Raw genomic sequence first — 223,741 nt, 5'->3', positions numbered from 1 at the left:
CTTCGTCGCGACGACCAGGCGGTCGCGCAGACCGCGCGCCGCGATCAGGTCGCCGAGCATCGTCTCGCTCGCACCGCCCGCGTAGACGTCGGCCGTATCGAGGAAGTTGCCGCCCGCTTCGACGTAACGGTCGAAGATGGCCGCCGAGACCGTCGCGTCGCTGCCCCAGCGGGCGGCGCCGAAGGTCATGGTCCCGAGCGCAAGGGGGCTCACGGCCAGACCCGAGCGTCCCAGGGTTCGATAGTGCCTCAGATCCATCGCCGCACCTCACTGTTGAGGGCTTGGTCGTAGTCCGGCGTCGGGATCGGGATTAGCCGTGGTATTCCGCATGCACCTGTGAGCACAGTTCAGGAATGCGGCGCGGCACCCTCGAAGATCTGGCGGCTTTCGCGGCGGTGGCGCGCCATCGCAGCTTCACGCGGGCGGCCGCGGAGATGGGGCTGTCGCCCTCCGCGCTCAGCCACACGATGCGGGCTCTGGAGGCGCGTCACGGCGTGCGCCTGCTGGCCCGCACCACCCGCAGCGTCGCGCTCACTCCGGCCGGCGAGCGGCTGCTGCGGTCGGTCGGCCCCGCGCTCGAGGACGTCGCGCGCGGGCTCGACGCGCTGGCCGAGTGGCGCGGCGCGCCGTCGGGGCGGCTGCGGCTGACGACCTTCGCGTACGCCGCGCGGGCGATCCTCGAACCCAGACTGCCCAACTTCCTGATCGACCACCCGGCCGTCTCGGTGGAGGTGATCGTGGACGACCCCCTGACCGACATCGTCGCCGCCGGCTTCGACGCCGGGATCCGCTTCGGCGAGACGGTCGAGCGCGACATGGTGGCGGTCCGGGTCGGACCCGACCTGCGCACGGTGGTCGTCGCGACCCCGGACTACTTCGCCCGTCACCCGCGCCCGGAGAGCCCGGCTGACCTGGAAGCGCATTGCTGCGTGAACTACCGGCTCGTCGGCGGCGGTGGGTTGCTGCCCTGGGAGTTCGCCCGCGACGGCCGCGAGATCCGGGTGCGCGCGGCCGGCCAGCTCGTCGTGAACGATGGCCGGCTCGCGGCCGCCGCGATCCGGGCCGGTGCCGGGCTCGGCTACATGCTGGAAGACGAGGCGGCCGACGACCTAGCCGCGGGACATCTCGTCCAGGCGCTGGAGGCGTGGTGTCCGTCGTTTCCCGGCTGCCACCTCTACTACCCCGACCGGCAGGTCACGCCCGCCCTGCGCAGCCTGATCGACGCGCTGCGGTGGCGGGAGGCGCCGTCGCCTCCCTGCCCGTGAGACCGTGCCCGCGTGACAATGCCTGCGAGACCGTACCCGCGGGGCCTCCCCGCTCAGGCGCCCCGCCAGTCGCGGGCGACCTCGCCCGCGAAGTCGCGGTAGCTGCGCGGCCTGCGGCCGAGGAGCCTCGCGAAGTCCGCAACCTCGGCCTCGGTCGCGACGGCGCCATCCTCCTGGTAGCGGCGCATCATCACCCGCAGGTCATAGGCGAGCCAGGCGGGGGCGAAGCTCCGGAGCCGCTGCTCCAGCGCGTCGAGATCGTCGCCTCCGTAGCGGACCGCGCGCCCGAGGGCCTCGGACCAGATCTCCGCCAGGGCGTCGCCCGTCAGGGCGTCCGGCCCGACGACGTCGTAGGTCTCGGCCGGAAGACGGTCGGCCGCGCGCTCGCGGCGCAGCAGCGCGTTGGCCGCCGCCTCGGCGATATCGCGCACGTCGACCATCGAGACGCCGGCCTGCCCGAGGGGCACGGCATACAGGCCGGCCCCGAGAAGCGGCTCCTTCTGGGCGAGGTCGTTCTGCATGAAGTAGGAGGGCCGCAGCACCGTGGCGGGCAGGTCGAGGGCCGCGATCATCCGCTCGACGGCGTGCTTGCCGGTGAAGTGCGGGGCATCGACGAAGGCCTCGCTCTTGAAGACCGAGAGATAGACGATGCCGCGCACGCCCGCGTCGCGGGCGAGGCTGAGCGTCGTGATCGCCTGGGTCAGCTCGTCCGGCGCGTTGGCGACGAGCAGGAACAGGGTGTCGACCCCGACCAGCGCCGCGCGCATCGCGTCGATGTCGGCGGGATCGCCGCGGGCGGCCTCGACGCCGGAGGGGAATCGCGCCTTCTCGGGCGAGCGGGTCAGAGCGCGCACGGCGGCCCCCGCGGCGACGAGATGATCGATGACGGCGGAGCCGATGCGGCCCGTGGAACCGGTGACGAGGATGGTCATGGCGGATCTCCTGGATGCGGGGCGGCCCCGAGCGGGCCGCCGATGATCCGAAGATGCGCCGTTCCTTTTCTGAGCCATAGTCGGCAAGATCGGGACTGGGTGTCCCGGATCTGGAACAGCACATGGACCTCGCGGCGCTCGCCGACTTCAATCTCGTCGCCGGCCACGGCGGCTTCGGCCGCGCCGCCCGGGCGAGCGGGCGGCCGAAGGCGACGCTGTCGCGGCGCGTCGCCGAGCTCGAGGCGAGCCTCGGGACGCGGCTGATCGAGCGGGGCGAGCGCAGCCTGCGCCTGACAGAGGCGGGGGCGCTCCTCCACGCCCGGACGGGGCCGCTGCTCAGCGAGATCGCGGAGGCCGGCGCCGTCGTCGGTGGCGGCCTCGACCGACCCCGTGGGCGGCTCCGGGTGAGTGCGCCGCTGCTCCTGTCCGACACGCAGCTCGGCCGCGTCGCCGCGGACTTCGCCCGCGCCTATCCCGAGGTCGAGCTGGAGATCTCCGCCGAGGACCGGTTCGTCGACCCGATCGAGGAGGGTTTCGACGTGATCATCCGGGTCAATCCGAAGCCGGACGAGCGCCTCGTCGGGCGCTGTGTCCTGCGGGACGAGCTCTGGCTGGTGGCGCCGCCCGAGGTCCCGCGTCCCGAACAGTCGGCCGGGACCGACGCGGCGACCGTGCCGGCGGCGGTGCGCTGGACGCCGCGTCAGGACGAGACGTGGCAGGTCCATGACGGCCGGACGCGCCGGACCTACGCGCCCGTGCCGGTCCTGCGCCTGTCCTCGCTGCCGATGCTGCGCGACGCCGTGGTGGCGGGCGCCGGCGCGGCGCTGCTCCCGCGCTCGCTTGTCGGGGGCGACGTGGCGGCCGGACGCCTCGCCTGCTGGGGCTGGCTGGAGGGGCCGCCGACGGAGCTGTGGGCGCTCCACACGTCCCGGCGCTTGGTCAGTCCCAAGGTGAACGCCTTCGTCGCCCATCTGGCAGCCGCGCTGTCGACGGATCGACCCGCCCGGCGGTAGATCGAGCGTTCGAACCGAGGGGCGCCGAGCGCGGCGCGCGCGCGGGACGGTGCCCTATCCGCATTCTGCCGCACCGCCCCGACGCGGCGCCTCGGGCGAGCCCGGCGGACCCGCCATCGTCCGGCCGAGCCAGTCCACGAAGGCCGCCGCCGGCCCTGCGGGTGGCAGGGCACGCACGAGAACGAAGTACCGGAGCCCGTTCATGAGGGCCGCGTCGCAGGCGGGCACGAGGCGCCCGTCGGCGCGATAGGGCGCGACGATCAGCGATCGCCCCAGGGCGATGCCCGAGCCGCCGAGCGAGGCGCGCAGCGCCAGTTGCGCGAGGTTGAAGTAGAGATTCTGGACGCGGCCGCCCCAGGGCGCCCCATGGACGCCTATCCAGCGATCCCACTCCTCCGAGACGCTCGCGGCCGCCTCCCACGGCGTCGCGTCGTGGAGCAGCACGACGGCCCCGCCGGGATCCGCCGCATCCCGGTAGGCCGGGGCGCAGACCGGGTAGACCGGCTCGGGATGGTCGAAGACGACCGTCGCACTGGGAGGCGGCGCCGGGCCGTAGCGGATCGCGACGTCGATACCGGACTGCGCCATGCGTCCCGGATCCAGGTCGTGGGTCTCCCCGAAGACGGCGACGTCGATGTCGGGATGCGTGTCGCTGAAGGCTTTCAGCCTTGGCGCGAGCCATTCCGAGGCCAGGGAGGGGACGCAACTGATCCGCAGCGTCGCCCGGCCCTCGCGCCGTTCCCCCCGGAGCAGGGCCTCGCCCATCCCGTCGAAGCCGCTCCGCGCCGCGGCGAACAGGTGGTGACCCGCGGCAGTCAGCCGGATCTCGCGGGTGCCCCGCTCGAGCAGCGGGTAACCGAGGCGCCGCTCCAGCCGCTGGATCCGCTGCGTGACCGCGCTCTGCGTGACGGCGAGGCGGTCGCCCGCACGGGCGAAGCCGCCCGCCTCGACCAGGACGCGGAAGAAGAACAGGTCGCCGGCCAGGCGCGCGTCGAGCCTGACGGGCATGCCCGATCATAAGCGGGCCTAATAGACCGCACCAGAGAATATAATTGGCCGCATGAGCGCCGCTCGCGCAGGGTCGGCGCGGACAAACCGGGCAGGATCGGGAGCGCCATGGCAGCCGTCGACGGGATGCAGACTCAACCGCCGTGCGACCGGATCCCGGAGGCGGTCAGGCGCGCCAGCCCCACGGTCTGGATGAACCCGGCGCTGGACGCCACCGCGTCCGTCCTGCCCGGACTCGCGACCGGCCGTGCCGACGTGGACGCGGCCGTGGCGCGCTGGCAGCGGTTCGCGCCGCTCTTGGCGCGCCTCTTCCCCGAAGAGGGCGCCGGCCGGATCGACTCGCCGCTCGTCCCGCTGGAAGAGCGCCTGTCCCGTGACGTCCTGGACGGCGCCGACGGGCGCGTGCTGGTGAAGGCCGACCACGCGCTGCCGGTGACCGGCTGCATCAAGGCGCGCGGCGGCGTCTACGAGGTCCTGGCCTATGCCGAGGACCTGGCCGCGCGGGCCGGGCTGCTCACCGAGGGGCGATCCTACGCGGCCTTCGCCGACCCGGAATTCCGCGCCCTGTTCGCCCGCCACGTGATCGCGGTCGGCAGCACCGGCAATCTCGGCTTCAGCGTCGGCCTGATGGGGCGCTCGCTCGGCTTCGCGGTCGAGGTCCACATGTCCCACGACGCCAAGGCGTGGAAGAAGCAGCGCCTGCGCGAACTCGGCGCCCGCGTCGTCGAGCATCGCGGCGATTACGGGGCGGCGGTCGCGGCGGCCCGCGGCGCGTTCGCCGGCCGCGCGGACGCCCATTTCGTCGACGACGAGGATTCCGTCGACCTGTTTCTCGGCTACGCGGCCGCGGCCCTCGACCTTCAGCGCCAGCTCGCGGAGTCCGGGATCGCGGTGGGCCCGGCGCAACCCCTGTTCGTCTATCTGCCCTGCGGCGTGGGCGGCGCGCCGGGCGGCGTCGCCTTCGGCCTGAAGCTCTTGTTCGGTGACGCCGTGCACCCGGTCTTCGTCGAGCCGGTCGCGTCCCCGTGCATGCTGGTCCAGCTCGCGGCCGGTCTCGAGCGCACGGTCAGCGTCTACGATGTCGGCCTCGACAACCGCACCGCGGCGGACGGGTTGGCCTGCGCCTCCGCGTCGATGCTGGTGGCCCGGACGCTCGAGAAGCTGGTGGCCGCCGTGGTCACGGTGCCCGACGACGCGCTGTACCGCTGGCTCAGGGTGATGTGGACCGAGGCGGGCCTGCGCCTGGAGCCCTCGGCGGCGGCGGGCTTCGCGGCGGCCGGGCGCTTCGCCGCCACGCTGCCCGCGGCGGTCGGCGCCGCGGCCACCCACGTGATCTGGACGACCGGCGGCGCGCACCTCCCGGCCGAGGAATTCGAGGCGGCCCTCGCCCGCGGTTGAGGCGCGCTGGACGTCGGATCAAAAACCGAGACCGCGCGGCCGCGGCTCCTGGATCGTGCCCGATCGCCAGGCGATCCGCGGCCGATTCAAAGTGAGGGCCAGACCCGGCCGTCGCTCACTCCATCAGGTCGGTCAGGGCCCCGATCTCGTCGGCGTTCTTCCAGACCGTCTCGCAGCCGATCACCGTGTCGGTGGCGTCGATCGTAAGCGTGAACGCGGGGGGCACCCGCTCGGTCCCGACGAGCCGGAGGCGAACACCCCACCGCGACATGTCGTGCACCACGCAGGGGATGGCGGGATGGCCGGCCACCGAGATGCATCCGCTCAGGTTGACGGAGACGCGTCGGGCGTTGCGCTGGTTGTCCATAAGTACTCCGCGCTAGAGCGCCGGAGGATAAGCGGCGACCGATCAAGGGCCGGTTTACGAACTGAACTCAATTGCGCCTAAAATTCGCGTCGAGGTGGCTAATACCGAAGTCTCGACCTACCGATTGGGAAGCCACCGGGAGACGAAGGTCAGCGGACGCGACGTGCCGGCCCGGCCGTCGGCATCCGCACGCGCGTCCTCGTCCGGCAGCAGCGACCCGATCAGGCGGAGCAGCTTCTCCCGCTCCTCCCCGGTGAACAGCACGAGGAAGGAACCGAGATCCAGTTGGACCTCCGGCGCGTCATCGCCCGGGGAGTGAGAGACGTAGGGCTGTCCGGTCTGGAGGTCGCGCATCAGGGCCCAGCGGTCGCCGCCGACGCCGACATGGAATTCGCGCGCTATCCGTGGGCCCTGTTCAATCATTGCTCATCCCGCACGCCGTCAACGTGCAATTTTCAACGGGATAGAGCGCGCAAACGCCTTGCGATATAACCTGGCTCAAGAATTCACAGGTATCGTCGACTGCAGCCCCACCGGCGCGAGCCGCCGGTGACGGGATGTCGGCGCGGTCTCGGGCTGGAGGTTGGTGCACTTGCGGCGCAGGATCGCGGACGATCCGACGCCGGACTGACATGCCCCATCTCCGCGCGGCAAAGGGCGCGTTTTCGGACCGAGAAGGGCGAGCGCTCCGCTCTCGCCCGGTCGGCGCCGGCCCTAGCGATACGCGTGGGGGCGTGAGCGCTCGAAGGCGGCCGCGCAGGCCGTGTCGAAGAGCTTGCAGGGCGGCGGGGCGTCGCCCGGTTCGACGAGCATCGGCTGTCCGCGGATGTCTCCGGTGGCGTGAGCCTGCGAGTACCGTGACCGCGGGTCGAAGTAAGGATCCGAAGTGTAACTGCTCATGAAGGCGCCTCCTGCCGGCATCTCGCTCTCGGACAGCGCCACGCCGGTCTGCAGCGACAGTGAGAGCACCGAGACCAAGATCAGCAGACATCGTCTGGTCATAGGCCTGCTCCTCCTTGAGCGCACGAGATCGGCAGCGCGGAAGCCGCGCTCCGGATGTCCTGGATGTGTCCGACGAGACCGCCGCGGGCGTCAGCGGCCGGTCTCTGCGAGCAGGCCCGCCACAACGCGTGCGCGCTTCGGAACAGCCGCCCGACGGGATCACAGCGTGGCCGCGACGCACTGCCTTCAGCGACGTTGGCGGGTCAGCCCATCTCGACATTCGGAAGATGGCGCAAGCCGAGCACGCACTGCAATAAAATAGGCTTTTCAGCAGTGAAAACGAAATTGATTTGAGAAATTTTCTTTAAAATTCGATGCGCGCCCGTCCGGCCGCGGCCTGGGTCGGAGACAGTTCAAGCATCGGTTTCGCGACGCACTTTAGAGATCCGCTGCCGCTTTAAGTTTCTTAAACGCGCTTTATTTTGTCGTGCCGAATTCATTCGAAGAGTGTCTTTGCCAGGACTATAACTTCGGCGTGCCGGGCATTCGCCCTGCCTTCTCTTCGCACACGAGGCTTGATCGGCTCCCAGTTCACGCGGGCATCCCGCGGGAATGGGAGCCGGGTCACGGCGGGACACCCGACTGATCACATGGAACTCGTCCGGTTCGCTCTGAAGTTTCGCAAGAGCTTCTATGTTCTTGCCGTCCTCATGTTCCTCGCGGGGCTCGGCTCGATCACCGTCGCGCCGAAGGACGTGCTGCCCGCCGTCGATATCCCGGTGGTGGTGGTGGTGTGGACCTATAACGGTCTCGACGCGACCGACATGGTCCAGCGCATCACGAACTACAGCGAGTTCTCGCTGTCGAGCAACGTGAACAACATCCGCCGAATCGAGTCGACGTCGATCCAGGGCACGGTGACCGAGCGGATCTACTTCGATTCCGCGGTCAGCATCGATCTGGCGATGACCCAGGTCGACTCGGCGATGAACGCGATCCGCTCGCGCATGCCGCCGGGCGTGCAGCCTCCCGTCATCATGCGCTTCTCCGCCTCGTCGGTGCCCGTCATTCAGATGGCGCTGTCGTCCTCGAAGCTGCCGCTCACCAAGGTCTTCGACTACGCGCAGTACCGGACCCGTCGCCGGCTCGCCGAGGTGCCGGGCTCGACCCTGCCCTCGCCCTACGGCGGCGCGCCGCGTCAGGTCATGGTCGATCTCGACCCCGGCAAGCTGCGCGCGATCGGCATGACGCCGCTCGATGTCCTGAACGCGGTCCTCAAGCAGAACCTCGTCGTGCCCTCGGGCCTCGCGAAGATCGGGACGCAGCAATACACGGTGCGGCTGAACTCGAGCCCGCAGCTGGTCGATCAGCTCAACCGCATTCCGATCAAGGTCGAGAACAACCAGCCGGTCCTGCTGCGCGACGTCGCCCATGTCCGGGACGGCTCGCCCCCGCAGATCAACATCGTCCGCGCCGACGGCCACCACTCCGTCCTGTTGCAGGTCCTCAAGAACGGCGCGGCCTCGACCCTGGACGTCGTGAACGCCGTCAAGGCCGCCCTGCCGGACATCCACGCGGCCGCGCCGAAGGGCATGACCATCACGCCGCTGTTCGATCAGTCAGTCTTCGTCTCGGACGCCATCTCCGACGTGGTGCGCGAGGCGGTGATCGCTGCGGGGCTCACCGGTCTCGCCATCCTGCTGTTCCTCGGCTCCTGGCGCTCGACCATCGTGGTGCTGGTCTCCATCCCGCTCTGCATCCTGACCTCCCTGTCGATCCTGGTTGCTCTGGGCCAGACCGTCAACGTGATGACCCTGGGCGGCCTCGCCTTGGCCGTCGGCATCCTCGTGGACGACGCGACGGTCGCGATCGAGAACACCTACCGGATGTTCGAGGAAGGCTTCTCCTTCCGGCGCTCGGTGGTCGAGGGCGTGGCCGGCATCGCCAAGCCGGCCCTGATCTCCACGCTGGCGATCTGCTCGGCCTTCTCGGCGGTCTTCTTCCTCACGGACGCGCCCCGCTACCTCTTCGTCCCGCAGGCCGAGGCGGTGGTCTTCGCGATGCTGACCTCCTACCTCCTGTCGCGGACGCTGGTGGCGATCCTCATCGACGTCCTGGTCGCCCCGGAATACGCCCGGCATCACGGCCCGGCCGCCGAGGTCGATGGGGCGTCACCACCCCGCCGCCGCTCCGTCCTCAGCCGGATTCTCCGTGCGCCGACACGGCCCCTCGCTTGGCTGCTTCAATATCCGCTGCGCGGCGCCCTCGCCTTCCGCAACGCGTTCGAGCGCGGGTTCGCGCGCTTCCACGCGGGCTATGTCGGCCTCCTGTCCGCGGTGCTCGGGCACCCGGCCCGCGCGCTGTCCGGCGCGCTCGCCGTCGTCGCGGTGACAGCCGCGATCTTCCCCTTCGTCGGTCAGGACTACTTCCCGCAGATCGAATCCAGCCAGATGACCCTGCATATCCGCACCCGGCCGGGCGAGCGGATCGAGCAGGCGGAGAAGACCTTCGCGCAGGTCGAGGACGTCGTCCGGCAGGTTGTCCCGAAGGACGAGCTCGGGCTCATCCTGGACAATATCGGCCTCCCCGCCTCGAACTACAACTTCGCCTTCATGGATGCGTCGTTCGTCGCCTACAATGACGGGCAGATGCTCATCAACCTGAAGGGTGAGCATAAGCCGATCTCCTTCTACGAGAAGCGGCTGCGCCAGGTCCTGCACCAGGCCTTCCCCGACGACACCTTCTACTTCCAGCCGTCCGACATCATCACGCAGATCCTGAATTTCGGGACCGTCGCGCAGATCGACGTGCAGGTCTCCGGGCGGCACGATGCCGAGGACCTCGCCGTGGCGCAGGACCTCGTCCGCCGCATCGCGGCGGTCCGCGGCGCCGTCGACGTCCACCTGCACCAGATCGTCGACGCCCCGCAGATGTACGTGAACGTCGACCGCAGGCTGGCCTCCGAGATGGGCGTCAGCGAGCAGTCCATCGCGCAGAACCTGAACGTCTCGCTCTCCGGCTCCTTCCAGGTCAGCCCGAACTTCTGGGCCGATCCCAAGTCCGGCATGCCGTATCAGCTCTGGGTCCAGACGCCGGAGTGGCGCAACGCCGACATCACGCAGCTGATGAACACGCCGGTCTCGGTGCACACGGACGCGGGTGACAGGCCCGGCATCCCGATCCTGCTGTCGAACATCGCCACGATGCAGCGGCAGCCTGAGCAGACCGTGATCAACCACGTCAACCAGCAGCCGACCTTCGACATCCTCGCCAACGTCCAGAACGCGGATCTCGGCAGTGTCCGAAACGCCGTGGACCGGATCGTCGCCGAGGAGCAGGTCAAGCTCCCGGCCCCGGACAAGATCCTCGTCCGCGGCCAGATCGAGAGCATGGAGAGCGCCTTCTCGCGCATCGAGCTCGGGCTCGGGATCGCGCTGGTGGCGGTCTACCTGCTGCTCGTCCTGAACTACCAGACGTGGGTCGACCCCTTCGTGGTCATCGCCGCCCTGCCGCTGGCCTTCTGCGGCATCGTGATGAGCCTGTTCATCACCAGCACGGCGTTCTCGATCCCCGCCCTGTTCGGCGCGATCATGTCGGTCGGCGTGGCGAGCGCGAACTCGATCCTGCTCGTCACATTCGCCAAAGAGCATCGCGAGGCCACCGGCTGCTCTGCCCGCGAGGCCGCCCTGATGGCCGGCCATACCCGCCTCCGGCCGGTGCTCATGACCGCCTCCGCGATGTTCCTGGGCCTGATCCCGATGGCGATCGGGTCCGGCGAAGGCGCCGAGCAGAACGCCGCCCTTGCCCGCGCGGTGATGGGCGGGATCGGGATGGGCACCGTCTCGACCCTGCTCTTCGTCCCCCTTCTCTACACCCTGCTCCGCCGCAACCCGATCAAGCCCCTCGAGGATTATTGATGACCCGTTTCAACGACGCCCCCGGGAGCGGCGCCGAGGCTGCCGCGCGGGCGCACCAGCACGCGGTCGAGATCGACCCGCTGCGGCAGGACGGGGCCGGCGAGGCCCTCGTCCACGCGGTGCCGCCGCCGCCGCGCAAGCGCCCGTTCCTCGTGGCGTTCCTCGCGCTCGGCAGCGCCCTCGGGCTCGGCGCCTGGCACCATTGGGAAACCTACCAGGCCTCCCTGGAGACCCAGGCCGAGGCCGTGAACTTCGTTCCGACGGTCCGCACCGGGCCGGCGCAGGTGGATGACGGGCCCATGACGCTGACCCTGCCGGGCCAGACCGAGGCCTTCGACCATGCCGACATCTTCGCCCGCGCCACCGGCTACATCGCCGAGCGCCGGGTCGACATCGGGTCGCGGGTCAAGAAGGGCGACCTGCTGGTCCGGATCGCCGCGCCCGACCTCGACCAGCAGGCCCGGCAGGCCGAGGCCCAACTCGGCCAGTTCAAGGCGCAGCTCGCCGTCGCGCAGGCGGATGTGGAGCAGGCCAAGGCCAGCGTGACGCTCGCGAACGTGACCGACGCCCGCACCGCGACCCTGGCCGGACAAGGCTGGGCCTCGAAGCAGAACGCCGACCAGACCCGCGCGGGGATGCTGACCGCCACCGCGACCCTCGCCGCCGCGCAGGCGAAGGTGAAGGTCGCGGAAGCCAACATCACCGCCCAGCAGGCGACCGTCGACCGGCTCCGCACGCTGACCACCTTCGAGAACGTCGTCGCGCCGTTCGACGGCATCGTGACCGCCCGCAAGGTCGATGTCGGCGACCTCGTCCACGGCGATGCCGGCTCCGGGACGCCGCTCTTCACGGTCGACAGCACCGATGTCCTGCGCGTCGCGGTGCAGGTGCCGCAATCGGCCGCCGTGGGCATCCGCGACGGGGTGAAGGCGCGCGTCCAGGTCGCGCAGATCCCGGACCGGACCTTCGACGGCACGGTCTCGCGCAGCTCGGTGGCTCTCCAATCCTCGGTGCGGACGCTGGACACGGAGGTCGACGTCGCCAATCCCGACGGAATCCTGCGGCCGGGCCTCTACGTCGCCGTCACTTTCGCGGTGCCGCGCACGCATCCGCGGGTGATCGTGCCGTCCGAGGCGCTCATCTTCGACGCGGAGGGGACGCGCGTGGCCGTGGTCGGGGCGGACGACACCGTCCGGCTCCGGCCGATCACGATCGCGCGCGATCTCGGCACGCGCCTCGAGCTGCGCAGCGGCCTCGACAGCGGCGAGACCGTCGTCCTCAACCCGCCCGCCGGCCTTCAGGACGGCAGCCGCGTCGTCCCCCGCGGCTCCGTCGCCTCTCAGGTCCCGACAGCCAAGCTCTCCGAGCAGGCGAGCGCGGAGTGAGGCGCATGGTCCAGATCCCTCGCTCCCTTGTAAGCTTCGCCGGCGGGATGACGCAGGTCGGCCGCCGCGACCGAACCGCATTTGACTCCGGCTCCGAAGAGGATAATTCCACCTCTCCCTCCGAGCCGCAGGAGACCAGACAGGGCCGGCGAATACAAAATAAGAAGGAAAAACGAATGGCCAGCGTATTGGTAGTCGAGGACGACCGGCGGGTCGCCGCGGAGATCGGTTCGGCCCTCGCGGAATACGGATTTCAGGTCGACGAAGCCCCCAGTGGCAGCATCGGACTACGCAAGGCCCTGGACGGTAACTTTGACGTGATCGTGCTCGACCGGATGCTCCCGGAGATCGACGGCCTGTCGCTGCTGACCGAGCTGCGCGCCGCGAAGGTCTCGACGCCAGTCCTGATCCTCAGCGCCCTGTCGGCCGTCAACGAGCGTGTCGACGGGCTGCGCGCCGGCGGAGACGACTACTTGGCCAAGCCATTCGAGTTCATCGAGCTGACCGCCCGCGTCGACGCGCTGGCGCGGCGCAAGATGGCCGCGGAGGCGGTGAACGAACTCGTCGTCGGCGACCTGCGCCTCGACCTGATCGAGCGCGTCCTCCACTGCGGGAACCGGGAAATTGAGCTCCTGCCCAAGGAATTCGCGATCATCGAGTTCCTGATGCAGAACGCCGGCACGCTGGTGAGCCGGAAGATGATCTTCGAATCCGTCTGGGGCTACAGCTTCAATCACCAGTCCAGCGTCATTGACGTCCACATCGGCAAGATCCGCAAGAAGCTCGATCCCGACGGGCTGAACCCGCGGATCCACACGGTGCGCAACACGGGCTTCATCCTCCGTGCGCCTTCTTGAGGTCCGGCGCACCAGCGGATTCCGCGTCGCGTGCCTGTTCTTCGCGACCTTCGGGACCGCCTCGCTGGCGCTCTCGGGCTTCCTCTACGTCGACACGCGCAGCTACGGCCGCAAGGCCGCGTTCGAGTGGGTCGAGTGGGAATCGAAGCACCTCCTGAACCTGTCGCCGCGCGCGCTGCGCGAGCGGATCGACGCGTCCGAGGATTTCGCCGAGGGCGGCCGCCCGCTCGTCCTGTTCGGGCCCGACCACGTTCGCCGGGCCGGCGCGCCGATCGCCTTCCCCGACAGGGCGCCGATCGGGAAGCCGTTCATCCTGGCGCAGCCGCTGGATCACCGCAGCCGCACGCTCTTCAGCCAGCTCACCGAGCTTCCGAGCGGCGAGTACGTGCTGGTCAGCCGCTCGGCCCAGGATCTCCAGTCCCTCGAGAAGGCGCTGGTCGAGACCTTTGTCTGGGGCATGGCCGCCACCATCGTGATCGGCCTGATCGGTGCCGTCGTGTTCGGCGCCGGCTCGCTGCGGCAGAACGATGCGATCACCAAGGCGGTCGAGCGCATCATGCGCGGCGACCTGAGCGAGCGCCTGCCGACGCGCGGCGTCTCGGCCGACCTCGCTCACCTCACGCGCGTCGTGAACGACATGCTCGACCAGCTCGAGCGGCTGATGCTGGAGATCAAGGGCGTCAACGAGAACATCGCCCACGACCTGCGCACCCCGCTGACCCGGGTGGTCGGCACGCTGGAGCGGTCGCTGCGCAAGGCCGACAGCGTCGCGGCCTTCCGCGCCTTCAACGAGGACGTCCTGGCCGAGGTCAAGAGCATCGTCGTCCGGTTCTCGGCCCTGCTGCGCATCTCCGAGATGGAGGACCGCCTGCGCCGATCTGGCTTCACCCAGGTCGATCTCGGCCGGCTGCTCGAGGATGCGGTGGAGTACTACGAGCCCCTGGCGATCGAGCGCGACATCCGACTTCTCTGGGACCGGCCGGACGGCCCGTGCGCGATCGAGGGCGACCGCAGCCTGATCTTCGAGGCGGTGAGCAACCTGATCGACAACGCCCTGAAGTTCACGCCGGCCGGCGGGCAGGTGACGGTCGCGCTGCTCCGGAATCCGACGGGGATCCAGGTCACCGATACGGGCTGCGGCATCCCCGCGGAGGAGCTGAGCGCCGTGCGCGCCCGGTACCGCCGCGGCGCGCTGAAGACCGACAAGAGCGGGTTCGGGATCGGCCTGAGCCTGGTCGATTCCATCGCGCGGCTGCACAGCGCCACCTTCGACATCGCCTCCGACGGGAGCGGCTGCCGCGTGACCCTCAGCTGGACCCACAGCGTCGCGGGGCACCCGTCGATCGACCTCCTGCCGGCCGCATCCCTCTGACGCCGTCGTCACGCCGTCGCGCCCGGCCGGTCCCGCATCGCGGGGCGTGCCGGGCGCGGGGCCGAACCGGGTGGGCGCTCAGTAGGCGGGCTGGCCGCGGCGGCGCTCGCGGCTGTTGAGATGGCTCCACTGGCGATTGGCCGGGACGGTCTCGACCGCGCTGGGCCGCTGGATCGCGGCGCTGTAGCCGGTCGCTCCCTCCCACATGCCGCCCGCCTTGTCGTTGCCCTCGGAGGCGGACCACGCGTCGAGGCCGCTGCCGTTGGTCCGGACGATGAGGCTGGGATCGATGGTCGCGCCACCGTCCTGAGCGAGAGCAGGTCCCGCGATCAGCATCGCGCCCATCGAGCAGGCGAGGACGATGTTCTTCATGATGATCTCCCGTTACACAAACTGTCGCTCACCGGCGACGTGGTAGTAAGATGCTGCAATACCCATTTAAACTCTATATTTTATTGCGGAATAATTCTTTCGCTCTTTGGACGGGCTTCAATCTTGAAACGATTTTTGAATTTCTCGTGGAGGATGGCCTCAGGTCGGCCACATCCCGGTCACCGGGATCGGGGCTTGTGTCGCCCAGGCCTGACGGACAATCCTGCCCGGCTTGCGCCGGCAGCGAGCACGAAAAAGCCGACCGGTTGCCCGGTCGGCGAAGTCGTATGGGTCTGAAGCTCTGGGTCAGACCGGCCCTGCCCTGGTACCCGGGCCAGCCGCTCTGAAACCATAGCATCCGCTCGGTCGGCGGCGAAGCAAGCCGCTGAAGAGCTGACTCTCTTGTAGATGATTTTGCGACGATCGCAAGCAAAAGATCTTTTATTTGTTGAATATGGCCCAATTTACGAGATAACTTACTTGGCGTTCCAAATAGAGAAGCCCGGCCTTGCGGCCGGGCTCGAGACTGGACGTTGCGCCCGCGAAGGCGCGTCGGATCGGTTCAGAAATCCCGCTGCACGCGGAACCGGAATTGGGCCGCATCCTGCGAATTGACGTAGCGCAGCGCGTTCTTCGAGATGTCCGGCGTGACGCCGCTGTTGAGCGCCGTGCGGATGTACTCGCCCTCGACGCCGATATCGAGATCCTTCACGGGGGTCCAGATCAGGCTGGCGCCGGTGATCATCTGGTTGTTGCCCCGCAGGATGGGACTCGTGGCGAAGGCCAGGGCATTCGACGCACTGGCGCCGGCCGGGGCGAAGCCGAAGCCGAGGAGGCCCAGCGCGTTGCGCCCCTTGGAGCTGTAGTCGATCTGCGCGTAGCTGCCGAAGAAGGCCGAGCGCCAGGCGGGCGACCAGTAATGGAGCAGGGAGGCGACAGCGGAGAACGAGGTCGACAGTTCGAGGCGGCCGGTCGCGGGGTTGAGCACCGCGTCCGCGTAGTATTGCGCGAACGAGCCGCCGCCGACCGGCGCCGCGCCGAGGGCGTCGTACGGCGCCGTGTAGTTGGAGATGCCCGTATAGGCGATGGCACCCTGCCCGTAGGCGCCCTGGAGGTAGAGCGTGTCGCCCGTCGCGATGAACGGCAGGTTGACCTTCAGGCCGCCCTGGACCGCCCAGCCGTAGGCGTTCGAGGCGCGTCCCGTCGGCGAAATGCCCAGGCCGGTCGTGGCGGTGGTGATGCCCGCGACCGTGCTGCCGGCGTCGCCGGCATTGATCTCGTGGACGGCGGCCGAGAGCTGCGCCGAGCCCCAGGCCTGGTCGATGCGGGCCGCGCCGACGAAGTCCGGCATGCGGCTCTTCTGGGTGACGTCGACGAAGGCGACATTGCCGGGACCGACGACGATCGGCGCCAGCCAGGTCGAGGGGGTGAACGGGTTGAAGGCGTTGCTGTAGCCCGCGAAGCCGCCACCGGCCGTGAAGGCCCCGACGGCCGAGCCTGTGCCGAAGATCGGGAAGCGCCGGTAGGTCGGATCTTCCATCGAGGCGGTCAGCGTGATGCCGTTCCCGAGGATCGCCGAATAGGCGAGCAGGTTCGTGCTGAACGTATCGGAGCCGGCCGTGCCGCCGATCAGCTCGAAGTCGTGCGCGTAGAAGTCGAAGAAGGAGGACGCGCGGCCCGCGGTGAGCCCGGCGAACTGAATGAAGGCCTTATCGGCGTTGACGTAGGTCTGCGTGCGCCCGAAGGCGTCGGCGCCGAGGCCCGCGATGGCCAAGCTCTCGCGCTGCCGGGATCCCGAGGTCAGGAACGGGCCGCTGCGGTTGGCGACATCGATGCGCAGGAAGGCGCGCAGGGTTCCGTAATCGGTCTGGGTCCGCGAATCGAGGTTCAGACGCATCAGGCCGAGATAGCCGGTGAGGTCGCCGCCGCCGCCCGTGCGAACCTTGCTGGTCTGATACAGAAAGTCATACCGCGCCCGTCCGGACAGACGAATGCAGGTATCGGTCCCGGGGATGTAGAAGAAGCCGGCGCCGTAGGCGTTGCAAACGCGTACGAACTCGACCGGCGCAGCCTTAAACGTCGGGAGATCGGCAGCGTACGCACCGCCGATCGGGATCATCAGGGCCGAGGAGCCCAGTAACAGCGCCTTGATTCTGGTCATCATATCCCCGCATCCGACGCCGTGGTCGTGCCACTGCCAGCGTCAACCCAATGATCCGCGTTCACGCACGTGTACGGGTCCCGACACGGTGCGACGTCGCAGTATTTTTTGAGAATTGGCCGCTCTATCGCTCGGCAGCTTGACCGTATCTGTCAAGATTTGATTTTACAAATAAATTGCGATTGCGTTTTTCAACCGAAATTGACTTCCTGAAATTTGTTTTTGTATCTGAATTGATCACGGAAATGGGAGCGCGCGGGTGAGGCGAGCTGCGGATCGCGGCCGCGTCGGCTCAGCGAGGCTGGTTGATGGCGCGGTCCATCGCGTGGACTCCGCCGACCGAGACCTTGAGTTCTGCGCCGTGGATGTCGCTAGCAGCGATGAAGAGGCATCTGCCGCCCTATCAGGCCTGCTCCCTGAGATCCGGCGACAGATCCCGTGCCGGCGCTAGGAGACCCTGTCTTCGAGCATTCTTGACTGAGCGCTCTGTCATGACAGGTGGCTGAGGTGCCGCTCTGAGGCCGTACCCTGTCGGCCGCGTCCGCCTCTCGTCGACGCGCGACCCGAAACAGTTTGCGCCGCGGCGGGGCGGAGCCGCCTTCCCGGCTGACCGACCGAGCCGAGACCGCCGTTAAGCATATCGATCAAGAGTTATAGATTGCAAAGCTCGGCTATATCCCGCGGCCGGCATCATGATTTACAAAGTTCTAACGTAGCGCGTCCAATTTGCGGCGACGGTGCGGAGGATCGAATGTCGGAACCGCTGACCCTCGCGCCGCATCCGCCCGGCGGAGCCGAGACCGCCCCCGGGTGGCGTAGTACAGCCGCCGCGCAGGTCGACCGGCATCCCCGTTCCGATGTCGGGACCATCGTGATTCACTGGGTGGTCGCCATCGCTATGGTGGCGAGCCTGCTCACGGGCCTGCGCATCTCGGCCGACGCGCCCGTGGCGCGGACCGCCAAGTTCCTGGCGCCCCTGCTTCCGCAAGGTGAAGTCTGGACCGTCCACTTCGTGGCCGGCCTGACCCTGTTCTTCGGAGTCACCGCCTATCTGGTCTACCTCGTGCGCGGGCGTCTCACGGATCGCAACGGCCTGTCGCGGCTCCGCGCCCTCCGTGTCAGCGGGCGAAGCAAGGCCGCCCGGAAGGCACGGTGGGGCGGCATCAACGTCGCGCTGCACTGGCTGATCTACGCCGTCACGCTCGTCCTGACAGGCACCGGGGTCGCGCTCTACCTCGGCTATGGCGGCTGGGTGGTCTGGCTGCACGCCACCTGCGCGCTGGTCGCCCTGGCCTACATCGCGGTCCATACCCTCGCGCACTTCATGTACGGCGGCCTGTGGCAGCTCCTTCGGTTGTTCCGTCCGGCGGCCCTGGCGGACGATGCGGCGCGGCGGCGGCGACCGCTCCTGGCCGCCGCCATCATCGGCCTCCCCGTCGTCGGCGGCCTCGCCTTCGCGGACGTGAAGGGCCGCTCCACGCTGGTGATCGACAAGGTGTCGGCCGGGCCCGACCTGTCGAAGCTCCTCGAAGACCCGGTCTGGCGCACCGCGCGCCCGGTCTCGGTCCGGACGATGCAGGGGGCCAATTTCGGCGGGACCGGTGAGACCACCGTCGAGATCCGCGCCGTGCGCGACGCGACGAACGTGTATTTCGCCTTCCGCTGGTGGGACCCGTCGCGCTCGCTCAAGCGCGTCCCGATGATCAAGAAGGCGGACGGCTGGCACCTCCTCGACGCGGACGCGGCGCGCGCGGACGTGACCGCCTACTACGAGGACAAGCTGGCGGTGATCTTCTCGCGATCCGACGCGTTCGGCAGCGGCGGGTCGACCCATCTCGGCGCCCGGCCGCTGCCCGACGCCCCCGCCCCGCTCAATGGCCGCGGCTACCACTACACCACCGACGGCAGCTACATCGACATGTGGCAGTGGAAGGCGGCCCGCGGCGGCATGCTCGGCGTCGTCGAGGACATGCATATCGGTCCGCCCACCGACCCCACCGCCGCCGAGCGGGCCGTGAAGGGCCGCTACCAAGCCGGCTACTGGGGCGATCCCGGCACCAGCGCGTACCGCTACAACTTCAAGTTCGAGGGTCCGGGCGGCTACGCGGGGGCGGTCGAGCCGCTGCGGCTTCCCAAGGACTGGCAGGCGACGGTGGCCAGGCTCGGCACCGTGGATCTGGACTTCGATGCCAGCACGTCGCCGGGCTCGGCGTGGTGGATGGTCGAGAAGACCGAGACGGTGCCGTACTCGGCGGCCGCCGACGCGGAGATCCCGGTCGGCACCGTGATGCCGGGCGTGCTCATGACCGACGGCTATACAGGGGACCGCGCCGGGATCTCGGCGGCCGCCGACTGGGCCGACGACCACTGGACCCTCGTCGCCGCGCGCAAGATCGCGACCGGCAGCAAGTACGACGTCGATTTCCTGCCGGGAAACACCTTCTACCTGTATGTCTCGGCCTTCGATCACACGCAGACGCGGCACACGCGGCACATGCGGCCGGTCGAAGTCTTTCTGCGCTGAGCCGGGAGCGCGCCGTGGCCGAACGCGTCACCCTCGTCATCAACGGAAGGCGGGTCAGCGCCAGCGCCGGCCAGACCCTGCTCGACGCGGGTCTGGCGGCCGGCCAGGCGATCCCGCACGACTGCGCCACCGGGCAGTGCGACACCTGCCGCGTCCGGATCCATGCGGGCGCGGTCGACGATGCGGGGACGCGCATCGGCGAGACCGTGCAGGCCTGCCGGGCTCGCCTGACCACCGACGCGGTCATCGAATTCGACGAGGTTCCGGAAGCCGTCCGGCGGGCCGGCACCGTGGACCGCGTCGTCGATCTCACCGCCGAGATCGTCGAGGTGACGGTCGCGCTGCGCAAGCGGCTGACCTACCTGCCCGGCCAGTATGTCCGGGTCTCCTTCGCCGGGCTGCCCGCGCGGGACTACAGCCCGACCCTGCGCGCGGACGGCTCGGGCGAACTGAACGAATTGATCTTCCAGATCCGCCGCCAGCCCGACGGCGCGGTCTCGCCGCTGCTCGGCGGCAGGATCGGACCGGGAACCGCGGTGAAGGTCGAGGGCCCGTTCGGGACCGCCTTCCACCGGCTCGGGCGCGGCCGTCTCGTGATCGTCTCATCGGGCGTCGGCTGGGCGCCCGCCTGGGCGGTCGCCCGCGCGAGCCGGATGCGTGAGCCGGAGCGCGACCTGCTCGTCGTGGCCGGCGCGCGGCACCCGCAGAATCTCTACATGCGCCCGGCGCTCGACTGGCTGCGCGCGCGGGGGGCGACGACGGTCCTGACCTGCAGTGGCGGCAACCCGCCTCCGGATGCCCGGCCCGGGCGGCCCACGCTCCACATGCCGATGCTCACGCGCGACGACACCGTCCTCGCGGCGGGCGCCCCCGAGATGGTCGCGGCTGTCCAGTTCCTCGCCGCGGCGACCGGGGCGACCTGCTACGCCGATCCCTTCTACGCGGCCGCGCGCGGCGCCGACGGGAGGCCGCCATCCGACACGAACTTCCTGCAGCGCTTCCTCCAGCGCGTCGCGGGTCATCGGACCGCTAAAACGGAGCCTGTCGCCTAGCAGATCGTCAACCACACCTTCGGTGTACGGTATCCGGTGACCTCGGGTTAAACACTCGAGGCGCATTCTCGGGTTATGGCACTGTTATTCACGTCTCTTCGGCGCATCATCGCGGGCGGAATCATCCTCCTGGCCCTGCCGGCCGCCGCGCGCGCGGACGACCTCGCGGTCGTCGGCACGGGCGACGGGATCGAGATGCTCCAGGCCGTGGCGGCCGCCTACAATGCCGAGAGCGGCGACGCGCGCGTGTCGGTGCCGCCGAGCATCGGTTCCGGCGGCGCCGTCGCGGCCGTAGGCGGCGAGCGCCAGAGGCTCGGGCGGGTCGCGCGCCCGCTGACCGAGGCCGAGAAGGCCCAGGGACTCGTGGAGGTGCCGCTCGCCCGCATCCCCTCGGCGATCTTCGTCCATCAGGGCGTCGGCGTCACCAACCTGACCAGCGCGCAGACCGCCGCGATCTTCGCCGGCACGGTCGACAATTGGAGCGCCCTCGGCGGTCCCGATCTGAAGATCCGCGTCGTCCGGCGCGAGGACACGGACAGCACGCTCACGGTCCTGCGGGCCACCATGCCGGGCTGGCGCGACCTCGTCCTGACCAGCCGCTCGAAGACCGCGACCACGACCCAGGACGCGATCGCCACGGTGCGGGAGACGCCCGGCGCGATCGGCTTCGGACCGTACTCGCCGGCGCTCGCGGGCGATCTCGCGGTCCTGACGATCGACGGCCGGGCCCCGCGCGATCCGACCTATCCGAGCGCCGTGACCCTCGCGCTGATCTACAAGGCCGCCACGCGCGACGCCGCGGCGTCGGCGTTCCTCGCCTTCGCGACCTCCGACCGCGCGGGACAGGTCATGGCGGAGCGGGGCGGCGCCCCGCTCAGGCCGTGACGGGCACCGTCTTCTCGCGTTCCCTGCGCGCGCGCCTCGTCGGCGCCACGCTCTCGACGGCCGCGATCGCGCTGGCGGCGTTGGTTTTCCTCGTGGTTCTGCGCTCCGGCCAGACGCTCCGCGAGCAGGCGCAGGAGGTCTCGACCTGGTCCGAGGCCCAGCTCTCCGACCGCCTGCTCAGCGACGCCAAGCTCGCCGCGGCGCGGCTGCAGATGCAGCGCGAGGACGTCGAGCGGCGCTTCGCCACCATGTCCAAGCGCTGGGACGTCGCGAAGGCGGTCTTCTCCGGCAACACGGTGGCGGCCTCGGAGCTTCTGCGGCCGGCTCTCGCCCTCGCCGATCTCGACGGCGCCATCGCCTTCGACCTCAATCTCCGCGCCCTGACCGCCGACCGCGTCGAGGCGGACCTCCTCGCCGCCAACGCGGCGTTCCGGACGTCGCCCGTCGCGGCGTCCCTGCGGGCCGTGCTCGCCCGCAACGATCGGGAGCACGCGGACGGGTTCGTGCTGTCGCTGCGCTGGGACGACGCGCTCGCGCGGGCGCTCGCCGCCACCGAGAGCGGCACGGTCGCCGACATCTTCGGCGAGCCGCTGTTCGACGATTTCGGCGAGGTGATCGGCGGCCTCGTCGGGTACCGGGTCCTGCGCGCGCACGAGCCGACCCTGACGGCGTTCGCGTCCCTCAGCAACCGCGACGTCCTGATCCTCGCCGACCAGAACCTCCTCTCCTCGGCGGGCTCGGAGGTCTCCAACGCCCAGCTCGGACCCGCGTCGGGCGCTGAGCTGCACGCCGTGCTCGGCGCCGAGAAGGTCGCGCGCTGCATCCCGCAGCCGCCCGACATACGCCTCTGCGTCGCGGCGCCGCTGCGGGAGCTGCAGCAACTCACCGGCAAGGTCGTGGGCATCGGCGAGGAGAGCTCGCGCGCGCTGCTGCGGACGCTCAGCGTCGTCGCCGGTCTCACGCTGTGCCTCGTCGCCGTCGTCATGCTCTTCCTGTCGAGCCGGATCACCCGTCCCCTGGTGCGCATCACCCAGACCGTCTCCGAGGTCGCGCGCGGCAACTGGCACGTCAGCGTGCCCGATATCGACCGTGCCGACGAGGTCGGCGATATCGCGCGGGCCGTCGTCGTGCTCGAGCATTCCCTCTCGGAGCGCGATCAGCTGCGCGACGACGTGTTCCGGCAGAACACGGTCCTGACGGAGCGCGAGCGGCAGCTGCAGGAGCAGAACGAGCGCTTCGACGCCGCCCTGAACAACATGTCCCAGGGCCTGTGCATGTTCGGCGTCCACGGCCGGCTCAAGGTCTACAATTCCCAGTTCTGCCGGATCTACGGGATCGCTCCGGGCGTGCTGGATCTCGACCCGACACAGGATGAGGTTCACCGGCTCGCTGGTCTCACGGACTGGTCGGCCGCGGAGAGCGGGCCGATCCGCCGGACCCTCACCCGGACGCTGGCCGACGGCCGCTGCATCGAGATCACGGTCGAGCCGATGGCCGATGGCGGCTGGGTGGAGACCCACGAGGACGTCACCGCGAGCGTCACCGCGCAGGCGCGGATCGCGCATCTCGCGACCCACGACGCGCTGACCGGCCTCTCGAATCGAGCGCTCCTGGCCGACCGTCTGGCCGCCGCCTTCGCGGACCATGCGGTCGGCGGCCGGGCGGTGACCGTCATCTGTCTCGACCTCGACGACTTCAAGGGCATCAACGACACCCTCGGACATCCGGCCGGCGACGAGCTCCTCCGACAGGTCGGCCGCCGCCTCACCGGACTGTGCCCGTCCGGCGGCACGGTGGCGCGCCTCGGCGGCGACGAGTTCGCGATGGTCCTCTTCGAGGCAGACCTGCCGGACGGCGTCCTCGCCCTGGCGGAGCAGATCCTGATCCAGCTCAGGCGGCCATTCTTCCTCGCCGGCCAGTTCGTGTCCGTCGACGGGAGTCTCGGTATCGCCGTCTCCGGCACGGAGGATGCCGACGGCGACGATCTCCTGCGCCGCGCCGACGTCGCCCTCTACGCCGCGAAGGCCGACGGCGGTCGGCGCGTCCGCGTCTTCGAGCAGGAGATGGAGGAGCGTCAGAACCAGCGGCGCTGGCTGGAACGCGAGCTGCGGCTGGCGATCGGCACCGCGCAGATCGAGCTGCACTATCAGCCGCTGTTCGACCTGGCGACGAACGCGGTGACGAGCTTCGAGGCCCTCGCGCGGTGGCACCACCCGGAACGCGGGATGATCTCGCCCGGCGAGTTCATCCCGGTCGCCGAGGCGACGGGGCTGATCGACGCCCTCGGCGCCTACGTGCTCGAACGGGCCTGCGCCGATGCCATGACGTGGCCCGGCTCCCTGCGGGTCGCCGTCAACATCTCGCCGATCCAGTTCCGCGAAGGCAATCTCGACCGTTTCGTCGAGGAGGTCCTGCTGAAGACCGAGCTGCCGAGCCACCGTCTCGAGCTGGAGATCACCGAGTCGGTGATCCTGAGCCAGGATCAGGCGAGCTTCGAGATGCTGAGCCGCCTGCGCTCCTTAGGCGTGCGGTTCTCGATGGACGATTTCGGGACCGGTTACTCGTCTCTCTCCTCCCTGAACACCTTCCGATTCGACAAGATCAAGCTGGACCAGTCCTTCGTCCGGAACCTCCTGGAGAAGGACGAGGCGGCAGCGATCGTCCACGTCGTCGCTGAACTCGGCCGCAGCCTGAAGATCACGACGACGGCCGAGGGCGTCGAGACCCCGGAGCAGCTGGCCCGGCTGCGGGCGAGCGGGTTCTCGGAGGTCCAGGGCTACCTGCTGAGCAGGCCGATCCCGGCCGCTGGCGTAGCGGCCTTCATCAACGCGCAGGAGCATATCCACGTCGCGGCCTGACCGAGCCCCGCAAAGGCCCGTTGGGCGGCTCGGTGGCTCGCGCTCAATCGGCGACGCGCTCTACGCGGGACAGGAGGCACCCGGGCCGCGCCGTGTGGATGTTGACGAAGCGGGTGCGCGGATCGTCGAGGGCGCGGCGGAGCGGAACCTCGGCCTCGCTCCCGGGACAGACCTGCCCGAGATCGTAGAGGCAGAGATGGTCCGCGTCGTAGGCACGGACCGAGACCAGCGTGTTCGCGCGGACGATCGGCGCGAGGCCGTCGGCCGCCTCGGCGCGCTTACACTCGTCCGCATGCAGGAAGATCGGACTGGGTGTCCAGTAGATCCCGCGCGGCTCGGGCAGATCGTAGGATCCGAGCAGCATGGTCTCGCCGGGCCGGCCGAGCTGCAGGCAGTGTCGGCAGGGAAAGCCGCCATCCGCCGTCGCGACGACCCGACGAACCGGGTTGTCCCGGTCGTCAAGGCCGGTGGTACGGAAGCGATCGGCGGTCTCCGTCGGGATCGGAACGCAGCGATAACGGGTCATGGTGCACCTCCGGGACGGGGCCCTAAGCTCCGTCCCGGCGCGCCGCATCCCGCTTCTTGCTGCGCAATCCGGAACGCTCCGCGGCCGCCGCGGGCGTCTCAGGCCGGGGTCGCGTCGCCGGCCGCGAGGGCGTGGCAGTACACGTCGACCGCGCCCTTGCCCTTCAGCGTCACCGGGCCGATCGGCCGGACGTCGCGCGGGTCCGGCAGGCGCGCGAAGGCCTCGCGCGACAGGTGCAGCGCGCACCCGTCGCCGAGGCCCGCGAGCCGGGCGGCGACGTTCACGGTGTCGCCCCACAGGTCGAAGGTGAACTTCGTCCGGCCGACGATGCCGCCGACGACCGGCCCGATATGGATGCCGCCGCGGATCCGCCAGCCCGGCTCGCCCTCGGCCGCGATCGCCACCATGTCGGCGGCGCAGCGGATGGCGGCGGAGACCGGGTCGTCGTGCGGCCGCAGCAGGTTGGCCGTGGCCATGAAGGCGTCGCCGATCGTCTTGATGTTCTCCAGGCCGCGCGCCTGCGCGACCACCTCGAAGGCCTCCGCGAGTCGCTGGATCTCCGCGACGACGACGTCCGGGCTCTGATCGTGGCACCACGTGGTGAAGCCGACGAGGTCGATGAACAGGACGCCGACGTCGCCGAACAGCCGCGGCTTGACCTGCCCGGTCTCCATCAGCTCCGCCACGGCCGAGACCGGCAGGATGGCGTGCAGGAGCTCGTCGGCGCGCTTGCGCTCGCGCTCGATGGTCCGCAGATGCGCGACCTCGCGGTCGTGCGCCCGCTTCCGCTCCAGGCAGGACCGGATGCGCGCCTCCAGGATCACGGGCTCGAAGGGCTTCGGCAGGTAGTCGAAGGCGCCGAGCTCGATGCACCGGACGATGCTGCCGATCTCCATGAGGGCGGAGATCATCACGACGGGCGTGTGGCGCCACGCCTCGTGGGCCTTCATCCGCTCGAGCACGGCGTAGCCGTCCAGGGCCGGCATCATCACGTCGAGGAGCACGAGGTCGAACGGCTCCTCGCTCAGCCGATCGAGGGCCGCCCGCCCGTTCGCCGCCCGCACGCTGGCGTGGCCGAGGAGCTCCAGCTCCTGCTCCAGCAGGTCGAGGTTGAAGGGCTCATCGTCGACGATCAGGATGCGGGCTGGCTCCACGGGTCCTCCCTTCCTGGCGTGAGACGGCCGCGCTCAGCCGAGCCAGTGCTGCAGCTTCGCGAAGAGCAGGTCCTCGTCGACGGGCTTGGTCATGAAGTCGTCGCAGCCGGCGGCCCGCGCGCGGTCCTCGTCGCCGGTCATCGCGTTGGCGGTGATCGCCATCACGGGGATGGCGGCGGTCGTCGCGTCGGCCTTGATGCGGCGCGTCGCCTCCCAGCCGTCGACGAGCGGCAGCGACAGGTCCATGAGGATGAGATCCGGCCGGTGCGCGATCGCCATGTCCACGCCGGCGGCCCCGTCGACGGCGATCAGGATCTCGTACTCGTCCTCGAGCAACTGGGTCAGCAGATCGCGGTTGAGCGCGACGTCCTCGACGATGAGAATCCGCTTCATGGGCCGGTCCCGGGCGTCGCGGGCCGCCAGGAACGGGTCGTGTCCGACCTCATCGGTCACCGTCGGCGGTCTCGGTCTCCAGGACCGGCAGCACGCGGCGGACCTCCCGGACCAGGGCGGCGCGATCGAGTCCGCCCTTGTCGATCAGTCCGAGCACGCGCTCGCGGAGCATGCCGCGCTCGGCGGAGTCGAGGGACGCGGCGGTCAGGACCACGACGGGGATCGACCGGGCGGAGGGATCCGCCTGCAGGGCATCCAGGAAGGCGAGGCCGTCCATCCGCGGCATGAGCAGGTCGAGGAGGATGACGCTCGGGCGGGCCTGCGCGATGCGCTCCAGTCCGGCCGCCCCGTCGGCCACCCAGTCGACGGTGCAGTGCTCCGAGTCGAGGAGCTGGCGCACGAGGTCGGGCACGTTGGGATCGTCGTCGATCACGAGGACTCGCTCGTTGTCGGGGGCGATCCGAGCAAGGGCGCCGATCAGGGCCTCCCGCTCGAACGGCTTCACGATGTAGTCGGTCGCGCCGAGCCGGAAGCCGAGCTCCTTCTGGTCGACGATGGAGATCAAGACGACCGGGATGTCCCGGGTCAGCGGATCGGTCTTCAGCGCGTGGAGGACCTGCCAGCCGTCGGTGCCGGGCATCATGATGTCGAGGGTGATGGCCCGCGGCTGCAGCTCCCGGGCCTTGACCAGCCCTTCCTGGCCGCTCGCCGCCCCGACGACCGTGTAGCCGGCATCGGCGAGGTTCTCCTTCAGCAGGTAGACGACGTTGGGATCGTCGTCGATCGCCAGCACGACCTTGGCGCCCGAGCGCGGCGCGGTGACGGCGGCGGGTGCCGGCTTCGGGGGCGGCGGCACCTCGGCGCCGCCGGCGATCCGCGGCGGGATGGTGAGCGTGAAGGTCGAGCCCTCGCCCTCGCGGCTCTCGACGCCGATCCGGCCGCCGAGCAGGCGCGCGAGCCGGTGGCTGATCGCGAGCCCGAGCCCGGTGCCGCTGTGGGACCGGGTCGCGCTGTTGTCGACCTGATGGAACTCCTCGAAGATCGCGCTCAGGGCGCCCGCCGGGATGCCGATGCCGGTATCCATCACGGCGAACTCGATGCCCTCATCGACCGAGCGGACGCGGAGCGTGACCGATCCGGCCTCGGTAAACTTGATGGCGTTGCTGAGCAGGTTGATCAGGATCTGACGTAGCTTCTCCTCGTCCGTGCGCAGCATCGGGGGCGGGTCCCGGACGTCCCGGACGAGGCGCACGCCCTCGTTCTTGACGAGGGGCTCGACGGTGCGGAGGCACAGGTCGAGGACCGGCTCCAGGGCGAAGTCCGAGGGTTTCACCTCCATGCGCCCCGCCTCGACCTTGGCGAGGTCGAGGATGCTGTTGATCAGCGAGAGCAGGTGCTCGGAACTCGCCAGGATCTTCTCGAGATTCTCGAACTGCTTGACCGGCAGGACATCCTTCGCCCGCCGCATCACCAGCCGGGTGAAGCCGATGATCGCGTTGAGCGGGGTCCGCAATTCGTGGCTCATGTTGGCGAGGAAGCTGCTCTTGGCGCGGCTCGCCTCCTCGGCCGCCTCCTTCGCCTGACGCAGGCTCTCCTCGGCCTGCTTGCGCTCGATCACGCGGCCGAGCTGCGCGCCGATATTGCTCATGACCCGGAGCAACGAGGCGTCCGGCGGGGACGCGTCACGGGCGAAGAACTCCAGTACCGCGACGACGTCGCGCCCGACCGTCACCGGAAAGGCGAACCCCGCCCGGATGCCGTGCTCGACCGCCGCCGGCGCGCGCGGGTCCGCGGCCATCGACGGGTCCCCGACGCTCCATTCCGGCGCGCCCGAGACCAGAACGCGGCCGGCCAGGCCCGATCCGGCGGCCAGCGACGTGGCGGCCGTGGCAGCCTGGAATCGCGCGACATCCGCGCCAGGGTCGCAGTGCCAGATGCCGGTCGGGAGCAGCGTCCGCGTCCCGTCCCGGGCCAGGATATGGGCGTGACCGACGGGCCAGCCGGCGTGCTGCGCGACGCGCTCGAGGCAGAAGCGCAGGGCGTCCTCGACCGTCGGGGCCTCGTTGGCGGCCGCGGCGGCGGCCTGGAGCAGCTCGACGAAGGCGGTCTGCTTCTGCAGCGCCAGCTCGGCCTCCTTGCGCTCGGTGATGTCGCTCCAGGACTCGACCACCTCGACGGGCTGGCCCGTCGCGTCCCGCAGGAGGCGCTGCTCGTCCCGGACCCAGCGATAGGTGCCGTTCGCGTGCCGGAACCGGTACTCGATGACGTTGTGCCCGTCCGCGAGCAGATTCGGGAACTCGGCGAGAACGCGGTCGCGGTCGTCGGGATGGAGCCGCTCCAGCCAGAATTCCGGCCCCGACAGGTAGTCGCCCGGCTCGTAGCCGAGGAGATCGCGCACGTTCTCGCTGATGAAGGTCGGCGCGTTGCGGCCCCCCACCTCGAAGCTGCAGATCATCGACGGGGACGCGGTGAGCAGGTAGGTCAGCCGCCCCTGCGTCGCCTGGAGCACCTGCTCGGCGCGCTTGATCTCGGTCACGTCGGTGTATACCGCGACGACGCCGCCGTCGTTGGTCTTGCGCTCGTTGACTTGGACCCAGCGGCCGTCGACGCGCTGCTGCAGAAGCGGACCGCGCGGCGCGCGGTAATGGGCGATGCGCTCGGCGACCCAGGCCTCGACGCTCATCCCGTCCGGCCGTACAACGCAGGACTCCGCGACGGCGTTGGCGATGGCTTCGAAGGTCACGCCGGGCACGATGATGGCCGACAGGCCGGGATGGAAATCCTGGAAGTGCCCGTTGCACAGGACGAGGCGATCGTCCGGGTCGAACAGCGCGAAGCCCTCCGAGCTGCTCTCGATCGCCTCGACGAGCTTCTGCTTGGCGACCCCGGCCTCATCGAGAGGCCCGGCGCTCCGGCTAGGGCCGGCGTCGGCGGCCCGACCTGTCTCGCTGGGTGATCCGGCCGGCGCGTGGGACATACCTCGAACCACTCCGACACCGACGCGCCAGTGGTGACGCCTTGCCCTGCCAAGCCTGATCTGCGCGATGCCCGCGGGCGCGCAATTCATTATTCGGCACCGTCGCATGGTCTATTTTGCGGATCAAGCTGTACGGGAATCGCTGTCCCGCCCCAGTCACGGGCTCGCCGTTCGTCGCCCGGTTCGTCGCCCGTCTGCCGGCTTCTCGCTTCCAATCCCGTCCGGAACGCATCGGTGCCATGTCTCGGCGCGGCGTGGCGGCACGCCGAGAAGGTGTATCTTCCGTGAAAACGGAGGAAACGATGGCTTACAAGATCACTTTTCGCCGCGGAAAACGCGAGAGCTTCACCAAGCTGTGGCCGTGCGACCTCGAGGCGGCGACGGCCTACGCGCTCGCGCAGCTCCCCCTGCAGCAGCGCGAGAACGGGGCGACCTCTGTCACCGTGGTCTGCGAGCGGACCGGCGAGGTCGTGTTCAACTCGACCGAGCAGCCCGAGGCCGCGACGGTCTAGGGCGTCGCCCGGCCGCGGACCGGACGCTCCCGGAGGGGCTGCGTCGTGCAACCAGATCCCCTCCGTGCGCCCGAGCCCGTCCCCGCATCGCCGGGTCGGGCCGACCCGGGATCCGGCGCCCACGTCTCACCGCCCCGCGTCCTGCACGCGCTCGATCCGCGCTTTCTCGGGCTGACGGGCGCGCTGGCCCCCCATCCTGATGACATCCCTATGCCGGACGCCCCGCGCGCGTCTTGGTCCCTCACGGCCGATGCCGACGTGGTCGCGCCATCGGGCATCAGCCCGGATGGAGCCTCCGCATGCCGATCGTCCGTTACATCCTCGCCGAGTGCAGGGCCGACCGCGTCTTCGCGCTGATGGTCGTCGCGCTCGGCGGGTGGTCCGCCGTGTCCCTCGCGCTGCTCGCGCTGAACGTCTTCGAACCCCTGCGAGTCCAGTGAGCGCCGGAGCCGCGTCGCCGTCCGGCACGGCACCCCCGGGGTTATCCATCCAGCCGCTTGCGGGCCGCTGCCGCGTCTGCGGCCTCGCCTACGGCGGCATCCTCGGCCGCGAGGCGGGGGTGATCCGGCTCGATCGCGCCCGGTGGCGCCGTCTCTGCCCGGGCGCGGCGTGGCTGACCGTGCCGGCCGCCTGCGCGGGTCTTCGGGCCAGCTTCGGCGCGGACGCCGGATCCTAACGCGGCCCTTATAAACTCCCGCCCGGTCCCCGCTCGAACCCTAACGCGGTTCCCGGCGACACTGCCGGTCGGCCAAGGCCGGTTGCGGAGCCTCCGCGGCCGGTCCGCCGAACCGGACCCGACCACCATGCTCGACATCGTCTTCCTCGCAGCGGGCCTCGCCTTCTTCGCCGCGGCGGCCGGCTACGCGGCCGCCTGCGACCGGCTCTGAGAGAGGCCGCCATGACCCTCGATCTCGCCCTCGGCGCCTGCGTGACCGCCGGCCTCCTCGTCTACCTCACCTACGCCCTCGTCCGCCCCGAGCGGTTCTGAGCGGCCCTGACGGATTCTCCCCATGACCCTCAACGGCTGGATCCAGATCGCGCTGTACGGCGCGATCGTTCTGGCGCTCGTGAAGCCCCTTGGGTCGTACATGACCCGCGTCTTCACCGGAGAGCGCACCCTCCTCTCGCCCGTTCTCGGACCGATCGAGCGCGGGCTCTACCGCGTGTCCGGCATCGATGACCGCCAGGAGCAGCACTGGCTGGCCTATACGGGCGCGGTCATCCTGTTCCACGTGCTGGGCTTCGCGGTGCTCTACGCGATCCTGCGCCTGCAGGCGGTACTGCCGCTGAACCCGGCCGATCAGAGCGCGGTGGCGCCGGATCTCGCGTTCAACACGTCGACCAGCTTCATCACCAACACCAACTGGCAGTCCTACGGCGGCGAGACCACGCTGTCGTACCTGTCCCAGATGCTGGGCCTGACGCACCAGAACTTCCTGTCGGCGGCGACCGGCATCGCGGTCGCGGTGGCGCTGATCCGCGGGTTCGCCCGCGCCTCCAGCGGCACGATCGGCTCGTTCTGGGTCGATGTGACCCGCGCGACCCTCTACGTGCTGCTGCCGATCTGCATCCCCTACACGCTGTTCCTGGTCTGGCAGGGCATGCCGCAGACGCTCAGCGCCTACGCGGACGCCACGACGCTGGAGGGCGCCAAGCAGACCATCGCGCTGGGCCCGGTCGCGAGCCAAGTGGCGATCAAGATGCTCGGCACCAACGGCGGCGGCTTCTTCAACGCCAACGCCGCGCACCCCTTCGAGAACCCCACCGCCCTGTCGAACTTCGTCCAGATGGTCTCGATCTTCGCGATCGGCGCCGCGCTGACCAACGTCTTCGGCCGCATGGTCGGTGACGAGCGTCAGGGTTGGGCGATCCTCGGCGCCATGGGAATCCTGTTCCTGGCCGGCGTCGCCGTCACCTACTGGGCCGAGGCCAACGGCAGCTCGGTGCTCAGCAGCTTCGGGCTCACCGGCGGCAACATGGAGGGCAAGGAGGTCCGCTTCGGGATCAGCGCCTCGGCGCTGTTCGCGGTGATCACCACCGCGGCCTCCTGCGGCGCGGTGAACGCGATGCACGACTCGTTCACGGCGCTCGGCGGCCTGATCCCGCTGCTCAACATGCAGCTCGGCGAGGTCATCATCGGCGGCGTCGGCGCCGGCCTCTACGGCATGCTGATCTTCGTCATCGTGGCGATCTTCGTGGCGGGCCTGATGGTCGGCCGCACCCCCGAATACCTCGGCAAGAAGATCGAGGCGAAGGAGGTGAAGATGGCCATGCTCGGCATCCTCTGCCTGCCGCTGATGATGCTGGGCTTCACCGCCCTGGCGACAGTGGTGCCGGCGGGCCTCGCCGGCCCGGCCAATGCCGGCCCGCACGGCTTCTCGGAGATCCTCTACGCCTACACGTCGGCGGCGGCCAACAACGGCTCGGCCTTCGGCGGGCTGACGGCCAACACGCTGTTCTACAACAGCACGCTCGCTGTCGGCATGCTGGTCGGCCGGTTCTTCGTGAAGATCCCGGTGCTCGCCATCGCGGGCTCGCTGGCGGCCAAGAAGACGGTCCCGGCCTCCGCGGGCACGTTCCCGACCCACGGCGGCCTGTTCGTCGGGCTGCTGGTCGGCGTCGTGCTCATCATGGGCGGCCTGACCTTCTTCCCGTCGCTCGCGCTCGGCCCGATCGTGGAGCACTTCGCGGGCGCGGCCGGCCAGACCTTCGCGACAGGGGGCTGAGATGCCGCGCGCTTTCCCCGCCCGGCGCGTCCCGCGCCACCACCTCGCGCTGCACCGCTCTCCACTGCGGCACGACCGCGGCGGCGCTCAGCCCCTGCGGACCTCCGACCTCATCCTGGCGCTCCTCGGCGTCGTGATGCTCGGCGGCTTCGCCCTGCTGGCCGCCTACGCGCTCACCCTCGGCGCCGTGGGCTGAGCCTCCGCAACCGTGATCGCGCGCGCAGCGAAGCGCGGCCCTGGGCTGCTTCGCTGCGCTCGCAAGGACGGCAGCCTCACTTCAATCTCCCTTCCGGACATCTCCCATGTCGCGTCAGACGTCATCCCTGTTCAGCGCCGCCCTGATCGGGCCGGCCCTCCTCGGCTCGCTACGAAAACTCGATCCGCGGGCCATGATCCGAAACCCGGTCATGTTCGTGGTCGAGGTCGTGGCGCTCCTCACCACCGTGCTGTTCGTCCGCGACCTCGTCACCGGCGGCAGCGACCTGCTCTTCTCGGGCCAGATCATCCTCTGGCTGTGGTTCACCCTGATCTTCGCCAACTTCGCCGAGGCGCTCGCTGAGGGCCGCGGCAAGGCCCAGGCCGACAGCCTGCGGCGCACCCGCACCGAGATGACCGCCAAGCGCCTGACCGGCCAGGGCCGGGCCTTCGAGACGGTGCCGGGCACCACGCTCAGGGTCGGCGACGTCGTCCTGGTCGAGGCCGGCGACCTGATCCCCTCCGACGGCGAGGTGATCGAGGGGGTCGCCTCCGTGAACGAGGCGGCCATCACGGGCGAATCCGCCCCGGTGATCCGCGAATCCGGCGGCGACCGCTCGGCGGTAACCGGCGGCACGCAGGTCCTCTCGGACGAGATCAAGGTCCGCATCACCGCCGCGGCCGGCTCGACCTTCGTCGACCGGATGATCGCCCTCGTGGAGGGCGCCTCGCGGCAGAAGACGCCGAACGAGATCGCCCTGAACATCCTGCTCGCCGGCCTCACCATCGTGTTCGTCTTCGCGGTGGCCTCGATCCCGAGCTTCGCGAGCTACGCGGGCGGGTCCATCCCCGTGATCGTGCTGGTCGCCCTCTTCGTCACGCTGATCCCGACGACGATCGGCGCGCTGCTCTCGGCGATCGGCATCGCCGGCATGGACCGGCTGGTCCGCTTCAACGTGCTCGCCATGTCGGGCCGCGCCGTGGAGGCGGCGGGCGACGTCGACACGCTGCTCCTCGACAAGACCGGCACGATCACCCTCGGCAACCGTCAGGCGACCGAGTTCCGCCCCGTCCGCGGCGTCAGCGCGCAGGATCTCGCCGACGCGGCGCAGCTCGCCTCGCTCGCCGACGAGACGCCGGAGGGCCGCTCCATCGTGGTGCTGGCCAAGGAGAAATACGGCATCCGCGCCCGCGACATGGCGAGCCTGAACGCCACCTTCGTGCCGTTCACCGCGCAGTCGCGGATGTCGGGGGTGGATCTGCAGGGCACGTCGATCCGCAAGGGCGCCGTCGATGCCGTCATCGCCTCGGTCTCGGGCCAGCCCATCGCCTCGCGCGACTCCAACGTCGCCCTGGCCGTCCGCCCCGAGGCCGAGACCGGCGTCGTGACCGAGATCCGCGCCATCGCGGAGGAGATCGCCAAGGCCGGCGGTACGCCGCTCGCCGTCGCCAGGGACGGCCGCCTGCTGGGCGTGGTCTACCTCAAGGACATCGTGAAGGGCGGCATCCGCGAGCGCTTCGCCGAGCTGCGCCAGATGGGCATCCGCACGGTGATGATCACCGGCGACAACCCGATGACCGCGGCGGCGATCGCCGCCGAGGCCGGCGTCGACGACTTCCTCGCCCAGGCCACCCCGGAGGACAAGCTCGCGCTGATCCGCAAGGAGCAGGCGGACGGCAAGCTCGTCGCCATGTGCGGTGACGGCACCAACGACGCCCCGGCGCTGGCCCAGGCCGATGTCGGCGTCGCCATGAATACCGGCACCGTCGCGGCCCGCGAGGCCGGCAACATGGTCGACCTCGACAGCGACCCGACCAAGCTCATCGAGATCGTCGGCATCGGCAAGCAGCTGCTGATGACCCGCGGCGCGCTGACGACCTTCTCGATCGCCAACGACGTGGCCAAGTACTTCGCCATCATCCCGGCGATGTTCCTCACGCTCTACCCGCAGCTCCAGGCGCTGAACGTCATGGGCCTGGCCTCGCCGCAGAGCGCGATCCTGTCGGCGATCATCTTCAACGCCCTGATCATCGTGGCGCTGATTCCGCTGGCCCTGCGCGGCGTCACCTACCGGGCCGTCGGCGCGGCCGCGCTGCTGCGCCGCAACCTCCTGATCTACGGCCTCGGCGGCGTCCTGGTGCCCTTCGTCGGCATCAAGGCCATCGACCTCGCCGTCAGCGCCCTCCACCTCGCCTGAACCGGTCCCCGGAGACCTGCCATGCTCAACCAGCTTCGCCCCGCCCTGGTCCTGCTCACCGCCCTGACGGCGATCACGGGCCTCGCCTACCCCCTCGCGATGACGGGCCTCGCCAGCGCCATCTTCCCCGCGAAGGCCGCCGGCAGCCTGATCGCGCGCGACGGCACGGTCGTCGGCTCCAGCCTGATCGGCCAGAACTTCACGGGAGCCGGCTACTTCCACGGCCGGCCCTCGGCGACGACGGCGCCGGACCCGTCCGACGCCTCGAAGACGGTGCCGGCGCCCTACAACGCGGCGAACTCGTCGGGCTCGAATCTCGGGCCGACCAGCGCCGCCCTCGCCGAGCGGGTGAAGGGCGATCTCGACGTGGTCAGGGCCGAGAACCCGGATGCGCCCGTCCCGGTCGACCTCGTCACGACCAGCGGCTCGGGCCTCGACCCGGACATCTCGCCCGAGGCCGCCTACTTCCAGGTTCCCCGCGTCGCCAGGGCCCGCAACATCCCGGCGGACAAGCTGCGCGCGCTGGTGTCGTCCCGCATCGAGGCGCGCACCCTCGGCATCCTGGGTGAGCCGCGCGTCAACGTGCTGGCGCTGAACCTCGCGGTCGACGATCTCGCCCGTCGCTGAGGCGCGCCCGACAGCGGCTCTGGATGACATCCCGTCAGGCCGGATCGATGTCGATCGGCCTGACGGACATGACACGTGTGGTTCGACAGCGTGGGCGCACCTCGATGCGGCACGCTGCGGATTCCGCATCGTCATTGCGAGCGGAGCGAAGCAATCCAGCCGCGCCACGCTCACCGGCATCCCGCTGCCCTGGGTTGCTTCGCTCCGCTCGCAATGACGCGACGATCCCGCGTTGTCCGCGGCGTTTTGCTAAGATGGCGATCATGCCCGAGACCGGCCGCGACCCGACCCGCCCCTCCCCCGACGCCCTGCTCGAAGCGGCGCGCCGCGGGGAACGGACGCGCGGCCGACTGAAGGTGTTCCTCGGCGCCGCCCCCGGTGTCGGCAAGACCTACGAGATGCTGACCGTCGGGCGGGCGCGGCTGAAGGCAGGCCTCGACGTCGTGGTCGGCGTCGTCGAGACGCACGGCCGCGCCGAGACCGAGGCCCTGCTCAACGGGTTCGAGACGATCCCCCGCCGTTCCGTTCCGTATCACGGCACCGTCCTGCAGGAGATGGACCTCGACGCCCTGCTGGCGCGCCGGCCAGCCCTCGCCTTGGTCGACGAGCTCGCCCACACCAACGCCCCGGGCTCGCGCCACCCGAAGCGCTACCAAGATGTCGAGGAGCTGCTCGATGCCGGCATCGACGTCCTGACGACGCTCAACATCCAGCACGTCGAGAGCCTCAACGACGTGGTCGCGTCGATCACCCGCATCCGGGTGCGCGAGACGGTGCCGGACGGCGTCCTCGACCGGGCGGACGACATCGAGGTGGTGGACCTCAACCCCGACGACCTGATCCAGCGCCTGAAGGACGGCAAGGTCTACGTCCCGACGCACGCCGAGCGCGCGCTCAAGCACTACTTCTCGCGCGGCAACCTCACGGCGCTCCGCGAGCTGGCGCTCCGGCGCACCGCCGACCGGGTCGACGACGAGCTGCTCGGCCACATGCGGGCCAACGCGATCGCCGGTCCCTGGGCGGCGGGCGAGCGCGTGCTGGTCTGCGTGAACGAGGATCCCCGCTCCGCCGGCCTCGTGCGCCACGCCAAGCGCCTGGCCGACCGCCTGCACGCCCCCTGGACGGCGCTCTCCATCGAGGGCGCGCGGGCGGCAGCCCTGAGCGAGGCCGAGCGCGACCGCATCGCCGAGGCCCTGCGGCTCGCCGACCGCCTCGGCGGCGACGCCGTCACCCTGCCGGGCGGGCGCCGGATCGCCGACGACGTGCTCGACTACGCGCGCTCGGCCAACGTGAACCACATCGTCGTCGGCAAGGCGAACCGCTCGTGGCTCTTCGAGCTGGTCAACGGATCGGTGGTGTACGACCTCGTGCGGCACAGCGGCGCCATCAGCGTGCACGTCGTCCCCGGCGAGGCCGTCCCCGACGAGAAGCCGGCGCGCCGCGCCGTGGCGGTGACCGCGCCGCGTCCGGGGCGCGACGCGCGGCCCTACGCGATCGCGCTGGCGGCGATCGCCGCGGGCCTCGGCGCGGCCATCGTCGCGGAACCCTACGCGGGCGTCGAGAACGCCGACCTGTTCCTGCTGACCGCGGTCGTGGCGGTGGCGGTGCGCTGGGGCCTCGGGCCGTCCCTCGTCTCGGTGGTGGCGGCCTCGCTCGCCTACAACTTCTTCTTCCTGCCGCCGGTCTACACGCTCACCATCGCCGATCCGACCAACGTCGCGGCGTTCCTGCTCTTCACCCTGGTGGCCGTCCTGGTCTCGAACCTCGCCTCCCGCGCGCGTCGCGTCGCGGTGGTCAGCCAGGGCCGGGCGCGGGCCACGGAACGGCTCTTCGGCTTCTCGCGGAAGCTCGCCGCCTGCGGCACCCTCGACGACGTGCTCTGGGCCACCTGCGCCCAGGTCGCCGCGATGCTGAAGGTGCGCGTCGTCCTCCTGCTGCCGGACGGCCAGGCCGTCACGGTGCGGGCGGGCTACCCGCCCGAGGACATGCTGGACGAGGCCGATCTCGCGGCCGCGCAGTGGGCCTTCGACAACGACCAGCCCGCGGGCCGGGGCGCCGACACGCTGCCGGGCGCCAAGCGCCTGTTCCTGCCGATGCGGACCGGGCGCGGGACGATCGGGGTGATCGGCCTCGATTCCGACGGCACCGGGCCGATCCTGTCGCCTGAGGGCCGCCGCCTCCTCGACGCCCTGGCCGACATGGGCGCCCTCGCCATCGAGCGGGTCCGGCTCGTGGAGGATCTCGACCGGGCCGAGCGCGCGGCCGAGACCGACCGCCTGCGCCAGGCGCTGCTCACCTCGATCAGCCACGACCTGCGCACGCCGCTCGCCTCGGTCCTGGGCGCGGCCAGCACGCTGCGCGACCTCGAGGCGGCGCTGCCCGCGGACGCCAAGGCGGAGTTGCTGGCGACGATCATCGAGGAATCGGAGCGGCTCAACCGCTTCATCGCCAACCTCCTCGACATGACCCGGCTGGAGGCCGGCGCGGTGGCGCCGAACCTCTCCGCGCAGGACGTGGCCGAGACCGTCGACACCGCCCTGCGCCGCACCCAGAAGATCCTCGCCGACCACCGCGTCGCCGTGGAGGTCGAGGCCGACCTGCCGCCGCTGGCGCTCGACCCGGTCCTGTTCGAGCAGGTCCTGGTCAACCTCCTCGACAACGCCGCCAAGTACGCGCCCGAGGGCTCGACCGTGACGGTCCGGGCGCGCCGCGCGGACGACCGGGTCCGGATCGCCGTGCTGGACGAGGGCGACGGCCTGCCCGAGGCGGATATGGAGCGGGTCTTCGACAAGTTCTACCGCGTCCGGAAGGGCGACCGTGTCCGGGCCGGCACGGGGCTGGGCCTCGCCATCTCCCGGGGCTTCGTCGAGGCGATGGGCGGCACCGTCACGGCCGAGAACCGCCCCGACCGCGGCGGCGCCTGCTTCACCGTCAGCCTGCCGGTTCCGGCCCGGAGCGCGCCCAGGGACATCGCCGCATGAGCCCCACGATCCTGGTCGTCGACGACGAGCCGCCGATCCGCAAGCTCCTGCGCATGGGCTTGGCCACGCAGGGCTACGCAATCCTGAAGGCGCCCGATGCCCGGACCGCCCTGGCGCTGCTCGGCCGGGAGGGCGTCGATCTCGTGATCCTCGATCTCGGCCTGCCCGACATGCGCGGCCACGACCTGCTGCGGTCGGTTCGATCGAGCCATCCCGACCTCCCGGTCGTCGTGCTTTCGAGCCGCGACGACGAGAGCGGCAAGGTCGAGGCGCTCGATCTCGGCGCCAACGACTACGTGACCAAGCCGTTCGGCATGGCGGAGCTGCTGGCGCGCCTGCGGGCCGCCATGCGCCACCAGCTCGCCGCGCGGGGCGAGCGGCCGATCTTCCGCGTCGACACCCTGTCAGTCGATCTGGTCCGCCGGATCGTGAAGGTCGACGAGGCCGAGGTGAAGCTGACGCCGCGCGAGTACGATTTCCTGCGCGTCCTGGTCCTGCATGCCGGCAAGGTGCTCACCCACGCGCAGCTGATGCGCTCCGTGCCGTCCTCGTCCGATCCGCAATACCTGCGCGTCTACGTGCGCCAGCTCCGCCAGAAGCTGGAGGCGGATCCCGAGCGCCCGCGGATCTTGCTGACCGAGACCGGTGTCGGCTACCGCCTGCGCGCGCCCGACGACGAGCCGGCCCCGCCGCACCGCGGCGCCGGCGGCGCGACCGCCCACTGATCCCGAGGACGACCCGATGTGTCCCAGCGCCCGCGATCCCGCGCGATGAGTGTGGACCGGATCCTCGCGCCCTCCGACGCGCTCGTCGGCCTGCGCGCCGCCGGCAAGGGGGCGCTGCTCGAGGAGCTGGCGCGCCGCGCCGCCGGCGTCCTCGGCCTCGCCGCGGAGACGATCCTCCCCGCGCTGATCCGGCGCGAATCCCTGGGTTCGACCGGGGTCGGCGACGGCATCGCCCTGCCGCACGCGCGGCTCGAGGGCATCGCGCGCCCCTACGGGATCCTGGCCCGGCTCCGCGACCCGATCGATTTCGACGCGGTCGACGATCGGCCGGTGGACCTCGTCGTCCTGCTGCTGCTCCCGGCCGTCGCCGAGGGCGAGACGCTGAACGCGCTGGCCTGCGTGGCGCGGCGCCTGCGCGACCCCGGGGCCGCCGCGGCGATGCGCGCCGCGCGGGACGCGGCGGCGCTCTACGCGGCCGCGACGGGCCGGTAAGGGCGCCGCGCGGCCGTCAGTGCGCGCCGCCGGTCTCGACGAACTTGAACAGGAAGACCGCCGCGATCACCCAGACGATCGGCTTCACCTCCCGGGCGCGGCCCGCCAGCAGCTTCAGCGCCGCGTAGGTGATGAACCCGCAGGAGACGCCGGTGGCGATCGAGTAGGTGAACGGCATCAGCAGGGCCGTGACGCAGGCCGGCACGACCTCGGTGATATCGTCCCAGTCGAGCTCGACCAGCTCGCGCAGCATCAGGCAGGCGACGTAGAACAGCGCCGGCGCCGTGGCGTAGGCGGGCACCGCGCCCGCGAGCGGCGCGAAGAAGAGGCAGGCGAGGAACAGCACCGCCACGGTGGCTGCCGTGAGCCCGGTGCGGCCGCCCTCCTCGACGCCGGAAGCGCTCTCCAGGTACGCCGTCGTGCTCGACGTGCCGAGGAGCGAGCCCGCGAAGACTGAGACGGAATCGGCCATCAGCGCCCGGTCGAGGCGGCGCATCTTCCCGTCGGTCAGGAGTCCGGCCCGGCTCGCCACGCCCATCAGCGTGCCCGTGGCGTCGAACAGCTCCACCAGGAACAGGACCAGGATGACGTGGAGCAGGCCCGCCGAGAGGGCACCCGGGATGTCGAGGGCGAACAGGGTCGGGGCGATCGACGGCGGCAGGGAGACGATTCCCTGGAAGGTGTTGCCCGCGAAGACGAAGCTCAGCGCCGTGACGGTGAGGATGCTCGACAGCAGCGCCGCCCGCACCTTCCGGGCGGAGAGGACGGCCACCATCAGGAAGCCCAGCACCGCCAGGATCGCTTCGGGCTTGTGCAGGTCGCCGAGGGTGACGAAGGTCGCCGGGCTCGCCGCGACGAGGCCGGCGTTCTTGAGCGCGATGATCGCCAGGAACAGGCCGATCCCGACCGTGATGGCGATCCGCATGGAGCGCGGGATCCCCTCGACGATCAGCGCGCGCAGGCCTGTCAGCGTGACGATCAGGAAGCACACGCCCGAGATGAACACCGCGCCGAGGGCGGCCTGCCAGCTGAAGCCGAGCTGCTGGACCACCACGTAGGTGAAGTAGGCGTTGAGCCCCATGCCGGGCGCGAGGGCGATCGGGTAATTGGCCCAGAGCGCCATGATCATCGAGCCGAGCGCCGCCACGAGGCAGGTCGCCACGAAAACCGCGCCCCGGGGCATGCCGGCATCCCCGAGGATGCTCGGGTTGATGAAGACGATGTAGGCCATCGTCAGGAAGGTGGTCAGCCCCGCTAGCACCTCCGTGCGTACGCTGGTGCCGTGCTCGGCGAGGCGGAAGGTGCGTTCCAGGAGGCCGGGCCTCGCCGCCGGCACCGCGTCCCGCGCGCGATCCATCACGCGAGCCCCGCCCGGCCGGCCGCCACGGCCCGGTAGATCCTGTCCGGCGCGAAGGGGGTCGCGGTCAGGCGAGCCCCGGTCGCGTCCCGGATGGCGTTGCCGAGCGCCGCCGCCACCGGGTTGAACGGCGACTCGCTCATCGACTTGGCGCCGAGGGGGCCGACGCTGTCGTGGGTATCTGCGAAAAGGACCTCGGTGTCGGGCACGTCGGCGCAGGCGGGGATGTGGTAGTCGCGGAACGTCTGGGTAACGAGGCTTCCGTCCGCGGCGACTTGGACGTCCTCGTAGAGCGCCGCGCCGAGCGCCTGCGCGATGCCGCCCTCGACCTGACCGCGGCACTGCATCGGGTTGATCACCCGCCCGGCATCGGCTGCGTGGACGCTCCTGAGGATCCGCACCGCGCCGCTCACCGGGTCGACCGCCACCCGGAAGGCGTGGACGTTGAACGCCACCGAGCGCGGGCTGCCGTCGGCCCGGCCGGTCGCGTCCAGGGGACCGACCGCCGCCAGCGTGACCGGTCCGGCCGGCGTCTCGACCCGCTCCCCGTCGAAGCGGCAGGATTCCGGGGTCGCGCCCGCGATCTCGGCGGCCCGCGCGCGGATCCGGAGCGCGAGCGCCTCGGCGGCGCGCAGCGTCGCCAGGCCCGCCACCACCGTGCCGGTGCTCCCGTAGGCGCCGGTGTCGTGCCCGACGATATCCGTGTCCGCGCCCGCGACGCGGACACGCTCCGGCGCGGCGCCGAGCGCCGAGGCCGCGATCTGCCGATGCACCGTGCTGGTGCCGTTGCCGAACTCGGCCGTCCCGACGCGCACGGTGAAGTGCCCGTCGGCGTCCAGGCTGACCCGCGCGTCGGCGTGGTGGCCGCGCGGCGGGATCGTGTCGATCATCGCCATCGCGATGCCGGTCCCGGCGCGCCAGCCGGGTTCCGGCTCGGGCCCCGGATCGGACCGCAGCGCCTCCTCGACCAGGGTGAGGCACTGGTCGAGCCCGTAGCTGCCGAAGATCACGTCGTGCGGTTCCAGGCTGTTCGACACCATGGCGTCGCCCGGCTTGACGGCGTTGCGCCGCCGCAGGGCGAACGGGTCCAGGCCGAGTTCGCGGGCGACCTCGTCCAGCGCGGATTCCAGCGCGAAGATCGTCTGGCTCAACCCGTAGCCGCGGAAGGCGCCCGCCGGCACCGTGTGCGTGTAGACGGCGCGGCCGCTCACCTGCTTGTTCGGGCAGACATAGGCGGCCAGCACCTCGTGGCAGGCGTGGTGGATCACGCCGCCCGCGTGGTTCCCGTAGGCGCCGGTGTCGGACAGGACGTCGAGGCTCAGCGCCGTGAGGGTGCCGTCGCGGCGGGCGCCGACTTTCACGTCCATCCGCATCGGGTGGCGCGTCGTCGTCCCGACGAACTGCTCCCGGCGGGTCAGCTCCCAGCGCACCGGCCGGCCGGTGTGCAGGACCGCCAGGGCGACGAGATCCTCGGTCAGCATCTCCTGCTTTCCGCCGAAGCCGCCCCCGACCCGCGCGCAGACGACGCGCACCGCGTCCTTCTCGAGCCCGAACAGGTCCGCCAGCGCGTCCCGGGTCAGGAACGGCACCTGGGTGCTGGTGCGCAGCGTCAGGCGGCCGTCCTCGGCGTGCCAGCCGATGCAGCCGTGGGTCTCCATGGCGGCGTGCTGGACGCGCTGCGACCGGAACGTCCCGGCGTAGACGAAATCGGCCCCGGCGAGGCCCGCCGCCACGTCGCCGACCGCGCCGTGCACCTCGCCGGCGAGATTGGGATGGCTCTCCAGGGGCGGTGCGTCCTCGCCTGGGCAATCACGGGGATCGTGGACGCGGGCTGCGTCGGGATCGAGGGCGCGCTCCGGATCGAGGAGCGCCGGGCGCACCTCGTAGGTCACCTGCAGGGCGCGGCAGCCGGCCTCGGCGGCGGCTTCCGTCTCCGCCACCACGGCGGCGACGCGCTGCCCGACGAATCGCAGGATCGGGTCGAGGACCCGCGTGTCGGAGGCGTCGTCGCGCGGATCCTCGTGGCGGGCGGTCGAGAAGCGGCGCGTCGGCGCGTCGGCGTGGGTCAGCACGGCCACGACGCCCGGGACGGCGCGGGCGGCCGTCGCGTCGATCGCGACGATCCGGGCATGGGCGTGGGGCGAGCGCAGCACCTTGAGGTGGAGCGTGTCGCCGAGCGGCGCGTCCATCGTGAAGCGGGCGCGTCCGGACACGACCAACGGCGCGGCCGGTGCCGCGAGGTTGCGGCCCACAGGATCGCCGCAGCCGCCGCTCTCGACCGAGCGCGCGCTGCCGGCGATGGCCTCGCGCACGGCGCGGTAGCCGGTGCAGCGGCAGAGATTGCCCTTGAGGGCGGTGCCGAGATCCTGCTTCTGACCCTGGTCGAGGCTCGCCGCGGTCATGATCATGCCGGGCGTGCAGAAGCCGCACTGGAAGCCCTGGGCCGCCAGGAAGGCTTCCTGCATCGGGTGGAACGCCGCCGGCTCGGCCGCGTCGGCGCGGCAGGGACCGGCCAGCCCCTCGATCGTGGTCACGCTCCGTCCCTCGGCGCGGAAGGCCGGTACCAGGCAGCTGTGCACGGGCTCGCCGTCGAGATGGACCGTGCAGGCGCCGCAATCGCCGGCGTCGCAGCCCTTCTTCACGCCGAACCAGCCGGCCTCGCGGAGATAGGTCCGGAGGCACTGCCCGGCTCTCGGCGCGCCCTCGTGCGCGGCACCGTTGATCGTGAGCTTCATGACGCGGCTCCCGGCGACGGCGCCGCGTCGAGCGACCCGCGGATCTCCTCGGCGAAGTGCCGGGTCATGTGGCGGCGCCAGTCAGGCCGCCCGTGGACATCGTCGTGGTAGAGCGCGTCCGGGATCGCCTCGTCCAGCGCCCGCATCAGCGCGGCCGGATCCGGCAGACCGTCGAAGGCGAGGCGGAGCGGGCGTTTGACGGAGGCCGTGACCGTGAGCGCGAAGGCGCCGTCCGCGCCGCGCGTCCCGATCAGCAGCGCGCCGGAGCGCCCGTTCGGGCTGAGGCTGATGCGGCGGAAGGCCGTGCGACGCGCGAGCGCCGCGGCCGGCATCGACAGGCTCCGCAGGATCTCGCCCGGTGCCAGGGCGTTCCGCTGCGGCGCGAGGACGAAATCGAGGATCGGGAGCTCCCGCTCGGCCCCGTCGGCGGACCAGATCGTGCAGGTCGCGTCGAGGGCCGTCGCGAGGGCGATCATCGGCCCGGCCGGGAGTGCGAGGCAGACGTTGCCGCCGACCGTGGCCACGTTCCAGATCTTGAAGGAGCCGAGCAGCGCGCGGCAGCACTGGCCCACCAGCGGCGCCGCGTTCCAGCCCGGCGGCAGTTCCAGCCGGTCGAGCTGGGCGATGGTGCAGGTCGCCGCGAGGGTCAGGCCCTCCGCGTCGACCGCGTGCGGTGGCCAACCGAGCGCCGCGAGGTCGACGAGGCGCCGCATCCCGACCTGCGGCTCGGAGAACAGCCACGTCCCGCCTCCCAGGCAGGCATCGCCGTCCGCCCAGTCGGGAAGCTCGGTCCGACTCCGTGGCCGGACGACGGTCTCGATCGTGTTGAGGTCCATGCCCGCTCGCCGGTCCGAGGCCGGTTCGGCCCGGCCCAACACTATGCCGGTTCTAATCGGGCCCCGGTCAAGCCGCGCCGGCAACTTCGAACCTTGGCGCCCCCACGCACGTCGGCCTAGGATGAATCAGATTTGCGTGAGATGGCCGGCGGCGGTCCGGATCGGAGATCCCCATGGCCCTGACGGCATCGCGGTACGGCAAGGAACGGGTTCGCGTGCTGCGCCTCGCCCGCGACGGCGACCACCACACGCCGCGCGAGCTGACGCTGTCGGTCATGTTGACCGGGCGCTTCGAGGCGGCCTGGACAGAGGGTGACAACCGCGCCTCCATCGCCACCGACAGCATCCGGAACATGGTCAACGTGACGGCGGCGCGGCATCTCGGGCTCGACGCCGAGGGGTTCGTCGCCGCGGTCGCGCGGGTGCTGCTCGAGACCTACCCGCAGGTCGAGACCGTCACGATCGAAGCGGAGGAAGTTCGCTGGCTCCGCCACGCGATCGCCGACGCGCCGCACGGCCACACCTTCACGCGCGACGGGAACGGCGCCGGCTACGTGGGGCTCACCGCCGACCGGACTGGGTCGACCCTGCGCTCCGGATTGCGCGGCTACACCTTCATGAAGACCACGCAATCGGGCTGGACGGGGTTCGTGGCGGACCAGTACCGGACCCTGCCCGACACGACCGACCGCATCGCCGCGACCAGCATGGACGCGACCTGGACCTGGGCCTCGGCGCCGCACGATTACGCCGGAACCAACGCTCGCATTCTCGCGACGCTGTTGACCGTCTTCGGCACCACCTACAGCCGCGGGATCCAGGACAGCATGTACCGGATGGGCGAGGCCGCCCTGGCCGCCGTCCCGGAACTGGCCGAGATCGGCTTCGTCATGCCCAACAAGCACTACCTGCCGATCGACCTGACACCGTTCGGCCTCGACAACCCGGGCGTTGTCTTCCTGCCGACCGACGAGCCCTTCGGCCGGATCGAGGCGACCATCGGCCGGACAAGTTGATCAGTCCGCGCCGCGACGCCCTTCCCAGATTCCCCACGCATCATCGCGCGCCGCGTCGATCGGTGGGCTGTGGATCAGCGGTGCAATCCTACAACCGCAGGCTGGCAAGCGGCGGGCGAACGCGGGCGACGCACAACGCAAGATAGTCTCGCCCTTGATCTATGCTATCCCATGGCTTTTCATTAAGTGGGACTGTGCATTTAGCGGCTCACCGCGAATTTCTTGAGCAAAGCGAACCATTTTAACCGCCGCGCAACGGCATCCCGTTATCGAAGCCCGCGCTAGAGCCGGGCATCGACAGGTTTATGGTGTCGCCCGGCGCAATAAAAATTTATCTCGATTAAGAAATTCTTGATCCGACCGGCTCGGTGCGCGCTTCGGCCGCACCCTCATCTCAGGATGCGGAGACATCGATGTTCGAGGGTGTTCTGGCTGGTAGGGATCACGCGGCCAAACTCGCGGCGTTGAGCCGGTCCCTCGCCACCATCGAGTTCGCGCTGGACGGCACGATCCTCGACGCCAATCCGAACTTCCTGGAAGCCATGGGCTACGCGCTCGAGGAGATCCGCGGCCGGCATCACAGCCTGTTCGTCCCGCCGGCCGAGCGGGAGAGCGAGGCATATCGGGAATTCTGGGACAAGCTGCGGCGCGGCACCTTCGCCAGCGCCGAGTACAAACGGCTCGCCAAAGGCGGGCGGGAGGTCTGGATCCAGGCCTCCTACAACCCGGTGCTCGACGCGCGCGGCGGACCGGTCAAGATCGTCAAGTTCGCCACCGACATCACCGCCCCGAAGCTCCGCGCCCTCGATCTGGAAGGGCAGATCAGCGCGCTGCACCGCTCGCAGGCGGTGATCGCCTTCGCGCTCGACGGCACGATTCTCACCGCCAATGCGAACTTCCTCGACGCGGTGGGCTATCGGCTCGACGAGATCGTGGGGCGGCATCACAGCCTGTTCGTCGGCGAGGCGGAGCGCGCCAGCGAGGCTTACCGGCTGTTCTGGGCCGCCCTGGCACGCGGGGAGTATCAGTCCGGCGTGTTCAGCCGCACCGGCAAGGGCGGGCGGGAAGTCTGGATCCAGGCGACCTACAATCCGATCACGGACGCGGATGGACGGCCCGTCCGGGTCGTCAAGTTCGCCACCGACATCACCGCCCAGGTCCACGAGCGGCAGCAGCGCGCCGCCGCGCAGAGCGCCATCGGCGCCGAGCTGGACGCCATCGGCGACGCTGTGGCGGATGTGACGCGCCAGGCCGACGCGGCGGTCACGCGGGTGGACCGCGTGTCCGGCGACATCCGCTCGGTGGCCACCGGCGCGGAGCAGCTGTCGGCTTCGGTGGATGAGATCAGCCAGCAGGTGAGCCACGCCGCCGAGATGGCCGGGCAGGCCGTGGAGCAGGCACAGCGCACCGGCCGGATCGTGACCGGCCTCAGCGACCAGGCCGCGCAGATCGGCGCGGTGCTGAGCCTCATCGCCGGCATCGCCGCGCAGACCAACCTGCTCGCGCTCAACGCCACCATCGAGGCGGCCCGTGCCGGCGAGGCCGGTCGCGGCTTCGCGGTGGTGGCGTCGGAGGTGAAGACCCTGGCCGCGCAGACGGGGCGCGCGACGGAACAGATCCGCCAGCAGATCGCCTCGACGCAGGCGGCGACCCGGGAGGCCGTCGACGCCATCGACACGATCCAAAGCACGATCCGGGCCCTGGACGCGGCCTCGTCGACCATCGCGGCGGCCGTGGAGGAGCAATCCGCGGTGATGCGCGAGATGTCGGGCACCATGCAGACCGCCGCACAGGACGTCTCCGCGATCTCCGGCGGGATGACCACGATCGCGCGGGCGAGCGGCCGTGCCGACCGCGCGACGCGGCAGGTCCGGGAGACCGCGCGGACTTTCGGCTGAGGCGATCCGGGCGGTCGCCGCCGGGTCAGCCCGGATCGCCGCCTTCGTCCGCGCGCTCGTCCTCGACCAAGCGCCCGATCCGGGGAATCAGCGGGCAGGTGACCGTGCAGCGCAGGCCGTCGGGCTCGAAGGCGAGCGCGACGGTTGCCCGCAGCTCGTAGCTCAGCATCTCGGTGAGCACCTGCATGCCGAAGCCGCGCCGGCTCGGCTGCGCGACGCCCGCACCCCCCGATTCTTTCCAGACGAGCGTCAGGTCGCCCGGCGGGCTCGCCCCGGCGCCGGCGACGACCCAGGTGACGTCAACGCCGCCCTTCGAGAGACCGAAGGCGCCGTGCTCGATCGCGTTGCTGCAGAGTTCGTGGACCGCGAGGGCCATCAGCTGCGCGGCCTTCGGCCGGAGGCGCACGGTCGGCCCCGCCAGCGTCGCCTGTTCGCCTTCGCGGATCAGGTGGATCATCAGCTCGTCGGAGATGAGCGTGTGCAGGCTCACCTCGCCGAACGTGTCGGCCGCGACCCGCACGCGCGCGATGGCGTCCAGCCGACCTTCGAGATGCGTCGCGTAGCCGTCGACGGTCTCGGCGGTCTCGGCCGAGAGACGCAGGACCGCCCGCAGCATCGCCAACGTGTCGCGCAAGCCGTGACGCAGACCATCCGGTGTCCCGGACTCGTCCAGGAGGCGGCGAAGACGGGCGTTGTCCGCTTCGAGGTGCGCGACGCGCGCGGCCATTGCTTGGGGCTCTGCCATGTTCGCTCTCTCAGCGCCGAAAGCCGGGAGGTTCCGTTCAGCTCACATAACGTATCGCGGACCTGCGCCAGCATCACAGACCGGAGATTTTCGCTGAACCGGGCGGGAAGTGCCGGCTCGTGCCCGTCTGACCTGAACACGCCCCGCCGCGGAGCGATCATCGAGCTCCGAGATGCTGTCAGCCAATACCGGCGATCATTCGTCCAGGTTTCAGGCTGCGTTCTGACCAGAGGCCGATCTTCGACGAAGCACCTCCGAGCCGCACGCGAAGCTTCGGCCTTGATCACCCCGAGCGACAATCCGGCCGCGTCGACGTTCGCGATCATCCCGAGCCGGCCGAATGCCGGATGGCGGTTTCGGCAGGATCCGAGCGTCGTCGGGCCCGGTTCGACCTGCACCATCCGCCGGCGATCCGGAAAACGCCAGCGGTAGGGCGGCGGACGCGCCCGCCCAGGGGGCCTCGCATACGCCCCACGCCGGGCCGGAGTCCGACCCTTGTTTCGGTTCGGCTAACCGTCCCTGCCCCGGTCGCCTACCCGTGGCCGCACTTCGTTGTGTGGGAGACGGATGCGTGGCGGGACAAAGCTTGCGGAAGGCAGGACGGCTGAAGCGGCTCTGGCCCGGGCGCGCGGCTGCCCTTCCGCCGGCACCGCGTTCGCCGGGACTGGCCGACCTGCCTGAACCGCCGCCGCCGCGCGGTCTCACGGCCTCCGAGCTGATCGCCATGGCGCGCCAAGCCCGGGCCATGTCCGATCAGAGGGATCCGGCAAAAACCACGAGCGTTTCCTGAGGTCCGCCGCACGCTGTCGGGAGGTCGTCATGGGGCTGGTCGCCTTCATCGTCTTCGTCTGTCCCTGGATGGGCATCGCCGGCCTGCTGTGGATGCGGGCACAGCAGGCCAAGCCGCTCTGATCGAGCCTCCGTCGCCGCGTCGCCCGGCGATCGTCTCGGCTGCGATATGCCCTCCGAGCAGCCCGCCCGGAGGCACGCCATGGCCCGCGCGTCGGCCTGTATCGAGCCGGTCCTGAAGCTCACTGACGAGCGCGGCCGCGAGACTCTCCGGCAGCGACAGAATCGGACGCCTAGCAGCTTCCCCTACAATAATGCATCGCCCTCTCGCTCGCCATTCCGATATTTGTCTTATATAGTTTGATTGTGTAAATTATAAGTCTGCCGATATAAGCCTATGATCCAGCTTAACCGAGGGTCGAAGCGAAATTTCAAAAATTTTGACGCATTTGTTGGCCCACTGAAGGCAATTGATTTTTCCCGGTAGGTAAAATAGATGCACCATGGTGATCCTTCCTAGGGTCAGGATTGTGGTGCCATTCATTATTCGAACAACCCATCGCTGCACCCTGCGTTTCAGAACGATCCTGATCGTCTTCGCAGGATCGATGACCTCGCTCACATTTGTAATTGTCTACGTCCTGCTATTGCAGGTCGGAGCGATCGACGCTGCCAGCCGCACTCTGGCTCAGGAGATCGGGGCTGCCCGGGCTCTCGGCACCATGAAGCAGCGGACACAGGAGCTCGGTGCGTCGGAACGTCTCGCGCGCGCCGTATCGACCGAGGCCGACCCTCGAGAGGACATCGACCGGACAATTGAGCCGCACGAGGCATTCCTGAAGGCCTGGACCGCCTATGTGTCGACGATCAGGACGGCGGACGAGCGGGAGCGCGCTCGAGGTCTGTGGGACGCGTGGCAGCATTTCCTCGCCGTGGAGGCGGAAGCGGCCGCCCTCGACAGGGCTGGGGAACGTGATCTCGCCGACAGGGTGCGGGCGACGGCGCTTCAGGCCGACGCGGCAGCCGTCGCACGGGATGTCGACGCGCTGCTGACCGACCGCGACGCCGCGGTCGCCGAGCAACTCGGAGCTGTCGACGCCGCCGGCTCGACCTTGCGCCCGAGCCTCGTGGCCGGCTTGTCCGCCGCTGCGCTGGCTGCCCTGGTCCTGGTGCAGGCCATCCTGCGCGGCGTCGCGCAGCCGATGACAGCGCTCGCCTGCGCCATGCAGCGACTGGCCGACCACGATCTCACCGTCGCGGTCCCGGCGGCAGCGGTCTGCACCGAACTCGGCGTCATGGCGGCCGCGACGAGAGCTGTTCAGGAAACGCTGCGGCAGGCCGTGTTGCGGGACGCGGAGGCCGATCGGTCGCGCGCTCAGAGCGAGCAGCGCCGCGCCGTGATCGAGTACGCGACCGAGCGGGTCGAGACCATGATCGGCGGCATGGTCGAGGCAGTGTCTTCGACCGCCGCGGCACTGCGCGTCACCGCCGACGACGTGGGCCAAGCGATCCGCGATGGGGCGGTTCGAACGACCACGTTAGGCGCCGCGCTCGCGCAGACGCGATCGAAGGTCCGGCAGATCACCGTCTCTGCCGACACGTTCGGCGCGGCGGTCGAAGAGGTTGGGGCGCAGGCCGAGGCCACCGCGGCCCTGGCCGGAAGCGCCGCGGCGGACGCGGCCCGGACGACCACCCGCGTTCAGGCGCTGAGCAGCGCCGTCGACCGGATCGGCGACGCGGTCCGCCTCATCGCCAAGATCGCCGCACAGACGAACCTGCTGGCCCTCAACGCCACGATCGAGGCCGCCCGGGCCGGCGACGCGGGCCGCGGCTTCGCGGTGGTCGCCTCCGAAGTGAAGGCCCTGGCCGCGCAGACCAGGGAGGCCACCGAGATCATCGGCCAGCACGTCTCCGAGATCCGAGGCTCGACCGACGCGGCGGTGTCGGCGATCGCGGGCATCACGGCGCGGGTCGAGGACATGAGCCGCGCGGCGAACGTTATCGTCGAGTCCGTGGAGCGGCCGGGTGCGACCGCGCGGGAGATCGTGACGGCCATCGCGGAGGCGACCGACGGCACCGAGGAGTTCGACGCGGAGGGCGCGGGCGTCACCGAGATCCCCGAGGCGGCCGAGCCGACGACGGCCGTGTTGACCGCGGCCGACGGCCTGACCCAGGACGCCGCCCGTCTCGGCGAGGCGCTCGCTGGCCTCCTGGAGAGCCTCCGTGCGGCGTGAGGCGGGCCCGCTGAGAGCGGGACGGAACTGGCCGCATGAACTGGATTGAGTGGGCACGCGGCCGCTCGATCGGCGGGTCGCTCCGGAGGGGATCCCTCGTCCTCGCTCTCGCGGCTTGGGCGCTGCCGGCCTCGGCCACCACCATCGCGTTCCTGACACCGGTAGGCGTCGCCCGGCGCCTGCACGACGGCCTCGACGAGCAGGCACGCGCGCGGGGCGTCGCGACTCGCTTCGCCTACGCGCCCGACGGTGCGGGCGACGAGCAGATCGCGCAGGCGCGGCGGCTGATCGCCGAGAGAGCCGACGCTCTCGTGGTCGTGCCGGTCGACTCCGCGGCGCGCGAGTAGATCACCCGGCTGGCCCTGGAAGCCGACGTACCACTCGTCCTCATCGGCCACGGCGCACGGACCGACTGGTTCGCCGGACGCGTCACCCAGGTCATGCCGAGCGATCTCGTTGCCGGGCGGCTGCAGATGCGCAAGCTCGCCCAGATGTCGGGTGGGGCCGGACGCGTCGCGATCCTCGCGGGCAGCGCCACCGATCCCGTCTCGGCGCTCCGCAGCAGGGGTGCCAGGGAGGTGCTGGCGGAGAGCCCGCGCCTCCGCCTCGTCGCGGAGGCCGCGACGGATGCGAGTCGCGCGACGGCGCGGGCCACCGTCGCCGGGTGGCTCGCCCGAGGCATCGGCATCGACGCGATCGCCGCGACCAGCGACGAGATGGCGCTCGGCGCCGCCGAGGCGGTCGAGGCTGCCAGGATTCCGGCGGGCCGGATCCGCATCGGCGGGTTGGATGCCACCGCCGAGGGCATGCAGGCGATGCAGGACCTGCGCCTCGCCGTGACGATCTTCCAGGACGCGGGCGTCCAGGGCCGGCGCGCGGTCGACGACGCCCTGGCGCTGATCCGACGCGAGCTGGTTCCGCCCAGCGACTGGGTCCCGTCCGAGCTGATCACGGACCGCATGTCGACCACGCACTTCTCGCGCTAGACCGCGCCGGCGGGCAAACGCCAGTCGTCCCGGCGCCGGTTCGGCCCGTCAGTGCGCCATGAGGCAGCAGAGGGTGCTCGCCTGCAGGATGTCGCGGGTGGCGCGGGCGAGGGCCTTGATCCAGCGCAATCGCGCCGACGCCCTCAGATTCACGGCACCGGCCTTGAGCTGAATCAACGCGTCGCGATCCGTGCCACGGCAGAGCTGCCGCGTTCGTCCCCTGGAGACCGCGATGTCCGCCCTCGAACTGCCGAGTGCAGTCAATCTCGCGCGAGCCCAATTCGCGCTCACCGTCGTCTGGCACTTCCTGTTCCCGGCCTTCACCATCGGGCTCGCGAGCTACCTCGCCGTGCTCGAAGGCTTCTGGCTGCGCACCGGGAAGGCCGTCTATCTGGACACCTACCGCTACTGGCTCCGCATCTTCGCGGTTGCCTTCGCGATGGGCGTCGTGTCCGGCCTGGTCATGAGCTACCAGTTCGGCACGAACTGGTCGGTCTTCGCCGACCGGACGGCGCCGGTGCTCGGGCCGCTTCTCGGCTACGAGGTGCTCACGGCCTTCTTCCTGGAGGCGGGCTTCCTCGGCGTCATGCTGTTCGGCCTGGAGCGGGTCGGCAAGGGGCTCCACTTCCTGGCGACCTGCCTCGTCGCCGTCGGCACCCTGACCTCCGCGTTCTGGATCCTCTCGGCCAATTCCTGGATGCAGACACCCACCGGCCACGTCGTCGCGCCGGACGGCCGCTTCAACCCGGCCGACTGGTGGGCGATCGTCTTCAACCCGTCCTTCCCCTACCGCTTCGCCCACACGGTCACCGGCGCCTACCTCACCACCGCGATGATCGTCGGCGCCGTGGGCGCGTGGCACCTGCTGCGGGACCGGGCCAATCCCCGGGCCCGGCTGATGTTCTCGATGGCCATGTGGATGGCCGCCGCTGTGGCTCCGGCCCAGCTGGTGATCGGCGACCTGCACGGCGGCAATTCCTACGCGCACCAGCCCGCCAAGGTCGCCGCCATGGAGGGTCATTTCCAGACGGAGCGCCGGGCCCCCGCGATCCTGTTCGGGTGGCCGGACGCGGAGGCGGGCGCGGTGCGGGGCCGGATCGAGATTCCCGGCCTCGCCAGCCTCTACCTGACCCACGATCTCGACGGTGAGGTCCGCGGGCTCAACGACATGCCGCGCGACCTCTGGCCGACCAACCTCCCCCTGGTGTTCTGGTCGTTCCGGATCATGGTCGGCCTCGGCCTGCTGATGATCGCCCTCGGTCTCGCCGCGCTCTGGCTGCGCCACCGCGGGCGGCTCTACGACACGCCCTGGCTGCACCGCTTCGCGGTCGGCATGGGGCCGTCCGGCCTGATCGCGGTCACGGCCGGCTGGACGGTGACCGAGGCGGGGCGTCAGCCCTTCACCGTCTACGGCGCGCTGCGCACCGTCGACAGCGTGTCACCGGTGGCGGCCCCGGCCGTCGCCGCCTCGCTGGCGGCCTTCGCGGCGGTCTACCTCGCGGTGTTCGGCGCGGGCATCTGGTACCTCCTGCACCTGTTCAATCAGGCGCCGCACGCCCACGAGCCCGGCCCGCCGCCCGGACAGCCGATCCGCACCGCCGGCATCACGCCCGCCCCCGCCCTCGTCGCCGGCGCTCCGACTGCCGGCCGCCCCCTCGCGCAGCCCGCGGAGTAGCCCGATGCCCCTCGATCTCACGCTCATCTGGGCGCTTCTCATCGCCACGGCGGTCTTCCTCTACGTGGTGATGGACGGCTTCGACCTCGGGGTCGGCATCCTGTTCCCGGCGGTGCGCGGCAAGGCGGACCGGGACGTCATGGTCAACACCGTGGCGCCGGTCTGGGACGGGAACGAGACCTGGCTCATCCTCGGCGGCGGCGGGCTGTTCGCGGTGTTCCCGCTGGCCTACGCCACGATCCTGCCGGCGCTCTACATGCCGCTGATCCTGATGCTCCTCGCGCTGGTCTTCCGCGGCGTCGCCTTCGAGATGCGGTTCCGCGCGGCCTCGCCCGCGAGCCAGCGGACCTGGGACCGGTCCTTCTCGTGGGGCAGCTACGTGGCGACTTTCTGCCAGGGCATCTGCCTCGGGGCCCTGGTCCAGGGCATCCGGGTCGAGGGTCGCGCCTACACGGGCGGCTGGTGGGACTGGCTGACGCCGTTCTCGGTGCTGACCGGGGCCGCCCTGGTCGCCGGCTACGGTCTGCTCGGCGCCTGCTGGCTGATCTGGAAGACGGAGGGCGAGCTCCAGCTCCGGGCCTACCGGCTCGCGCGCCGGCTCGGCCTCGTCACGCTGGCGGCCATCGTGGTCGTCTCGGCGGCGATGCCGATCCTCAGCGACGCGTTCCGCGCGCGGTGGTTGTCCTGGCCGAATCTCGCCCTGGCCGCGCCGGTGCCGGCGCTCGTCGCGCTGCTGGCGTGGCGCTTCTTCGTCGCGCTCGATCGGCGGGCCGAAGTGAAGCCGTTCCTCTGCGCCCTGGGCCTGTTCCTCATGTCGTATGTCGGGCTCGGCATCAGCCTGTGGCCGATGATCGTCCCGCCGGTGGTCACGATCTGGGACGCGGCGACCCACCCGAGCAGCCAGGCGTTCCTTCTGGCCGGCGCGGTGATCCTGGTCCCGATGATCCTGGCCTACACCGGCTACGTCTACTGGCTGTTCCGCGGCAAGGTCGCGGCGGGCGCGCCGGGCTATCACTGAGACCCGCGGCCCGTCGAATGGGGACGCAGGGATCGGCGCGCCGCGCCGGTCCCTGCCCTCGCGCGCTCGGCCTCACGGGCCGGCACGGGCGCCCTTAACGAAACGCGCGACGTCGTCCGCGACCGAGTACCGGAGACTGAACGGGAAGCTCATCGCGTGGACGATCTGCCCGTGCCCGAGACCCGGGTAGATCTTAATCGTCTCCCTGCCGTCGAAGCCGCGCAGCGCCCGGTCGAGCGACAGGGTTCCGGCGGGGTTGACGTCGAGATCCGCCGCGCCGGTGGCCAGCAGCATCGCCGGATGGGGATCGGCGGCGTGGTTGATCGGCTGCAGGGCCGGATCGCTGCCCGCGAACACCTGGCGATCCAGCGGATCGGTCAGCGCCGAAGTCGCGTAGGGTCCGGCCAGCCCGACGATCCCGGCGAGCTTGGCGGGACTGGAGCCGGCCCGCTGGAGCCAAGTCGCGTCGAGGCCCAGCATCGCGGCGGCCCAGGCCCCCGAGGAATGCCCCACGACGGTGACGCGGGCGGGATCGCCGCCGTACTCGGCCGCGTGCGCGAGGGTCCAGGCGACGGCGGCGGCGTTGTCCGCGAGGATGTCCTGGAGGCTCGCCGCCGGCACGTGGCGGTACTCGGGGATGACCGCGACGACGCCCCGCCGCGCGAAGGCCGCGCCCACGTAGGCAACCTCGTCCTTCGATCCGGTCCGCCACCCGCCGCCGTACAGGAACACGGCGACCGGACGCGGCTTCCCGGCGGCTGGCCGGTAGATGTCGGCGCGGTGCGCGCTCCCGTCGGCATAGGGGACGCCCTTGTCCACGTGGACTTCGAGCGGCGCCAGCGCGTTCAGGACCGCGAGGGTCAGGCCGACGATCGTGTCACCCAGGTAGCTCAGCATGGATCAGGCCTCCGCGAGAATCGGAGATCGGGCGCGTCACGGAACGACTCCGTCGGCGGCGACCCTAGGTGAGCTCGACGACGCCGAGGCGGTCCGTGACCGGGACCGGCACCCGCCTGTCCGCGGGAAGCTCCACCACGCTCACGGCGCCGTCGTCGTCGAAGCGATGGAGGCGCACCCGCCGGGGCTGCCGTGACAGCCGGAGCTCGGCGGTCTGCGCCGGCAAGTCCGGCCGGGGTGCCCGGCTACGCCGGTCCCAGCCGTCGAGGCCGAGCCAGATCGGGACGAGCGTCGCCCCGTCCCGCCGCGCGAACCGTGCGGTGATGAGATCGGGAACGGGGCTGCCGAGCGTGACGTCGCGATCGGCCGGAACGGCGGCGATCTCCCCGGCGGGGGCGCCGAACAGCCGGACGAGGTTGCGCACCGCCGCGAAGGCGGGTGTGGGGCGACCGTCGTGGGCGAGAAGGCCGAAGCGGCTCTCGGGATCGGCGTCGCCGCGGTCGAAGCTGGAGATCAGCTCGTACAGGTAGGTCCGCCGCACGCTCTGGAGGTAGCTCCAGAGCAGCATCCGCGGGAGGTAGCGGGCGCGCAGTCCCGGCGAGATCGGCAGGTGGGCGCTGCCGGTGGCGAGCGCCGTGTGGTAGCCGTTCTCGGTCGCGATCACGGGCGCGTCGCCGAAGACCGGGCGCGCGGCCGCGACGAAGCGCGCGAGGCTGCCGCCGCCGTCGGTTTCCGGGTGCTCGGCCCCGGGATAGGCGTGGATGTTGGCGAGGTCGACGACCGCCGCGAGGTTCTGCGCCGCCGCGACGTTACCCTGGATGTAGCTCGGTCCGGCCACACGCACGGCCTCGGCCCGCGTGTCCGCCCGCACCGCGCGGAACAGGGCCGCCTGATGATCGGCCGAGAGCCGCGCGAGGCCCGGCCGCGCCGCGACCGGCGGCTCGTTGCCGCCCTCCGCCACGATGAGCCCGTCGCCGGCCCAGCCGGCGATCTCGGCGAAGCGCTCCGGCGGCACCCGCGGCCCCGGCGTGAGCCCGTCGTAGAAGATCAGGCTGAAACGGTAGCCCCGGTCGGCCAGATCGGCGATGCGCTCGAACTGCCCGGCCGGCTCGTCGCCGACGAGCACGATGTCGTCGCGCAGGTGCCGGATCCCGAGTTCGTCGAGCGCCTGGGCGCAGGCGGCGAAGCGGTCGACGTAGGGGGTGCCGCGATGGCCGAGATGCACGTTGACGCCGATCGAGTCGATCAGCGCCTCGCAGCGGTGCAGCGGCTCGGCCGCGGCGGCCCGCCCGGCCGCGAAGACGCCCGCCGCCAGGGCGAGGGCCGACCGGCGCGTGAGACGGGTCACGTCCGGCCCGCCAGGGTGAGACCGCTTCCCGGCGCGGCGGCCTTCGCCGCGACGGTGCGCGTCGCGTGGGCGCGGCGGACGGCGCGCAGGAGGTCCTGCAGCGCCTCCGCGACCCGGGCCTGGGCCTGGCGGGAACCGAAATTGTGGTCCACGCCCGGTACCACCGTCACGGGCGCTCCGACACGGCGGTCGGCCGGTCCGGGCGAGCGTCCCAGATGGCGGCGGACGGCCGCGAGGCCCGGATCGCCCGCGCTGAAGAGCAGGCGGATCTCCGCGCCCCGCCGACGGAGGGCCGCGACCCGCCGGGCGGGCGAGCCCCCGAGCGGACCGGGGCGGAGAGCCCGGCGCAGGCGGCGGATCCCGGCCTCGATGCCGCGCCGGGCGAGGACCGAGGCGATGGCGGCGATCCGGATCTCGCCGCGGATCAGCCGGCGCCAGGTCGCGCCCCGCTTGAGCAGGGCCGCGTAGGTGGACGCGCTTCCGAAGGTCTGCCGGATGACCTGTTCGAGGTCCTGATCCGGGTCCCAGTCGAAGCAGTAGAGGTTGAGCAGGAGCGCGCCGTCGATCCGGCGGTCCCGGCAGAGCGCGTGGAAGGCCGCGTAGGCGCCGCTGCACCCGCCCACCAGCAGGATCGGGCCGCCCGCGCCGGCGATCAGGTCGACCGCCGCCGCGACGTCGGCGAAGCCGTCCCCGGCGAAGAGGGGCTTGCGGCCGTCCGGCCGCTCGTCGCTGTCGCCGATGCCGCGCAGGTCGAACCGGACCGACGCGATCCCCTCCGCGGCGAGGCGCCGGGCGAGATCCGTGGTCTGGCGCCCCCATCCGGAATGCACGCTCATGCCCGTCGAGACGAACAGGATCGTCGGCGCCGCGCTTTCCGCCCGGTCGGGCCGGCAGCGGATGCCGATCAGGCCGCGCCCGAAGCGGACCGGCGCCTCCGCCCAGCCCGGTCCGGTCAGCCCGTTCCGGCGCCCGTCGATGGCGATGCCGCCGGGTCGCGGCCCGGCGGCCGCCATCCCGTCGGTCGCGAAGCCGATGACGCGGGCGAAATCCGCGGTCGGGACATCCGAGAAGATCGGATCGGCGACGAGCGCCGCGAGACCCGGGAACGCTCCCGTCGCCACGTCGCAGCCGAGAGCGCCGAGGTTCGCGGCCAGCGCCTTGGTCTCGGGTGCGAGGAGCAACGCGTGGCGGGCCGGCGCCCGCGCGAGCCGCGCGAGGTTCAGGTCGGCGAGATCGGTGAGGAACGCCGCCTCCATCCGGAAGCCGCCCACGGTGAGGCTGTCCGGCTCCTGCGCCGGGGCGGACCCGTCCGGCAGGCGGCCGATCGTCTGCGCCCGCAGCCGCATCTCGCGCAGATACGCGCGCCCGGTCGTGACCGGCGCCAGCAGGACGAGGCGGTCGACGGCCTCCGCCTCGCCGGCCAGAGCCGCGAAGGTCGCGCCGAGCCGCAGGCCGACGACGACGATCTCCGCGACGCCGGTCGTCGCGCGCAGGTACGCGATGGCCCCACGCACCGCAGCGACGCAGCCAGCGACCCGCGCCTCGTCCAGATCGGCCGAGTCGCCCTCGCCCGGATAGTCGAAGCGCAGCGTCGGGCAGCCCGCCGCGGCGAGGCCCTCGGCCAGGGAGCGCCAGGGCCGATGCGCGGCCATCTGCTCGAAGCCGTAGGCCCCACAGAGGACGACGCCCCGCGTCCCGGCCGCCGGATGAAGCCACCCGAACAGCCCGTCGAAGGTCACCGGCACCGACACCGCGGCCTCGGACCCGACTTCACCCGTCATGACCGAATTCCACGATCTCGTCGCTGTTGATGGCCCGCACGCGCCCGCGCGGGAGCCGGGCGGCCTCCGCGAAGGAGATGATCCGGCTCGACCTCGGGGCGAGGTGGAAGCCGCTGTCGGCCGGCCGTGCCCCCGGGGCCAGCACCTGGACGCCGCGGGCGAAGCGCTCGGTGCTGATCCGCAGACCCGGCCCCGCCTCGGTCGCGACAGCTTCGGCCCGGAGGCCGACGGTCGACCGGTCGAGCGGCCCCGCGCTCAGGACGTGGAAGCTGTCGGCGATCACGCGCCCGTCGGCGTCGGTCAGCCGCGCGTGCGCGAGATCGTGGATCCGGGGCCCGAAGCGGTAGCTGTCGGTGGCGTCGAAGAAGCGCCCGAGAAGGGTCGCGGAGGTGAACGTGAGCGCCGCCCGCGGGCCAACCACGAGATCGCGCTCGGCGCGCGCCGCGACGCGGCCCGCCACATCGCAGAAGATCAGGGACAGCGTCAGCGCCCGGGCCGTCGCCGTCTCGTTGAGGACGTGGACATGGAGGCCGTCGAGGCCCTCATCGGTCAGGAGGACTTGGACCGGGCGGAAGGCGCGCCTCAGCGCGTACCAGGCCGATTTCGGGCGCTGCGTCCAGTCGATCACGCCCCAGCCGGCTCCGGGCGCGAGGTCGCGCATCATCAGGACGAGGCCGCCGGCCGTCGGCGAGCGCGGCCGGCGCCACTCGGAGAAAGTCGCCTCCATGACCTCGGCCACCGCGGCGCGGCCGAGCTCGAGGTAGCGGTCCGGGTCCTCGGCGCGCAGGGACGCCGGATCGACGCCGTAGAGCGCGCCGACGTAGTGGTCGCGCACCGTCTCGAAGTCCCAATCGGTGCCGCGGTCCTGCGGGATGCCGGCCTGCCAGAGCGGGTCGGCCGGTCCGGTCGGGCCCAGCGTGCCGGGTTCGGGCGGGTTGGCGAAGGCGAGGCACTCGCTGGCGAACCCGACCTCGGCCCGGCGGGCATCTTCCAGGGGCCGTCGATAGGCGCCGACGCCGAAATAGTGCGTGCAACCCCCGCGCGGCGAGAACGGCAGGTCGCCGCCGGAGGGCGAGTTCGGCACGACGACGAGATCGGGCCGCCGCGCTGCCACCCGCTCCGCCAGCGTCTCCGCGCAGTAGGCGTCGGCCCAGACGGCGCGCGGCGCCCCGAGCATCGCCGCCTGCTGCCAGACCTCGCTGCCGCCGCAGACCACGCAGAGCGACGGCGCGGTCTGCGTGCGGTCGAGGAATCCGGTCAACTCGCGGTCGAGCGCGGCCGCGAAGGCCGGTTCGACGTGCGGGTAGTCGAAGTTGGCGAGCATCAGGTCCTGCCAGACCAGGATGCCGAGCTCGTCGCAGAGATCGTAGAAGTCCGGGGCCGGATAGAGCGTCGTCCCGGGCACGCGCAGCATGTTCATGCCGGCCTCGCGCGCCAGCTCGAGCGAGGCGCGGGTGCCGTCCGAGCCCAGCCCGACGAGGTCCGGCGGCGTCCAGACGGCGCCTCGGCAGAAGAGCGGCACGCCGTTCACGGCCAGCGCGAGCCCCTCCGCGAACGGTCGCGTGAGCGACAGGGTCCGGAAGCCGACGCGGCCCAGGTCGATTTGCGCCCCGTCGACGCGGACTTCGACCGGGTGGAGGTTCGGTGCGCCGTGGGTATGCGGCCACCAGGGCGCGATGCCGGGCAGCGCCAGCGCGCCCGCGAACAGGCCCGGCTCGACCTCCGCGAGCGGGGCTTCGCCGCCGCCGCATCGGAGGAGGACGATGCCGACCGGACCGTCGACCCGCAGGCGCACGGCCACCCGGCCGACGTCGCCGTCGAGGGTCGTACGCACATCCGCGGCGCTCGCGCGGGGGCGGACCGGCTCGACGGTTATCGGGCGGTAGGGCCCGACGAGGTCGATCTCGGGACACCAGCCCGGCATGAAGCCGAGGACGCTGGTGCGCACATGGCGCAGCGACCCGGGCGTGATCATCCGCGGCCGCCAGCGCCCGCGCTTGGCCGGGCGGTCGAGTTCCGCGCGGAGCGCGCGGAAGCACAGCGCGAGGTCGGAGGCGCCGCCGAGGTCCACGTCGACGACGTGCTCCTCGAACATTGCGCGGGCGCACAGGACTGGGACACCGTCGAGCCAGACCTCGGCGAGGGTGGCGAGGCCCCTGAAACGCAGCCGGGCCGGGCCAGAACCGGAGATGCGTGTCCGATACCAGACGTCGCGGTCGTGGATCGGCTCCGGCGCCGCCTCGCTCCAGCGTCCGGCGGCTCGAAGGGCGTCGGCGGCGGTGCCCGGAACCTCGGCAGCGATCCAGCCGGTGACCTCATCAAGATTGCCGGGACCCGCGCAGGCGCCCGCCGGCGTCGCGGCGAGTCGCCAGGGTCCGAACCGGACCTCCGGCGCGCGGTCGTCGACGCTGCGGATGCGGGCCACGACGCCTCTCAGCGGTCCAGCGCGCGGTCGAGATCCGCGAAGACGCGGTCGTAGGTCGCCGCGAGGCGGTCGAGGCGCGGCGCCAGGCCCTCGGCCGAGCGGCGATGGAACGCGCGGGCGAGCTGGAACTGGAAGGCCTTGGCCTCGCGGCTCAGGTCCGCGGCGGCCGCGGCGGCTGGCCCGAATCCGTCGGCCTCCCGGTCCTCGAGCCACGTGAGATGGCTGGCGAGCATCTCGAAGTTGCCGCCAAGCTGGCGCGTCGTGTTGAAGGCATAGGCGTGGAACACGCTGAGCGGCCGGACGACCAGCTCCGCGGCCGTCGCCGCGAGGGTGTCGCGGAACGCCAGGACGGGGTTGCGCCGGGGCGCCCGGGCGCGATGCCGGACGAGCAGTTCGCGCGCGACCGCCGGCAGATCCGCCGCGCCGAGCGACGGTGCGACGGTCTTCACGAACTCGGCGTAGGGCGGCAGCGTCGCCGGCCCGAAGATCCCGGCGTAATCCTTCCCGGCGAGGCGGAAGCGACCCGCATTGTGCAGGTAATCGAGCTCCTGCGCGGCCGGATCGAGGGCCAAGATCCCGATCGTGGTCTTGCCGTGCTCGCGTCCGTAGGTGGTCCCCTGGGTGTCCGGCAGGTAGATCGCGTCGACCTCGACCAGCACCGGCCGGCCGGCCGCGGCCTGGATCACGGCGTGGTTCTCGAGGCCGCCGTAGACCGCGAGTTCCAGCACCTCCAGACCGTAGAGGCGCTCGATATCACCGGTCGGCGGTTTGAAGAAGGTGAACTGGTCGCCCTCGAAATCCTGCCGCAGGGTGAAGCCCAGCATCGCCTCCGGCACGAGGCCGCGTCCGTGCAGGAGCTCGATCCAGAGGTCGACGTAGCAGTTCGTCTCCGGCCAGTCGCGGCCGGAATCGTGGAGCGGGTGCGGGACGTAGGGTCCCGCGGCTCTGAGACCCTCCGGCAGGCGCAGCGCGGCGGTCACCGCCTCAGCCCCACAGCTCGGCGCGCACGGCGGCCGGCCACGCGGCGAGATCGAGCCCGTGGTGGCGCAGGAGCGCCAGCGTGATCCGCTCCAGGCCGAAACCGACGCAGGCCGTGTGGGCGACCTCGCCGTCGGCCTGGCGCAGCTCCCAGGTGCTGCCGAAATGGTCCTGGTGATAGTTGAAGCTGAGGCAGGCCGTCGGCTTGTCGACGCTGTTGACCGGGACGTTCAGCTCGAACTTCAGTCCCTGCGCCCGCTGGTTGTTGGCGAGCATCCGGCCGGCGCGGCCGAAGAACGGGTCGTTGGCCGCGTCGATCGCGAGCGGGAGACCGAGGGCGCGGATCATGGCCGTGCCGCGCTCGAGCCAGGCTTCGCGGAAGGCCAGGACCTGCTCGGGGCTGCCCATGCGCACGTATTCGCGCATCCGGAACAGCTGCATCCGGGTCGGCTCGAGCGAGGGCTCGCGCCGGAAGCAGTAGGATTGCAGGTCGAACAGGCGGCCTTCGGCCGGCAGCGCGCCCCGCGCGGCGGCGACCGGGTAGACCGGGTAGCAGGCCGCGGGCGTCAGCACGATGTCGGTGGCCTCCTGCTGCCCGGTCCAGTCGGTCCCGGCTTCGAGGCAGGCGAGGATCTCGGCGTGGCCGCGCGCGTCGCCGCAGAAGCTGTGTACGGTGCCGGCGAGGTTCGGGAAGCCCTTCAGGTAGCCGCTGCGCTCGAAGGCCGGGCGGCTCATGGCCGGCGGGAAGCGCAGCACTTCGGCCTCCTCGGCGGCTCCGAGTCGCGTGATCATCCGGTCGAGGGCGTCGACGACGCTCTCGAATCCGCCGCTGCGGCCGTAGAGGCCGTCGACGCCGGTTCGGACGAGCAGGCCGTGGTCGAACAGGCGGTCGAGGAAGGTGGGACCGCCGGCCGGCTCGTCCTCGAGCACGACGTCGCCGGGGGGAGAGGAGATCGATTCCATCACGCGCTCATGAGCTGGCCGCTGCCCTTCTGCACGAGCAGGAGCTTGGCGGTGTTGGCGAGGATGCGGTCATTGCCGATCATCAGCGGCGCGGAGAGGACGTCGCGCAGCGGCCGGCCCAGGCTGAAGGGCGTGTCGTTGCGGTAGCCGGCGAGGCCGACGATCGCGAGCGCCCGCCGGACGATGTCGACCGCCATGTCGGAGACGGTGATCTTCAGGTTGTTGAGCATCACGCAGAAGCCGACGGAGCCGATCGTGTCGGCGTCGCCGTGCGCGTCCTCGAAGCGGCGCAGGGCCGACACGATGGTGCCGCGCATGGCCTGATGCGCGCTGGAGACCTCACCGAGGCGCGTCGCGGTCGGCGGCACCTGCCCGGGCCGGCGCCGCGCCTCGGCCTGCACGAAGGCGCGGGCGCGGTCGACCGCGTAGGTCGCGATCCCGTACCAGACGCTGCTCCACAGGAGGTGCGATGAGGCCAGCATCGACTGGGCGGCGATCTCCGCGAACGGCTTCGGGAGGATCTGCTCGACCGGGACATTCCGCGCCTCCAGGCGGAAGCCGTCGCTGCAGGTCCCGCGCATCCCGAGCGTGTCCCAGTCGCCCGTTCGCGCGAGGGAGATCTGGTCGGCCATCAGCGCGACGAGGACCTGATCGGACGTCGCGGCGTCCGGATGGCGCCGGGCTGTGGCGAGAATCAGGTCGGCGTGGGCGCCGTAGGAGATCACCGACGCGTCCTTGCCGAGGGCGAAGACCTCGCCGGTCGTCTCCACGGCGCAGAGGCTGTTGCGCAGGTCCCCGCCGATGCCCGCCTCCGTGGTCGAGGAGGCGACCAGCAGCTGCTCGCGCGCGATGCGCTCCATCAGGCGCCCGTGCCACGGGCTGTCGATGCCGTGGGTCACGAGGCTGGAGACCTTGATGTGGTGCATCGCGAAGACCATCGCGGCCGCGCTGCAGGCCTGCCCGAGCGTGCTGCACAGCTCGGCGATCTGCGTCAGCCCCGCCCCCTCCCCGCCGAACTGGCCCGGGATCTGGAGGCCGAGTAGCCGCTCGGACCTCATCGCGGCCACGGCCTCCTCGGGAAAGCGGCCTTCGCGGTCGACGGCGTCGGCGTGGTGCGCCGCCACCGCCGCGGCCCGCTCGGCGCGCGCGGCGAGCGTGCTCATGCGGCTTCCTGCTGGATGAGGGTGGAGACGGCCTCGCGGATCGCGCGGATCGACGAGAACGACTTGCGGTTCAGGAGCTCGTCGGGGAACTCGATGCTGAAGCGCTCCTCGAGGCCCAGCATCAGCTGGACGGAACCGAACGAGTCCAGCCCGAGATCGAACAGGCTGTCATCCTCGGAGAGCTGGTCGGCCTTCCCGGCGAAGGCTTCGTTCGCCCCGAGAATCTCACGGATGTCTTGAGCGATGTTCAAGGCGGAACTCCTTATTCCAGTTATCACGACGCTATTGAACGGATCGGCTCGGCGTCAAATTATCTATTGATTAATAGTAAATAGCGGTCCGTAGAGGGCGACACAGGGTTGCGCGCCGTGCAAACAGGAACCGGATGTGGCCGGCGGCTTACATTCGGCGGCGCGACCTTTACGATCACTTTCCAGCTCTTGCTTTCGTGATCGTCCGTCCAGAGATTTCGCGGATTTAGCAACTCATGCGTGTAAATGCCCCGCCTGATCTTAAATTCGAGACCCGGGCCATTTAGGACGTTTCCGGACTCGTCGTGACGCGGCGGGGCCATCTCGGCCATAAGGGCGCGACGTCGCCCTTCCCGGGCGGGCCCAGCGATCAGCCGGCGCGCGATGATCTACAACCTCCAAATCCTGCGCGCCGTCGCCTCGTACCTCGTCTTCCTCACGCATTTCGGCCTCTACATCGGCCCCGTGCTGCCGAGACCGGATCTGCTCGCCTTCGGCGCGAGCGGGGTCGACGTGTTCTTCGTGCTCTCCGGGTTCATCATGTTCGTGAGCACGAGCGGGCGCCGCGAGAGCCCGGGCGAGTTCCTGCTCCGCCGCGCGTCGCGCGTTGTCCCGGTCTACTGGCTCGTCACGCTCGCCCTGGCGCTCATCGCGCTGACGGGCCTGAAGCCCATCGGGATCGTGGAGATCCGGCCAGATTACGTCGTCCAGTCCCTGCTGTTCCTGCCGTTCTCCCGCGGCGGCTTCGTCGAGCCGCTCAACTCCGTGGGCTGGACACTCAATTACGAGATGTTCTTCTACGTGGTCTTCGCGGCGCTGCTCATGGTGCCGAGACCCGCCTTCCGGGCGTTCGGTGCGGCCGCGATCTTCCTGGCGCTGATCCTGCTCGGATTGCTGCCCGCGTCGAATCTCTACTGGGCGTACTACACGAAGCCGATCCTGATCGAGTTCGCCGCCGGCATCGGGCTGGGATACGCCTACCTGCGGCTCCGGGCGCCGGCCGCGGGCTTCCCGGTCCGGCGCGTGGCGTGCGCGGCCGTCGCGGCCGCTCTTGTGCTCATCCTCGGCGGCCAGATCGTGGCCGACGCGCTCGGCGTCAGCCCCGAGCTGTCCGGCTTCGCGCGCCCGCTGATCTGGGGGTCAGCGGCCGTCCTGATCGTCGGTGCGATGCTGCTGCTGGAGCGGGGCGGCATCGCCCTGAAGTCGCGCTGGCTGCTGTCGCAGGGCAATGCCAGCTATTCCTTCTACCTGGTCCACAACCTGCTGCTGCACAGCGCCGCCAAGATCGCGGCGCTCGTCGTCGCGCCCGGCTTCGCGCGCGCCGCCCTGATCTTCGCGATCGCGTTCCCGGCGGCGGTCGCCGCCGGCGAGTTGCTGTTCCGGTATGTCGAGACGCCGGTGATCGCGGCCCTGCGGCGCCGGCTCGACCGGCGGCCCTCGCCCGATCCCCTGCCCGTTCCGGCCGCTTCGTAGGCCGCGCAGCCGGGCCCCCGCCGCCGGTGTGCCGACCCGGCGCAGCGGGCACCCACGGGGAGTCATGCCGAAGATTGCAGGTCTGAGAACACCCTTCGCTTAACGTTAATTATTGGCAAAAATTAAGTTTACACGCCGCGTCTCTCGTCTAAACAGGCGCTATTTTCGACTGTTGCTGCGGCGGTGACCCCTTTTTTACAGATCACGCTGCTATTACCCTCTCGTGTGTGCCTTGGCCCGCTGTCACCGGCGGGACCGGCAGGACGTAATGCATGGTCCAGCGTCCGGCGCACCGACGAGGAAGCTGTGATGCGTGTCGCGATCGTTCACGACTGGTTGTACATCGTCGGTGGCGCCGAGCGTGTCCTCGAGCAGCTGCTGCGGATCTATCCGGACGCGGATGTCTTCGCGCTCTTCGACTTCCTGCCTGAAGCAGACCGGGCGCGGCTGGGCTACACCCAGGCGCATACGAGCTTCATCCAGCGCATGCCCTTCGCGCGGACGCGGCACCGCAACTACCTGCCGCTGATGCCGCTCGCGATCGAGCAGTTCGACCTGTCGGCCTACGATCTCGTCATCTCGAGCAGCTACGCGGTGGCGAAGGGCGTCCTCACCGGGCCCGACCAGCTCCACGTCTCCTACATCCACTCGCCCATGCGCTACGCCTGGGACATGCAGCACACCTACCTGCGGGAGAGCGGCTGCGACGCGGGCATGAAGAGCGTGCTCGCCCGGCTGATCCTGCACCGGATGCGCGTCTGGGATTTTCGCACGGCGGCCGGTCCCAACGCGATCGTGGCCAACTCCGCTTTCGTCGCCCGCCGCATCCACAAGGTCTACGGCCGCACCGCCGAGGTCATCCACCCGCCGATCACGCTGCCGATCCAGCAGTATGACGGGCCGCGCGGCAACCACTTCCTCGTGGCCAGCCGGCTCGTGCCGTACAAGAACGTCGAGGCGGTGATCCGCGCGTTCGCGCTGCTCCCCGACCTCGAACTCGTGGTGGCGGGCACCGGGCCCGATGCCGCGCGGCTGCGCGAGATCGCGGGGCCGAACGTGTCGTTCTCCGGCTTCGTGCCCGACGCGGAGCTGCGCCACCTCATGGCCACGGCCCGCGCCTTCATCTTCGCGGCCGAGGAGGATTTCGGGATCATCGTGGTCGAGGCCACGTCGGAGGGCACGCCGGTCCTCGCGTTGGGCCGCGGGGGCGCCCGCGAGACGGTCCAGACCCGCGGCCCGCAGCGCACCGGGATGTTCTTCGACACGCCCGAGCCCGTGGCGATCGCCGAGTGCGTCCAGCGCTTCCTGCTGCAGGAGAGCCACTTCACCCGCGAGGCCTGCTGGGCGCAGGCCGAGCTGTTCTCGGCCGAGCTGTTCCGCAGCCGGTTCTCGACCTTCGTCGACGACCAGATGGCGATGCACCGGGCCGCCTGCGAGACGCGCCCGCGGATCCTGCCGCGCCTCGAAGCCGTCGGCTGAGGACGCGCCGCATGTCCTTCCTGACTGTCGATCTGGCCGACCGGACGCCGGTTCGCGCCCTCGCCCAGGAGCCGGCGCGCGGCGGTCCGCTGGCCGCGGCCCTCGCCCGGATCTGGCATCGCCGCTACCTGTTCGCGGCGGTGTTCGCCACCGTCCTCGGCCTCGCCGTGACCGCCCTGCTGATGATCCAGCGGCAATACGTGGCGAGCGGCTCGGTCATCGTGGCCGAGGCGGAACCGGGCGCCAATAACGCCTCGATGGCCTGGATCCAGAAGATCGGCGACCCGGCCGACATCGAGAGCCAGATCCTGGTGATCCGCTCGCCGCGGCTCCTGCGCCTCGCGATCGACGACAACCTGGTCGCCGCGGTGCTGGCCGAGTGCCGCTACGCGGCCACAGGGGGGCATCCCGACCGGATCAGCGAGAAGAAGGACGCCGCCTGCACGAAGCTCACGACCGACCGCAACGCGCTCGTCGACTACCTGCAGAAGCGCTACACGGTCCTGAGCTCCGGTCGCTCGCGCATCATCACCATCGGCTACAAGTCGCCGCTGCCCGAGACGGCGCAGACGATGGCCAACGGCCTGATCAACGCCTTCTTGGATGACCAGCGCGAGGCGCAGGCCTCGAGCCGCAAGGCGGCGGCCGACTGGCTGCACACCGAGATCAGCCAGCTGGACGCCTCGATCCGGGCCGACGAGACCCGCATCCAGACCTTCCGGCGCCGCAAGGGCCTGCTGAAGGGCTCGCTCGCCCCGATCAGCGCGGAGCGGCTCACCAGCATCAGCCAGCAGCTCGCCGCGGCCGAGACCGCCAAGGCGGACGCGGCCGCGCGGCTCTCCGAGATCGAGGCCAAGGGTGCCCGCGGCGCCGACAGCGCCCCGGCCGTCCTGGCAAGCCCGACCATCGTCTCGCTGAAGCAGCAGCTCAGCGGCGTCAGCGCGCAGCTCGCCAACCAGAGCACCCTGCTGGGCGCGAACCACCCGGTGATCCGGGCGCTCGAGACCGAGCAGGCGAGCCTGCGCGCTCGGATCGAGCAGGAGATCGGCAACGTCGCCAAGGGCCTGCGCAAGTCCTACGAGGCTTCGAACGCCCTGGCCAAGTCGCTGCGCGCCCAGCTCGAGACGGCGAAGACCGACGCCGCCGCCGCCATGGACGACGAGGCGTCGATCGAGGGCATGGTGCGCAACGCCGAGATCAAGCGCACCCGCTACGCCGATCTGGTCAAGCGGGCGGGCGAGCTGGAGACCGAGCGGCGCATACTCACCGGCAGCACGCGGCTCGTCAGCCTCGCCGAGCTGCCGCAGGAGCCGTTCTCGCCCAAGGCCGTGCCGTTCCTGGCGGGCGGCATCGTGCTGGCGGGCGTGCTCGCGGCCGCCGCCGCGCTGCTGCGCGACTACACCGACCGGCGCGTGCGCACCTCGGCGCAGCTCATGGCCGGCACCGGCGCCCCGGTCTTCGCGCAGCTGCCGAGCCTGGAGCCCGCCGGCCTCGTCGGCCGCTTCTCCGAGCGGCAGCGCGAGCTCGACCTCGCGGAGGCCCTGGCGCGGGCGCGGGTCGACCCGGTGATGCAGAACGTCCTGCGCAACCTGCACGCCCATCTCGTGCTGGCGGGCGCCTGCAAGTCCCGCGTCATCCTGGTGACTTCGGCGAAGCCGCGGGAGGGCAAGTCGTTCACGGCCTTCGCGCTGGCCGGCATCGGCGCCGCGAGCGGCCGCCGGGTGCTGGTGGTCGAGTGCGACCTGCGGCGGCCGAACTTCGAGGCCTCCCTAGGACTCGGCCGCGGCCCCGGCCTCGGCGGCGTGCTCCGCGGCGAGATCGACCCGGCCGACGTGGTGGTCCAGGCCGGACGCTTCGACGTCATCCCCGCGGGAACGCCGACGGCCGACTCGACCGAGCTCCTGATGGGCGACCGGATGGCCGACTTCCTCAAGTGGAGCCGCCGCTACGACCTCGTCCTCTTGGACACCCCGCCGACCAGCCTCCTGATGGATGCGGCGATGCTGGCCCGCCACGTCGACGGCGTGCTCTGCTGCGCCCGCTACGGGCGCTCGCAGCTCTCCGATACGGTCGAGACCGTGGCGAACCTGCGCCGCGCCGGCGGACACGTCCTCGGGATCGCCATGACGATGGTCCGCCCGGGCATCCAGTCGACCTACGACGTGATGCCGCTGCCCGATCCCCGCACGGCCGCGAGCGCGCGATGACCGAAGTGCTCCCCGCCGACGCGCTCGCGAAGCGCGGCCTCCTGGACCGGGCGCAGGCCGCGCGGTCCGTCGTCGCCGCGCGGCCGCGGGTCCTGTTCGTGAGCCATACCGGAACGATGTCCGGTGCCGAGCTGGTGCTCCGCGACGCAGTCCGGCCTTGGGCGGGCTCCAGCGCCTTCCTGTTCGAGGACGGCGCGCTGACCGCGGCCCTCCGCGACGCGGGTCTGGAGATCCGTCTCGCGCGTCGCCAGTCCGCCCTGGCGGGCCTCCGGCGGGACGTGTCACCGCTGAGCGCGCTCCCGGTCCTGGGCCAGCTCGGCGCCCTGGCGCTGGAGATCGCCCGATCGGCCCGGTCCTGCGACGTGGTCTACGCCAACTCGCAGAAGGCCTTCCTGCTCTCGTCTCTGGCCGCGCGCGCCGCCGGGCGCCCCCTGATCTGGCACCTCCACGACATCCTCGACGGGGCGCATTTCGGCCGGGCGCAGCGCATCCTGCAGATCCGGCTCGCCAATCTCTGCGCCGCCCGGGTGATCGTTCCCTCCGAGGCCGCCGCGCGGGCCTTCGTCCAGGCCGGCGGGCGCCGGTCGCTGATCCGCGTCGTGCCGAACGGCCTCGACGTCGATCCGGCACCCTGCTCCGCCGCCGTTCTGCGCGCGGAACTCGGCCTGCCGGACGGCCCCCTCGTCGGCGTCTTCAGCCGCCTCGCGCCCTGGAAGGGGCAGGACGTTCTGATCGAGGCGCTGGCGACCCTGTCCGGCCTCCGCTGCGTCGTGGTCGGGGCGCCGCTATTCGGCGAGGATGCCTACGCGGCGCACCTGCGCGACCTCGCGGCGCGGCGCGGCCTCTCGGACCGGGTGCTGTTCCTCGGACAGCGCGACGACGTCCCCCGGCTGATGCAGGCGGTCGACGCGGTCGTGCACCCCTCGGTCGATCCCGAACCGTTCGGCCGCACCCTGGTCGAGGCGATGCTGGTCGGCGTGCCGGTGATCGCCACCGACGCCGGCGCGTCCACTGAGATCCTCGACGGCGGCGCGGCCGGGACGCTGGTGCCGCCGCGTCGGTCGGATCGCCTCGCGGCGGCCCTGTCGGCGCTGTTCGCCGATCCCGACGCCTTCAGGGCGCGCGCCGCGCTCGCGCGCGAGCGGGCGCTGTCCCGCTACGGCGCGGAGAGCATGCAGCGCGATCTCGCCGACATCATCCTCCAGGTCGCCGGCCGGGCCTGACGGGCCGGCGATCCCCCTTCCCGTTCGGAGCCGCCAGACCCGCCATGCCGCGCGTCCTCGTCAACATGCCGAGCCAGCATGCCGGTCGGCCGTCGGGCGTCGCGCTCGTCGCCTTCCGGGTGATCGCCGGCCTGGTCGCGCGCGGCACCTTCGCGGTGGTGCTCCGCTCCCCGTGGCGCCGCGACCAGCTGCCGGCGTCGATCCGCGACCGCGTCGAGGTCGTGACGGTGCCGCGGCCGCGGATCATGCTGCTCGACGTCCTGCGCCAGTGCCTCGCCGTCCCGCGGCTGTGCCGCGCCCGCGCCATCGACGTCGTGCTGAACATCGACCCGTACGGGGCGGCCTTCGGCGGCCGCGTCCGCGTCAGCGTGGTGCACGACCTGTATTTCCGCACGCTGCCCGAGCGCGTCCGCTCCCGCGAGGCCCTGACCACCGACCCGATCTTCCGCCTGGTCCTCGGCAACAGCGCCCGGGTAATCGCCGTCTCGGACGCGACACGGCGCGATCTGGAGTACCATTACCCGCGGCTCCGCGGCCGGACGCGCACCGTGCCGTCCGCGGCCATGCTGGACCCATCAGTGGCTTGTTCCGTCGCCGAAGTCCCGGCGGGGCCGTACGTGCTGGCCGTCGGCAACGCCCTCTACAACAAGAACTTCGCGACCCTTGCGCGCGCCGTGGTCGCGCTCGGGAGGCCGGGGATCGGGATCGTCCACGTCGGCGAGGATTCCGACGAGGCCGTCGCCGCCGCAATCGGCGACGCGCCGATCCCCCTGACCCGCCTGTCGGGCATCGGCGACGACAGGCTGGCGGCCCTCTATCGCGGCGCGCTGTGCCTGTGCGTCCCGTCCTTCGCCGAGGGATTCTGCCTGCCCGTTCTGGAGGCGCAGGCCCTTGACTGTCCCGTGATCTGCTCGGACCGCTCCGCGACGCCCGAGATCGCGGGAGCCGGCGCCCTCACCTTCGATCCCGCCGACGCGGCGGCGCTGACCGAGTGCCTGCGCCGCCTGCTGGACGAGCCCAATCTCAGGGACACGCTGATCGCCCGCGGCCGCGACAATGTCCGGCGCTACGACTGGGCCGAGACCGCCCGCCGCTACGAGACACTGCTGCTCGACGCGCTTCAAGACGGCGCGGCGGCGCGTTCCGCCCGGGAGGTGCCGCATGCGCATCCTGCACCTTAGCTCCCTCTACGCACCCGAGCAGGTCGGCGGCGCCGAACTGATGGTCGAGACGCTCGCCCGGACCCAGGCGGATCTCGGCCACAGCGTCGCCGTTGCCTGCGCGGCGCGGACCGAGGGCGGACCGGTCCTGCAGGACGGCGTCACGGTTTACCGGATCGGCTACGGGACGCCGTTCCACATCCTCGATTGGCCGCAGCGCGGGCGGGTCGAGCGCCTCCGCTACAAGGTCGCGGCGCAGTGGAACCGCCACGCCGTCGACCGGATGGAGCGGGCGGTCCGGGACTACGCCCCCGACCTCGTGAACACGCATTCCATCTCCGAGCTACCGCCGGCGCTCTGGCCGATGCTCCGGCGGCTCCGGGTGCCGGTCGTGCACACGCTGCACGACTTCACCAGCCTCTGCACCAACGGCGCGATGGTGCGCCACGGGCGTCCCTGCGCCCGGCAGCATCTCAAGTGCCGCCTCTACGCCGCGCCGCACCGGCGCTGCCAGCGCGCCGTGACGGCAGTCGCCGCCGTGGGCTCGGACATCCTCGACCGCCACCTCGCCGCCGGCCTCTTCGCTCATGTGCCGCCGTCGCTGCGCCGGGTGATCTGGAACCCCATCCCGCCCGGCTCGCCGGTGACGCGGGCGAAGCGGGCGCCCGGCGCGCCGGTCCGGTTCGGCTATCTGGGCCGGATCGAGGGCGCAAAGGGCCTCGACGTCCTCCTCGAGGCCTGCCGGCGCCTGCCGGAAACCGGCTGGCACCTCGCCGTCGCGGGCCGTGCCGTGGACGGGCTGGACCGCTACCGTGCCCTGGCCGAGGGCCTGCCCGTCACCTTCCCGGGCTACGCGGAGCGCGACGCCTTCCTCGACGATCTCGACTGCCTCGTGGTCCCGCCGATCTGGCCCGAGCCCTTCGGCCGGACGGTGGCAGAGGCCTACGGGCGCGGCGTCCCGGTGATCGGCACCGCGACCGGCGGCATCGGCGAGCAGGTCGGGTCCGGCCCCTGGCTGGTCCCGCCCGGCGACGCGCCGGCGCTCGCCGCCGCGATGGCCCGGATCATCGCGGAGCCGGCCCGTCTCGCCGAGGGGCTCGCCCGCGCCGCACGCATCCGCGCCGGCACCGATCCGGTCGCTGTGGCGACCGCCTATCTCGATCTCTACGCCGCGACCCGCGACGCGGCCTCCATCGAACCGCTTCCCGAGCCTTCCGCCCGCGCGGAGCGCCCGCACCTCAGCGAGTGCCGTTCATGATGACCCCCACCCTGTCGTCGAGCTACGCCCGGGTCCTCTCGGAGGAACCCCGCGCCCAGGACCGGGACCGCCCGAGGGATCAGGCGGCCGCGCGCGCGGTGACCGGCCCCCTGCGGATCCTGCATCTCAGCGCCCTCTACCCGCCCTACATCGTGGGCGGCGCCGAGCGCTCGGTGGAGCACCTCGCCGAGGAACTCGTCGCGGCCGGCCACACGGTGGCGGCGGCCTGCATCGCCCGGGAGCCCGAGCCCAAGAGCGTGCGGGGCGGCGTCACCGTCTACCGCATGGCCCACCACAACGATTTCTGGCTCGAGGACTGGCCCCAGGCGAGCCGCTTCGGCCGCGCCTGGGCGAAGCTCAAGCAGCAGTGGAATTTCGCCGTCGCGGCCGAGTTCGGCCGCGTCCTCGACGATTTCCGGCCCGACATCGTGAACACGCACTCGCTGCTCGACGTCTCGACTCTCGTCTGGCGCGAGGCGGCCAAGCGCGGGATCCCGATCGTCCACACGGTCTGCGAGTACGACCTGATCTGCGGCAACGCCGCGATGTTCAGGGACGGCAAGCCGTGCGACCGCTGGCACCTGGGCTGCAAGGTGGTCAACGCCGCCAAGCAGATCACGAACCGGTCGGTGGACGCGGTCGTCAGCGTCGGGACCGAGATCCTCAAGACCCATGTCGGCCACGGGTTGTTCGCGCATCTCGCGCCCGAGCGGCGCCGGGTGATCTTCTATTCCTGCACCGTCCCAGAGGGCGACCCGGAGGCCAGGCGCCGGATCGACCGGACCGGCCAGCCGATGACCTTCGGCTATCTCGGCCGGATCAACAACGAGAAGGGGGTCGGCACGATGATCGACGCCTTCCGGCGGATCGGTCCCGGCGATTGGCGCTGCCTCGTCGCCGGCCACGCGATGGACGACTCGATCGAGCGGTTCAAGGCGCAGGCCGAGGGCCTGCCCATCGACTTCGTCGGCTGGGCGAAACCCGCCGAGTTCCTCAGCGCGATCGACGTGCTCATCGTCCCGTCGTTCTGGGCCGAGCCGTCGCCGCGGACGATCTACGAGGCCTACACGATGGGCGTTCCGGTGATCGGGGCGGGCTCGGGCGGCATCCCCGAGCTGATCGGCGAGGACAATGCCGACTGGCTGTTCACGCCGGGCGACGACGCCGACCTCGCCGCACGGCTGCGGACCGTGATCGCCCGCGGCCGCGGTGACCTGCCGGACGAGCGCGCCTTCCAGCACGTCATCCGCGAATCGACCTCGGAGCGCGTCGCCGAGAAGTACCTCGATCTCTACGCCGAACTCGTTGCCGAGCGTCGGGCGAGCCGCCCGTGAGCGCCGCCGCGCCGGTCCTGTCGGAGGCGGCCGCCGCCGAGGAGGAGCCGGGGCTCGCCTCCGGCGCCGCGGTGACGCGGCGCTCGTTCGACGCCGCGCGCTGGGTGGCGGTGGCCTCGGTCGGCAACGTGGTCCTCAGCTTCGGGGTGTTCCTCGTGCTCGCCCGCCTCATCGGGCCCGCCGAGTTCGGGATGGTGGCGATCGCCGCGGTCTTCATCGACATCCTGCAGATCGTCGCGCGCTGCGGCCTGCCCGACGCGGTGGTCCAGCGCGCCGACCTCGACGAGGACTTCGCCGCCACCGCCTTCTGGGTGATGCTCGCCACGGGTGTCCTGTGCGCCGTGGGCCTCGTGGCCCTGGCCGGCCCGATCGCCTGGATCTTCGACCTGCCAGCGCTGCGGCCGGTCCTGTGCGCGCTCTCCGCCTGTTTCGTCATCACCGCAGCGGGTGCGATCCACGAAGCGCGGCTCCAGCGGAGCTTCGGGTTCCGCAAGCTCGCCCTGCGGGCGCTCGGCGCCAACGTGCTCGGCGGCGCCGCGGCCCTCGTGCTGGCCCTCGACGGCTACGGCGTCTGGAGCCTGGTGGTGCAGCGGCTCGTCGCCGCGACCGCGACCACGCTCCTGACCTGGGCGGCGGCCCGCTGGATTCCGCCGCTGCGGCTGCATCTCGCCTCCGTGCGCGAGCAGATCGCGTTCGGCTCGCGGCTGTTCTGCACCTATCTGCTGCTCGTCGCCTCGATCCGGAGCCAGGAAGTCATCGCGGCCTACTTCCTGTCCGCCACCGATGTCGGCTACCTGCGCCTCGCGTGGCGCTGCATCGACCTCGTGAGCCAGGTCGCGGTCATCCCGCTGACCACGGTCGGGCTGACCACCTACGCGCGCCTCCAGGACCGTCCGGGCGAGCTGGCCGCGGCCTTCCACGGATTCACCGAGGCCTCGGCCTTCCTGGCCGTGCCCGCCTTCTTCGGCATGGCGGCCGTCGCCCCGACCCTCATCCCGTTCCTGTTCGGCGACCAGTGGCACGACGCGGCGCCGGTGCTGCGGACGCTCGCGCTCCTCGCCCCGGAATTCGTCGCCACCTCGATGCTGTGGATGATCTTCACGGCCCTGGGCCGCAACGGCACGGCCCTGCGGCTCGCCGGCGCGCAGTTCGGCCTCGGCGCCGCGGCGGCCCTCGTCACCGCGCCCTTCGGCCTCGCCGCACTGGTCGCCGGGCACGTGGTGCGGGCCTACCTGTTCACGCCCGCGATCGTCGCCAGCGTCGGGCGCGTCGTCCCGGTCACGAACGGGCGGCTCGTGCGGCTCCTCGCGCCGATCACGCTCTGCGCCGGCGCGATGGCCGGGCTGGTGCTGCTCGTCCAGGGGCCGATCCACGCCGCCCTCGGGGACCGGGTCGGCCTGTTCGCGGCGGTCGGAATCGGGATCGCGGCCTATCTGGGCCTCGCCTGGATCTTCATGCGCGGCACGCTCCGCACGGCCGTCGGCCTGGTCCTGAGACGCCCCGCCTGATCTGCACCCTCCGCCAACCTTTGTGGGCGACACTGCCCGCTAGAGGCCGCGGCCGGCGGAGCGTTCATCGGCGGCCGATGCGCGGGGACGGTGCAGGGTGATGGCGGGACAGGCGTTGCCGATCGAGACGCGTGCGCCGGCCGCGTCCCTCCTCGCGGACCGCGTCGCCGTGTTCCTGCTCGGCGCCGCCCTGAACTTCAACGTCCTGACCTCGACCTTCGGGCTGCCGTTCCAGCGCCTGTCCGACCTGCTGCCGTTCCTGCTCATCCCCTGGCTCGGGTTGCGCCGCGCCGTCGTCGCGGAGGCACTGCGGCAGGCCGCGCCCCTCGCCGGCATCCTGGCGCTGATCGCGGCCTCGTTGGTGCTGAAGGCCCACAAGCAGGCGGGCGACGTCTACCTGACCCTCGTCCTGCTGCTCTACGTGGTCCAGGCGTTCATCCTGCTGGTGATGTTCCGCGACCGGCGCGTCGAGGACGCATTCTGCGTCGGCCTGCTCGCCGGAATGCTCGCCTCCCTCGCGGTCCTGCTGCTCGCCGCCTCCGGCATGCCGCTCGACCGGTTCGGACTCGCCGTTCCCACGGACGGGCTCGACGAGGAGCTGAAGCTGTTCGTGCAGGACAAGCAGGGCGGCCTCTGGGCCTCCGGCAACGAGACCGGCCACGTCTTCGCCCTGGCCGGGGCCGCGGCCCTGCTGCTCAGCCTGCGCTATCGCCTGAAGATCGTCTATCTCGCCTACTTCGCGGCCCTCCTGGCGAGCTTCCCGTTCACCAACAACCGCGCCGGCCTGTTCATGCCGATCCTGTTCCTCGGCCTGCTGATGCGGCGGAACCTCAAGGCGCCCGCGGTGCTGGCCGCGCTCGGCGTCCTGGGCGTCCTGCTCGTGGCCTGGGCGGTGACGGGGGAGATCCCGCTGCCGGGGACGCTGTCCCAGGCGATCGAGCGGCGCTTCGCCGAGGACCACAACGTCACGGGCAATTTCGACGAGCGGTTCCTGTCCGGCGTGACCGCGCTCCAGCTGGTCCTCGAGTACCCGTTCGGCGTCGGCGAGGTCGCCCGCCGGGAGGAGCTGCAGGCCCTGACCGGGCTCGTGACACCACACAACGGCTTCGTGTCGCTGGCACTCCAGAGCGGCATCGCCGCGGCGCTGCTGCTCGTCGCCGGCCTCGGGCGGATCCTGCTGGCGCCCGCCGCCTTCGGGCCGTTCCTGACCTACAGCGCGGTGTTCCTGATCCCGTCGCTCATGTTCGAGGAACTGTCGGTCAACCAGTACTTCCTCTTCTTCATGGGCTTCGTCCTGGCATCCCTCGCGCTGCCACCGGACCGCGCCCAATCGACCCCGGATTAGGGACCGCGCCGCCACGGATCGCGGCGCGGCCCGCGGGCTCAGCGCATGACGAAGGGGTTCTCCGGGGCGTCGCGGCTCGTGGAGATCCAGACGCTCTTGGTCTCCAGGTACTCGCGGATCGACTCGATGCCGCTCTCGCGGCCGATGCCCGAGCGCTTCATGCCGCCGAACGGCATCATGTAGCTCACCGCCCGGTAAGTGTTCACCCAGACGGTGCCGGCCCGCAGACCCTTCGACATGCGCATCGCGCGGCCGATATCCTGGGTCCAGACACCCGCCGCGAGCCCGTAGATCACGTCGTTGCCGACCCTCAGCGCCTCGGCCTCGTCCTCGAAGCCGATGATCGACAGCACCGGGCCGAACACCTCCTCCTGGGCGATGCGCATGTCGTTGGTGACGCCCGTGAAGATCGTCGGCTCGACGAACTGGCCGCCGAGCACGCCGGGTCCGGAGGCGGGGTTGCCGCCGAAGACGCAGCGCGCGCCCTCGCTCTTGGCGAGCGCGATGTAGTCGAGCACCTTCGTGTACTGGGGCGGCGTGGTGATCGGCCCGATATTGGTGTCGGCCTGCATCGGGTCGCCGAGCTTGGCGGTGCGGGCCAGCTCGATCAGGCGCTCGGTGAATTCCTGGCGGATGCTGTTCTGCACCAGCAGGCGCGAGCCGGCGATGCAGGTCTGCCCGGTGGCCGCGAAGATGCCCGAGATCGCCCCCGCGGCGGCGGCCTTCAGGTCGGCATCGGCGAAGACGATGTTGGGCGATTTCCCGCCTAGCTCCAGGGAGACGCGCTTGATCTGCCGGGCGGCGGCCTCGTAGACTTTCGCGCCGGTGACGTCCGAGCCCGTGAAGGTGATCTTGGCGACGTCGGGATGCTCGACGATGGCGGTGCCGGCCTCGCCGCCGTAGCCGGTGACGACGTTGAACATGCCGTCGGGCAGCCCGGCCTCCTTGGTCAGGCGGGCGAATTCCAGCGTGCTCGCGGAGGCGAACTCGGACGGCTTCACCACGACCGCGCAGCCCGCCGCGAGCGCGGGCGCGCATTTCCAGGCGACGAACAGGAGCGGCGAGTTCCACGCCGTCAGCGCCCCGACCACGCCTACGGGCTCGTGCCGGGTGAACGCGAAGGTCTCGGGCTTGTCGATCGGCACCTGCGCGCCCTCGACCTTGTCGGCGAGCCCCGCGTAGTACCACCACCATTCCGGCTGGTAGCGGGTCTGGCCGTACATCTCGGCGAAGAGCTTGCCGTTGTCGCGGACCTCGATCTCGGCCAGCGCCTTGGCCTCGCGCTCGACGAGATCGCCGATCCGGCGCAGGACCTTGCCGCGGGCCGAGGCCGTCATGATCGCCCAGGGTCCGTCCCACATGGCGCGCTTGGCCGCGGCTACCGCCCGGTCGACGTCGGCGCGCCCAGCGCGCGGGATCCGCGCCCAGGGCTCGCCGCGATAGGGGTCGATGGACTCGAACCACGAGCCCTCGACCGGATCGACGGACTGGCCGTCGATGTAGAGCTGGTAGGTCTTCACGGCGCGCCTCTCCGTCCGGGGATGCGCGCCATATGGATCCGGAGCCCGCTCGCGGCGAGCCCGACGGCTCAGGCGTTGGCGCTGAGGCGCTTGATGTCGGCGTCGACCATCTCGGTGATCAGCGCCTCGAGGCTGGTCTCGGCCTCCCAGCCGAACGTCGCCTTGGCCTTGGCGGGGTTGCCCAGCAGCACCTCGACCTCCGCCGGCCGGAACAGCGCCGGGTCGACGATCAGGTGGTCGTCCACCTTCAGGCCGACATGCTTGAACGCGATCTCGCACATGTCCCGCACGGTCGTGGTCCGGCCGGTGGCGATCACGTAATCGTCCGGGCGGTCCTGCTGCAGCATCAGCCACATCGCCTGCACGTAGTCCCGGGCGTGGCCCCAGTCGCGCTTGGCGTCGATGTTGCCCAACCGCAGCTCCTTCTGCTTCCCGAGCTTGATCCGCGCCACCGCGTCGGTGACCTTGCGGGTGACGAACTCGACGCCGCGCAGCGGGCTCTCGTGGTTGAACAGGATGCCGTTCGACGCGTGCAGCCCGAAGCTCTCGCGGTAGTTGATGGTCATCCAGTGCGCGTACAGCTTGGCCACGCCGTAGGGCGAACGCGGGTAGAACGGCGTCGACTCGCTCTGCTTGGCCTCCTGGATCAGGCCGAACATCTCCGAGGTCGAGGCCTGGTAGTAGCGCGCCTGGGGCGCCGCCGAGCGCAGGCATTCCAGCATGTGCACCGCGCCGAGGCCGGTCACCTGCCCGGTGAGCAGCGGCTGCTGCCAGGACGAGGTCACGAACGACTGGGCGGCGAGGTTGTAGATCTCGTCGGGCTTCGTGGCCTGGACGATGCGCAGCAGGGCGGACTGGTCGAGCAGGTTGCCGTCGACCAGCTCGACGTCGTCGGTGATGCCGAGCCACTTCAACCGGTGGTCGAAGACTCCGGCGTGGCTGGAGCGCCGCACGATGCCGGTGACGGCGTAGCCCTTCTGCAGGAGCAGCTGCGCCAGATACGCGCCGTCCTGGCCCGTCACACCCGTGATCAGCGCTCGCTTGGCCGTCATGAACCCGTCCCGTCCCGAAGATGCCCGGCTGCTACGACCGCAACGGGCCGCGCGTCAAGGCGATGTGTCGACATCAGTATTGCGCCAAGCAAGCGGAGCCGGAGCGGCACATCGCCAGACTAGCGTCGCAACTCGACAGCCATCTGCAATGGTCATGCGACCCCAGTGCGGCACGGCTAAGGTCGCGCGAGCCAGTCCGCCACGCCGTCGAGCGAGCGGAATTCCTCGACGGCGTGGACGCGCGCCGCCGGGAGGGCGGCCCGGGCCATGGTGGCGAGGGCGTGGCCCGGCCCGAGCTCGAGGACGCGGTCCGCGCCGTACTCGCGGCACGCCTCCAGGCAGGCGGCCCAGTCGATCGTGCGCGAGATCTGGAGGGCCAGCTTCCCGCGACCCTCGGCATCCCGAAACACCGTGCTCCCGTCCAGCCCGCTGAGCAGCCGGGGCGCTCCGGGCGGCGGGCGGCGCGGCGGCACCGCGGCGAGCGCGTCCCGGAATGCGACCGTCGCGGCGTCGAGCAGGGGCGTGTGCGACGGCGTGTGAACGGGCAGGACCACGGCGCGCTGCGCGCCCGCGCCGGTCGCCTCCCGGCACAGCACCTCCAGCGCCGCGCGCGGACCGCCGACGACGCCGCTGTCGGCCGCGTTGCGGATGGCGAGGTGACAGCCGTGGCGCGCCGCGAGATCCGCGAGCCTGTCGAGGCTCAGGCCGCGGACGCCCGCCAGCCCGAACCCCGCGCCGGAGGCGGCATCCATGGCCTCCGCGCGCCGCGCGGCCAGGGCGAGGACGTCCGCAGGATCGAGGCGTCCGGCCACGCCCCAGGCGGCGAGATCGCCGATGCTGTACCCGGCCACGATCGACCGGTCCGGCATCGCCCCGACCAGGGCCCGCCACGCCGCCAGGGCGGCGACGCAGCACAGGATCTGGCCGGTCCGATTGGCGGTCAGGGTGTCGCCGCCGGCGCGCGCCAGGTCGCGCGGGTCGGCGCCGTCGAGGAGCGGTCTGGCGGCCGCGAACACGTCCTGGGCGGCTGGATGATCGGCCGTCAGGTCGAACATCGCCGGGTGCTGGCCGCCCTGGCCGGAGAGGAGGATCGCGAGGGTCATGCCGGGGGCGCGCCCCTCAGGCCCGCGACCGGCCGCAGGACCAGCCGGTCCAGGCTCTTGGCGAGCACCGAGCCGTCCTCCGGCGCGTCGCGCAGCTCGCGCCAGTGCAGGTCGGCGCCGTCCGGCAACTGGATCTCGCCGTCGATGCCCATCGGCGCCGTCTCCGCCGCGGCGGCGATGCCGTCGAGAAGGTTGACCGGCACCGGTGGTGGGCACGGCCAGAGCAGGTCGAGATCGGAGCTGGCGCTCAGGTAGGTTAGGCCGGTGACCGCCTGCCAGAGCAGGCTGCCGAAGGGGCGCGGCACGAGGCCGTGCCGCCGGCCGAGCGCCGTCAGGGCGTCGAGGCTCGGGCCCCAGGCCGCCGGCGCGCGAGTGGCGGCCTGGGCGAGGGTCACCACCGGTGCGGGCGCCAGCGCCGATGCCGGCAGCGCTAGCCCGATCCGCCGCTTGCCGTCCGCGGGCGGCAGCGGCAGGCCGAGCGGCACCGCGTCGCCGGTCTCTCCGGGGACGCGGCGGCGGACGATCAGCGGCCGGCCCGCAGCGGCCCAGCCGTCGAGATGGGGGACGGCGCCGAGGTCGGGCCGGTCCGCGCGCCACGCCGCCCAGGCCGCCGGATCGACCCGGACGAGGTCGTGGCGTCGGAACGGCTCAGCCAAGACGGGCTTGGTCGGCCACGGCCGCCGCGACGGTGCGGGCGACCGGGCGACCGCCTCGCTCGGCGCCCAGCCGGTCGCGGATATCCTCCGCCGGCAGGGTATCGATCACCGCGCGGATCTGGCCCTCCAGGGACAGGTCCGGGTTTAGAACCACGTGGACGGCGCCGGTCGCCACCATGTTGTCGAGGCCGGGCGCGAAGACGGGCGTCGACTTCGCCATGTCCTTCAGCGTGTCGAGCGGCAGCTTGGTCACCCGGGCGACGGACGGCAGGTCCATCACGCTCGGGTTCGCCCCGGGCAGGGCCGCGAGGACCCGCGTCGCGAGGGCCGTGGCGATGAAGGCGCCGGCGGCCGAGTGGCCATAGATCAACCCGATCGTCGGATGGCCCGCCCGGTCCGCGAGGAGCAGCGCCTTGGCGAGATGCGCGAGGCACTCGTTGAGACCCAGCAACTCGTCGCGGCGGCTCATGCGCTGGCTGTCGGAATCCACCGCCACGAGGATCGGCGCGCGGTCGCCAACCCGGACGGCGTCGAGCACGGCGCGCGACAGGACCAGCGCCCCGTCGACGCCCAGGGGCGTGTCGCCGTCGACGCCGACCACGTGCATCCGGCCGTCCGCGAAGGGGCCGGTCCCGGTCACGAGGCCGTCGCGCACCGCCACCGCGTGTCCTCGCGGGAACAGGGAGGCGAGGATCTCAGCGAGCGTCATGGTCGGCCTCCGGGCTCCGGGCCACGGTCTCGTCGAAGGCGGGCGTGTCCATCGCCGGCACCGCGTCGGGATCGTTCACGCCGAGGCGCGCCCAGACCTCGGTGGCGTCGCGGCAATCGCCGAATCGCTCGATCCGGGCCTTCAGGCGCGCCTGCTCGGCGTCCAGGGTCGCCAGATCGAAGGCCGGCGCTCGGCCGACGAGGTCGCGGGCGGCCGCGCGGAAGGCCGCGACCGTGTCGGCGCAGAAGGCGTCGGCGCCCCCGATCAGACGACGGTGCTTGCCACCCATGGTCCGCCAGACCAGAGCGCGGTCGCGGGAATCGAACTCCTCGGCGCCCTTGTTGGTCTCGATCACCTCGGGGCCGGAGACCGAGATGCGCCCGCTCTCCGACACGGCGAGCCGCGAGCAGGTGCCGGCGATGAGGCCGCCGCCGCCGTAGCAGCCGGCCCGCCCGCCGATCAGCCCGACGACCGGGATGCCGGCCGCGCGGACGTCGACGATGGCCCGCATGGTCTCGGCGATGGCCGTCTCGCCGGCATTGGCCTCCTGAAGGCGGACGCCGCCGGTGTCGAACAAGATAAGGACCGCCTTCGGCTTCAGCTCCAGGGCCGCGCGGAGCAGGCCGACCAGCTTGCCGCCGTGCACCTCGCCGAAGGCGCCGCCCATGAAGCGGCCCTCCTGGGCGGCGACCAGGACCGGGTCGCCGTCGAGGCGCGCGCTCCCGACCACGATACCGTCGTCGAAGGCGCGGGGCAGGTCGAAGAGCGGCAGGTGCGGGCTCATCCGCCGCTCGGTTGGCGGCAGGAACTCGCGGAAGCTTCCCGGATCGGTGAGCGCCAGCACGCGCTGGCGGGCGGTGGCCTCGTACCAGCTCAGGGCGTCCGGATCGAAGCGCGCGGCGCGGTCGGCAGCCATGGTCAGGCCTCCATCAGCCGCGCGCCCTGGAGCAGGCGCAGCGACACGGTGTCGGGGCGAGCGCCGCCGTCGTTGATGCTGATGCGGAGGCCGCCCGGCTGCGCCCGGGCAACGAAATCGGCCACCACCGCCTCCCAGACGTCGCCGTAGCCGGCGATCGGGGTCTCGATGGCCACCTCGCAGGCATCCGGCGGCAGCACCCGCTCCAGCAGGATCTCCAGGTTGCCGGAGGCGACGACGCCGGTGATCGCACTCGGCGCCGAGCCGGCCAGCGGCTTCTTGGTGGTGTGGCGGAAGGTCAGGGATTCCATCGCCGGCTCCTCGGGTGCGGATACGTCATCGCGCGACGCTACCAGTTCCGGAAGCGGGCGGGCGGCTCGTAGAGCCCGCCGGACCAGTGCACGAGATCCTTGATCGACTTCGCGGCGAGCAGTGCGCGGTCGGCGTCGAGCGGCTCGATGCCCAGATCCTCCGGGCGTCGGATGACGCCCCGGGCGCGCAGCTCCTCGACCTTCGCCCGGTCTCGACCGCGACCGACCTCGGTGTAGCCGGCCACGCCCCGGATCGCCTGCTCGCGCTCGTCGGCGTCGCGGCAGAGCAGGAGGTTGGCGATGCCTTCCTCGGTGACGATGTGAGTGACGTCGTCCGCATAGATCATGACCGGCGCCAGCTCGAGGCCGATCTTTTTGGCCAGTTCGAGGGCGTCGAGCTTCTCCACGAAGGTCGGCACCAGCTTGTCGCCGAAGGTCTCGACGAGCTGCACGACGAGCTTGCGCCCGCGCATCAGTGCCGGATCGCCGACGATCTGGCCCTCGCGGCCGGCCTTCATCCAGGCGTCGGAGGGGTGGCGTCGTCCGTGCGGGTCCGACCCCATGTTGGGCGCCCCGCCGAAGCCCGCCACCCGCGACTGGGTGATGGTCGAGGAATGGCCCATCAGGTCGATCTGCAGGGTCGCGCCGATGAACATGTCGCAGGCGTAGAGGCCGGCGGTCTGGCAGAAGGCCCGGTTCGAGCGCAGGCTCCCGTCGGCGCCGGTGAAGAAGACGTCCGGCCGCTCGCGGATGTAGCGGTCCATCCCGACCTCGGAGCCGAAGCAGTGAACCTGCTTGACCCATCCGGACTCGATCGCCGGGATCAGGGTCGGGTGCGGATTCAGCGCCCAGTGCGTGGCGATCTTGCCCTTGAGGCCGAGCTTCTCGCCGTAGGTCGGCAGCAGCAGCTCGATCGCGGCCGTGCCGAACCCGATGCCGTGGTTGAGCCGCTTGATGCCGTACTCCGCGTAGATGCCCTTGATCGCCATCATGGCGATCAGGATCTGCGTCTCGGTCATCGCCGCCGGGTCGCGGGTGAAGAGCGGCTCCACGTAGAAGGGCCTGTCGGCCTCGACCACGAAGTCGATCCGGTCGCCCGGGATGTCGACTCGCGGGACCGCGTCGACGATCTCGTTGACCTGCGCGACCACGACGCCGTTCTTGAAGGCGGTCGCCTCCACGACGGTCGGCGTGTCCTCGGTGTTCGGCCCCGTATACAGGTTGCCGTTCCGGTCGGCCGAGACGCCGGCGATCAGCGCCACGTTGGGCGTCAGGTCGACGAAGTAGCGGGCGAACAGCTCCAGGTAGGTGTGCACCGCCCCGAGCTCGATCTGGCCGCCGTAGAGCATCTTGGCGATGCGGGCGCCCTGCGGGCCCGAATACGAGTAGTCGAGCCGCTTCGCGATCCCGGTCTCGAACACGTCGAGGTGCTCGGGCAGCACGATTCCCGACTGGACCATGTGCAGGTCGTGGACCTTCCCGGGATCGCAGGCGCTCAGGCCGCGGGCGAGGCAGTCGGCCTGCTTCTGGTTGTCGCCCTCGAGGCAGACACGGTCGCCGGGCCGCAGGATGGCCTCCAGGAGGTCGACCACGGCTCCGGCCGGCACGACCTTGCCGTCCGCATGGGCGCGCCCCGCCGCGATCCGCGCGTCGCGCGCCTGCCTCTCACCGCGCCACTCGCCCATCCGCGTGCTCCCACCGGTGTACCGAACGTCATATAGCGGGCGATCTGGTATTCTCAAACCCTTCTCTATCACAGTTTCGTATACGGGATTGCGCACCTGTCAATATCTTGCATACTTTCACCAACGGCCCCCGAGGCCGATCCGGGAGGGCAACGCGCTATGTCGCACGCGTCCATACGGCCGTCGGATGCGGCCGGAAGAGCCGCTTCCTGGAAGGGGCAACGCCGATGATCGTCCTCGGTGTCGCCCTGCTCGCCGCCTGCACGCTGGTCGGCGTGTATCTCGGCGATCTCCTCGGCCTGGCCCTCGGCGTGAAGGCCAATGTCGGCGGCGTCGGCATCGCCATGATCCTGCTCATCGCCGCGCGCCTGTGGCTGTCCCGCCGGGGCCGCCTGACGAAGGGCGTTCAGTTCGACGTCGAGTTCTGGGCGGGGATGTACATCCCGATCGTGGTCGCCATGGCGGCCCAGCAGAACGTCGTCGCCGCCGTGAGCGGCGGCCCGATCGTGCTGATCGCCGCGACCGGCTCCCTGGTCCTGTGCTTCGGCGCGGTCGCCCTGCTGAGCCGGATCGGCCGGCGCGATCCCGGCGGCGGCCCCGTCGAGCACGGCGGATCCGTGATCGACGGCGACGCCGACCCCATCGCCAGGAAGGGATGATCGCCATGGGACCCGACATCTGGCACGGCATCGAGCACGTCTTCGTCGAGCAGAGCCTCGTGGCCGCCTTCGCGGTGGTCGGCGCGCTGATCCTGGTCTCGAACTTCGCCGCCAAGCACCTGACCAACGGCCGGGTCCACGGCTCCGCGATCGCGATCGTGCTCGGTCTGGTGCTCGCCTATGTCGGCGGGCTCTACACGGGCGGGAAGAAGGGCCTCGCCGACATCCCGGCGCTCGCCGGGATCGGCCTCATGGGCGGGGCGATGCTGCGCGACTTCGCCATCGTCGCCACCGCCTTCGAGGTGGACGTGATCGAGGCGCGGCGCGCGGGCCTGCTGGGTGTCCTGGCGCTGGCGCTGGGCACGATCCTGCCGTTCATCGTCGGCACCCTGACCGCCGTGGCTTTCGGCTATCACGACGCGGTCTCGATCACGACGATCGGCGCCGGGGCGATCACCTACATCGTCGGGCCCGTCACCGGCGCGGCGATCGGCGCGGATTCCACCGTGATGGCGCTGTCCATCGCCACCGGAGTGACCAAGGCGGTGATGGTGATGGTCGGAACGCCCCTGGTCGCCCGGCTGATCGGCCTCGACAACCCGCGCTCGGCCATGGCGTATGGCGGCCTGATGGGTACGGTCAGCGGAGTCGCCGGGGGCCTCGCGGCGACGGATCCGAAGCTCGTCCCCTACGGCGCACTGACGGCGACGTTCCACACCGGCATCGGTTGCCTCGTCGGACCGTCGATCCTGTTCCTGACGGTGCGGGCCCTGGTCGGCTGACGCGTCGGCTCACCGGCTTCCCGGCCGAACAGCGGATCCGCACGCGCGGATTAGGGTATGGTCCCGCATCGTCTTCCCGAGGACGGGCAGGCGCCGCTCAGGGGACGATCGAGGAACGGCGGATGCACGGCGACTTCCAGAAGATCGACAGCGGGCTGCTCTCGGACCGGATCCGCGACGCGCTCACCGACGCCATCGCGTCGGGGACGATCGCGGCCGGTACGGCCCTCGACGAGCAGAACCTCGCCGATCGCTACGGCGCATCGCGCACGCCCGTCCGTGAGGCGCTGCGCCAGCTCGCGGCCTCGGGCCTCGTGGAGATCCGGCCCCGGCGGGGCGTGGTGGTGGCGCGCCTGACGCCGCAGCGGATCGCCGACATGTTCGAGACGACCGCCGAGATCGAGGCGATGTGCGCCCGGCTGGCCACCTACCGGATGACGCCCCTCGAGCGCGGGGAGCTGATGGAGCTCCACGAGGAATCCGCCAAGGCGGTCGAGGCGGGCGACGTCGACGCCTACGACCGATTCAACCGCGCCTTCCACGAGGCACTCTACACGGCGACGCACAACGGCTTCATGGCCGAGCAGGCCCTGGCGATCCGCGAGCGGCTGGCCGCGTTCCGGCGCACGCAGCTCCGCCACGCCGACCGGATCCGCCGCTCGCGGGAGGAGCACGGCGAGATCCTGTCGGCCATCGCAGAGGGGGACGGCGAGACGGCCGCCCGTCGCATGCGCGCCCACATGCTCAGGGCCGCGGCGGCGCTGGGGCGCTACATCGCCGAGACGGAGTGACGGGCCGGCGCGGGTTCAGAGCCGCGCGACGGCGTCGCGCACCGTGGACCGGTAGGGCGTCGTCGGCCTGCCGATCAGCGCGCTCAGCTGACGCGTGTCGTCGTTGAGGGCGCCGCGGGCCGCGGCCGCGTCCGAGTCGGCGAGCAGCGCCGCGAAGTCCGCCGGCATCCCGGCGCCGACCAGCGCCGCGCGGTATTCGGCCTGCGGCAGATCGCGGTACGTGACCGGCTTGCCGGCGGCCGCAGCGATCGCCGCGGCGAACTCGGTCAGCGTGTAGGCCTCGTCGCCCGCCAGCTCGTAGACGCGGCCGCCCTGCCCGTCGCCGGTGAGAACCGCCGCCGCCGCCGCGGCGTAATCCGCCCGCGCCGCCGAAGCGATCCGCGCGTCGCCCGCGCAGCCGAGGACGGCCCCATGGGCGAGCGCCGGCGCGATGCCGGCGGCGTAGTTCTCCGTGTACCAGCCGTTGCGCAACACCACGAACGGCACGCCGGAGGCTTCGAGCAGATGCTCGGTCCGACGATGCTCCTCGGCCAGGGCGAGGGCCGACGTGTCGGCGCGCAAAACACTCGTGTAAGCGATCAGGCCGGCACCGACCCGCTTGGCGCTGTCGATGACGTTGCGATGCTGCGCCACGCGCCGGCCGATCTCGCTGGACGAGATCAGCAGGAGACGCTGGATGCCCTCGAGCGCCGCGTCCAGGCTCGTCGGGTCCGCGTAGTCGGCCCGTCGGACCGCGACGCCGAGGCTTCGCAGGCTCCGTGCAGCCTCGCCCTCGGTGTCGCGCGCGCCGGCCATCACCGCGCTGGCCGGTACGCGATGCAGAAGCGCCGCGACGACTTGGCGGCCGAGTTGGCCCGTGGCGCCGGTCACGAAGTAGGTCGGCTGACTGGTCGAGCTCATGCTGGCTCCTCATGGTTCAATATCGGAGCAAGGTCACTAGATGAGACCGTCAGCGCGGTGAAGGAGGCAGGATTTTGGGACCAGGTTACTCGAAGGAAACCGCGGTGCCGCTCGCCCGCGCCGAGCTGGCGGCCAAATACGCGGCCTGGCAGGCCGGCACCCTCGATCCGGCGGCGTGCCCGGTGCGGGACGTGCTGGATCGGGTCGGCGACAAGTGGTCGATGCTGCTCCTCATCGCCCTGGCCGACGGGCCGCACCGGTTCAGCGCCCTCCTCCGGACGCTGCCCGACATCTCGAAGCGGATGCTGACGCAGACGCTCCGGGACCTGGAGCGGGACGGTTTCGTCGCGCGGACGGTGTTCCCGACGAAGCCGCCCAGCGTCGAGTACCGGCTCACGGATCTCGGGGCCGCCTTGCTCGAGCCGCTGGCGCGCCTCGTGCAATGGGCGGAGGAGCGTCACGGCGCGATCCGGGCGGCGCGGACCCGGTTCGACGCAGCGCCCCTCTAGGAGCGTCGCGCGCGGCCTGCCACGGCTTCTTGGGGACGTCGGACCTCGCGCTGTCCGCCCGCGCGAAGAGGGTCAGGCCCGCGGCGCCGATCCGCCGAGGGCGTCGGCGAGCCGCCCGATATGCTCGGCCGCCCGGCCGATCCCGAACGCCGCCCGCTCGGCATCGTCGACCCGCCCACGCTCGGCGGTCTCGGCGGCAGCGCGCAGCTCCGCGACGCTGCTCTCCAGCGACGCGATCCGCGACCGCAGCTCCGCGAGTTCGTCGGCGATGGTCAGCGCCGCCATGACCTGCAGGCGCATGTCGCCGATCTCGCCGAAGCTCTTGCGCATCTCGCCGATGCGCCCGTCGAGGAGGGCAGCGAGACCGGTGAGATGCGCCTCCTCACCCTCGCCGCAGGCCATGCGGTAGCTGCGGCCGTCGATGGTCACGTTGATCTGCGGCAAGGATCGCTCCGGTGGTCGCTCCGACAGGCTTGAGCGGTGGCGTCAGGCGCGTCCGAGCACATCCTGAACGGTCTCGATGGCCCGGTCGAGCCGGTGGCCGACCTCCCCGGTCGTCGCCGAGACCGTGGCGAGGCGGGCGCTCGCCGCGTCCAGGGCGGCGGCGAGCCGGGCCCGGTCCTCGTCCATCAGGGCGAGTTCCGCGTCCCGGTCGTCGGGCTGCGCGTCGGTCTCGAGGTGATGCTGGACGACGGCGTCGAGGCGGTTGATCGCCGCTTCGAGCCGGTTGAGGGCGTCGTCGATGGAACGGGTCTCGGTCTCGTCGGCCATGGTTCTTCGTCTATCCCGACGCGAAGCTTTCCGTCGAATGCAGGCGAAATTCCAGCGCGAAAACGCGTTCGATCCCCGATCCGGTCGCTGATCGAATGGATCGTCGCGATCCCTGTTTATTGGTCGGTGGATCGAAGGTCTTTGTCACAGCCACGCGTTTGACAGGTCGAGGCTCCATGCTAGACAGCCGCGCGATCCCGAGAGGGACCGCGCGAGACATGCCGGAGGGCCGGTCCGCGACAGTTCCGAGGCCTCAGCCAGCACCGTCCGAATTGACGGTCACGGGCGTGGAAGCCCGGCCTCTCCCGGTCCGGTTCATCGCAGGTTCAAACCCGCCCGCCCAGATCCCGCCCGGCCCGGCCCGGACGGTATGGCGGGCCGCCGAGACCGCTCCGCGGACCGCCCCCCTGAGGTCCGGCGCGGCGAGCCGCATCAGGAAGGAGTCACGCCGTGACGAAGGTTGCCATCAACGGGTTCGGGCGCATCGGCCGCAACGTCCTGCGCGCGATCGCGGAAGCCGGCCGCAGCGACATCGAGGTCGTGGCGATCAACGATCTCGGCCCGGTGGAGACCAACGCCCACCTGCTCCGCTACGATTCCGTGCACGGCCGCTTCCCCGGCGAGGTCGCGGTCGACGGCGAGTTCCTCGTGGTCAACGGCAAGCGCATCAAGGTCACGGCCGTGCGCAACCCGGCCGAGCTGCCGCACCGCGACCTCGGCGTCGACATCGCCCTGGAATGCACCGGCATCTTCACCTCGAAGGACAAGGCGAAGGCCCATCTCGACGCCGGCGCCAAGCGCGTTCTCGTCTCGGCCCCGGCCGACGGCGCCGACCTGACGGTGGTCTACGGCGTCAATCACGACAAGCTCACGGGCGAGCACCACGTGGTGTCGAACGCCTCCTGCACCACGAACTGCCTCGCCCCGGTGGCGAAGGTGCTGGACGAGGCCGTCGGCATCGAGCGCGGCTTCATGACCACGATCCACTCCTACACCAACGACCAGCCCTCGCTGGACCAGATGCACAAGGATCTGTACCGGGCCCGCGCCGCGGCGCTCTCGATGATCCCGACCTCGACCGGCGCGGCCAAGGCCGTCGGCCTCGTGCTCCCGGAGCTCAAGGGCAAGCTCGACGGCACCGCGATCCGCGTGCCGACCCCGAACGTCTCGGCGGTCGACCTCGTGTTCACGGCCAAGCGCGCGACCACGGTCCAGGAGATCAACGACGCCATCAAGGCGGCCGCCTCCGGCCCACTCAAGGGCGTCCTCGGCGTCACCGACCGGCCGAACGTCTCGATCGACTTCAACCACGATCCGCACTCGTCGACCTTCCACCTCGACCAGACCAAGGTCATGGACGGCGTGCTGGTGCGCATCCTGACCTGGTACGACAACGAGTGGGGCTTCTCGAACCGCATGGCCGACACGGCCGTGGCGATGGCCAAGCTCATCTGAGCCGGACTTCAGCGGTCGCCGCCTCCCTTGAGGCCGGCGGCCGCACCTCTCTTCGGACGGCCTTTCTTCGAACCAGGGACTCTCCAGGGATGACCGACGCTTCGCAGGGCACGTCGAGCGGGCCGGCTGCCGTGCCGCCCGCCCCCAGGCCGGCTCCGCCGCCGCCCACCACCCAGACCGCACCACCTCCCGTGGCGACCGCCGCGCCCGCCGCCTCCGCGCTCCCGTCCCACGCGCTCCCGGCCAACCAGCTCTTCGATCAGCTCGCGCGCATCGAGGACAAGTGCTCGCGCATCGAGGACAAGTACGCCCGCTCCGAGGCGCTGCTGTCCCGCGTCGAGGACAAGGTCGAGAACGCGGCGAACCGGATGAACGAGTCCGCCCGCCAGTCCGACCTCGCCGCGCTCCGCACGGAGATGCGCGGCCTCGCCGAGCGCACCCGGCGCCTGCCCGGGACCGGCGCCCTCGTCCTCACCGCCGTGATCACCGCCATCCTGACCGTGGTCCTGATGGTCGCCGTCCAGCGGCTCAACCTCGACCGCCTGCTGCCGCAGCGGGCCACCATCGGCACCACCGCGCAGTAACCGCCCCGCCCCGAACAGGACCGCACCAGACCGCATGAGCGCCTTCCGCACCCTCGACGATGCCGGCTCCCTCAAGGGCAAGCGGGTCCTCATGCGCGTCGACCTGAACGTGCCCATGGAGAACGGGCGGGTGACCGACGCGACCCGCATCGAGCGTGTCGCGCCGACGATCCGCGAGGTCGCCGAGCAGGGTGCCAAGGTGATCCTGCTCGCCCATTTCGGCCGCCCGAAGGGCAAGCGCGAGCCGAAGGATTCGCTGGAGCCGGTGGTCCCCGCCCTCGGCGCGGCCCTCGGGCGCAGCGTCGCGTTCGCGGCGGACTGCGTCGGCGACGCGGCCGCGCAGGCGGTGGCGGCCCTGAAGGACGGCGATGTCCTCCTGCTCGAGAACACCCGCTACCACGCGGGCGAGGAGAAGAACGACGCGGCCTTCGCGGACGCCCTGGCGGCGAACGGCGACGTCTACGTCAACGAGGCCTTCTCGGCGGCTCACCGCGCGCACGCCTCCACCGAGGGTCTGGCGCACCGGCTGCCGGCCTACGCGGGCCGCGAGATGCAGGCCGAACTCGACGCGCTGACCAAGGGCCTGGAATCGCCCCAGCGCCCGGTGATCGCGCTGGTCGGCGGTGCCAAGGTCTCCTCAAAGATCGACCTCCTCGAGAACCTCGTCGCCAAGGTCGACATGCTGGTGATCGGCGGCGGCATGGCCAACACCTTCCTGCACGCGCAGGGCAAGGCGGTGGGCAAGTCCCTCTGCGAGAAGGATCTCGCAGAGACCGCCACGCGCATCCTGGCGGCGGCCGAGAAGGCCGGCTGCCGGATCATCCTGCCGGTCGATGCCGTCGCCGCGACCGAATTCAAGGCGCAGGCCCCGCACGAGACCGTGCCGGTCGATGCCGTGCCGGACGCGAGCATGATCCTCGACGCCGGTCCGCGCTCGGTCGCCGAGATCAACGCCGCCATCGACGGGGCAAAGACCCTGGTGTGGAACGGCCCGCTGGGCGCCTTCGAGCTCGCCCCGTTCGACGCCGCGACCGTGGCCGCCGCCAAGCACGCGGCGTCCCGGACCGAGGCCGGCCAGCTCGTCTCGGTGGCGGGCGGCGGCGACACGGTGGCCGCACTCAACCACGCCGGCGTGGCGCAGGACTTCACCTACGTCTCGACCGCCGGCGGTGCCTTCCTCGAGTGGCTGGAAGGCAAGGCCCTCCCGGGCGTCGAGGCGCTGCGGGCGAAGGGCTGAGACGGCCGCCTTGCTCTCCTCCCCCTTCGACCGAGCCCTATCTACGGTACCGGCCTCCATCGGCTGGGGGGCCGAGTCGATCGGTGACGACGTGGCGAACGCGACCTTCGAGATCCTGAAGGGCATCCGGGCGCGTGGCGATGCCGGCTATGGCGGGCGGCTTCGACGCGCGTGTCAGCGCGATCGCGGAGGCCGTCGTAGCCCTGGAGAACCGGTCCGGGTGCCGATCATCCGCCGAAAGAATGCCCTGCGCCGCGTCGGAGATTGACCGAAAGCAAGGCACTCGGCAGAGCGACACGATACAGCTCAGCTGAGGGCCTGACGGCAACTCCAGCGATCGGGCGGACGACGAAACGGGAAACGGGAAGACACGCACGATGGCACGCATCACCCTCCGGCAGCTCCTCGATCACGCCGCTGAGTACGAGTACGGCGTGCCCGCCTTCAACCTGAACAACATGGAGCAGGGGCTCGCCATCATGGCGGCCGCCGACGCCACCGACTCGCCGGTGATCCTCCAGGCGAGCCGCGGCGCCCGCGCGTACGCCAACGACGTCGTGCTCGCGAAGCTGATCGACGGCCTCGTCGAGATCTACCCGCACATCCCGGTCTGCATGCATCTCGACCACGGCAACAACGAAGCCACCTGCGCCACCGCCATTCAGTACGGCTTCACCTCGGTGATGATGGACGGCTCGCTGAAGGCCGACGGCAAGACCCCGGCCGATTACAACTACAACGTCGAGATCACCCGCAACGTCACCAAGATGGCCCATTGGGCCGGCGTCTCGGTCGAGGGCGAGCTGGGCGTGCTCGGCTCGCTGGAGAGCGGCCAGGGCGAGGCCGAGGACGGCCACGGCGCCGAGGGCACCCTCAGCCACGACCAGCTCCTGACCGACCCGGACGAGGCGGTGAAGTTCGTCGAGGCGACCAAGGTGGACGCGCTGGCGGTCGCCATGGGCACGAGCCACGGCGCCTACAAGTTCACCCGCAAGCCCGACGGCGAGGTGCTGGCGATGAACGTGATCGAGGAGATTCACCGCCGCCTGCCGACGACCCACCTCGTCATGCACGGTTCCTCCTCGGTGCCGCAGGACCTACAGGACATCATCAACCAGTACGGCGGCCAGATGAAGCCGACCTGGGGCGTCCCGGTCGAGGAGATCCAGCGCGGCATCAAGCACGGTGTGCGCAAGATCAACATCGACACCGATAACCGCATGGCGATGACCGGCCAGATCCGGAAGGTGCTCACCGAGAACCCCTCCGAGTTCGATCCGCGCAAGTACCTGAAGCCCGCCATGGAGGCGATGACGAAGCTCTGCAAGCAGCGCTTCGAGGAGTTCAACACCGCCGGGAAAGGCTCGAAGCTCCGCCCGATCTCCGTCGCCGAGATGGCCAAGCGCTACGCCAGCGGCGCCCTCGACCCGAAGATCGGCCCGCAGTAGGGCGCGGATTGTCGGCCGCGATGAGCAACAGCGCCCGCCTCGCCCTGCTCGGACCGCACGGTCTCGACGCGGAGGGCATCGCGGACTTCGTGACGGTCCTGAAGGCCGCCTGCGAAGCCGGCGATGTCGCCGCCGTGATCCTGCGGCTCGCCGCCACCGACGAGCGCGGGCTGACGGCCCGCGTCAAGTCGGTCGCCCCGATTGTGCAGGAGCGCGGCGCGGCGCTGGTCGTCGCCTGCCCGGGCTTCGCCGGTGACCTCGCCACGGTGGCGATCCGCGGCGGGGCCGACGGCATCCACGTTGACAAGCCGCGCGACTTGAAGGACCTGCGCGGCCGGCTCCGGGACGGCCGCATTCTCGGCGCGGGCGGCCTCGAGACCAAGCACGGCGCGATGGAGGCCGGCGAGGCCGGCATCGACTACCTGATGTTCGGCGGCCTCTACCCGGACGGCGTCGCGCCCGAGGCGGAGACGGTCCGGGCCCGCGCCGCGTGGTGGGCCGAGATCTTCGAGACGCCCTGCATCGCGGTGGCCGCCGCCGCCGACGAGATCGCGCCGCTCGCCGCGACGGGTGCGGAGTTCGTCGGCCTGGAGAGCGGCCTATGGCTGCAGGATTCGGGCGCGGTCGAGCGGGCCCAGCGCGCCGTCCGGGAGATCGAGGCGTGAGGGGCCGCGACGTTCGCTTGGCGGCTGCTCTCGCCGGGGCCGCGCTGCTGGCGGCGCCGGCCTGGGCGGCCTCGGGGCCGGCCGATCCGGCCCGGACCGCGGCGCCCGGCTCGCTCGGACCCGCGGCGCAGACCGGCAAGGCGTCGATGCCGGAGCTGCCGAGCCCCTACACGCCGAACTACGCGCGGGGCGCCGTGCCGCCGCCGGGGAGCCAGCCGCCGGATTTCGCCTACGGCGCCTACCAGAAGGGCCAGTACGTCACCGCCTTCCGCGAGGCGACGAAGCGCATCGAGGCGAATCCCAAGGACGCCGCCGCCATGACGCTGCTCGGGGAGCTGTACAATCAGGGCCTCGGTGTGAAGCAGGATCCGGTGAAGGCGGCCGACTGGTATCGCCTGGCCGCGGCGCAGAACGACGCCTCCGCCATGGCGTCCCTCGGGTTGATGGCCCTCGACGGCCGCGGCATGCCGAAGGACCCGAAGGGCGGGCGGCGCTGGCTCGAGCAGGCGACGGCCCAAGGTTCGCCGACCGCGGCCTACAATCTCGGCCTGATCCTGATCGGCACCGGCGCGACCGCCGACGAGGCGGCAGCGGCGGCGCAGTTCCGCAAGGCGGCCGACGCCGAGATCGGCCCGGCCCAGCACGACCTCGGCGTGCTCTACCTGCAGGGCCGCGGCGTGCCCAAGGACCCGTCGAAGGCCGCGGAGCTGTTCCGGCGCGGCGCCGACAACGGCGATCTCGCCAGCGAGGTCGAGTACGCGATCCTGCTGTTCAACGGCACCGGCGTCACCAAGGACGAGCGGGCGGCCGCACGGTACTTCCTGCACGCGGCCTCGCGCGGCAACGCCATCGCGCAGAACCGCGTCGCGCGGCTCTACGCCGTGGGTCGCGGCGTCGCCAAGAATCCCGTGGAGGCGGCCGCCTGGAACCTAGCGGCGGCCGGACAGGGCCTGTCCGACGCGTGGCTGGATCAGACCCTCTCCGGTCTCTCGGCCGACGAGCGCACCCGGGCGGAGCGTCTCGCCAACGAGCGGATCGAGCAGCGCTGAGCCGCTAGACCTCGGCCTTCGACCAGTCGACGCCGGCCTCGAGGTGCGGCAGCAGGACGACGCTCTCCTGCTCGTTCGGGTCCGTCCGAGCGATCACCGCGGTGACGGGCTCCGTCTGGCTGCGGTTATAGGGCAGGTGCGGCACGTCGGCGGCGATGTAGACGAACTCGCCGGCGCCCGCGATCGCGTGGTTCTCCAGTCGCTCGCCCCAGAAGCAGCCGGACACGCCCGACAGCACGTAGATCGCCGTCTCGTGGGATTCGTGCTTGTGGGCGTGGGCCCGCTCCCCGGGCGGGATCTCCAGGAGCTGCATGTGCAGCGCCTTCGAATCCACGGACTCGGCCGAGACGGCCGGTCGGTAGATGTGCCCCTGCTTGCCGCGGAACGGCGCACTCTCGTGCACCACCCGGAACCCCTGCTTCTCCGTGCCGGACGCGGAACTCATGGACCTTCCTCCACTCTGAAGGCGGGATCGACGGGGATCTGCATGCCGTTGACCAGCGCGTTCGTCTGGTTGGCCATCCCGACGACCGCCAGGAACTCGCCGTGCTGGGCCTCCGTCAAGCCCTTGGCCCGCGCCGCCGCGGTGTGGGAATGGATGCAATAGGGGCAGCCATTCGCGATCGAGACCGCGATGTAGACCAGTTCCTTGGTCAGCGGATCGAGGGTACCCGGGCCCATGACGATCTTGAGCGTCGACTAGGTCCGCTCCAGCAGTGCCGGATCGTTGGCGAGGCCCCGCCAGAAGTTGTTGACGAAGTCGGATCCGCGGGTGGCCCGGATGTCGGCGAAGACCGCGCGGACGCGCGGGTCGGCCTCGGCCTCGGAATCGGACCAGAGTTTCACGGTCGCCATCGCAGTCCCTTCCTCGAAGCTCGCGCCGTCAGAGCCTGCACGCCTCCTCGAGCGCCCGGTTCTCCGCTTCGGAGAACAGGCGCGAGCGGATGTGGAAGCGCTTCTCCCGCCCGTTCTCCAGCGAGAACATGCCACCGCGGCCCGGCACCACGTCGAGGATCAGGTGCGTGTGCTTCCAGACCTCGAACTGCGACCGGCTGATGTAGAAGTCCGCGCCGCCGACGGTGCCGAGATGGACGTCGCCGTCGCTCACCAGGAAATCGCCGACGGGATAGCACATGGGAGACGAGCCGTCGCAGCAGCCACCCGACTGGTGGAACATGACCGGACCGTACTCGCCCCGCAGCTCGTCGATCAGCGCGAGGGCCGCCGGGGTTGCGGTGACCCGCAGCGGCGTCCCGTCGGCGCCGGCCTGCTCGGCGACATTGGCGTCCACACTCTGCTCCGAACTCATGCGATCCTCCCGGTCGATGCCTGAATATGCGTGCGCGCCGGCCGGTTTCCACTGCTGCGCCCTCCGGAGCGCGGAGTGCATGGTCACCGGGTCCGGGATCGAAAAAGCCCCGGCCTTGCGGCCGGGGCTGAAGTTGTCTCGGGGGTTGACCCGGGAAGAAACTCAGAAGAACCCGAGCTTCTTGGCCGAGTAGCTGACCAGCATGTTCTTGGTCTGCTGGTAGTGATCGAGCATCATCTTGTGGGTCTCGCGGCCGATGCCGGACTGCTTGTAGCCGCCGAAGGCCGCGTGGGCCGGGTAGGCGTGGTAGCAGTTCGTCCAGACGCGGCCGGCCTGGATCGCCCGGCCGAAGCGGTAGGCGCGGGTCCCGTCGCGGGTCCAGACGCCGGCGCCGAGGCCGTAGAGCGTGTCGTTGGCGATGGAGAGCGCCTCGGCATCGTCCTTGAAGGTCGTGACCGACAGGACCGGCCCGAAGATCTCCTCCTGGAAGATGCGCATCTTGTTGTGGCCGCGGAACACGGTCGGCTTCACGTAGAACCCCTCGGCGAACTCGCCGTCCTTGACGTTCCGCTCGCCGCCCGTGAGCAGCTGCGCGCCCTCCTGCCGGCCGATGTCGATGTAGGAGAGGATCTTCTCCATCTGCTCGCCCGAGGCCTGGGCGCCGATCATCGTGGCCGGATCCAGCGGCGAGCCCTGCGTGATCGCCTCGACGCGCTTCACCGCGCGCTCCATGAACCGGTCGTAGATCGACTCGTGCACGAGCGCGCGGCTCGGGCAGGTGCAGACCTCGCCCTGGTTGAGGGCGAACATCGTGAAGCCCTCGAGGGCCTTGTCGAGGAAGTCGTCGTCCTCGTTCGCCACGTCGGCGAAGAAGATGTTCGGCGACTTGCCGCCGAGCTCCAGCGTCACCGGGATCAGGTTCTGCGACGCGTACTGCATGATGAGGCGGCCGGTGGTCGTCTCACCCGTGAAGGCGATCTTGGCGATCCGCGGCGAGGAGGCCAGCGGCTTGCCGGCCTCGAGGCCGAAGCCGTTGACGATGTTCAGCACGCCCGGGGGCAGCAGGTCGCCGACGATCTCGGCCAGCACCAGCACCGAGGCGGGGGTCTGCTCGGCGGGCTTCAGGACCACGCAGTTGCCGGCGGCGAGGGCCGGGGCGAGCTTCCACACCGCCATCAGGATCGGGAAGTTCCACGGGATGATCTGACCGACGACGCCCAGCGGCTCGTGAAAGTGGTAGGCGACCGTGTCGTGGTCGATCTCGGAGATCGAGCCTTCCTGCGCCCGCACGCAGCCGGCGAAGTAGCGGAAATGGTCGATCGCCAGCGGGATGTCCGCGTGGGTCGTCTCGCGGATCGGCTTGCCGTTGTCCCAGGTCTCCGCCAGGGCGAGCAGATCGAGGTTCTCCTCCATCCGGTCGGCCATCTTGAGGAGGATGCGGGCGCGCTCGGCCGGCGCCGTCTGGCCCCAGGCCTCCCGGGCGGCGTGGGCGGCGTCGAGGGCCTTCTCGACGTCCTGGGCGTCGGAGCGAGCGACCTCGCACACCACCTTACCGGTGATCGGCGAGGTGTTCTCGAAGTAGCGACCGGCCGCGGGGGCGACCCACTGCCCGCCGATGAAGTTGTCGTAGCGGGCCGAGAAGGGCGACTTGACCTTCGAGTCGCCGAGGAATTCCGGCTTGTTCATCGCTGTGTTCCCTCCGTGGGCCCCGGCCTCGCGAACCGCGGCTCTTGGGCTTAAGCTGGCGCTCGGGCGACCGAATCTGGGGGCCGCATCCGCTTCCGCTCTGTTCGCAGCCAATGGCTTTTGGCCTGCCGAATCAAGGTGGACTTTTGGCCAGTGCGCGAGTGCGCCGATCCTACGCGCTTCCCGGCATCACCGCGAGCGGGCAAAAGTGCCTCGTCTCCGGCACCGTCCGGCCGGCCGCCGGGCGACGATCGGCCGGACCCGGCGACCGGCCGAATCGATGATGTGCCGAATCGGCGCGCCGTTCCTCAGCCGAGCAGGGCCAGCGGAACGGACGCCGCAGCGAGCGGGAGCGCCGCCAGGGCCGCGTTCCGCAGCCACGTGGGCCGGTACGCGACGATCGCCACCACGGCGAGGGCGGAGCCCGTCAGCGATCCGACCCACTGCACCGGGCCGAAATTCCAGCCCCCCGCCGCGACGGCCGCCGCGAACGAGAGGCCGAGCCCGCACCAGCCCGCCATCCGCAGGCTGCCGACCCGCGCCTTCGGCACGCCGACGCGGTAGGCGGCCCGATGGTGCCGGTCGAGGCTGAGGGCCAGGGCCGCGAAGCCCGAGAAGCTCAGGAGCAGGCTGAGGATCAGCGCGGCGGCTGTCATGCTTCGACCGTCCGGGACAGGGTTACCTTGGCCGGACGGGCCGCGGCCACGCCCCGCCGCGTGGCCAGCCGGGCCGCGAGGCCGAGCGCGAGGCCGACGGCCGCCATGGCGGCGTCGAAGGCGAGGAAGCGCTGCTGGCCGATGAGGATCACGTCCACCAGCGGGATCGCCAGGAAGGCGCAGGCCGGCACCGCCAGGGCGAGCGACCACGCGCGCCGTCGCGGGTACAGGGACGCCGCGAGCGCGGCCACGAGCCAGGCGGCGAAGAAGGCGCGCACCTCCCAGTCCGCCCGGGCCCCGAGCCCGTCGGGCAGCAACCGGTTCGCCAGGAAATACGCGGCGAGGCCCACCGGCAGACCCGCGATGGTGCCGAGGTTGAGGAACCGCACGAGACGCAGGCCGAAACCCTCGGGATCCGCGCCCTTCGGCGCCCGGGCCACGGTCCAGAGCACGAGGCCGCTGGCGACCGTGGCGGCACCCATCACGCCGCAGAGGAAGAACAGGAGGCGCAGGGGGGCGGCGGCGAAATGCGCCTCGTGCAGCCCCACCATCACGGCCCCGGTCCGGGTCGCCGCGCCAGCCTCGCCGACCCGGGCGATCTCCCAACCGGTATCGGCCGCGTAGGCGATCTGCGGGTGCAGGTGCGCGAGCCCGTGCGGCTCCTCGAAATACGCTGTCACGGTGGCGCCGGCGTCGCCCGGCCGCGTTACCAGCACCACCTCGGGCACCTCGCCCCCGGCGGCCGTCGCGCGGGCGACGATCTCGCCGAGCGGCAGCGGCGTGCCGGGGCGCCCGACCGGGGCCGCGCCCGGGATCGCCAGGCCGGCCTCGGCGTAGTAGCGCAGCACGTCGTCGCCGTAGACGGCCTTCATGCCCCAGGGCATCAGCATCGCCGACAGGGTGACGAGGCCCGTGTAGACGATCATCAGGTGGAACGGCAGCGCCAGGACGCCGACCACGTTGTGGGCGTCGAGCCAGCCGCGCTGCGCCGAGCGGTCGCGCCGGAAGGTGAAGAAGTCGGCGAAGATGCGCCGGTGCGTCACGATCCCGGAGATCAGCGCGATCAGCAGGACCATGGCGCAGGCCGAGACGATCCAGCGACCCCAGATCGGCGGCAGGCTCAGCTCGAAGTGGAATCGGTAGAGGAAGTCGCCGCCGCGCGTGTCGCGGATGCGCGCGGGCTCGCCCGTGGCGGGATCGAGGAGCGCGTGGTGGAACGGGCCACCCGGACGCGGCCACCAGTAGACCTCGACGGCCGGGGTCTCGGCATTCGGCAACTTGACCGACCATCCGGCCGCGTCCGGCATGGTCCGGCGCAGGAACGCCCCGGCCCGCGTCGCCGCTGCGGCGGGATCCGGTGCGGTCGCGGACAGTTCGGGCCGCATCCAGTGCGAGATGTCGGTGCGGTAATAGCTGGCGGTGCCGGTGACGAAGATCGCGAACAGCACCCAGCCGACCACGAGGCCGGACCACGTGTGCAGCCACGCCATCGCCTGGCGGACACTCCGCGCCCGGCTCACGCGGCCGCCCCGTGCGCGAAGGCGCCGGCGAGCCACAGGGCACCGGTCAGCAGGAGCGCCGTCAGGCCCAGGACGACGGCCGCCCGGCCGAGCGTGCGGGCCGCGAACACCCAGATCGCCGCCCCCGCCATGATCGCGAAGCTCGCCAGCGTCCCGGCCGAGACCGCCTCGGCCCGCGGGAAGGGAAGAACCAGGGCCAGCAGCGCGCTCGACAGGGCGGCGACCGCGTAACCGCCGAGGATCGCGAGCAGTACCCGGCCGGCGACCGCCGCGCGGTCGGCCAGCGTCGGCATGGCGCGGGCGCTCATGGCGCCATCCCTCGTTCCCGTGAGCCCATGGCGCGACGTACCAGCGGTCCGGGCCGCCGCGCAACGCCTATGTTCCGGAACGATTCCAGTGTGAAAAGAGGCGTTTAGGACGCCGGAAAGCGGCGCGTCCCGAGGTCGGATCCGACGCTCGCAGCCCAGCGCTACGGGCCGGCGGCTCCCGACGCACCGTCGCGGCTCGGCCTGCGGATCGCCACGGCCGCATTCCGCGCGCTCGGCGGCAGATCGGCCCCGGGATCGGGTTTGCTGAACGCCGCGGCCGATCCGGGTGCCGGGCCGACCGCGCGGCCGTCGCGCGCGTGTCCCCAGCCGTAGCCGGCGTTGATCCCCGCGTAGAAGCCCGTGAAGTCCTCCGCTCGCGCAGTTCCCGCGAGCAGCACCAGGGCCGTGGACAGCACAAGGCGGCGCATCGATCGTCCCCGAACGAGAAAGGCGGCGGCCCCGCTCGGAGCCGCCGCCTCATGATCTTCGCGGAACGCGGCGGCAAAGAGACCGCCGCGAATTCCTCAATCTTCGACGTTGATGCTCTGGGCCTCACGACCCTTCTGGCCCTCGACCACGCCGAGCGTGACCTGCTGGCCCTCGGCGAGCGAATCGAGACCGGCGCGGGACAGCGCGGAGCGGTGCACGAACACGTCCTTGCCGCCGTCGTTGACCGAGACGAAGCCGAAGCCCTTGGCGGGATCGTACCACTTCACGGTGCCGCTCATCTCGACCGACGGGCCGCTGGCGAAACGGCCACCGCCGCCACCACCGCCGCCGCCGTAGCCGCCGCCACCGCCGCCGCCGTAACCACCGCGATCGCGGTCGCCGTAGCCGCCGCCGGCCCCGGCGCCGAAGCCGCCGGTGCGCGGACGGAACTCACGCCGGGGCGCGGGCGCCTCGGCCGTGGAGGTGTCGACGCTGGTGACGCTCGTGACCTGCGGGCCCTTCTGACCCTGGGCCGTCGTGACCGTCAGCCGGGTGCCCGGCATCAGATCGTCGTGGCCGGCCGCCTCGACAGCGCGGATGTGGAGGAAGGCATCGCCCGAACCGTCGCCGAGTTCGACGAAGCCGAAGCCCTTCTCCTTGTTGAACCACTTGACCGTCGCATCGCGCTCCGGTCCGGACGCGACGGGAGCCGCGCCACGCGACGGGCCGCGATCGAAACCGCCCCCGCCGAAACCACCGCCGCCACCGCCGAAACCGCCGCCGCCGTATCCGCCGCTGGGGGGAGCCTGATCAGGCCATCTCGGCTCGCCACTCTCGTCGAAGCCGCGCTTCTGCGGCCCTCTGAAATCACGACCACGTCCCATAGAAAGCTCGCAAAAACCGTCCGCCGCCCTTGTCTCGAATACCGCGTGCGCGCCATCCCAGACAGCCCACGCCCCGCACTATCATTACCCCAGGTCGCGGTAACCAAGAATAACGCCCCAGTCCTGACGCAATCGGGCCTTGACCGCAAGGACCTTCTTGGCTCAGAGGCGCCCGTTTCGTTACTTTCTTGCGGCAAACAACGGAGTCCGCCCCCGCTCCCGGGCCGGCCCTTTCTCATTCGAGGGAAGGCGTTAGCGAAACGCAAAGGCTGTCCGGCTAGACTCGGCCCCGCGCCCCGCAGAACCGGCCGGCCATGATCGCGACACCGACTTTCCCCGATCTCTCCGCTCTTGTGGTCGACGAGAGTCTCTACATCCGCCGAATCGTGCGCGACATGCTGATGCGCGTGGGCATCAAGCGTGTGCTGGAGGCGCCGGACGGGGCCGAGGCGCTGGGCGTGCTCGCCGAGAGCAAGCCCGACATCAGCATCATCGACTGGGACCTGTCGATCCTGTCGGGCGAGGAGTTCATCCGGCTCGCGCGGACCCCGACCACCTCCCCCTGCCCCACGATCCCGATCATCCTGATGCTGGCCCAGCCCCGCCGGAACGTGGTCGACCGGGCGGTAGCGCTCGGCGTCAACGAGATCATCGCCAAGCCGTTCTCGCCCAAGACCCTGTGGTCGCGGCTGGACGAGGTGATCAACCGGCCCCGCCCCTACTCGCAGGTGAAGAGCCTCCTGCGGCCGATCCCGCGCCGGGCCAGCGCGATGAAGGCCGTCGCCTGAGCGCGACCGCGATGGGGCGTTGCAGTTCCCCGCCGAGCCTGTAGGGTCGCAGTTCAACAGAGTCCGAGCGCGCTGCTCAGGGCCGACCCGAAGGATCGACGGCCGCGCCGATGAGGGACGAGACCGCCGCGGCCGCGCCGTCCCGAATCCAGACCGGCGCGGTGCCGCTCCAGACGCAAGCCCCCGTGCCGGGCCGCGAGCGCCGCCGCGCCGCCTACGCGGCGCTCGACCTCGGCACCAACAATTGCCGCCTGCTGGTCGCGGAGCCGACCTTCAGCGGCTTCCGCGTGATCGACGCGTTCTCGCGGATCGTGCGCCTCGGCGAGGGCCTCGGCACGTCCGACCGCCTGAGCGAGGCGGCGATCGAGCGGACCGTGGAGGCCCTGCGGATCTGCCGGGCCAAGATGCAGGCCCGCGGGGTGCAGCGGGCCAAGATCATCGCCACGGAGGCCTGCCGCCTCGCGGTGAACGGCGCCGCCTTCGTGGAGCGCGTCCGCCGCGGCGTCGGCCTCGACCTCGAGATCGTCGACCGGCAGACGGAGGCGTATCTCGCGGTCACCGGCTGCGCGGCGCTCGCGGACCCGCTGGCCGAATCGGTCATCATCTTCGACATCGGCGGCGGCTCGACCGAGATCGCGTGGCTGGACGGGGCGGCCGCCAACCCGTCGACCGACCCGACGCTGCGGATCCGGGCCTGGGATTCGCTGCCGGTCGGCGTGGTCACGCTCGCCGAGCGCCACGGCGGCGCCGAGGTCACCCGGCGCATGTTCGAGGGCATGGTCGAGGAGGTGGCCGAGAAGCTCTCGGCATTCGCGCTCCGCGCCGCGCCCGCGGCGACGGCGCCGCATTTTCACCTGCTCGGCACCTCCGGGACCGTGACGACCATCGCGGCGATGCATCTGCGGCTCGCCCGCTACGAGCGGCGGCGCGTGGACGGATTGTGGATGAGCGACGACGCGGTCTCGACCGCGATCGACGACCTGCTCGACACGCGCCTGGAGCAGCGCGCCGACAACCCCTGCATCGGCCGCGACCGCGCCGATCTCGTGCTCGCGGGCTGCGCGATCCTCGAGGCGATTCGCAGGGCGTTCCCCTCGGAGCGCCTGCGCATCGCCGATCGCGGCCTGCGCGAAGGATTGCTGATGAACATGATGCGCGAGGACGGGGTCTGGAACCGGAAGGCGGTCCGATGAGGGCGGCGCGATGAGCGACCGGCGCGGCGGCGCGAGTTCCGGCGGCGGTGTCCGAGGCGAACTGAAGCAGCGGGTGAAGACCGGCCGCGGACGGACCCTGTCCCAGAAGCGCTGGCTCGAGCGCCAGCTCAACGATCCCTACGTGGCCCGCGCCAAGCGCGAGGGCTACCGGTCGCGGGCGGCCTACAAGCTCCTGGAGATCGACGAGCGCTACAAGCTCCTGCGGCCCGGCCAGAAGATCGTGGACCTCGGCGCCGCGCCGGGGGGCTGGTCGCAGGTGGCCGCGCGGGTGGTCGGGCCGACGGGCCGCGTCGTGGGCATCGATCTCCTGGAGATCGAGCCGATGGCCGGGGTCGAGTTCATCACCCTGGACTTCCTCGATCCCGAGGCGCCTGACCGGCTGACCGGCATGCTCGGCGGCCCCGCCGACCTCGTCATGTCCGACATGGCCGCCAACGCCACCGGCCACAAGAAGACCGACCACCTGCGGATCATCGGCCTCGCCGAGACGGCGGCGGAGTTCGCCCGCGAGATCCTGGGCCCCGGGGGCGCCTACCTCGCCAAGGTGCTCCAGGGCGGCACCGAGGGCGCGCTGCTCACCGACCTGAAGCGCGACTTCGCCACGGTCCGGCACGTCAAGCCCGCCGCGAGCCGGGCCGATTCGAGCGAGCTCTACGTCCTGGCGACCGGCTACCGGGGCGCGCCGGGCCGGGCGGCGTCCGCCGACGAGGGCTGAGCCGCCCGGCGATGCTCCTCGCCTGGACCCTGTCCGTCCTCAACCCGGCGCCGCTGCCCCTGCGCCGGCTCGGCTATGTCCGACAGAGCGGCCTGCTCCACGCCCGCTCACGCCGCTGCCGGGCGGCCTGGGCGCCGCACCTCGCGCGGGCCCGGTCCGTGATCGCGGCGGCGGCCGAAGCGACCCGGCAGCGCCGGCACGCGGTGGTGCTGGGCTCGGGCCTGCTCGACGACGTGCCGCTCGACGCCCTCGCCCGCCGGTTCGACCGGGTCAGCCTCGTGGACGCCGTCCATCCCTGGCCGGCGCGCCTCGCCGCCCGCCGCGTCCCGAACGTCGCGCTGGCGACCGCGGAGATCAGCGCCGGTCTCGCGGGGGCCTGGGCCGACCTCTGCGCGGACGCCGATCTGATCGTCTCGGCGAACCTGCTGTCGCAGATCCCGCTCGTCCCGATCGACGCCCACGAGGCGCGGGGCCACGAGGCACCGCCGCGGCTCGGCGCGCACCTCGTCGCGACCCATCTGGCGGCCCTAAATACCCTCGCGGCGCGCGTCGAGCGTGTCTGTCTCATCACCGACACGGTGCAGCGCGAGGAGGATCGGGCCGGCCGGACCGTCGACAGCGCCGACCTCCTGTTCGGGATCGCGGTCCCGCCCGCGCCGGAGACCTGGGACTGGGAGATCGCGCCGTTCGGCGAGATCGCGCGGCGTCGCCGCCTGATCCACCGGATGCACGGCTATCCGGACTGGAAGGCCGCGCGACAGCCGGTGCGCTGAGCCGCGAATGAAAAAGGCCGTCCCGGTTCCCCGGAACGGCCTCGCTTCGACGTCATCCGCGATGTCGGATCACTCGGTCGGCACGTCCGCCGCCGGCGTGGTGGCGCCGCCCTCGTCCGCGGCGCTCTCGAAGCGCGGGCGCCGACGGCGGCGGGGCTTGGCGGCCGGAGCCTCGTCGGCCGCCGCCTCGGGCTCGGGAGCGCTCGACGGCTCGACCGCGGGCGCGGGGCGCGCAGGGGCCATCAGGAAGGCCGGCAGGCCCGTGGGCTCCTCGGCCTCCGCGGCGGGCGCGGCCTCGCGGCGGCGCTCGCGGCGCGGCGCGGCCTCGGCGCGGGGGGCCCGCTCCGGGCGAGCCTCGGGACGGGCCTCCTGCCGGGCCTCGGCGCGCGGGGCATCGCCGCGCCCGTTCTCGTAGCGGCCCTGGTCGCCGCGATTGTCCTGACGGTTGTCCAGACGCGCGTCCTGGCGGCCATCCTGCCGATTGTCCGGACGGTCCTGGCGATCCGGCCGGCCCTCGTGCCGCTCCTGGCGGTAGTCCGGACGGCCGTAATCCTGGCGGTCCTGACGATCCTGCCGGTTCTCCTGGCGATAATCCTGCCGCTGGTAGTCCTGGCGCTGATAATCCTGACGCGGCTGGTCCTGGCGCCGGTAGTCCGGACGGCCGTTGTTGTCGAACCGGCGCTGGTCGCGGTTCTGGAACCGGTCGCGGCCCTGGCGGCCGTCCTGATTCCCCTCCGGACGGCTCTCGTAGGGCTGCGGCTGCTGGCCGGGATCGTTGTCGTCGTAGCCGTTATAGGCGTGACCGTTCTGCGACCCGCCATTGCCCTGGGCGTCGTCGTCGCCCTCGTCCATGTCGTCGTCGTAGGGACGACTGGCATAGCCACCGGTGTTAGCCGGTCGATTCTGGTCCTGCGCACCGGAGACAATACGGAAGTAGTGCTCGCCGTGCTGAAAGTAGTTTTCGGCGGCGACCGGATCGCCGGCGGCAAGGGCATCCCGCGCGAGCTGCGCGTACTTGTCGGCGATGTGCTGCGCGGTGCCGCGGATTTTGACGTCGGGACCGTTGGATTCGTAGGAGCGCGTCAGCGGATTCGGACCCTTCGGCCGGTTCCGGCCGCGCATCCGTCGATTCTGGTTTGGTCTCATCGGTCTGTTATGACCCTCGTTCACGCAAACGACTGTCTACGGAGGCGCCCGGGCGGATCTCGTGGCGCGAACCGGCCAAGCGCATCCGGCGGCGCCGCGCGTGGGACCGCTCTTCGGTCCGCGCGTCTGCCTGACCACCCTTCGAACCGGGCGCCCGGTGAAGGCCGCCGATCCTCAGTCGATTGTCAGGTTCGAATGTGTCGTACCGCCGCGCTGGCACCGGCGCGTTCTGGTTCGACGAGTTAGGGGGATCAGCGAACCAATCGGCGACCCATGGTCACCACCGACCTTACAGCCGTCCGTCTTAACGGACGGTTCGCGATCTTCAAGCCGACTCTAGCGTTCCCCGGTTGATGCAACAAGCAATTTTTCGGTGCCGGGATGGTCGACCCAGACTTAGGCATCCCTGTGGCCGGATAAAAGACCCTCCGGCCGGTCGAAACACAGGACTCGGTCATGACCGGCAAGATCGCGGGTCAGCCCGCGCTCGCGATAGCCGGCGGCGCGCGCGAGCTCCGTGACGGCCGCCGCCTGATCGTAGCCGATCTCGAGCACGAGCAGGCCGCCCGGGGCGAGACGCGCGCCCGCGCCGTCCAAGATCCGCCGGTAGGCGTCGAGTCCGTCGGTGCCGCCGTCGAGGGCGGCCTCCGGGTCGTGGCCGCGGACCTCGCGCTCCAGGGTCGCGATCACGGCGCGGGCGATGTAGGGCGGGTTCGAGACCACGAGGTCGAAGCGGCCTCGCAGGGCGTCGCACCAGTCGCCGGCGACGAAGCGCGCCCGGTCGTCGACGGCGTTCAAGACGGCGTTGTCCCGGGCGACGCGCAGGGCCCCCTCGGAGCGGTCGAGCCCGACGCCGGTGGCCCGCGGCCGCTCGGACAGGAGGGCCGTCAGGATGCAGCCCGTCCCGGTCCCGAGGTCCAGGCAGCGGAGCGGCGCGGCGCGCTCGGGCCGCACCGCCAGCGCGACCTCGACCAGGATCTCGGTGTCCGGGCGCGGCACGAGCGTGTCGGGGCCCAGCCGGAACGGCAGGCCCCAGAACTCCCAGGCGCCGAGGATGCGGGCGACCGGCTCGCCGGCGAGCCGCCGGGTCAGCGCCGCCGCGAGGGCGGCCGCACCCGCCGCGCCGACGCGGCGATCTCCCTCGATCAGCAGGTCGCGGGTCTCCAGGCCGAGGAGGCCGAGCAGCAGGAACCGGGCATCGCCCGTCGCCTCGGCGACGCCACCGGCGTGCAGGCGCGCCGTCAGCGCGCGCAGCGCCTCGCGGCGGGTCAGGTCCTGCATCACGTCCGGCGTCACGGCGCGGATCAGGCCATGCCCTCGGCGGCCAGCAATTCCGCCTGGTGCTCGGTGATGAGGGCGTCCACCACCTCGTCGAGGGCGGTCCCGGCCATCACCTCCTCGAGCTTGTAGAGGGTCAGGTTGATCCGGTGGTCGGTCACGCGGCCCTGCGGGAAGTTGTAGGTCCGGATCCGCTCGCTGCGGTCGCCGGAGCCGACCTGCGCCTTACGGTCGGCCGCCCGGGCCGAATCCTTGGCGCTGCGCTCGGCGTCGTAGAGCCGCGCCCGCAGGAGCGCCATGGCACGGGCCCGGTTCTTGTGCTGCGACCGCTCCTCCTGGACGAAGACCACGATGCCGGTCGGCAGGTGCGTGATCCGGATCGCCGATTCCGTCTTGTTGACGTGCTGGCCGCCCGCGCCCTGGGCCCGCATCGTGTCGATCTTCAGGTCCGCGTCGTTGACGTGGATGTCGACCTCCTCGGCCTCCGGGAGCACCGCGACGGTGGCGGCGGAGGTGTGGATCCGGCCCTGCGTCTCGGTGTCGGGCACGCGCTGGACCCGGTGGGCGCCGCTCTCGAACTTGAGGCGGGCGAACACGCCCCGGCCCTTCACCTCGGCCACGACCTCGCGGAAGCCGCCGACCGTGCCCTCGCTCTCGGAGATCACCTCGACCCGCCAGCCCTTCGACTCGGCGTACTTCGCGTACATCCGGAACAGGTCGCCGGCGAACAGCGCGGCCTCGTCGCCGCCGGTCCCGGCGCGGACCTCCAGGATCGCGCTCTTCTCGTCGGCGGCGTCCTTGGGCAGGAGCAGCAGCTGGAGGCCCCGGTGGGCGGCCTCGAGCGCCTCCTGCGCCTCCGGCTTCTCCTCGGCGGCGAGGGCCCGCATCTCCGGATCCGTGCCGGGCTCGTCGATCAGGGCCTCGACGCCCGCGAGGTTCTCCAGGGCGGCGCGGTAGGCGCGGATCGCCGCCACGACCGGGTCGAGGTCGGACAGCTCGCGGGAGAGCTGGACCACCGTCTCGGGATCGATCTCGCCGGAGGCGAGCTGCGCGGTGACGATGTCGTGCCGCGCCAGGATGGCGTCGAGGCGCTCGGTGGGAAAGGGGATCATCGCCCGTGTTTCTGCAGGTCTGCGCGTGCGGTTGCGGGCCGGGCGCGCGTCTCGTCCTGCGGGACGGAGCTGCGTGGCTTGGAGGGTGTAGGACCCGGCAGGACGTCCCCCAAATCCACGCCTCGTCCGTCCGAGAGCGGAAGCCGCGGCGCGTCGACCGAAATCGTCGTGGCGTTGCCGTACAACCCCGGCCGAATGTTCGGCAAGGGTCGCGTTCGCGCTTAGATAGGGATGCCGTGCGCGTGCGCGAAGGCCGTCAGCGCCGGGCGCAGGGAATCGCCGTCGTGCATCCGCGCCATCTCGGCGTCGATCAGCGCGGCGATCGCGGCCGCGTCGAGGCTCAGCACCATCGCCTTGACCGGGCCGATGGCGGCCGGCGACATCGACAGCTGTCGGTAGCCGAGGCCGATCAGCGCCATGGCGTCGAGGGGCCGGCCGCCGATCTCGCCGCACACCGTCACCGGGCAGGAGGCTGCGTTGGCCCGCTCGGCGATCAGACGGAACGCGCGCAGCGCCGCGACGCTCAGCGGATCGAACCGGTCGGCGACCCGCCGATTCTCGCGGTCCACCGCGAACAGGAACTGCATCAGGTCGTTCGAGCCGACCGAGAGGAAGTCGGCCTCCTTGGCGATCTCGTCGATCTGGAACAGGAGCGACGGCACCTCGATCATCGCGCCGAGGCGGCAATCGGTCGGGAGCCGGTAGCCGTGGCGCTTGAGGTAGGCCTTCTCGCGCTCGACGATGCCGCGAGCGCGCACGAACTCGTCCACCGTGGCGACCATCGGGAACATGATCTTGAGCGGGTCGCCGTCGGCGGCCTTCAGGAGGGCGCGCAGCTGCATGCGCAGCAGCGCCGGCCGGTCGAGGCCGATGCGGATCGCCCGCCAGCCCAGCGCCGGGTTCTCCTCCTCGAGCTTGGCCATGTAGGGCAGGATCTTGTCGCCGCCGATGTCGAGGGTGCGGACCGTGACGGACTTGCCGGCCGAGGCCGCGAAGACCTTGCGGTACAGCTCCTCCTGCTCGGCCGCCGACGGCATGCGCTGCGCCACCATGAACTGCAGCTCGGTGCGGAACAGGCCGACGCCCTCGGCCCCCGTCTCCTGCAGGTGGCTGAAATCCACCAGCAGGCCGGCGTTGAGGTGCAGGCCGACGCGCACGCCGTCGCGGGTCTGGGCCGGGACGTCGCGCAGCGCCCGGTACTGCTCCTGCCGGCGGGCGCGCAGGCGCACCATCTCGGCGTAGGCGGCCTCGACCTCGGGACCGGGCCGGACATGGATCTCGCCGGCCACGCCGTCGACGATGATCGCGTCGCCGGCGTCGCACAGGGCGGTGGCGTTCTCGACCTCGCCCACAGCCGGGATGCCGAGCGCCCGGGCGACGATGGCGACGTGGCTGGTCGGACCGCCCTCCTCCAGGACGATGCCGCGCAGGGTCGAGGCCTCGTAGTCCAGGAGCGCCGCCGGGCCCATGGTGCGCGCCACCAGGATGGCGTTCTCGGGCAGCACCAGGGCGCCGGCCGCCTCGGGGCCGATCAGCGTGCGCAGGACGCGGTTGGCGAGGTCGTCGAGATCGTGCAGCCGCTCGCGCAGGTACGGATCCGATTGCCGCATCATCCGGGCGCGGTTGTCCGACTGGACCCGCTCGACCGCGGCCTCCGCGGTCAGGCCCGAGCCCACGGCCTCGCGCATCCGGCGGAGCCAGCCCTTGTCGTGGGCGAACATCCGGACGGTCTCGAGCACTTCGCGGGACTCCGCCGTGCCGATCCGGTCGCCGCGCTCCACCAGGGCGTCGATCGCCGAGCGGACCTCCTCGATCGCCGCGTCGAGGCGCGCGACCTCGCGCTCGACGTTCTCGGCGATCAGCGTCTTCACCACGACGCGGGGCTCGTGCAGCACCACGTAGCCGAGGCCGATGCCGTCCGCGAGGGCGATGCCCCGGGCCAGGACCGGGCGGCGGGCCGCGGTGCCGGCGTCCGGCGCGAGCCCCTCCAGCTCGCCCGAGGCGATCATCTCCGAGAGCACCATGGCGGTGGTCTGGAGCGCCTCGATCTCCTCCTCGGAGTAGACGCGGTAGGTCTTGTTCTGGACCGTCAGGACGCCGAGCGTGTTGCCGGCGCGCAGCAGCGGCACGCCCAGGAAGGCGTGGTAGGCCTCCTCGCCCGTCTCAGGCCGGTACGAGAAGGCCGGGTGGTTCTGGGCGTCCGAGAGCGAGAGCGGCTCCGCCGTGCGCGCGATGAGGCCGACGAGGCCCTCGTCGGTGCGCATGCGGGTCTGGTGCACCGCCTCGCGGTTCAGACCTTCCGTGGCGAACAGCTCGAGGGTGTTGTCGTCGCGCAGCACGTAGACCGAGCAGACCTCGGCCACCACGTTGGCGGCGATCAGGACGACGATGCGGTCGAGGCGCGCCTGGGGGCTGACCGGCTCCGCCATCGCTTCGCGGAGGCGGCGCAGCAGCAGGCGCGGGCCTCCGGGCGCAGCGGGCATCGGTTCGTCGTTCCAGCGTCGGTGAGCGGCCTTGGCGTCGACCACCCTGCAACCTTGGCGCCAGACCCGGGACGGCCGGCGCCGGATGGACCGGGTCGCTGGTCCCAGAGGCGTTCTGGGATCGGCGGATCGGCCCGTGACTGTTCAGTTCACACCACGCGCCCCGCTCGAACCCGCGTCCCAGGCTCAGGCCTGATCCAGGCCGTATAGCGAGTGAAGCGTGCGCACGGCAAGCTCCGTATAGGCGGCGTCGATCAGCACGGAGAACTTGATCTCCGAGGTGGTGATCGCGCGGATGTTGATGCCCTTCTCGGCGAGCGCCCGGAACGCCTTGGCGGCGACGCCCGCGTGGCTGCGCATCCCGACGCCGATCGCCGACACCTTCACCACGTCGGTGGCGCCCTCGATCTGCGCGTAGCCGATCTGCGCGCGGGCCTCGTCGAGGATCTTCCGGGCCCGCTCGTACTCGGCGGACGGCACCGTGAAGGTCATGTCGGTGGTCGACTGGTCGCCCGACACGGTCTGGATGATCATGTCCACGTTGATGTTGGCATCCGCCAGCGGCCCGAAGATCGCGGCGGCGACGCCCGGGCTGTCCTTGACCTTGCGCAGGGTGATCTGCGCCTCGTCCCGGGAGAAGGCGATCCCGGTGATGATGTGCTGTTCCACGATGTCGTCCTCGTCGCAGATGAGGGTGCCCGGGCGCGCGGCGTCCGGCGGATCGAAGGAGGACCGGACCGTGGTCGGCACCCGGTGGACCATGGCGAGCTCTACAGAGCGGACCTGCAGCACCTTGGCGCCCAGCGAGGCCATCTCCAGCATCTCCTCGAAGGTGACCCGCTCCATGCGACGGGCCTTCGGGACGATGCGCGGATCGGTGGTGTAGACGCCGTCGACGTCCGTGTAGATGTCGCAGCGCTCGGCCCCGATCGCGGCCGCCACGGCCACCGCGGAGGTGTCGGAGCCGCCGCGGCCGAGCGTCGTGACGCGGCCGGTCTCGTCGTGGACACCCTGGAAGCCGGCGATGACCGCGACCTCGCCCTTGGCGAAGCCCGCCTCGAGATTCTTCGGGTCGATGTCGGCGATGCGGGCCGATCCGTGCGCGTCCGACGTCACGACCGGGATCTGCCAGCCCTGCCAGGAACGGGCCTTGAGCCCGTCCTTCTGCAGGGCGATCGCCAGGAGGCCGGCGGTGACGAGTTCGCCGGACGCCACGACGGCGTCGTACTCGCGCGGATCGTAGATCGGGTTCGCGTCCTTGACCCAGTCGACCAGTTCGTTGGTCTTGCCCGACATGGCGGACACGATCACGGCGACGTCGTAGCCGGCCGCCACCTCGCGGGCGACGTGGCGCGCCACGTTGCGGATGCGGTCGACGTTGGCGACGGAGGTGCCGCCGAATTTCATCACCAGACGGGGCATGGTCTCTCGGTCGCGGGTTCCCGGTGGCGATTGGACGGGCCGCTGCAGCCCCGTCCGGACGGTGCCCGGCGGGTACAAGCGGCCCGGAGGAGTGTCAACAACCGGCCAAGCATGGCGCCCGCGCGCCGCGGCGACTTCCGGGCGATCGCCGTGCTAGAGCGCGAGCACGATGCAGGCACGAAACCGCGCGGCGGATCCCGGCCGCCGGCATGAGGACGGAACACGCATGGACAGGTCAGCCACGGACCGGGTCACGGAAGGGTTCGTCGACCGCGCCGAGGTCGCGCGCTTCGACGCGCTCGCCGCCACGTGGTGGGACGAGACCGGCCCGATGCGCGTCCTGCACCGGTTCAACCCGGTGCGGCTCGCCTACATCCGCGACGCCCTCTGCCGGCGCTTCGGTCGCGACCCGAAAGCCCCCTTCCCGCTCGACGGGCTGACGATCTGCGACGTCGGCTGCGGCGGCGGCGTTCTCTCGGAGCCGCTGGCCCGTCTCGGCGCCCGGGTGACCGGGCTCGACCCGGCCGAGCAGAACGTCGCGGTCGCCCGAACCCATGCCGAGGCGGCCGGGGTGCCGGTGGATTACCGCGGGCAGACCATCGAGGCGGTGGTCGCCGGCGGCGAGAGCTTCGACGCGGTGCTGATCATGGAGGTCGTCGAGCACGTCTCCGACATGCCGGCCTTCGTGCGGACCGCCTGCGCGGCGGTGAAGCCCGGCGGCATGCTGTTCGGGGCCACCCTCAACCGGACGCTGCGCTCCTTCGCGCTCGCCATCGTCGGCGCCGAGTACGTGCTCGGCTGGCTGCCGCGCGGCACGCACGACTGGGAGAAGTTCGTGACGCCGGACGAGCTCGCCCGCGCGATCCGGGCCGGCGGCCTCGACGTCACCGACACGGTCGGCGTCGTCTACAACCCGCTGACGGACGGGTGGCGCACCGGCCGCGACAAGGCGGTGAACTACATGGTCGCGGCCGAGCGGTCGGCGTGAACCGGTCGCGTCCGCCGCCGTTGCCATCGCGGCGGAGGACGCGGCGATGCTCGAGAAGATTCCCGGTGTGCTCGGCGAGGCGCTGTCGGGGCTGAAGGCGGGCCTGGACAAGACGACGTCCCGCGCTGACTTCCCCGACGTGCCCGAGACCGTGACGCTGTCGAGCCCGGCCTTCGCCGACGGGGCGGACTTGCCCGCCCGCTTCACGGCCGACGGCGCGGGCGTGTCGCCGCCCCTCGCCTGGAGCGGGCTGCCGGCGGGCACCGCCGCCCTCGTCCTCCTCGTGGAGGATGCGGGCAGCCCGACGCCCCGGCCGCTGGTCCATCTCATAGCCTGGTCGGTCCCGCCGGAACCCGCCGGCCTGTTGGAGGGTGCGCTGCCGGGTCCCGGCCACGCGGGCACCGTGGAGGCCGTGGGCCGGAACAGCTTCCTGCGCGCGGAATGGCTGCCGCCGGACCCGCCCACCGGCCACGGGCCGCACCCATACCTCTTCCAGATCTACGCGCTGCGGCAGCCCCTCGCCCTTGCCGAGGCGCCGGGCCGCGGCGCGCTGATCGAGGCCATGCGCGGTCAGGTCCTCGCGAAGGGGATATTGACCGGCGTTTACCATCGTCCCTGATCCGGCCGATACCGATGCGATACAGCTCAGCCCTGCAGAACTCGCGCGTTGTGCCGCATTCGTGATCTCAGTATTGTGTCGACCAACGAAGCGGTCTGGGCAGACCGCCTGAAAATGGCTGGAGATCGGGCCTGTGGGCGTCGGCGTGCGCACGAAGCGGCGGGGCGGCAGCAGTGTGGCGCGCGCGCTCGCTGTGTCGGATGTCGGGACTTGGACCTGGCACATCGCCGACGATGTTCTCCGGTGCGACCCCGTCGCGGCGACGATGCTGGGCCTGCCCCGAACGAAGAGCGGCAGCGGGACGACTTTCGGGGCCTTCCTCGACCGCATCCACCCGGAGGATCAGCGGCGGATCGCGTCGATCCTCGACGACCTCCGCCGGCAGGGCGGCCTGTACATCGCGCAGTACCGGACCGTGCCGGAGCCGGGCGAGGTCCGGTGGATCCTCGCGCGCGGCCGCTTCATCCTCGACGCGCAGGGCGGCGTCAGCGAGGCCCACGGGATCGTCATCGACGTGACCGAGCGCGGCCGCGACGGCTTCCTCGACGAATCCGCCTTCTGCGCGACCGACGTGGCCGCCGGCGGCATCGACCGGGTCGCCGAGATGGCCCTGGCCCTCTACAACGCCGCCGAGGACGGCCTGCCCCAGCCGGGGTTCGAGCGCCTGAAGCCGCTGCTCGACGTGCTGCTGCACGAGATCGGCCGGCAGCTCGTGCTCGCGCCGGCCGTGCCGGATCTCGACAGGGTTCACTGAGCCGCCCCGCCTCCGCTCGATGCCCGTCGCGCCTTGCCTTCCGGGGGCGAATCCTGATATGGCCGCGCCATCCCGCGATGCGTGAGCCGTGATCGCCGGACGCGACGCCGCGTCCAGCCTCGTGACCACGTTCCCGACACCCTACACAACGGACGGCCCTCCGGGCTCGAGAGACCCATGAAGATCCGCAACTCCCTCAAGTCCCTGCGTGGCCGCCACCGCGACAACCAGCTCGTGCGCCGCAAGGGCCGGGTCTACGTGATCAACAAGACCCAGAAGCGCTTCAAGGCCCGCCAGGGCTGAGGCAGCTCCGCCCGGTCAGGCCGGGTCGGACGACGATCGACGTTGGGACGGCCGTACCCGAAGGGGCGCGGCCGTTTCCGCATGCGCGCGGCACCGCGGCACGTTGACGGATCCCGGGCCGGCGCACAGTCTGGCCGCATGACGCCGACCCGCCTCCTCGCCGCCCTGGTCTGCCTGTCGGGCCTCGCCCTGGACATCCCGGCGGCGCGGGCGGCTCCGGAGACCGGGCGTCCCGGCCGCACCGCTCCCGAGGGGAAGCCGGCCCCCAAGCCGCCGAGCCTCGACGACCTGTTCGCCCGCCTGCGCGCCAGCGAGGACCCGGCCGAGGCCAAGGGCATCGCCCGGCTGATCGAGCGGCGCATGGCCGGGTCGGGCAGCCCGACCGCCGACCTCCTCACCGACCGCGCCCGGCAGGCGGTCACCGCACACGACTTCCCCCTGGCGGCCGAGCTGATGGACCGCGTCACCGCCCTCGAGCCGAACTGGTCGGAGGGCTGGAACCGGCGCGCGACGGTGTTCTGGCTCCTGTCCGACAAGGACGACGCCCTGGCGGACCTGCAGCGGGCCCTGGTGCTGGAGCCGCGCCACTTCGAGGCCTGGGCCGCGATGGGCCGGATCTACGAATCGCTCGACGACAAGGCGCGGGCGCTCGCCGCCTTCCGGCGGGCGCGGGCGCTCTACCCGCAGATGGAGAAGATCGGCGAGGCGATCAACCGCCTCACTCCGGAGGTCGACGGCCGCGACCTGTGAGCCGGGTGACCGCCGTCCTCCTCACCCTCCTGGCCCTGCCCTTCGCCCTCGCCGGGCTCGTCCTCGCGGCCGGCGCGCTGGCGACGCTGGCCATCACCCTGCGGGTCGGCGCCGCCCACCCGCCGGCAGGCCCGTTCGTGGCGGTCACCGGCGGCCGGCTCGCGACCCTGCAGGACGGGCCGGCCGACGGACCGCCCGTCGTGCTCCTGCACGGCGCCTCGGCCAACGCGTCGGATCCGATGGAGGGGATCGGCCACCGGCTCGCGGCGCGGGGTTTCCGGGTCATCGCTTTCGACCGGCCGGGCTTCGGCTGGAGCGAGCGGATCGGTGGCGACGCCGCCGCGCCCCCCGCGTCGCAGGCCGGACTGATCGCGGAGGCGCTGGAACGGATGGGTGTCGGCCCGGCGCTCGTCTTCGGCCATTCCTGGGCCGGCGCCCTGGCCCTCGCCCTCGCGCTGGATCACCCGGACCGGGTGTCGGCCCTCGCCCTCGCGGCGCCGGTGGCGATGCCCATGCCGGACCGGATGCCCGATCTGCCCTGGTACTGGCGGCTCGCCGTGACCCCGCCGGTGGCGTGGCTGCTCAGCCGGACGGTCGGGCCGCCCATCGCGCAGCACTACCTGCCCGAGGCGGCGCGCCGGGTCTTCCAGCCGCAACCGCCGCGTGCGGATTACCCAGACCTGGCGCGGTCGGACCTGGTCCTGCGGCCCGCAACGCTGCTCGCCAACGTCCAGGACCTGCTCGGTTTGCCGCTTGCCCTCGCGGCGCAGAGCCCGCGCTACGGCGCGATCCGCGTGCCCACCGTGGTGATATCCGGCGAGGCGGACCCGATCGTCCGCGCCGACACGCAGGCGGTGCCGCTGGCCCGCGCGATCCCCGGCGCGCGGCTGGTGCTGCTGCCGGGCATCGGCCACATGCTCCAGTACGTCGCCGCCGATCGGGTCACCGAGGAGGTGGCCCGGCTGGCCGGCGCGACGGGCGCGGCCGGCCCGGAGCCGGCCGTCGCGCACTGACACGCCGGCCGGTCCCGCTCTCGTATCCCGGTGGCGTCAGGCCTTCTCGGCGTGCTCGCGGGTGATGAAGGTCAGCCGCACGAGGTTGGTGGCGCCCGGCGTGCCGAACGGCAGGCCGGCCACGACGATCACCCGGTCCCCCACGGCGGCGAACTTCTCGCGCACGGCGAACTTGGCGGCGCGGAACGACATGTCGTCCACGTCGCTGGCGTCCTTGGTGACGATCGGGTGCGTGCCCCAGGCCAGGGCGAGGCGCCGGGCGGTCTCGCGCCGCGGCGTCAGGGCGATCACGGTGGCGTTCGGGCGCTCGCGCGACAGGCGCAGGGCCGTCGAGCCGGAATTGGTCCAGGCCATGATCGCGTCGAGACTCAGCGCGTCGACCATCTGGTGCGCCGCCGCCGCGATGGCGTCGGCGGCCGTCTCGTCCGGGGTCGCGCTCTGCGCCCGGATGATCGACCAGTAGATCGCGTCCCGCTCCACCTGCTCGGCGATCCGGTTCATGGTCTCGACCGCCCCGATCGGGTGGGCGCCCGAGGCGCTCTCCGCGGAGAGCATCACGGCGTCCGCCCCCTCGTAGACCGCCGTGGCGACGTCGGAGACCTCGGCCCGGGTCGGCACCGGCGCGGTGATCATCGATTCGAGCATCTGGGTGGCGACGACCACCGGCTTGCCGTAGCGCCGAGCGCCGCGGGTGATGCGCTTCTGAACGCCCGGCACCTGCTCCAGGGGCATCTCCACGCCGAGATCGCCGCGGGCGACCATCAGCCCGTCGGAGATCTCGATGATCTCGTCGAGGCGTGCCAGCGCCTGCGGCTTCTCGATCTTGGCCATCACCAGGGCGCGGCCGGCGCAGACCTTCTTCACCTCGGCCACGTCCTCGGGGCGCTGGACGAACGACACGGCGATCCAGTCGGCGCCGGCGTTCAGGCCGGCATCGAGGTCGGCCCGGTCCTTGTCGGTCATCGCCGGCACCGGGATCACGGTGTGCGGCAGGGACACGCCCTTCCGGTTCGAGATCCGGCCGCCGACCTCGACGCGGGTCACGGCCCGGTTGTGCGCCGTCTCGAGCACGGTCAGCCGCAGCTTGCCGTCGTCGACCAGGATGGCGTGGCCCGGCTCCAGCGCCTCGAGGATCTGCGGATGCGGCAGGTGGCAGCGCGCGGCGTCGCCGGGGGTCGGGTCGCCGTCGAGCACGAAGGTGGCACCGGCCTCGATCATCGCGGCGCCCTCCGCGAAGGTGCCGAGCCGCAGCTTGGGTCCCTGCAGGTCGACCAGGATGCCGATCGGCCGCTTGGCCTCGCGCTCGATGGTGCGGATCGCCTCCACCTTCTCGGGCAGCTTCTCGCGCGGGAGGTGGCTCATGTTGAGCCGGAATACGTCGACGCCCGCGCGGAACAGCCGCTCGATCATCTCCGGCGAATCGGAGGCCGGACCGAGGGTGGCGACGATCTTCGTGCGGCGTGACCGTTTCAAGCGTATTTCCTCCGTGTTCTCGTTGCCGCGCGGCGTCGAGCGCCGGCGGTTGAAAGATCTGGCTCAGGGAGCGCAGATCGGCTGTGAGCATCTCGGGCCGGACAGCGTCAAGACCGCGGTCTCGGCCGCCGCCTTCACATTACGGTTTCGCCGGCGCGTCCGGCCGGTTCGGATCCGTGAGCTGGATGGTCCAGCTCTTCTGCTCGCCGGTGTCGACTTCGAAGAAGCCGTTGCGGTCGTAGCCGCGGGCGAGACAATCCTCGATGCCGCGAATCGTGAACTCCGAATCGCGGGTGCACATCAGCGAACGGCCGCTCCACTCGCCGCCGCGCGTGTAGTCGACCGCGAAGACGTAGTAGAACCGCGCCGCCAGCGCGCCCTTGAGCAGCGTCTCGCAGGCCTTCGGCGCCAGATCCCACCAGCCCTCCGTCACCCAGCCCTGGGGATCGCGGTAGCCCAGCGAGATCCCGACCTTGCTGGCGGTCTGGTTGCACAGGCGCAGGTCCGCCCGGGCGGGGCTCGCGCCGAGGAGCGCGAGGCCGAGGACCGTGACTGCCGGGAGGAGCTGAGCCGCCGAGACGCGAGAGCTAATTGACGAGGATGATGCGGCAGTCGTTGACATTGGTATAGGTCGGACCGGGGTTCACGAGGTCGCCGAGGGCCGCGAAGAAGGCGGTGGAGTCGTTCTGCTCCAGCATCGCGGCCGGGTCGAGGCCGGCGGCCCGGGCCCGTTCGAGGGTCGTGGGGTCGACGAGGCCGCCCGCCGGGTCGGTGGAGAGGCCCCGCCCGCCGTCGGTCCCGTCGGTGTCGGCGCTGATGCCGAAGATGCCGGGCTCGCCGTCGAGCGCGACCGCCAGCGCCAGGGCGTATTCCTGGTTCGGGCCGCCATGGCCCTCGCCGCGGATGGTGACGGTGAGTTCGCCGCCGGAGATCAGCGCGACGCGCTTGCCGGCCGCCTTGTGGCGCTTGGCCTCGGCCGCGTGCTCGGCCGCGACCTCGCGGGCCTCGCCCTCCAGGTCGGCGCCCAGGAGGATCGGCTCGTAGCCGGCCGCGCGGGCCGCCTCGGCGGCGGCGTTCAGGGCGTCGATCGGCCGGGCGATGATGCGGTACTCGGCGCGGGCGAAGGCGGGATCGCCGGCCTTCGGCGTCTCGTTGTTGGGGTCGTTCAGGAGGCGCACCGCCTCCTCGGGCAGCGGGATGCCGCGCTTCTCGCAGATGGCCCGGGCATCGGCCAGGGTCGACGGATCGGGCATGGTCGGCCCGGAGGCGATCACCGCCGGATCGTCGAAGGGCACGTCGGAGATCGCCAGCGTCAGGACGCGCCGGGCATTGCGGGCCGCGAGGGCCAGGCGGCCGCCCTTGATCCGCGAGATGTGCTTGCGCACCGTGTTGATCTCGCCGATCGGCGCGCCGGAACGGAGCATCGCCCGGGTGATCGCCTGCTTCTCGATCAGCGTGAGGTCGCCGGCGGGGGCGATCCAGTTGGCCGAGCCGCCGCCCGAGAGCAGCACCAGGACCTCGTCGTCGGGCCCGGCCTCGGTGGCGAGCCGCAGCGCTTCGCGGGTCGCCGAGATGCCGGCCTCGTCGGGGACCGGGTGGCCCGCCTCGACCATGTGGATCCCCGGCGCTTCCTGCCCGTAGCCGTGCCGCGCCACCGCGAGGCCGACGATCCGGTCGTCACCCAGCCCGTGCTTCTGCCGGTAGAAGCGGCTCGCCACGGCGCTCATGCTGCCCGCGGCCTTGCCGGCGGCCAGGATGATCAGGCGGCCCGGGCTCGGCTCCGGCAGGTGCGGCGGCAGGCAGAGATCCGGATGGGCGGCGCGGATCGCGGCCGTGAGGATCGAATCGAGGAGCGCGCGCTGGTCCCGGGTGGCCGCGTCGGTGACGGGCGGAACGGTGTCGGTCATGGCGTCGAACGGGCTCCTCTCTCCATTGTGTCGCGCGATCCCCGCCCGTTTCTTCCCTGGGCGGCGGGCCCGTTTCTTGCCGTGAGCGCACGATCCTTGATAGGTGATCTGCCCGAGCGGCCGCGCGACGGCAAGCGCCATCGGTGCCCTCGCACAGATCTGAAGACCTCTCTGAAGACCTCGGAGCCCCGTGACCCGACCGGAGACAGAATCGGCCGTCCCGCCCGCGCATCCCTGCGAGATCATCCCCGGCGACCCCGCCTGCGGCCTCGTCATCGCCTGCGACCACGCCTCGAACTTCGTGCCGCCGGACATCGCGCTCGGCGTGCCCGCGTCGGAATACGCCCGGCACATCGCCTACGACATCGGCGCGGCGGCGGTGACGCGGAGCCTCGCGGCGCAGCTCGGCGCCCCGGCGATCCTGACGAACTTCTCCCGCCTCATCATCGACCCGAATCGCGGGCGCGCCGATCCGACGCTGGTGATGCGCCTGTCCGACGGCGCCGTCGTGCCGGGCAATGCCCGGATCGACGAGGCCGGGAAGCAGGCCCGGATCGCGCGGTTCTACGCGCCGTTCGACGCGGCCATCGACGACGCGATCGCCGCCGCCCAGGCTGCGGGCCGGCCGCCCGTGCTCCTGACCATGCACAGCTTCACGCCCTACTGGCGCGGAATCGCGCGGCCCTGGCAGGTCGGGATCCTGTACGACCGGGACGACCGCTTCGCCCGCCCGCTGATCCGCGCGCTGGAGGCCGATCCGGCCGGGCTCACCGTCGGCGACAACGCGCCCTACGGCGGCGGCCTGCCGGGCGACACGATCGACCGCCACGCCACCGCGCGCGGCCTCGCGAACGCCCTGGTGGAGATCCGCCAGGACCTGATCGCCGGCGCGGACGGCCAAGCGGAGTGGGCGGCGCGCTTCGCCCGCGTGCTGCGCCCGCTGCTCGCGGCTTGATCTCCGCCGGGCCGACCCCGAAATCGGGTGTGGCCCGCCCGACCCGAAGAGAGTTGCGACCGATGAGCGAGATCGATCCCAGGACCCAGACGGAACTCGAGGCCGCGGTCTTCCGCCGCCTCGTCGCGCATCTGCGCAACCGGACGGACGTGCAGAACATCGACCTGATGAACCTGGCGGGCTTCTGCCGGAACTGCCTGTCGAACTGGCTGAAGGACGCCGCCGACGAGACGGGCGTCGCGCTGACCAAGGACGAGAGCCGCGAGGCGGTCTACGGGATGCCCTACGCCGAGTGGAAGGCGCGCTTCCAGACGGAGGCGAGTGCGGAGCAGCAGGCGGGCTTCTCGGCCGCGCAGGCCAAGGACCATTGATCAAGGACCATTGATGCGGCGGCCGGACGGCGGCGAATCGGCTAAGCTTCCGGTAAGGCGCGCCCGTTAACCACGGGTCCAGGGCGCAACCGCGCCGTGCATTCGGGAGAGCCCCATGAACGCCCATTCGATGCCCACCGCCGCGCAGCGGCCCGGCGGCGACGTCTCGTCGGCCGAGGGCGTGGCCGCGGACGAGCTGAAGCAGTTCATCGAGCGCCTAGAGCGTCTCGAGGAGGAGAAGGCCGGCATCATGGGCGACATCAAGGAGGTGTTCGCCGAGCTGAAGGGCCGGGGCTTCGACGCGAAGGCCGTCCGGACGATCCTGCGCATCCGCAAGCAGGACCACAGCGAGCGCCAGGAGCAGGAGGCGATCCTCGAGCTCTACATGCAGGCCCTCGGCATGGCGTAGCCGGACCGGGCGGCGAGAAGTCCGCCCATTTCGCGCCCGCGTGCCCGACGGAACCGCACCGCGGCGGCGGCCGGAAGCGGGACGATGCGACGGTCGGTACCAGCAGGCGGATATCGGTGACGCCTGACCCGCTTCCGGCCGTCGATGACCGGAATGGTCGCGGCGCTCAACGAGCGGCCGCGAAGCCTCTCGGCTATGAACAGCCGGCCCGCGCACGCAGTGCGGACACGTCGCGGACGGAAGGTCCGCACCACCGATCCGCGTCACGATCCCGAGCCGTGACGGATCCTCGGGACCGTGTCCCGAGGATCCGTCGGACAGAGCCCCCTCCCCCAGCGGGAGAGGAAACAGTCTCAGGCGGCGCGCTTGGCGCGGTTCAGCAGCTTACGATTGACGAGCACCTCGGCGATCTGGATCGCGTTGAGGGCCGCGCCCTTGCGCAGGTTGTCCGAGACGCACCAGAAGTTCAGGCCGTTCTCCACCGTCGCGTCCTCGCGGATGCGCGAGATGTAGGTCGCGTCCTCGCCGGCCGCCTCGTGGGGGGTCATGTAGCCGCCGTTCTCGCGCTTATCGATCACCAGCACGCCGGGGGCGGCGCGCAGGATCTCGGTCGCCTTCTCGGCGGTGAGCGGCTGCTCGAACTCGACGTTCACCGATTCCGCGTGACCGATGAAGACCGGCACGCGGACGGCGGTCGCCGTCAGCTTGATCTTCGGGTCGAGCATCTTCTTGGTCTCGGCGACCATCTTCCACTCTTCCTTCGTGTAGCCATCCTCCATGAACACGTCGATGTGGGGGATGACGTTGAAGGCGATGCGCTTCGTGAACTTGCCGCCCTGCTTGATCTCGCCGGCGGTGAACACGGCGCGGGTCTGGTTGAACAGCTCGTCCATCGCCTCCTTGCCGGCGCCGGAGACCGACTGGTAGGTCGACACGACGACGCGCTTGATCGTGGCCGCCTCGTGGAGGGGCTTCAGCGCGACGACCAGCTGGGCGGTCGAGCAGTTCGGGTTGGCGATGATGTTGCGCTTGGTGAAGCCCACCACCGCGTCGGCGTTCACCTCGGGCACGATCAGCGGCACGTCGGCGTCGTAGCGGAACGCCGACGAGTTATCGATGACCACGCAGCCCTGCTGGCCGATGCGGGGCGACCACTCCTTCGACGCCTCGCCGCCGGCCGACATCAGGCAGATGTCGGTGTCGGAGAAGTCGTACGTGTCCAGCGTTTTGACCTTGAGCGTCTTGTCGCCGTAGGAGACTTCCTGACCCTGGCTGCGGCGCGAGGCCAGCGCCACGACCTCGTCGGCGGGGAAAGCCCGCTCGGCCAGGATATCGAGCATCTCGCGGCCCACGTTGCCCGTGGCGCCGACGACGGCGACCTTGTAACCCATCTCTCGTCTCCGCGCGGAAAACCCCGACCGATCCGGGTGCCGCGCCTGTGCCAGTACAATCGGCCGAAGGATCGTTCGTGCCGGACGCGCCCGCCAAACGGGCGCGGCCGCAGACCCCGTCCTCCGCGGAGGTGGGGGCGACGGCCGGGTCGAGCAAGGCGCGCAAGGGCGCGTGCTGTCAAGGCCGCCGACGGCGCAACACTCGATTCACCCTGCCTCCGGAAACCCGGTGACGGTCTCGGGCCGGCAGAGGGAATTCAATCCTTCGGCGCGACGCTGGCGTCCACCCCGCGGCCTCCCGCCGCCACGGAGCACGACCCTGACCGGAACAGCGCCCCTCGTCGATCGGATCGGGCTCGGCGTGCCGGGCGGCCGGGCCGCGCGCGCGCCGGACGCCCCGGTCTCCCCGGGATCTCTCGGCCTGCGCATCGCCCTCGCCGCGGCGGCGATTGCCGTCCTGTGGGCCCTCCCCCGCTGGCCCGGCGAGAACCCGACCTCCGCGCCCGCGCCGCCGCCGGCCGCGGAGACCGCCTTCGTCCCGTCGGTCCAGGCCTCGCCGGCACCGCCCGCGGCCTCGGTCGCCCAGTTCGGGCTCGCGGAACCCGGGCTCGATCCGGTGCGCGTGTCCGCCCGCGTCGATCCGCGGACCGGGCTGCGCGAGGACACCCTCATCCGGGGCGACGTCGCGGCGATCGAGGCGCCGGTCCTGCGGGTCCAGCTCACCCGCGGGCCCCGCTCGGGCGCACCGCCGACGCTCTTCGTCCTCATGGCCCGGCGCGCCGCGAACGGTCCGGCCCTCGACCGGCCGGCCCTGGCGGTGGCCCGGACCGGCGCCCGCGATCAGATCCGCACGAAGTTCGGTGCGGTCGAGACCCTGGAGGTGACCTTCGCGGGCCCCGCGCAGCGGACCTGCACCGGCTTCGTCACGCGCGACACGGCTTTCCAGCTCGACGGATGGCTCTGCGCGCCCCTCGCGCGCCCGCCGGAGCCGCAGGCCCTCGGCTGCATGCTCGACGCGCTGAGCCTCGTCGACCTCGCCGATGCCGCCACGACGGCGGCCTTCTCGGTCGCGCCCGATCCGGCGGGCGCGTGCCCGGCATCGGCCGCGAGAGAGCCTCCCGGGAGGGTCGGATCGTTAATCCGGCGGCCGCAAAATAAAAAATGAGGCCGGAGTGTGGCAAAACGCACAAGCTCAGCCATAAGGGCGGAACAACAGCCTCGCCCAAGCGTCTTATCGTCAAAGGCGGCGAACTGTTAAGCTTCGGTCGCCATACTGATGGCACTCAAGGACAAGGTTGGCCATGCGCTCGCTCAAGATCGCCCTTCTCGGCGTCGTCGCCGCCACCGGCCTCGGCGCCCTGGCCTCCGCGCCCGCCCAGGCTCAGGATGGCTACGTCCCCGGCCCGATCTACCGGGTCAGCCGGCCGCTCCCGATCCGAGTGCGCCCGCGCAGCTGGCTCGATGCCGGTAACGTGCCGCTGACCTCGAACGTTCCGGGCGCCGGCGGCTCGCGCAACCCGGCCCTGAACCCCTACCTGATCGCGGCGTCCAACCAGCTGACCCCGCCCTACGGCCCGACGGACCGCTTCGGCCGCGGCATCCTGCCGGATCCGATCACCAACGGGCCGTTCATCGGCGCCCGTTCCTCGGCGATCCGCAACGTCGACCTCTCCTTCGTCGACCGGCTGGACCCGACCTCGCCGCTCTACGGCCGCCCCTACTGAGCGGCCCGGCAAGGCAGCATCACGTTCACGAAGCGCGGGTCCTCGGGCCCGCGTTTTTCGTTGGCGGGCATGCCCGGCCACGCCTTCACCGGGGCCGGATATCCTGTATGCCAAGTGCCGCGGGAGCGCGTGGGCTGCCGAGACCGGGAACTGAGCGATGAAGCCGTTCGACTGGGTGACCGGGTATCCGTCGCTGCGGATGCCGATGTTCGGGCGCAACTGCGTGGCGACCTCGCACGCGCTGGCGGCGCAGGCCGGCATCCAGATGCTCCAGGCCGGCGGCAACGCGGTCGATGCCGCGATCGCCACGGCGGCCGCTAAGACCGTCACCGAGCCGTGCAGCAACGGTCTCGGCTCCGACGCCTTCTGCATCCTGTGGGACGGGAAGGCGCTGCACGGCCTCAACGCTTCCGGCGGGGCGCCGGCCGCCTGGAGCCGGGACTACTTCCTGAAGAAGTACGGCGCCGGCGAGCGGCCGCCGATGCGCGGCTGGGACTCGGTCACCGTGCCGGGCGCGGTCGCCGCCTGGGCGGCGCTGAGCGAGCGCTTCGGCCGCCTCCCCTTCGCCGACCTGATGCAGCCCGCGATCCGCATCGCCGAGCGGGGCTACCTCGCGCCGGTGGTGGTCCAGCAGAAATGGGCGGCCGCGGCCCGGATCGAGGCGATCACCCGCCAGCCGGGCTTCTCGGAGTTCTTCCTGCCGCGGGGCCGGGCGCCGGATGTCGGCGAGCTGGTGACCTTCCCGGGTGCCGAGAAGACCCTTCGGCTGATCGGCGAGACCAAGGGCGAGGCCTTCTACCGGGGCGAGATCGCCGAGGCGATCGCCGCGCACGCGCGGGCCAACGGCGGCGCGATGACCGCCGCCGACCTCGCGGCGTTCCGCCCCGAATGGGTCACGCCGACCGCGAAGGACTATCACGGCTACACGCTGCACGAGATCCCGCCGAACGGCCAGGGTATCGCGGCGCAGATCGCGCTGGGCCTCCTCGAGCAGTTCGACCTCGGCGGCCTGCCGGTCGATGGGCCGGAGTCGCAGCACCTGCAGATCGAGGCGATGAAGCTCGCCTTCAGCGACACCTACCGGTACGTCGCCGACCCCCGCGGGATGGAGGTGACGCCGGAGGCCATGCTCGACCCAGCCTACCTCGCGGAGCGCGCCAAGCTGATCGACCGGAATCGCGCCCAGGTCTTCGGGCCGGGCAAGCCGCCCGCGGGCGGCACGATCTACCTCACCGCGGCCGACGAGTCCGGCATGATGGTGAGCTTCATCCAGTCGAACTTCATGGGCTTCGGCTCCGGCGTGGTCGTCCCGGGCTGGGGCATCTCCCTGCAGAATCGCGGCTACGGCTTCGTGCTCGTTCCGGAGAGCCCCAACGTGGTGGCGCCCGGCAAGCGCCCGTTCCACACCATCATCCCGGGCTTCCTCACGAAGGACGGAGCCCCGGTGATGAGCTTCGGCGTGATGGGCGGCAACATGCAGCCGCAGGGGCACGTCCAGACCCTGGTGCGGATGATCGACCACGGCCAGAACCCGCAGGCGGCCTGCGACGCGCCGCGGTGGCGGGTGAACGAGGGCCTCGACATCAACGTCGAGGCGGCGATGCCGGGCGCGACCCTGGAGCGCCTGAAGGCCCTCGGCCACGAACTCGAGGTGATCGAGGACAGCTACCAGGATTTCGGCGCTGGCCAGTTCATCTGGCGGATGGGCGATCCGGCCGTCGAGGGCTACGTGGCCGCGAGCGACCCGCGCCGCGACGGGCAGGCCGTGGTCTGGTGACGCGCTACTTGACCTGCACGCTGTCCACCACCTGGCGGAACTTGGCGAGGACGCCGTCGCGCTGATCCTGCCGCACGACGCCGAGGGCGCGGACGTAGCCGTCCGGTGCGAACCGGATGGTCTGCATGACCACGACGGGCTGGTTGGTCGGCTGATCGAGGGCGCGGGCCACGATCTCGTGCCAGTCGACGCCGTTCGAGCGGTAGCTCTGCGCCCGCTCGATGACGAAGTCCTTGAGGGTCTGATTGGACGCCAGGGCGGCGCGGGCGAAGCCGTCCCGCTGCTCGGCCCCGGGCGGCTGCTGCACGGCCTGCGCGAGGACGAGGATCGGCTGTTCCAGATTCTGCATCTGGTCCTTCGGGCCGCTGGTGAGGAGGACCGAGTTGCCGGCCATCACCCGCACGGGCCGGAAGCCCGCCATGTCGGCGATGCGGAAGGGCAGCGCGTCGACCTGCTGGGTCAGCGACAGGGCCGGCCGGAGGGTGACGCCGGTCACCATCTTGCGCATCGAGGCCTCGGTCTCGGCGTCGGGCAGCGCCTGGGCGATGATCAGCCCGGTCACGGTCGGTGTGCCAACCACGAGGATCCACTTCCGGATAGCCGGCGCGGACGAGCCGGGATCGGCGGGCTGCTCACCGGTGTAGAGCATGCCCTCGTTGTCGCCGATCTTGACCTCCTCGCGCTTCTCGACCGCGAAGCCTTGGCTCAGCAGGTTGGCGTCGGTGAAGCCGCTGACGAGCTCCGCGAAGGCGTTCGCGGGCAATTCGACGACCGACACGGTCGCGCCACCCTCTTTCCGCTCGAAGCCCGAGAAGCGCCGCGACAGCGACATGTCGGCGGGCGGGTCGAAGCCGAAGCGCGAGCCCGCGGGATAGACGGGATCGCCGGCCCGGGCGGCCGAGCCGAGGCTGGCCGCCAGCGCGGCTGCGCATAGAACCCGTCCGAGACGCAGCGTCAGGTTGCGCATCCGCATCGAAAACCGGTTCTCCTGGTGGACCCAACTTTGGGTTAGTCCGCACCCGATGGGTCTGCCGGGCGACCTGTTCTGTCAAGCCGGCAACGCGGCGCGCCTGCGTTCACGATGAAGGGAAAGCGCGAGCGCGGCGGCGGCGCCGATCCCGACGCCGTAGGCGAGGAGATTCCACGGCGAGAAGATGGAGCCGAGGAGGAGCTGACCCGGCAGGGTCGTCCGGAAGGCGTCGAAGGCCGGCGTGTGGACGAGCCGGCTGCTCTCGATGAGCGCGGCGGCCGCGAAGGCGGCGATCAGGCAGGTGCGCAGGCCCCAGCTGCCGGGTCGCAGGGCCGCGACCAGAAGGAACAGCATCGCCCCCCACAGGATCCCGCCGCCGTAATGGTGGATCGCGAGCGGCAGGCCCCAGTGCGGCACGCGCAGCAGCAGGCCGAGGGCGATCACCGCGGCCGCGAGGCCGAGATGGGTCGCGCGGGCCATCGGCAGCTCCCGACGCGCGGGCGCGGCCAGCACGGCCGGCCAGGTCGCGATGCCGTTCACCCGCGCGACCAGCGTGTAGGACACGATCATCAGCAGGAACCAGGACGAGAGCTTGGCCACCGGGACGATGGACCAGTGCTGCCGCTGGTTCGGGTAGAGCCACGTGCCGGACAGTGTGCCGAGATTCTCGGCGAACCAGATGAACAGCGCGACGAGCAGCAGGCCGAGCAGGAGCGGCATGGTGCGGTGCTCCCGCCAGACCTTGAAGTACACGGTCGCGGGGGCGAAGGCCGCGACCGCGACCGCGATGAGTCCGACACGCAGGTCGATGCCGCGATGATCGATGAGGAAATTGACGTAGATCGCCACCGACAGGACCGCGAGCAGGCGCAGGCTCGGGTGCCGCGTGAACCGGAAATCGAACAGGCGCCAGACGCGGGCGAGATAGCTGCCGACCGCCGCGTACATGAAGCCCGTGAACAGCGGGACGCCGCCGAGCCGGAACAGGTTCGCCTCCGGGTAGACCCAGCTGCCGATCGCGGTCTTGTGGATCTCCATGGCCGTACCGATGACGTGGAAGACCAGGATCACCCGGGCCTCCGACCACGTCTCCATCCGCAGCCGCAGCATCGCGACCTGGAGCACGAGGGCGGCGAGGAACAGCGCGTCGTACCGGGCGACGGGCGCGTGGGCCGGCCAGACGAGGCGCGTGCCGAGCATGAGCGCCAGGAGCAGGCCGCCGAACAGGCAGGCCCAGCCCTGCTTGAGCCCGAACCGGACGAACTCGTAGAGCCCGGCCGTGACGCGCCCGCGCGCCAGGACCGCCTCCTGGAGGCGGGCCTCGGCCGCGACGAAGCCGGCGAGCGCCGGCCACTGCGCTGCCGCGCTGACGCGCCCGCCGGGGATCGCCGGCGGCATCGCGGTCGGCACCGGCTCCGGATCTCGCTCGCGCGTCATGGCGTGTCGCGCATCATGGCGTGGCCGGCACCGTGACGCGTCGCAGGGTGAGATTGCAGCGGCCGCCCGGCGGCAGGAACCCGGGCCCGTCCGCCGCTTCCAGCAGGTCGCCGTCCGGGTAGAGCCGGTCGATGCCGTGGAAGACGAGCCGCGCGGCGCCACCCATCACCAGTGCGTCGCCGGCCTGCAGCCGGACCGAGCGGGTCGGGTCCGACCGGCTCAGGCCGCCGTAGCGGAACAGGGCCGCCGCGCCGAGGGACAGCGACACGACCGGCGCGGCGAGATCCGCCTCGTCGCGGTCCTGGTGGAGGCCCATGCGGGTCCCCGGCGCGTAGATGTTGACGAGGCAGGCTTCCGGCGGAGCCGGATAGGCCGCCAGCGTCTCCCAGGCCGCGCGGGCGGTCGGCGGCAGGGCCGGCCAGGGTCGACCGGTCTCGGGATGGTGCGGCTGGTAGCGGTAGCCCACGACGTCGGAGACCCAGCCGAGGGGTCCGGCATTCGACATCCGCACCGAGAACGGCTTGCCGGTGCGGGGCATGCGCGGCGTCACGGGCGGCGCCTCGGCGAGAACCGCGGCGATCTCCGCGGCGAGCCGCGCGCGGGCCGCCGCGTCGAGGAAGCCCGGATGGTGGATCAGGCCCGGTCCGAGTTCCGTCGCCACTCAGCGGTCCGCGTCGACGACCTGCTCCAGCACGGTCTTGGAGGCGACCGTGGTGTCGGCGTTCAGGCGGTAGACCAGCGGCACGCCGGTCCGGATCTGGAGATCGGGCACCTGCGCCTCGGTCAATCCGTCGAGGACCATCACCAGGGCGCGGAGCGAGTTCCCGTGGGCCGCCACCAGGACCCGCTGGCCGGCCATCACGCGCGGCAGGATCGTCGCGACGTAGCAGGGCAGAACCCGCGCGGCCGTGTCCTTCAGGCTCTCGCCGCCGGGCGGCCGCACGTCGTAGCCCCGGCGCCAGGCGTGGACCTGCGCGTCGCCCCAGCGGGCGCGGGCCTCGTCCTTGTTGAGGCCGGAGAGGTCGCCGTAATCGCGCTCGTTGAGGGCGCGCTCGCGCAGGACCGGGATCTCGGACAGGCCCATCTCCTCGAGGATCAGCGCACAGGTGCGCTGCGCGCGGACCAGTTCGGAGGTGAAGGCCACGTCGAACCCGTAGCCGTCCCTCTTGAGGCCGCGCCCGGCGGCCCGGGCCTCGGCGACGCCGCGTTCGGTGAGGTCCGGGTCGCGCCAGCCGGTGAACAGGTTCTTCAGGTTCCACTCGCTCTGGCCGTGCCGGACGAGGATGAGGAGCCGCTCCATCGCCGTCGCGCCGCCGGTCACAGGCCGAGCACGTCGGTCATGGTGTAGAGCCCCGGCGGCTTGGGATGCGCCCAGAGCGCGGCCTTGACGGCGCCCGTGGCGAACAGGCCCCGGTCGGCGGCGTGGTGGCTGATCGTCAGGCTCTCGCCGGTTCCGGCGAAGATCACGCTGTGGTCGCCGACGACGCTGCCGCCCCGCAGGGTGGCGAAGCCGATATCGCCCGGCCGGCGGGCGCCGGTATGCCCGTCCCGGGTCGAGACCCGAACCGCCTTCAGGTCGACGCCGCGGCCCTCCGCGGCGGCCTCGCCGAGCATCAGCGCGGTGCCGGAGGGGGCGTCCACCTTCATGCGGTGGTGCATCTCGGCGATCTCGATGTCGAACTCGTCGCCCAGGGCCTTGGCGACCCGCCGGACCAGCGCGGCCATCAGGTTGATGCCGAGCGACATGTTGCCCGACTGCACGATGCGGGCGTGGTACGAGGCCGCCTTCAGCTTGACGAAATCGTCCTCCGAGAGGCCGGTCGTGCCGACGACGTGGACGATGCGCGCCTGGGCGGCGAGCTCGGCGAAGGCGACCGTGGCGGCCGGCGCGGTGAAGTCGAGGACGCCGTCGGCGCCCGCGAAGGCCGTGAGGGCGTCGTCGGTGACGGGAACGTCGAGGGGTGGCAGCCCGGCGAGGACGCCGGCGTCCTCGCCGAGCGCCGGCGAGCCGTCGCGCTCGATCGCCGCTGAGAGCGTGCAGCCCTCGGCCTGCGCCACCGCGCGGATCAGCATCCGCCCCATGCGCCCGTCGGCGCCGACCACCACGAGCCGCATCCCGTTCCCCAGCTTGCCGTCTCAGGCGGGCAGGAACGCGGCCGCGCCGGCCCCACCCCTGCCCGCATCACTGTCCGGGTCCCCGCTCCGCCGCGCGGGCGGCGGGAGCCCGGGCGCTGTCACTCCTTCTCGGGGGCGATCTGCTCGAGGCCGCCGATATGCTTCTGCGCGTAGAGCGGCAGGCCGATCTGCTTGATCAGCTCGAGCTGGGTCTCGAGGAAGTCGATGTGACCCTCCTCGTCCTCGGCCAGATCCTCGAAGAGGCGCTTGGACACGCGGTCGTTGATCGAATCGCAGTACTTCGCGGCCTCGAGGTAGAGGCTGCGGGCCTCGTTCTCGGCGGCGAGATCGGATTCCAGGATCTCCTGAACGTTCTGGCCGATCCGCAGCGGGTCGAGCTCCTGCAGATTCGGGAACCCGTCGAGGAACAGGATCCGGTCGATGAACCGGTCGGCGTGGTTCATCTCCTCGATCGATTCCTTGCGCCAGAACTTCGCCAGCTCGACGTAGCCCCAGTCATTGAGCATGCGGAAATGCAGCCAGTACTGGCTGACGGCCGTCAGCTCGCTGCGCAGGCCGCGATTCAGATACTCGATGACCTTGGTGTCGCCCTTCATGCCCCCGTACTCCTTACCGTGCTCTCAGGCGGGGGGTAGAAGCATCAGGCCGCGACTCCCTCATCCGCAGTTTGGAATTTCACCAAACTACAGGCGCTCGCGCAAGCCGTCGTGCAAGCATGGCTGCTCTCCGCCGCCGCGGCCTCGCCCAGCGCGGTCTGCATGATCTCGCGGATCGTGCGGGCGCAGCGCCCGCATTTCGGGCTGCAGCCGAGGCAGGCGTAGACCTGCGCGGGCGTGCGCGGGCAGCCGGGTCCGGGGGCGAGGCAGCCGCGCACGGCGCCGTCCGATAAGACGTTACAAGAACAGACGATCATGCGCGCCGCAAATCCCGTCATCCCCGTGCCCGCCGCGGTCGTCGACGACCGTCCGGGGCACCCGCGCCAGTTTAGAAGAATTGAAAAGTAGCTTGCTTTTCAATACCTTATTGGCGCGGGTCGACATGGCACCGCCGCCCGCGCGGGTCAAGGGCGTGCGATCTAAGTGCGCCCCAACTGTCAGGTCGGGCCGTCAGCGGGCGAGTTCGCGCAGGCCGAGCCGGATGAGCACCTTGGCCTCGGCGCCCTCCCCCGCACCCTTGAGCGCGGCCGCGATGGCGGCGGCGGCCTGGACCTGCGGGTAGCCGAGATTGACCAGTGCCGAGACGGCGTCCGCCACCGGCTGCGGGGCGGCGCCCTCCTCGACGGCGCCCGCAAGGGCGACCAGCGCGGGATCGACGGGCGCGAAGGCCGGGGCCTTGTCCTTGAGCTCGGCGGCGAGCCTGGCGGCGAGGCGCGGCCCGACGCCCGGGGCCCGGCTGATCGAGCCCTTGTCGCCGGTGGCGATGGCGCTCGCCAGCGCCTCGGGCTCCAGCACCGACAGAACGCCGAGCGCCACCCGCGCGCCGACGCCCTGGACGGTCTGGAGCAGGCGGAACCACTCGCGCTCGGCGTCCGAGCGGAAGCCGTAGAGGCGGATCATGTCCTCGCGGACGTGGGTCTCGATCGACAGCGCCGCGGGCTCGCCGACCTTGGGCATGCGCTGCAGGGTCCGCGCCGAGCAGTGAACGATGTAGCCGACCCCCGACACGTCGAGGATCACGAAATCCTCGCCGAACGAGTCCACGACGCCCTTGAGCTTGCCGATCATGCCACGCCTGCCGCTACCTCGGCTTGCCTACAGAACCGCGGCGGCCTTCGCCAGACGTGCTTGAGCGCGCAGGGAGATCATGAAATCACGGGCCCGCGCCGGCCGAGCTTGGCCGGTCACGGGGGGATGACATGCGCGCGCCACTTCTTGTCCTGATCGGCCTGCTCTGCGCCGGCCCGGCCCGGGCGGCGGACAACCCGGCAGCCCCGCCCGCACCGGTCGCGCCGAGCGCGGATCCGACGCAGGTCCGGCCCGGCAGCTACGTCCTCGATCCGGATCACGGCAAGGTCACGTGGTCGGTCTCGCATCTCGGCTACTCGACCTATTACGGCCAGTTCACCGGCCTGAGCGGCACGCTCCAGCTCGACCCGAAGGCGCCCGAGAAGAGCCGCCTCGAGGTGACTGTGCCGCTCGGCGGCGTCATCACCGGCAGCACCCGGCTGAACGAGCACTTCGCGGCCCCGGATTTCTTCGACACGGCCAAGTTCCCGAGCGCCACCTTCACCGCCACCAAGGTCGAGCCCACCAGCCCGACCACCGCGCGGATCACCGGCGACCTCAACCTGCGTGGGACGGTCCGGCCGTTCGCGATCGACGCCACCTTCAACCAGGCCGGCATCCACCCTGTGGACCAGCGCTACACCGTGGGCTTCGACGGGCGCGCGGTCGTCAAGCGCTCGGATTTCGGCATCAACGCCTACCTGCCGCAGCTCGGCGACGAGGTGAGCCTGCGCATCGAGGGCGAGTTCAAGGCCGCGCCCTGACGGCCGGTCTGTCTGCCGACCGCGGGCCGACGCGGCGGGTGACGCCCCGTCGCCGGACGTGTAGTCAGCCGCCGTCGCGGCGCCGCGGCGAGGGGCGCGCCCAAGGGAACGCGCGTCTCCCGGTCGGCGCCCGGCATCGTCGCGAAGGTGCGGGTGCGCCACCGCGCCGATCGATGCTTACCCTGGAGGTCTCAGCCGTGCGGCGTGTCGGTGTCCCCACCCTTGCCCTGACGCTAGCCCTGACGCTGAATCTCGCGGGGACGGCCGCCGCGCAGGCGCCCGCCGCGCCGGCCAATCCGGCCGCGCCGGCCTCGGCCCTCGACAATTACGCCTCGGCGGCGGCCACGACCATCATCGCCGAGCAGGCCTGCCCGGGCGTGCAGGTCCGGGCCGGCCAGCTGACGACGCTCCGCCTCGCGGCACGCGTCAATGCCGGGCAGGAGGCGATCCTGGAGGAGAAGCTGCGCACCCGCGCCACGCAGGTGCGCCAGCAGCTCGCCGCCGACGGCCGGGAGACGTGGTGCGCGCAGGCCCTCGCCGCCTTCGGCCCGGCGGGCAGCGTCGCGAAGGGCATCCTGGCGACCGGCGCGCCGATCCGGTGACACCGCCCGGCAGGCCGCCGCGGATTGACACGGCGCCGCCGCGCCCGTACTGACCCCGCATGGCGCGCGGCCTCAGCTGGGGTCCGCGCGTTTCGCGTTGTCCGGGCCGAACGCCCGTTCAATGACTTCAAACAAGAAGCCGGTCCAGGGGCAGCCGCCCCGGAGGCCGTTCGAGAACACGAGAGAACGATGTTCGCAGTCATCAAGACGGGCGGTAAGCAGTACCGCGTCGCCGCCAACGACACCATCACCATCGCCTCCCTGGCGGGCGAGGCCGGCGAGGCCGTGACCTTCGGCGAGGTCCTCCTGTTCGCCGACGGCGCGGGCGCGACCCAGGTCGGCGCCCCGACCCTGTCGGGCATCAGCGTCACGGGCGAGATCGTGCGCCACGGCCGCGACAAGAAGGTCATCGCCTTCAAGAAGCGCCGCCGGCAGAACTCCCGCCGCAAGCGCGGCCATCGCCAGGACCACACGGTCGTGCGCATCACCGGCATTTCGGCCTGACGCACGCCAGACGCTGGGCGCGTACGGTCCTGAGGGACCGATCCGCGACCGCATCCACGCCACTCAGAATTCGGAGCTCATCCCATGGCACACAAGAAGGCTGGCGGCTCGTCCCGCAACGGTCGCGATTCGGAAGGCCGGCGCCTCGGCGTCAAGAAGTTCGGCTCGGAGGCCGTCATTCCGGGCAACATCATCGTGCGTCAGCGCGGCACCAAATGGCATCCCGGCGCCAATGTCGGCATGGGTAAGGACCACACGATCTTCGCGCTGGTACCGGGCCATGTCCGCTTCGAGACGCGCCGCGGGCGCGCCTTCGTAGGTGTTACCCCGCTGGCCGAGGCCGCGGAATAAGAGGCGGGCGCCCTGAGTGGCGAAGCTGGCGTCCCGCCCGGTGTCCCACACCGGACCGGAGACGTCGTTGCCGAGCCCCTGACGGGCCAGGTCGGACGGAACACCGGGGAGGATGGGACGCCATCCTCCCCTTCGTCGTCTTGAGGCGGTGCCCCGGAGCCGGGAGCGCCGCCCTGCGAGGGCACGATGTTCCCCGATCTGACCCGTGATGACGTTTTCCGGATCGAGACGCGGCGGCTGTGGCTGCGCTGGCCGACCGCCAAGGACAGGGACGCGATCCTGAAGCTGGCCGGCGACCCGTCGGTCGCCGCGATGCTGGCGCGGGTGCCGCACCCGCTCCCGGCCCCGGAGGTGGACGCGTTCCTGCTGCAGGCGCGCTCGCGGAACGCCGCCGGTTCGGCGCTCACGCTCGCCCTCGCGCCGCGGGCGGCGCCGGGCAGCCTCATCGGCGTCGTCAGCATCGAGGGGCGGAGCGACGGACCGCCGGAACTCGGCTACTGGCTCGGGCAGCCCTACTGGGGCAGCGGCCTGATGGCCGAGGCCGTGACGGCCCTGTGCCACGCGTTCTTCGCCTATACGGGCGGGACGGAACTCGCCGCCTCGGCCCGCACGGTCAACCCGGCGTCCCGGCGCGTGCTGGAGACCTGCGGCTTCGCGCAGGCCGGCAGCGCGATCCGGCCCTTTCCGGCGCGCGGCGCGGACCTTCCGGTCGATCTCTTCAGCCTCGACCGGCAGCGCTGGCAGACTCCGCCGTCCGAGCCGGCGATGACGCGGGCCGCCTGAGGCGGCCCCGCGGCGCCGGACTGGCCGGCGGCCGCCGACAGGGTGATGGTGCGGGTCGCGAATCCGCGCCCGACAAAGGATTCAGGTCGTGAAGTTCCTCGACGAAGCCAAGGTCTATGTCCGCTCCGGTGATGGCGGTCCCGGCTGCGTCTCGTTCCGGCGCGAGAAGTTCATCGAGTTCGGTGGACCGAACGGCGGTGACGGCGGCCGCGGCGGCGATGTCTGGGTGGAGTGCGTCGAGGGTCTCAACACCCTGATCGACTACCGCTACCAGCAGCACTTCAAGGCCAAGAAGGGCGAGCACGGCATGGGCTCGAACTGCCACGGCGCCAACGGCGCCGACACGGTTCTGAAGGTCCCGGCCGGCACGCAGATCTTCTCCGAGGACGGCGAGACGCTGCTCGCTGACCTGACCGAGGTCGGCCAGAAGATCCGCCTCGCCAAGGGCGGCAACGGCGGCTTCGGCAACGCCTACTTCACGACCTCCACGAACCGGGCCCCGAAACACGCTAATCCCGGCCTGGAAGGCCAGGAGATGTGGATCTGGCTGCGGCTCAAGCTGATCGCCGATGCCGGACTCGTCGGGCTCCCGAATGCCGGCAAGTCGACCTTCCTGGCGAGCGTCACCGCGGCGAAGCCGAAGATCGCCGACTACCCGTTCACGACACTGCATCCCGGCCTCGGCGTGGTTCGCTCGGACGGGCGCGAGTTCGTGCTCGCCGACATCCCGGGCCTGATCGAGGGCGCCCACGAGGGCGTCGGCCTCGGCGACAGGTTCCTCGCCCATGTCGAGCGCTGCCGGGTGCTGCTGCACCTCGTGGACGGCACGAGCGAGCATGCGGGCAAGACCTACAAGCTGGTTCGCGGCGAGATCGAGGCCTACGGCAACGGCCTCGCGGAGAAGCCCGAAGTCGTGGCGCTCTCGAAGACCGACGCGCTCGACGCCGACACGCTCAAGAGCCAGGTGGCCAAGCTGAAGCGCGCCGCCGGCCGCGCGCCGCTGGTCCTGTCCTCGGCGAGTCGGAAGGGCGTTCCCGAGGCGCTACGCGCGCTTCAGGCCGAGATCGATGCCAGCGCCGAAGCCGAGCGGAAGCCGGCGGCCGCCTGGCAGCCGTAGCCCTCGACCGACTGTTCAAAGGGCGGGTCTTGGTTCACACCCGCCCCGAACGCGCCGTCCCGCAAGAATCATGATCCCTGCCCTCGAAGAATTCCGCCGCGTGGTCATCAAGGTCGGCTCGGCCCTGCTGGTCGACCGCAATGCCGGCCGCCTCCGCCACGCCTGGCTCGCCGCGCTGGCCGAGGACATCGCGGAGCTGCACGGGCGCGGCGTCGACGTCCTGGTCGTGTCCTCGGGCAGCATCGCCCTCGGCCGGACGGTGCTGGGCCTGCCGCCCGGCGTCCTGCGCCTGGAGGAGAGCCAGGGCGCGGCCTCGGTCGGACAGATCACCCTCGCGCGCCACTGGGCCGAGGCGCTGGGCCATCACGGCATCGTCGCCGGCCAGATCCTCGTGACGCCGCAGGACACCGAGGAGCGCCGCCGCTACCTCAACGCCCGTGCCACCGTGCTGAAACTCCTGGAGATGCGCGCGGTGCCGGTCGTGAACGAGAACGACACGGTGGCGACCTCGGAGATCCGCTACGGCGACAACGACCGGCTCGCCGCCCGGGTCGCCACCATGATCGACGCCGACGTGCTGGTGCTGTTCTCGGACATCGACGGCCTCTACACGGCGCCGCCCCAGAGCGATCCTGAGGCGCGCCACCTCGCCGTGGTCGATCGGATCACTCCCGAGATCGAGGCGATGGCCGGCGGCCCGGCCTCCGAGCTGTCGCGGGGCGGCATGCGCACCAAGGTCGAGGCCGCCAAGATCGCGGCCTCGGGCGGCACGCACCTGGTCATCGCGGACGGGCGCGGGAAGAACCCGCTGAAGGCCGTGCGGGACGGGGCGCGCTGCACGTGGTTCCTCTCGGGGTCCACGCCCACGGCCGCCCGGAAGACCTGGATCGCCGGCTCGCTGGAGCCGCGCGGCACCCTGACGATCGACGCGGGCGCCGAGCAGGCGCTCCGGAGCGGGGCCAGCCTGCTTCCCGTGGGCGTGCGCGCGATCGAGGGCAGCTTCTCCCGCGGCGATGCCGTGATGATCCGCGATCCGGAGGGCCGGATCCTCGGCCGCGGTCTCGTGGCCTATGACAGCGCCGAGGCCGCGCTGATCATCGGTCATCCGAGCGCGCGCATTCCGGAACTGCTCAATTATCCCGGTCGCGCCTGGATGGTGCACCGCGATGACTTGGCACTATTCTAGAAATCGTCGACACAAGCTAATCTATTTACAATTTTTGTCTCGATGATCGCCACCGTTCCCGGCCCGGCACTCTTGTCGAGACGGCGTTCGATGTGCAAATACGGCGCTCTCCCCCGTCCGGGCCGCGCGCGCGGCCGTCGACAACCGAGGACGCCAGCGTGCCCGTCCTGAACCTGAGATCGGACTTCGCCGAGGCCGACGCCCTTCCGGAGCAGATGGCGGCGATCGGCCGCCGCGCGCGGGCGGCGGCGCGGCGCATGGCGCTGGCCTCGGCGCGGACGAAGGACGTCGCGCTCAAGCTGATCGCCGAGCGGATCCGCGCGAGCCGCGACGAGATCCTGGGCGAGAACGCCCGGGACGTGGCCGCCGCCCGGAGCGCTGGCCAGACCGCCGCGCTGATCGACCGTCTCACGCTCGACCCCGGGCGCCTCGCGGCCATCGCGGACGCGGTCGAGAAGGTCGGGTCGCTCGCCGACCCGGTCGGGCGCCAGCTCGCCGCGATCGAGCGGCCGAACGGCCTCCTGATCGAGCGCATCGCGGTGCCGCTCGGCGTCGTCGGCGTCATCTTCGAGGCGCGCCCCAACGTGACGGCGGATGCCGGCGCGCTCTGCCTCAAGGCCGGCAACGCCGCGATCCTCCGGGCCGGCTCGGACAGCCATCGCAGTGCGATGGCGATCGCGAAGGCCATGAGCCGCGGGCTCGCCGATGCGGGCCTGCCGGAGGACGCGATCCAGCTCGTGCCGACCCGCGACCGCGCCGCGGTCGGGCTGATGCTCGCGGGCCTCGACGGCTGCGTCGACGTGATCGTCCCGCGCGGCGGCCGCGGCCTCGTGGAGCGCGTCCAGGCCGAGGCGCGCGTGCCGGTCTTCGCCCATCTCGACGGTATCAACCACGTCTACGTCGCCGCGGCGGCGGACCTCGACATGGCCCGCAGCGTGCTGCTCAACAGCAAGATGCGTCGCACCAGCGTCTGCGGCGCAGCCGAGACCCTGCTGGTCGACCGCGCCTGCGCGGCGACGCATCTCGCGCCGCTGGTCCAGGCCCTGCTCGACGCCGGCTGCGCCGTCCGGGGCGATGCCGCGACGCGCGCGGTCGATCCCCGTGTGACGGACGCTTCCGAGCAGGACTGGCACACCGAGTACCTCGACGCGATCATCGCGGTGCGGGTGGTGGACGGGATCGAGGCCGCCATCGAGCACATCGAGACCTACGGCTCGCATCACACCGACGCGATCATCACCGAGAACGACGCCGAGGCGACCCGTTTCCTGGCCGAGGTCGACTCGGCGATCGTCACCCACAACGCCTCCACGCAGTTCGCCGACGGCGGCGAGTTCGGCTTCGGGGCCGAGATCGGCATCGCCACGGGGCGGATGCACGCGCGCGGGCCGGTGGGCGTCGAGCAGCTGACCACGTTCAAGTACCGGGTCCACGGCAGCGGCCAGATCCGCCCGTGACGCGCACTGACGGTTCGGCGTGCGGCTGACCCTGCCGCCGAGCGCTCCCGGCATGCGGATCGGCCTCTACGGCGGATCCTTCAATCCCGCCCATCTGGGCCACCGGCACGTGACGCTCGCGGCCCTGCGTCGGCTCGGGCTCGACCGGGTCTGGTGGCTGGTGAGCCCGGGGAACCCGCTCAAGAGCCGGAGTGCTCTCCCCTCCGTCGCGGCGCGGTGCGATCAGGCGCGCCAGATCGCCCGGCACCCGCGGATCGCCGTGACCGGGATCGAGGCTGCGCTCGGCGTCCGCTTCACGGTGCAGACGCTGCGCTTCCTCACGCGCCGGTGCCCGGGCGTTCACTTCGTCTGGGTCATGGGAGCCGATTCCCTCGGGACCTTCCATCGCTGGAAGGGCTTCGCCGAGATCGCCCGCCTCGTGCCGATCGCCGTCATCGACCGGCCCGGCTTCACCATGACGCCGCTGAGTGCCCGCGCGGCCCGACGCCTGGCCGGTGCCCGGGTCCCCGAGGCGGCGGCGTCGACGCTCGCGCTGCGGTCGCCGCCGGCCTGGATGTTCCTGCACGGGCCGCGCTCGACCCTGTCGTCCACGCAGATCCGCGCGCGCACGGGTCGGGGGACGGCGCCGCCGAAGCCTGCGCGGTTGCAATCGCGGCCCGATACCGCCAATTTCACCTGATCCCGCAAGGCCCGACGTCGCCGTGCGGCAGAACGAGGAACCAGGACTCTGCCCGAAACCAGTCACACGGAGACGATCCGCACCCCCGTCCAAGCCCCGGTCGAAGCCGGTCAGGCGCGCTCGGACGACCTGAAGGCGCTCGCCCTCGAATGCCTCGACGACATGAAGGCCGAGGAGACGATCGCGATCGATCTGGCCGGCAAGACCTCGCTCGCCGACACGATGATCATCACGTCGGGTCGCTCGCAGCGTCACGTCGGCTCGATCGCCGACAAGATCATCCAGGAAATGAAGAATCGTGGCTACGGGAACGCCCGGGTCGAGGGCATGCCGGCCTGCGACTGGGTGCTGATCGACGCCGGCGACGTGCTGGTGCACATCTTCCGCCCCGAGGTCCGCGGCTTCTACAATCTCGAGAAGATGTGGGGCGCCGACCGCCCCGTCGGGATCGCGGCCGGCTAGGCCGGATCCGAATCCGTGCGCCTGGTCCTGGCCGCGGTCGGACGGCTGAAGGCCGGGCCGGAGCGCGAACTCGCGTCACGATATCGCGACCGCGCCGCGCAACTCGGACGCGGCCTCGGCTTCCCGTCCTGCGACAGCGTCGAGATCCCGGAATCCCGCGCCCGCCGCGCCCCGGACCGGTGCGTCGAGGAGGCGGCGGCGCTCGCGACCCATCTGCCCGCGGGCGGTGTCCTCGTCGCCTACGACGAGCGCGGTCGGGCCGATCTCGCCAGCGAGGCCATGGCCGAGCGCGTCGCCGCTTGGCGCGACGCGGCCCGGCCGGCCCTGGTCGTGGTGATCGGCGGCCCGGACGGGCTGGACGCCTCAATTCGGACGCGCGCGGAGCTGATCCTGTCGTTCGGGGCCGCCACCCTGCCCCACGGACTCGTTCGCGTGCTCGCCCTCGAACAACTCTATCGCAGCCTCACCATCCTGGCCGGTCACCCGTACCATCGCGGTGAGGCGGGCTGAGCGGCCGTGAGGATGTCCGAGCCCGAGTCGAAGCCTGGGTCGCGGCGCGCGCGCGCGGCACTCGCCCTGCTGGCCGCGCTGTCGATCACTGTCGCCGCGCGCGCCGAGACCCCGAAGCCCACGGATCCCGAGGCGATCCAGCGGGCCAACGAGGAGCGGGAGCGCCGGGCCGAGAACCTGAAGCGCGTGCAGGACGCCCTCGCCGCCAGCGCCGGACAGCGCGCGCAGTTCGAATCCGAGATTGCGGCGATCGGGTCCGACCGCGCGAAGCTCGACACCGCCCTCCTCGACGCGAATCGACAGGCGCAGGCGACGGAAGACCGCCTCAGCCGCCTGGAGGAGCGCCTGAAGGCGATGAGCGAGAGCGAGGCCGCGATCCGGCACTCGCTGCAGGGTCGGCGCGGCATCGTCGCCGAGATCCTGGCGGCGCTCCAGCGGATGGGCCGCCGCCCGCCGCCGGCGGTGCTGGTGAGCCCCGAGGACGTGCTGGCCGCGATCCGGACCTCGATGCTGCTCGGTGCCGTGGTGCCGGAACTGCGCGGCGAGGTGGACACGCTCGCGGCCGATCTCGCGGAAATGATCAGGCTGCGCGGTTTGATCGCGCAGGACAAGGAAGGCCTCTCGAACGACCTCGCCGGCTGGGCGCGCGAGCAGCAGCGCCTGCAGGCCCTGGTCGCCGCCCGGCGCGCGCGGCAGGCGGAGGTGGAGAGCGGCCTCACGGCCGAGCGGCGCCGCGCCACCGAGCTCGGCGCGCAGGCCAAGAACCTGAAGGACCTGCTCGACCGCACAGAGGCGGAGGTCGCCGCGGCGAAGCGCTCCGCCGAGGAGGCCAAGGCTGCCGCGGAGCGCGAGGTGCGCATCACGCAGGAGCGGTTCGCCGCGGCCGGCTTCCGCGATCCGGCGCGGCTCGCGCCCAAAGTGCATTTCGCCGAGGCGCGGGGCGAAGTGCCGCGGCCGGTGAGCGGACGCGTCGCACGCGGCTTCAATCAGCCCGACGGCAACGGCGGGACGACCCGCGGCGTGTCGTTCACGACCCGCCCGAAGGCGTCGGTCTCGTCCCCGGCCGACGGGTGGGTGCAGTTCGCCGGGCCGTTTCGGTCCTATGGCCAACTCTTGATCATCAACGCGGGCGACGGCTACTATCTTCTGCTCGCGGGAATGGACCAGATCAGCGTCGAGGTCGGTCAGTTCGTGCTCGCGGGCGAACCGGTCGGCAGCATGGGCGACAGGGGTGGGGGTCCCGGCGGGTCCGAGGGTGATCCCACGCTCTACGTCGAGTTCAAGAAGGACGGCGGCTCCATCGATCCGGAGCCGTGGTGGGCGAAGAGCCCGAATAATACGGTACTTGGCGAGAAGGTTCGCGGCTGATGCGCAAGACTTCCCTGATCATGCTCGGCGCCTTCCTCGGTGCCGGAACGTCCATGGTGGCGACCCAGACCGACTTCTTGTCGGGTCCGCGGGCCGTGGCCGCCTCGGCCGAGACCTACCGCCAGCTCAGCCTGTTCGGCGACGTCTTCGAGAAGGTCCGCACCGACTACGTCGAGAAGCCGGACGAGTCGAAGATGATCGAGGCGGCCGTCAACGGCATGCTGACGTCGCTCGACCCGCACTCGAGCTACATGGACGCCAAGGCGTTCCGCGACATGCAGACCACCACCCGCGGCGAGTTCGGCGGCCTCGGCATCGAGGTCACGATGGAGGACGGCTTGATCAAGGTCGTCACGCCGATCGACGACACCCCGGCGGCGAAGGCGGGCCTGCTCGCGAACGACATCATCACGCAGATCGATGACGACCAGGTCCAGGGCCTCACCCTGAACCAGGCGGTCGACAAGATGCGCGGCCCGGTCAACTCGAGCGTCAAGCTCAAGATCAGCCGCAAGGAGTCGAAGGACCCGATCGACGTCACGCTCACCCGCGACGTGATCAAGATCAAGCCGGTGCGCTCGAAGATCGAGGGTGGCGACGTCGCCTACATCCGCCTGACCCAGTTCAACGAGCAGACCTTCGACGGGATGCGGGCCGCCATCGACAAGCTCACGGGCGAGATCGGTGCCGACAAGATCAAGGGCTACATCGTCGACCTGCGCAACAACCCGGGCGGGCTGCTCGATCAGGCCGTGATGGTCTCCGACGCCTTCCTCGATCGCGGCGAGATCGTCTCCACCCGCGGCCGCAACCCGGACGAGACGCAGCGGTTCTCGGCCAAGGCCGGCGATCTGACCAAGGGCAAGCCCATCGTGGTGCTGGTCAACGGCGGTTCCGCCTCGGCCTCCGAGATCGTGGCCGGCGCCCTTCAGGATCACAAGCGCGCGACCATCATGGGCACGCGCTCCTTCGGCAAGGGCTCGGTCCAGTCGATCATCCCCCTCGGCGGCTCGGGCGCCCTCCGGCTCACCACGGCGCGCTACTACACGCCGTCGGGCCGCTCGATCCAGGCCAAGGGCATCGAGCCGGACGTCGAGGTCACGCAGGACGTGCCGGACGAGCTCAAGGGCAAGGACGAGACCAAGGGTGAGGCCGGGCTGAAGGGCCACCTGAAGCAGAAGGACACCGACGAGCGCGGCGGATCCTCCGCCTACGTCCCGCCGGATCCGGCCAAGGACAAGCAGCTGATCTCGGCCGTCGACTTCCTCCACGGCATCCAGAAGGGCGCCGCCAACGGCACGCCCGCGCAGCAGCAGAAGCCGAGCCTGCCGAACTGATCGCGCGGTAACCCCGCGCCGCTCTGACCCGATCCCGTCCGGCCTCCCGCCGGGCGGGATTTCCCGTTCTGGGACCGGGCGTTAGCGGAACGTTAACCATACCCGGCCGCAATGGATGCGAGGGTTGGGACCGCGCCGACCGGCGCAAGAACCGCGATCCCGTATCGAGAGCCGCTTGACCGAGTCCACCGACGATATCCTCACGCGCCCCCTCGGGGTGCCGGAGGCGGCGCCGGAGCAGCCCGCAGGCCGGATCGGACGGCTGATCGCGGCTGCCCGCAGGCCCCAGGTCGCGGCCGCGGCGCTCGCGGCCGGCTTCGCGGTGGCGGCCGGTCTGGTGCTCGCGCTGGGCGACCCCCAGGGCGGTGAACCCCGGGTCCAGGTGGCGATCGCGACGCGCGAACCCGCGCCCCATCCGGCCGCACAGGCCCCCGTCGCCCAGCAGCCCCAGGTCATCACGACGGCGCCGGGAACGGCGCCCCTCCAGCGCAGCGCCGAGGAGGTCGAGACCGCGTCCGGCGTGACGGTCGTGCGCCCGGCCGGCAGCGGGCCGAGCGAGGCGGTGGTGATCCGCGTGCCGCCGCCGAGCGCCCCCCGTCTCGCCCAGGCCCCCGACCCGCGGATCAGCGAGGCGGGCCGCCACGGTCTCATGCCGAAGCTCGGCGAGGGCCGCATCCGCGCCCTCGACGTCTACGCCCGGACCGAGGAGGCCGGCAGCGGGCCGCGCATCGCGATCGTGGTGACCGGTCTCGGCGTCGGTCAGGCCGCGACCGCGGGCGCCACCGCGCGCCTGCCCGCCGCCGTGAGCCTCGCCTTCCTGCCCTACGGGGGCGAGGCCGAGCGCGCCGCGGCGCGCGCGCGGGACGCCGGCCACGAGATCTTCCTGCAACTCCCGATGGAACCCTTCGACTATCCCGACAGCGATCCGGGTCCGCAGACGCTGCTGTCCGCGCTGCGGGGACCGGAGAACGCGGACCGCCTCGCCTGGGCGATGAGCCGCTTCCCGGGCTACGTCGGCGCGGTGAACTTCATGGGCTCCAAGCTGATGGCCGACGCGGCTTTCGAGCCGGTCCTGCGCGAAATCGGTGCCCGCGGTCTCGGGTTCCTCGATGACGGCACGGCTCCGAAACCCGCGGCGGCGCCCGCCAACAAGGGCAAGACGCCGGTGGCCCGTGCCGAGATCGTCCTCGACGCCACGCCGCGCGCCGACGCGATCGACGCCGCGCTCGCCCAGGCCGAAGCCCGGGCCCGCGCCAACGGCTTCGCCCTGGTCTCGGCGACCGGGACGCCGCTGAGCATCGATCGGATCGCCCGCTGGGCGAAGGAGATCGACTCGCGCGGGCTGCGCCTCGTGCCGGCGAGCGTGGCGCTGCGGGGCGCCCGCGACAAGCGGGTCTCGACTGCCGATTGAGCGTGTCCGTGTCCAAAGTCAGCGCAAGTAGATCCGGCGCCTTCCGGGCCGGTGAAGACTTGGTCGACGTTGCCGCCTCGCCTCCCCCTGACCTATGGTCGCCGCGATGGTAACGGATTCCGACCCGGGCATCGCCCTGCCCTACCGCCCCTGCGTGGGCATCGCCCTGATCGCGCCGTCCGGCGGCGTCTTCGTCGGGCGCCGCAGAAAGGATGCCGGTCCCGAGCACGTCGACGGTCCGCACATGTGGCAGATGCCGCAGGGCGGCATCGATCCCGGCGAGGACGCGGAGGCCGCCGCCCGCCGCGAGCTCTACGAGGAAACCAACGTTCCGCCTGAGGCCGTGAAGCTCCTGGCCGAGATTCCGGACTGGCTCCCCTACGATCTGCCGCCGGCGGTGATGAAGCAGGCTTGGAAGGGCCGCTACCGCGGACAGACGCAGAAATGGTTCGCCTACGGCTTCGTCGGCAGCGAGGATCTGATCGACGTGCTCCGGCCCGGCGGCGGCGCCCACAAGGCGGAGTTCGACGCCTGGCGGTGGGCGCGATTTTCCGAGCTTCCGGACCTGATCGTTCCCTTCAAGCGGCCGGTCTACGAGCGCGTCGTCGCCGCCTTCGCCGGCCTCGATCGATGGGCGGCGCGGTCATGACCGCGCGGACGGGGCGCTGAGGCCGTGCGCTGGCTCGCGGTCCCGGTCGCCCTCGCCCTGGCGTGGCTCGCCTTCACGATGAGCCCGCTCTGGTCGCTCTACGACCTGGCGCAGGCGGTGCGCCGGCACGATGCCGCCTATGTCGAGAGCCACGTGAACTTCCGGACGCTGCGCCTGTCGCTCGTCCGGCAGATAACCGCCGCGATGCGCGCGGCGTCCGAGACCGATCCCGACCTCGAGCCCCGCGACCGCCAGCGTCTCAACGACGCCGCCTACGGCCTCGCCCTGGCGCTCGCCGAGACGATGGTGACGCCGGAGACGGTGATGGACCTGCTGGCCAATGGCTGGCCCGACAAGCTCGACCTCGAGCGCCCGGCCGGCACACGGCCGGAGGGCCTGGTCATCCGCGGCCTCGGGCGGCTAATGCCGTACTACGCGGCCCTGGAGATGCGCGGCTTCCGCGCGGTCGTGATCCCGATCCCGCCGGAAGGGTCGCGCGCCGAGCGCACGCGGATCCGGCTGCGGCTGCGCGGCCTGAGCTGGCGCCTGGTGGATATCGAGATGGCGGAGATGCTGCGCGCGCAGATCGCCGCCAAGCTCAGCCGCGCCCTGGCACGCGCCAAGATCGGGGCCAGTGCCGGCGAGGAGCGCTGAGAGGGCGCGGCAGCCTGGACGGCGAGGCGCTATTTCGCCTTCGGCTCGCCCGGCGCGTTCTTGGGCTCGCGCGCCGCGGCCTTGGGCTCGCGCGCCTCGATCAGGTCCTCGGCCTTCTCCTCGTCGGTGTCGCCGCTCTGCTCGATAGTCTTGCCCGGATTAGCGAGCAGGGAGCGCACGATCCCCAGCAGAACCTCGCACTCGCCGGGGAACTTGTAGCTCTCGAGGACGATCGCGGCGTCGCGCAGAGTCCGCAGATCGCGCACCAGCTGGGCGTTGGCGTCCTCGCGCAGCTCGCTTTTCTTGGCGATAGCCTCCTCGATCTGCGCGCCCTTCACGTCGCAGGCGGCCCGGGCCGGCGATGCGACGACCGCGGCGGCGAGTGCGAGACCGAGTGCGGGAAGAGAGCGCCACATGGCGGGTATCCTCGAAGATCCAGTTCAGAGGGTGTGCAGGGGCGCGGCGCGCAGGACATCCTGCGTCAGCGCCACGAGTTGGCTCGGACGGTAGGGCTTCGGCACGAAGACCGAGCCCGGAACGGCCTCGCAGCCCGCCAGGGAAGCCCGGCCCCCGGAGGTGTAGACGACCGGGAGGTCGGGCGAGAGCCGGCGGGCGCACCGGGCGAGCGACAGGCCGTCCGTGTTGCGGGCCAGATCGATATCGGTGAAGAGCAGGTCGACGCTCTCCCGGGCCAGGATCGCCTCGGCTTCCCAGGCATCCGCGGCGGTGAGCACCCGGTACCCCTCTTCGAGGAGCGCCTCGGCGGCCAGCTCGCACACGGTCGGCTCATCCTCGACGACCAGGATCGTGGCGGCGCCCCGGTCCGGGACGGGTAGGGTCGGGCAGACGAACGCGGCGGCGAACGGAACCATGACGCAACTCCCACTCACCCGGCGGGGGCACGGTGTTCCCGAGCCGGATCGCTGGGGCAACGACCCCTTCCGACGCGGCGTTCACCGTGTTTGCATCGAATTGCTCGGGTTTGGTGAGCGGCGCGTTAACCGCGGCCCGTCACCCCTGAACGAAGGCATCCGAATGGTTAACAGAGCGTTACCGATCTGCGACCGCGGGGCCGAACCGTGAACCGCCCGGCTCAGTTGGGCGTCGGCCTGCTCCTCACCGGTATGGCCGGCTACGTCGACGCCCTCGGCTTCGTACGGCTCGGCGGCCTCTACACATCCTTCATGAGCGGCAACACCACGCAGCTCGCCGTTCTCGGCGCCCAGGTCGAGCTGCACCACATGATCCTCCCGGCGATCCTGATCCTGGCGTTCCTGACGGGATCGGTCCTCGGGAGCGGGCTGGCGATCCTGGTGCCGCCGCGCTGGGCGACGCCGGCGGTCCTCGCCTACGAGTCGCTCCTGATCCTCGCCGGTCTGGGGCTCGGACTCCAGTCGCCCGAGCTCGGCGTCGCGGCCTTCTTCGTCGCCTTGGCGATGGGATCCCAGAACGCGGTCCTGGCGCAGGTGAAAGGCTTCCGGGCCGGCACCACCTTCGTCACCGGCGCGCTGTTCAGCCTCGGCCAGAAGATCGCGCAGGCCCTGACCCGCACCGGAGATCCGCTAGGCTGGCTCGGCGACGCCTCCGTCTGGATCTCGCTACTGTTCGGCGCCTACCTGGGCGCGCGGGCCTATCAGCAATTCGGTCTCTACGCGCTGATCGCCCCGGCGGCGATCTCGGGTGGCCTGGCGTTGATTACCGCCTTCCTGGTCTTGCGCACCGCGCCGCCGGCCGCAAATGTCCCCCCGACATGAGCAGCCCCGTCAGCAACCCGTCCCTCACCAGTCACGTCGCCACGCTGGAGCCCGGCGAGCACGTGCTCGCCGCGCATTTCCTGAAGGACGTGCCGGCCCTGGCGCTCAGCGACGGCACGGTCGCGCTGGTGCGGGAGGACGGGATCGCCCGCGTCGCCGCCCATCCCGACAGCGGGATCCTCGTCGCGGCCGGCGGAGTCGACCGGCTGCTCACCGGGGGCGACGACGGCCGCGTGGTGGCGATTCGCGCCGACGGCGCGACGGAGCAGCTCGGCCTCGCCAAGGGCGGCGCCTGGATCGACGCGCTCGCCGCCCATCCCGACGGTGCGGTGGCGTGGTCGGCCGGCCGGACCGTCGTGGCCCGCGACGCGAAGGGCCGCGAGAAGACCTTCGAGGCGCCGTCCTCCGCCCGCGGCCTCGTCTTCGCGCCCAAGGGCTACCGGCTCGGCGTCGCCCACTACAACGGCGTGAGCCTCTGGTACCCCAATCTGGAGACGCCCGCAGAGGTCATCACCTGGAAGGGCTCGCATATCGACGTCACGTGGTCGCCGGACGGGCGCTTCGTAGTGTCGACCATGCAGGAGAACAGCCTGCACGGCTGGCGCCTCCAGCCGGACCGCGGGCACATGCGGATGTCGGGCTATCCCGGCAAGGTCCGCTCGATGTCGTGGTCGTTCGACGGGAACTGGCTCGCCACCAGCGGGGCCGAGGCGGCGATCGTGTGGCCCTTCGACTCCAAGGAAGGTCCGACCGGCAAGGCCCCGCGGGAATGCGGCGTCCGCCCGGCCCGTGTCTCCCGCGTGGCGTTCCACCCGAAGGCGCCGGTCCTGGCCATGGGCTACGAGGACGGCTGCATCCTGCTCGTCCGCTTCACCGACGCGGCCGAGTTGCTGGTGCGACCGGCCGTCCAGGGGAGCGGCGTCACGGCGCTCGGCTGGGACGCGCGCGGCGGCCGCCTGCTGTTCGGCTGCGCCGACGGCAAGGCCGGCCTCCTCACGCTGCCGGGCTGAGACGCCGGGTCAGGGGTCGTCGCACCCGCGGCTGGAACCACCGCCCCGCGCATGCTCTTTGTCGGGGGTCGATTCCCCGCCGGAGGCCAGGCATGTTTCGCGTGTTCCGCACCTTCGGCCTCGCCCTCGGCCTGCTCGGAGGCTTGGTCGCCGCGCAGGCCCCAGAATTCGCGCAGCAATACGCGCAGCGCCTCGGGGGCGCCGCGGACGAGCTCCGTCGGCAGGTGGCGGTCCTCGAATCCGACGCGCAGGCGTCCGGGACGACGCGCGAGGGCGCCGTCGACCGGCTGCGCGCCAACCCGGACCAGCTCGTCGCCCGCCGCGGCGAGGCCGCGCGGGCCGACATCGCCCGTCTCGCCCGCCTGAGCGCCCAGCAGCAGGCCCTGAGTGCGGCGACGAGCCCACTCGGACGTGTGGTGGCGATGCTCCGCGACCCTGACGTGCCGGTGGCCGAGGCCGCCTATCACGACTTCAGCCCGGCCGTGCCCACGAACGCCGACGGCTTGGCCGCGGGTCTGATCGGGTTCTTCGTCGCGTGGGGCGGCTGGCGCGTCGCCTCGGATGTCGGCCGGCGGGCCGCACGCCGGCGCCCGCGGGAGACCGCGACCGTCGCCTGAGCGCCGTTCGCGCGGGCCAGACTGTGGCGCAACGTCTACAGCAGCTTGCGCGAGCCTTGCGTATCGAGCAGGGATCCGGCCGTCCCGGTCCGGGAGAAGGCGCAAGATGCCGCGCGCGTCGAACTCCACCACCATCGATCCGGCGCTCGACGCCGCCGCGCTGCTGCGGCGTATCGGCTTCTTCGGCCTCTTCGTGGTTCTCCCCGTCCTCGCACAGGTCGCCCGCCGCGCCTCGGTGATCCTCGCGCCGATCGCCGTGATCCTCCTGATCATCGCCAGCGTCATCGACCGGCGCCAGCGTCCGGTCCGACCGGCGACCTATCGCCTCCTGACGGCTCCGGCCTTCCTGGCGGGCATGCTGGTCGTGCTGTGGTCGGCGCTCTCGCTGACCTGGACGCCCTTCCTCGGGCCGGCGCTAGAGCGGCTGGCCAATCTCGGCGCAACCATCGGCCTCGCCCTCCTGGGCTACCTCGCCCTCCCCGACAGGATGCGCTCGGCCAACCTCTACCTCCTGCCGCTCGGTGTCGTGGCAGGCGCGATCGTGGCGATCATGCTCGGGCTGTTCGGCGCCCACATCGCGCCGCCCGGCGTCGAGGATGACGGGGCCCTCGATCGCGGCCTCGTCCTGCTCATCCTGCTGCTCTGGCCGGCCCTCGCGTGGCTGCGGTCCCGCCGCCGCGACCGGGAGGCGCTGGGCCTCGCGCTGCTCGTCGCCCTGGCGCTCACGGTCCAGCCAGACGGGACGCAGATCGCCGCCCTGTCGGTCGGTGCCGTCGCCTTCGCGGTGACGAGCTACCGGCCGAGGCTCGGGGTGACGCTCACCGCTCTCCTCTTGGCCGCCCTGCTGGCGGCGGCGCCGTTGCTCCCCTTCCTGGCGCGGCCGGTTGGCGCCGCTCTCTTCGGGCCGGTCGCACCCGCGGTGCTGTCGCTGAAGAGCTGGCAGAAGGTCGTCACCTCCGATCCGGTGCGGCTGATCACCGGGCACGGCTTCGAGACGGCCCTGCGCGGACGCCTGGTCGGCCTCCTGCCGGCCAACGCACCGACCACGGCGCTCTTCGAGTTCTGGTACGAGCTCGGCATCGTCGGCGCCCTCGCCGCCGCCTTCGCCCTCTACGCCTCGATCCGGCGGGCCGGCCGGGACGGCCCGGCCCTCGTTCCCGGCGCGATGGGCTGCTTCGCCGCCGCCTTCACGGTGGCCTGCCTGAGCGTCGGGCTGACTGCCGTCTGGTGGCTCACGACGATCGCCATCGCGATCGTGGTCTTCGTCGCGGTGGAGCGCGGCCAGTTCCGGACCAGCCGGCCGAAGGTCGCCAAGCTGCATCGCATGCAGACGCGGGGGGAGTGAGCGGTCAGGCGCGCAGGAAACCGTGCAGGCGGATCCAGGCCAGGAAAAGGCCCGGCCAGGCCGCCACGGGTGTCCCGGGCGCGCCGAGCCCGAAGCCGTGGCCGCCGCGCTCGAACAGGTGCAGCTCGGCCGGCACCCGCGCCTTGCGCAGCGCCGAGAACATCAGCAGCGGGTGGTCGGCCACGGCGACGGGGTCGTCGATCGCCTGGACCAAAAAGGTCGGCGGCGTCTCCGGCCCGACCTGCAGATCCACCGAGTAGGTCTTCATCTCGTCGGGGGTGACCTCGTCGCCGACCAGGATGCGGCGGGTCGCGGTCCGGTCGAACGGCTTGCGCATGGTGATGACGGGGTAGATCAGACCGGCCAGCACCGGCCGGGTCGGCTGGGCGTCGGCGGTGTCGACGCCCGCGTACAGGTCCCGGGCGCTCCCGACGGCGGTCTCGCCCATCAGGTGGCCGCCCGCCGAGAAGCCGAGGACGCCGACCCGCGCGGGATCGATGCCGAACTCAGCGCCGCGCGCCCGGACCAGCCGGAGGGCGCGCTGCGCGTCCTGCCGCGGCGCGTCCGGCCCCGAGCCCCAGCCCTCCGCGGGCAGGCGGTAGACGAGGAGGAAGACCGTGATGCCGGCGGCGTTCAGGACGCGGCCGACCGGGACGCCCTCGTTACCGAGGGCGATGAACTCGTAGCCGCCGCCCGCCGCAACGATCATCGCGGCGCCGTTCGGGTTGGCCGGACGCATGACCAGCAGACAGGGCCGCGCGACCCGGGTGACGTCGCCGAAGGTCCCCTCGACGTAGCGGTAGCCGTCCGGGTTCGGCCCGTCACCGCCGCCCGGCGGCGCGCCGGGCCACAGCTCGATCACCTGCAGATCCGCGCCGGGCAGCGAGCGCGGCAGAGCCCGGATCGACTCGTGCGGCGCGGGCTGCGGTGCCGTCTCCGCCGGCCCTTCCGCCCGGGCGTTGCGCAGCCCGAGGACGCTTCCGAGACCGGCGAGCAGGAGACGGCGGTCGAGGCGCAAAGGCATCTCCCGGGTGAGGCCGCGCGCGGGACCGCCCCCCGGCGAGCCCGGCTCCCGCGGGAGCGCGGGGGCAACGCCCAAGGACGCGAGGCGGGTTCCGTCGCGGCGGCGCGCCTCAGCTCTTTCGCGCGATGACGGCGACGTAGAAGCCGTCGGTCCCAGTCCGCAGCGGGCTCATCTGGATCCCGTGGGCCGTCTTCCGCACGGCTGACCGGAGCGAATCCGGCCCTGTTGCCAGCACCTCGTCCGCGGGGACGACGTCGAAGCGGCCGCGCCAGCCCGACAGGAGGCCGGAGACGGCGGCGTCGTTCTCCGCCGAGAGCAGCGAGCAGGTGATGTAGACGATCCGGCCGCCGGGCCTGACGAGCCGCGCCGCCCGATCGAGCACCTGGGCCTGTTCGGCGGTCCGCAGCGCGAGACTTCCGGGCCGCAGCCGCCATTTGGCATCCGGATTCCGGCGCCACGTGCCGGACCCGGTGCAGGGCGCGTCGACCACCACCCGGTCGACCTTGCCGTCGAGATCCTCCAAGACGTCGGCGCGCGCCTTGCCGCTGCGCGGGGTTCGCACCTCGGCCAGCGCACCGGACCGGCGCAGGCGCTCGTGGATCGGCGCGAGCCGGCGCGGATCGCCGTCGGTGGCGATCAGGCGGGCGCCGTTGCCCGTCTCCGCCGCGAGGGTCAGGGTCTTGCCGCCGCCGCCCGCACAGAGGTCGACGATGGTCTCGCCGGCGCGCGGCGCGGCGAGGAGCGCGGCGAGCTGCGAGCCCTCATCCTGGATCTCGTACCAGCCCTCCAGGAACTCGGCCTCGACGTGGAGCGCCGGACCGCGCCCGTCGGCGCCGATCGGGACGCGCAGGCCCGCCGGCGCGTGCGGTGTCGGCGCGGCGTCGTAGGCCGCGAGCGCCGGCAGGATCGCGTCGCGGTCGCCGCGCAGGGCGTTCACGCGGATATCGAGGGGCGCGCGCCGCGCCAGCGCCTTCAGCTCCGGAACGAGGTCGTCGCCGAGCGTGGCCGCGAGGTCCGGGAGCACGAAGGCCGGCGCGTCGCCCGCCACCTCCGGCGGCGCATCCTGCAGCGTCCCGCCGTCGAGGCGCGCGCGCTCGTCGTCGCTGAGCGGGGCCGGCGCGAAGCGCTCGCCGGTGAACAGGGCCGCGACCGAAGCCGCCGCGAGCCCCTGCTGCAGGCGCAGTGTGCCGATGAGGACGGCGCGCGGCGTGTCCGCGCCCATGATCCAGGCCGCCGACGCCCGCCGCCGCAGGGCGTCGTAGACGAGGCTGGCGATGCCCGCGCGGTCGCCCGAGCCGGCGAAGCGGTGGGCGAGACCCCAGTCCTTGAGGGCGTCGGCGGCCGGCCGACGCCGCTCGGCGATATCGGTGAGGACTTCGATGGCGGCGGAGCAGCGAGCGGCGGGGGTCAGAGTTCGGATCCTTCGGAATGCCTCAGCGACGCTATGAACGACGCCGTGAACGATGACGCGAAACGGCCACGCTTGGCCCACGATGCCGCCACGTTACGGCCGAGCTTCCTGCACCTTCGCGGCGCAGACCGTGCTGCGGTCGGTCCGCCGTGCGGGCCGCCGCGTGTCGTATGGCATCCGCCCGCCCCGGACCAGACCGGTCCGTCGCCGGGCGCATCCCGGGAGTACCTCAGCCCATGACGTCCACCGTTCGCGTCACCCTCGCGGCCCTGGTCACCGCCTCGCTCGCCGCCTGCGCGAGCGCGCCCGCCGCCCAGCCGGAGCTGACGCCGGTGCCGCGTCCGCGGGTCGATGCCAAGACGCAGCTCGAATACGGCAACCCGCCCCCGCCGCCGCCCGGCCGCTACTGAAGCGTCCGCGCGGGGGGCGGCTCAGGCCGCCTCCCGCGCCCGGCGGGCCTCGTAGGCCTTGAGGCCGGTATAGACCGCGGCCAGGAGCGGGAACGGCACCTCCGGCGCCAGCCGCTGGCCGCGGGCGATCAGGTCGCCGATCACGTGGTCCGCCTCGATCCGCCCCTTGTTCTCGATGTCGCGCAGCATCGAGGCCGTGAAGGTGGACCCGGCCGCCGTCAGCTGCGCCCGCGCCCGCTCGGCCACGACGGCGCGCGGCTCGTAGCCGCTGGCCGCGGCGACGCTCGTGCATTCGGCGTGCAGCGCAGAGATCAGCGCGGTGCCCTCGGGCGCCGCCACGATGTCGCCGACCGCGGCGCGCATCAGCGTGGTCGCCCCGGCGAGCGTCGCCAGGAACACCCACTTCTCCCACATCTCCTGCAGGATCACGTCGCTCAGGCGCGGCTGAAACTTGAGGCCGCGCATCAGGGCGTCGACCGCCTCGATCCGCGCCGAGCGCGACCCGTCGCGCTCGCCGTAGGTGATGCTGCACAGCTCGCTCATGTGGCGGATCGCGCCGTCCGGCGCGAGCGTCGCGGCGATCGCGCAGGAGCCGCCGAGCACGCGCCCGGCGCCGAACCGGGCGTCGAGCACGTCGAGATGCGACATGCCGTTGAGCACGGGCAGGATCGCGGTGTCAGGGCCCACGGCCGGCGCGAGGTCCGCGACGGCGCTGTCGAGGTCGTAGGCCTTGCACGACAGCAGGATCAGGTCGAACTGCCCGGCCCCGGCCAGCTTATCGGCCGTGACGGTGGGCGGAGCGGGCAGGTGCAGGTCGCCGAGCGGCGAGCGGACGTTCAGGCCGTCCGCCGCCAGCTTCGCCGCCCGCGCCGGCCGAACCAGGAAGGTCACGTCGGCGCCCGCCTCGGCGAGGCGCGCCCCGAAATAGCCGCCGGTCGCGCCGGCCCCGACGATCAGCGTGCGCATCGATGCCTCAGGTCCGCGACGGGTAGTTCGGGCTCTCGCGGGTGATCGTCACGTCGTGGACGTGGCTCTCGCGCAGGCCGGCATTGGTGATGCGGATGAACTGCGCCCGCTCCTGGAACTCGGGGATCGTGGCGCCGCCGACGTAGCCCATGGCGGCGCGCAGGCCGCCGGCGAGCTGGTGCAGGACGTTGCCGACTGGGCCCTTGTAGGGGACCTGCCCCTCGATGCCCTCCGGCACGAGCTTGTGCGTGTCGTTCACCTCGGCCTGGAAGTAGCGGTCGGCCGAGCCGCGGGCCATGGCGCCCACCGAGCCCATGCCGCGGTACGACTTGTAGGAGCGGCCCTGGTAGAGGAACACCTCGCCGGGCGCCTCGTCGGTGCCGGCGAGCAGCGAGCCGAGCATCGCCACGGAGGCGCCGGCCGCGATCGCCTTGGCGAGGTCGCCCGAATACTTGATGCCGCCGTCGGCGATGACCGGGACGTCGGCCTCGCCGGCCGCCTCGACCGCCTCCATCAGCGCGGTGAGCTGCGGCACGCCCACGCCCGCCACGATGCGGGTCGTGCAGATCGAGCCCGGGCCGATGCCGACCTTGATGGCGTCGGCGCCGGCATCGATCAGCGCCTTGGCGCCGTCCCGCGTCGCGACGTTACCGGCGATGACCTGAACGGCGTTCGAGAGCTGCTTCACCCGGGCGACGGCATCGAGCACCTTGATCGAGTGGCCGTGGGCGGTGTCGACCACGATCACGTCGCAGCCGGCGTCGATCAGGCGCTCGGCCCGCTCGAAGCCGCTGTCGCCCGTCGTCGTGGCGGCGGCGACGCGCAGCCGACCCTGCTCGTCCTTGACGGCGTTCGGATAGGCGACGCGCTTCTCGATATCTTTGACGGTGATCAGGCCGATGCAGCGGTAATGGTCGTCGACGACCAGCAGCTTCTCGATCCGGAACTGGTGGAGCAGCCGCTTGGCCTCGTCCTGGGTCACGCCCTCGCGGACCGTGATCAGGCGGTCGCGGGTCATCAGCTCGGCGACCGGCTGGTTGGAGTTCGTCGCGAAGCGGACGTCGCGGTTGGTCAGGATGCCGACGAGCTTGCCCCGCGAGCCGTTGGGGCCGCGCTCGACCACCGGGATGCCGGAGATCCGGTTGAGCTTCATCACCTCGAAGGCGTCGGCGAGCGTCTCGTCGGGGTGGATGGTGATGGGGTTCATAACCATGCCGGACTCGTACTTCTTGACGAGGCGGACCTGCTCGGCCTGCTCCGGCGGCTCGAGGTTGCGGTGGATGACGCCCATGCCGCCGTTGGCCGCCATGGCGATCGCCATCGGCGCCTCGGTGACCGTGTCCATCGCCGAGGCGAGGATCGGCAGGTTCAGCGGAATCGTGCGGGTCAGCCGCGAGGCGACGCTGACTTCGGTCGGCATCACCGAGGAGGCGGCGGGCCGCAGGAGCACGTCGTCGAAGGTCAGCCCCTCGATGATCGATGCGGTTTCTACTCGGGCCATGTGCCAACTTTCCTCGGACGGCAGCGCGCGTGGAGGCCGCGCTGCGGGATCGGGTTGGCAAGTGCCAGTATCACGGGCTCCGCGAAGGCGCCAATGCGCGGTTGATGCGTCGCAGCGCGAAAACGCGCATGGCTCGAGGCTTATCCACGCCCGCTCGACGGGCGCGTCAGTGCCATGAACGGACGTCTGCGGTCAGACGCGGAGTTGGCGCGGGCGCTTCAGCGCATCGCCGGCGTGGCCGGGCCCTTGTCGGTGTATTCGGGCGGCAGGCCGATATAGTCGCCGAGCATGCCGTCGATGCCCGGCGCGCGGCCGAAGGCCTCGCAGTCCGGGTCGAGGGGCGCCTCGCCCAGGGTGGTGATGCGGATCCGGTCCCAGGTCGGGATCGTGTTGGGGGCGGTGAACGGGTCATCGCCGGTCGCCAGCATGTAGCCGAAATCCTGGCCGAACTCGCCTGCGAGGTCGTAGGCGTCGCTGGCGCGGGAGAAGCGCGGCTGGCTGGTGAACGAGTTGGCCGCTCCGCCCCAGACCATGGCGGCCCGCTGCTCGCGGCGCCGGTCCAGAGCCTCGGCCTCGACCGTCAGGCTCCCGAGCCCGATCGGCACGCGCGGGATCGGCACGCGCCCGACACCCTCGGCGAAGCTCAGGCCGAGCTGCGAGGCGACCGTCACGCCCGCCGAGCCCGCGATGGTCGCGCCCGCACCGAGAAGGTCCGTCGGATCGACGCGGGTGACCTGCGCCCGCACGGTCAGGTCGGCGTCACGGCTGGTGACGATGTCGTACTTCAGCGACAGGTCGTAGCACAGCGCCCGGTCGGCGGCGTTGGCGATGAGCCGCCGCTCGGCGGCCGTCAGCGGGGCGGCGCCGGACACGTCGGCGTGGAACGCCGTCGGGATGATGCGGACGGTGCGGGCCTTCGCCAGGGCCGGCCGGTCGACGTAGATCCGCGAGGCCGAGGCGACCTGATCGCTGGACTTGAGCCGGTCGTAGCGGGTCAGCGAGCCGCGATCGTTGAGCAGGACAGTGCCGCAGGCGGCGACCATCGAGAGAAGGGCGACGCCGGCGGCGATCCGCGCCACGGAGCGGACCTTGCTGGGGCTGGGCTGCATCGAAATCCTCGCGCGCCGGCCCCGGGCCGGCTGGAGCGGCCTCACGGACGCGTGATGGAAACTTAGCCATTGGCGCACCCGCAAAAAAGGTGGCTCCGCGCCGCGGCTCAACCTCTGTTGCACGATGGATACATTCGCGAAACACGAGGGTGCGAGGTGGCCGCGCTGCCGTGCAACCGCGGCGGCGCGACATGCGTCTGCTGTGTGATGCCCGCGACCACCCAAAGACCGCTCTGGATCGTCCCCCTGACGGTCGCCACCGCGCTGTTCATGGAGAACACCGATTCCACGGTGATCGCCACGGCGCTCCCCAGCATCGCCGCGAGCCTCCACGAGGACCCGATCGCCCTCAAGCTCGCGCTGACCTCCTACCTGGTCAGCCTCGCGATCTTCATCCCGGTGAGCGGCTGGATGGCCGACCGGTACGGGTCGCGGACGGTGTTCCGCGCGGCCCTCGTGGTGTTCATGGCCGGCTCGCTCGCCTGCGCGGCCGCGAACGGCCTCGCGTGGTTCGTCGCCGCGCGTTTCCTCCAGGGCATGGGGGGCGCCATGATGGTGCCGGTCGGGCGCCTCGTGGTGCTGCGCAGCGTGCCGAAATCGCAGCTCGTGACGGCCCTCGCCTACCTGACCTTCCCGGCGCTGGTCGGCCCGGTGCTCGGTCCGCCAGTCGGCGGCCTGATCACCACGTGGTTCGACTGGCGCTGGATCTTCTTCATCAACCTGCCGATCGGCTGCGCCGGGATCGTGCTGGCGAGCCTGTACTTCGAGGACGTGCGGGAGCCGGAGCGGCCGCCCCTCGACCTGCTCGGCTTCGCGCTGCTCGGGACCGGCCTCGCCGCCCTGATGCTCGGCCTCGCCTCCCTCGGCCGCCACCTGCTGCCGGCGGAAGTCTCCTGGGGCTGCCTCGCCGCGGGCGCGGTGCTCCTGCCGCTCTACTGGGCACATGCCCGGCGGGTGCCCTACCCGATCGTCCGCCTCGACCTGATGCGGCGGCCGACCTTCCGGGTCGCGGTGCTCGGCGGCAGCCTGTTCCGGATCGGCACCGGGGCGATCCCGTTCCTGCTGCCGCTGATGCTGCAGGTCGGCTTCGGGCTCGACGCCCTGCAGTCGGGCCTGATCACCTTCGCGGCGGCGGCCGGGGCGATGTTCGTGAAGACCCTGGGCCCGCGGATCCTGCGCCGCACCGGCTTCCGCGCCCTGATGGTCTGGAACGCGCTGCTGGCCTCGGCCTTCCTGGCGGTCAACGGGTTCTACACCGCGCAGACGCCCCACTGGATCATGGTGATCCTGCTGTTCGTCGGCGGCTGCTCGCGCTCGATCCAGTTCACCTGCGTCAACGCCATCGCGTACGCCGACCTCGAATCGAAGGAGATGAGCGCGGCCACGAGCTTCGCCAGCGTCTGCCAGCAGCTGTCGCTCAGCCTCGGCGTCACGCTGGGCGCGCTGGCGCTCGAGGGGAATGCCGGGTTTCACGGCCGAACGGAGATCCAGGCCTCGGATTTCGGGCCGGCCTTCTTCGCCGTCGCCGTGATCTCGGCGGCCTCGGCACTGGCCTTCCGCAACCTGTCGCCGGATGCCGGCGCGGAGATCTCCGGGCGGAAGATGACTGCCGCGCCGCCCGCCCCGACGACCGAGATGAGGCCGCGGCACGGCTGATCAGGCCGCGGCGCGGGCCGGCGGCCGGCCGGCAGCGCGCTTGCCGGCGTTCCGCGGCGCGCTGCCCTTGCCGGAAGCCTTCGCGGAGGCGGGCTTCGCGCTGGGCGCCGCCGCGCGAGTTCCGGCGCGCCAGCCCTGCCAGCTGAGCGCGCCCGGACCGCTCAGGGCGTACATGAGGAACCCGCCGGCGAGGCCGAGATCGGCCAGCATCAGCGTGCGCTCGGCGACCGCGGCGGGTCCCACATAGTACCAGAACGGGTGGAGCACGAAGGCCGTCACGGCGGCGAAGAGCGCGAGCGCCAGCCCGGTGAGCCCCGGCAGGACGCCGAGGATCAGGGCGAGCGGTCCGAACACCTGCACCACCACGGCGGCGGTGGCGACGCCGTTGGGAAACGGCATCCCGGCCCCCGCGAGCGTCAGCGCGAACCCCGACACGTTGAGCGCCCGAGCGATCCCGGTCGGCAGGAGCGCGGCGGCCAGCAGCAGGCGCGCGACGAGGAGGGTTCCGTCCTGGGCGCGGGCGAGCATCGGCGTGTCCGGTCGGGTGGATCAGGACGGCAGTGTTGCAACTTTCCGCTGCAGTGTTGCAACTTTCCGCTGAAGACCCCGTTAAGGACGCCACCTCAACCGCCGACGCCGCCGCGGAACAGCCGGCCACGCTCGGTCCAGGCGACGACGAGGAGCGCCAGGGCGCCGAGACTCGCGTAGCCGATCGCCACCGGGAGCACCGTGCCGTCGAAGGACTGACCGATCAGGAAGCCGCAGAACGCGCCCAGGATCGTCGTGTAGAAGCCGAGGAACGACGAGGCCGTGCCGGCGATGGCCCCGAGGGGCTCCAGCGCGAGGGCGTTGAAGTTCGGCATCGCGAAGCTGATCAGGAACTGGTTCACCGCGAGGATCGACAGGAACACGGCCAGCGGCGGGTGGCCGTGATAGGCCAGCCCGACGCCGACCTGCGCGAGGCCGACGAGCGTGAAGGCGATGACGCCGCTGTGCGACATCGCCCGCATCCCGAGCCGCCGGACCACGCGGGCGTTGATCAGCGTCGCCGCCCCCATGGCGCCGGCCACGAGCCCGAAGGCCAGCGGGAAGAGCGGGCCGAGGTGGTACAGGCCGGTATCGAAGACCTGCTGGGCCGAGCCGACGTAGCCCATGATGCAGCCGGTCATCAGCCCGAGCGCGGTGGCATAACCGACGGCGACGCGGGTCTTCAGCGTCAGGCGGATCGCCTCCCAGGTCGCGGCCGGCGAGAGCGGCCGGCGATATTCCGGGTGCAGCGTCTCGGGCATCCGCAGGGAGAACCAGATCGTCAGCCAGAAGGCGAGGACCAGCATCGAGACGAAGACGTAGACCCAGGAGCCCAGCGCCAGCATCATGCCGCCGATCGCCGGCGCGATCATCGGGACGATCAGGAACACCATCATGGTGAGCGACATGACGCTCGCCATCTCGCGGCCCGCGAACCGGTCGCGCACGATCGCCACCGACAGCACCCGCCCGCCGGCGGCGCCGATGCCCTGGATGATCCGGGCGGCGAGCAGCCAGCCGAAGCTCGGCGCCACCATGGCGAGGAAGCAGCCGATCACGTAGACGGCGAGGCTCGCCAGCAGCACCGGCCGTCGCCCGAGGGCGTCGGAGACCGGCCCGTAGACGATCTGCGCGAAGCCGAAGCCGATCATGTAGACGTAGACGAGGAGCTGCAGCCGGTTGGGATCGGCCACCGCGAACCGCGCCTCGATGGCCGGGAAGGCGGGCAGCAGGTTGTCGATGGAGATCGCCGTCACCGCCATCATCAGGGCGATGATGGCGACGAACTCGGCGAAGCCCGGCCCCGACCAGGGCCGCGGGGCGCGGACGTCCTGGACCGGCGGCACGGGCCGAATCGCAATGGTCACGGCGGGCTCTCGGGGTGCGCGGGAACGGGCCGATCAGGGCTCGTCCTTCACGGCACAGTTGTGACAACCCTGCCCGCGCCGCGCAGTTCAGACCGGCAGCGGGCGCAGGGCCGGCGCGTCGGGCTTGCGGCCCACGAAGGCGGCCATCAGGGCGGCGACGAGGCAGAGCAGGCCGGCCGCCACGAAGGCGCCGAGATAGGTGCCGCTCTCGGTCCGGACCATGCCGGCGAGCCACGCCGCGGACGCCGCGCCGATCTGGTGCGCGGCCGCGATCCAGCCGAACATCAGCGCGGCGTTCTCCTCCCCGAACGATTTGCCCGCGAGCTGAACGGTGGGCGGCACGGTGGCGATCCAGTCGAGCCCGTAGAAGACCGCGAACAGCGACAGGCCGTAGAAGCTGTAGTCGAACGAGTAGGGCAGGAAGATCAGCGAGAGGCCGCGCAGGCCGTAGTACCACGCCAGCAGCTTGCGCGAATCGAACCGGTCGGTGAGCCAGCCCGAGGCCGTGGTGCCGATCAGGTCGCAGATCCCCATGAGCGCCAGCAGGCCGGCGGCCGTGACCTCGGCGATGCCGTGATCGATGCAGGCCGGGATCAGGTGGGTGCCGATCAGGCCGTTGGTCGAGGCGCCGCAGATGAAGAACGTGCCGGCGAGCAGCCAGAAATCCCGGGAGCGCAGGCCGATGCGCAGGCCCCTGAGCGCCCGCACGGCCGGGTTCTCGGTCAGCACCGGCGTCGGCGTCACCGCGTCCTCGCCGTAGCGGGGCAGGCCGAGATCCGCCGGCCGGTCGCGCAGGAGCAGGGCCGCCAGCGGGATCAGCGCCAGGGTCGCAGCGGCGACGACCAGGGAGACGGAGCGCCAGCCCTGCCCCACCGCGATCGAGGCCAGCATCGGCAGGAAGACGAGCTGGCCCGTGGCGCTGCTCGCGGTCAGCAGGCCGAGCACGAGGCCCCGGCGCTTGGCGAACCAGCGCCCGGCCACGGTGGCGCCCAGCACGTTGGCCACCATGCCGGATCCGGATCCGACGACGAGGCCCCAGAGCACGACCATCTGCCAGGGCGCGGTCATCAGGCTCGTGGCGGCGGTGCCGATCGCCAGGATCAGGAGTGCGCCGCAGACCGAGCGCCGCAGGCCGAACCGCTCGATGATCGCCACCGCGAAGGGGCCGATCATCCCGTACAGGAAGATGTTGAGCGCGATGCCGACGCCGATCGTGGCCGCGGTCCAGCCGAATTCCCGCTCCCAGGGGACGATCAACACGCTCGGCGTGGCGCGGACACCGGCCCCGACGAGCAGGACCAGGAAGGTCACCGCGACGACGATCCAGGCGTAGTGCAGGCGCGACCCGGGGCGCGTCTCTGTCAGGGCGGTCATGGACGGGCTCCGGAAGCGGGGCGGATCGGTCAGGCGGCGGAGATCAGGGACTCCGCCAGGGCGGAGACGGTCGCGGGATCGACCCGGGCGTTGATACGGCTCTGCGCCTCGCGCCAGTAGGGCGTCGCGGCCGCGAGGGCCTCGCGGCCCGACGCGGTCAGGGACACGCGGCGCTCGCGCGGATCCGACGTGCCGGGCGTGACCGAGACGAAGCCGCGGCGCTTGAGCGGGTCGAGATTGCGGCCCATCGTGGTCCGCTCCAGCGCTGCCTCGGCGGCGAGGCGGGAGACCGGGACCGGTCCGAGCCGGTCCAGCAGCCGCAGGATCGCGAACTGGGTCACGCGGAGCCCGGTCGGCTTCAGGGCGGCGTCGTAGATCGCCGTCAGCGCCCGCGTGGCGCGACGCAGGGCGGAGCAGGTGCACGGCTCGGGTGACGGGGCGCTCATGGTATGGGTGTATATGCACGCATCGGGCGTTCGGCAAGGCGAAGCTGACGGTTCGCAGCGATCGACACCCGTTGGCCCGGAAACGGGCGGGCGCTGTCATCGACACGGCCGGTCACGCTGCTATCGCTTGGGCGAGTGACCCGGTTCGGGAGAAGCGCGATGACACTCGAGACCGCGACGGCGTTGTCCTCCTCGGAGCAGAAGACGGCCCGCACCGGGCTGATAGAGGCGGCCGCCGACATCGTCACCGAGCAGGGCGGACCCGGCGGCTTCGTCCGCGACCTGTTCGGCCGCGTGACGCCGGAGGATCTCGCTCCCTACGATCCCTCTGTCCTGGCGGATCTCGCCGCCCGCGCCCGCGCCTTCCTGTCCGAGCCGCGGAGGCCGGGCGACCCGGCGCGGCTGCGCCTGAGCGACAGCCAGCTGGTGCGCGACGGCCGTGCGCGCGAGACGACGGTCCTGGAGGTGATCAACGACAACCGTCCGTTCCTGCTGGACTCGACCCTGGCCGAACTGACCGAGCAGGGCCTCGCCCCGCAGCTCGTGGCGCACCCGATCCTCGGGGTGGAGCGGGACGGCGCGGGCGGGCTCATCCGGGTGGTCGGGGAGACGACCGCGGACGCGCAGGGCAGTCTCGCGCGCGAGAGCTTCATCCACATCCACCTCGACCCCGTGGCGGCCGAGACCGGCGAGCGGCTCCTGAACGCGCTCGCGACGGTCTACCGGGATGTCGCCCTGGCGAGCGACGACCACGACGCCATGCTGGCGCGCCTCACCGACCTCGCCGCCGATCTCGGGCGCGGGCCGACCCCGATGCCGGGACCGGAGACCGAGGAGGCGCGCGCCTTCCTCGAATGGCTGACCGACGGCCAGTTCCTCATCCTCGGCCTGCAGGAGCACGGCATCGCCGGCGACGCTCACCCGCTGGTCGAGGGGTCGAGCCTCGGCGTGCTCCGCGATCCCGGCGCGACGCCCCTGCGCCGTGGCCGGACGCCGGTGGACTACACGCCGGAGATCCTCGCCTTCCTGGAAGAGCCGCAGCCGCTGATCATCACCAAGGCCAGCGTGAAGTCCCGAGTCCACCGCTCGGCCTACCTGGACTATATCGGCGTCAAGCTGTTCTCCGGCCTCGGCAAGCTGTCGGGCGAGGTGCGGATCGTCGGCCTGTTCACCGCCTCGGCCTACACGAGCCCGGCCCGCGAGGTTCCGGTCCTACGCCGGAAGGTCGAGGCCGTCGTCCAGCGCGCCGGCCTCGACCCGACGAGCCATGCCGGCCGCAGCCTCCTCGCCGTGCTGGAGAGCTACCCGCGGGACGAACTCTTCCAGATCGACGGCGAGCGGCTCTACCGGTTCACCCTGGCCATCGCCGCCCTGGCCGACCGCCCGCGGGTCCGCGTGCTGTCCCGGCCCGACCGGTTCGGCCGCTTCGTGTCGCTGCTCGTCTACGTCCCGAAGGACCGCTACGATTCCGCGATCCGGGGACGGATCGGCAGCTACCTCGCCGAGACCTACGGCGGGCGGCTCAGCGCGTCCTACCCCGACTACCCGGAAGGCTCGCTCGCCCGGATCCACTACATCATCGGCCTGCCCGATCAGGGCAGCCCCGAGCACGATCCCGCCTCCCTGGAGGCCGGGATCGTCGCCCTGGTCCGGACCTGGGGCGACGCGCTGCGGGCGGCGCTGGCCGAATCCCAGGGGGGCGACCGCGCGCGGCAACTCGCCGCCCGCTACGGCGACGCGTTCTCGGCCGCCTATCGGGACAATTTCCAGCCTGAGGTCGCCGTCGCCGACGTGACGATCCTCGACAGCCTCGGCGAGACTCAGCCGCGGGCCGTCCATCTCGATCGGCGGCCCAGCGACCCCGAGGCGCAGGTCCGCCTGAAGGCGTTCTCGCGCGGCACGGCGATCGCGCTGTCCGACCGGGTCCCGGCGCTCGAGAATCTCGGCTTCCGCGTCATCAACGAGCGCACGTACCAGATCGCGCCGGCCGGGACGGACGAGGCCGCGCGGGTCTGGCTGCACGACATGCTGATCGAGCGGGCCACCGGCGCCCCGATCGACCTCGCGGCGCTGGAACGCCCGCTGGAGGCCGCGATGCTCGCCATCGCGGACGGCATCGCCGAGTCCGACGGGTACAACCGGCTCGTCCTTGAGGCAGCCCTCCCCTGGCGGGAGGCGGCCCTGCTGCGGGCCCTGGGCCGCTACCTGCGCCAGCTGCGTATCCGCTACGGGCAGGACTACCTCGCGGGCACGCTGAGCCGCCACGCCGGGATCGCGCGCGCGATCGTGGCGCTGTTCCGCGCCCGGTTCGACCCGGCGCTCACCGGTGACCGGACCGCGCAGGAGGCCGAGGTACGCGCCGAGATCGAGACGGCGCTCGCCGAGGTCACGAGCCTCGACGACGACCGGATCCTCCGCCGGTTCGTCAACCTCGTCGAGGCGGCGGTGCGGACGAACTTCTACCAGACAGGCGCCGACGGGCAGCCGCGAGAGACGATCAGCTTCAAGTTCGCCTGCGCCAAGGTGACGGCGATGCCGCTGCCGCGGCCGTTCTTCGAGATCTTCGTCTACTCGCCCCGCGTCGAAGGCGTGCACCTCCGCTTCGGCTACGTGGCCCGCGGCGGCCTGCGCTGGTCCGACCGGCCGGAGGATTTCCGCACCGAGATCCTCGGCCTCGTGAAGGCCCAGCAGGTGAAGAACGCCGTGATCGTGCCGGTGGGCGCCAAGGGCGGCTTCTTTCCGAAGCGGCTGCCGCCGGCCTCCGACCGCGCCGCCTGGATGCAGGAGGGGACCGAGAGCTACCGGATCTTCATCCGCACGCTGCTCGAACTGACCGACAACATCGTCGACAACGCCATCGTGCCGCCGCCCGACACGGTGCGGCACGATCCCGACGACGCCTACCTGGTGGTCGCCGCCGACAAGGGCACCGCCACCTTCTCGGACATCGCCAACGCCCTCTCGCTGGAGAAGGGCCACTGGCTCGGCGACGCCTTCGCGTCCGGCGGCAGCCAGGGCTACGACCACAAGGGCATGGGCATCACCGCCCGCGGCGCCTGGGAGGCGGTGCGCCGGCATTTCCGCGAGATCGACGTGGACGTGCAGACCGACCCAATCACCACGGTCGGCGTCGGCGACATGTCGGGCGACGTCTTCGGCAACGGCATGCTCCTCTCCGAGAGCATCCGCCTGATCGCGGCCTTCGACCACCGCGACATCTTCCTCGACCCGAACCCGGACGCCGCGGCGAGCTTCGCCGAGCGGCGGCGCCTGTTCGATCTGGGGCGGTCCTCCTGGGCGGATTACGACAAGAGCCAGATCTCGGAGGGCGGCGGCGTGTTCCCGCGCAGCCTGAAGACCGTGCCGCTCTCGGAGGCGATCCGGTCGGCGCTGGGCTTCGACCGGTCCGAGGCGACGCCCACCGAGCTGATGCAGGCGATCCTGAAGGCGCCGGCCGACCTGCTCTGGTTCGGCGGCATCGGCACCTATGTCCGGGCCACCACCGAGACCGACGAAGATGCCGGCGACCGCGCGAACGACGCCCTGCGCATCACTGGGCCGGAGCTGCGCGCGAAGGTCGTCGGCGAGGGCGCCAATCTCGGCCTGACGCAGCGCGGGCGCATCGAGGCGGCGCGCGCGGGCGTCCGCCTCAACACCGACGCGATCGACAACTCGGCCGGCGTGAACACGTCGGATGTCGAGGTGAACATCAAGATCGCGCTGATGACGCCGGAGCGGGACGGCAGGCTCAGCTACGAGGCGCGCAACACCCTGCTCGCCGACATGACCGACGAGGTCGGGCGCCTCGTGCTGCGCAACAACGAGTTGCAGACGCTCGCCCTGTCCCTTGCCCAGCGCGGGGGGCTGGGGGAGACCGGTTTCGCCATGCGGACGATGCAGGCACTGGAGGCGGAGGGCCGGCTCGACCGGGCGGTGGAGTTCCTGCCGGACGACGGCACGCTCGCCGAGCGCATGCGGCGGAACGAGGGGCTGACCCGCCCGGAATACGCCGTGCTGCTCGCCTACGCGAAGCTGTCGCTGCACGACGCGATCCTCGAGAGCGCCGTGCCGAACGACCCGTACTTCGACCGGGAGCTGCAGCGCTACTTCCCGAAGGCCCTGCGCGAACGCTTCCCCGACGCCGTCAAGGGACACCGCCTGCGCCGCGAGATCATCGCCACGGCGCTCGCCAACATCATCGTCAATCGCGGCGGCCCGTCGCTGGTGACGCGCCTCGTCGACGGCACCGGCGCGGACGCCGCGACCATCGCCAAGGCCTACGCGGTGACCCGCGACGCCTTCGGCCTGATGGAGCTGAACCTCGCCATCGACGGCCTCGCCGGTCGGGTTCCCGGCCAGGGCCAGCTCGACCTCTACGCCGAGGTGCAGGATCTGCTGACGAACCGGATCGTCTGGTTCATCCGCAACCTCGACCTGGGCGGCGGCCTCGCCCCGGTGGTCGCCCGCTACCGGGACGGCATCGCCGCCGTGGAGGCCGCCCTACCCAACGTGCTCGGCGACGAGGCGCTGGCGACGATCGGCGCCCGCGCGGCGGAGCTGACCGGGCACGGCATGGCCCCGGCCCAGGCGCGGCGCCTGGCCTCGCTCAGCGCGCTGGTCTCCGCCCCCGACATCGTCCGGGTCGCGGAGGCCAGCGGCCGGCCGGTCGAGGAGGTCGCGGCCACGCATTTCGCCCTGGAGCACGCCTTCCGCCTGGACGACCTCGCCGCCGCGGCGCGGACCGTCCCGGTGGCCGACACGTTCGACCGCGTGGCCCTGGAGCGCGCGGGCGCCGGCATTGCTGCCGCGCACCGCAAGTTGACGGCCGAGGTCGTGGCGGATCTCGGCGCCGGGCCGGAGGCGGTGGAGGCCTGGATCCGGGCGCGCGGCACCTCGCTCGCCCGGATCCGCGAGGCCGTGGACGCGATCAGCGCCTCCGGCCTCACGGTCTCCAAGGCGACGGTGGCGGCGAGCCTGCTCGGCGACCTCGTCCGGGCCGACTGATCGATCAGGCCCCGGGCGCGGATGCCGGTATGACGCTCCGGCGTCCGCGGCCGACCGCGGTGAGCACCAGTCCGAGCCCGGCGAGCGACACCGCGGCGGCGATCAGCGGGAGCTGGCCGTAGCCGGCCCCGAGGGTCAGCGCCGTGCCCCCGATCCAGGCGCCGGTGGCGTTGCCGAGGTTGAACGCGCCCTGGTTCAGCGTGGAGGCAAGGTTCGGCGCGTCGCTCGCCGCCTCCACGACCCAGATCTGGAGGGGCGAGACCAGGGCGAAGACCAGGCCCGACCAGAGCACCACGACCGCCACCGTGAGCGCCGGATGGTGCGCGACCGCGGCGAGCACCAGCAGGGCCGCCACGATGCCCAGGAAGCTGCCGACGATGGTGGCCATCGGGCCCCGGTCGGCCAGATGCCCACCGAGGAGATTGCCGACGGTCAGGCCCGTGCCGGCGGCGAACAGCACGCCGGTCACGCCCTGCGGCGTGAAGCCGGTCACGCCGGTCAGGAACGGCGTGATGTAGGTGAACACCGTGAAGAAGCTCACCGAGGACAGCGTCGAGATCAGCATCGGCCGCAGCACCGGCCAGCGCCCGAGCGCGCGAAACTCGCTGACGAGCCGGCCGCGGGTCCCGGGAAGCCCGTCCGGCACGCAGAGCTGGATCGCGAGCCCGGCCGCGAGCCCAATCACGACCACCGCCCAGAAGGTCGAGCGCCAGCCCGCCTCCTGCCCGAGGGCGGTGCCCAGCGGCACGCCGAGCACGTTGGCGAGGGTGAGGCCCGCGAACATCAGCGAGACCGCCTGCGTGCGCTTCTCCCGCGGCACGAGATCCCGCGCCACAACGGCGCCGATGCCGAAGAACGCGCCGTGCGCGAAGGCCGTCAGGATCCGCGCGGCCATGAGCAGGGCGTAGCTCGGCGCCAGCGCGCAACCGAGATTGCCGGCCAGGAACACCGCCATCAGCGCCAGCAGCGCGGTCTTGCGCGGCAGGCCCGCGGTCGCGATCGCCACGATCGGCGCGCCCACGACCACGCCCATGGCGTAGCCCGAGACGAGGTAGCCGGCCTGGGGAATGGTGACGCCGAAGCTCTGCGCCACCTCCGGGAGCAGGCCCATGATGACGAATTCGGTCGTGCCGATCCCGAACGAGGCGACGGCGAGGGCGAGGATCGGCAGGGGCGGCACGGGGACGTCCTTCGGCGCGGGCTGAGCTCGATGGTGCAGAGCAGCATCGCAGCGCGTTCGCCGATGGATAGCGTCGGAGGCGCGGCGCACAGTTGCGCGGCGCGCAAGGGCCGCGTCGCGGATACGACGCGGCTTAGCCCCGGCTCGGACCTCTCACTCAGCCGGTACCTTCTTCCGTCTCCGCGCCTTCGCAGTCGGCGCAGGGGGCGCCTCGATGGCGGCCGCGGCCCCTCCGCGGGTCTTCCGGCGCTGCTGTCCGAGCCCGAGGGCGCGTGCCAGCTCAGATCGCTGCGCCGAATAGCTCGCCGCGGTCATCGGATAGTCCCGGGGCAGGCCCCACTTCTCCCGGTAGGCTTCGGGCGTCAGGCCGCGCAGCGTCAGGTGACGCCGGAGCGTCTTGTACGGCTTCCCGTCCTCGAAGCTGACGATGTGATCATTCGTGACCGATTTGCGGATCTGCGACGGACTGAGCTTCTCGACGCTCGAGTTCGCGGCGCGACCTTGAGTTGTCAAACTGTTCAGCGCCGCGTGGATACCGCCGATCAATCCGGGAAGTTCGGAGACCGGAACGGAGTTGTTCGACACGTAAGCGGCGACGATATCGACCGCGAGCCCGATCGCCGGGCTGAGCTCACTGCCTGCGTTCTCACTCACGGCAAACCTCAAGAGTTACAATCATTCAGGCCGATCAATTCCTCTCGGAGTCGATCGAAGTCTGCACCTATGTAGCATAGTGCACGAATTAGCTCAAACGTATTCGTGATCGACAGGTGAGATCGGATCGATGGGCCGCAAACCTTCCGCCCCACCGCCGTTGACGGGGCATTAACCACGTCGCCGCTAGGGTTCGTTAACCATACCGGCACTGTTCCGGGGTGGTGTGACCTGCAATCTCCGCGCTCTGGTGCCGGGGACTTTGGCGGAGACCGGGATCAGGTGCGGACGGCGGCTGACCGGTGGGAACGGCGGAGGATGCGGCTCGCCGCCGCGGCGCTCGGCGTCACGCTCGCGGCACCGGCGGCAGCCCAGCGGTTCGACGCGACCAGCCCGGTTACCGGCCAGCCCGACAATCCCGGCATCGGCCAGGACACGGGCCCGAATGGCCTGCCCACACTCAAGCGCACGATCCCGGACGGCCTGAGCCGCGACCAGAATCGCGGGGCGCTCGGCGGCGACGCGGCGGGCGGCGAGCAGACCGGCGGTGACAGCCTTCGGTCGCCGCTCTCGCCCCCCGCGCAGACGCAGATCCCGGGTCAGCCCGGCGTGTCCCAGCTCAGCACCCGCGTCACCACAGGGGGACGGCGCACCGGCGGATCTTCGACGGCACCGGCCAATCTCGCGCCGTCGACTCTCCTGCGCACGCGCGCCGCTCCGCCGCGGCGGATCGGCTCGGCGACGCGGCGGGTCACTCAGGACGTCACGCAGATCCCGCCGCCGGCGCTGCGGCTGACGCCGGTGGTCCAGCAGGCGGTCGTCGGGGTCCCGAACCCGCAGGTCGTGACGCCGATCCGGCCGATCCTCCCGTTCCAGTCGATCGCGCCGGCCCTCGGCCTCCTGACCCCGGGCTTCATCCTCGGCACCGACCTAGCGCGCGCGATCCCCACCGATCCGGCCTACGCGCCGATCGGCTATCAGGTCGGCACCTTCACGGTCCTGCCCACCTTCGCCCAGAGCGTCGGCTACGATTCGAACCCGGACCAGACCACCCGCCAGATCGCCAAGGGCTCGGTCGCGCTGCGCACCGACGCCACGGTCGACTTCCGGAGCAACTGGTCCTCCAGCTCGCTGCAGGGCTCGCTCCGGGGCTCGTACCTCGAGACCCCGCAGAACGAGGCCGCGAGCCGCCCCGCGGCAGACGGCGTGGTCCGGCTGCGCATCGACGCCAACCGGGACCTGCGCATCGACGCGGAGGGGCGGTTCCTGGTGGACACGCAGCGCACGTCGAGCGCCAACCTCCAGGCTGCCACCGCCACGACACGGCCGCTCCTGGCCGTCTACGGCGGTTCGCTCGGGGCGACGGAGACGTTCAACCGCCTGTCGGTCACCCTGCGCGGGTCCGTCGACCGCTCCGAGTTCGACAATGCGCGTTTGGCGGACGGGACGATCGTCAATCAGTCCGACCGCAACCTGAACCAGTACAGCCTGCAGCTGCGCACGGCCTACGAGATCAACCCGGATTTCAGCCCGTTCATCGACCTGCTCGGCGACACGCGCGTCTACGACCGCCGCTTCGACGCGACGGGCGTCCGGCGCGACTCGGACGGCATCGCGGTCGCCTTCGGGACGAGCATCGGCCTCGCGCGCTCGGTGACGGGCGAGATCTCCGCCGGCATCCAGCATCGGACCTACGTCGATCCGAGCCTGCGCGACATCAACGCGCCGTTGCTCAACGCGGCCCTGGTCTGGGCGGCGAGTCCGCTCACGACCGTCCGTCTCACCGCCGCGACCGGCGTCACCGAGACGACGATCCCGGGCTCCAGCGGCGTGCTCACCGAGGTCGCGACGCTCGAGGTGCAGCACGACCTGCTGCGCAACCTCTCGATCGTCCTCGGCGGATCGTATCTCCGGAACGACTACCAGAGCAGCAGCATCCGTGAGAACGGGTTCTCGGCGACCGCGCGGCTCGACTACCACTTCACCCGCTGGCTGACCCTGCGCGGCACGTACATCTATCAGAAGTTCGACAGCACGGTCGCCGGGTCCAGCTTCCGGGAGAACACCTTCCTGCTCGGCCTGCGCGTGAATCCCTGAGGCGGCCTCAGAACCGCTCCGTCCAGGGACGCAGTTCCAGTTCGGAGGTCCAGGCGCTCCGATCCTGGCGCAGGAGGTCGCGATAGGCCCTGGCGATGGCGTCGGGATCGAGATGGCTGTCGGGGGCCTCCGGCGGCTCGCCGCCGCGGGCCGGATTGCGGATGGCGCCGTCGATCACGATGTGCGCGACGTGGATCCCGTGGGGCTGCAATTCCCGGGCGAGGCTCTGACCCAGTCCTCGCAGCGCGAACTTCCCCATCGCGAACGGGGCCGATCCCGCGAAGCCCTTCACGCTCGCCGAGGCGCCGGTGAGCAGGATCGCGCCGTGGCGATGCGGCAGCATGCGGCGCGCCGCGGCCTGCGCCACGAGGAAACCACCGTACGCGGACACCATCAGCGCCTGGGCGACCGCGTCCGGGTCGAGATCGGCGACCGGGCCGCGGAGACGACCGCTCGCGTTGTAGACGACGACGTCCGGCGGACCGCCGAGCGCCGGCTCCAGGCGGGCGAACAGCGCTTCGACCTCAGCGGGCTGGCTGGCGTCGCAGGCATGGACAGCCGCGCCCGTCTCCGCCGCCAGTGCGGCGAGCTTGTCGACGTTCCGGGCGGCGAGGCCGATCGTCATGCCGTCGGCGGCGAGCAGGCGCGCGAGCGATGCGCTGAGGCCGGCGCCCGCCCCGACGATCAGGGCTCTGGAATAGGTCGGGATCATCCTCTCCTCCTCTGCTGACCCGCCCAGGGCCGATGGGAACCTGTACGCCCGCCCCGCGTCAGTCGCGGCGCTGCGCGAAGAACGCCCGGAGCAGATCGGCCGCCTCGCGCTCGCGGAACCCGCCGTAGACCTCCGGCACGTGGTGGCAGGTCGGCTGATCGAAGACGCGCGGCCCGTGCTCGACCCCACCCCCCTTCGGATCGGCCGCGCCGTAGTAGAGTCGCCGGATGCGCGCGAAGGATATCGCGCCCGCGCACATCGGGCACGGCTCCAGGGTGACGTAGAGATCGCAGCCGACGAGGCGCTCGGTGCCGAGGGCCGCGCAGGCCGCGCGGATCGCCAGGATCTCGGCGTGCGCCGTCGGGTCGTGCAATTCGCGCGGCCGATTATGCGCCACCGCCAGGATGACCCCGTCCCGGACCACCGCGGCGCCGACCGGGACCTCCCCGGCAGCGGCCGCGGCGCGGGCGGCCGCGAAAGCGTGATCGAGCGCGGTCAGCGGTCCGGACGTTTCCGCCCGTGCCGGATGGATCGGATCGGCAGCCAAGCTGTTCTCATCCCACTGACGCGACGGGCCCGGGGCGGCGGGCTGGCCTGACCCAAGTCAATGTTAAGGCCTGGAACATTCCGCCGACCGTGACCGTTTCAGGAACCAGTGCGGCGCCGCCGCAGATCGAACAAGAGGACAACGCCATGAGCAGCACCACCGACAAGATCAAGGGCGTCGCCAACGAGGCCGTCGGCAAGGCCAAGCAGGGCATCGGCGACGTGACCGGTAACGACAAGCTCAAGGCCGAAGGTGCCGCCCAGGAACTCAAGGGCAAGGCCCAGGGCACCGTCGGCGACGCCAAGAGCGCGGTGAAGTCCGCCACCGACAAGCTCTGATCGTCGAGCGCGACCGGAACGGAACCCGCCTCGGGCGGGTTCCAGAACTGAACCGACCCGAATAACGCGAGGATGCCATGATCGGCTGGGCTGTCACGTTTCTCGTCGTCGCTCTCGTGGCGGCGCTCCTCGGTTTCGGCGGCATAGCCGGCACGGCGATGGAGGCGGCCAAGATCGTCTTCTTCGTGGCGATCGCGCTGTTCCTGATCTCCGCCGTGTTCGGCGTGATGCGCGGGCGCTCGCCGAGACTCTGACGAATGCGGGTCTTCGACCCGCCATCCAAGTCTTCGAGGCGGTCCCGACGGGCCGCCTCTTCGCGTTGAGGCGACTCGCACCGGTGCACAACCCGTCTCGCCTGTCGGAACCGGCTCTGATAAGCGGCAGGCATGAGCGACTTGCCGAACGACGATAAGCCGGAGGGGACCGCCCGTCCGGCCCCCGAGTCAGCGCGCACCGAGAGTTGGGCACCGCCCACCGATGCGGGCCGTGCCGATGCCGACACCGAGCGGCCTGCCAGTTCTGCCGCGAAGAAGACGGCGCGGAAGGCCAAGCCGCAGCCCGCCCCGCAGGCGGAGCCTCTGCCAGAGCCGCAGCCGGAGCCAGGCCCCGAAGCGTCCGCGGACGCCGAAGCCCTGATCGAGACGCCGCCCGGCGAGCGCATCGCGAAGGCGATGGCACGGGCCGGCGTCGCCTCGCGGCGCGACGCCGAGACGATGATCCTGGCCGGACGCGTCAGCGTCAACGGCGAGACGCTGACATCCCCGGCCCGCAATGTCACCGAGAACGACCGGATCCTGATCGACGGCGAGCCGATGCCGTCGCGGGAGCGCAGCCGCCTGTGGATCTTCCACAAGCCGCGGGGCGTGGTGACGACCGCCCGGGACCCGGAGGGCCGCCAGACGGTGTTCGACGTGCTCCCGGAGGATCTGCCCCGGGTCGTGGCGGTCGGACGGCTCGACATCAACACCGAGGGGTTGCTGCTGCTCACCAATGACGGCGGGCTCGCCAAGGTGATCGCGCATCCCGACACGGGCTGGCTGCGCCGCTACCGAGTCCGCGCCCACGGCGACACCGATCAGGCGCAGCTCGACCGGCTGTCCAAGGGCGTCACCATCGACGGGATGGAGTACGGCCCCGTCGAGGCGACCCTCGACCGCGTGCAGGGCGATAACGTCTGGCTGACGCTCGGCCTGCGCGAGGGCAAGAACCGAGAGGTCAAGCGCATCCTCGAGCATCTCGGACTGTCGGTGAACCGGCTGATCCGGCTCTCCTTCGGGCCCTTCCAGCTCGGCGACCTGGAGGTCGGCCTGGTCGAGGAGGTGCGGACCCGCGTCCTCAAGGATCAGCTCGGCAAGAGCCTCGCCGAGCAGGCCGGCGTGGATTTCGACAGTCCGGTCCGCGAGCCGATCTCGCCGTTCGGTGGCACCCGCCCGGCGGATCGGGACGCCCAATCGGCGCAGCCGGCATCTTCCCGGCGCAATGCCGCGCGTCCCGCGCCGGCGCCGCGCGTCTCGACCGGGGGCACCGGTCCCGGACCGCGCAACTCCGCGTGGCGCGACGAGAACGCGGCCAAGCCGCGGGGGACGCGCATTCCCCGGCGCGGCGCGGATCCCCGGGCCGCGCAGGCGGCCGCGGCAGAACGCGGCCGCGAGCGCGTCGGCTCGATCCGAGCCGGCGACCGCCGGGTCGTCGTCGAGCGCCTGTCCGCAACGCCGGCGGAGCCCGAGCCCGTCGCCAAGCCGAAGCGCCGCTTCGCCGACCGGGGGATGCCGGAGCGGCAGGAGCGCCCCGCCGGTCGGCGCGATGAGCGCCGCGGCGATGAGCGCCCGCGCCGCGAGAGCGCGCGGAGCGAGGCTCCGCGGGACGAGCGGCGATTCGACGAGCGCGGCGGCAAGCCCGGGGGCCGGCGCGACCGACCGTTCGACGCCGGGCCGGCGGAGGGCGCGTCGCGGAAGCCAGGCGGCTTCCGCGGCCAGAAGCCCGCTGCCGCCGGGGGCAAGCCCGCGTTCGGTGGCCCGAAGACCGGGGGTGCGCGTCCCGGCGGAAGCCGCCCCGGTGGCAAGCCCGGCGGTTTCGCCGGCAAGGGGACTGGCCAGGGTCGGCGCAACGGACCAGCGGGCGGGTCGGACACGGGCGGTCGTCCTGGTGCTCGTCCCGGTGCGCCGCGCGGGGGCGCCAAGCCCGGCGGCGGCCGGCCGCCGCGCGGGACGCGGTGAGGATCGTCGGCGGCGCGTGGCGCGGCCGCAGGCTCGCCACGCCGCGCACCGACGCCATTCGGCCGACATCGGACCGCCTGCGGGAATCGTTGTTCAACGTGCTCGCCCACGCCTACGACGACGCCGTCGCCGGCGTCCGGGTCCTCGACCTGTTCGCCGGTACGGGTGCCCTCGGCTTCGAGGCGCTCTCGCGGGGCGCCGCCTACGCCCTCCTCGTCGACGAGGGCGCCGAGGCGCGCGCGGTGATCCGCGAGAACATCGAGGCCCTGGGTGCCGAAGGCGTGACGCGCCTGTTTCGGCGGGACGCGACCCGTCTCGGCCCGGCCTCCACGTCGGGCACCTTCTCGCTGGTCTTCTGCGATCCGCCCTACGGCCGTGATCTCGCGCCGCGCGCCCTGAAAAGCGCCGCCGAGGGCGCCTGGCTGGCGCCCGGGGCTCTCATCGTCGTCGAGGAGGTCGAGGCCGCGCAGGTCGTGTGGCCGGCCGGCTTCGCGGAACTGGAGCGGCGCGTCTACGGGGATACGGCCGTGGCGATCGCCCGATTCGCCGCCTGAATCGTGCTTAGTCCCGATCGCGCGAAGCCGGATCCGTAGCGCCGACTTGAGACCCGAAATGGATCGCCAGCCAGACGGTGGGTGAGTCGGTCCACTCCACCCGGTGCCGACGATGCGGCGCGATCAGCACGGCGTCACCCGCGACGAGGCGACGGGCCCCGGCCTCGTCGGCGAACCGAAGGTCGGCCGCGCCCGTCAGGATGGCGACCCACTCGGTATCCGGCTGGTCGTAGTAGAATCCCGGCGGGCTCGCCTGACCGGTCGAGACGATGCGCTCCACCCGCAGGCCCGGCTCGGAGACCAGGACCGACACGATCTCGTCGTCCGCCCGGAGCGGCAGGTCGGCGAGCAGGTGGGTCACGCGCGTCGGGAGAGAGTCCATGATCCCGCCTGCAGGGACCGCACGGCGCCGGATTGGCGCCGGGCAAGGCCCGGATGTCAGGAGTTGCGCAGAGCGCCGCCCGCCTGCGGTGCCGCGCCGTCCGACGTCTTGGTCTGACCGATCCGCGCCGCGGATTTGACGAGGGAGAGCACGTCGCGGCGCATCTGATCGTCAGCGATCTGATTGTAGGCCCGGAGCAGTTCGACGGCGCCGGCGACGCGCAGCAGCGCGGGACCGCTATCCGTCGTCGCCTCGGGCTCGGGCTCGAAGAAGCTCGAGACCGGAACGCCGAGCCGCTCGGCGATCGCCTGCAGGCGGCCGGCACCGACACGGTTCTTGCCGGTCTCGTACTTCTGGACCTGCTGGAAGCTGACGCCCAGCGCGCTGGCCAGCGCGGACTGGCTCAGTCCATTCGCCGCCCGAAGGAACGCGATGCGGCTGCCGACCCCGTGATCGATGGCTGTGGTCTGCTTCGGCTTGGGGGTTGGGTTCGCCATAGTGGGTAGTCCGGATGTTCTTGCTGTCTGCAGGCTTGCTCGCCCGGATCCAGGGCGCCAATCACAACCGACAGGTGCAACATTGCGCGGCCAAGATCCAGACCTGACATCTGTTAGTGCCACAGGTCAGCCGCGCGTGCAACGAATGGTTACGCTCTCGAAATCTTAGGTCCGGAAGACCGCAATTTGGGCCCTCCAGTGCCCGCCGCGAGAACAACTCAAATACCGGGCCCGATCAAATATAAGTGAGCGAGATCAGCTAAAAATTCACTCTCGAACACTGCCGGGCGATATCGGGTTGCCTGCGCCGCGTTGGGCCCGGCGGGCCGATCCCAGTGAAATCCGTACGACAGCAAACGGTCGACTCAGGGCTCGGTGGCGCGCGCCGGCGACGGAATCACGCCGCCGGGCCGAGCCAATCGAGGACGATTCGCAACTGGTCGTCGTCGAGCAACGCGGGCGCGTGGCCGCAATCGGGAATCTCGACGCGGCGCGTCGGCGGTCCCCGGCGCGTCATCTCGTCGGCCGTCGAGGCGAGGAGGAGTTCCGAGTGCTCGCCGCGGAGCAGCAGGACCGGACAGGTGATCGCGTCCCAGTCGCGCCACATGCTCACGCTGTAGACGCGGCCCGGTCGGAAGGCGTCTCCGATGCCGGGATCGTAGTGGGGCCGCCAGCCGCCGTTGGGCTCCTGGAAGAAGCTGTGCTTGGCGATGTGGCGCCACTGCTCGTCGGTGAGCGGCCCGAACGCGCCCAGCACCGTGCGCAGACGCGATTCGCCCGAGGCGAGGTTATGGTGCAGCCGGGGCGCGTCCCGCAGGCGCGACCCGATCTCGCGGATGGGCGCCCAGGGCAGGAACGGGCCGATATCGTTGATCACCATCCGGCGGATCGGGGTGCGGGCGGCCGCGGCCAGGACCATGCCGGTCAGGCCGCCGAGAGACGTGCCCACCCAGTCGATCTTCCCGGGGACCCGGAGATGGGCGATGAGCGCGGCCATGTCGGCGGCGTATTGCGGCAGGCCGTAGAGTTCCGGGTCCTTCAGCCATCCGCTGAGGCCGCGCCCGGGCAGGTCCGGGCAGATCACCCGGTACCCGAGCTTCGCGAGGCGATAGCCGAGGGCGTCGAAATCGCGGCCCTGGCGGCTGAGACCGTGGACGCAGACGACGACGTGCGGGCTGTCCGGGTCACCCCATTCCACGTAGGCGATGCGGTGGAAGTCGTGGGGCGCGTAGGCCTGGAAATGGCCGGTCCGGAACGGCACGTCGGCGCGGCTCAGGTCGTCGAGCCGCGGCGTCGCCTCAGGTCCGGGAACGGGCGCCGCGGTGCCGGCCGTCACGGGGTCTCCGTGCGCGCGGCGGCCTCGCGGGCGAGACGGCCGGTCGTCTGATGGAGGTCGACCATCTGGTCGGTCAGCCGGCGCGCCTGCTCCTGCAGGAACGCGATGTTCAGCGCCGCGACCTCGCGGGCATCTGCCGCCTTGGCGACGCGGTCCGCGAAGTCGAGGCTCGCGCGGACATTGGTGTCGGAGGCCACGAGGATCCGGTGGCCGATCTCGCGCATCGCCGCCATGGCGTGGACGGCGTTGTCCTCGAACGCGTTGTAGAGCCGGGCGCCGGCGGCGTCCCACTGCTCGCGCACCCGGCGGGCGCCGGCCACGTTGCTGTCGGTGAGTTGGTGCGCGGTCTCGCGGCTGGAGCCCATCACCGCGCGCCAGCCCTCGAAGCTCTGCGCCATCGAGGCCTCGAAGGCGTTCAGCGCCATCTCGCCCGCCTCGGCGAAGCGCTCGTACGCCTCGCGCGCCCGGGCGACGCTGCCCTCCACCGCGGCGCGGCCGGTCTCCCCGGAGATCGCCGGCAGGTTGTCGTTCCCCACAATCGTCTCCCGCAGATGGGCCGGTCGCACGCGGTCCCGACGGCGCGTCGCTGGAATACGGGCATCCGCCAGGGGCGATCTCCCGTCAACAGGGCCCTGTAACAGAATCCGCGCGCGGCCCACATTGTCACGGTGGCCGCGATTGACAGGCACGACGGCGGCGAAATCTTCGTCGCGCGGAGCGCACGCCACGCCCGCCGCCCGATCAGAAGGCTGCACGATGACGGACACCCGTCCGACCCAGACCGAGGTCCGCGAGACGGGCTCTCATCCGTTCGAGGCCGGGCTCGCGCGCCGGCCGGCCAACTACGTCCCGCTGACCCCCGCCAGCCTGCTGGCGCGGGCCGCCGCCGCGGCGGGCGGGCGGATCGCCGTAATCGACGGCCACCGCCGGCTCACCTACGCGGACCTCTACGCGCGTTGCCGGCGCCTCGCCGCGGGCCTCGCGGCCCGGGGGGTCGGGCCACTCGACACCGTGGCGATCCTGGCGCCGAACGTCCCGGAGATGATCGAGGCGCACTTCGCCGTGCCGATGCTCGGCGCGGTGCTGAACCCGCTGAATACGCGCCTCGACGCGGCGACGATCGCGTTCTCGCTGCGGCACGGGGGCGCCCGGGCGCTCCTCGTCGAGGCCGAGTACGCCGCGCTGGCCGCGCGGGCGCTCGCGGAACTCGCCGAGCCGGTCCTCGTCGTGGTGATCGGCGCGACCGGGATCGACGGGGCCCTGCCCTACGAGGATCTGCTGGCCGAGGGCGATCCGGACTACGCCTGGCACGGCCCGGAGGACGAGTGGCAGTCGCTCTGCCTGCTCTACACGTCGGGGACGACCGGCGATCCCAAAGGCGCCGTCTACAGCCATCGCGGCGGCTATCTCCAGGCGCTCGGCAACGCCGTCACGTTCGGCCTGACCGGCGAGAGCGTGTATCTTTGGACGCTGCCGATGTTCCACTGCAGCGGTTGGTCCTACCCATGGGCGAGTGTCGCCGCCTGCGCCACGCAGGTCTGCCTGCGCAAGGTCGAGCCGGCGGCGATCTTCAGGCTGATCGCCGAGCACGGGGTGACGCATCTGTGCGGCGCCCCGATCGTCCTCTCGATGATCGCGCACGCGCCGGCGCAGGACCGTGTGCCGTTCCCCCAGCGCGTGCGCTGCGCGGTCGGCGGCGCGGCGCCGTCCTCGACGATCATCCGCACCATGGAGGAGCTCGGCTTCCAGGTGACGCATCTCTACGGCGCCACCGAGAGCTACGGCCCCGCGACGGTCTGTCTGGCGCAGCCGGACTGGACCGATCTCCCCGACACCGAGCGACACGCCCGCATGGCCCGCCAGGGCGTGCCGCTGGCCACGCTCGAGGCGGTGAGCGTCGCCGACGTCGCGAGCGACGCGCCGGTGCCGCGGGACGGCACGACGGTCGGCGAGATCCGCCTGCGCGGAAACACGGTGATGAAGGGCTACCTCGGCAACCCGGGCGCGACCGAGGAGGCCCTCGCCGGCGGCTGGTACCGGACCGGCGACCTCGCGGTCTGGCATCCCGACGGGTCGGTGGAGATCAAGGACCGGGCGAAGGACATCATCATCTCGGGCGGCGAGAACATCTCCAGCCTGGAGGTGGAGGAGGTGCTGATGCGCCATCCCGCCGTGATGCTGGCGGCCGTCGTGGCGCGGCCGGATCCGACCTGGGGCGAGAGCCCCTGCGCGTTCCTGGAGGTGAAGCCCGGCGCAGCGGTGCCGAGCGACCAGGAGTTGATCGCGTTCTGTCGCGAGCACATGGCGCGGTTCAAGGTGCCGAAGACGGTGGTGTTCGGGCCGCTGCCGAAGACCTCGACCGGCAAGATTCAGAAATTCGTCCTGCGCGAGCAGGCGCGGACCCTCTGACCCGCGCCGGTCCCGTGACGGGAGCCGTTTCGGGCGACCACTACAGGCCGGAGACGAGGTGGCCGCCGTCGACCGCCAGGACGCTGCCGGTCATGTAGGCGCCGGCCTCCGAGGCCAGGAGCAGGAGCGGCCCGTCGAGTTCGGCGGCCTCGCCCAGCCGGCGCTGCGGAATGCGCCTGATCAGCGCCCGGCCGGCATCGGACTCGAAGAAGGCGTCGTTGAGCTCGGTCTTGATGTAGCCCGGCGCGAGGGCGTTCACCCGGATCCCGTAGCGGGCCCACTCGAGCGCGAGGCTCTTGGTGAGCTGGACAACCGCCGCCTTCGAGGTGGCGTAGGGCGCGAGCCCGCCGGTGACCCGCAGCCCGAGGATCGACGCGATGTTGACGATGCTGCCGCCCGCCCCGTGCCGGACCATGCGCCGGCCGGTGGCCTGGGCGACCTGCCAGACGCCTTTGAGATTCGTGTCGAGCACCGCGTCCCAGTCGGATTCCGCGAGGTCGAGGGCCGGCTTCGTCGCCGTCACGCCGGCATTGTTCACCAGCACCGCCACCGGTCCGAAGCGCTCTTCGGCGGCGTCGAGCGCCCGCTCAACGCTCGCGGCGTCGGTGACGTCCATCACGACGGCGTGGGCCTCACCGCCCGCCGCCGCGACGCGATCGACGGTCTCGGCGAGGGCGTTGGCCCGGCGGGCGCCGAGCGACAGGCGCGCGCCTGCGCGGGCCAGGGTCCCGGCGAAATGGCGGCCGAGGCCGCTGGAGGCCCCGGTGACGAGAACGTGGCGGCCAGCGAGGTCGAACGGATTCGCCATCTCAGCGGGCCGCGGCGACGCTCGGCAGGGCGACCCGGAACGCGCCGGTGATGACGAAATCGGTCATGGCTCTGCGCTTCCCCTGCACGCGCCGCCAGTCTTCAGGCCGCGGCGCCGGACCCTGTTGTGGACCGGCTCCGCCGGGTCCGCCAGCCGGCACGGAGCCCCTGCCCGCTCATCGGCGGCCGAACAGCCGCTCGATGTCAGCGAGCTTCAGTTCGATCGAGGTCGGGCGACCGTGGTTGCACTGTCCGGAATTGGGCGTCGCCTCCATCTCGCGCAGCAGGGCGTTCATCTCCTCCGGCCGCAGGCGACGCCCAGCGCGGATCGAGCCGTGGCAGCTCATGCGCGACAGGATCGCGTCGAGACGTCGCCCGAGCGGGCCGCCCTCCGTCGCCGGGACGCCGCCCTCCTCGTCGCCGCTGGCCTCCAGGGCGTCGAGGATGTCGGTGACGAGGTTGCGCGTCGAGGCTCCGATCAGCGCCGCCGGCACCTCCCGCACGAGCACCGCTCCGGGCCCGAAGGCCTCGATGGTGAGGCCCAGCCGGTCGAGATCGGGAGCGGCCGCGACGAGCCGGTCGGCCTCCTCGGGGCTCATCTCGACCACGTCCGGGATCAGGAGGCCCTGCCGGGCGATGCCGCCTGCCTCCCGCTCGGCCTTCATCCGCTCGTAGACGAGGCGCTCGTGGGCGGCGTGCTGGTCGACGATCACGAGGCCGTCGCGGGTCTGGGCGAGGATGTAGGTCTCGTGGATCTGCGCGCGGGCGGCCCCCAGCGGATGATCGAGCGCCTCCACAGCGTCGGCGGCAACGCGGGTGTCGGCCTGGGGCGGGGCCGCCACGGCTTCGGGCTCGGGCCCGGCCCAGACGGCCTGAGCGGCCTCGCCGAAGCCTGGCGGCTCGACCTGCGCCGGCTGCGGCGCCGGCCTCCACGCCGCCGAGGAACGGTAGCCGGGCGGCGCTGCCACCGAGGGTGCACCGCTCGGGAACGGGCCCGGCCGCGTCGGCCGGAACAGGCTCGGCGCGGTGGCGCCGCTGTGGGTGGCGAGCGGCGCCCCGGCCGGGCGCAGGGCGTCGAGGGTCCGCGCGGCGCCGGTGGTGGCCGAGCGGGCGCCGCCGCGGCGCAGGGCGTCGTGGATCGCGCTCACGATCAGCGCCCGCACGAGGCCCGGCTCGCGGAAGCGCACCTCGGTCTTGGCCGGGTGGACGTTCACGTCGACGAGGCCGGGGTCGCACGCGACGGCGAGGCCGAGAACCGGGTGCCGGTCGGAGGCCAGCGTGTCGGCGTAGGCGCCGCGGATCGCCCCGAGCAGGAGCCGGTCGCGCACGGGGCGGCCGTTGACCGCGAGGTGGATATGGGTCGCCGCACCGCGATGGTAGGTCGGCAGGCCGACATGGCCCGTCACCGCGAAGCCCTCCCGGGCCAGGGAAACCGGCAGGGCGTTGGCGAGGAAGTCCTGTCCCAGCACCGCCGCGAGCCGGCGCAGCTCCGCCTCGGCCCCGGTCTCGGCCGGCAGGACCAGGGGCTGGCCGGAATCGGCCCGCAGGGTGAAGCGGATGCCCGGCTGCGTCGCGGCGAGGCGGCGCAGCGTCTCGGCGATGGCGGCGTTCTCGGCCCGGTCCGATTTCAGGAACTTGAGCCGCGCCGGCGTGGCGGCGAAGAGCTCGGTCACCTCGATCCGGGTGCCGCGCTGGGCCGGGGCCGGACGGACCTGCCCCTTCATCCCCGCGTCGACGGTGAGGCTCGCCCCCGCCTCGGCCTCCGGCGTGCGGGTGACGATGGCGAGCCGCGACACCGCGCCGATCGACGGCAGGGCCTCGCCGCGGAATCCCAGGGTGTCGATCGCCGTGAGGTCGCCGCCCGGGAGCTTGGAGGTGGCGTGCCGTTCGACCGCGAGGTCGAGATCGTCCGGCGTCATGCCGCGGCCGTCGTCGACGACCCGGATCAACCGGCGCCCCCCGGCCTCGACGGTGACCTCGATCGCCCGGGCCCCGGCATCGATCGCGTTCTCGACCAGCTCCTTAACGGCCGAGGCCGGGCGCTCGACCACTTCGCCCGCGGCGATGCGATCGACGAGGACGGGGTCGAGGCGGCGGACGGACGGCGCGGACAGGGAGGACATCGGCGCGTAGGATAGTCCCTGCGCGGCGGCGATCCAATTGGCCGGTCGTGCCGACCCGTCAGGCGCGGCGCTTCGACCCGCCCAGGGAGATGCGGCCGGCGCCCCCGCGCGGTCCGTGGCTCGCCGCCGCCACGGGACGGCGGGACAGGTCGTAGAGGACGTTCCCGACGAGGCCCGCGGTCCGCCGGAGGGTCGGGCCCTCGCAGGTCGCCGCGACGCGGACGCCGATCGCGTGGGTGTGACTGCGGCCGTAGAGCCAGACGGCGAGCCGGGCGCGCGTCGCCTCCGGGATCCCGTCGAGCAGAAGCGCGGCCCCGTCCGGGTCGGCCTTGATCAGGCGGCCGACCACGTCCGGTGCGACCGGGCAGTCGAGGGCCGGGTCGTCGATGCTGAGCGTTCGGTCCTGGGTCATGGTGGCCCTGACAGCGTGGAGCCGTCAGCGTGGGCAGTCTTGGTTAACGAAAGCTCACCACAAGTCGCAGCCCCGATCCGCCATTGCAGGTCGCGACGGGGGCGTTGCCGCGATGCAACCGCCACCCGCCCCGGATCCCGCGTCCTAGAGCGGCCGTCGGATCAGCCGGGCGATCAGGCCGACGATGCCCTCGCGGAACAGCAGCACGCAGAGCACGAAGACGCAGCCCTGGATGATCGTCACCCAGGCACCGAACTGCGCCAGATAGGTCTCCATCGTGACGATCACCAGCGCGCCGACGATCGGCCCGAACACCGTCCCCATGCCGCCGACGAGCGTCATCAGCACCACTTCGCCGGACATCGACCAGTGCACGTCGGTGAGCGAGGCGAGCTGGAAGACGATCGCCTTGGTGGAGCCCGCGAGCCCGGCGAGCGTCGCCGAGAGCACGAACACCGCGAGCTTGTACTGGCTGGCGCGGTAGCCGAGCGAGATCGCCCTCGGCTCGTTGTCGCGGATTGCCTTCAGCACCTGCCCGAAGGGCGAGTGGATGATCCGGTAGATCAGCAGCATCCCGGCCATGAACACGACGGCCACGACGGCGTACATCACCCGGTCGTCGGCGAGGCTGATCGCGCCGAACAGGTTGCCGCGCGGCACCGCCTGGATGCCGTCCTCGCCGCCGGTGAACTTCGCCTGCAGGGAGAAGAAGAACACCATCTGGGCGAGCGCCAGGGTGATCATCGAGAAGTAGATGCCCTGCCGGCGGATCGCCAGGGCGCCGAAGACCAGACCCAGCAGGGCGGCCGTGACCGTGCCGGCGAGGATCGCGAGCTCGGGCGTGAAACCCAGGCTCTTGGCCGTGTACGCGCAGAGGTAGCTCGCCATGCCGAAATAGGCGGCGTGGCCGAAGGAGAGCAGGCCGCCGTAGCCGAGCAGGAGGTTGAAGGCGAGCGCGAACAGCGCGAAGCACAGCACCTTCATCAGGTAGACGGGGTACAGGACGAGCGGTGCCACGACGAGCAGCACCGCGATGCCCACGAAGATGAGGCGGTGGAGCGCCTTGTCGTCCCGACTCGTCGGCACGGCGGCGGCGATCGGGGCGGCGTCGAGGGCGGCGGTGTCGGCCATGGGGGTGCCTCAGATCGCGATCAGGCCGTGCGCCCGAACAGGCCGGCGGGTTTGACGAGCAGCACCAGCACCATGATCACGAAGATCACGGTGGCGGACGCCTCCGGATAGAACACCTTGGTCAGTCCCTCGACGAGGCCCAGGGCGAAGCCCGTGATTACCGAGCCGATGATCGAGCCCATGCCGCCGATCACCACCACAGCGAAGACCACGATGATGATGTCGGCGCCCATGTTGGGATTGACCGAGTAGATCGGCGCAGCGAGCACCCCGGCGAAACCCGCGAGCGCGACGCCGAACCCGTAGGTCAGCGTCAGGAACAGCGGCACGTTGACCCCGAACGCCTGGACCAGGGTCGGGTTCTCGGTTGCGGCGCGCAGATAGGCGCCGAGCTTGGTCTTCTCGATCACGAGCCACGTCGCGATGCAGACGGTCAGCGAGGCGACCACCACCCAGGCGCGGTAGTTCGGCAGGAACATGAAGGGCAGGCGCTGGCCGCCGGACAGCTCGGCCGGGATCGCGTAGGGCAGACCCGACACGCCGTACTGGTTGCGGAACAGGCCCTGGATGATCAGCGCGAGACCGAAGGTCAGCAGCAGGCCGTAGAGGTGGTCGAGCTTGTGGAGCCGGGCGATGAGCACCCGCTCCAGCACGATGCCGAAGGCGCCCACCACGAGCGGTGCGAGCCCCAGCGCCCACCAGTAGCCGAGACCGACATAGGTGAGCAGCATCCAGGCCACGAACGCGCCCATCATGTAGAGCGCGCCGTGGGCGAAGTTGATGATGTTCAGGAGCCCGAAGATGATCGCGAGCCCGAGCGACAGGATCGCGTAGAACGAGCCGTTGATCAGGCCGAGCAGGAGCTGACCGAACAGGGCCTGCGTCGGCACACCGAAGATCGTGGTCATGGCCGGTCTCCGCGCCCCGAACCCACCGTCAGCCCTTCACCAGGGGGCAGTTGCCCTCGTTGAGCGGCCGGAAGACCTGGTCGCCGGGAATCGTCTCGAGCTTCTTGTAGAGGTCCCACTCGCCCTTCGACTCGGCGGGCTTCTTGACCTCGAACAGGTACATGTCGTGGATCTTGCGGCCGTCCGCGCGGATCACGCCCTTGCCGAACAGCGGGTCGTCCGTCGGCATCGCCTTCATCTTGGCGACCGTGGCGGCGCCGTCGGCGGTCGACTTCGTCTCGGCCACAGCCTTCAGGTAGTGGAGCACGTCCGAGTAGACGCCCGCATGGTTCGCGGTCGGCTTCGAGCCGTTCTTCATCTGCTTGGCGAACCGGTCCGAGAAGGCGCGGGTCTGGTCGTTCAGGTCCCAGTAGAACGGCTCGGTGAGCACCAGCCCCTGCGCCACCTTGGTGCCCAGCGAGTGCACGTCCGAGGAGAAGACCAGGAGGCCGGCGAGCGCCTGGCCGCCCTCGGTGATGCCGAATTCACCCGCCTGCTTGATCGCGTTGATCGTGTCGGTGCCGGCATTGGCCAGCCCGATCACCTTGGCGCCCGAGCCCTGCGCCTGCAGCAGGAAGGACGAGAAGTCCGAGGTCGGGAACGGCGTCTTCACCGAGCCGACGACCTTGCCGCCGTTCTTGGTGATGACCGTGCTGGTGTCGCGCTGGAGGGTCTGGCCGAACACGTAGTCGGCGGTGAGGAAGAACCACGTGTTGCCGCCGCGCTTGACCATCGCGCCGCCGGTGCCGTTGGCGAGCGCCACCGTGTCGTAGACCCAGTGGATGGTGTTCGGCGTGCATTGCGGGCCGGTGAGGTCGGCGGTGCCGGCGCCGGTATCGATGAAAACCTTGTTCTTCTCCTTGGTGACCTGGCTGATCGCCAGCGCCACCGAGGACGTCACGCCGTCCGTGATCATGTCAACGGCGTCGCGGTCGTACCATTGCCGGGCGATGGCCGCGCCGACATCCGGCTTGTTCTGGTGGTCGGCCGAGACGATCTCGACCTTCAGCCCGTGCTGCTCGGGCTTGAAATCCTCGACCGCGAGCTTCGCGGCCACGACCGAGCCCTCGCCACTGATGTCCGAGTAGGCGCCCGAGCGGTCGCCCAGGATGCCGATCTTCACGTTCGTCTGCGCGGCTGCGGTGCCCATCATCAGGGCGCCGGCGAGGGCGGCGAGGGTCACGGGCCGGGCGATGCGTCCGAGCATTTTCGTTTCCATCCTCCAGCGGCGCGGCGGATCTCCGCCGGCCGAATATCGAGTCGCCGTTTTCTGGCGCTTCTACGGTTTTCGCGTGCGAGATTCAGACGCCGAGATAGGCGTGCAGCTTGTCGATATTGGCGTCAAGCTCGGCATTGGGGATCATGTCGACCACCCGCCCCTGCTCGATCACGAAGTGCCGGTCCGCCAAAGTCTGGGCGAAGCGGAAATTCTGCTCCACCAGGACGATGGTGTAGCCCTGAGTCTTCAATTGCTGGATCGTCCGGCCGATCTGCTGGACGATGACCGGCGCGAGACCTTCCGTGGGCTCGTCGAGCAGGATCAGCTTGGCGCCGGTGCGCAGGATGCGCCCGATCGCCAGCATCTGCTGCTCGCCGCCCGAGAGCTTGGTGCCCTGGCTGCCGGCGCGTTCCTTGAGGTTCGGGAACAGCGTGTGGATGTCTGCCACTGACATGCCGCCGGGCTTCACCCGCGGCGGCAGCATCAGGTTCTCGTGGACCATCAGGCTCGCGAAGATGCCGCGCTCCTCCGGCACGTAGCCGATCCCGAGCCGGGCGATGTTCCGCGACGCCATCCGGACCGTCTCGACGCCGTCGTAGACGATCGAGCCCGAGCGCTTGCCGAGGATCCCGATGATCGCCCGGAGGGTCGTGGTCTTGCCCGCGCCGTTGCGGCCGAGCAGCGTGATCACCTCGCCCGCGCGCACGTCGATGTCGATGCCGTGGAGGACGTGGCTCTCGCCGTACCAGCCCTCGAGGCCGCGGACGGTCAGCAGCGCGTCGGTCGCGGCCGCCGGAGGTGTCTTCAGAGCCGCCTCAGGCATGTCCCGCCCCGATATACGCTTCGACCACGCGCGGATCCTTCGAGACCGTGGCGTAGTCGCCCTCGGCCAGCACCTGCCCGCGGGCCAGCACGGTGATCCGGTCCGACAGGGAGGCGACCACGGAGAGGTTGTGCTCCACCATCAGGATGGTGCGGTCCTTCGAGACCCGGCGGATGAGTTGCGCCGTGCGCTCGACGTCCTCGTGACCCATGCCGGCCATCGGCTCGTCGAGGAGCAGCATCTCCGGATCGAGGGCGAGGGTCGTGGCGATCTCGAGCGCGCGCTTGCGCCCGTAGGACAACTCGACCGCGAGCACGTCGGCGAAGTCGGAGAGGCCCACCGCCTCGACGAGGGCGAGCGCCTCGCCGTTCAGCGCGCGCAGGACCCGCTCGGGCCGCCAGAAGTCGAAGGAATCGCCGCGCCGGCGCCGCTGGAGGGCGATGCGGACATTCTCCATCACCGTGAGGTGCGGGAACACGGCCGAGATCTGGAACGAGCGTACGAGCCCGAGGCGGGCGACGTCCGCCGCCTTCAGGCCGGTGATGTCGCGGTCCTTGTAGCGGATCGTTCCCGCGGTCGGGATCAGGAACTTCGTCAGGAGGTTGAAGCAGGTGGTCTTGCCGGCTCCGTTCGGCCCGATGAGGGCGTGGATGGTGCCGCGCTCGACCTGCAACGCCACGCCGTTGACGGCCCGGAATCCGCGGAATTCCATCGTCAGGCCATCGGTCGCCAGGATTACATCCCGTGCCAAGCGTGTCCCTCCCGGGTTCGATTTCTTGCCGCCATATCGCCGATCCCAAGCCGCGCAGTCCATCGCAAACGCTCGTGGCGGCGCGACAATCCCCCGGGAGTGATATCAGTGGCCCTCCGTGTCACGACGGCCGCCGGACTGAACTTGACCGCGCCGCGCGCCGCACTTAACTCAGACAATTCGTCGAGTGGCTTTTCTGAGAGGTTTCGGCATGGGCGATCGCCCGGCCTACATCGCCGTCGACTGGGGCACGACGAACCGGCGGGCCTTCGCCGTCTCGGAAGCGGGCGTCATTCTCGACAGCCTGCACGACGAGCGTGGCGTCCTCGCCCTGTCGCCCGACGCCTATCCGGCGGAGATCGCGGCCCTGCGCGCGCGACTGGGCGCTGACCTCATCGTCGCCGTCGGCATGATCGGCTCCAACCGGGGCTGGCAGGCGGCGCCCTACGTGGCCGCGCCGGCCACCCTCACCGCCCTGGCCGAAGCCTGCCTCGAGCCCGCCCCGGGCGTCCGGATCGTCCCCGGCGTCGCTCTGCGGGGCGGTGGTCGCCCCGACGTGATGCGGGGCGAGGAGATCCAAGTCTTCGGGGCGATCGGAGCGGGCGTGGTGCCGGCGACGGCCCTGTTCTGCCAGCCCGGTACGCACAACAAGTGGATCGAGACCTTCGACGGGGCCATCACGGACTTCACCACCGTGATGACCGGGGAATTCTTCGCCCTCCTGCGGGCACACGGGATCCTGGCCGGGACGCTCGACGGCGCGATCGGGGATGGGGCCCCCTTCCGCGCGGGTGTCCGGCGCGGCCTCGCGTCCCGCAACCTCGCCGCCACCCTGTTCGAGGTTCGCTCCGGCCTCCTGCTCGACCGGCTCGCCCCGGAGGACGCGGCGGCCCATGCCAGCGGGATCCTGATCGGCGCCGATATCGGCACCCGGGACGACCTCCGGCGGCGCCCGGTCCATCTCCTCGGCGGCGGCCGCCTCGGGGCACTCTACGCCGCCGCCATCACCGAAGCGGGCGGGGATCCGGTGATCGTGCCGGACGGTTCAACCACGGCCGGTATCCACGCCATCTGGAGTCTGCGGGCATGACCATCCTCGACCGGTTCGAGGCGGCCTTCGCGGCCTGCCCCCTCGTCGCCATCCTGCGGGGGCTCACGCCGGACGAGGCACTCGCCGTGGGGGAGGCGCTGGTCGGAGCCGGGTTCACCCTCGTCGAGGTGCCCCTCAACTCGCCGGACCCGCTCCGGAGCATCGCGACGCTCGCCGAGCGCCTCGCCGGGCGGGCGCTGGTCGGGGCCGGCACGGTCCTGACGCCGACTCAGGTCGGCGAGGTCGCCGCTGCTGGCGGAACCCTCGTGGTATCGCCAAACGGCGATCCGGTCGTCATCGGCGCCACCGTCGCGGCGGGCCTTGTCTCCCTTCCGGGCTATCAGACGCCCACGGAGGCTTTCGCGTGCCTGGCGGCGGGAGCAACTGCGCTGAAGCTGTTCCCGGCGGATGTCGCGACGCCCCTGGCGCTCCGGGCGCATCGCGCGGTCCTTCCGCCGGACACGCGGGTTCTGGCCGTCGGCGGAGTCTTGCCCGAGACCATCGCGGGCTGGCGGCAGGCGGGCGCCGATGGATTCGGTCTCGGGTCCAATCTTTACCGGCCCGGGAAGGCGGCGGCCGACGTCGCCCGCGACGCCGCGGCCTACGTGGCGGCGTTCGAGCGCTCGGCCTGAAGACACCGACGGCGGGCCGTCCGGTCGGGCCGAGCAGACACGGCAGAGCGTGTCAGCCGCGCCCCCTGACCTTCGCGCGATGCGCGCCTCCGCAGGCGGCCTGACCGCGCCTTTGCGACCGGTTCACAGCGCGATCGCCGCCGCGTCGTCGCGGTCGGCCACTTCACCGGCGAGGCCCGACCGCGGGTCGCAGGCTGGCGGGGTGTCGCGCTATCGGCGGTTCGCGATCTCGCGGGCCGGCCGGTCGGATCGGTCGACCACCGTCCGGCACGCGCCGCTCAGCGACACCCGCTTCTCGCGGAGGCAGAGTGTGATCGCCCCCGCGTTCGGGATCTGGGCAGCGCACAGGCGCATCACGTCCGGCGTGCAGGCGGCCCGGTCCGCGCCGGTCTCCGCGAGCGCGGGCGCCGTGCCGACCAGGACCGCGAGGAGGGCGAAAGTGGCGGACTTCATCAAGGATGTCTCCTGAGCGGATCGGGGCCGCAAGCGGCCAAGCCTCGGCGTCCGGCGAGAACGCCGAGGCCGGAAAAGATATCCCGTCGTGCTTGTTTCAATCTGACGCAGGTTCGCGGCCGCGGAGCGAAAGGCCGCTGACGTCACGGACGTATCGCCGGTGCGATCGCACCGGTCGTCGCAGGCTCGACCAGAGCCGCGCCGACGACCGGTTGTGATCTCTGGCGATCGAGCTTGTCCGCCGAGACGAGGGCGGCGGCGATCAGGGCCGACACCGCCAGCGTCGCCTTCACCACGTCCCAGACCCGCGCGAGCATGGTCGATCTCCAACGGCGTCATCGAGTGCGAGCAGCGGATCCGCCTCATCAATCCGCCTGCCCCGCATCCTCGACCGGAGCCCTTCCCAAAACCTTTCCCGTGAACCCGAGGACTGCATATCGACCGTCGCGTGATGCAATCCGGTCTCACCCCGAGAACTCGCGCAGATTTCCCGCGCAGCATCTCACGCGAGCGTCGATCCCGCGGCCGCCTCGGCGGCCAGCGCCTCGAAGACCAGGGCGTGACGGCGCGCCAGGGCCTCGACATCGTGCGTGTACCCGCCGCCAATCACCGCGGCGAGCGCGATCCCACGGGCGCGGGCCTGCGCCACGACGTAGCGATCGCGGGCGAGCAGTCCGTCATCGGTGAGGCAGAGACGGCCGAGACGGTCGTCCCGATGGGGATCGACGCCCGCGTTATAGAAGACGAGATCCGGCGCGAACGCGTCGAGGAGCGGCGGCAGGCGGGCGCGCAGGACATCGAGATAGGCGGCGTCGTCGAGCCGGTCGGGCAGGCCGATGTCGAGGTCGCCGGCGATCTTCTGGGCCGGGTAGTTGTTCTCGCAATGGATCGAGAGCGTGAACAGGTCGGGACTGAGGGCGAGGCAGTCCGCGGTCCCGTCGCCCTGATGCACGTCGAGGTCGACCACGAGGACGCGCCGGACCAGACCTTCGGCCTGGAGGGTGCGGGCCGCCACCGCGACATCGTTCAGCACGCAGAAACCGGCGCCCTGCCGGCGCCGCGCGTGGTGGCTGCCGCCGGCGGCGCTGCCCGCGAGGCCTTCCGCGAGGGCGAGGCGCCCGGCCAAGAGGGTGCCGCCCACCGAGGCGCGGGAGCGGCGGACAAGGGCGGCGTCGACCGGCAAGCCGATCGCCCGCTCGATGCCCCGGCCGACATCGCAGGCGAGCACCGCGTCCACGTAGGCCGGATCGTGGGCGCGTAGCAGGATCTCGGCACTGGCGGGCTCCGGCGTGACGAAGCCTAGGGGCGCCAGACCCTTGGCGACCAAGGTCTCGGCGAGCAGGCCGTACTTGCGCATCGGGAACCGGTGGCCTGACGGGAGCGGCGCCTCGTAGGCCGGATGGAAGGCAATCGGCGGGATCACGCGGGCCGGCCCAGATCAGCCAGGAGGCACCGGGCCAGTGCCTGACCGCTGTCGTAGGCCGCCTCGATCCGGGCGCCGAGGCACCAATCCCCGCCTGCCCCGAGACGCAGGTCCGGATCGTACAGGCAGGGTTGCTCCAGGGCGGTCTCGACCTGGGCGTAGCGCCAGCGATGTGCCTCCGCGTGGGACGGCCGGAGCGTGGCGCCGAGGACGTCCTCGGCCGCTCCGAGAAGCGCGGCAATGACCGCCTCGCGCGGGGCCTCGAGATGTCCGCGGGACCAGGCGGGCGTCGCGTGCACCGTGAGCCGCGAGCCGGCAGGCCTCCCGGGCTTCGCGGAATCGTGCGCGATCAGGCCGATCGGATCGGTCCGAGGCTGGACGAGGACATCCCGTGGTCGCGTCTCCGTCGTCACCATGAGCGACCAGCACGGCGCATAGGTGGCGCGCCGGACACCGGGCAACGCGACGCCCGATGCCTCGAGCAGCGTCGTGACCTGAGGGGCCGGGAAGGTGATCGCGACGGCGTCGAACGGGCCGTGCACGGTGCCGGCCGCGTCCTCGAGGTGCCAGCGCGCTCCCTGCCGTCGAAGCCGCACGACGGTCGTCGCGCTCGATACCGGAAGGTCCGAGAGCAGGGCGCGGACGGGCTCCGTCATGCCCGGCACGCCGACATGGCGGTCGGAGCCGGCCCAGGGCGCGACGATGCCCAGCCGCGTCCACCGGCCGAGCTCGGCCGCGAAGGCGGGCCCGCGCGCGCGCATGAATTGCGCGCCGTGGTCGAACTGCATCTCACCGACCCGCCGGGTCGCCATGCGTCCCCCGACCCCGCGCCCCTTGTCGAAGACCCGGACGCGGAGGCCCGCCTCGGCCAGCCGGCGCGCGGCGGCCGCGCCTGCCATGCCGGCTCCGAGGACCGCGACAATTCCGTGCTCGTTCACGCCCCTGCCCCGTCTGAACGACCGGCCCCGCCGCCGCGTGAGGGCGAAGATAGGGGCCGAGCCACGCGGCGTCAGAGCGACGGAATCGCGCTCGTCATGGACGGGACCTGTGTTCGCGGCGCGGATACGGTCCGGCTGTCCGGCGAAGTCCCGCGGCGATGGGTGGCGCCGTGGTGCGGGTAGAGGGAATCGAACCCCCACGCCTTGCGGCTGGCGATTTTGAGTCGCCCGCGTCTACCAATTCCGCCATACCCGCGTGCCAGCGCTCTTCGCATAGGTCGGCGGCTCCGGCCAAGTGTTGTTTTGCGTCGGTCGGCGATCTGGCCAAGGCGGGGCGCCTATGCTCAAAGGGCGGCCGATCTCATAATCCGGGACCTTGAATGCTCCGCCGGCTCTACGCGTGGATCCTGGCCCTCAGTGACCGGCCATCCGCGCCCTACGCGCTCGGTGCTGTGGCCTTCGCCGAAAGCTCCTTCTTTCCGGTTCCACCGGACGTGATGCTCGTCCCGATGGCGGTCGCCCGGCCGGATCGGGTCTGGTTCTACGCCGCGATCACGACGGTCGCCTCGGTCCTCGGCGGTCTGGTCGGCTACGCCATCGGAGCCCTGCTGTTCGACTCCGTCGGTGAGTGGCTCATCCGCCTCTACGGCTTGCAGAACTCGGCCGCCACCTTCCAGGACTCCTACGCGCGCTACGGCCACTGGGTGATCCTGCTGAAGGGGCTCACGCCGATCCCCTACAAGCTCGTGACGATCACGTCGGGTTTCGCGCATTACAGCCTGTTCTGGTTCACGATCCTGTCGATCGTGACCCGCGGAGCCCGCTTCTTCATTCTCGCCGGATTGCTCGGCCGCTACGGTGTCCAGATTCGCGGCGTGCTCGACCGGCACCTGAACGCGGTCGCGGCGATCTCCGTCGCCGTCATCGTCCTCGGCTTCCTGCTCTTCAAGGTGATCCTGTAGCGATGAACACGGCGGCTGCCCTGCGCCTCAAGACCGCTGGCCTCTGGCTCGCGATCGCCTCCGCCCTCACCGTCGGGGCCGCGCTAGTCCTCCAGTACGGATACGGCTACGCGCCGTGCAAGCTCTGCCTGACCGAGCGGCTGCCCTACTACGCCGCCGTGCCGCTGGGCCTGCTGGCCCTGTTCCTGCCGGAGCGCTTGGCGCGGATCGCCCTCGGGCTCGCGGCCCTCGGCCTGCTCTACGGGGCCGGGATCGGGGTCTACCACGCCGGCGCGGAATGGGGCTTCTGGCCGGGACCCGCCGATTGCGGCGGCGGCACCGGCGCCAATCCGGGCCAGGTCGGCGACTTCCTCAACAGCCTGCAGACCACGAAGGTGGTCGACTGCTCGGTGGCCGCGCTCCGGGTGCTGGGCGTGTCGCTCGCCGGCTGGAGCGCCGCGATCTCGGCCGTGCTGGCCTCCTTCGCGGGGACCGCCGCGCTGCGTCCCTGACGCGCGCGGACCGGCGAGGCCGATCAGTTCCGGTCGTCGGGCAGGATCGGAATCGCCGCCACCTCGATGCCCTCGTCGATCAGGGCCCGCGCCTCCGCGGGGCTCGCCTCACCGTAGATCGAACGCCCTTCCGCCTCGCCGTAGTGGATCTTGCGCGCCTCCTCGGGGAAGCGCGCCCCGACATGCTCGGCATTCGCCACGACGTGCTCCCGGAGCGCGCGCAGCATCGCCCGCATCTGACGTTCCGGCTCGGCGATCATGGTCACCGGCGCCTCCGCCTTCGGGATCGGCGGCGGCGCGCGCTCCCGATCCGTGCGGGCGACGCTTGGCACCATCAGTGCCTTGCTGACCTTGGCGCTGTCGCAGACCGGGCACGTCACGAGGCCGCGCGTGACCTGCGTGTCGTAGGAATCGGAGGACGGGAACCAGCTCTCGAAGCCGTGCCCGGCATCGCAGACGAGACTGTACCGGATCATTCTGTTGCTTGCTGTGGTGACTACTGCGCGGCGCGAGTCCGCGGACCGACGCGCTCGACGGTGAAGGGCCGGCCGTGCTGCAGCGAGGGAATGCGGGCCCGGGCCTCCGCGACCTGCGCGAGGTCGATCTCCGCCAGGATGATCCCCGGCTCGTCCCCGCCGGCATCGGCCAGGACCCGGCCCCAGGGATCGACGATCAGCGAGTGGCCGTAGGTCTCGCGCCCGTCCTCGTGCCGACCGCCCTGCGCCGCCGAGATCACGAAGGCGCCGGTCTCGATGGCCCGGGCCCGTTGCAGGACGTGCCAGTGGGCCTCGCCGGTCTGCCGGGTGAAGCAGGCGGGGGCCGTCAGCACGTCCGCGCCCGCCTCGGCGAGGGCGCGGTACAGCGAGGGGAAGCGGATGTCGTAGCAGATCGTCAGGCCGAGCGTGGCCCACGGCGTCTCGGCCAGCACCGCGCGGGCGCCACCGGAATAGGTCGCGGATTCCCGCCAGCGCTCGCCGCTCGGCAGGTCGACGTCGAAGAGATGCAGCTTGTCGTAGGAGGCCAGGATCTCCCCGTCGGCGCCGATCAGGTAGGCGCGGTTGGCGATCTTGTCGCCGGCCCTGACCGCGATCGAGCCGATCTGGACGACCGTTCCGGTCTGACGCGCGGCCTCGCGGAGCGCCGCCAGGGTCGGGTCCTGCTCCTCGGTGGTGACGTGGGCGAACAGACGCTCGCGGCTCCGCTCCACCAGGGACGTCATCTCGGGAGTCTGCACGTAGGCCGCGCCCCGCGCCGACGCCTCGCGCACGCCCGCCACGGCCGCGTCGCGATTGGCGGCAGGGTCGCGCCCCGACCGCATCTGCACGCAGGCAGCCGTGAAGCGGGGCTCAGGCATCGGCCGTGTCCTTGAGCAGCGGGTCGAGCTTGCCGGCGCGATCGAGGGCGTACAGGTCGTCGCAGCCGCCGACATGCGTGGCGCCCACGAAGATCTGGGGAACGCTGGTGCGGCCGCCGGCGCGCTCGACCATGGTGGACCGGGCGCCCTGCACGCGCTCGACGTCGATCTCCTGGAAGGCGACGCCCTTCTCCTTCAGCAGGCTCTTGGCCGCCGAGCAGTAAGGACACCAAGCCGTGGTGTAGATTGTGACCGGCTGCATCGCGATCGTCGTCCCGCGCGTGAACTCGGGACATATAGGAGCGCGGGGCGCGCCTTGCCTATGCCCGTGTGGTCACAGGGCAACGCGCGCGCGCCGTCGACGAAGCACCGGCAGGATCAGGCGGCCAGGAGCTTCTCGACCTCGTTGACGAGGTCGCGGAGGTGGAAGGGCTTCGACAGGACCTTGGCGTCCTTCGGGGCCTTCGAATCCGGGTTGAGGGCGACCGCCGCGAAGCCGGTGATGAACATCACCTTGATGTCGGGATCGAGCTCGGTGGCGCGGCGGGCCAGCTCGATGCCGTCCATCTCGGGCATCACGATGTCGGTCAGCAGCAGCTCGAACGGCTCCTCGCGCAGCCGGTTGTAGGCGGAGAGGCCGTTGTCGAAGGACAGGACATCGTAGCCCGCGTTCTGCAGCGCCTTGGCCAGAAACCGGCGCATGTCGTTGTCGTCTTCCGCCAGCAGGATTTTCATCGGCCGGATCCGAGCCTTCGAGTCGAGAAGTTGATCCCATAAAGGGAGGCGATGGTAAACAAGGTGTTAGGATGGAGCGCGCAGCCGCCGCCGCGTGTCTCCCGGGCGACTGCGTCGGCCGCCGGTGCGGAGTGGACAGGCGATCGATCGCACACCACAGTGAGCGCCTGCCGTCCTCGTTCAACCGCCGGGGTGTCCACCAGCCGATGACTGCAACCGAACCGGTACAGCCAGACGCCTTCGGATTTGCCCCGGCCTTCGTGGTCGACGAGCCCGCGGCGCACACCCTGCCTTTCGTCTTCAATACCGGTCATTCCGGGGCCGTCTACCCCCCCGACTTCATCGCGGCCTCGCGGCTCGACGCGCTGACCCTGCGCCGCTCCGAGGATGCCCACGTCGACCGCCTGTTCGGATCGGTCGTCGGACTGGGCGCGCCGCTCCTGCGGGCCAACTTCCCCCGCGCCTTCCTCGACGTGAACCGGGAGCCCTACGAACTCGACCCGCGCATGTTCGAGGGGCGCCTGCCGCCCTTCGCCAACACCCGGTCGATGCGCGTCGCGGGCGGTCTCGGGACCGTGCCCCGGGTCGTCGCCGACGGCCAGGAGATCTACGCCCGGCGCCTGCCGGTCGCCGAGGCGACCGCCCGGATCGAGAGCCTGTACAAGCCGTATCATCGCGCGCTGCGCGGACTGGTCCAGCGCACGGCGCGCACCCACGGCCACTGCATGCTCGTCGATTGCCACTCGATGCCGTCCTCGAGCCTCGGCCGCGATCCGGACATGAAAGCCGACGTGGTGCTGGGCGACCGCTACGGCACGGCGTGCGCACCCGTCCTGATCGACGGATTCGAGGCCGCGTTCCGGGCCCGGGGTTTCCGCGTGGTCCGCAACAAGCCCTACGCCGGCGGCTTCATCACGGAGCATTACGGCGAGCCGAACCTCGACCGCCACGCGCTCCAGATCGAGCTGAACCGGGGTCTCTACATGAACGAGGCCAGCCTCGCGATGACGGCGGGCTTCCCGGCACTGGTCGAGGCGCTGCGCGGCGTCGTCGCCGATGTCGCCAAGGACCTCGACGATCTCGTCCCCCGCCGGATGGCCGCGGAATAGGGGCGCTGTCCCGACCGTTCACGAAGAAGAGCGGCGGTATACCGGAAAGAAAAAAGGCCACTCCCGAAGGAGCGGCCCGAAGTCTAGGGAGGAAACGCCCAAGAAGGGCAGCGAGACCGCGACGCCATCGCGATCTCGCAACGCACAAACTAAAGTGCGCCGCACAAGAAGCAAGCGCAATTCGCCCGCCGCGGCCGCTCTGCGCGCATACCTGAAGCGCGTTCTCTGGCCGCCGCGCGTCGCCGCGTGCAGGCGTAGCTCGGACGAGAGCGAGAACCGATGCGGTCACACGTGTCGCCTAGCGGGGCGCGGTGATCGGATCCGCGCCCGCAGCGCCGTTCAGCCCTGGCTCTTGAGCAGCTTCTCGATCTCGGCCCGCAGGGGTCCTGCGAGATCGTTCCGCTCAAGGGCGTAGGCGAGATTCGCCGTGAGGAAGCCGAGCTTCGAGCCGGTATCGTAGGTCCGGCCCTCGTAGCGCATGCCGTAGAACGCCTGCTTCTCCATCAGGTCGATCATGGCGTCCGTGAGCTGGATCTCGCCGCCCGCGCCCTTCTTGCCGTGCTCGAGGATCCCGAAGATCTCGGGCTGGAGGATGTAGCGCCCGGAGATGATGAAGTTCGACGGCGCCGTGCCCTGCTTGGGCTTCTCGACCATCCCGGTGATCTGGAAGGACTGGCCGTAGGTCTCGCCCACGCTGACGATGCCGTACTGGTGCGTCTCCTCGGGCGCCACCTCCTCGACGGCGATGATGTTGCCGCCGTGGCGATCGTAGGCGGCCAGCATCTGCTGCATACAGCCGCGGCTCAGCATGTCGGGGAGCAGCACCGCGAAGGGCTCGTCGCCGACGATCTCGCGGGCGCACCACACCGCGTGGCCGAGGCCGAGTGGCGCCTGCTGGCGGGTAAAGCTGGTCTGGCCGGCCTTCGGCAGGTCCTTCTTCAGCTCTTCATAGGCGGCCGTCTTCCCGCGCTCCTGAAGGGTGTGGTCGAGCTCGAACGCGATGTCGAAATGGTCCTCGATCACCGCTTTGCCGCGGCCGGTGACGAAGATGAAGTGCTCGATCCCGGCCGCGCGCGCCTCGTCGACGACGTGCTGCACCACTGGCCGGTCGACGACCGTGAGCATCTCCTTCGGGACCGCCTTCGTGGCGGGCAGGAAGCGCGTGCCGAGGCCCGCGACGGGGAGGACGGCCTTGCGGATCGGTTTCATCGAGCGGTAACCCCGGAACTGGATGGAACGACGTGGTCAGCTGTGCGGTCAGTGAGATAGCTTAACGCGAGCCGTCGCAAGCATGTACATCGTTAGTATGAGGCGGCGGGGCGTAAATTTCCCGTCTGCAAAGGCGTAAGCAGTTGCCGGGATGGCGGCAGTGAGGGCGAGATGGCGGTTCTGGTGACGGGGGGTGCCGGCTACATCGGCAGCCACATGGTGCTGGCGCTCCTCGACGCCGGCCATGAGGAGGTCGTCGTCCTCGACGATCTCTCCACCGGCTTCGACTGGGCGGTCCCAGAGGGTGTGAAGCTCGTCGTCGGCGACGTGGCCGACCAGGCCCTCGTGACACAGACCATCCTGCAGCACCGCATCGATGCCCTGGCCCACTTCGCCGCCAAGATCGTCGTGCCCGAATCCGTAGCCGACCCCCTGGGCTACTACCTCGCCAACACGGTGAAGACCCGCGCGCTGATCGAGGCGTCGGTGCGTGCCGGCGTCAAGAATGTCATCTTCTCCTCGACCGCGGCCGTCTACGGTGAGCCCGAGGCCTCGCCGGTTCCCGAGGACCTGCCGCTGAAGCCGATCAATCCCTACGGCCGCTCGAAGCTGATGAGCGAGTGGATGATCGCCGACGCCGCCGCGGCGCACGGCTTCTCCTACGTGGTCCTGCGCTACTTCAACGTCGCCGGCGCGGATCCGGAGGGACGGTCCGGCCAGTCGACGCCCAACGCCACGCACCTGATCAAGGTGGCCACGCAGGCAGCGCTCGGCCAGCGCGCCCGGCTCGACGTCTTCGGGACCGACTACCCGACCCCGGACGGGTCGTGCCTGCGCGACTACATCCAGGTCTCGGACCTCGCGGAGGCGCATCGCCTCGCCCTCGACCATCTGCGCTCCGGTGGCGAGAGCCTGACGCTGAACTGCGGCTACGGGCGCGGTTATTCGGTCCTCGAGGTCGTCGAGGTCGTGAAGCGGATCTCGGGCCGCGACTTCGAAGTGCGGCTGTGCCCGCGCCGGCCCGGCGATCCGGCCCAAATCGTCGCCGAGGCGGCGCGCATCCGCGATCGCCTGGGCTGGCAGCCCCGGCACGACGACCTCGACGCCATCGTCGGCCAAGCCCTCGCCTGGGAAGAACGCCTGGAGAAGCGCAATCGGATCTGACCGGATGCATTCCCGTCGATGGATCCTGGCCGCGGCGGCGTGCCTCGCGACCGGCCCGGCCCGCGCCGAGGACGCCTTCCGGGCGTTCGTCGAGGCCCTGCGTCCGGACGCGGCGGCGCGGGGCGTCTCCGCCGCGACCTTCGACGCGGCGTTCCGCGGGATCACAGGACCTGATCCCGGTATCCTGGCGCGAACCCGCCGCCAGAGCGAGTTCAGCCGGCCTGTCTGGGAGTACCTCGTCGGCGCGGTCTCGGCCGGCCGCATCGCGCGCGGTCGCGACCGCGCCGCCACCCTCGCGTCGACCCTGACGGCGATCGAGGCCCGCTACGGCGTTCCGGGTCCGGTGGTGATGGCGTTCTGGGGCGTCGAGTCGGATTTCGGAGCGAGTGCGGGCAGCGTCCCGACCGTCCGGGCGCTGGCGACGCTCGCCGAGGCGCGGCACCGCGGCAGCCTGTTCCGCGACGAGCTCCTCGCCGCCCTCACGATCCTGCAGCGCGGCGACATCGCGCCCGACCGGATGAGCGGCAGCTGGGCTGGCGCGATGGGTCAGGTGCAATTCCTGCCCTCCACCTACCTGGCCCACGCGGTCGACTTCGACGGCGACGGCCGGCGCGACATCTGGACCAGCGCGGCGGATTCGCTGGCCTCGATCGCCGCCTATCTCAAGGATCTCGGCTGGAATCCGACCTTTTCCTGGGGCTACGAGGTGCGCCTGCCGAAGGAGTTCGACCTGAGCCGCTACGCGGGCGATCTCGCGAGCTTCGCCGAGCGCGGCGTTCGCCGCACCGACGGGCAGCCGCTGCCGGGGGCCGGGCGCGCCAGCCTGTTCCTGCCCGGAGGCCTCGGCGGGCCGGTCTTCCTGATCACCGATAATTTCGAGGTGGTCCGGGGCTACAACACATCGGATTCCTACGCGCTGGCAGTGGGTCACCTTGCCGACCGCCTCGCCGGCGGTCCGCCGCTGGCCGCGCCGTGGCCCGCCGGAGCCCGCCTCGACGGGCCGGGCCTCCGCGCCCTGCAGACCGGCCTCGCGGCTTCCGGCTTCTACGACGGGCCGACGGATGGACGCGCGGGCCCGAAGCTGCGCGAGGCGGTGCGGCGCTATCAGATCAGCGTCGGATTGCCGGCCGACGGGTACGCGACGCCGGCCCTGCTCGCCCGCGTGGCCGGGAAGGCAGCGCCGCGACGCTGAGCCCGGCGAGAGGTTTAGACCCGCGCGCGGCTTCCACCTATAGTGGCCGCGGTCCGAACGGGCCCGGTTCGGCGTAAAGCGTACGGGATGCGCATGGTCCTCGCTCGTCGGCGTCCTTCGGAACGCCCCCTCATCCTCGGGCTCTCGGTCCTGTTGGGGCTCGCGGAGGTGTCGACCTTCGGGGGCGGTCCGGCCTGCGCGCAGTGGGGCGACAGCTACCAGCAGCAGCAGGGCGGCACCTATTACCAGGCGCCGCCGCGCCGGCGGCCGCGGGACGCCTATTACCGCGACGACGGGACGTCCGGGCGCCAGCCCCGCTACGCACCGCAGCAGGAGGCGCCGCGCCAGTTCTACTGGCCCTGGGAGGACAGGCCGCAGCCGGTGGCGCCGCAGCCGGAGCGCACCTACCGGGCCCCGCGCCAGCGAACCAATCCCTACGCGACCGGAGAGGCGCAGCGTCCGCCTCCCGCGGTGAAGCGGCGGGTCCGTCCGGCCCGGGCGCCGACACCGCCGAAGCCCGCGGTCGCCAAGACCGAGCCGAACGTCCAGATCGCCGTCTTTGGCGATTCCCTCGCCGACCATCTCGCCAAGGGCCTCGACGACGTGTTCGAGGACAATGCCGACGTCGCCGTGATCGACCGCGCGAAGGGCGACAGCGGTCTGGTGCGCAAGGACGTGGTCGACTGGCCGAAGGTCGCGCAGGACTACCTCCAGAGCAACGCGAAGGTGCGCTACGCCCTGGTGATGTTGGGCGCCAACGATCGGCAGCCGATCCGCGAGGGCGACGAGACGGCCGATCCCCTCACGGACCGCTGGCGCGCCCTCTACCGCGCCCGGGTGGAGGCGCTGGCGAAAGTCTTCACCGACCGCAAGATCCCGCTGATCTGGGTCGGGCTGCCGCCGGTCCAGAGCGAGTCCCTGAGCCGGGACCTCGCTTCCCTGAACGACATCGTCCGGGACACCGTTACCAAGGCCGGCGGGACCTACGTCGATATCTGGCCGGGCTTCGTCGACGACCGGGACCGGTACGCCGCGTCGGGCCCGGATCCGGAAGGCCAGATCGCCAAGCTCCGTACCGCGGACGGTGTCCATTTCACCAAGGCGGGCGATCGGAAGCTGGCCCACTTCGCCGATGTCGAGCTGAAGCGGCTGATGGGCGCGGTGCCGGGCACGGCCGAGCCGTCGCCGACCGCGACCGTGGCGCCGACCGCACCGCCCGCGACACCCGGGCCGAGCCTCGACGGTACCGCGCCGGCCACCGATACCGCAGCGATCGATCGTCAGATCACCGCGATGCTGCCGAGCCTGCCGGAGCCGCCCGGCGTGCCGGCGCTCCCGGTGAAGCCCGCGGCCGGCCCCGTGGTACCGTTGAGCCGGAGCGAGGTGTCGCCCGGCGGCGCGCTGCTGAATGGGCGTCCGCGCGATCCGGACAATTCCGGGACCGTGGAGCGGACGCTGCTGCGCGGCAACGCGCCGATGCCGCAGCCCGGCCGAGCCGACGATTTCCGCTGGCCGCCGGGCTGAGCCGGGCGGGCCCTTCGCGCGCGCTCAGCAGGCCGTCAGCGCGGCAGGACGCTCGCGCCCATCAGCATCTCGTCGATGGCGCGCGCCGCCTGACGGCCCTCGCGGATCGCCCAGACCACCAGGGACTGGCCGCGCCGCATGTCGCCGGCGGCCCAGATCTTCGCGTCCGACGTGCGGTAGTCGTCCTCGTTCGCCTCGACATTGCCACGCTTGTCGACGCCGACCCCGGACTGCTCCAGCAGACCCTTCTGGACCGAGCCCGCGAAGCCGATCGCCATGAAGACGAGGTCGGCCGGCAGCACGAACTCGGTGCCGGCGATCGGCTGGCGCTTGGCATCGACGCGGGCGCAGACCACGCCGGTGAGCTGGCCCTTCTTGTTCCCCTCGAGCCGCAGGGTCGCGGCCTGGAACTCGCGCTCCGCGCCCTCCGCCTGGCTGGACGAGGTCCGCATCTTGGTCGGCCAGTAGGGCCACACGGTGAGCTTGTCCTCCCGCTCCGGCGGGCGCGGGCGGATGTCGAGCTGCGTCACCGACAGGGCCCCCTGGCGGAACGCGGTGCCGACGCAGTCGGAGGCGGTGTCGCCGCCGCCGATGACCACCACGTTCTTGCCGGCGGCCAGGATCGGCTGCTCGCCGTTGCCGCGCATCGGCTCGGCGCTCACGCGCCGGTTCGACTGGACGAGGTAGGGCATCGCGTAGTGGACGCCCTCGAGGTCCTGGCCGGGAAGCTGCGGGTTGCGCGGATCCTCGGCGCCACCGCAGAACATCACGGCGTCGAACTCGGCCTTGAGCTCGTCGACCGACTTCGTCACACCGATGTTCTGGTTGTAGTGGAAGACGACGCCCTCGGCCTCCATCTGGCGCACGCGCCGGTCGATGTGGCGCTTCTCCATCTTGAAGTCCGGGATGCCGTAGCGGAGAAGGCCACCCGCCTTCGGCTCGCGCTCGAACACGTGGACGTCGTGCCCGACGCGGGCGAGCTGCTGCGCCGCCGCCATACCGGCCGGTCCGGAGCCCACGATCGCGACGCGCTTGCCGGTGCGGGTCTGCGCCGGCTCGGGCTTCACCCAGCCCATGTTCCAGGCGCGGTCGGCGATCGCCTGCTCGATCGTCTTGATGGCGACCGGCTGGTTCTCGAGGTTGAGCGTGCACGCCTCCTCGCAGGGCGCGGGGCAGACGCGGCCGGTAAACTCCGGGAAGTTGTTCGTGGAGTGGAGGTTGCGGGACGCCTCCTCCCAATCCGACTGGAAGACGAGGTCGTTCCAGTCCGGGATCTGGTTGTGGACCGGGCAGCCCGTCGGCCCGTGGCAGAACGGGATGCCGCAATCCATGCAGCGCGCGGCCTGTTTCGTCAGGTCGTGCTCGTCGAGCGGGAGCGTGAACTCGCGGAAGTGCCGGACCCGGTCGGCGGCGAGCTGGTACTTCTGCTCCTGCCGGTCGAACTCGAGGAAGCCTGTGATCTTGCCCATTGGTCAGCCCCTGGGCCGGCCAGTCTCTGACTGCGCTGCCCGCGTCGTCGTCTCGTGTGGGTGCGTGACCGGGCGGGAGCCCGCCCGGTCTCAGGAAGTCGCCTACTCGGCGGCCACCGGCATCCGCGCCATCTCCATCTCGCGAAGCGCCCGGCGGTACTCCACCGGCATCACCTTCACGAACTTGGTGCGGTAACCGCTCCAGTCGTCGAGGATCGCCTTGGCGCGGGGGCTGCCCGTGTACTTGAGATGGTTGGTGATGAGCTGCGTCAGCCGCTCCTCGTCGTGCCCGGACATGTCGGCCAGGATGTCGACCCGCCCCTTGGTCTCCAGGTCGCCGTCCTGATGGAAGCGACGCATCAGGTCGTCCTCCTCCTCGACCGGCTCCAGGTCGACCATCGACAGGTTGCAGCGCGCCGAGAAGGAGCCGTCCTCATCGAGCACGTAGGCGATGCCGCCCGACATGCCGGCCGCGAAGTTGCGCCCGGTCTCGCCGATCGACACGACCACGCCGCCGGTCATGTACTCGCAGCCATGGTCGCCCATGCCCTCGACCACCGTGATCGCGCCGGAGTTCCTGACCGCGAAGCGCTCGCCCGCGGAGCCGCGGATGTAGCACTCGCCCGCGATCGCCCCGTACAGCACGGTGTTGCCGACCATGATCGTCCGGTCCTGCGGCGACTTCAGCGCGTCGCTCGGCCGGATGATCAGCTTGCCGCCCGACAGGCCCTTGCCGACGTAGTCGTTGCCGTGGCCAGTCAGCTCGACGGTCACGCCGGCCGCCACCCAGGCGCCGAAGCTCTGGCCCGCCGTGCCGGCGAGCTTCACCACGATCGTGTCGTCGGGCAGGCCCTCGTGGCCGTGCGCCTTGGCGACCATGCCGGAGAGCATCGCGCCCGCGGCCCGGTCCGAGTTCCGGATGGTGTCGGTGATGACCACCGGCTCCCCGGTCTCGATCGCGTGCTGCGCCTTCTCGATGAGGCGCCGGTCGAGGACCGTGTCGATCGGGTGGTGCTGCACCTCCACGTGGCGGATCGCCGTGCCCTCGGCCACCTTCGGCCGGTGGAACAGCTTGGTGAAGTCGAGCCCGCGCGCCTTCCAATGGGCGATGGCCTCGACCTTGTCGAGCACGTCGGAGCGGCCGACCGCCTCCTCCAGCTTCGTGAAGCCGAGCGAGGCGAGGATCTCCCGCACCTCCTCGGCCACGAAGAAGAAGTAGTTCACCACGTGCTCGGGCGTGCCCTTGAAGCGCTTGCGCAGCACCGGATCCTGGGTGGCGACCCCCACCGGGCAGGTGTTCAGGTGGCACTTGCGCATCATGATGCAGCCGGCGGCGATCAGCGGGGCCGTCGAGAAGCCCATCTGGTCGGCGCCGAGGAGCGCCGCGATGATCACGTCGCGCCCCGTCCGGATGCCGCCGTCGGCCTGCAGGGCGACGCGCCCGCGCAGGTTGTTGAGCACCAGCGTCTGCTGGGTCTCGGCCAGCCCGGTCTCCCAGGGTCCGCCCGCGTGCTTGAGCGAGGTCAGCGGCGCCGCACCCGTGCCGCCGTCGAAGCCCGAGATCGTGATGTGGTCGGCGCGCGCCTTGGCGACACCGGCCGCGACCGTGCCGACGCCGACCTCGGAGACGAGCTTCACCGACACGTCCGCCGACGGGTTCACGTTCTTCAGGTCGAAGATCAGCTGGGCCAGATCCTCGATCGAGTAGATGTCGTGGTGCGGCGGCGGCGAGATCAGGCCCACGCCCGGGGTGGCGTAGCGGACCTTGGCGATCTTGGCGTCGACCTTGTGGCCGGGCAACTGGCCGCCCTCGCCGGGCTTGGCGCCCTGCGCGACCTTGATCTGCATCATGTCGGAATTGACGAGGTACTCCGTCGTGACGCCGAAGCGCCCGGAGGCGACCTGCTTGATCGCGGACCGGCGCGAGCGCCCGTCCGGCAGCGGCTTGAACCGCTCGACCTCCTCGCCGCCCTCGCCCGAGTTCGAGCGGCCGCCGAACGAGTTCAGCGCGATGGCGAGCGTCTCGTGCGCCTCCTTGGAGATGGAGCCGTACGACATGGCGCCCGTGGCGAAGCGCTTGACGATCTCGGAGGCCGGCTCGACCGAGTCCAGCGGGACCGGCGCGCGACCGAGCTCGGCGGCGGACTTGATGCGGAACAGGCCGCGGAGCGTCTTAAGCTGGTGCTCCTGGCGGTTCACCAGCTCGGCGTATTCGCGGTAGCGCTCCGGCACGTTGAGGCGCACCGCGTGCTGCAGCGTCGCCACCGTGTCGGGCGTCCAGGTGTGGGTCTCGCCGCGCAGGCGGTAGGCGTACTCGCCGCCGACATCCAGGGCGTTCCGGTAGACCGGCGCGTCGCCGAAGGCGTCGCGGTGTCGGCGCGCGGTCTCCTCGGCGATCTCCGCCATGCCGACGCCCTCGATGGTCGTCGCCGTGCCGAAGAAGTCGCGGCCGACGAAGGTCGAGTTCAGGCCGACCGCGTCGAAGATCTGCGCGCCGCAATAGGACTGGTAGGTGGAGATGCCCATCTTGGACATCACCTTCAGCAGGCCCTTATCGATCGCCTTGATGTAGCGGTAGATGATCTCGTCGTCGGTGAGGTCCGGCGGGAACTCGTCCTTCATGTCGAGCAGCGTCTCGAAGGCGAGGTACGGGTTCACCGCTTCGGCGCCGTAGCCGGCGAGACAGGCGAAGTGGTGCACCTCGCGCGGCTCGCCCGACTCGACCACGAGGCCGACCGAGGTCCGGAGCCCCTTGCGGATCAGGTAATTGTGCACGGACGCCGTGGCCAGCAGCGCCGGGATCGGGATCCGATCCGGCCCGACCGCCCGGTCGGTGAGCACGATGATGTTGTAGCCGCCGCGCACCGCCGCCTCGGCGCGGTCGCAGAGGCGGTCGAGCGCCCCGTCCATGGCCGCCGCGCCGGTCTCGGCCGGGTAGGTCATGTCGAGGGTCTTGGTGTCGAACCGATCCTCGAAATGGCCGATCGAGCGGATCTTCTCCAGATCGGCGTTGGTGAGGATCGGCTGGCGGACCTCCAGGCGCTTGCGCCGGGACGCACCCTCCATGTCGAGCAGGTTCGGCCGCGGCCCGATGAACGAGACGAGGCTCATCACGGCCTCCTCGCGGATCGGGTCGATCGGTGGGTTCGTGACCTGCGCGAAGTTCTGCTTGAAGTAGGTGTAGAGGAGCTTCGACTTCTCGGAGAGGGCCGAGAGCGGCGTGTCCGTGCCCATGGAGCCGACCGCCTCCTGGCCGGTGACGGCCATGGGCTGCATCAGCAGCTTGAGATCCTCCTGCGTGTAGCCGAAGGCCTGCTGGCGATCGAGCAGGCTCACGTCGCCGCGGGACTCGCGCGGCTGAACCGGTCGCAGGTCCTCCAGGACGATCTGGGTGTTCTTCACCCACTCGGCGTAGGGATGCGCGGCGGCGAGCTCGCCCTTGATCTCCTCGTCGGAGACGATGCGGCCCTTCTGCAGGTCGATCAGCAGCATGCGGCCCGGCTGCAGGCGCCAGGACTGGACGATCTTCTCGTCCGGGATCGGCAGGGTGCCCATCTCGGAGGCGAGCACCACGAGGCCGTCGTCGGTGACGATGTAGCGCGCCGGGCGCAGGCCGTTGCGGTCGAGGGTGGCGCCGATCTGGCGGCCGTCGGTGAAGGCCACGGCGGCGGGACCGTCCCACGGCTCCATCAGGGCGGCGTGGTACTCGTAGAAGGCGCGCCGCTCCTCGCTCATGAGCGGGTTGCCGGCCCAGGCCTCCGGGATGAGCATCATCATCGCGTGGGCCAGCGGGTAGCCGCCCTGCACGAGGAACTCGAGGGCGTTGTCGAAGCAGGCCGTGTCGGATTGGCCCTCGTAGGAGATCGGCCACAGCTTCGAGATGTCGTTGCCGAACAGGTCGGAATCGACGCTCGCCTGGCGGGCCGCCATCCAGTTGACGTTGCCGCGCAGCGTGTTGATCTCGCCGTTATGCGCGACCATCCGGTAGGGGTGCGAGAGCCGCCAAGTCGGGAAGGTGTTGGTGGCGAAGCGCTGGTGGACGAGGGCGATCGCCGAGACGAAGCGGTCGTCCTTCAGGTCCAGGAAGTAGCCGCCGAGCTGCGTGACCAGCACCATGCCCTTGTAGACGATGGTCCGGGTCGAAACGGAGACCGGGTAGAACTCCTTCACCCGCGGGTCGTCGAGGCCGTAGACCTTGTTGGAGATCACCTTGCGGGCGACGTAGACCCGGCGCTCGAACGCGTCCTGGTCGGTGACCGAGGCGGGCCGGCCGATGAAGACCTGACGGTGGTGCGGCTCGGTCGCCTTCACGGCGTCGCCGAGATCCTCCGGATCCACCGGCACGTCGCGCCAGCCGAGGAGCGGCAGGCCCTCGGCGGCCAGGGACGATTCGACGATCTCCTGGATGATCGCCCGCGGCTCCTCCGCCTTCGGCATGAAGAACTGTCCGATGGCGTACGAGCCCGCCGGCGGCAGCTCGAAGCCGAGGCGCGAGCACTCCTCGGCGAAGAAGCCGTGCGGGATCTGCGTGAGGATGCCGCAGCCGTCGCCCATCTTGGGATCGGCGCCCACCGCGCCGCGATGATCGAGGTTCTCCAGGATCTTCAGACCCTGCTCGACGATCGCGTGGGTCCGGCGGTCGTGCATGTCGGCGATGAAGCCGACGCCGCAGGCGTCGCGCTCGTGGGCCGGATCGTAGGAACCCTGGGCTTTCGGGAGGGCGGGGTCGCGCACGATGAGCGGCATCGCGCCGCCGCGCGGGGCGGCAGCCTGGGCCGTGGACGCAGCAAACTCTTCGGCGGGTCTGCGTTGTGACATGCTTCGTCTCGTCCTTCCCTCGAACCCGTCCGCAGCCAAGAACCCGCGAGCATGTTTCATGCCCGCAAGCCGTCGGCGCCACGCGCCCGGCCTCTTGCCGCAGGCCATCCGGCCGGTCCGGGAGGACACGTCCGTCGGCCTGCGTTCATCGAGGACCCGGACCGCTCGGAGAGCGGTGCGCTGGCGCGCCCGTGTCCGTCTGCCGAAACTTCTCGCCCGCGCGCGAGACGGCGACGGCCGGGATGCACGGCCGATGGGACAGTTGTGCTGTCCTAAGTCGCGAAACTGCCAGATTGAAATGTTTTCAGCAAGAGACTGCAGGCCGCGACGGTGTCGCCGCTCTGGATGATGGGCCGGGATCCGCTCCGCGCCTCCGCAATCTCGCCCGAATCGCGGGATCTACGGGTCGTGCCGAGCACAAGCGGCATGCGGGGCAACGACCTCGCCGGCATGGTCGAGGTCCGGGTCTACCGGCCCGGACCATGCCGGAACCGGACACGAACCGGACACTCTGCCGGGTCTCCAAACCCAGAACGCACAAGAGTGACGATGACGAGCAGAGCCGCTGCGCGCTTCCCACGCCCGATGAGCCGGACGCTTCGCGCCGCGTGCCTGTCGGCGCTCGCTCTCTTGGGCGCATCGGGCGGCGCGCGCGCGCAATTCGCCTTCGAGGAGGAGGTCCTTCCGCCTCGCGTCGTCGCTTGGCGCCTCGCAGATCGCGGGTTCAGCGGCCTGAGCCGCCCGCGCTTCGACGGGCGGGTCTACGTGGTCGACGCCGTCGGTCCCGCCGGCGCGCCCGTCCGGCTGTTCGTCGATCCCATGACGGGCGGGATCGTGGGCCGCCGGCCGATCGGTGCGCCCGAGACCGTCGCTCGGCTGGAGCGACCCGCACCGGGCTTCGGCTGGACCGAGGACGAGGTCGTGCCCCGCCGCGCGATGCGTCCGGTCCCGCCCGAGGACGGTCCGATGGCTCGACCCCAGCGCCGGCCGGGCACCGAGGCCCTGCGGCCCGAGGCCAATCCCGAAGGCGTGAATCCCGACAGCGTCGGCCGGACCGCTCCGCCCAACGCTCCGCCAAAGCGGGTCGCGCGCGGAGCGCTCGCCCGGACGCCGGAGCTGAAGCCGCCGCCCCGCACGTCTCCCGAGGCACCGGCCGCCAAGCTCCCGCCGGCCGATACGGCCAAGGCGGATCCGAACGCCGGTCCCGCGCCCGAGACCAAGGCGGCGGCGATCGAGAAGGCCCCGGCCCCGGTTCCCGCTGCGCGACCCGCCGCGCCGTCGAAGCCGGCCGACGCCGCCGTGGCCGAGACGGCCAAGCCGGCCGCGAAGGATTGGAAGGATCCGCCCACGGACAAGAAGCCGGTTCGGGTGATCGGCGGCGCGACCATCGTCCCCGGCCAGGCCGAGTAAATTCGGCGGACGGAACCGGCGCGTCACGCGCCGTCCGTCAGCCGCTCGGCTCCCGTGAACACCGTCACGGTGTCGGCCCGCGCGATGGCGCAGAGCGTCATGCCGTAGGACCGGGCTCGGTCGAGGGCCAGCGACGTCGGCGCCGAGATGGCGACGATCACGGCCGCGCCGAGCCGCGCGGCCTTCTCGACCATCTCGTACGAGCAGCGGCTGGTGATGACCAGGAAACCCGAGTCCGCGGGCGTCCCGGTCCGCATCAGGGTGCCGATCAGCTTGTCCAGAGCGTTGTGGCGGCCGACATCCTCGCGCACAGCCGCGAGGCCGCCGTCGAGGCGCGCCCAGGCCGCGGCGTGGACCGCGCGCGTCTCCGCGCCGAGGCGCTGGGCGCTGTCGAGATTCGACAGGGCGCGGGCGATGGCGGGCAGCCCGACCCGGACCTCGGAGTCCGCCCGCTTACCGGCCTGCGGCAGTTGCGCCAAGTCCTCGATGCCGCAGACCCCGCAGCCGGTGCGGCCGCTGATGGCGCGCTTGCGCGCCAGATGCTCGCGGAGCCGGCCCGGCGCGAGATCGACGTGAAGGCGCAGGCCGTCCGGCGCCGTCTCGACGCGGGTCGCGCGGATCTCCTCCGCGCTGTCGACGATGCCCTCCGTCAGGCTGAAGCCGTAGGCGAAATCCTCGAGGTCGGCGGGCGTCGCCATCATCACGGCGTGCGGCACGCTGCCGTAGACGAGGTTGACCGGCGCCTCGACGGCCAGCGCCCGCGTGTCCGGCCTCGGCGCCGAGCCCGTATAGGTCATCACCTGCATCGGCGCCGGCACTGCGCAGGGCAGAGGACCGGAGGTGGGGCTGCCGGTTTGGGTGGACATCTCGAACTCCGCAGGCGTGGCACGAACGCGTCGCGACGCTTCATCCCCGGCGCGACGTGACAGGGAACGATTTCGCCGGCCCCTAGTGCGCCGACGCCACGAGGCGCCGTCAACTGGCGGGAAAGCGCGCGATGCGACGCTTGTGCGGTTGCACGTGGCCGGCCCTTGTGGTCTGAAGCGCCGGTCGGATAATGCCGGGTGACACAACCGGTACTCCGTCACGTCGGTACAATCCCGCACGCGTTCAAGACGGGGAGGTCCGGCGGCAGCCAGACAGTTTCAGGGGAGCCACGAGAGGCAGATGCGGACGGTGCGGACGATCAACCGGTCACTCTGGAGCCTCGCCGCTCTCGGCGCCCTGCTCTTCCCGATATCCGGCGCGCAGGCCGCGGGCTTCGGTCAGCCCGTGCCGTGGGAGATGGACCGGCAGATCCCGGTCACCGAGAACGCGCGCGACATCCTGAACTTCGAGATCGGCCTGCACTGGCTGTCCCTCGCCATCTCGGTGTTCGTCCTCGGGCTCATCCTGTGGTGCGTCTACCGCTTCGGCGAGAAGCGGAACCCGACGCCGTCGCGCACCACGCACAACACCGCCATCGAGGTCGCCTGGACGATCGTGCCGGTGCTGATCCTGGTCGCCGTGGCGATCCCGTCCTTCCGCCTGCTGCGCACGCAGCTCTCGGACCCGAAGGCCGACATTATCGTCAAGGTCGTCGGCCACGCCTGGTACTGGTCCTACGAGTACCCGCAGACCGAGGCCGGCGGCGGCTTCACGTTCGATGCCAACATCGACGAGGACAAGCAGCCGCGCCTGCTCCAGACCGACAACGAGATGGTCGTTCCGGTCAACAAGATCGTGAAGATCCAGGTCACCGCCGCCGACGTGCTGCATTCCTGGGCGATGCCGGCCTTCGGCTTCAAGATCGACGCCGTCCCCGGCCGCCTGAACCAGATGTGGTTCAAGGCCGACAAGGAGGGCACCTTCCACGGCCAGTGCTCCGAGCTGTGCGGCCAGCGCCACGCCTACATGCCCATCGTGGTCCGCGTGGTCAGCGAGCAGGCCTACGCCGACTGGCTGAAGGAGGCGAAGACCAAGTACGCCCGCATCGACAACGGCACGAGCTTCGCCGAGGCCCGCTGAGCCCCGGCTGATCGAACAGACCCCATCAGATCCACAAGGCATTCGAATCCATGGCTACAGCCGCAGCCCATGCCGGGGCCCATGAGGTCCACGACCACAAGCCGTCGTTCTTCGCCCGCTGGTTCCTGTCGACGAACCACAAGGACATCGGCACCCTCTACCTGCTGTTCGCCTTCTGCGCCGGAATCATCGGCGCGTTCCTCTCCTTCGGCATCCGGATGGAGATGGAGGCGCCCGGCCTGCAGTATTTCTCGAACCCCGCGACCTACAACGTGTTCGTCACGGGCCACGGGCTCATCATGGTGTTCTTCATGGTGATGCCGGCGCTGATCGGCGGCTTCGGCAACTGGTTCGTGCCCCTCATGATCGGCGCGCCCGACATGGCATTCCCGCGCATGAACAACATCTCGTTCTGGCTGACGGTGGCGGGCTTCTGCTCCCTGCTCTGCTCGCTGTTCGTCGAGGGCGCGCCCGGCGCGTCCGGCGCCGGCACCGGCTGGACCGTCTACCCGCCGCTCTCCACCGCCGGCCATCCCGGCCCGGCCGTCGACTTCGCGATCTTCGCGCTCCACCTGTCGGGCGCGGGCTCCATCCTCGGCGCGATCAACTTCATCACCACGATCCTGAACATGCGCGCCCCGGGCATGACGCTGCACAAGATGCCGCTCTTCGCCTGGGCCGAGCTGGTGACCGCGTTCCTGCTGCTGCTCTCGCTGCCGGTGCTCGCGGGCGCCATCACGATGCTGCTGACCGACCGCAACTTCGGCACGACCTTCTTCGACCCGGCCGGCGGCGGTGACCCGATCCTGTACCAGCACCTGTTCTGGTTCTTCGGTCACCCCGAAGTGTACATCATGATCCTGCCGGCCTTCGGCATCGTGTCGCACATCATCGCCACGTTCTCGCGCAAGCCGGTCTTCGGCTACCTCGCGATGGCCTACGCCATGGTGGCGATCGGCGTCGTCGGCTTCGTCGTGTGGGCGCACCACATGTACACGGTCGGCCTGTCGCTGCAGACGCAGTCCTACTTCGTGTTCGCCACGATGGTGATCGCGGTCCCGACCGGCGTGAAGATCTTCTCGTGGATCGCCACCATGTGGGGCGGCTCCATCCGCTTCACCGCCGCCATGCACTGGGCGGTGGGCTTCATCTTCCTGTTCACGGTCGGCGGCGTCACCGGCGTCGTGCTGGCCAACTCGGCGGTCGATAAGTACCTGCACGACACCTACTACGTGGTCGCGCACTTCCACTACGTGCTGTCCCTCGGGGCCGTGTTCATCATCTTCGCCGGTGTCTACTACTGGTTCCCGAAGATGACCGGTCACATCATCCCCGAGTGGGCCGGCAAGCTGCACTTCTGGCTGGCCTTCATCGGCGCGAACGTCCTGTTCTTCCCGATGCACTTCCTGGGCCTCGCCGGCATGCCGCGCCGCTACGCCGACTACCCGGACGCATTCGCCCAGTGGCACAAGGTGTCGACCTACGGCGGCCACATCTTCGCGCTCGGCATGTTCGTGTTCGTGATCGGCGTGATCCTCGCCTTCCGCTCGAAGGAGCGGGCCGCGGACAACCCGTGGGGCGAAGGCGCCACCACCCTCGAGTGGACGCTCTCCTCCCCGCCCCCGTTCCACCAGTTCGAGACGCTGCCCCGCATCGTCGACGAGCCCGGCGCGCACTGATAGAGATCCCGCGAGGGCCGCGTCCGCGGCCCTCGCCCTTCCCCGGAGGCCGGTCGGCCGACCTCCCGGCAAGGGCGAGCGATGAGGGCGACCCGCACGGGCCGAGGGAGAAGTCCCGGGCCCCGCTCACGCCGATCCTTGGAACACGTCGATTTCGAGACACGACTCGGCCGTGACGCGCGCGGCCGGGCGCCGACACAGCAGCGGCAGACGCGATGACGAGCCTGACGAACACGATCGGACCGGACGTTCCTGCCCCGGCACTCACGACCGCCGGCGGCGACGTTCCGGACTACTTCGCCCTGCTGAAGCCGCGGGTGATGGTCCTCGTGATTTTCACCGCACTGGTCGGAATGGTGGTCTCGCAGGGCCACGTGCAGCCGGCCATCGGCGCGATCTCGCTCCTCGCCATCGCGGTCGGCGCCGGTGCGTCCGGCTGCCTCAACATGTGGTGGGACGCCGACATCGACGCGGTCATGAGTCGGACCGCCACCCGGCCGATCCCGTCGGGCCGGATCACCTCCCAGGAGGCACTGGGCTTCGGACTGTTCCTCTCGGTCGCCTCCGTGGTGGTGCTCGGGCTCGCCGCCAATCTCCTGGCCGCCGCGCTCCTCGCCTTCACCATCGTGTTCTACGCCGTGGTTTACTCGATGTGGCTGAAGCGGGCGACCGCGCAGAACATCGTCATCGGCGGCGCCGCCGGAGCCCTGCCGCCTGTCATCGGGCAGGCGGTGGTGACCGGGTCGGTCGGCGTCGAGTCGCTGATCCTGTTCGCCATCATCTTCATCTGGACCCCGCCGCACTTCTGGGCGCTGGCCCTGATCAAGGCCGACGAGTACGCCCGCGCCGGCATCCCGATGATGCCGAACGTCGCCGGTCCCGCCTCCACCCGCCGCCAGATCGTCTGGTACTCGCTGCTCCTCGCACCCCTCGGCCTCGTGCCGGTGGCCCTGGGCTTCGGCGGCCTCGTGTACGCGGTGGTCGGCCTCGTGGGCGGCCTCGGCATGGTAGCGTTCAGCATCCGCGTGCTGCGGAACCGCGAGGGCGATGCCGAGCGGCGCGCCGCCATGGGCATGTTCGGCTTCTCGATCCTCTACCTGTTCGCGCTGTTCTCGGCGCTCCTGGCCGAGCAGAGCTTCGGCCTGTTCCGCCCGGTCCTGGGTTGAGCGCCATGGCGGATCCCGAGATCCAGTACCGGCCGCTCACGCCCGAGCAGGAGGCGCGCCGCCGCAAGCGCTCGATCGCGATCGCGCTAGCGCTGGGAGCCTGGGTCCTGCTGTTCTTCGTGCTGACGATCGTCAAGCTCGGCCCTCAGATCCTGACCCGGCCGCTCTGAGGCGCTCCCGATGACAGTTCCTCCATCAGGATCGAACCGAGCCGCCACGCGCACCGCCCTCGCCTGCGCGGGTCTCGCCGTGGGCATGATCGGCCTCGCCTTCGCGTCGGTGCCGCTCTACGACGCCTTCTGCAAGGCGACCGGCTACGACGGCACGCCCCGGCAAGGACCGGCCCTCTCGGCCTCCGCGGCGCGGACCGACGACAGCATGGTCGTCCATTTCGACACCAACGTCGCGCCGGGGCTGCCCTGGAAATTCATCCCGGAAGTGAGCAGCGTCGAGGCGAAGCTCGGTGAGACCAAGACGGTCTTCTTCCGCGTGCAGAACACCGGCAGCACGCCCTCGGCGGGTGTGGCGACCTTCAACGTCCAGCCCGGGTTGATGGGTGGTTACTTCGTCAAGATCGCCTGCTTCTGCTTCAATGAGCAGACGCTCCAGCCGGGCGAGACGCTGGACGTGCCGGTGGTGTTCTACGTCGATCCGGCCGTTCGGGACGACTCGAACACCGCGCATCTCTCGGAGATGACGCTGTCCTACACGTACTTCGCCTCCAAGAACGGTCAGCCCGTGAAGGCGGCGGTGGCGAAATCGTCTTCCTCGGGAACGAAGGGCGATTTCTGATCGCGGACCCGTGACAACACGGGGCCGCAGCGACTAAAGCTGCGAGCAAGCTTGGGTGTGGTGCGTGCCGCGCCCGGCCTAGGGCAAGCAACGAACAGCGTTAGGCCGGGAACGGTGCAGGGCGCGAGGGTGAGGAGCGACGGGACGATGGCCGAGGCGCACGCCAAGAATCACGACTACCACATCCTGAATCCGAGCCCGTGGCCGTTGATCGGGGCCTTCTCGGGCTTTCTCATGGCGTTCGGCGCCGTGTTCTGGATGAAGAGCCTCACGATCGGCACCCTGGCTCCTGGTCCCTACATCTTCGGGGCCGGCACGATCGGCGTCCTCTACACCATGTTCTCGTGGTGGAAGGACGTCGCGCACGAGGCCAATTCCGGCGACCATACCCGCGTCGTCCAGCTTCACCACCGCTACGGCATGATGATGTTCATCGCCTCCGAGGTGATGTTCTTCGTCGCGTGGTTCTGGGCCTACTTCGAGGCCGCCCTCTACACCGCCGACCCGATCCAGGTCTCGCGCGTGGAGTTCACCGGCGGTGTCTGGCCGCCGAAGGGCATCGAGGCGTTCGATCCCTGGCACCTGCCGCTCCTGAACACGCTGATCCTGCTGACCTCGGGCACCACCGTCACTTGGGCGCACCACGCGCTGATCGAGGGCGACCGCAAGGGCCTGAAGTACGGCCTGTGGCTGACGATCATCCTCGGCGTTCTGTTCACCGCCTGCCAGGCCTACGAGTACAGCCACGCCGAGTTCGGTTTCTCGGGCAGCATCTACTCGTCGACCTTTTTCATGGCGACGGGCTTCCACGGCGCCCACGTCATCATCGGCACGATCTTCCTGGCGGTGTGCCTGTTCCGCGTCTACGCGGGCCAGTTCACCCCGCGTCAGCACCTCGGCTTCGAGTTCGCCGCTTGGTACTGGCACTTCGTCGATGTCGTGTGGCTGTTCCTGTTCGCCGCCATCTACGTGTGGGGTTCGGGGGTCTTCCACGGCGGCGGCGCTCACTGAGCGGAACCATCCCGTCGCCGCATGGCGGATCTGCGAAGGGCGGCTCAGGCCGCCCTTCTGCGTTTCCGACGCCGCGCGAACCCCGTATCGACGAGAGCGGCCCGCGCGCGGGTCGATGGGGTCCCGCACGGAACAGGTCTGGAGTGTGCCCGTGAACAACCGAACCTACTCGCCGCCTCCGCCGATCCCGACCGGCCTGCGCGGCCGGTGCCCGCGCTGCGGTGAGGGTCACCTGTTCAAAGGGTTCCTGAGCCTGCGCCCCTCCTGCGAGGCGTGCGGGCTCGACTACGCGCATTTCGACTCCGCGGACGGGCCGGCCTTCTTCGTCATGTCGATCGTCGGCCTGATCGTGGTCGGTCTCGCCCTCTGGCTGGAGATCACCTACGAGCCGCCGATCTGGGTCCACGCCCTGGTGGCCTTGACCCTCTCGGTCGGGCTCAGCCTGATCCTGGTGCGGCCCCTCAAGGGCCTGCTGATCGCCCTGCAGTTCAGCAACCGGGCGGAGCAAGGGCGCTTCGAGCCGTGACCGCGAGCGGACCGCACCGCGCTGGCTGGCGCGACCTCGTCGCGCCGGGACTCGCCTCGCTGATCGCCCTGGCCATCCTGCTCGGTCTCGGGACGTGGCAGCTCGAGCGCAGGGCCTGGAAGGAGGATCTCATCGCCCGGATCGTGCGCCAGAGCCGCGCGGAGCCGGTGGCGCCTCCGGCCGCGGATGTCTGGGATCCGGCGCGCGACGAGTTCCGGCACGTCCGGGTCAGCGGTCAGTTCCTCAACGACCGGGAAACCCTCGTGCACGGGCTGGCGCCCGGCGAGACGCCGGGCCGCGCCCTGCAGGGCTACTACGTGCTCACGCCGTTCCGCCGGGACGACGGGAGCATGGTGATCATCAACCGGGGTTTCGTTCCCACGGAGCTGAAGGCGCAGGGCGATCGCCGGGACGGCCTGATCGACGGGTCGACGACGGTCACCGGCATCCTCCGCGCGAGCGAGGCCCGGGGGATGTTCGTGCCGGAACCGGATCCCGCCCGCGGGGAGTGGTTCAACCGGGACATCGCCGGCATCGCGGCGGCGCGCGGCCTCGGAACGGTCGAGCCCTACCTGATCGAGGCCGACGCCGTTCCCGGGCAGACGACGTGGCCGCGCGGCGGCCAGCTCCGGGTCGATTTGCCGAACAACCACCTGCAATACGCATTCACGTGGTTCGGCCTCGCCGCCTGCCTGATCGGCGTGTTCTCGGTCTTCGCGTGGCGCCGCCTGCACGATTCGCCCGCGGCCCGCGCCGCCTAGGACAAAGCCGCGCGCGCAGGATCTCGGCGAAGAAGAGTCTCGCCGAGATCGGCTTAAAAACGGCAACCCGTTCCTTTGACCGACGGCCGTCGCCCCGGAATACTTTCGGTGTTCTTGAGCGATCGGTCGCGTTCTGCATAGTGTATTCAGTTCGCGGCGATCATCCGAAGACGACACGGCGCCCGACCGCCGTGCAACTGAGGTAACGCCGGATGACCAGCCATATCGCCGACGCGGCGGCGCGCGAGCCGATCCGCTTCGCCTACTGGGTGCCCAACGTCTCCGGGGGGCTTGTCATCAGCAAGATCCCCCAGCGAACGAGCTGGGATGCCGAGTACAATCGGAAGCTGGCGCAGATCGCCGAGGAGGCAGGGTTCGATTATGGGCTGACGCAGATCCGGTTCACCGCGGGCTACGGCGCCGAGTACCAGCACGAATCGGTCGCCTTCAGCCACGCCCTGCTGGCCGCGACCACCAAGCTCAAGGTGATCGCCGCGCTCCTGCCCGGTCCCTGGCATCCGACCCTGGCCGCCAAGCAGATCGCCACGATCTCGCAACTCACCGAAGGCCGCATCGCGGTGAACATCGTCTCCGGCTGGTTCTCGGGCGAGTTCCGGGCGATCGGCGAGCCCTGGCTCGACCACGACGAGCGCTACCGCCGGTCGGAGGAGTTCATACGGAGCCTGCGCGGGATCTGGACGCAGGACAGCTTCACCTTCCGCGGCGACTTCTACCGCTACAGCGACTACACGCTGAAGCCGAAGCCGGCCCAGCCGCTGCCCGAGATCTTTCAGGGCGGCTCGTCGCGCGCCGCGCGCGACATGGCGACCCGCGTGTCGGACTGGTACTTCACGAATGGCGGCACGCCGGAGACGATCCGCGCCCAGGTGGACGATATCCGCGCCAAGTCGGCCGAGACCGGCAATCATCCCCGGATCGGCGTCAACGCCTTCGTCATCGCCCGCGACACCGAGGAGGAGGCCCGCGCCGTCCTTCAGGAGATCATCGACAACGCCGACCCGGACGCCGTGAAGGCCTTCGGTCACGAGGTCAAGAATGCCGGCAAGGCCTCGCCGGAAGGGGAAGGCAACTGGGCCAAGTCGAGCTTCGAGGATCTCGTTCAGTACAACGACGGCTTCAAGACCGACCTGATCGGCACGCCCGACCAGATCGCCGAGCGGATCCTGGCGCTGAAGGATGCGGGAGCGGACCTCGCCCTGCTGGCCTTCCTGCATTTCCAGGAGGACGTCGCGTATTTCGGCGCGCACGTGATCCCGCGGGTCCGCGCCCTCGAGGCCGCCCGCGACCGGCGCGCCGAGGCCGCCTGAGCGCCGCCCGCCGAACCGTATCCCGACTGATCGGAGTGAGCCATGAACATCGCCGTCGATGCGCGCACGCTCGAGCCGGAGCACCGCCCGGGCGCTCCCGGCCCCGCGCGGCCGCCCTCACCCGCCCACGTGATCCGTGACGACGCCGAGGCGCTGGCCGTGGCCCACGGGCTCGCGGCCGAGTTCCGGGCCGGCGCGTCGGAGCGGGACCGCCACGCCGTGCGGCCGCTCAAGGAGCTCGACGCCTTCTCGCAGAGCGGCCTCTGGTCGATCAACGTGCCGCGCGCCTACGGTGGCCCCGAGGTTTCGTACCGGACGCTGGCGCAGGTCATCGCCATCGTGGCGGCCGCCGATCCCGCCATCGCGCAGATCGCCCAGAACCACCTCGGCATCCTGGCGGCCATCCGGACCGTGTCGGACGAGGCGCAGAAGCACCTGCTGTTCGGCGAGGTCTTGCGCGGAACGCGGTTCGGCAACGCCTTCTCGGAGCGCGGCACCAAGCGGGCGGCCGATTTCGACACGCGCTTCACCGATCACGGCGACCACGTCGTGGTGCGGGGCCGGAAGTTCTACGCCACCGGCGCCCTCCTCGCGCACCTGGTCCCGATCGTCGCCCTCGATGCCGAGGGACGCGCCTGGTACGCCATCGCCGAGCGGGACGCGCCCGGACTCACGGTGATCGACGACTGGTCGAGCTTCGGCCAGCGCGGCACGGCGAGCGGGACCGTGCTGATCGACGACGTGCGCGTGCCCAAGACCCATCTGGTGCCGGCCTGGAAGGGCTACGCGGCGCCGACCGCCGACGGCGCCGTGTTCCAGATCATCCAGGCCGCGGTCGATGCCGGGATCGGCCGCGAGGCCCTGGACGACACCATCGGCTACGTC

Annotated in this window: 212 protein-coding genes, 1 tRNA gene and 2 pseudogenes (2 of these 215 only partly in view); 112 read left to right on the top strand and 103 right to left on the bottom strand. The window is 71.2% G+C overall.

Translation table 11 applies throughout. The annotated features are described in order from the left end of the window. On the bottom strand, window positions 1-213 hold the start of the coding sequence (locus H288_RS0105590; RefSeq protein ID WP_244540679.1) for an aldo/keto reductase. 837 nt of this gene lie to the left of the window's left edge; the window shows 213 of its 1,050 coding nt (coding positions 1-213); the start codon lies at window positions 211-213; its stop codon lies beyond the left edge, outside the window. 140 nt (window positions 214-353) lie between these two features. Here H288_RS0105590 and H288_RS0105585 point away from each other — a divergent pair, with 140 nt between their 5' ends. Beyond that, window positions 354-1,265 carry a LysR family transcriptional regulator gene (locus H288_RS0105585; RefSeq protein WP_020091606.1) on the top strand — a complete coding sequence of 304 codons (912 nt, stop codon included), beginning with the start codon at window positions 354-356 and terminating at the stop codon, window positions 1,263-1,265. Window positions 1,266-1,318: 53 nt separating this feature from the next. Here H288_RS0105585 and H288_RS0105580 read toward each other — a convergent pair whose 3' ends face one another. Continuing rightward, window positions 1,319-2,197, bottom strand: coding sequence for an NmrA family NAD(P)-binding protein (locus H288_RS0105580; protein ID WP_020091605.1), 879 nt, complete (start codon window positions 2,195-2,197; stop codon window positions 1,319-1,321). A 122-nt stretch (window positions 2,198-2,319) separates the two neighbouring features. Between H288_RS0105580 and H288_RS0105575 the strand changes: the two genes are divergently transcribed. After that, the gene (locus H288_RS0105575; RefSeq protein ID WP_020091604.1) at window positions 2,320-3,210 is read left to right on the top strand and encodes a LysR family transcriptional regulator; all 891 of its coding nucleotides are present in this window, start codon (window positions 2,320-2,322) and stop codon (window positions 3,208-3,210) included. 54 nt (window positions 3,211-3,264) lie between these two features. Here the strand turns inward: H288_RS0105575 and H288_RS0105570 are convergent, their stop codons facing one another. After that, the gene (locus tag H288_RS0105570) at window positions 3,265-4,218 is read right to left on the bottom strand and encodes a LysR substrate-binding domain-containing protein (RefSeq protein WP_020091603.1); all 954 of its coding nucleotides are present in this window, start codon (window positions 4,216-4,218) and stop codon (window positions 3,265-3,267) included. A gap of 108 nt (window positions 4,219-4,326) precedes the next feature. Here H288_RS0105570 and H288_RS0105565 point away from each other — a divergent pair, with 108 nt between their 5' ends. Further along, window positions 4,327-5,616, top strand: a complete 1,290-nt coding sequence (locus H288_RS0105565; RefSeq protein ID WP_020091602.1) for a D-serine ammonia-lyase — start codon at window positions 4,327-4,329, stop codon at window positions 5,614-5,616. A gap of 115 nt (window positions 5,617-5,731) precedes the next feature. Here H288_RS0105565 and H288_RS0105560 read toward each other — a convergent pair whose 3' ends face one another. The 3 genes from H288_RS0105560 to H288_RS0105550 form a co-directional block, all read right to left on the bottom strand. Beyond that, window positions 5,732-5,983, bottom strand: coding sequence for a PilZ domain-containing protein (locus H288_RS0105560; protein ID WP_020091601.1), 252 nt, complete (start codon window positions 5,981-5,983; stop codon window positions 5,732-5,734). 117 nt (window positions 5,984-6,100) lie between these two features. Further along, window positions 6,101-6,406, bottom strand: coding sequence for a hypothetical protein (locus H288_RS0105555; protein WP_020091600.1), 306 nt, complete (start codon window positions 6,404-6,406; stop codon window positions 6,101-6,103). A gap of 291 nt (window positions 6,407-6,697) precedes the next feature. Further along, window positions 6,698-6,985: a hypothetical protein gene (locus H288_RS0105550; RefSeq protein ID WP_020091599.1), complete on the bottom strand. Its 288-nt coding sequence runs from the start codon at window positions 6,983-6,985 to the stop codon at window positions 6,698-6,700. A gap of 590 nt (window positions 6,986-7,575) precedes the next feature. On the opposite strand from H288_RS0105550, the gene H288_RS0105545 reads away from it, so the two are divergent. The 4 genes from H288_RS0105545 to H288_RS0105530 are packed head-to-tail and all read left to right on the top strand — an operon-like array spanning window position 7,576 to window position 14,456. Then, window positions 7,576-10,842, top strand: a complete 3,267-nt coding sequence (locus tag H288_RS0105545; protein WP_020091598.1) for an efflux RND transporter permease subunit — start codon at window positions 7,576-7,578, stop codon at window positions 10,840-10,842. After that, window positions 10,842-12,227, top strand: a complete 1,386-nt coding sequence (locus H288_RS0105540) for an efflux RND transporter periplasmic adaptor subunit (protein ID WP_020091597.1) — start codon at window positions 10,842-10,844, stop codon at window positions 12,225-12,227. The genes H288_RS0105545 and H288_RS0105540 overlap by 1 nt, the downstream gene beginning before the upstream one ends. Window positions 12,228-12,232: 5 nt before the next feature. Beyond that, the gene (locus H288_RS0105535) at window positions 12,233-13,084 is read left to right on the top strand and encodes a response regulator transcription factor (RefSeq protein ID WP_307188506.1); all 852 of its coding nucleotides are present in this window, start codon (window positions 12,233-12,235) and stop codon (window positions 13,082-13,084) included. Continuing rightward, window positions 13,071-14,456: an ATP-binding protein gene (locus tag H288_RS0105530; RefSeq protein WP_020091595.1), complete on the top strand. Its 1,386-nt coding sequence runs from the start codon at window positions 13,071-13,073 to the stop codon at window positions 14,454-14,456. The genes H288_RS0105535 and H288_RS0105530 overlap by 14 nt, the downstream gene beginning before the upstream one ends. 78 nt (window positions 14,457-14,534) lie before the next feature. On the opposite strand, the gene H288_RS0105525 is transcribed toward H288_RS0105530, so the two are convergent. After that, a complete protein-coding gene (locus tag H288_RS0105525) occupies window positions 14,535-14,828 on the bottom strand; it encodes a hypothetical protein (RefSeq protein WP_020091594.1) in 294 nt (97 codons plus the stop codon). Window positions 14,829-15,390: 562 nt separating this feature from the next. Continuing rightward, window positions 15,391-16,992 carry a porin gene (locus H288_RS0105520; RefSeq protein ID WP_020091593.1) on the bottom strand — a complete coding sequence of 534 codons (1,602 nt, stop codon included), beginning with the start codon at window positions 16,990-16,992 and terminating at the stop codon, window positions 15,391-15,393. 748 nt (window positions 16,993-17,740) lie between these two features. Between H288_RS0105520 and H288_RS0105515 the strand changes: the two genes are divergently transcribed. The 4 genes from H288_RS0105515 (at window position 17,741) to H288_RS0105500 (ending at window position 24,308) form a co-directional block, all read left to right on the top strand. Continuing rightward, window positions 17,741-19,513, top strand: coding sequence for an ethylbenzene dehydrogenase-related protein (locus H288_RS0105515; protein WP_020091592.1), 1,773 nt, complete (start codon window positions 17,741-17,743; stop codon window positions 19,511-19,513). A 14-nt stretch (window positions 19,514-19,527) separates the two neighbouring features. Next, window positions 19,528-20,565, top strand: coding sequence for a 2Fe-2S iron-sulfur cluster-binding protein (locus H288_RS0105510; protein ID WP_020091591.1), 1,038 nt, complete (start codon window positions 19,528-19,530; stop codon window positions 20,563-20,565). Window positions 20,566-20,640: 75 nt separating this feature from the next. Beyond that, complete coding sequence (locus H288_RS0105505; protein ID WP_020091590.1) at window positions 20,641-21,450, top strand: substrate-binding domain-containing protein; 810 nt, start codon at window positions 20,641-20,643, stop codon at window positions 21,448-21,450. Further along, window positions 21,447-24,308: an EAL domain-containing protein gene (locus H288_RS0105500; protein WP_020091589.1), complete on the top strand. Its 2,862-nt coding sequence runs from the start codon at window positions 21,447-21,449 to the stop codon at window positions 24,306-24,308. The genes H288_RS0105505 and H288_RS0105500 overlap by 4 nt, the downstream gene beginning before the upstream one ends. 43 nt (window positions 24,309-24,351) lie before the next feature. Here H288_RS0105500 and H288_RS0105495 read toward each other — a convergent pair whose 3' ends face one another. From H288_RS0105495 to H288_RS0105480, 4 genes are all read right to left on the bottom strand, one after another. After that, window positions 24,352-24,834, bottom strand: coding sequence for a DUF1203 domain-containing protein (locus tag H288_RS0105495; protein ID WP_020091588.1), 483 nt, complete (start codon window positions 24,832-24,834; stop codon window positions 24,352-24,354). Between the two features lie 98 nt (window positions 24,835-24,932). Next, window positions 24,933-25,988, bottom strand: a complete 1,056-nt coding sequence (locus H288_RS0105490; protein ID WP_020091587.1) for an adenylate/guanylate cyclase domain-containing protein — start codon at window positions 25,986-25,988, stop codon at window positions 24,933-24,935. Between the two features lie 33 nt (window positions 25,989-26,021). Next, a complete protein-coding gene (locus tag H288_RS0105485; RefSeq protein WP_026604690.1) occupies window positions 26,022-26,381 on the bottom strand; it encodes a response regulator in 360 nt (119 codons plus the stop codon). Between the two features lie 49 nt (window positions 26,382-26,430). Then, entirely contained in the window at window positions 26,431-29,358 is a 2,928-nt protein-coding gene (locus tag H288_RS0105480; RefSeq protein ID WP_026604689.1) for a response regulator, read from the bottom strand. 302 nt (window positions 29,359-29,660) lie between these two features. Between H288_RS0105480 and H288_RS0105475 the strand changes: the two genes are divergently transcribed. The 11 genes from H288_RS0105475 (at window position 29,661) to H288_RS0105420 (ending at window position 39,814) form a co-directional block, all read left to right on the top strand. Further along, window positions 29,661-29,870 (top strand): hypothetical protein, encoded by a 210-nt coding sequence (locus H288_RS0105475; protein ID WP_020091585.1) that lies wholly within the window; start codon window positions 29,661-29,663, stop codon window positions 29,868-29,870. Window positions 29,871-30,169: 299 nt separating this feature from the next. After that, window positions 30,170-30,310 (top strand): hypothetical protein, encoded by a 141-nt coding sequence (locus H288_RS35575; protein ID WP_020091584.1) that lies wholly within the window; start codon window positions 30,170-30,172, stop codon window positions 30,308-30,310. Between the two features lie 318 nt (window positions 30,311-30,628). Then, window positions 30,629-30,757: a hypothetical protein gene (locus H288_RS36230; RefSeq protein ID WP_280806640.1), complete on the top strand. Its 129-nt coding sequence runs from the start codon at window positions 30,629-30,631 to the stop codon at window positions 30,755-30,757. Between the two features lie 11 nt (window positions 30,758-30,768). Next, window positions 30,769-30,858 carry a K(+)-transporting ATPase subunit F gene (locus H288_RS32140; RefSeq protein WP_020091582.1) on the top strand — a complete coding sequence of 30 codons (90 nt, stop codon included), beginning with the start codon at window positions 30,769-30,771 and terminating at the stop codon, window positions 30,856-30,858. A gap of 22 nt (window positions 30,859-30,880) precedes the next feature. After that, a complete protein-coding gene (kdpA, locus tag H288_RS0105450) occupies window positions 30,881-32,596 on the top strand; it encodes a potassium-transporting ATPase subunit KdpA (RefSeq protein WP_020091581.1) in 1,716 nt (571 codons plus the stop codon). Between the two features lies 1 nt (window position 32,597). Then, window positions 32,598-32,792 carry a hypothetical protein gene (locus H288_RS0105445; RefSeq protein ID WP_020091580.1) on the top strand — a complete coding sequence of 65 codons (195 nt, stop codon included), beginning with the start codon at window positions 32,598-32,600 and terminating at the stop codon, window positions 32,790-32,792. A 106-nt stretch (window positions 32,793-32,898) separates the two neighbouring features. Further along, window positions 32,899-34,989, top strand: coding sequence for a potassium-transporting ATPase subunit KdpB (gene kdpB / locus H288_RS0105440; RefSeq protein WP_020091579.1), 2,091 nt, complete (start codon window positions 32,899-32,901; stop codon window positions 34,987-34,989). Window positions 34,990-35,010: 21 nt separating this feature from the next. Then, a complete protein-coding gene (locus H288_RS0105435) occupies window positions 35,011-35,616 on the top strand; it encodes a K(+)-transporting ATPase subunit C (RefSeq protein ID WP_020091578.1) in 606 nt (201 codons plus the stop codon). Between the two features lie 263 nt (window positions 35,617-35,879). Next, complete coding sequence (locus H288_RS0105430) at window positions 35,880-38,597, top strand: sensor histidine kinase KdpD (protein WP_026604688.1); 2,718 nt, start codon at window positions 35,880-35,882, stop codon at window positions 38,595-38,597. Then, entirely contained in the window at window positions 38,594-39,322 is a 729-nt protein-coding gene (locus tag H288_RS0105425; protein WP_020091576.1) for a response regulator transcription factor, read from the top strand. The genes H288_RS0105430 and H288_RS0105425 overlap by 4 nt, the downstream gene beginning before the upstream one ends. Before the next feature lie 45 nt (window positions 39,323-39,367). Continuing rightward, complete coding sequence (locus tag H288_RS0105420; protein ID WP_020091575.1) at window positions 39,368-39,814, top strand: PTS sugar transporter subunit IIA; 447 nt, start codon at window positions 39,368-39,370, stop codon at window positions 39,812-39,814. Window positions 39,815-39,830: 16 nt separating this feature from the next. On the opposite strand, the gene H288_RS0105415 is transcribed toward H288_RS0105420, so the two are convergent. From H288_RS0105415 to H288_RS0105405, 3 genes are read right to left on the bottom strand one after another with little or no spacing between them, the layout of a single operon-like run. Further along, window positions 39,831-41,171, bottom strand: a complete 1,341-nt coding sequence (locus H288_RS0105415) for an NCS2 family permease (protein ID WP_020091574.1) — start codon at window positions 41,169-41,171, stop codon at window positions 39,831-39,833. Further along, on the bottom strand, window positions 41,171-43,906 hold the full coding sequence (locus H288_RS0105410; protein WP_020091573.1) for a molybdopterin cofactor-binding domain-containing protein: 2,736 nt from the start codon (window positions 43,904-43,906) through the stop codon (window positions 41,171-41,173). Before H288_RS0105410 ends, H288_RS0105415 begins: the two co-directional genes overlap by 1 nt. Further along, complete coding sequence (locus H288_RS0105405) at window positions 43,903-44,742, bottom strand: FAD binding domain-containing protein (protein WP_020091572.1); 840 nt, start codon at window positions 44,740-44,742, stop codon at window positions 43,903-43,905. The genes H288_RS0105410 and H288_RS0105405 overlap by 4 nt, the downstream gene beginning before the upstream one ends. Window positions 44,743-44,915: 173 nt before the next feature. On the opposite strand from H288_RS0105405, the gene pucL reads away from it, so the two are divergent. Together pucL and H288_RS0105395 are read left to right on the top strand one after the other, a co-directional pair. Continuing rightward, a complete protein-coding gene (gene pucL, locus H288_RS0105400) occupies window positions 44,916-45,758 on the top strand; it encodes a factor-independent urate hydroxylase (protein WP_020091571.1) in 843 nt (280 codons plus the stop codon). 413 nt (window positions 45,759-46,171) lie between these two features. Then, window positions 46,172-47,656, top strand: a complete 1,485-nt coding sequence (locus H288_RS0105395) for a PAS domain-containing methyl-accepting chemotaxis protein (protein ID WP_026604687.1) — start codon at window positions 46,172-46,174, stop codon at window positions 47,654-47,656. 25 nt (window positions 47,657-47,681) lie between these two features. Here the strand turns inward: H288_RS0105395 and H288_RS0105390 are convergent, their stop codons facing one another. Next, the gene (locus tag H288_RS0105390) at window positions 47,682-48,401 is read right to left on the bottom strand and encodes an HWE histidine kinase domain-containing protein (protein WP_026604686.1); all 720 of its coding nucleotides are present in this window, start codon (window positions 48,399-48,401) and stop codon (window positions 47,682-47,684) included. Window positions 48,402-49,798: 1,397 nt separating this feature from the next. On the opposite strand from H288_RS0105390, the gene H288_RS0105380 reads away from it, so the two are divergent. From H288_RS0105380 to H288_RS35870, 3 genes are read left to right on the top strand one after another with little or no spacing between them, the layout of a single operon-like run. Then, window positions 49,799-51,424 carry a methyl-accepting chemotaxis protein gene (locus H288_RS0105380; RefSeq protein ID WP_020091567.1) on the top strand — a complete coding sequence of 542 codons (1,626 nt, stop codon included), beginning with the start codon at window positions 49,799-49,801 and terminating at the stop codon, window positions 51,422-51,424. A gap of 35 nt (window positions 51,425-51,459) precedes the next feature. Continuing rightward, window positions 51,460-51,771 (top strand): hypothetical protein, encoded by a 312-nt coding sequence (locus H288_RS35875; RefSeq protein ID WP_020091566.1) that lies wholly within the window; start codon window positions 51,460-51,462, stop codon window positions 51,769-51,771. Next, window positions 51,772-52,410 (top strand): substrate-binding domain-containing protein, encoded by a 639-nt coding sequence (locus H288_RS35870; RefSeq protein ID WP_348529241.1) that lies wholly within the window; start codon window positions 51,772-51,774, stop codon window positions 52,408-52,410. 48 nt (window positions 52,411-52,458) lie between these two features. Here H288_RS35870 and H288_RS36225 read toward each other — a convergent pair whose 3' ends face one another. Continuing rightward, complete coding sequence (locus tag H288_RS36225) at window positions 52,459-52,587, bottom strand: hypothetical protein (protein WP_020091564.1); 129 nt, start codon at window positions 52,585-52,587, stop codon at window positions 52,459-52,461. A 55-nt stretch (window positions 52,588-52,642) separates the two neighbouring features. Between H288_RS36225 and H288_RS0105365 the strand changes: the two genes are divergently transcribed. Both H288_RS0105365 and cydB read left to right on the top strand, forming a co-directional pair. Continuing rightward, window positions 52,643-54,085 carry a cytochrome ubiquinol oxidase subunit I gene (locus tag H288_RS0105365; protein ID WP_020091563.1) on the top strand — a complete coding sequence of 481 codons (1,443 nt, stop codon included), beginning with the start codon at window positions 52,643-52,645 and terminating at the stop codon, window positions 54,083-54,085. Window positions 54,086-54,089: 4 nt separating this feature from the next. After that, window positions 54,090-55,103: a cytochrome d ubiquinol oxidase subunit II gene (cydB, locus tag H288_RS0105360; protein WP_020091562.1), complete on the top strand. Its 1,014-nt coding sequence runs from the start codon at window positions 54,090-54,092 to the stop codon at window positions 55,101-55,103. Between the two features lie 72 nt (window positions 55,104-55,175). On the opposite strand, the gene H288_RS0105355 is transcribed toward cydB, so the two are convergent. The 8 genes from H288_RS0105355 to H288_RS0105320 all read right to left on the bottom strand — a co-directional run bounded on the left by H288_RS0105355 (window position 55,176) and on the right by H288_RS0105320 (window position 64,903). Next, window positions 55,176-56,000, bottom strand: coding sequence for an alpha/beta hydrolase (locus H288_RS0105355; RefSeq protein WP_020091561.1), 825 nt, complete (start codon window positions 55,998-56,000; stop codon window positions 55,176-55,178). Window positions 56,001-56,064: 64 nt separating this feature from the next. Next, window positions 56,065-57,348 (bottom strand): hypothetical protein, encoded by a 1,284-nt coding sequence (locus H288_RS0105350; protein WP_020091560.1) that lies wholly within the window; start codon window positions 57,346-57,348, stop codon window positions 56,065-56,067. Further along, window positions 57,345-59,129: an alpha/beta fold hydrolase gene (locus tag H288_RS0105345; RefSeq protein WP_020091559.1), complete on the bottom strand. Its 1,785-nt coding sequence runs from the start codon at window positions 59,127-59,129 to the stop codon at window positions 57,345-57,347. The genes H288_RS0105350 and H288_RS0105345 overlap by 4 nt, the downstream gene beginning before the upstream one ends. Next, the gene (locus H288_RS0105340) at window positions 59,119-61,554 is read right to left on the bottom strand and encodes a hypothetical protein (protein ID WP_020091558.1); all 2,436 of its coding nucleotides are present in this window, start codon (window positions 61,552-61,554) and stop codon (window positions 59,119-59,121) included. The genes H288_RS0105345 and H288_RS0105340 overlap by 11 nt, the downstream gene beginning before the upstream one ends. A gap of 8 nt (window positions 61,555-61,562) precedes the next feature. After that, window positions 61,563-62,534, bottom strand: coding sequence for a DUF1839 family protein (locus tag H288_RS0105335; RefSeq protein ID WP_020091557.1), 972 nt, complete (start codon window positions 62,532-62,534; stop codon window positions 61,563-61,565). 4 nt (window positions 62,535-62,538) lie between these two features. Further along, the gene (locus H288_RS0105330) at window positions 62,539-63,495 is read right to left on the bottom strand and encodes an amino acid--[acyl-carrier-protein] ligase (protein WP_020091556.1); all 957 of its coding nucleotides are present in this window, start codon (window positions 63,493-63,495) and stop codon (window positions 62,539-62,541) included. Beyond that, window positions 63,495-64,658, bottom strand: coding sequence for an acyl-CoA dehydrogenase family protein (locus H288_RS0105325; RefSeq protein ID WP_020091555.1), 1,164 nt, complete (start codon window positions 64,656-64,658; stop codon window positions 63,495-63,497). Before H288_RS0105325 ends, H288_RS0105330 begins: the two co-directional genes overlap by 1 nt. Further along, a complete protein-coding gene (locus H288_RS0105320) occupies window positions 64,655-64,903 on the bottom strand; it encodes an acyl carrier protein (protein WP_170855117.1) in 249 nt (82 codons plus the stop codon). The genes H288_RS0105325 and H288_RS0105320 overlap by 4 nt, the downstream gene beginning before the upstream one ends. Window positions 64,904-65,293: 390 nt before the next feature. Between H288_RS0105320 and H288_RS0105315 the strand changes: the two genes are divergently transcribed. From H288_RS0105315 to H288_RS0105275, 9 genes are all read left to right on the top strand, one after another. Then, window positions 65,294-66,382: an acyltransferase gene (locus tag H288_RS0105315; RefSeq protein ID WP_020091553.1), complete on the top strand. Its 1,089-nt coding sequence runs from the start codon at window positions 65,294-65,296 to the stop codon at window positions 66,380-66,382. A gap of 309 nt (window positions 66,383-66,691) precedes the next feature. Beyond that, entirely contained in the window at window positions 66,692-67,861 is a 1,170-nt protein-coding gene (locus H288_RS0105310; protein WP_020091552.1) for a glycosyltransferase, read from the top strand. Window positions 67,862-67,872: 11 nt separating this feature from the next. Beyond that, window positions 67,873-70,068, top strand: a complete 2,196-nt coding sequence (locus H288_RS0105305) for a polysaccharide biosynthesis tyrosine autokinase (protein ID WP_020091551.1) — start codon at window positions 67,873-67,875, stop codon at window positions 70,066-70,068. After that, complete coding sequence (locus H288_RS0105300) at window positions 70,065-71,291, top strand: glycosyltransferase (protein WP_020091550.1); 1,227 nt, start codon at window positions 70,065-70,067, stop codon at window positions 71,289-71,291. Before H288_RS0105305 ends, H288_RS0105300 begins: the two co-directional genes overlap by 4 nt. Before the next feature lie 44 nt (window positions 71,292-71,335). Next, window positions 71,336-72,472: a glycosyltransferase family 1 protein gene (locus H288_RS0105295; protein WP_020091549.1), complete on the top strand. Its 1,137-nt coding sequence runs from the start codon at window positions 71,336-71,338 to the stop codon at window positions 72,470-72,472. Next, on the top strand, window positions 72,453-73,709 hold the full coding sequence (locus H288_RS0105290; RefSeq protein WP_020091548.1) for a glycosyltransferase family 4 protein: 1,257 nt from the start codon (window positions 72,453-72,455) through the stop codon (window positions 73,707-73,709). The genes H288_RS0105295 and H288_RS0105290 overlap by 20 nt, the downstream gene beginning before the upstream one ends. Window positions 73,710-73,819: 110 nt before the next feature. After that, window positions 73,820-75,043: a glycosyltransferase family 4 protein gene (locus H288_RS0105285; RefSeq protein WP_026604684.1), complete on the top strand. Its 1,224-nt coding sequence runs from the start codon at window positions 73,820-73,822 to the stop codon at window positions 75,041-75,043. Continuing rightward, the gene (locus H288_RS0105280; RefSeq protein WP_020091546.1) at window positions 75,040-76,551 is read left to right on the top strand and encodes a lipopolysaccharide biosynthesis protein; all 1,512 of its coding nucleotides are present in this window, start codon (window positions 75,040-75,042) and stop codon (window positions 76,549-76,551) included. The genes H288_RS0105285 and H288_RS0105280 overlap by 4 nt, the downstream gene beginning before the upstream one ends. Before the next feature lie 100 nt (window positions 76,552-76,651). Continuing rightward, entirely contained in the window at window positions 76,652-77,896 is a 1,245-nt protein-coding gene (locus H288_RS0105275) for an O-antigen ligase family protein (protein WP_020091545.1), read from the top strand. Between the two features lie 38 nt (window positions 77,897-77,934). On the opposite strand, the gene H288_RS0105270 is transcribed toward H288_RS0105275, so the two are convergent. The 8 genes from H288_RS0105270 to mdcA all read right to left on the bottom strand — a co-directional run bounded on the left by H288_RS0105270 (window position 77,935) and on the right by mdcA (window position 85,848). After that, window positions 77,935-79,416 carry an aldehyde dehydrogenase gene (locus H288_RS0105270; RefSeq protein WP_020091544.1) on the bottom strand — a complete coding sequence of 494 codons (1,482 nt, stop codon included), beginning with the start codon at window positions 79,414-79,416 and terminating at the stop codon, window positions 77,935-77,937. 68 nt (window positions 79,417-79,484) lie between these two features. Then, window positions 79,485-80,468 (bottom strand): GDP-mannose 4,6-dehydratase, encoded by a 984-nt coding sequence (gene gmd / locus H288_RS0105265; RefSeq protein ID WP_020091543.1) that lies wholly within the window; start codon window positions 80,466-80,468, stop codon window positions 79,485-79,487. A gap of 176 nt (window positions 80,469-80,644) precedes the next feature. After that, window positions 80,645-81,571 (bottom strand): acyltransferase domain-containing protein, encoded by a 927-nt coding sequence (locus H288_RS0105260; RefSeq protein WP_020091542.1) that lies wholly within the window; start codon window positions 81,569-81,571, stop codon window positions 80,645-80,647. Then, window positions 81,568-82,227: a malonate decarboxylase holo-[acyl-carrier-protein] synthase gene (mdcG, locus tag H288_RS0105255; protein WP_020091541.1), complete on the bottom strand. Its 660-nt coding sequence runs from the start codon at window positions 82,225-82,227 to the stop codon at window positions 81,568-81,570. Before mdcG ends, H288_RS0105260 begins: the two co-directional genes overlap by 4 nt. Then, entirely contained in the window at window positions 82,220-82,936 is a 717-nt protein-coding gene (gene mdcE, locus H288_RS0105250; protein WP_020091540.1) for a biotin-independent malonate decarboxylase subunit gamma, read from the bottom strand. The genes mdcG and mdcE overlap by 8 nt, the downstream gene beginning before the upstream one ends. Then, window positions 82,923-83,852: a biotin-independent malonate decarboxylase subunit beta gene (locus H288_RS0105245; protein ID WP_020091539.1), complete on the bottom strand. Its 930-nt coding sequence runs from the start codon at window positions 83,850-83,852 to the stop codon at window positions 82,923-82,925. Before H288_RS0105245 ends, mdcE begins: the two co-directional genes overlap by 14 nt. 2 nt (window positions 83,853-83,854) lie before the next feature. Then, on the bottom strand, window positions 83,855-84,163 hold the full coding sequence (mdcC, locus tag H288_RS0105240) for a malonate decarboxylase acyl carrier protein (protein ID WP_020091538.1): 309 nt from the start codon (window positions 84,161-84,163) through the stop codon (window positions 83,855-83,857). A gap of 38 nt (window positions 84,164-84,201) precedes the next feature. After that, entirely contained in the window at window positions 84,202-85,848 is a 1,647-nt protein-coding gene (gene mdcA, locus H288_RS0105235; RefSeq protein WP_020091537.1) for a malonate decarboxylase subunit alpha, read from the bottom strand. Between the two features lie 227 nt (window positions 85,849-86,075). Between mdcA and madL the strand changes: the two genes are divergently transcribed. The 3 genes from madL (at window position 86,076) to H288_RS0105220 (ending at window position 88,080) form a co-directional block, all read left to right on the top strand. Next, on the top strand, window positions 86,076-86,507 hold the full coding sequence (gene madL, locus H288_RS0105230) for a malonate transporter subunit MadL (RefSeq protein WP_020091536.1): 432 nt from the start codon (window positions 86,076-86,078) through the stop codon (window positions 86,505-86,507). Between the two features lie 17 nt (window positions 86,508-86,524). Then, entirely contained in the window at window positions 86,525-87,289 is a 765-nt protein-coding gene (madM, locus tag H288_RS0105225; protein WP_026604683.1) for a malonate transporter subunit MadM, read from the top strand. Window positions 87,290-87,411: 122 nt separating this feature from the next. After that, window positions 87,412-88,080 carry a GntR family transcriptional regulator gene (locus H288_RS0105220; RefSeq protein WP_020091534.1) on the top strand — a complete coding sequence of 223 codons (669 nt, stop codon included), beginning with the start codon at window positions 87,412-87,414 and terminating at the stop codon, window positions 88,078-88,080. 15 nt (window positions 88,081-88,095) lie between these two features. Here the strand turns inward: H288_RS0105220 and H288_RS0105215 are convergent, their stop codons facing one another. Next, window positions 88,096-88,980, bottom strand: coding sequence for an NmrA family NAD(P)-binding protein (locus tag H288_RS0105215; protein WP_020091533.1), 885 nt, complete (start codon window positions 88,978-88,980; stop codon window positions 88,096-88,098). Window positions 88,981-89,054: 74 nt separating this feature from the next. On the opposite strand from H288_RS0105215, the gene H288_RS0105210 reads away from it, so the two are divergent. Then, the gene (locus H288_RS0105210) at window positions 89,055-89,489 is read left to right on the top strand and encodes a helix-turn-helix domain-containing protein (RefSeq protein ID WP_026604682.1); all 435 of its coding nucleotides are present in this window, start codon (window positions 89,055-89,057) and stop codon (window positions 89,487-89,489) included. Window positions 89,490-89,561: 72 nt separating this feature from the next. Here H288_RS0105210 and H288_RS0105205 read toward each other — a convergent pair whose 3' ends face one another. Beyond that, on the bottom strand, window positions 89,562-89,933 hold the full coding sequence (locus H288_RS0105205; protein ID WP_020091531.1) for a cell division protein ZapA: 372 nt from the start codon (window positions 89,931-89,933) through the stop codon (window positions 89,562-89,564). Between the two features lie 42 nt (window positions 89,934-89,975). Then, the gene (locus H288_RS0105200) at window positions 89,976-90,260 is read right to left on the bottom strand and encodes a DUF4164 family protein (RefSeq protein ID WP_020091530.1); all 285 of its coding nucleotides are present in this window, start codon (window positions 90,258-90,260) and stop codon (window positions 89,976-89,978) included. A 450-nt stretch (window positions 90,261-90,710) separates the two neighbouring features. On the opposite strand from H288_RS0105200, the gene gap reads away from it, so the two are divergent. From gap to H288_RS0105165, 6 genes are all read left to right on the top strand, one after another. Next, window positions 90,711-91,715 (top strand): type I glyceraldehyde-3-phosphate dehydrogenase, encoded by a 1,005-nt coding sequence (gap, locus tag H288_RS0105195; RefSeq protein WP_012317185.1) that lies wholly within the window; start codon window positions 90,711-90,713, stop codon window positions 91,713-91,715. Window positions 91,716-91,804: 89 nt separating this feature from the next. After that, entirely contained in the window at window positions 91,805-92,299 is a 495-nt protein-coding gene (locus H288_RS0105190; protein ID WP_026604681.1) for a hypothetical protein, read from the top strand. Between the two features lie 34 nt (window positions 92,300-92,333). Then, a complete protein-coding gene (locus H288_RS0105185) occupies window positions 92,334-93,536 on the top strand; it encodes a phosphoglycerate kinase (RefSeq protein WP_020091528.1) in 1,203 nt (400 codons plus the stop codon). A 377-nt stretch (window positions 93,537-93,913) separates the two neighbouring features. Continuing rightward, window positions 93,914-94,984, top strand: coding sequence for a class II fructose-bisphosphate aldolase (fba, locus tag H288_RS0105175; RefSeq protein WP_020091526.1), 1,071 nt, complete (start codon window positions 93,914-93,916; stop codon window positions 94,982-94,984). Between the two features lie 20 nt (window positions 94,985-95,004). Next, entirely contained in the window at window positions 95,005-95,649 is a 645-nt protein-coding gene (locus tag H288_RS0105170) for a thiamine phosphate synthase (protein WP_020091525.1), read from the top strand. Next, a complete protein-coding gene (locus H288_RS0105165) occupies window positions 95,646-96,698 on the top strand; it encodes a tetratricopeptide repeat protein (protein WP_026604680.1) in 1,053 nt (350 codons plus the stop codon). Before H288_RS0105170 ends, H288_RS0105165 begins: the two co-directional genes overlap by 4 nt. Window positions 96,699-96,702: 4 nt before the next feature. On the opposite strand, the gene H288_RS0105160 is transcribed toward H288_RS0105165, so the two are convergent. The 9 genes and pseudogenes from H288_RS0105160 to H288_RS36220 all read right to left on the bottom strand — a co-directional run bounded on the left by H288_RS0105160 (window position 96,703) and on the right by H288_RS36220 (window position 103,490). After that, window positions 96,703-97,143 (bottom strand): cupin domain-containing protein, encoded by a 441-nt coding sequence (locus H288_RS0105160; RefSeq protein WP_020091523.1) that lies wholly within the window; start codon window positions 97,141-97,143, stop codon window positions 96,703-96,705. Continuing rightward, a pseudogene (locus tag H288_RS32130) lies at window positions 97,140-97,553 on the bottom strand (carboxymuconolactone decarboxylase family protein). Before H288_RS32130 ends, H288_RS0105160 begins: the two are co-directional and overlap by 4 nt. 28 nt (window positions 97,554-97,581) lie before the next feature. Continuing rightward, entirely contained in the window at window positions 97,582-98,007 is a 426-nt protein-coding gene (locus H288_RS0105150) for a DUF779 domain-containing protein (RefSeq protein ID WP_026604679.1), read from the bottom strand. A 162-nt stretch (window positions 98,008-98,169) separates the two neighbouring features. Further along, on the bottom strand, window positions 98,170-99,693 hold the full coding sequence (gene adh / locus H288_RS0105145) for an aldehyde dehydrogenase (RefSeq protein WP_020091519.1): 1,524 nt from the start codon (window positions 99,691-99,693) through the stop codon (window positions 98,170-98,172). Window positions 99,694-100,001: 308 nt separating this feature from the next. Continuing rightward, complete coding sequence (locus tag H288_RS0105140; protein WP_020091518.1) at window positions 100,002-100,349, bottom strand: DUF3325 domain-containing protein; 348 nt, start codon at window positions 100,347-100,349, stop codon at window positions 100,002-100,004. Continuing rightward, the gene (locus H288_RS0105135) at window positions 100,346-101,839 is read right to left on the bottom strand and encodes a PepSY-associated TM helix domain-containing protein (protein WP_020091517.1); all 1,494 of its coding nucleotides are present in this window, start codon (window positions 101,837-101,839) and stop codon (window positions 100,346-100,348) included. Before H288_RS0105135 ends, H288_RS0105140 begins: the two co-directional genes overlap by 4 nt. A gap of 26 nt (window positions 101,840-101,865) precedes the next feature. Next, entirely contained in the window at window positions 101,866-102,177 is a 312-nt protein-coding gene (locus H288_RS0105130; RefSeq protein ID WP_020091516.1) for a hypothetical protein, read from the bottom strand. Between the two features lie 161 nt (window positions 102,178-102,338). Further along, window positions 102,339-102,605 (bottom strand): hypothetical protein, encoded by a 267-nt coding sequence (locus H288_RS0105125; protein ID WP_020091515.1) that lies wholly within the window; start codon window positions 102,603-102,605, stop codon window positions 102,339-102,341. A 96-nt stretch (window positions 102,606-102,701) separates the two neighbouring features. Further along, complete coding sequence (locus H288_RS36220) at window positions 102,702-103,490, bottom strand: cold shock domain-containing protein (RefSeq protein WP_020091514.1); 789 nt, start codon at window positions 103,488-103,490, stop codon at window positions 102,702-102,704. 314 nt (window positions 103,491-103,804) lie between these two features. Here H288_RS36220 and H288_RS0105115 point away from each other — a divergent pair, with 314 nt between their 5' ends. From H288_RS0105115 to H288_RS0105100, 4 genes are all read left to right on the top strand, one after another. Further along, window positions 103,805-104,278: a response regulator gene (locus H288_RS0105115; RefSeq protein WP_012317168.1), complete on the top strand. Its 474-nt coding sequence runs from the start codon at window positions 103,805-103,807 to the stop codon at window positions 104,276-104,278. A gap of 110 nt (window positions 104,279-104,388) precedes the next feature. Continuing rightward, the gene (locus H288_RS0105110) at window positions 104,389-105,471 is read left to right on the top strand and encodes a Ppx/GppA phosphatase family protein (protein ID WP_020091512.1); all 1,083 of its coding nucleotides are present in this window, start codon (window positions 104,389-104,391) and stop codon (window positions 105,469-105,471) included. A gap of 10 nt (window positions 105,472-105,481) precedes the next feature. Next, window positions 105,482-106,207, top strand: a complete 726-nt coding sequence (locus tag H288_RS0105105; protein WP_020091511.1) for an RlmE family RNA methyltransferase — start codon at window positions 105,482-105,484, stop codon at window positions 106,205-106,207. An 11-nt stretch (window positions 106,208-106,218) separates the two neighbouring features. Further along, window positions 106,219-106,980 carry a hypothetical protein gene (locus H288_RS0105100; RefSeq protein ID WP_020091510.1) on the top strand — a complete coding sequence of 254 codons (762 nt, stop codon included), beginning with the start codon at window positions 106,219-106,221 and terminating at the stop codon, window positions 106,978-106,980. 69 nt (window positions 106,981-107,049) lie between these two features. On the opposite strand, the gene H288_RS0105095 is transcribed toward H288_RS0105100, so the two are convergent. From H288_RS0105095 to H288_RS0105075, 5 genes are all read right to left on the bottom strand, one after another. Beyond that, window positions 107,050-108,102 (bottom strand): DUF4167 domain-containing protein, encoded by a 1,053-nt coding sequence (locus H288_RS0105095; protein WP_020091509.1) that lies wholly within the window; start codon window positions 108,100-108,102, stop codon window positions 107,050-107,052. A 420-nt stretch (window positions 108,103-108,522) separates the two neighbouring features. Further along, entirely contained in the window at window positions 108,523-109,422 is a 900-nt protein-coding gene (prmC, locus tag H288_RS0105090; protein WP_020091508.1) for a peptide chain release factor N(5)-glutamine methyltransferase, read from the bottom strand. Window positions 109,423-109,430: 8 nt separating this feature from the next. Then, complete coding sequence (gene prfA / locus H288_RS0105085) at window positions 109,431-110,516, bottom strand: peptide chain release factor 1 (RefSeq protein WP_020091507.1); 1,086 nt, start codon at window positions 110,514-110,516, stop codon at window positions 109,431-109,433. 221 nt (window positions 110,517-110,737) lie between these two features. Further along, the gene (ptsP, locus tag H288_RS0105080; RefSeq protein WP_020091506.1) at window positions 110,738-112,999 is read right to left on the bottom strand and encodes a phosphoenolpyruvate--protein phosphotransferase; all 2,262 of its coding nucleotides are present in this window, start codon (window positions 112,997-112,999) and stop codon (window positions 110,738-110,740) included. A gap of 186 nt (window positions 113,000-113,185) precedes the next feature. Further along, window positions 113,186-114,421, bottom strand: coding sequence for an aspartate kinase (locus H288_RS0105075; RefSeq protein WP_020091505.1), 1,236 nt, complete (start codon window positions 114,419-114,421; stop codon window positions 113,186-113,188). A 226-nt stretch (window positions 114,422-114,647) separates the two neighbouring features. On the opposite strand from H288_RS0105075, the gene ubiG reads away from it, so the two are divergent. The 6 genes from ubiG to H288_RS0105045 all read left to right on the top strand — a co-directional run bounded on the left by ubiG (window position 114,648) and on the right by H288_RS0105045 (window position 118,848). Beyond that, window positions 114,648-115,409 (top strand): bifunctional 2-polyprenyl-6-hydroxyphenol methylase/3-demethylubiquinol 3-O-methyltransferase UbiG, encoded by a 762-nt coding sequence (gene ubiG, locus H288_RS0105070; protein WP_020091504.1) that lies wholly within the window; start codon window positions 114,648-114,650, stop codon window positions 115,407-115,409. Between the two features lie 46 nt (window positions 115,410-115,455). Then, complete coding sequence (locus H288_RS0105065) at window positions 115,456-116,028, top strand: YbhB/YbcL family Raf kinase inhibitor-like protein (RefSeq protein WP_020091503.1); 573 nt, start codon at window positions 115,456-115,458, stop codon at window positions 116,026-116,028. A gap of 175 nt (window positions 116,029-116,203) precedes the next feature. Next, on the top strand, window positions 116,204-116,782 hold the full coding sequence (locus H288_RS0105060) for a PAS domain-containing protein (RefSeq protein ID WP_234741227.1): 579 nt from the start codon (window positions 116,204-116,206) through the stop codon (window positions 116,780-116,782). Window positions 116,783-116,959: 177 nt separating this feature from the next. After that, the gene (gene ykgO, locus H288_RS0105055; RefSeq protein WP_003601867.1) at window positions 116,960-117,085 is read left to right on the top strand and encodes a type B 50S ribosomal protein L36; all 126 of its coding nucleotides are present in this window, start codon (window positions 116,960-116,962) and stop codon (window positions 117,083-117,085) included. Between the two features lie 138 nt (window positions 117,086-117,223). Continuing rightward, entirely contained in the window at window positions 117,224-117,835 is a 612-nt protein-coding gene (locus H288_RS0105050; protein WP_012317156.1) for a tetratricopeptide repeat protein, read from the top strand. Beyond that, window positions 117,832-118,848, top strand: coding sequence for an alpha/beta hydrolase (locus H288_RS0105045; protein ID WP_020091501.1), 1,017 nt, complete (start codon window positions 117,832-117,834; stop codon window positions 118,846-118,848). The genes H288_RS0105050 and H288_RS0105045 overlap by 4 nt, the downstream gene beginning before the upstream one ends. A 36-nt stretch (window positions 118,849-118,884) precedes the next feature. Here H288_RS0105045 and pyk read toward each other — a convergent pair whose 3' ends face one another. The 3 genes from pyk to H288_RS0105030 all read right to left on the bottom strand — a co-directional run bounded on the left by pyk (window position 118,885) and on the right by H288_RS0105030 (window position 122,228). Next, window positions 118,885-120,321 carry a pyruvate kinase gene (gene pyk, locus H288_RS0105040; RefSeq protein ID WP_020091500.1) on the bottom strand — a complete coding sequence of 479 codons (1,437 nt, stop codon included), beginning with the start codon at window positions 120,319-120,321 and terminating at the stop codon, window positions 118,885-118,887. A 139-nt stretch (window positions 120,322-120,460) separates the two neighbouring features. Then, complete coding sequence (locus tag H288_RS32125; protein ID WP_026604677.1) at window positions 120,461-120,943, bottom strand: DUF1036 domain-containing protein; 483 nt, start codon at window positions 120,941-120,943, stop codon at window positions 120,461-120,463. Continuing rightward, window positions 120,909-122,228, bottom strand: coding sequence for a glycerate kinase (locus H288_RS0105030; protein WP_020091498.1), 1,320 nt, complete (start codon window positions 122,226-122,228; stop codon window positions 120,909-120,911). Before H288_RS0105030 ends, H288_RS32125 begins: the two co-directional genes overlap by 35 nt. 190 nt (window positions 122,229-122,418) lie before the next feature. Here H288_RS0105030 and H288_RS0105025 point away from each other — a divergent pair, with 190 nt between their 5' ends. The 3 genes from H288_RS0105025 (at window position 122,419) to H288_RS0105015 (ending at window position 123,963) form a co-directional block, all read left to right on the top strand. Next, window positions 122,419-123,183, top strand: coding sequence for an N-formylglutamate amidohydrolase (locus H288_RS0105025; protein WP_020091497.1), 765 nt, complete (start codon window positions 122,419-122,421; stop codon window positions 123,181-123,183). Window positions 123,184-123,245: 62 nt separating this feature from the next. Then, window positions 123,246-123,554, top strand: coding sequence for a DUF1244 domain-containing protein (locus H288_RS0105020; RefSeq protein WP_020091496.1), 309 nt, complete (start codon window positions 123,246-123,248; stop codon window positions 123,552-123,554). A 130-nt stretch (window positions 123,555-123,684) separates the two neighbouring features. Continuing rightward, window positions 123,685-123,963, top strand: a complete 279-nt coding sequence (locus H288_RS0105015; RefSeq protein WP_026604676.1) for a DUF2312 domain-containing protein — start codon at window positions 123,685-123,687, stop codon at window positions 123,961-123,963. A 353-nt stretch (window positions 123,964-124,316) separates the two neighbouring features. Here the strand turns inward: H288_RS0105015 and H288_RS0105010 are convergent, their stop codons facing one another. Next, window positions 124,317-125,354, bottom strand: a complete 1,038-nt coding sequence (locus tag H288_RS0105010; protein ID WP_020091495.1) for an aspartate-semialdehyde dehydrogenase — start codon at window positions 125,352-125,354, stop codon at window positions 124,317-124,319. Window positions 125,355-125,715: 361 nt separating this feature from the next. Between H288_RS0105010 and H288_RS0105005 the strand changes: the two genes are divergently transcribed. The 3 genes from H288_RS0105005 (at window position 125,716) to H288_RS0104995 (ending at window position 128,855) form a co-directional block, all read left to right on the top strand. Beyond that, a complete protein-coding gene (locus tag H288_RS0105005; protein WP_020091494.1) occupies window positions 125,716-126,519 on the top strand; it encodes a hypothetical protein in 804 nt (267 codons plus the stop codon). Between the two features lie 136 nt (window positions 126,520-126,655). Beyond that, a complete protein-coding gene (locus H288_RS0105000; RefSeq protein ID WP_020091493.1) occupies window positions 126,656-127,078 on the top strand; it encodes a hypothetical protein in 423 nt (140 codons plus the stop codon). A 157-nt stretch (window positions 127,079-127,235) separates the two neighbouring features. Further along, complete coding sequence (locus H288_RS0104995) at window positions 127,236-128,855, top strand: gamma-glutamyltransferase family protein (RefSeq protein ID WP_020091492.1); 1,620 nt, start codon at window positions 127,236-127,238, stop codon at window positions 128,853-128,855. 4 nt (window positions 128,856-128,859) lie between these two features. Here the strand turns inward: H288_RS0104995 and H288_RS0104990 are convergent, their stop codons facing one another. From H288_RS0104990 to ruvA, 9 genes and pseudogenes are all read right to left on the bottom strand, one after another. Continuing rightward, window positions 128,860-129,828, bottom strand: coding sequence for a hypothetical protein (locus tag H288_RS0104990; protein ID WP_020091491.1), 969 nt, complete (start codon window positions 129,826-129,828; stop codon window positions 128,860-128,862). 75 nt (window positions 129,829-129,903) lie between these two features. Further along, complete coding sequence (locus tag H288_RS35855) at window positions 129,904-130,305, bottom strand: DUF2809 domain-containing protein (protein ID WP_042675207.1); 402 nt, start codon at window positions 130,303-130,305, stop codon at window positions 129,904-129,906. 54 nt (window positions 130,306-130,359) lie between these two features. Continuing rightward, window positions 130,360-131,223: pseudogene (locus tag H288_RS35850) on the bottom strand (DUF817 domain-containing protein); the annotation flags it as partial. 52 nt (window positions 131,224-131,275) lie between these two features. Further along, complete coding sequence (locus H288_RS0104980) at window positions 131,276-131,923, bottom strand: alpha-ketoglutarate-dependent dioxygenase AlkB (protein WP_020091489.1); 648 nt, start codon at window positions 131,921-131,923, stop codon at window positions 131,276-131,278. Beyond that, entirely contained in the window at window positions 131,924-132,562 is a 639-nt protein-coding gene (locus tag H288_RS0104975) for a 2,3-bisphosphoglycerate-dependent phosphoglycerate mutase (protein WP_026604675.1), read from the bottom strand. Between the two features lie 17 nt (window positions 132,563-132,579). Next, window positions 132,580-133,377 (bottom strand): 4-hydroxy-tetrahydrodipicolinate reductase, encoded by a 798-nt coding sequence (gene dapB / locus H288_RS0104970; RefSeq protein WP_020091487.1) that lies wholly within the window; start codon window positions 133,375-133,377, stop codon window positions 132,580-132,582. 119 nt (window positions 133,378-133,496) lie between these two features. Next, on the bottom strand, window positions 133,497-133,994 hold the full coding sequence (gene bfr, locus H288_RS0104965; RefSeq protein ID WP_012317139.1) for a bacterioferritin: 498 nt from the start codon (window positions 133,992-133,994) through the stop codon (window positions 133,497-133,499). 44 nt (window positions 133,995-134,038) lie between these two features. Then, window positions 134,039-134,311, bottom strand: coding sequence for a (2Fe-2S)-binding protein (locus tag H288_RS35845; RefSeq protein ID WP_081636450.1), 273 nt, complete (start codon window positions 134,309-134,311; stop codon window positions 134,039-134,041). Between the two features lie 193 nt (window positions 134,312-134,504). Beyond that, on the bottom strand, window positions 134,505-135,122 hold the full coding sequence (gene ruvA / locus H288_RS0104960) for a Holliday junction branch migration protein RuvA (RefSeq protein ID WP_020091486.1): 618 nt from the start codon (window positions 135,120-135,122) through the stop codon (window positions 134,505-134,507). Window positions 135,123-135,253: 131 nt separating this feature from the next. Here ruvA and H288_RS0104955 point away from each other — a divergent pair, with 131 nt between their 5' ends. The 16 genes from H288_RS0104955 to H288_RS0104880 all read left to right on the top strand — a co-directional run bounded on the left by H288_RS0104955 (window position 135,254) and on the right by H288_RS0104880 (window position 148,956). Beyond that, window positions 135,254-135,886 (top strand): YceI family protein, encoded by a 633-nt coding sequence (locus H288_RS0104955; RefSeq protein WP_020091485.1) that lies wholly within the window; start codon window positions 135,254-135,256, stop codon window positions 135,884-135,886. Between the two features lie 197 nt (window positions 135,887-136,083). Further along, complete coding sequence (locus H288_RS0104950) at window positions 136,084-136,488, top strand: hypothetical protein (protein ID WP_234081062.1); 405 nt, start codon at window positions 136,084-136,086, stop codon at window positions 136,486-136,488. 189 nt (window positions 136,489-136,677) lie between these two features. Then, window positions 136,678-136,992 (top strand): 50S ribosomal protein L21, encoded by a 315-nt coding sequence (gene rplU, locus H288_RS0104945; RefSeq protein ID WP_010683509.1) that lies wholly within the window; start codon window positions 136,678-136,680, stop codon window positions 136,990-136,992. Window positions 136,993-137,076: 84 nt separating this feature from the next. Further along, on the top strand, window positions 137,077-137,343 hold the full coding sequence (gene rpmA / locus H288_RS0104940; RefSeq protein WP_012317134.1) for a 50S ribosomal protein L27: 267 nt from the start codon (window positions 137,077-137,079) through the stop codon (window positions 137,341-137,343). Between the two features lie 186 nt (window positions 137,344-137,529). Then, window positions 137,530-138,126 (top strand): GNAT family N-acetyltransferase, encoded by a 597-nt coding sequence (locus tag H288_RS0104935; protein WP_020091483.1) that lies wholly within the window; start codon window positions 137,530-137,532, stop codon window positions 138,124-138,126. Between the two features lie 88 nt (window positions 138,127-138,214). Beyond that, a complete protein-coding gene (obgE, locus tag H288_RS0104930; RefSeq protein ID WP_020091482.1) occupies window positions 138,215-139,243 on the top strand; it encodes a GTPase ObgE in 1,029 nt (342 codons plus the stop codon). Window positions 139,244-139,313: 70 nt separating this feature from the next. Beyond that, a complete protein-coding gene (proB, locus tag H288_RS0104925) occupies window positions 139,314-140,429 on the top strand; it encodes a glutamate 5-kinase (protein WP_020091481.1) in 1,116 nt (371 codons plus the stop codon). Window positions 140,430-140,587: 158 nt separating this feature from the next. Beyond that, complete coding sequence (locus H288_RS0104920; RefSeq protein WP_020091480.1) at window positions 140,588-141,886, top strand: glutamate-5-semialdehyde dehydrogenase; 1,299 nt, start codon at window positions 140,588-140,590, stop codon at window positions 141,884-141,886. 19 nt (window positions 141,887-141,905) lie between these two features. After that, the gene (locus tag H288_RS0104915; protein ID WP_026604674.1) at window positions 141,906-142,565 is read left to right on the top strand and encodes a nicotinate-nucleotide adenylyltransferase; all 660 of its coding nucleotides are present in this window, start codon (window positions 141,906-141,908) and stop codon (window positions 142,563-142,565) included. A gap of 75 nt (window positions 142,566-142,640) precedes the next feature. Further along, entirely contained in the window at window positions 142,641-143,027 is a 387-nt protein-coding gene (gene rsfS / locus H288_RS0104910) for a ribosome silencing factor (protein WP_081636441.1), read from the top strand. Window positions 143,028-143,042: 15 nt separating this feature from the next. Then, the gene (gene rlmH / locus H288_RS0104905; RefSeq protein WP_020091477.1) at window positions 143,043-143,537 is read left to right on the top strand and encodes a 23S rRNA (pseudouridine(1915)-N(3))-methyltransferase RlmH; all 495 of its coding nucleotides are present in this window, start codon (window positions 143,043-143,045) and stop codon (window positions 143,535-143,537) included. Between the two features lie 12 nt (window positions 143,538-143,549). Continuing rightward, the gene (locus H288_RS0104900) at window positions 143,550-144,905 is read left to right on the top strand and encodes a peptidoglycan DD-metalloendopeptidase family protein (protein WP_020091476.1); all 1,356 of its coding nucleotides are present in this window, start codon (window positions 143,550-143,552) and stop codon (window positions 144,903-144,905) included. Further along, window positions 144,905-146,242 carry a S41 family peptidase gene (locus H288_RS0104895; RefSeq protein WP_020091475.1) on the top strand — a complete coding sequence of 446 codons (1,338 nt, stop codon included), beginning with the start codon at window positions 144,905-144,907 and terminating at the stop codon, window positions 146,240-146,242. Before H288_RS0104900 ends, H288_RS0104895 begins: the two co-directional genes overlap by 1 nt. Before the next feature lie 175 nt (window positions 146,243-146,417). Further along, window positions 146,418-147,653: a divergent polysaccharide deacetylase family protein gene (locus tag H288_RS0104890; RefSeq protein WP_020091474.1), complete on the top strand. Its 1,236-nt coding sequence runs from the start codon at window positions 146,418-146,420 to the stop codon at window positions 147,651-147,653. A 94-nt stretch (window positions 147,654-147,747) separates the two neighbouring features. Next, window positions 147,748-148,302, top strand: a complete 555-nt coding sequence (locus tag H288_RS0104885; protein ID WP_020091473.1) for an RNA pyrophosphohydrolase — start codon at window positions 147,748-147,750, stop codon at window positions 148,300-148,302. Window positions 148,303-148,326: 24 nt separating this feature from the next. Continuing rightward, the gene (locus tag H288_RS0104880) at window positions 148,327-148,956 is read left to right on the top strand and encodes a DUF2939 domain-containing protein (RefSeq protein WP_020091472.1); all 630 of its coding nucleotides are present in this window, start codon (window positions 148,327-148,329) and stop codon (window positions 148,954-148,956) included. A gap of 29 nt (window positions 148,957-148,985) precedes the next feature. Here the strand turns inward: H288_RS0104880 and H288_RS0104875 are convergent, their stop codons facing one another. Together H288_RS0104875 and H288_RS0104870 are read right to left on the bottom strand one after the other, a co-directional pair. Beyond that, window positions 148,986-149,372, bottom strand: a complete 387-nt coding sequence (locus tag H288_RS0104875) for a hypothetical protein (RefSeq protein ID WP_020091471.1) — start codon at window positions 149,370-149,372, stop codon at window positions 148,986-148,988. A 24-nt stretch (window positions 149,373-149,396) separates the two neighbouring features. Then, entirely contained in the window at window positions 149,397-149,828 is a 432-nt protein-coding gene (locus tag H288_RS0104870) for a response regulator (RefSeq protein ID WP_020091470.1), read from the bottom strand. Between the two features lie 207 nt (window positions 149,829-150,035). Here H288_RS0104870 and H288_RS0104865 point away from each other — a divergent pair, with 207 nt between their 5' ends. From H288_RS0104865 to H288_RS0104850, 4 genes are all read left to right on the top strand, one after another. After that, on the top strand, window positions 150,036-150,710 hold the full coding sequence (locus H288_RS0104865; protein WP_026604673.1) for a YoaK family protein: 675 nt from the start codon (window positions 150,036-150,038) through the stop codon (window positions 150,708-150,710). Then, the gene (locus tag H288_RS0104860; protein ID WP_020091468.1) at window positions 150,707-151,720 is read left to right on the top strand and encodes a hypothetical protein; all 1,014 of its coding nucleotides are present in this window, start codon (window positions 150,707-150,709) and stop codon (window positions 151,718-151,720) included. The genes H288_RS0104865 and H288_RS0104860 overlap by 4 nt, the downstream gene beginning before the upstream one ends. Before the next feature lie 92 nt (window positions 151,721-151,812). Further along, on the top strand, window positions 151,813-152,337 hold the full coding sequence (locus tag H288_RS0104855) for a DUF2937 family protein (protein ID WP_020091467.1): 525 nt from the start codon (window positions 151,813-151,815) through the stop codon (window positions 152,335-152,337). A gap of 106 nt (window positions 152,338-152,443) precedes the next feature. Next, on the top strand, window positions 152,444-153,682 hold the full coding sequence (locus H288_RS0104850) for a hypothetical protein (RefSeq protein WP_020091466.1): 1,239 nt from the start codon (window positions 152,444-152,446) through the stop codon (window positions 153,680-153,682). A gap of 4 nt (window positions 153,683-153,686) precedes the next feature. Here the strand turns inward: H288_RS0104850 and H288_RS0104845 are convergent, their stop codons facing one another. Together H288_RS0104845 and H288_RS0104840 are read right to left on the bottom strand one after the other, a co-directional pair. Beyond that, window positions 153,687-154,700 carry an alpha/beta hydrolase gene (locus H288_RS0104845; RefSeq protein ID WP_020091465.1) on the bottom strand — a complete coding sequence of 338 codons (1,014 nt, stop codon included), beginning with the start codon at window positions 154,698-154,700 and terminating at the stop codon, window positions 153,687-153,689. Window positions 154,701-154,815: 115 nt separating this feature from the next. Further along, the gene (locus tag H288_RS0104840) at window positions 154,816-156,117 is read right to left on the bottom strand and encodes an RsmB/NOP family class I SAM-dependent RNA methyltransferase (RefSeq protein WP_026604672.1); all 1,302 of its coding nucleotides are present in this window, start codon (window positions 156,115-156,117) and stop codon (window positions 154,816-154,818) included. 236 nt (window positions 156,118-156,353) lie between these two features. Here H288_RS0104840 and H288_RS35570 point away from each other — a divergent pair, with 236 nt between their 5' ends. Then, on the top strand, window positions 156,354-156,527 hold the full coding sequence (locus tag H288_RS35570) for a hypothetical protein (RefSeq protein WP_020091463.1): 174 nt from the start codon (window positions 156,354-156,356) through the stop codon (window positions 156,525-156,527). A gap of 21 nt (window positions 156,528-156,548) precedes the next feature. Here the strand turns inward: H288_RS35570 and panE are convergent, their stop codons facing one another. The 3 genes from panE to H288_RS0104820 all read right to left on the bottom strand — a co-directional run bounded on the left by panE (window position 156,549) and on the right by H288_RS0104820 (window position 160,103). Further along, complete coding sequence (panE, locus tag H288_RS0104830; protein WP_020091462.1) at window positions 156,549-157,493, bottom strand: 2-dehydropantoate 2-reductase; 945 nt, start codon at window positions 157,491-157,493, stop codon at window positions 156,549-156,551. Window positions 157,494-157,500: 7 nt separating this feature from the next. Next, window positions 157,501-158,994 carry an IMP dehydrogenase gene (guaB, locus tag H288_RS0104825; protein ID WP_020091461.1) on the bottom strand — a complete coding sequence of 498 codons (1,494 nt, stop codon included), beginning with the start codon at window positions 158,992-158,994 and terminating at the stop codon, window positions 157,501-157,503. 218 nt (window positions 158,995-159,212) lie between these two features. Continuing rightward, window positions 159,213-160,103, bottom strand: a complete 891-nt coding sequence (locus H288_RS0104820) for a DUF3313 domain-containing protein (protein ID WP_020091460.1) — start codon at window positions 160,101-160,103, stop codon at window positions 159,213-159,215. Between the two features lie 207 nt (window positions 160,104-160,310). Here H288_RS0104820 and H288_RS0104815 point away from each other — a divergent pair, with 207 nt between their 5' ends. Further along, window positions 160,311-161,759 carry an MFS transporter gene (locus H288_RS0104815; RefSeq protein ID WP_020091459.1) on the top strand — a complete coding sequence of 483 codons (1,449 nt, stop codon included), beginning with the start codon at window positions 160,311-160,313 and terminating at the stop codon, window positions 161,757-161,759. Here H288_RS0104815 and H288_RS0104810 read toward each other — a convergent pair whose 3' ends face one another. From H288_RS0104810 to H288_RS0104795, 4 genes are all read right to left on the bottom strand, one after another. Beyond that, complete coding sequence (locus H288_RS0104810; protein WP_020091458.1) at window positions 161,760-162,287, bottom strand: DoxX family protein; 528 nt, start codon at window positions 162,285-162,287, stop codon at window positions 161,760-161,762. Between the two features lie 95 nt (window positions 162,288-162,382). After that, entirely contained in the window at window positions 162,383-163,549 is a 1,167-nt protein-coding gene (locus H288_RS0104805) for a multidrug effflux MFS transporter (RefSeq protein ID WP_042672169.1), read from the bottom strand. A 192-nt stretch (window positions 163,550-163,741) separates the two neighbouring features. Beyond that, entirely contained in the window at window positions 163,742-165,028 is a 1,287-nt protein-coding gene (locus H288_RS0104800; protein WP_020091456.1) for an MFS transporter, read from the bottom strand. A 29-nt stretch (window positions 165,029-165,057) separates the two neighbouring features. Continuing rightward, window positions 165,058-165,474 (bottom strand): MarR family winged helix-turn-helix transcriptional regulator, encoded by a 417-nt coding sequence (locus H288_RS0104795; RefSeq protein WP_020091455.1) that lies wholly within the window; start codon window positions 165,472-165,474, stop codon window positions 165,058-165,060. A 159-nt stretch (window positions 165,475-165,633) separates the two neighbouring features. On the opposite strand from H288_RS0104795, the gene H288_RS0104790 reads away from it, so the two are divergent. Further along, window positions 165,634-170,478, top strand: coding sequence for an NAD-glutamate dehydrogenase (locus tag H288_RS0104790; protein ID WP_020091454.1), 4,845 nt, complete (start codon window positions 165,634-165,636; stop codon window positions 170,476-170,478). A gap of 4 nt (window positions 170,479-170,482) precedes the next feature. On the opposite strand, the gene H288_RS0104785 is transcribed toward H288_RS0104790, so the two are convergent. Together H288_RS0104785 and H288_RS0104780 are read right to left on the bottom strand one after the other, a co-directional pair. Next, complete coding sequence (locus H288_RS0104785) at window positions 170,483-171,658, bottom strand: MFS transporter (protein WP_020091453.1); 1,176 nt, start codon at window positions 171,656-171,658, stop codon at window positions 170,483-170,485. A gap of 153 nt (window positions 171,659-171,811) precedes the next feature. Beyond that, a complete protein-coding gene (locus H288_RS0104780) occupies window positions 171,812-172,312 on the bottom strand; it encodes a MucR family transcriptional regulator (RefSeq protein ID WP_020091452.1) in 501 nt (166 codons plus the stop codon). A 318-nt stretch (window positions 172,313-172,630) separates the two neighbouring features. Here H288_RS0104780 and H288_RS0104775 point away from each other — a divergent pair, with 318 nt between their 5' ends. After that, on the top strand, window positions 172,631-174,409 hold the full coding sequence (locus H288_RS0104775; protein WP_020091451.1) for an outer membrane beta-barrel protein: 1,779 nt from the start codon (window positions 172,631-172,633) through the stop codon (window positions 174,407-174,409). 7 nt (window positions 174,410-174,416) lie between these two features. On the opposite strand, the gene H288_RS0104770 is transcribed toward H288_RS0104775, so the two are convergent. Then, on the bottom strand, window positions 174,417-175,121 hold the full coding sequence (locus tag H288_RS0104770) for an SDR family NAD(P)-dependent oxidoreductase (protein WP_020091450.1): 705 nt from the start codon (window positions 175,119-175,121) through the stop codon (window positions 174,417-174,419). Window positions 175,122-175,179: 58 nt separating this feature from the next. Further along, window positions 175,180-175,668 carry a nucleoside deaminase gene (locus H288_RS0104765; RefSeq protein WP_020091449.1) on the bottom strand — a complete coding sequence of 163 codons (489 nt, stop codon included), beginning with the start codon at window positions 175,666-175,668 and terminating at the stop codon, window positions 175,180-175,182. Between the two features lie 146 nt (window positions 175,669-175,814). On the opposite strand from H288_RS0104765, the gene H288_RS0104760 reads away from it, so the two are divergent. From H288_RS0104760 to rsmD, 4 genes are all read left to right on the top strand, one after another. After that, on the top strand, window positions 175,815-176,006 hold the full coding sequence (locus tag H288_RS0104760) for a CsbD family protein (protein ID WP_020091448.1): 192 nt from the start codon (window positions 175,815-175,817) through the stop codon (window positions 176,004-176,006). 77 nt (window positions 176,007-176,083) lie between these two features. Continuing rightward, entirely contained in the window at window positions 176,084-176,260 is a 177-nt protein-coding gene (locus tag H288_RS33785; protein WP_012317097.1) for a DUF1328 domain-containing protein, read from the top strand. Window positions 176,261-176,392: 132 nt separating this feature from the next. Beyond that, window positions 176,393-178,222, top strand: a complete 1,830-nt coding sequence (locus H288_RS0104750; protein ID WP_020091447.1) for a pseudouridine synthase — start codon at window positions 176,393-176,395, stop codon at window positions 178,220-178,222. Further along, complete coding sequence (gene rsmD / locus H288_RS0104745; protein ID WP_020091446.1) at window positions 178,219-178,776, top strand: 16S rRNA (guanine(966)-N(2))-methyltransferase RsmD; 558 nt, start codon at window positions 178,219-178,221, stop codon at window positions 178,774-178,776. The genes H288_RS0104750 and rsmD overlap by 4 nt, the downstream gene beginning before the upstream one ends. A gap of 7 nt (window positions 178,777-178,783) precedes the next feature. Here rsmD and H288_RS32120 read toward each other — a convergent pair whose 3' ends face one another. The 4 genes from H288_RS32120 to H288_RS0104725 all read right to left on the bottom strand — a co-directional run bounded on the left by H288_RS32120 (window position 178,784) and on the right by H288_RS0104725 (window position 181,527). Next, window positions 178,784-179,158, bottom strand: a complete 375-nt coding sequence (locus H288_RS32120) for a cupin (RefSeq protein WP_020091445.1) — start codon at window positions 179,156-179,158, stop codon at window positions 178,784-178,786. Between the two features lie 56 nt (window positions 179,159-179,214). Further along, the gene (locus H288_RS0104735; protein ID WP_020091444.1) at window positions 179,215-179,655 is read right to left on the bottom strand and encodes a helix-turn-helix transcriptional regulator; all 441 of its coding nucleotides are present in this window, start codon (window positions 179,653-179,655) and stop codon (window positions 179,215-179,217) included. A 397-nt stretch (window positions 179,656-180,052) separates the two neighbouring features. Further along, window positions 180,053-180,991, bottom strand: a complete 939-nt coding sequence (locus H288_RS0104730; RefSeq protein WP_020091443.1) for an alpha/beta hydrolase — start codon at window positions 180,989-180,991, stop codon at window positions 180,053-180,055. After that, the gene (locus H288_RS0104725) at window positions 180,988-181,527 is read right to left on the bottom strand and encodes a phasin family protein (protein WP_020091442.1); all 540 of its coding nucleotides are present in this window, start codon (window positions 181,525-181,527) and stop codon (window positions 180,988-180,990) included. The genes H288_RS0104730 and H288_RS0104725 overlap by 4 nt, the downstream gene beginning before the upstream one ends. Before the next feature lie 220 nt (window positions 181,528-181,747). Here H288_RS0104725 and H288_RS0104720 point away from each other — a divergent pair, with 220 nt between their 5' ends. After that, window positions 181,748-183,400, top strand: coding sequence for an AMP-binding protein (locus H288_RS0104720; RefSeq protein WP_020091441.1), 1,653 nt, complete (start codon window positions 181,748-181,750; stop codon window positions 183,398-183,400). Between the two features lie 40 nt (window positions 183,401-183,440). Here the strand turns inward: H288_RS0104720 and H288_RS0104715 are convergent, their stop codons facing one another. From H288_RS0104715 to H288_RS0104675, 8 genes are all read right to left on the bottom strand, one after another. Then, complete coding sequence (locus H288_RS0104715) at window positions 183,441-184,208, bottom strand: glucose 1-dehydrogenase (RefSeq protein ID WP_020091440.1); 768 nt, start codon at window positions 184,206-184,208, stop codon at window positions 183,441-183,443. 175 nt (window positions 184,209-184,383) lie between these two features. Continuing rightward, window positions 184,384-186,330 (bottom strand): DNA mismatch repair endonuclease MutL, encoded by a 1,947-nt coding sequence (mutL, locus tag H288_RS0104705; RefSeq protein WP_020091439.1) that lies wholly within the window; start codon window positions 186,328-186,330, stop codon window positions 184,384-184,386. A gap of 58 nt (window positions 186,331-186,388) precedes the next feature. Then, window positions 186,389-186,742 carry a hypothetical protein gene (locus H288_RS0104700; protein ID WP_020091438.1) on the bottom strand — a complete coding sequence of 118 codons (354 nt, stop codon included), beginning with the start codon at window positions 186,740-186,742 and terminating at the stop codon, window positions 186,389-186,391. 144 nt (window positions 186,743-186,886) lie between these two features. After that, on the bottom strand, window positions 186,887-187,873 hold the full coding sequence (locus H288_RS0104695) for a branched-chain amino acid ABC transporter permease (RefSeq protein ID WP_020091437.1): 987 nt from the start codon (window positions 187,871-187,873) through the stop codon (window positions 186,887-186,889). 20 nt (window positions 187,874-187,893) lie between these two features. Continuing rightward, entirely contained in the window at window positions 187,894-188,781 is an 888-nt protein-coding gene (locus H288_RS0104690; RefSeq protein WP_020091436.1) for a branched-chain amino acid ABC transporter permease, read from the bottom strand. A 28-nt stretch (window positions 188,782-188,809) separates the two neighbouring features. Further along, window positions 188,810-190,027 carry an ABC transporter substrate-binding protein gene (locus H288_RS0104685; protein WP_020091435.1) on the bottom strand — a complete coding sequence of 406 codons (1,218 nt, stop codon included), beginning with the start codon at window positions 190,025-190,027 and terminating at the stop codon, window positions 188,810-188,812. 94 nt (window positions 190,028-190,121) lie between these two features. Continuing rightward, the gene (locus tag H288_RS0104680; protein WP_020091434.1) at window positions 190,122-190,862 is read right to left on the bottom strand and encodes an ABC transporter ATP-binding protein; all 741 of its coding nucleotides are present in this window, start codon (window positions 190,860-190,862) and stop codon (window positions 190,122-190,124) included. After that, entirely contained in the window at window positions 190,855-191,613 is a 759-nt protein-coding gene (locus tag H288_RS0104675; protein WP_026604669.1) for an ABC transporter ATP-binding protein, read from the bottom strand. Before H288_RS0104675 ends, H288_RS0104680 begins: the two co-directional genes overlap by 8 nt. Before the next feature lie 211 nt (window positions 191,614-191,824). Between H288_RS0104675 and H288_RS0104670 the strand changes: the two genes are divergently transcribed. Together H288_RS0104670 and H288_RS0104665 are read left to right on the top strand one after the other, a co-directional pair. After that, complete coding sequence (locus H288_RS0104670) at window positions 191,825-192,703, top strand: 2-dehydro-3-deoxygalactonokinase (protein ID WP_020091432.1); 879 nt, start codon at window positions 191,825-191,827, stop codon at window positions 192,701-192,703. After that, window positions 192,700-193,335, top strand: coding sequence for a 2-dehydro-3-deoxy-6-phosphogalactonate aldolase (locus tag H288_RS0104665; protein WP_020091431.1), 636 nt, complete (start codon window positions 192,700-192,702; stop codon window positions 193,333-193,335). Before H288_RS0104670 ends, H288_RS0104665 begins: the two co-directional genes overlap by 4 nt. A gap of 210 nt (window positions 193,336-193,545) precedes the next feature. Here H288_RS0104665 and H288_RS0104660 read toward each other — a convergent pair whose 3' ends face one another. From H288_RS0104660 to H288_RS0104640, 5 genes are all read right to left on the bottom strand, one after another. Further along, window positions 193,546-193,788 (bottom strand): hypothetical protein, encoded by a 243-nt coding sequence (locus H288_RS0104660; RefSeq protein WP_020091430.1) that lies wholly within the window; start codon window positions 193,786-193,788, stop codon window positions 193,546-193,548. 143 nt (window positions 193,789-193,931) lie between these two features. Continuing rightward, on the bottom strand, window positions 193,932-194,105 hold the full coding sequence (locus H288_RS35565; RefSeq protein WP_020091429.1) for a hypothetical protein: 174 nt from the start codon (window positions 194,103-194,105) through the stop codon (window positions 193,932-193,934). A 185-nt stretch (window positions 194,106-194,290) separates the two neighbouring features. Continuing rightward, a complete protein-coding gene (locus H288_RS0104650) occupies window positions 194,291-195,208 on the bottom strand; it encodes a histone deacetylase (protein ID WP_026604668.1) in 918 nt (305 codons plus the stop codon). Then, a complete protein-coding gene (locus tag H288_RS0104645) occupies window positions 195,208-196,149 on the bottom strand; it encodes an NAD(P)-binding protein (protein ID WP_103984716.1) in 942 nt (313 codons plus the stop codon). Before H288_RS0104645 ends, H288_RS0104650 begins: the two co-directional genes overlap by 1 nt. 171 nt (window positions 196,150-196,320) lie before the next feature. After that, window positions 196,321-196,405, bottom strand: a tRNA-Leu gene (locus tag H288_RS0104640). A 124-nt stretch (window positions 196,406-196,529) separates the two neighbouring features. On the opposite strand from H288_RS0104640, the gene H288_RS0104635 reads away from it, so the two are divergent. Beyond that, window positions 196,530-197,111 (top strand): YqaA family protein, encoded by a 582-nt coding sequence (locus H288_RS0104635; RefSeq protein ID WP_020091426.1) that lies wholly within the window; start codon window positions 196,530-196,532, stop codon window positions 197,109-197,111. A gap of 2 nt (window positions 197,112-197,113) precedes the next feature. Further along, window positions 197,114-197,602 carry a disulfide bond formation protein B gene (locus H288_RS0104630; RefSeq protein WP_020091425.1) on the top strand — a complete coding sequence of 163 codons (489 nt, stop codon included), beginning with the start codon at window positions 197,114-197,116 and terminating at the stop codon, window positions 197,600-197,602. 23 nt (window positions 197,603-197,625) lie between these two features. Here the strand turns inward: H288_RS0104630 and H288_RS0104625 are convergent, their stop codons facing one another. From H288_RS0104625 to H288_RS0104610, 4 genes are all read right to left on the bottom strand, one after another. Beyond that, window positions 197,626-198,078 carry a DUF1178 family protein gene (locus H288_RS0104625; RefSeq protein WP_020091424.1) on the bottom strand — a complete coding sequence of 151 codons (453 nt, stop codon included), beginning with the start codon at window positions 198,076-198,078 and terminating at the stop codon, window positions 197,626-197,628. A 20-nt stretch (window positions 198,079-198,098) separates the two neighbouring features. After that, the gene (locus H288_RS0104620; protein ID WP_020091423.1) at window positions 198,099-198,956 is read right to left on the bottom strand and encodes a carbon-nitrogen hydrolase family protein; all 858 of its coding nucleotides are present in this window, start codon (window positions 198,954-198,956) and stop codon (window positions 198,099-198,101) included. Next, complete coding sequence (grxC, locus tag H288_RS0104615; protein ID WP_020091422.1) at window positions 198,949-199,218, bottom strand: glutaredoxin 3; 270 nt, start codon at window positions 199,216-199,218, stop codon at window positions 198,949-198,951. The genes H288_RS0104620 and grxC overlap by 8 nt, the downstream gene beginning before the upstream one ends. 116 nt (window positions 199,219-199,334) lie before the next feature. Then, complete coding sequence (locus H288_RS0104610) at window positions 199,335-199,691, bottom strand: response regulator (protein ID WP_003603128.1); 357 nt, start codon at window positions 199,689-199,691, stop codon at window positions 199,335-199,337. A gap of 206 nt (window positions 199,692-199,897) precedes the next feature. Between H288_RS0104610 and H288_RS0104605 the strand changes: the two genes are divergently transcribed. Then, window positions 199,898-200,800: an N-formylglutamate amidohydrolase gene (locus tag H288_RS0104605; protein WP_026604666.1), complete on the top strand. Its 903-nt coding sequence runs from the start codon at window positions 199,898-199,900 to the stop codon at window positions 200,798-200,800. A gap of 339 nt (window positions 200,801-201,139) precedes the next feature. On the opposite strand, the gene galU is transcribed toward H288_RS0104605, so the two are convergent. Next, the gene (gene galU, locus H288_RS0104600; RefSeq protein WP_020091420.1) at window positions 201,140-202,009 is read right to left on the bottom strand and encodes a UTP--glucose-1-phosphate uridylyltransferase GalU; all 870 of its coding nucleotides are present in this window, start codon (window positions 202,007-202,009) and stop codon (window positions 201,140-201,142) included. Between the two features lie 171 nt (window positions 202,010-202,180). Between galU and galE the strand changes: the two genes are divergently transcribed. The 3 genes from galE to H288_RS0104585 all read left to right on the top strand — a co-directional run bounded on the left by galE (window position 202,181) and on the right by H288_RS0104585 (window position 205,889). After that, window positions 202,181-203,173, top strand: coding sequence for a UDP-glucose 4-epimerase GalE (gene galE / locus H288_RS0104595; protein ID WP_020091419.1), 993 nt, complete (start codon window positions 202,181-202,183; stop codon window positions 203,171-203,173). Between the two features lie 4 nt (window positions 203,174-203,177). Next, window positions 203,178-204,365, top strand: a complete 1,188-nt coding sequence (locus tag H288_RS0104590; RefSeq protein WP_020091418.1) for a lytic murein transglycosylase — start codon at window positions 203,178-203,180, stop codon at window positions 204,363-204,365. Between the two features lie 87 nt (window positions 204,366-204,452). Further along, window positions 204,453-205,889: an SGNH family hydrolase gene (locus H288_RS0104585; RefSeq protein WP_026604665.1), complete on the top strand. Its 1,437-nt coding sequence runs from the start codon at window positions 204,453-204,455 to the stop codon at window positions 205,887-205,889. Window positions 205,890-205,924: 35 nt separating this feature from the next. Here H288_RS0104585 and H288_RS0104580 read toward each other — a convergent pair whose 3' ends face one another. Both H288_RS0104580 and gltB read right to left on the bottom strand, forming a co-directional pair. Next, window positions 205,925-207,358 (bottom strand): glutamate synthase subunit beta, encoded by a 1,434-nt coding sequence (locus tag H288_RS0104580; RefSeq protein ID WP_020091416.1) that lies wholly within the window; start codon window positions 207,356-207,358, stop codon window positions 205,925-205,927. Between the two features lie 102 nt (window positions 207,359-207,460). Next, window positions 207,461-212,176: a glutamate synthase large subunit gene (gene gltB, locus H288_RS0104575; RefSeq protein WP_026604664.1), complete on the bottom strand. Its 4,716-nt coding sequence runs from the start codon at window positions 212,174-212,176 to the stop codon at window positions 207,461-207,463. A 549-nt stretch (window positions 212,177-212,725) separates the two neighbouring features. Here gltB and H288_RS0104570 point away from each other — a divergent pair. After that, window positions 212,726-213,586 (top strand): hypothetical protein, encoded by an 861-nt coding sequence (locus tag H288_RS0104570; protein ID WP_026604663.1) that lies wholly within the window; start codon window positions 212,726-212,728, stop codon window positions 213,584-213,586. Window positions 213,587-213,609: 23 nt separating this feature from the next. On the opposite strand, the gene fdhD is transcribed toward H288_RS0104570, so the two are convergent. Next, complete coding sequence (gene fdhD / locus H288_RS0104565) at window positions 213,610-214,392, bottom strand: formate dehydrogenase accessory sulfurtransferase FdhD (RefSeq protein ID WP_234083048.1); 783 nt, start codon at window positions 214,390-214,392, stop codon at window positions 213,610-213,612. Between the two features lie 361 nt (window positions 214,393-214,753). Here fdhD and coxB point away from each other — a divergent pair, with 361 nt between their 5' ends. The 10 genes from coxB to H288_RS0104515 all read left to right on the top strand — a co-directional run. Beyond that, window positions 214,754-215,593, top strand: a complete 840-nt coding sequence (coxB, locus tag H288_RS0104560; RefSeq protein WP_020091412.1) for a cytochrome c oxidase subunit II — start codon at window positions 214,754-214,756, stop codon at window positions 215,591-215,593. Window positions 215,594-215,643: 50 nt separating this feature from the next. Continuing rightward, window positions 215,644-217,272: a cytochrome c oxidase subunit I gene (gene ctaD / locus H288_RS0104555; RefSeq protein ID WP_020091411.1), complete on the top strand. Its 1,629-nt coding sequence runs from the start codon at window positions 215,644-215,646 to the stop codon at window positions 217,270-217,272. Between the two features lie 215 nt (window positions 217,273-217,487). Then, window positions 217,488-218,438 (top strand): heme o synthase, encoded by a 951-nt coding sequence (locus H288_RS0104550; protein ID WP_020091410.1) that lies wholly within the window; start codon window positions 217,488-217,490, stop codon window positions 218,436-218,438. 5 nt (window positions 218,439-218,443) lie between these two features. Continuing rightward, window positions 218,444-218,608 carry a hypothetical protein gene (locus H288_RS35560; RefSeq protein WP_020091409.1) on the top strand — a complete coding sequence of 55 codons (165 nt, stop codon included), beginning with the start codon at window positions 218,444-218,446 and terminating at the stop codon, window positions 218,606-218,608. A gap of 10 nt (window positions 218,609-218,618) precedes the next feature. Continuing rightward, complete coding sequence (locus H288_RS0104540; protein ID WP_026604661.1) at window positions 218,619-219,230, top strand: cytochrome c oxidase assembly protein; 612 nt, start codon at window positions 218,619-218,621, stop codon at window positions 219,228-219,230. 147 nt (window positions 219,231-219,377) lie between these two features. Next, entirely contained in the window at window positions 219,378-220,241 is an 864-nt protein-coding gene (locus H288_RS0104535) for a cytochrome c oxidase subunit 3 (protein ID WP_020091407.1), read from the top strand. Window positions 220,242-220,392: 151 nt separating this feature from the next. Next, a complete protein-coding gene (locus H288_RS0104530; protein WP_026604660.1) occupies window positions 220,393-220,767 on the top strand; it encodes a DUF983 domain-containing protein in 375 nt (124 codons plus the stop codon). Then, a complete protein-coding gene (locus H288_RS0104525) occupies window positions 220,764-221,528 on the top strand; it encodes an SURF1 family protein (protein WP_020091405.1) in 765 nt (254 codons plus the stop codon). The genes H288_RS0104530 and H288_RS0104525 overlap by 4 nt, the downstream gene beginning before the upstream one ends. A 212-nt stretch (window positions 221,529-221,740) precedes the next feature. Then, entirely contained in the window at window positions 221,741-222,856 is a 1,116-nt protein-coding gene (gene sfnG, locus H288_RS0104520) for a dimethylsulfone monooxygenase SfnG (protein WP_020091404.1), read from the top strand. Between the two features lie 42 nt (window positions 222,857-222,898). Then, window positions 222,899-223,741: the 5' portion of an SfnB family sulfur acquisition oxidoreductase gene (locus H288_RS0104515; RefSeq protein ID WP_020091403.1), read on the top strand. It continues 414 nt past the right edge of the window; only the first 843 of its 1,257 coding nucleotides appear in the window; its start codon is at window positions 222,899-222,901; its stop codon lies beyond the right edge, outside the window.

Origin of the sequence: Methylobacterium sp. 285MFTsu5.1 (assembly GCF_000383455.1) — a bacterium.
GTDB lineage: Bacteria > Pseudomonadota > Alphaproteobacteria > Rhizobiales > Beijerinckiaceae > Methylobacterium.
This window is presented reverse-complemented; position numbering and strand designations above follow the sequence as displayed.

What these genes read in the sequence shown, in the direction of transcription:
- H288_RS32120 (WP_020091445.1), bottom strand. Translation starts at nt 179,158, where the DNA reads ATGGACTCTCTCCCGACGCGCGTGACCCACCTGCTCGCCGACCTGCCG.
- rpmA (WP_012317134.1), top strand. Translation starts at nt 137,077, where the DNA reads ATGGCACACAAGAAGGCTGGCGGCTCGTCCCGCAACGGTCGCGATTCG.
- H288_RS0105150 (WP_026604679.1), bottom strand. Translation starts at nt 98,007, where the DNA reads ATGAGTTCGGAGCAGAGTGTGGACGCCAATGTCGCCGAGCAGGCCGGC.
- adh (WP_020091519.1), bottom strand. Translation starts at nt 99,693, where the DNA reads ATGAACAAGCCGGAATTCCTCGGCGACTCGAAGGTCAAGTCGCCCTTC.
- H288_RS0104550 (WP_020091410.1), top strand. Translation starts at nt 217,488, where the DNA reads ATGACGAGCCTGACGAACACGATCGGACCGGACGTTCCTGCCCCGGCA.
- H288_RS0105290 (WP_020091548.1), top strand. Translation starts at nt 72,453, where the DNA reads ATGCGCATCCTGCACCTTAGCTCCCTCTACGCACCCGAGCAGGTCGGC.
- H288_RS0105075 (WP_020091505.1), bottom strand. Translation starts at nt 114,421, where the DNA reads ATGCCCCGTCTGGTGATGAAATTCGGCGGCACCTCCGTCGCCAACGTC.
- rplU (WP_010683509.1), top strand. Translation starts at nt 136,678, where the DNA reads ATGTTCGCAGTCATCAAGACGGGCGGTAAGCAGTACCGCGTCGCCGCC.
- H288_RS0104670 (WP_020091432.1), top strand. Translation starts at nt 191,825, where the DNA reads ATGGGCGATCGCCCGGCCTACATCGCCGTCGACTGGGGCACGACGAAC.
- H288_RS0105535 (WP_307188506.1), top strand. Translation starts at nt 12,233, where the DNA reads ATGGTCCAGATCCCTCGCTCCCTTGTAAGCTTCGCCGGCGGGATGACG.
- H288_RS0104935 (WP_020091483.1), top strand. Translation starts at nt 137,530, where the DNA reads ATGTTCCCCGATCTGACCCGTGATGACGTTTTCCGGATCGAGACGCGG.
- H288_RS0104820 (WP_020091460.1), bottom strand. Translation starts at nt 160,103, where the DNA reads ATGCAGCCCAGCCCCAGCAAGGTCCGCTCCGTGGCGCGGATCGCCGCC.
- H288_RS35565 (WP_020091429.1), bottom strand. Translation starts at nt 194,105, where the DNA reads ATGCTCGCGCGGGTCTGGGACGTGGTGAAGGCGACGCTGGCGGTGTCG.
- H288_RS0104975 (WP_026604675.1), bottom strand. Translation starts at nt 132,562, where the DNA reads ATGGAGCGGCTCCTCATCCTCGTCCGGCACGGCCAGAGCGAGTGGAAC.
- grxC (WP_020091422.1), bottom strand. Translation starts at nt 199,218, where the DNA reads ATGCAGCCGGTCACAATCTACACCACGGCTTGGTGTCCTTACTGCTCG.
- H288_RS0105495 (WP_020091588.1), bottom strand. Translation starts at nt 24,834, where the DNA reads ATGACCCGTTATCGCTGCGTTCCGATCCCGACGGAGACCGCCGATCGC.
- bfr (WP_012317139.1), bottom strand. Translation starts at nt 133,994, where the DNA reads ATGAAGGGCGACACCAAGGTCATCGAGTATCTGAATCGCGGCCTGCGC.
- H288_RS35570 (WP_020091463.1), top strand. Translation starts at nt 156,354, where the DNA reads ATGACGTCCACCGTTCGCGTCACCCTCGCGGCCCTGGTCACCGCCTCG.
- H288_RS32125 (WP_026604677.1), bottom strand. Translation starts at nt 120,943, where the DNA reads ATGTCAACGACTGCCGCATCATCCTCGTCAATTAGCTCTCGCGTCTCG.
- H288_RS0105395 (WP_026604687.1), top strand. Translation starts at nt 46,172, where the DNA reads ATGTTCGAGGGTGTTCTGGCTGGTAGGGATCACGCGGCCAAACTCGCG.
- dapB (WP_020091487.1), bottom strand. Translation starts at nt 133,377, where the DNA reads ATGCGGCTCGTGGTGGTCGGCGCCGACGGGCGCATGGGGCGGATGCTG.
- H288_RS0105245 (WP_020091539.1), bottom strand. Translation starts at nt 83,852, where the DNA reads ATGGCTGCCGACCGCGCCGCGCGCTTCGATCCGGACGCCCTGAGCTGG.
- H288_RS0105050 (WP_012317156.1), top strand. Translation starts at nt 117,224, where the DNA reads ATGACGCCGACCCGCCTCCTCGCCGCCCTGGTCTGCCTGTCGGGCCTC.
- H288_RS0104625 (WP_020091424.1), bottom strand. Translation starts at nt 198,078, where the DNA reads ATGATCCGGTACAGTCTCGTCTGCGATGCCGGGCACGGCTTCGAGAGC.
- H288_RS0104635 (WP_020091426.1), top strand. Translation starts at nt 196,530, where the DNA reads ATGCTCCGCCGGCTCTACGCGTGGATCCTGGCCCTCAGTGACCGGCCA.
- H288_RS0104795 (WP_020091455.1), bottom strand. Translation starts at nt 165,474, where the DNA reads ATGAGCGCCCCGTCACCCGAGCCGTGCACCTGCTCCGCCCTGCGTCGC.
- H288_RS0104870 (WP_020091470.1), bottom strand. Translation starts at nt 149,828, where the DNA reads ATGGTTCCGTTCGCCGCCGCGTTCGTCTGCCCGACCCTACCCGTCCCG.
- H288_RS0105485 (WP_026604690.1), bottom strand. Translation starts at nt 26,381, where the DNA reads ATGAAGCGGATTCTCATCGTCGAGGACGTCGCGCTCAACCGCGATCTG.
- ptsP (WP_020091506.1), bottom strand. Translation starts at nt 112,999, where the DNA reads ATGCCCGCTGCGCCCGGAGGCCCGCGCCTGCTGCTGCGCCGCCTCCGC.
- H288_RS0104855 (WP_020091467.1), top strand. Translation starts at nt 151,813, where the DNA reads ATGTTTCGCGTGTTCCGCACCTTCGGCCTCGCCCTCGGCCTGCTCGGA.
- H288_RS0105095 (WP_020091509.1), bottom strand. Translation starts at nt 108,102, where the DNA reads ATGCGCGGCCGGAACCGGCCGAAGGGTCCGAATCCGCTGACGCGCTCC.
- gltB (WP_026604664.1), bottom strand. Translation starts at nt 212,176, where the DNA reads ATGTCACAACGCAGACCCGCCGAAGAGTTTGCTGCGTCCACGGCCCAG.
- prfA (WP_020091507.1), bottom strand. Translation starts at nt 110,516, where the DNA reads ATGATCCCCTTTCCCACCGAGCGCCTCGACGCCATCCTGGCGCGGCAC.
- H288_RS0105190 (WP_026604681.1), top strand. Translation starts at nt 91,805, where the DNA reads ATGACCGACGCTTCGCAGGGCACGTCGAGCGGGCCGGCTGCCGTGCCG.
- H288_RS0104810 (WP_020091458.1), bottom strand. Translation starts at nt 162,287, where the DNA reads ATGCTCGCCCGCGCCCAGGACGGAACCCTCCTCGTCGCGCGCCTGCTG.
- H288_RS0104620 (WP_020091423.1), bottom strand. Translation starts at nt 198,956, where the DNA reads ATGCCTGAGCCCCGCTTCACGGCTGCCTGCGTGCAGATGCGGTCGGGG.
- H288_RS0105405 (WP_020091572.1), bottom strand. Translation starts at nt 44,742, where the DNA reads ATGGACCTCAACACGATCGAGACCGTCGTCCGGCCACGGAGTCGGACC.
- H288_RS0105480 (WP_026604689.1), bottom strand. Translation starts at nt 29,358, where the DNA reads ATGTCCCACGCGCCGGCCGGATCACCCAGCGAGACAGGTCGGGCCGCC.
- H288_RS0105325 (WP_020091555.1), bottom strand. Translation starts at nt 64,658, where the DNA reads ATGAGCACGCTCGCCGCGCGCGCCGAGCGGGCCGCGGCGGTGGCGGCG.
- H288_RS0104895 (WP_020091475.1), top strand. Translation starts at nt 144,905, where the DNA reads ATGCGCAAGACTTCCCTGATCATGCTCGGCGCCTTCCTCGGTGCCGGA.
- H288_RS36220 (WP_020091514.1), bottom strand. Translation starts at nt 103,490, where the DNA reads ATGGGACGTGGTCGTGATTTCAGAGGGCCGCAGAAGCGCGGCTTCGAC.
- H288_RS0104580 (WP_020091416.1), bottom strand. Translation starts at nt 207,358, where the DNA reads ATGGGCAAGATCACAGGCTTCCTCGAGTTCGACCGGCAGGAGCAGAAG.
- H288_RS0104585 (WP_026604665.1), top strand. Translation starts at nt 204,453, where the DNA reads ATGCGCATGGTCCTCGCTCGTCGGCGTCCTTCGGAACGCCCCCTCATC.
- H288_RS35855 (WP_042675207.1), bottom strand. Translation starts at nt 130,305, where the DNA reads ATGGCCCGCGCGACCCATCTCGGCCTCGCGGCCGCGGTGATCGCCCTC.
- H288_RS0105275 (WP_020091545.1), top strand. Translation starts at nt 76,652, where the DNA reads ATGGCGGGACAGGCGTTGCCGATCGAGACGCGTGCGCCGGCCGCGTCC.
- H288_RS0105415 (WP_020091574.1), bottom strand. Translation starts at nt 41,171, where the DNA reads ATGGATCGCGCGCGGGACGCGGTGCCGGCGGCGAGGCCCGGCCTCCTG.
- H288_RS0105305 (WP_020091551.1), top strand. Translation starts at nt 67,873, where the DNA reads ATGTCCTTCCTGACTGTCGATCTGGCCGACCGGACGCCGGTTCGCGCC.
- ykgO (WP_003601867.1), top strand. Translation starts at nt 116,960, where the DNA reads ATGAAGATCCGCAACTCCCTCAAGTCCCTGCGTGGCCGCCACCGCGAC.
- H288_RS0105115 (WP_012317168.1), top strand. Translation starts at nt 103,805, where the DNA reads ATGATCGCGACACCGACTTTCCCCGATCTCTCCGCTCTTGTGGTCGAC.
- H288_RS0104700 (WP_020091438.1), bottom strand. Translation starts at nt 186,742, where the DNA reads ATGACCCAGGACCGAACGCTCAGCATCGACGACCCGGCCCTCGACTGC.
- H288_RS0105300 (WP_020091550.1), top strand. Translation starts at nt 70,065, where the DNA reads ATGACCGAAGTGCTCCCCGCCGACGCGCTCGCGAAGCGCGGCCTCCTG.
- H288_RS0105505 (WP_020091590.1), top strand. Translation starts at nt 20,641, where the DNA reads ATGGCACTGTTATTCACGTCTCTTCGGCGCATCATCGCGGGCGGAATC.
- H288_RS0104850 (WP_020091466.1), top strand. Translation starts at nt 152,444, where the DNA reads ATGCCGCGCGCGTCGAACTCCACCACCATCGATCCGGCGCTCGACGCC.
- H288_RS0105110 (WP_020091512.1), top strand. Translation starts at nt 104,389, where the DNA reads ATGAGGGACGAGACCGCCGCGGCCGCGCCGTCCCGAATCCAGACCGGC.
- H288_RS0104630 (WP_020091425.1), top strand. Translation starts at nt 197,114, where the DNA reads ATGAACACGGCGGCTGCCCTGCGCCTCAAGACCGCTGGCCTCTGGCTC.
- H288_RS0105015 (WP_026604676.1), top strand. Translation starts at nt 123,685, where the DNA reads ATGCCCACCGCCGCGCAGCGGCCCGGCGGCGACGTCTCGTCGGCCGAG.
- H288_RS0105260 (WP_020091542.1), bottom strand. Translation starts at nt 81,571, where the DNA reads ATGACCCTCGCGATCCTCCTCTCCGGCCAGGGCGGCCAGCACCCGGCG.
- ruvA (WP_020091486.1), bottom strand. Translation starts at nt 135,122, where the DNA reads ATGATCGGCAAGCTCAAGGGCGTCGTGGACTCGTTCGGCGAGGATTTC.
- H288_RS35875 (WP_020091566.1), top strand. Translation starts at nt 51,460, where the DNA reads ATGAACTGGATTGAGTGGGCACGCGGCCGCTCGATCGGCGGGTCGCTC.
- H288_RS0104790 (WP_020091454.1), top strand. Translation starts at nt 165,634, where the DNA reads ATGACACTCGAGACCGCGACGGCGTTGTCCTCCTCGGAGCAGAAGACG.
- mdcA (WP_020091537.1), bottom strand. Translation starts at nt 85,848, where the DNA reads ATGGGCGAGTGGCGCGGTGAGAGGCAGGCGCGCGACGCGCGGATCGCG.
- H288_RS0104805 (WP_042672169.1), bottom strand. Translation starts at nt 163,549, where the DNA reads ATGGCGGTGACGGCGATCTCCATCGACAACCTGCTGCCCGCCTTCCCG.
- H288_RS0105020 (WP_020091496.1), top strand. Translation starts at nt 123,246, where the DNA reads ATGAGCGAGATCGATCCCAGGACCCAGACGGAACTCGAGGCCGCGGTC.
- madL (WP_020091536.1), top strand. Translation starts at nt 86,076, where the DNA reads ATGATCGTCCTCGGTGTCGCCCTGCTCGCCGCCTGCACGCTGGTCGGC.
- H288_RS0104660 (WP_020091430.1), bottom strand. Translation starts at nt 193,788, where the DNA reads ATGAAGTCCGCCACTTTCGCCCTCCTCGCGGTCCTGGTCGGCACGGCG.
- H288_RS0105125 (WP_020091515.1), bottom strand. Translation starts at nt 102,605, where the DNA reads ATGCGCCGCCTTGTGCTGTCCACGGCCCTGGTGCTGCTCGCGGGAACT.
- H288_RS0105185 (WP_020091528.1), top strand. Translation starts at nt 92,334, where the DNA reads ATGAGCGCCTTCCGCACCCTCGACGATGCCGGCTCCCTCAAGGGCAAG.
- pucL (WP_020091571.1), top strand. Translation starts at nt 44,916, where the DNA reads ATGGCCCTGACGGCATCGCGGTACGGCAAGGAACGGGTTCGCGTGCTG.
- cydB (WP_020091562.1), top strand. Translation starts at nt 54,090, where the DNA reads ATGCCCCTCGATCTCACGCTCATCTGGGCGCTTCTCATCGCCACGGCG.
- H288_RS0105555 (WP_020091600.1), bottom strand. Translation starts at nt 6,406, where the DNA reads ATGATTGAACAGGGCCCACGGATAGCGCGCGAATTCCATGTCGGCGTC.
- H288_RS0105540 (WP_020091597.1), top strand. Translation starts at nt 10,842, where the DNA reads ATGACCCGTTTCAACGACGCCCCCGGGAGCGGCGCCGAGGCTGCCGCG.
- H288_RS0104770 (WP_020091450.1), bottom strand. Translation starts at nt 175,121, where the DNA reads ATGATCCCGACCTATTCCAGAGCCCTGATCGTCGGGGCGGGCGCCGGC.
- H288_RS0105525 (WP_020091594.1), bottom strand. Translation starts at nt 14,828, where the DNA reads ATGAAGAACATCGTCCTCGCCTGCTCGATGGGCGCGATGCTGATCGCG.
- panE (WP_020091462.1), bottom strand. Translation starts at nt 157,493, where the DNA reads ATGCGCACGCTGATCGTCGGGGCCGGCGCGACCGGCGGCTATTTCGGG.
- H288_RS0105160 (WP_020091523.1), bottom strand. Translation starts at nt 97,143, where the DNA reads ATGAGTTCCGCGTCCGGCACGGAGAAGCAGGGGTTCCGGGTGGTGCAC.
- H288_RS0105570 (WP_020091603.1), bottom strand. Translation starts at nt 4,218, where the DNA reads ATGCCCGTCAGGCTCGACGCGCGCCTGGCCGGCGACCTGTTCTTCTTC.
- ubiG (WP_020091504.1), top strand. Translation starts at nt 114,648, where the DNA reads ATGGACAGGTCAGCCACGGACCGGGTCACGGAAGGGTTCGTCGACCGC.
- sfnG (WP_020091404.1), top strand. Translation starts at nt 221,741, where the DNA reads ATGACCAGCCATATCGCCGACGCGGCGGCGCGCGAGCCGATCCGCTTC.
- kdpA (WP_020091581.1), top strand. Translation starts at nt 30,881, where the DNA reads ATGACCCTCAACGGCTGGATCCAGATCGCGCTGTACGGCGCGATCGTT.
- H288_RS0104690 (WP_020091436.1), bottom strand. Translation starts at nt 188,781, where the DNA reads ATGACCACGATCTTCGGTGTGCCGACGCAGGCCCTGTTCGGTCAGCTC.
- H288_RS0105295 (WP_020091549.1), top strand. Translation starts at nt 71,336, where the DNA reads ATGCCGCGCGTCCTCGTCAACATGCCGAGCCAGCATGCCGGTCGGCCG.
- proB (WP_020091481.1), top strand. Translation starts at nt 139,314, where the DNA reads ATGATCCCTGCCCTCGAAGAATTCCGCCGCGTGGTCATCAAGGTCGGC.
- H288_RS0104875 (WP_020091471.1), bottom strand. Translation starts at nt 149,372, where the DNA reads ATGTGGCGCTCTCTTCCCGCACTCGGTCTCGCACTCGCCGCCGCGGTC.
- H288_RS0104680 (WP_020091434.1), bottom strand. Translation starts at nt 190,862, where the DNA reads ATGCCTGAGGCGGCTCTGAAGACACCTCCGGCGGCCGCGACCGACGCG.
- coxB (WP_020091412.1), top strand. Translation starts at nt 214,754, where the DNA reads ATGCGGACGGTGCGGACGATCAACCGGTCACTCTGGAGCCTCGCCGCT.
- H288_RS0104995 (WP_020091492.1), top strand. Translation starts at nt 127,236, where the DNA reads ATGAAGCCGTTCGACTGGGTGACCGGGTATCCGTCGCTGCGGATGCCG.
- mdcC (WP_020091538.1), bottom strand. Translation starts at nt 84,163, where the DNA reads ATGGAATCCCTGACCTTCCGCCACACCACCAAGAAGCCGCTGGCCGGC.
- H288_RS0105390 (WP_026604686.1), bottom strand. Translation starts at nt 48,401, where the DNA reads ATGGCAGAGCCCCAAGCAATGGCCGCGCGCGTCGCGCACCTCGAAGCG.
- galU (WP_020091420.1), bottom strand. Translation starts at nt 202,009, where the DNA reads ATGAAACCGATCCGCAAGGCCGTCCTCCCCGTCGCGGGCCTCGGCACG.
- H288_RS0105220 (WP_020091534.1), top strand. Translation starts at nt 87,412, where the DNA reads ATGCACGGCGACTTCCAGAAGATCGACAGCGGGCTGCTCTCGGACCGG.
- H288_RS0104720 (WP_020091441.1), top strand. Translation starts at nt 181,748, where the DNA reads ATGACGGACACCCGTCCGACCCAGACCGAGGTCCGCGAGACGGGCTCT.
- H288_RS35575 (WP_020091584.1), top strand. Translation starts at nt 30,170, where the DNA reads ATGCCGATCGTCCGTTACATCCTCGCCGAGTGCAGGGCCGACCGCGTC.
- H288_RS0105560 (WP_020091601.1), bottom strand. Translation starts at nt 5,983, where the DNA reads ATGGACAACCAGCGCAACGCCCGACGCGTCTCCGTCAACCTGAGCGGA.
- ctaD (WP_020091411.1), top strand. Translation starts at nt 215,644, where the DNA reads ATGGCTACAGCCGCAGCCCATGCCGGGGCCCATGAGGTCCACGACCAC.
- H288_RS0105030 (WP_020091498.1), bottom strand. Translation starts at nt 122,228, where the DNA reads ATGACCGACACCGTTCCGCCCGTCACCGACGCGGCCACCCGGGACCAG.
- H288_RS0105100 (WP_020091510.1), top strand. Translation starts at nt 106,219, where the DNA reads ATGCTCCTCGCCTGGACCCTGTCCGTCCTCAACCCGGCGCCGCTGCCC.
- H288_RS0105580 (WP_020091605.1), bottom strand. Translation starts at nt 2,197, where the DNA reads ATGACCATCCTCGTCACCGGTTCCACGGGCCGCATCGGCTCCGCCGTC.
- H288_RS0105315 (WP_020091553.1), top strand. Translation starts at nt 65,294, where the DNA reads ATGATCTACAACCTCCAAATCCTGCGCGCCGTCGCCTCGTACCTCGTC.
- H288_RS0105345 (WP_020091559.1), bottom strand. Translation starts at nt 59,129, where the DNA reads ATGACGGGTGAAGTCGGGTCCGAGGCCGCGGTGTCGGTGCCGGTGACC.
- H288_RS0105430 (WP_026604688.1), top strand. Translation starts at nt 35,880, where the DNA reads ATGCCCGAGACCGGCCGCGACCCGACCCGCCCCTCCCCCGACGCCCTG.
- H288_RS0105365 (WP_020091563.1), top strand. Translation starts at nt 52,643, where the DNA reads ATGTCCGCCCTCGAACTGCCGAGTGCAGTCAATCTCGCGCGAGCCCAA.
- H288_RS32140 (WP_020091582.1), top strand. Translation starts at nt 30,769, where the DNA reads ATGACCCTCGATCTCGCCCTCGGCGCCTGCGTGACCGCCGGCCTCCTC.
- H288_RS0105355 (WP_020091561.1), bottom strand. Translation starts at nt 56,000, where the DNA reads ATGCTGAGCTACCTGGGTGACACGATCGTCGGCCTGACCCTCGCGGTC.
- H288_RS0104535 (WP_020091407.1), top strand. Translation starts at nt 219,378, where the DNA reads ATGGCCGAGGCGCACGCCAAGAATCACGACTACCACATCCTGAATCCG.
- H288_RS0105520 (WP_020091593.1), bottom strand. Translation starts at nt 16,992, where the DNA reads ATGATGACCAGAATCAAGGCGCTGTTACTGGGCTCCTCGGCCCTGATG.
- H288_RS0105545 (WP_020091598.1), top strand. Translation starts at nt 7,576, where the DNA reads ATGGAACTCGTCCGGTTCGCTCTGAAGTTTCGCAAGAGCTTCTATGTT.
- H288_RS0105445 (WP_020091580.1), top strand. Translation starts at nt 32,598, where the DNA reads ATGCCGCGCGCTTTCCCCGCCCGGCGCGTCCCGCGCCACCACCTCGCG.
- H288_RS0104685 (WP_020091435.1), bottom strand. Translation starts at nt 190,027, where the DNA reads ATGCTCGGACGCATCGCCCGGCCCGTGACCCTCGCCGCCCTCGCCGGC.
- H288_RS0104750 (WP_020091447.1), top strand. Translation starts at nt 176,393, where the DNA reads ATGAGCGACTTGCCGAACGACGATAAGCCGGAGGGGACCGCCCGTCCG.
- H288_RS0105010 (WP_020091495.1), bottom strand. Translation starts at nt 125,354, where the DNA reads ATGGGTTACAAGGTCGCCGTCGTCGGCGCCACGGGCAACGTGGGCCGC.
- H288_RS0105310 (WP_020091552.1), top strand. Translation starts at nt 66,692, where the DNA reads ATGCGTGTCGCGATCGTTCACGACTGGTTGTACATCGTCGGTGGCGCC.
- H288_RS0105575 (WP_020091604.1), top strand. Translation starts at nt 2,320, where the DNA reads ATGGACCTCGCGGCGCTCGCCGACTTCAATCTCGTCGCCGGCCACGGC.
- H288_RS0105475 (WP_020091585.1), top strand. Translation starts at nt 29,661, where the DNA reads ATGGCTTACAAGATCACTTTTCGCCGCGGAAAACGCGAGAGCTTCACC.
- H288_RS0105425 (WP_020091576.1), top strand. Translation starts at nt 38,594, where the DNA reads ATGAGCCCCACGATCCTGGTCGTCGACGACGAGCCGCCGATCCGCAAG.
- H288_RS0105435 (WP_020091578.1), top strand. Translation starts at nt 35,011, where the DNA reads ATGCTCAACCAGCTTCGCCCCGCCCTGGTCCTGCTCACCGCCCTGACG.
- H288_RS0105380 (WP_020091567.1), top strand. Translation starts at nt 49,799, where the DNA reads ATGACCTCGCTCACATTTGTAATTGTCTACGTCCTGCTATTGCAGGTC.
- H288_RS0104540 (WP_026604661.1), top strand. Translation starts at nt 218,619, where the DNA reads ATGACAGTTCCTCCATCAGGATCGAACCGAGCCGCCACGCGCACCGCC.
- fdhD (WP_234083048.1), bottom strand. Translation starts at nt 214,392, where the DNA reads ATGCAGGTGATGACCTATACGGGCTCGGCGCCGAGGCCGGACACGCGG.
- H288_RS0105330 (WP_020091556.1), bottom strand. Translation starts at nt 63,495, where the DNA reads ATGGAATCGATCTCCTCTCCCCCCGGCGACGTCGTGCTCGAGGACGAG.
- H288_RS0104695 (WP_020091437.1), bottom strand. Translation starts at nt 187,873, where the DNA reads ATGGCCGACACCGCCGCCCTCGACGCCGCCCCGATCGCCGCCGCCGTG.
- H288_RS0105065 (WP_020091503.1), top strand. Translation starts at nt 115,456, where the DNA reads ATGCTCGAGAAGATTCCCGGTGTGCTCGGCGAGGCGCTGTCGGGGCTG.
- H288_RS0104590 (WP_020091418.1), top strand. Translation starts at nt 203,178, where the DNA reads ATGCATTCCCGTCGATGGATCCTGGCCGCGGCGGCGTGCCTCGCGACC.
- galE (WP_020091419.1), top strand. Translation starts at nt 202,181, where the DNA reads ATGGCGGTTCTGGTGACGGGGGGTGCCGGCTACATCGGCAGCCACATG.
- H288_RS0105215 (WP_020091533.1), bottom strand. Translation starts at nt 88,980, where the DNA reads ATGAGCTCGACCAGTCAGCCGACCTACTTCGTGACCGGCGCCACGGGC.
- H288_RS0104715 (WP_020091440.1), bottom strand. Translation starts at nt 184,208, where the DNA reads ATGGCGAATCCGTTCGACCTCGCTGGCCGCCACGTTCTCGTCACCGGG.
- H288_RS0105000 (WP_020091493.1), top strand. Translation starts at nt 126,656, where the DNA reads ATGCGCTCGCTCAAGATCGCCCTTCTCGGCGTCGTCGCCGCCACCGGC.
- H288_RS0104955 (WP_020091485.1), top strand. Translation starts at nt 135,254, where the DNA reads ATGCGCGCGCCACTTCTTGTCCTGATCGGCCTGCTCTGCGCCGGCCCG.
- mdcE (WP_020091540.1), bottom strand. Translation starts at nt 82,936, where the DNA reads ATGACGCTCGCTGAGATCCTCGCCTCCCTGTTCCCGCGAGGACACGCG.
- H288_RS0104775 (WP_020091451.1), top strand. Translation starts at nt 172,631, where the DNA reads ATGCGGCTCGCCGCCGCGGCGCTCGGCGTCACGCTCGCGGCACCGGCG.
- H288_RS0105200 (WP_020091530.1), bottom strand. Translation starts at nt 90,260, where the DNA reads ATGGCCGACGAGACCGAGACCCGTTCCATCGACGACGCCCTCAACCGG.
- H288_RS35560 (WP_020091409.1), top strand. Translation starts at nt 218,444, where the DNA reads ATGGCGGATCCCGAGATCCAGTACCGGCCGCTCACGCCCGAGCAGGAG.
- H288_RS0104815 (WP_020091459.1), top strand. Translation starts at nt 160,311, where the DNA reads ATGCCCGCGACCACCCAAAGACCGCTCTGGATCGTCCCCCTGACGGTC.
- H288_RS0105170 (WP_020091525.1), top strand. Translation starts at nt 95,005, where the DNA reads ATGAGCAACAGCGCCCGCCTCGCCCTGCTCGGACCGCACGGTCTCGAC.
- H288_RS0105130 (WP_020091516.1), bottom strand. Translation starts at nt 102,177, where the DNA reads ATGAGCGCCCGCGCCATGCCGACGCTGGCCGACCGCGCGGCGGTCGCC.
- H288_RS0105105 (WP_020091511.1), top strand. Translation starts at nt 105,482, where the DNA reads ATGAGCGACCGGCGCGGCGGCGCGAGTTCCGGCGGCGGTGTCCGAGGC.
- H288_RS0104885 (WP_020091473.1), top strand. Translation starts at nt 147,748, where the DNA reads ATGGTCGCCGCGATGGTAACGGATTCCGACCCGGGCATCGCCCTGCCC.
- H288_RS0105515 (WP_020091592.1), top strand. Translation starts at nt 17,741, where the DNA reads ATGTCGGAACCGCTGACCCTCGCGCCGCATCCGCCCGGCGGAGCCGAG.
- H288_RS0104570 (WP_026604663.1), top strand. Translation starts at nt 212,726, where the DNA reads ATGACGAGCAGAGCCGCTGCGCGCTTCCCACGCCCGATGAGCCGGACG.
- H288_RS0105135 (WP_020091517.1), bottom strand. Translation starts at nt 101,839, where the DNA reads ATGGCGTGGCTGCACACGTGGTCCGGCCTCGTGGTCGGCTGGGTGCTG.
- gmd (WP_020091543.1), bottom strand. Translation starts at nt 80,468, where the DNA reads ATGACGGCCAAGCGAGCGCTGATCACGGGTGTGACGGGCCAGGACGGC.
- H288_RS35845 (WP_081636450.1), bottom strand. Translation starts at nt 134,311, where the DNA reads ATGATCGTCTGTTCTTGTAACGTCTTATCGGACGGCGCCGTGCGCGGC.
- guaB (WP_020091461.1), bottom strand. Translation starts at nt 158,994, where the DNA reads ATGGCCCGAGTAGAAACCGCATCGATCATCGAGGGGCTGACCTTCGAC.
- H288_RS0104900 (WP_020091476.1), top strand. Translation starts at nt 143,550, where the DNA reads ATGTCCGAGCCCGAGTCGAAGCCTGGGTCGCGGCGCGCGCGCGCGGCA.
- H288_RS0105565 (WP_020091602.1), top strand. Translation starts at nt 4,327, where the DNA reads ATGGCAGCCGTCGACGGGATGCAGACTCAACCGCCGTGCGACCGGATC.
- fba (WP_020091526.1), top strand. Translation starts at nt 93,914, where the DNA reads ATGGCACGCATCACCCTCCGGCAGCTCCTCGATCACGCCGCTGAGTAC.
- H288_RS0104610 (WP_003603128.1), bottom strand. Translation starts at nt 199,691, where the DNA reads ATGAAAATCCTGCTGGCGGAAGACGACAACGACATGCGCCGGTTTCTG.
- H288_RS0104735 (WP_020091444.1), bottom strand. Translation starts at nt 179,655, where the DNA reads ATGGCGAACCCAACCCCCAAGCCGAAGCAGACCACAGCCATCGATCAC.
- H288_RS0105410 (WP_020091573.1), bottom strand. Translation starts at nt 43,906, where the DNA reads ATGAAGCTCACGATCAACGGTGCCGCGCACGAGGGCGCGCCGAGAGCC.
- kdpB (WP_020091579.1), top strand. Translation starts at nt 32,899, where the DNA reads ATGTCGCGTCAGACGTCATCCCTGTTCAGCGCCGCCCTGATCGGGCCG.
- H288_RS0104760 (WP_020091448.1), top strand. Translation starts at nt 175,815, where the DNA reads ATGAGCAGCACCACCGACAAGATCAAGGGCGTCGCCAACGAGGCCGTC.
- H288_RS0104860 (WP_020091468.1), top strand. Translation starts at nt 150,707, where the DNA reads ATGAGCAGCCCCGTCAGCAACCCGTCCCTCACCAGTCACGTCGCCACG.
- H288_RS0104665 (WP_020091431.1), top strand. Translation starts at nt 192,700, where the DNA reads ATGACCATCCTCGACCGGTTCGAGGCGGCCTTCGCGGCCTGCCCCCTC.
- H288_RS0104800 (WP_020091456.1), bottom strand. Translation starts at nt 165,028, where the DNA reads ATGACCGCCCTGACAGAGACGCGCCCCGGGTCGCGCCTGCACTACGCC.
- H288_RS0105140 (WP_020091518.1), bottom strand. Translation starts at nt 100,349, where the DNA reads ATGACAGCCGCCGCGCTGATCCTCAGCCTGCTCCTGAGCTTCTCGGGC.
- H288_RS0105420 (WP_020091575.1), top strand. Translation starts at nt 39,368, where the DNA reads ATGAGTGTGGACCGGATCCTCGCGCCCTCCGACGCGCTCGTCGGCCTG.
- H288_RS0104605 (WP_026604666.1), top strand. Translation starts at nt 199,898, where the DNA reads ATGACTGCAACCGAACCGGTACAGCCAGACGCCTTCGGATTTGCCCCG.
- H288_RS0105550 (WP_020091599.1), bottom strand. Translation starts at nt 6,985, where the DNA reads ATGACCAGACGATGTCTGCTGATCTTGGTCTCGGTGCTCTCACTGTCG.
- H288_RS0104990 (WP_020091491.1), bottom strand. Translation starts at nt 129,828, where the DNA reads ATGCGGATGCGCAACCTGACGCTGCGTCTCGGACGGGTTCTATGCGCA.
- H288_RS0105585 (WP_020091606.1), top strand. Translation starts at nt 354, where the DNA reads ATGCGGCGCGGCACCCTCGAAGATCTGGCGGCTTTCGCGGCGGTGGCG.
- H288_RS33785 (WP_012317097.1), top strand. Translation starts at nt 176,084, where the DNA reads ATGATCGGCTGGGCTGTCACGTTTCTCGTCGTCGCTCTCGTGGCGGCG.
- mutL (WP_020091439.1), bottom strand. Translation starts at nt 186,330, where the DNA reads ATGTCCTCCCTGTCCGCGCCGTCCGTCCGCCGCCTCGACCCCGTCCTC.